The following is a 230686-nucleotide window of genomic DNA, read 5'->3' on the forward strand; positions in this document are numbered from 1 at the left end:
GTTACTTTTGTTGAGGCCAAAGCAAGGAGGCTGGGGTGCAGAGCAGGTTATTGATCAAGGAGCTGGAAGAGGCGGGCTGGACGCTGGATCGGGTCACTGGCAGTCATCACATTTTCACTCACCGCTACAACCCATACACGATTCCCGTCCCTCATCCGAAAAAGGATTTACCTATCGGGACGATCAAAAGCATCAGGAGGCGCGCCGGGCTGATCTGCCCGCGAGCCGGTTGCACAGGAGATCCATAATGCAATATCCAATCTGTATCGAGTGGGGCGACGAGAACACCGCCATCGGTATTCAGATCCCCGATATTCCAGGCGCGGTAACCGCCGGGGATACGTTTGAAGATGCCTACAACGCTGCAATCGAAATAGCCCACATCATGCTGCAGGAAATAGCGGCCGACGGGGAATCGATTCCCATGCCGAGTTCGGCGGCTGCGCATCGCAACAATCCCGAATTTGTCGACATGGGCTGGGGCATGCTGGAGCTGGACATCGCGCCGTATATGGGCAGGACCGAGAAAGTCAATGTGACGTTGCCTGGCTATGTGATCCAGCGTATTGACCGCTATGTGCGCGAGCACAATGTCAAAAGCCGCTCCTCCTTCCTGGCGGATGCGGCGATGGAGAAGCTGGTTCGGCATTGAGTGGTGTCAGTCATGTCGCCATCGTCGGGTCGCCGCCCGGCTTGCTCAAAGCGGCGATCCGACGATGCTTTTTTACCTTTACGCGGTAGCGAGCGAGCGCTTCTCTGAAACGCTCAAAAACCGCAACAACGCCAGCAACGGGAACGCACTGCCGACGATCACGATCCACAACCAGCCGCCATGCTCATACACCGCACTGGCCACCGACGAACCAAACGCGCCGCCGATGAAGATGCTGGTCATGTACAACGCATTCAACCGGCTGCGGCTTTTGGCGTCGAGGGCGTAGACCGCGCGTTGGCCGAGGACCATGTTCATCTGCACACAGAAGTCGAGCACCACACCGGTGACCGCCAGGCCGATGACGCTGTAGACCGGATGGATGAAGGCCGGCAGGAAGCTCAGGCTGGCGAACAGCAGCGCCAGGAGTGACGCCATGCGGGTGTGGCCGGCATCGGCCAAGCGACCGGCGATGGGCGCGGCTATGGCGCCAATGGCTCCAACCAGGGCAAAAACGGCGATCTGGGTTTGCGACAAGCCATGATTGCGCGCCAGTTCAAGCGGCACGGCAGTCCAGAACAGGCTGAAGGTCGCGAACATGCAGCCTTGGTAAAACGCGCGTTGACGCAGTACCGGTTCTTTACGCAACAGTGTCCAGAGCGAACCCAACAACTGGCCATAAGTCGCGCTGTGATCAGGCTGGCGCTTTGGAATGGTCACGGCCAACACGACGCTGATTGCCGCCATCAGTGCCGCTGCAATCACAAACATCGCCCGCCAGCCGAAATGGTCAGCCACTATGCTGGACACTGGTCGCGCCAATAGAATCCCCAGCAGCAAGCCGCCCATGATCCCGCCGACCACACGACCGCGAGACTCTTCCGGTGCCAGGTGCGCAGCCAGGGGAATCAGGATCTGCACCGACACTGAACTGAAACCCACCAGCAGCGAAATCAGCAAGAACACGTTCGGCTGATCGGTGAGCGCCGCGCCCAGCAGACTGGCAATTGCCACCACACTGGTGATGATCATCAGCCGGCGGTTCTCGAGCAGATCACCCAGCGGCACCAGGAATAACATGCCCAACGCGTAACCGATCTGGGTCAGCGAAACGATGAAACTGGCCATGGAGTTGGTCAAACCGACATCCGGAGCGATCAGGTCGATGATCGGCTGGGCGTAATAGAGGTTGGCCACAATGGCGCCGCAGCAGAAGGCGAATAGCAGCACCATCCCTCTGGTCATTGTCACGGTGCTGTGGGACACCTGGGTTGCACGGCTCATAACGGGTCTCGCTGAACTGAAGTGAAGGCACGCAGGCTAAGCGGCGGGCCAAAGCGGCGGAAGAGGGATTGGCGTGATAGTCATTATTCCTGTGCGAAATGAATGCCCGGTCGAGTGGTGGCCGAAGTGCCGCTCCTACAAAAAAGGCGGCCTGCAGAGGTTAATGCCAATCAGTTAAGCGAATGCGGTTCACACTGTGGGAGCGAGCTTGCTCGCGATGGACTCGAGAGCGCTGCGTTTAACCAGCAAACACGCGTCATCGTTAACGACCATCGCGAGCAAGCTCGCTACCACAGTGTGAAGCACATTCGCTTAACTGATCGGCATTAACCTGTGAAGGCCGCCTTTTCGTTGGTCTCAGGGATTACTGACCGCTGTAGATCTGATCAAAAATCCCGCCATCATTGAAGTGGGTCTTCTGTACGGTACGCCAGTCACCAAAGGTCTTTTCGACCGAGAGGAAGTCCACTTTCGGGAAGCGGTCGGTGTACTTCGCCAACACCGCCGGATCGCGCGGACGCAAGTAGTTCGCCGCGGCAATCTCCTGACCTTCCGGCGACCACAGGTACTTCAGGTATTCCTCGGCGGCGGCGCGGGTGCCTTTCTTCTCGACCACTTTGTCGACCACGGAGACCGGCGGCTCGGCTTCGGCGGAGACGCTTGGGTAGATGACTTCGAACTGATCGCGGCCAAACTCGCGGGCGATCATTTCCGCTTCGTTTTCAAAGGTCACCAGCACGTCGCCAAGCTGGTTGGTCATGAAGGTGGTGGTGGCTGCACGGCCACCGGTGTCCAGCACCGGCGCTTGTTTGAACAGCTTGCCGACGAAATCCTTGGCCTTGGTTTCGTCACCGCCGTTTTTCAGCACATAACCCCAGGCCGACAGATAGGTATAGCGGCCGTTACCCGAGGTTTTCGGGTTCGGCACAATCACTTGCACGCCATCCTTGAGCAGGTCCGGCCAGTCTTTCAGGGCTTTCGGGTTGCCTTTGCGCACGATGAACACGGTGGCCGAGGTGAAGGGCGCACTGTTGTTCGGCAAGCGAGTGACCCAGTTGTCCGGGATCAGTTTGCCGTTGTCCGCCAGCGCATTGATGTCAGTGGCCATGTTCATGGTGATGACGTCGGCTGGCAGGCCGTCGATCACGGAGCGCGCCTGTTTGCTGGAGCCACCGAAGGACATCTGCAGGGTGATGTTTTCGTTGTGCTCGGCTTTCCAGTGTTTCTGGAAGGCCGTGTTGTAGTCCTTGTAGAAATCGCGCATCACGTCGTAGGAAACGTTCAGCAGGGTGGGTGCGGCCTGAGCCACGCTGGTCAGGGCCAGGCCTGCGGCCAGAAGTGAGGCGCCAAAGAGTTTTTTCACTGCGCATTCCTTGTTTTTTTGTAGGAGCCGGCTTGTCGAATCGTCGCACCGCAGCGAAGGTCTTTAACGATAACGCTGTTTGCCTGACGGAACGCGGCGCTCTTGAGACCTTCGCTGCGGTGCGACGATTCGACAAGCCAGCTCCTACAGGGGTTGTTTTTCAGTCATTAAAAAGAGGTGTTGCCACCGTTTTGCCAGCGACTATAGCCGGATGCCCATAGTCCTTTAAAGATTAAAAAGAGCTTTGCTTATTCCAGCTTCTTAAACAATGCGTTGCCACAGCGGGAGCAGAATGCCGCACCCTGTTCGTGGCTGTTTTTCTTGCACACCGGACAATCGGTCTGCTGCTGTTCACCGCGCATCGCGTTTGCCAGCTCGGCAGTGAAAATCCCGGTGGGCACGGCGATGATCGAGTAACCGGTAATCATCACCAAAGACGAAATTACCTGACCTAACGGTGTCTTGGGCACGATGTCGCCGAAACCTACAGTAGTCAGCGTCACAATAGCCCAATAGATGCCTTTGGGAATGCTGGTGAAGCCGTGTTCCGGTCCTTCGATTACATACATCAACGTGCCGAACACCGTGACCAGCGTGCAGACGCTGACCAGAAACACCACGATCTTCTGCTTGCTGCCGCGCAACGCCGACATCAGGTAGTTGGCTTGCTTCAGATACGGGCTGAGCTTGAGCACGCGGAAAATTCGCAGCATCCGGATGATCCGGATAATCAGCAAGTACTGCGCATCGCTGTAGTACAGCGCCAGGATCCCGGGCACGATCGCCAGCAAATCCACCAGCCCGTAGAAGCTGAACGCATAGCGCAAAGGCTTGGGCGAGCAATACAGGCGAAGGCCATATTCGATGGCGAAGATGAGGGTGAAGCCCCATTCGATATAGGCCAGTACGTCGGCGTAGTTCTGATGGATCGTGTCGATGCTGTCGAGCATCACGATCACCAGGCTGGCGAGGATGATCAACAACAGAATGCCGTCGAAGCGCCGCCCAGCCTTGGTGTCGCTCTGGAAAACCATGACGTAAAGCTCTTCACGCCAGTTTTTATTGCTGTCCATGGGGGAACGCCTGAACCGGGATTCAGCGAAGCCTAGGGTGATTCCCGGTGGTTGCGCAAGGCGCAGTGTCCTCGGCAGCCTGGCGCAGCACACGCATGCCCGCCCGGACCAGCCAGCAGGCAAGGATGAAAGGCGCGGTCAAGGTGACCAGGCCGAGTGCGGCGAAGCCTGGGGTGAGCAGTATTGCCAGGACAATCCCCAGCAAGGGCAGCCAGGGCTGGCGGCGAACATGGCTGAAGGCGAGGGCGGCGAGCACTGCGTTGTAACCGCCCAAACCCAGCAGCGCGCTTGAAGTGTCGTGATGCACAAGGGCGAAGCCAGCGCCGGCGACAGAACCCGATACCGCCCAAAGAAAGGCGCGACGATCAGCGATCAGCAAACCCGCGGCAATCAGCGCACCGGCCAGCGGATGACCCAGAAACATCACCTGACCGAGCCCTTTCAATGGCGCGGCGATCAGGTTGAGTGCGTTCATTTCAATCAGCGGCGCAGGTGGGGCCGGGGCGGCGAAGGTGAGTAGCAGCCAACTGATTCCGACAAAGGGCGCCGTGTAGGCGGGCAGGCAATGGTGATCGCGGGCGAGCTTGAGCCATTGTTGGGTGAGCATCGCACTCAGGCCGCCGGCAGCGATGATCAGTGGTGGCAGCATTGCTGACCAGGGGAAGTAAAGGCTCAGCAGCAAGCCGAGCAAAACACCGTTGTAACAGAACAGCCCGGCCTGGCGATCGGCCTTGGCGTAGCTGCGACGTTGGGCGGTGAGCAATCCGGCGACGCCGCCCAGCAGTGCACCGCCGAGCAGGGAGGGCGCGGTGAAAAGAATCGCCAACAGGCACAGCAGGCCGCACAGCGGGTGACGCTGGAGGAAGATCTGGCTGAAGCCGTTGAGCAGGGCAGTGGCCCAGTCGGGGCAGTGGGTGTTGAAGTGGTGGGCAGGCATGGCAAATCTGAAAGTCAGTGGGAACGCGTTGCCTGCTTCGCGAGCAGGCTCGCTCCCACACTGAATTTCTGTTCAGTCATGAATCTGTGGTGAACACAAATCCAGTGTGGGAGCGAGCCTGCTCGCGAAGAGGCCGGTACAGGCGCTAAATCAACGTCTCGATACGCAACGAATTAGTCGACCCCGGCTGCCCAAACGGCACACCCGCAGTGATCAATAACGTATCCCCGCGCTGAGCCATCCCCTGTGCCTGCGCAATCTCCAGCGCCGTCGAGCACACTTCGTCCACTTGCCGCAGCCGATCATTGACCACCGAGTGCACGCCCCATGCCACCGTCAACCGGCGCGCGGTCTGCCGGTTCGGCGTCAGGTTAAGGATCGGCACCGTCGGCCGTTCCCGCGCCGCACGCAGGCTCGAAGTCCCCGACTCGCTGTAATTGACCAGCACCGCCACCGGCAGCACGTTGCTGATGCGGCGGATTGCACAGCTGATGGCGTCGGATACCGTGGCCTCCGCCTTCGGTCGGCTGACGTCGAGTTGCGTCTGATAATCCGGGCCGTTTTCCACCTGGCGGATGATCTTGCTCATCATCTGCACCGCTTCGAGCGGGTACTCGCCGGACGCGGTTTCCGCCGACAGCATCACCGCGTCCGCGCCCTCGGCTACTGCGTTGGCAACGTCGGTCACCTCGGCACGGGTTGGTGCAGGGGAGAAGCGCATCGACTCCAGCATCTGCGTCGCCACCACCACCGGTTTGCCGAGCTGGCGGCAGATGCCGATGATGTTTTTCTGAATCTGCGGCACGCTTTCGGCCGGCACTTCCACCCCCAGGTCACCGCGGGCGACCATGATCGCGTCACTCAACTCGGCGATTTCCCGCAGCTGAGTCACCGCCGACGGCTTCTCGATCTTGGCCATCAAAAACGCTTTGTCGCCGATCAGTTCGCGAGCCTCGCGAATATCTTCCGGACGCTGTACGAACGACAGCGCCACCCAATCCACACCCAGTTCCAGGCCGAAGCTCAGGTCGCGGCGATCCTTGGTGGTCAGCGGGCTCAGCTCGAGCACCGCTTGCGGTACATTCACCCCTTTGCGGTCCGACAACTCGCCGCCATTGAGCACGGTGGTGTCGATGGCGTCGGCATATTTTGTGACCACGCGCAGCCGCAGTTTGCCGTCATCGAGCAACAGGTCCATGCCCGGTTCCAGCGCGGCGATGATTTCCGGGTGCGGCAGGTTGACCCGGCGCTGATCCCCCGGCGTCGGGTCCAGGTCCAGACGCAACGCCTGGCCGCGATGCAGTTGCACCTTGCCCTCGGCGAACTTGCCGACCCGCAGTTTCGGACCTTGCAGGTCCATCAGAATGCCCAGCGGATAATTCAGCTGGCGCTCGACTTCACGAATCCACTGGTAGCGCTGAGCGTGGTCGGCGTGATCGCCGTGGCTGAAGTTCAGGCGAAAGATGTTGACCCCGGCCTGTACCAACTCACGGATGTCGTCGATCCCGTCAGTGGCAGGGCCGAGGGTGGCGAGGATTTTGACCTTCTTGTCAGGCGTCATTTTCAGGGCTCTCGAGAATCAGGATGGCACGGAAGTCGTTGACGTTGGTGCGGGTCGGTTCAGTGACGATCAGCGCGTCCAGCGCCTCGAAATAGCCGTAGCCATTGTTGTTGTCCAACTCGTCGCTGGCGCTCAGGCCGAGGGCGGCGGCGCGGGCGTAGCTGTCCGGGGTCATGATCGCGCCGGCGTTGTCTTCGGAGCCATCGATGCCATCGGTGTCGCCGGCCAAGGCGTAGACGCCGGGCAGGCCTTTGAGGCTGTCGGTCAGGCTCAGCAGGAATTCGGCGTTGCGTCCGCCACGGCCATTGCCGCGTACGGTAACCGTGGTTTCACCGCCCGAGAGGATTACGCAGGGCGCCGCCAATGGTTGACCGTGCAGCACGACTTGACGGGCGATACCGGCGTGGACCTTGGCCACTTCGCGGGATTCGCCTTCCAGGTCGCCAAGGATCAGCGGGCTGAAGCCGGCTTGGCGCGCTTTCACCGCAGCGGCTTCAAGCGACTGTTGTGGACGAGCGATCAGCTGGAAGTGACTGCGCGCAAGGCTCGGGTCGCCGGGTTTGACCGTCTCCGATTCCGGGCTCTGCAACCAGTTGCGCACTGAGGCCGGGACTTCAATGGCGTAACGCTTGAGGATCGCCAGGGCTTCGGCGCAGGTGCTCGGGTCGGCCACGGTGGGGCCGGAGGCGATGACCGTGGCGAGGTCGCCCGGTACGTCGGAAATCGCATAGGTATAAACAGTGGCGGGCCAGCAGGCTTTGCCGAGGCGGCCGCCCTTGATTGCCGAAAGATGTTTGCGTACGCAGTTCATCTCGCCAATGGTTGCGCCGGATTTGAGCAGGGCCTTGTTGATCGATTGCTTGTCCGCCAGGGTAATACCGGCTGCGGGCAGGGCCAGCAATGCGGAGCCGCCGCCGGAGAGCAGGAAGATCACCCGGTCGTCTTCGGTCAAGTTGCTGACCAGTTCCAGCACGCGTTTGGCGACTGCCAGGCCGGCCGCATCAGGCACCGGATGCGCGGCTTCGACCACTTCGATTTTTTCGCACGGGGCGCCGTGACCGTAACGGGTCACAACCAGGCCGCTCACTTCACCCTGCCAGCAACGCTCGACCACCCGGGCCATGGCCGCCGCAGCTTTGCCGGCGCCGATGACGATCACCCGACCGCTGCGGTCAGTGGGCAAATGGGCTTCGAGGACTTGCTGTGGATGGGCGGCGTCGATGGCTGTGGCAAACAGCTCGCGCAGCAATTGTTGCGGATCGACCGACATGGCGGGCTCCCGGAATTCTTGTTATTGGAGAACGACTCGGTTCCCTGTAGGAGCCGGCTTGCTGCGGGCGGCGTTCCGACAATCCAGGCGACGCGGTCTGCCATGCACACCGAGTTGATGCCATCGCCAGCAAGCCGGCTCCTACAAAGGTATGACGTTACTTATCGCGAATAGAGAAATTCGCCATGTGTTCCAGGCCCTTGATCAGCGCCGAGTGGTCCCAGTTGCTGCCACCGATGGCCGCGCAGGTGCTGAACACTTGCTGGGTATTGGCGGTGTTCGGCAAATTGATCCCCAATTCGCGCGCACCGGCCAGGGCCAGGTTCAGGTCCTTCTGGTGCAGGCTGATGCGGAAGCCCGGGTCGAAGGTGCCTTTGATCATGCGCTCGCCGTGGACTTCGAGGATCTTCGACGACGCGAAGCCGCCCATCAGCGCTTCACGGACCTTGGCTGGATCGGCACCGTTCTTGGAGGCGAACAGCAGGGCTTCGGCCACGGCCTGGATGTTCAACGCGACGATGATCTGGTTCGCCACTTTCGCGGTCTGACCGTCGCCGTTGCCACCGACCAGGGTGATGTTCTTGCCCATGGCCTGGAACAGCGGCAAGACGCGTTCGAACGCATCGGCATCGCCGCCGACCATGATGCTCAGGGTCGCGGCTTTGGCGCCGACTTCACCGCCGGACACTGGTGCGTCGAGGTACTGCGCGCCTTTTTCGTTGATTTTCGCCGCGAAAGCCTTGGTGGCGGTCGGTGAGATCGAGCTCATGTCGATCACGACCTTGCCTTTGCCGACACCGGCTGCAACGCCGTCGGCGCGGAACAGCACATCGTCGACCTGCGGGGTATCCGGCACCATGATGATGATGAATTCGGCTTCCTGGGCAACTTCTTTCGGGTTGGCCAGGGCGACGGCGCCAGCGGCGATCAGGTCGGCCGGGGCAGCGTCGTGGTGCGCCGACAGGAACAGGCTGTGACCGGCTTTCTGCAGGTTCAACGCCATTGGGTGGCCCATGATGCCGGTGCCGATAAATCCGATTTTAGCCATGAGAAAATCCTCTTGTTTTGTGCTTTCTGTAGGAGCGAGCTTGCTCGCGAAAAACCTCAACGAAAACGCGTGCTGCCTGAGTAAACGCGGCGCCTGATCGTTCTTCGCGAGCAAGCTCGCTCCTACAGGTAATGGGTCAGATTGCGTTATGGGTTTTCAGCCAGCCCAGGCCGGCTTCGGTGGTGGTCAGCGGCTTGTATTCACAGCCAACCCAGCCCTGGTAACCAATACGGTCCAGGTGTTGGAACAGGAAGCGGTAGTTGATTTCACCGGAGCCCGGTTCGTTGCGCCCAGGGTTGTCGGCCAACTGGATGTGGTTGATTTCGCCCAGGTGCGCGGCCATGGTGCGGGCCAGGTCGCCCTCCATGATTTGCATGTGGTAGATGTCGTATTGCAGGAACAGGTTGGCGCTGCCGACCTGCTCGCGAATCGACAGGGCTTGCGCGGTGTTGTTCAGGTAGAACCCGGGGATGTCGCGGGTGTTGATCGCTTCCATCACCAGTTTGATGCCCGCCGCTTGCAGCTTGTCGGCCGCGTACTTGAGGTTGGCGACGAAGGTCTTTTCCACAGTGACATCGTCGACGCCCTGTGGACGGATACCCGCCAGGCAGTTGACCTGGGTATTGCCCAGCACTGTGGCATAGGCGATCGCCAGGTCGACACCGGCGCGAAACTCTTCGACCCGGTCCGGCAGGCACGCGATACCGCGCTCGCCCTTGGCCCAGTCACCGGCCGGCAGGTTGAACAGCACCTGGGTCAGGCCGTTGGCGTCGAGCCTGGCCTTGATCTCGGCGGAGCTGAAGTCATAAGGAAACAGGTATTCGACGCCACTGAAGCCGGCCTTGGCGGCCGCGTCGAAACGGGCAAGAAAATCCTGTTCGGTAAACAGCATGGACAGGTTGGCTGCGAAACGCGGCATGGTGGTCTCCCTTGAATTTGTGAGGTCCCCCCTGTAGGAGCCGGCTTGCTGGCGAAAGCGGTGTATCAATCGATGTGTCTGACACACCGCTTTCGCCAGCAAGCCGGCTCCTGCAGGGGAGCGTTCAGCTGTTAATCAAGCAACGAAATCGCCGTTGGTGCGTCGTTGCCGACCAGCGCCAGGTCTTCGAATTCGTTGACGGCGTTGATCTCGGTGCCCATGGAAATGTTGGTCACGCGCTCCAGGATAATCTCGACGATCACCGGTACCTTGAACTCTTCGATCAGTTCCTGGGCCCTGCGCAGGGCAGGCTGGATCTGAGCCGGTTCGAACACACGCAGCGCCTTGCAGCCGAGGCCTTCGGCCACCGCGACGTGATCGACCCCGTAACCGTTGAGTTCCGGAGCGTTCAGGTTATCGAAGGACAGCTGCACGCAGTAGTCCATGTCGAAACCGCGCTGGGCCTGACGGATCAGTCCCAGGTACGAATTGTTGACCACGACGTGGATGTACGGCAGCTTGAACTGTGCGCCCACCGCCAGTTCTTCGATCATGAACTGGAAATCATAGTCGCCCGACAGGGCCACGACCTTGCGGGTCGGGTCGGCCTTGACCACGCCCAGCGCCGCCGGAATGGTCCAGCCCAGAGGGCCTGCCTGACCGCAGTTGATCCAGTGACGCGGCTTGTAGACGTGCAGGAACTGCGCGCCTGCAATCTGCGACAGACCGATGGTGCTGACATAGCAGGTGTCTTTGCCGAACACCTGGTTCATTTCTTCATAAACACGCTGTGGCTTGACCGGCACGTTGTCGAAGTGAGTCTTGCGCTGCAGGCTGGCCTTGCGCTGCTGGCAATCCTGCAGCCAGGCGCTGCGGTTCTTCAGCTTGCCGGCGGCTTGCCATTCGCGAGCGACTTCGATGAACACGGTCAACGCGGCAGCGGCGTCGGACACAATGCCCAGGTCCGGGTTGAACACGCGGCCGATTTGCGTCGGCTCGATGTCGACGTGGATGAACTTGCGGCCTTCGGTGTAGACGTCGATCGAACCGGTGTGACGGTTGGCCCAACGGTTGCCGACGCCCAGCACCACATCCGACTTCAGCAGCGTGGCGTTGCCGTAGCGGTGTGAAGTCTGCAGGCCGACCATGCCGACCATCAGCGGGTGATCGTCCGGGATGGTGCCCCAGCCCATCAGGGTCGGAATGACGGGAATCCCGGTCAGCTCGGCGAACTCCACCAGCAACTCGCTGGCATCGGCATTGATGATGCCGCCACCGGCGACCAACAGTGGGCGCTCAGCCTGATCGAGCATGGCCAGGGCCTTCTCGATCTGCACGCGGTTGGCGGTGGGCTTGGCCAGCGGCAGCGGCTCGTAGGCATCGATGTCGAATTCGATTTCGGCCATCTGCACGTCGAACGGCAAATCGATCAACACCGGGCCTGGACGACCGGAGCGCATTTCGTAGAAGGCTTTCTGGAACGCGTACGGTACCTGGCCCGGCTCCATGACGGTGGTCGCCCACTTGGTCACTGGCTTGACGATGGCGGTGATGTCGACCGCCTGGAAGTCTTCCTTGTGCATACGGGCGCGGGGTGCTTGCCCGGTGATGCACAGGATCGGGATCGAGTCGGCCGAGGCGCTGTAGAGCCCGGTGACCATGTCGGTCCCGGCAGGACCGGAAGTGCCGATGCACACGCCGATGTTGCCGGCCTTGGTCCGGGTGTAGCCCTCGGCCATGTGCGAGGCGCCTTCAACGTGGCGAGCGAGGACGTGATCGATGCCACCGACCTTCTGCAAGGCGGAGTACAGCGGGTTGATCGCGGCGCCGGGGATGCCAAAAGCGGTATCAACCCCTTCACGGCGCATCACCAGAACGGCGGCTTCGATTGCTCTCATTTTGCTCATGGTTTTGTGCCTCTTACGTTTTGTAATTGTATACAAGTGGCTTTGCGCAGAGTGTATTCACGGCGGACGGCGCAGGTCAATCCATTTTCTCAAGCATCCGTTTCATTCGTCGGAAGGCCTATCTGCTGTGGCTTTTCGTCGCATGTGGCGCTTTACGATAATTATTGTATACAAAAAAATAGTGCTTTGTGTTCTATTTGTTGCATCGGACTACGAAACGAAAACCAGTCCAACGGCTTTCCCTATAACAAAATGAGGACAGCACCATGAGCGCTTTAACCTTGAAAGTCGCAGTCAACCTGACCACTCAGGCCATCGCCGCCGGGCGTGCAATCGCCGCGGCCCCATTGACCATCGCCGTACTGGATGCCGGCGGGCACCTGGTCTCCCTGCAACGCGAAGACGGCGCCAGCCTGCTGCGCCCGCAGATCGCCATCGGCAAAGCCTGGGGCGCCATCGCGCTGGGCAAGGGCTCACGCCTGCTGGCGCTGGACGCCCAACAGCGCCCGGCGTTTATCGCGGCCTTGAACAGCCTGGGGCAGGGCAGTGTCGTGCCGGCGCCGGGTGGGGTGTTGATTCGCGATCAGGACGGGAATGTGCTGGGGGCGGTGGGGATCAGCGGGGATTTGTCGGATGTGGATGAACAGTGTGCGATCAGTGCGATCGAGGCGCTGGGGTTGCGGGCGGATGCGGGGGTGACGGCTTGATCTTGTAGCGCCTGAACCGCCGCCATCGCGAGCAAGCTCGCTCCCACAGTGGATTTGGGAAGAACACAAAAATTGTGAGCACCCGAAACCCCTGTGGGAGCGAGCTTGCTCGCGATGGCGTTCTGCCGGACACATCCAGCTAAAAATCTGCCTCGCTTCCATGCATACACAGTTCTAGCCTTCCTCATGACTCAATGAGAGAGGCAAAGGAATGCCAGATCTTCCAGCTTCACATCGTCTGCGCCTTGGGCGCTTTGCTGAATCAAACCGCATCTATCTATTGACCACCAATACACTTGGTCGAGCGCCTGTCTTCAAAGATTTCTCTCTGGGTCGGCTGATTGTGAGTCAGTTTCGTCATGCCCAAAATCAGGGTTGGGCGATTTCATTGGCTTGGGTCGTGATGCCTGATCATTTTCACTGGTTGATCGAGCTGCAGCAGGGATCATTGAGTGAACTGATGCAAAAGACCAAATCATTGAGTACTCGATCGGTAAATATGGCCACCGGTCGAAAGGGCAGTCTTTGGCAGCAGGGCTATCATGATCGAGCGCTGCGTCGTGAAGAAGACTTGGTGAAGCAGGCTCGGTATGTTGTGGCGAACCCATTGCGGGCGGGACTGGTGGAGAAGCTTGGCGACTATCCGTTGTGGGATGCAATTTGGCTTTGATCAGATACCGAGTTGCCCCTATCGCGAGCAAGCCCGCTCCCACAAGGATTGTTGGCGTTCACATATTTTGTGTTCAACCCAAATCTACTGTGGGAGCGGGCTTGCTCGCGAATGGAGCACTGCGGTCTAACGATCCGGCTCACACCCCTTCAACACCAACCGGATAATCGTCTGCGCCGCCGCTTCATAGTCTTCTTCATCGAGCTTGGCTTTGCCGGTGATGGCAGTGATCTGCCAGTCGAAGTCGGCATAGGTCTGGGTCGCGGCCCAGATGCTGAACATCAGGTGGTTGGGGTCGATGGGGGCGATCTGGCCGCGGTCGATCCAGGTCTGGATGCAGTCGATGTTGTGCTTGGCCTGGCCGTTGAGCTGTTCGACCAGGTCGGGACTCAGGTGCGGGGCGCCGTGCATGATTTCGCTGGCAAATACCTTGGAGGCGAAAGGCAGGTCGCGGGAGATGCGGATTTTCGAGCGGATGTAGCCGCTCAGCACTTCACTGGGTACGCCGTCGGCATTGAATGGCGTCGAAGCCTGCAGGATCGGTTCGATGATACTTTCCAGGACCTCGCGGTAGAGGTTTTCCTTGGATTTGAAGTAGTAGTAGACGTTGGGCTTGGGCAATCCCGCCTTGGCTGCGATGTCACTGGTTTTGGTCGCAGCGAAGCCCTTGTCGGCAAATTCTTCACTGGCGGCACGCAGGATCAATTCTTTGTTGCGCTCGCGGATAGTGCTCATAAACCAGGTGGTTCCTTGCCTGTACTGGCGGTTGCGCATGGTAGCACCGGCCTCGCGCGACGCTCAAGAATGCCCCGCAGCCGGTTGAGCCGCGCTATGCTGCGCAGCATTCATTCGAGAAGGAAACCTGATTCATGGCAGGAAGCAGTTTGCTGTTGCTGATCGACGACATTGCCGCGGTACTGGACGATGTGGCGTTGATGACCAAAATGGCAGCGAAGAAGACTGCCGGCGTACTCGGTGACGATCTGGCGCTCAACGCCCAGCAGGTCAGCGGCGTACGCGCCGAGCGGGAAATCCCGGTGGTATGGGCGGTGGCCAAGGGCTCGTTCATCAACAAGCTGATCCTGGTGCCGTCCGCCCTGGCGATCAGTGCGTTCATTCCGTGGCTGGTCACGCCGTTGTTGATGGTCGGCGGCGCCTACCTGTGTTTCGAAGGGTTCGAGAAACTCGCCCACAAGTTCCTGCACAGCAAGGCCGAGGATCAGGCCGAGCATGCGGAGCTGGTCGAAGCGGTCGCCGATCCGGCAATCGATCTGGTGGCGTTCGAGAAAGACAAGATCAAGGGCGCGATTCGCACCGACTTCATCCTTTCAGCGGAAATCATCGCCATCACCCTGGGCACCGTGGCGGACGCCTCGCTGACCCAGCAGGTCATCGTGCTGTCGGGTATTGCCATCGTCATGACCATCGGCGTCTACGGCTTGGTGGCCGGTATCGTCAAGCTCGACGACCTGGGTTTGTGGCTGACCCGGAAACCCGGGCAGATGGCCAAAAGCATCGGCGGCGGGATTTTGCGCGCGGCACCGTACATGATGAAAAGCCTGTCGGTGATCGGCACGGCGGCTATGTTCCTGGTGGGCGGCGGGATCCTGACCCATGGCGTGCCGGTGGTTCATCACTGGATTGAAAGCGTCAGCGCGGGGGCGGGCGGTGCCGGGTTTATCGTGCCGACGTTGTTGAATGCGGTGGCGGGGATTGTGGCAGGTGCGGTGGTGTTGGCCGGGGTGATGGTTGTCAGCAAAATCTGGAAAACAGTGAAAGGCTGAAGCCTGACACTGTTCAACTGTGGGAGCGAGCTTGCTCGCGATAGCGGTGGGTCAGTCACATATATGGCGACTGACACTGCCCTATCGCGAGCAAGCTCGCTCCCACAGGGGATTGGTGGTGTTTGAAGTTGCGCGCATGAAAAAGGCCATTCGATCCGCATCGAATGGCCTTTTTTTGTGGCCGATGGCGTTACTCGGCGATCTGCAGCTTGCGCGATTCGGTGTACACGTAACGCACCTTCTCGTACTCGAACGGCGTATTCAGCTGGCCGTAGCGAAAGCCGGTCTGATAACGCTTGTCGACGCTGCGCAGGAGCCAGACCTCGGGATGGTTGGAGCTGACTTCGGCGACGTTCAGGAAGTTGATCGCGTTCTCGGCGGTGAAGTCCACGGCCAGGCCGCCGGTGTCGCGGATGTTCGAAGGGCCGAGGATCGGCAGCACGAAGTAGGCGCCACCCGGTACCCCATAGAAGCCCAGGGTCTGACCGAAGTCTTCGTTCTGGCGCGGCAAGCCCATGGCCGTGGCCGGGTCCCACAGGCCGGCGATGCCGACGGTGGTGTTGAGCAGCAGGCGCGCGGTGGTTTCCATCGAGCGCTTGCCCTTGAACTGCAGCAGGCTGTTCATCAGGTTCGGCACATCACCGAGGTTGTTGAAGAAATTGCTGACGCCGGTGCGCAGGAAACTCGGGGTGATGTAGCGATAACCGTCCACCACGGGCAGGAACACCCATTGGTCGAAGCGGTAGTTGAAGTGGTAGACGCGGCGGTTCCACTCCTCCAGCGGGTCGTAGACGTTCAGCGCGTTGAGCGTCGAGCGCTCGAACTCGCGCTGATCCAGCCCCGGGTTGAATTTGAGTTTGCTCAGCGGTTCCTTGAAGCCGTCACTGTCGATCACGACCGGAGCATTGGCTTTGCTGTTGTCGGCACTGGCGACGCCTGCACAGAGTAACGCTGCGATAAGCAGGAGATATTTAGCCACGGAAGAACTCCAGCATGGCGTCGCTGTTGACGCGGTAATTAAGGTTGCCGCAGTGGCCGCCCAGTGGATAAACAGTCAAGCGATCGCCGAAGGTCTTGCGCAGGAAACCAAGGTCGCCAGGGCCGAGGATTACGTCGTCGGCGTTGTGCATGACCGCGATTTTCGGGCTGTCGCGCAGGTAGTCCTTCAGCGCGTACAAACTGACCTGGTCGATCAGTTGCAGCAGGCTGCCGCCATCGGTGCGGGCGCGCCACATCGGGATGACCTGCTCGGTGATGTAGCAGTCGAAGTCGCATTGCAGCGCGCGCTTGAGGAACGGCGTGAGGGTGGTGCCTTCAGTGATCGGGTATTTCGGCGGCGTGATCAGGCCGCGGCGGTTGATGAGGTCCGAGGTAAAGGCGATATCGGCCGCCGAGAAGCGGAACGAGGTGCCGATCAGCATGGCCATCTGTTCGTTGCTCAGGTGTTGCTTGGACTGCTGGAAGTCGTAGAGCAGGGCATCGTTGAGGTCGATGTAGCCCTTTTGCTGGAAGTAGCGGGTGAGCTTGTCCAGCACCAATTCATAAAAGGTGGTGGAGTTGTTGATGCCCTTGACCTCGGTCTGGACCAGCTTGTCCAGATTGGTGATCGAGGTATAGAGGTTGACCGGCGGGTTGAGCAGCAGGACTTTCTTGAAGTTGAAGCTGCGACGGGTTTCGTCGAGGTGAGCGACGAATGCTGCGTCCAGTGCGCCCAGGCTGTAGCCGGTCAGGTAGTAGTCGGTGACGGCGACGTTGGGGTTTTGCGCCCGCACGGCCTGCATCACCCGGTACATGTCTTCGGCGTCTTCCTTGGTGATGCCGGGCGTGGCAAAGCGCGAGGCAGCACTCATGAAGTCGAAGCTGGTGGGCGACGACAATTGCACCACGTGGTAGCCGGCCTTGTAGTAAAGCTTCTTCAGGTATTCGTTGAGGGTACTGTCATAGCGCGCGCCGGTACCGGCGATCAGAAAGATCAGCGGCGCGGCTTTATCCTGGGTGGCAATGCGGTAAGTCAGCTTCTTCACCGGCCAGAAGTTGTCCGGCAGCTGGAACTCACGTTCCGGGCGCAACGTGACGCTGCGGGTTGCCTGATCGATGTCATCGTCAAGCGGCAACTCCGGGCGCAGGTCCGGCGGCGTCGTGGCGATAGTCGCCTCGAACGGGTTGGTCAAGGGATAGCCATAACTGGCGGCGTCAATATCGACCGCCAGTGCGGACGCACTCAAAATAACGCCGCCAAACAGGGCGGCGAAGCGCAAGGAACGGAGCATGACTGGATCCCTTAGAGGAAGGTGCCGAATGAAGTTCGCAGGCTATGACCACGGGTTTTGGGTCAAAGTGCCATGGAGCGGCACCAATCAGGCCTGATTCGGAGCAATGGTAGCTGGACGATACACTTTGCAGCCGTTCCATGACCAGTTATCTGTGTCACGCGCTTGCTAACTGCTGCGGGGAGATTAAGCTGGCCGCCGTTTTCGCTTATTGGAGTGCTTCATGTCCCGCCGCCTGCCCGTGATTCTACTGCTTGTTTTGCTGCCATTATGGCTAGCCGCCAGTTATGGCGCGCGTTATGGCTTCATGGAAGATGCGCAGTGGGTCGGCATCTGTGTGGACGAAGCGAACCGCTGGGAATGCCAGGTCCGTTCAAACCTGGGGCTGATGATTCATTTCCGGATGTTGGGCTGGACTGCGTTGGCGGCGGCGATGATCGGTTTTGTACTGCCGGGGCGGGCGGGGTGGTGGTTGGCCGTGTTGGCGTTGGTGTTCGGCTTGCCGGCGCTGGCGTTGTACAACACTACGTTGGCGGTTTTTGCGGTGGTGATTGCTGCACTGCGTCTGGTCCGGGCTTCCTCTAGCGTTTGATAGTCAGTCTTCGTCGGATCGCCGCCCGGAGCAAGCCCGCTCCCACAGTTGATCTGCGTCGCACACGGAATGTGTGTTCACTGAAGACTCAGTGTGGGAGCGGGCTTGCTCGCGAAGAGGCCAGTTGCCGCGCTGAAGACTACTACTTGCGAACCCGCAAACTGCGCCACAACGCTGCAACCATCAAAACACTCACCAGCGCCCAACCCAGGGCCTGCTGGTTCTGCAAACCTTCCTGATACAACTGCGGCGCAATCCCCGCACCGATGATGAAGGTCAGCAAGGCTATCTCCCGGCGCGGCACGCTCACCGGACGGCACAGGTACACCAGCGCCGGCAGGACGAACGCAACACTCGGGAAGCTGCGATATCGCGGATCGAACACCAGTTCCAGCATCGTCACCGCCGCGGCGAACCCTGCTGCTGTCAGCCACCAGCCAGCCCGACGTTCCAGGAAGTTGAATGCCCGTTCACGCCAGCCGGTACGGGCGCTCAACGTCAGTGCCGCATGAGCCAGCACCAGCAGGTTCAACGCCGTTAGCAAAGCGACCCACAGCCACTCACTGGCGAAACGGGTGGTGACACGGGCCAGGTCGCCCCAGGCGCCGATAGAGCAGGCGGCCAGCGCACCGAGCAGTGGCAGCACCAGGGCCGCGCGCGTGCTGCGTACACGACCGCCGAGTATCAGCGTGCCGAGGAAGATCAAGCCACCAACCGCCAGCCACTGCGACCAGTACGGTACGTTCGACACCGGACCGGCCAGCACGCCCTTGTCCTGGCGATCGGCATCGAACAGCCCCCAGTATCCGCCGACCGCACCTTCGCTCGCGCGTTTCCACGGTTGGTCGAATGCTTCGATCAGGTTGTAGTGCCAGCCTTGCTGTTCGGCCATGATCACAAAATTACGAATGAACCTGGCTTCGTTGACCCGGCTTGGCAGGGCTGTTTCACGTTGACGGCCTTCGCTCGGCCAGCCGGTTTCACCAATCATCACGTCTTTGGGCGCGAACCTGTTGCCAAACACCTGACGCACTTCGGCCACATGTTGCAGCGCGGCGTCGATGTTCGAGGGATCATCTTCCCAGTACGGCAGCAAATGGATGGTCAGAAAGTCAACCGCCGGGGCCACTTCCGGGTGCTTGAGCCAGAATTCCCAGACGTCGGCATAAGTGACAGGTTGTTTGACCTGGCTTTTTACCTTGTTGATCAGCTTGGCCAGCTGCGCCCCCGTGATTTCCTTGCGCAACAGGGTCTCGTTGCCAACGATGACCGAGGTCACCACGTCCGCGTTGGCATTGGCCGAGGCGATCAGCAGGTCGACTTCTTTCGCGGTGTCCACCGGGTTGCTGTTGACCCAGGCACCGATCATCAACTTCAGACCGTGCTTGCGCGCCAGATCGGGCACCGCCTCGAGGCCGGTCATGGAATAGGTACGAATGCATTGGAAACTTTTGGCCAGCAACGCGAGGTCGGCGTCCATGCGTTCGGGGCGCAGGTTGAACGGCACGTCGAATGGCGACTGGTCCTTGTCGAACGGGGTGTAGGAGGCACATTGCAGCTTGTGCGTCGCGCTGGCGACGTCCGGCAGAATCACGGGCTTGCCGAGGCCGTACCAGAAACCACTCAAGGCAAATAGCCCCAGCAGGCAGGCAAATAGATAAGCAAAAAAAGGAAAACGCGATGTCGCGGGCATGGTCAGGACGTCTGGGAGCAAAGCCGCGCATGTTACCTGTATTTGCAGCGCGTCAGGTGCCCTGCATGATTTTGACATGCAAAGTTCGGGCGGATTGGCCGAGGGGCTTTCAGTGGTCTAGATTAATGGCGTTCTGATGTCGTTTCTCGATGCCTTGAGGTCGCTGGCAGAGCAGGTCGCAGTTGTCGTCAGGTTGATTATCGAGGCGTCAGCGCTCTCATGGCAAATCGCGCTGAAGTTGAACGAGTTTGCGGTGCGGCGTGATGGGGCGCCGCGCACTATAACAATACATTGACGCGACTCGGCATCCGTCGAGCGCAGCACTTTCGGGGAAGTAACGATGAAGATGCGACGACTTTTAGGCGTGAGTGCCGCTCTGGTGCTTGCGATTGGCTCCACCCAGGCGATGGCCGCGAAGGGAGCCGTAACCATCGGTTACGTCGACGGCTGGTCCGACAGCGTTGCGACCACCCATGTGGCCGCCGAAGTGATCAAGCAGAAACTCGATTACGACGTGAAGCTGCAAGCGGTCGCCACCGGGATCATGTGGCAGGGTGTGGCCACTGGCAAACTCGACGCCATGCTCTCGGCCTGGCTGCCGGTCACTCACGGCGATTACTGGACCAAGAACAAGGACCAGGTGGTCGACTACGGCCCGAACTTCAAGGACGCCAGGATCGGTTTGATCGTGCCGGAGTACGTCAAGGCCAAGTCGCTTGAAGATCTGAAAACCGACGACACCTTCAAGAAACGCATTGTTGGCATCGACGCCGGTTCGGGCGTGATGCTCAAGACCGAGCAGGCGATCAAGGACTACGATCTGACCGGCTATCAACTCAAGGCCAGTTCCGGCGCCGGCATGATTGCCGAGCTGACCCGTGCCGAGAAGAAACAGGAATCCATTGCCGTCACGGGTTGGGTGCCGCACTGGATGTTCGCCAAGTGGAAACTGCGCTTCCTGGACGACCCTAAAGGCGTTTATGGCGCGGCCGAGACCGTAAACAGCATTGGTAGCAAAGGCCTGGAAGCCAAGGCGCCGGAAGTGGTCAAGTTCCTGAAAAACTTCCAGTGGGCGTCGAAAGACGAAATCGGCGAAGTGATGCTGGCGATTCAGGAAGGCGCCAAGCCTGAAGCGGCGGCGAAGGACTGGGTGGCCAAACACCCGGAACGCGTTGCAGACTGGACCAAATGATTTGAGTTGACGCTTCTGGTCAGCACCTCTCAAGGCCGCTTGGCATTACGCCAAGCGGCCTTTGCTTTTCTGTAGGAGCAAGCTCGCTCCTACAGTTTGGCGATTCTGTCATGTCGTTCTAATACTAAGGTCGTCTGGAACCTGCCCCGCAGCCGCATAGAGTGGATGACGTTACAACTTCATCTGTGCTGCGAGGATAAAAACAATGAACGACAGCATTTACCTCTCGATTCAAAACAGCCCGCGCTTCAAGGAGCTGGTTAGTAAGCGAGAAAGGTTCGCCTGGATTCTTTCGGCGATCATGCTTGGGCTTTACTCCGGATTCATCCTGTTGATTGCTTACGGGCCGCATCTCCTGGGCGCGAAAATCAGTCCTGAATCATCGATTACCTGGGGCATACCCATTGGTGTCGGGCTGATTCTCTCGGCCTTTATCCTGACGGCAATCTACGTACGACGCGCCAATGGCGAATTCGACGACCTGAACAATGCGATTCTCAAGGAGGCTCAGCAATGATCCGGCGTCTAATGGCTCTATTGAGCATCGCAGCCTTTGCACCTGGCGCCTGGGCCGCTGAAGCCCTGACTGGCGAAGTGCACAAGCAACCGCTCAACGTATCCGCAATCCTGATGTTCGTGGCGTTCGTCGGCTTGACCCTGTGCATCACTTACTGGGCTTCCAAGCGCAACAATTCGGCAGCCGACTACTATGCGGCAGGTGGCAAGATCACCGGCTTCCAGAACGGTCTGGCGATTGCCGGTGACTATATGTCCGCGGCATCCTTCCTGGGTATTTCCGCCCTGGTGTTCACCTCCGGCTACGACGGCCTGATCTACTCGATCGGCTTCCTGGTGGGCTGGCCGATCATTCTGTTCCTGATCGCCGAGCGCCTGCGTAACCTGGGTAAATACACCTTTGCCGACGTGGCGTCCTACCGCCTGGGGCAAACCCAGATCCGCACGCTGTCCGCTTGCGGCTCGCTGGTGGTGGTAGCGTTCTACCTGATCGCGCAAATGGTCGGTGCCGGCAAGCTGATCCAGCTGCTGTTCGGTCTCGACTACTACGTTGCCGTGATCCTGGTCGGTATCCTGATGTGCATGTACGTGCTGTTCGGCGGCATGCTGGCGACGACTTGGGTGCAGATCATCAAGGCCGTGTTGCTGCTGTCCGGTGCCTCGTTCATGGCGCTGATGGTCATGAAGCACGTCAACTTCGACTTCAGCGCGCTGTTCTCCGAGGCGATCAAGGTTCACCCTAAAGGTGAGGCGATCATGAGCCCGGGCGGCCTGGTAAAAGATCCGGTCTCCGCGTTTTCCCTTGGCCTGGCCCTGATGTTCGGTACCGCTGGCCTGCCGCATATCCTGATGCGCTTCTTCACCGTGAGTGACGCGAAAGAAGCTCGCAAGAGCGTGCTGTACGCAACCGGCTTCATCGGCTACTTCTACATCCTGACCTTCATTATCGGCTTCGGCGCGATCCTGCTGGTCAGCACCAACCCTGCCTTCAAAGATGCGGCTGGCGCGCTGTTGGGCGGCAACAACATGGCGGCGGTGCACCTGGCCAATGCGGTGGGTGGCAGTATTTTCCTGGGCTTCATCTCGGCGGTAGCGTTCGCGACCATTCTGGCAGTGGTTGCCGGTCTGACGCTGGCCGGTGCCACGGCGGTGTCCCACGATCTTTACGCCAGTGTGATCAAGAAGGGCAAGGCCAACGACAAGGATGAGATCCGCGTCTCGAAAATCACCACCGTCTGCCTGGGTGTGCTGGCGATCGGTCTGGGTATCCTGTTCGAAAGCCAGAACATCGCGTTCATGGTAGGTCTGGCATTCTCGATCGCGGCGAGCTGTAACTTCCCGGTGCTGTTGCTTTCCATGTACTGGAAGAAGCTGACCACCCGTGGGGCGATGATCGGTGGCTGGTTAGGTCTGATCAGTGCCGTTGGCTTGATGGTGCTTGGGCCGACCATCTGGGTGCAGATTCTGCATCACGAGAAGGCTATCTTCCCGTATGAGTACCCGGCGCTGTTCTCCATGGCCATTGCGTTCATCGGCATCTGGTTCTTCTCGATCACCGACAAGTCGAAAGCGGCTGACAATGAGCGGGCGCTGTTCTTCCCGCAGTTCGTTCGTTCGCAGACCGGGTTGGGGGCGAGTGGGGCGGTTGCTCACTAAGGCTTCGGGTTTGTATATATAAGCTGAGCTGGATGAAATGCCCCGGTCGAGAGATCGGGGCATTTTTTTGTGGGCGGTTATCGCGCGCTACTTTGGTTGCGATCATTATTGGATCTGGCTTGGTGGATCGCCGTACTGCAGCGAAGGGCTCGGCCTGATGAGTTGTGAAGAGCGCGGGTGTACGCCGATCCATTGTAGGAGCGAGCCTGCTCGCGATGGTCGTTAACGATTACGCGTGTTTACTGGTAAAACGCGGCGCTCTTGAGTCCATCGCGAGCAAGCTCGCTCCTACAGGGGACACGTACGCTCGAGGGATAGGCCGGCCGGTAGGCCGCCTCGCTTTGGCTTTTGCGGTGTACGCCCCCTCGAGGGCATGCCGAGCACTAGCGAGGCACCGAACGACAGGGGCAAGAGCGCTTGGTTACTTGGCGCTTCTCCAAGTGACCCGCCGTAAGGGCGGAACCCTAAGTCGCCGTGACCAAAAAAACGGATATGTACACAGCCAGACAGCCCGGTCGGCCCAAAGGCCGCCGCGCATCCCAAAAGGCGCACAAACAAAAACGGCCCCTATAAACAGAGGCCGTTCCCGGTACAGCTCAAGACATCATCGCAAGACAGGTCTTATTTGCGGTCTTCCAGATCTGGAATGTCACGCGACTCGTAGCCGGTGTACAACTGCCGCGGACGGCCGATCTTGTACGGGCTGGAGAGCATTTCTTTCCAGTGGGAGATCCAGCCGACGGTCCGCGCCAAGGCGAAGATCACGGTGAACATGCTGGTTGGAATGCCGATCGCCTTGAGGATGATCCCCGAGTAGAAGTCGACGTTCGGGTACAGCGAGCGCTCGATGAAGTACGGGTCGGTCAGGGCGATCTCTTCCAGGCGCATGGCCAGTTCGAGTTGCGGATCGTTGGTAATGCCCAACTCTTTCAGCACTTCGTCGCAGGTCTGCTTCATCACGGTGGCGCGTGGGTCGCGGTTTTTGTAGACCCGGTGACCGAAGCCCATTAGTTTGAACGGATCGTCCTTGTCCTTGGCCTTGGCGATGTACTGGTCGATGTTCGAGACATCGCCAATTTCGTCAAGCATGGACAGGACGGCTTCGTTCGCGCCGCCGTGGGCAGGGCCCCACAGTGCAGCGATACCGGCGGCGATACAGGCGAACGGGTTGGCACCCGACGAACCGGCCAGGCGCACGGTGGAGGTCGATGCGTTCTGCTCGTGGTCGGCATGGAGGATGAAGATCTTGTCCATGGCCTTGGCGAGTACCGGGCTGATCGGTTTGATCTCGCACGGGGTGTTGAACATCATGTGCAGGAAGTTTTCCGCGTACGTCAGATCGTTGCGCGGGTACATCATGGGTTGACCCATGGAGTACTTGTAAACCATCGCTGCCAGGGTCGGCATCTTGGCCACCAGGCGGACCGCGGAGATTTCGCGATGCTGGGGGTTCTTGATGTCCAGGGAGTCGTGGTAGAAGGCCGAGAGGGCGCCGACTACACCGCACATGACGGCCATCGGGTGGGCGTCGCGACGGAAGCCGTTGAAGAAGGTCTTCAACTGCTCGTGAACCATGGTGTGGTTCTTCACGGTGCTGACGAAGTGGGCCTTCTGTTCTGCGGTCGGCAACTCGCCGTTGAGCAGCAGATAGCAGGTTTCCAGGTAGTCCGACTTTTCAGCCAACTGTTCGATCGGGTAGCCGCGGTGCAGCAGGATGCCGTTATCGCCGTCGATATAGGTGATCTTCGACTCGCAGGAAGCGGTCGACATGAAGCCAGGGTCAAAGGTGAAACGGCCCGTGGCCGTCAGGCCCCGAACATCGATAACATCGGGACCAACGGTGCCGGTTAAAATGGGCAGCTCGACGGGGGCAGCGCCCTCGATGATCAACTGCGCTTTTTTGTCAGCCATGTGGCCTCCTATTTATGCTTGAAATCATCAGACAGACCCCCCACGCAGGGCCCGCACCACTATAGTGAGATAAATTCGAATGTCAATTTGACTAAACTCTTGCTCCAGAAGGCTTTAACCCGACTTTTTCCTCGAAATTGACTGCCATTTACGCCTTTTATCCAACTTGTGCAATGCGCTATTAGGGGAAGGTGAACGCGTTGTCATTAGTGACCTAACTGTCTATACTCGGCCACCGACCGCCAGGGGCTTTTGGGCCTGCTTTATTGGGGGTCGCATCCCTGGGTGGTGGTTACCTGACCAGTGCACTCCCCAACAACTTTGCCCTGATTGTTAGGGGCTCTTCAGTGTGAAAAAAAAGCCGTGAAAAGCCAACGACCTGTAAACCTAGACCTAAGGACCATCAAACTCCCCATCACCGGCGTTACGTCGTTTCTTCACCGTGTTTCCGGCATCATCCTCTTCCTGGGCCTTGGCTTCATGCTTTATGCATTGGGCAAATCCCTGGGTTCCGAGGAAGGTTTTGCCGACGTGAAGGCAACCTTGACCAGCCCGCTGGCCAAGTTCGTAGCATGGGGCCTCCTGTCCGCTCTTCTGTATCACCTGGTAGCCGGTGTGCGCCACTTGATCATGGACATGGGCATCGGTGAGACGCTGGAAGGCGGCACACTGGGCTCGAAAATTATCATCGCCGTTTCCGTGGTGTTGATCGTTCTGGCAGGAGTTTGGATATGGTAACCAGCGTTACGAACCTTTCGCGTTCCGGTCTTTATGACTGGATGGCGCAACGTGTGTCTGCGGTCGTTCTCGCGGCTTATTTCATTTTCCTAATCGGATACCTCGTTGCGAACCCGGGCATTGGCTACGACCAATGGCATGGCCTGTTCGCCCACAACGGGATGCGTATCTTCAGTCTGCTGGCCCTTGTGGCCCTGGGCGCTCACGCCTGGGTCGGCATGTGGACCATCGCGACCGACTACCTGACGCCCATGGCGCTGGGCAAGTCCGCGACTGCAGTACGTTTCCTTTTCCAGGCAGTATGCGGCGTTGCGATGTTCGCTTACTTCGTCTGGGGTGTGCAGATTCTCTGGGGTATCTGATTCATGGCTAACATTCCAACGATTTCTTTCGACGCCATCATTATCGGTGGTGGCGGTGCCGGCATGCGCGCGGCGCTGCAACTGGCGCAAGGCGGTCACAAGACTGCCGTGATCACCAAGGTTTTCCCGACCCGTTCGCACACTGTTTCCGCTCAGGGTGGCATTACCTGCGCCATCGCTTCGGCTGATCCGAACGATGACTGGCGCTGGCACATGTACGATACCGTCAAGGGTTCCGACTACATCGGTGACCAGGACGCTATCGAATACATGTGTCAGGAAGGCCCGGCTGCGGTATTTGAACTGGACCACATGGGTCTGCCGTTCTCCCGTACCGAACAAGGTCGTATCTACCAGCGTCCATTCGGCGGTCAGTCGAAGGATTACGGTAAAGGTGGCCAGGCTGCCCGCACCTGCGCCGCGTCCGACCGTACCGGTCACGCGCTGCTGCACACGCTTTATCAGGGCAACCTGAAAGCCGGCACCACGTTCCTGAACGAGTACTACGCTGTTGACCTGGTGAAGAACTCGCAAGGCGAGTTCGTTGGCGTTATCGCCATCTGCATCGAAACCGGTGAAACCAGCTACATCCGCGCCAAGGCCACCGTGCTGGCCACAGGCGGTGCCGGTCGTATCTACTCGTCCACCACCAACGCCCTGATCAACACCGGTGACGGCGTCGGCATGGCCCTGCGTGCGGGCGTGCCGGTGCAAGACATCGAAATGTGGCAGTTCCACCCGACCGGCATCGCCGGCGCCGGTGTACTGGTTACTGAAGGTTGCCGTGGTGAAGGTGGTTACCTCATCAACAAGCACGGTGAGCGTTTCATGGAGCGTTACGCTCCGAACGCCAAGGACCTTGCCGGTCGTGACGTTGTTGCCCGTTCGATGGTTAAAGAGATCATCGCCGGCAACGGTTGCGGTCCGAATGGCGACCACGTCTTGCTCAAGCTCGATCACCTGGGCGAAGAAGTACTGCACAGCCGTCTGCCAGGCATCTGCGAACTGTCCAAGACATTTGCTCACGTTGACCCGGTGGTTGCTCCGGTTCCGGTCGTTCCAACTTGCCACTATATGATGGGCGGTGTTCCGACCAACATTCATGGCCAGGCGATCACCCAGGATGCCGAAGGCGTCGACACCATCATCCCTGGCCTGTTTGCAGTGGGTGAAGTGGCTTGCGTATCGGTTCACGGTGCCAACCGTCTAGGCGGCAACTCGTTGCTCGATCTGGTTGTGTTCGGTCGTGCGGCGGGTCTGCACCTGGAAAAAGCGCTGACCGACGGTATCGAGTACGACGACGCCACCGACGCCAACATTGAAACGGCCCTGGCCCGTCTGTCCGCTCTGAACGAGCGTACCGATGGCGAAGACGTGGCAACCCTGCGACGCGAGCTGCAAAGCTGCATGCAGAACTACTTCGGTGTATTCCGTACCGGCGAATACATGCAGAAGGGTATTGCCCAGCTGGCTGATCTGCGCGTGCGTATCGCCAACGTCAAGATCAACGATAAGTCGCAGGCGTTCAACACTGCACGTATCGAAGCGCTGGAACTGCAGAACCTGCTGGAAGTGGCCGAAGCCACCGCCATCGCTGCAGAGATCCGCAAAGAGTCCCGCGGCGCTCACGCCCGTGAAGACTTCGAAGATCGCGACGACGAAAACTGGCTGTGCCACACCCTGTACTTCCCGGGTGACAAGCGCGTGACCAAGCGTGCTGTGAACTTCTCGCCGAAGACTGTTCCGACTTTTGAACCCAAGATTCGGACTTATTAAGGGTGGCCGCCATGTTGAAAGTCAGTGTTTATCGCTACAACCCTGATCAGGACGCTGCGCCGTTCATGCAGGAATTTACGGTCGATACCGGTGGTAAAGACCTGATGGTGCTGGACGTGCTGGCCCTGATCAAAGAGCAGGACGAAGGTTTCTCCTATCGTCGCTCTTGCCGTGAAGGTGTTTGCGGTTCCGACGGCATGAACATCAACGGCAAAAACGGCCTGGCGTGCGTCACGCCGCTGTCTGCCGTTGTAAAAGGTAACAAGCTGATCGTTCGTCCGCTGCCAGGTTTGCCGGTTATCCGTGACCTGGTCGTCGATATGAGCATCTTCTACAAGCAATACGAAAAAGTTCAGCCTTACCTGCAGAACGACACGCCGGCTCCGGCCATCGAACGTCTGCAGACCCCGGAAGAGCGTGAAAAGCTCGACGGTCTGTACGAGTGCATTCTGTGCGCTTGCTGCTCGACCTCCTGCCCGTCCTTCTGGTGGAACCCGGACAAGTTCCTGGGCCCGGCTGCCCTGCTGCAAGCGTACCGCTTCCTGGCAGACAGCCGCGACACCAAGACTGCCGAGCGTCTGGCTGCGCTGGATGACCCGTTCAGCGTTTTCCGCTGCCGGAGCATCATGAACTGCGTCAACGTCTGTCCGAAAGGCCTGAACCCGACCAGGGCCATCGGTCACATTCGTAACATGCTTCTGCAAAGCGGCGTGTGATTCAGCTGTAGTACCCGCAAGACCGCTGTACCCGTAGATGCTACGGCGCAGGCTTCAACCGGCGCCGTAGTTTTAACCTGAGCAGCAGCTACAAAGGCTGCGGCTCTTATTTTGAAGAAATGAGACAAGCAGGGGCATCCGGGCTGGTACCCGGACTATCAGCGTGATCCTAGGTGGCTTGTTTTGGTCGCTGCATTTGGACTTCTGCAAGTTTGCTCGGTGTCGACGCCGGTGGTGTTCCCCTAACCGAGGGTGACCAAGCATGCAAGAAAGCGTGATGCAGCGCATGTGGAACAGCGCCTACCTATCCGGTAGTAACGCTGCCTATGTGGAAGAGCTCTATGAGCTCTACCTGCACGACCCTAACGCTGTGCCAGAAGAGTGGCGCACCTACTTTCAGAAGTTGCCTGCCGACGGCAACACTGCCACCGATGTTTCGCACTCCACGATTCGCGATCATTTCGTCTTGCTGGCAAAGAACCAGCGCCGCGCCCAACCGGTTTCCGCCGGCAGCGTGAGCAGTGAGCACGAGAAGAAGCAAGTTGAAGTGCTGCGATTGATCCAGGCCTACCGTATGCGTGGCCACCAGGCAGCCCAGCTTGACCCGCTGGGGCTGTGGCAGCGTCCTGCACCTGCAGACCTGTCGATCAATCATTACGGCTTGACCAATGCCGATCTTGATACGACCTTCCGTGCCGGCGACCTGTTCATCGGCAAAGAGGAGGCGAGCCTACGCGAAATTCACGAAGCGTTGCAGCAGACATATTGCCGCACCATCGGCGCTGAATTTACGCACATCACCGATTCCGAGCAGCGCCAGTGGTTCCAGCAGCGTCTGGAAAGCGTGCGTGGGCGTCCGACGTACTCCGCCGACATCAAGAGCCACTTGCTTGAGCGCGTGACTGCCGGCGAAGGCCTGGAAAAATACCTGGGCACCAAATACCCGGGCACCAAGCGTTTCGGTCTGGAAGGCGGCGAGAGCCTGATTCCGATGCTCGACGAGTTGATCCAGCGTTCCGGTTCCTACGGCACCAAGGAAATCGTCATTGGCATGGCCCACCGCGGCCGTCTGAACGTGCTGGTCAACACCTTCGGCAAGAACCCGCGCGAGCTGTTCGACGAGTTCGAAGGCAAGAAGAAGGTCGAGCTGGGTTCCGGTGACGTTAAATATCACCAGGGCTTCTCGTCCAACGTCATGACCACCGGCGGCGAAGTCCACCTGGCGATGGCGTTCAACCCGTCCCACCTGGAAATCGTTTCTCCAGTGGTCGAAGGTTCGGTTCGCGCCCGTCAGGATCGTCGCAACGACCCTACCGGCGAGAAGGTTCTGCCGATCTCCATCCACGGCGACGCGGCATTCGCCGGTCAGGGCGTGGTGATGGAAACCTTCCAGATGTCGCAGACCCGCGGTTTCAAGACCGGCGGCACCGTGCACATCGTGATCAACAACCAGGTCGGTTTCACCATCAGCAACCCGCTGGACTCGCGTTCCACCGAGTACGCCACCGACGTTGCGAAAATGATCCAGGCGCCGATCCTCCATGTAAATGGCGATGATCCGGAAGCCGTGTTGTTCGTGACCCAGCTGGCCATCGACTACCGCATGCAATACAAGCGCGACGTGGTGATCGACCTGGTCTGCTACCGTCGTCGCGGCCACAACGAGGCCGACGAGCCGAGCGGTACCCAGCCTCTGATGTATCAGCAGATCGCCAAGCAGCGCACCACCCGTGAACTGTATGCCGATCGTCTGACCCAGGCCGGTGTGCTCGACGCCGAGCGTGTTCAGGCGAAAATCGATGAATACCGCAACGCGCTGGACAATGGCCTGCATGTTGTAAAAAGCCTGGTCAAGGAGCCGAACAAAGAGTTGTTCGTGGACTGGCGTCCGTATCTGGGCCACGCCTGGACCGCGCGTCACGATACCCGCTTCGATCTGAAAACCTTGCAGGAACTGTCCGCCAAGCTGCTGGAGATTCCGGAAGGCTTCGTGGTTCAGCGCCAGGTCTCGAAAATCTACGAAGACCGTCAGAAGATGCAAGCCGGCGGCCTGCCGATCAACTGGGGTTACGCCGAAACCATGGCGTACGCGACCCTTGCGTTCGAAGGTCACCCGATTCGCATGACAGGTCAGGACATCGGTCGCGGTACGTTCTCGCACCGTCACGCCGTCCTGCACAACCAGAAAGACACCGGCAGCTACATTCCGCTGCAGAATCTGTACAAGGGTCAGCCACGCTTCGACCTGTACGATTCGTTCCTGTCCGAGGAAGCGGTCCTGGCGTTCGAATACGGTTATTCGACCACCACGCCTGAGGCGCTGGTTATCTGGGAAGCCCAGTTCGGCGACTTCGCCAACGGTGCCCAGGTGGTTATCGACCAGTTCATCACCAGTGGCGAGCACAAGTGGGGCCGTCTCTGCGGTCTGACCATGCTGCTGCCGCACGGTTATGAAGGCCAGGGGCCGGAGCACTCGTCGGCTCGTCTGGAGCGTTACCTGCAGCTGTGCGCCGAGCACAACATTCAGGTAGCCGTACCGACTACACCGGCTCAGATCTACCACTTGCTGCGTCGTCAGGTGATTCGCCCGCTGCGCAAGCCATTGATCGTGCTGACGCCGAAGTCGTTGCTGCGCCACAAGCTCGCCGTGTCTACCCTGGAAGATCTGGCCGAAGGTTCGTTCCAGACCGTTATCCCGGAAATCGATGCACTGGATCCGAAAAAGGTCAAGCGCGTTGTTCTGTGCAGCGGCAAGGTCTACTACGACTTGCTGGAAAAACGCCGTGCCGAAGGTCGTGAAGACATCGCTATCGTGCGTCTCGAGCAGCTGTACCCGTTCCCTGAGGACGACCTGATGGAGACGCTCGCCCCTTACACCAACCTCGAACACGTGGTCTGGTGCCAGGAAGAGCCGATGAACCAGGGCGCCTGGTACAGCAGCCAGCATCACATGCGTCGCAGTCTGAACAACCACAAGAAAGGCCTGGTCCTGGAATACGCGGGTCGTGAGGCGTCCGCCGCACCGGCTTGTGGTTACGCATCGATGCACGCTGAGCAGCAGGAACAACTGCTGCAAGACGCCTTTACTGTTTAACGCCTTCGCGCACCTGAAACCGAATTTAAGGACCCACAGATAATGGCTATCGAAATCAAAGCCCCCACTTTCCCGGAATCGGTTGCCGATGGCACCGTTGCCACCTGGCACAAGCAGCCGGGCGACGCCGTCAAGCGTGATGACCTGATCGTCGACATCGAAACCGACAAAGTCGTACTGGAAGTGTTGGCTACCGCTGATGGCGTACTGGGCGCTATCGTCAAGAACGAAGGCGACACGGTTCTGTCCGACGAAGTCCTGGGCTCCATCGAAGCGGGCGGCGCTGCTGCCGCTCCAGCCGCTGCCGCTGCTCCGGCCGCTGCACAGGCTGCCGCGCCAGCTGCCGAAGGCGAAGAAGATCCTGTCGCTGCACCGGCTGCTCGCAAGCTGGCTGAAGAAAACGGCATCAACATCGCTTCCGTTGCCGGTACCGGCAAAGGCGGTCGTGTCACCAAGGAAGACGTGGTAGCTGCCGTTGCCGCAAAGAAATCCGCTCCGGCTGCCGCGCCTGCCAAGGCTGCTGCTCCTGCCGCCGCTGCTCCAGTGTTCGCCGCCGGTGACCGCGTTGAAAAGCGCGTTCCAATGACTCGCCTGCGTGCCAAGGTTGCCGAGCGTCTGGTTGAAGCCCAGTCGAACATGGCGATGCTGACCACGTTCAACGAAGTCGACATGACCGAAGTCATGGCACTGCGCTCCAAGTACAAGGACCTGTTCGAGAAGTCCCACAACGGCGTGCGCCTGGGCTTCATGTCGTTCTTCGTGAAAGCGGCCACCGAAGCGCTGAAACGCTTCCCGGCTGTCAACGCCTCGATCGACGGCGCCGATATCGTTTATCACGGCTACGCCGACGTCGGCGTGGCGGTTTCCAGCGACCGCGGTCTGGTGGTACCGGTTCTGCGTAACGCCGAACTGATGAGCCTGGCTGAAATCGAAGGTGGCATCGCCACTTTCGGCAAGAAAGCCCGTGACGGCAAACTGTCGATGGACGAGATGACCGGTGGTACGTTCACCATCACCAACGGTGGTACCTTCGGTTCGATGATGTCGACGCCGATCGTCAACCCGCCGCAAGCGGCCATCCTGGGCATGCACAACATTCTACAGCGTCCTATGGCGATCAACGGTCAGGTGGTTATCCGTCCGATGATGTACCTGGCGCTGTCCTACGATCACCGTCTGATCGATGGCAAAGAAGCTGTGACCTTCCTGGTTACCATCAAGAACCTGCTGGAAGACCCGGCTCGTTTGCTGCTGGATATCTGATAAAAGCAGCCGCGAGCTGCAAGATTCAAGCTGCAAGTAAAGGCAGTTTGGCTTGTCGCTCGCGGCCTGGAGCTTTTCGCTAAAGAGGATTTTTTGAATGTCGCAGAAATTTGACGTAGTAGTGATCGGCGCGGGCCCTGGCGGCTACGTGGCTGCCATCAAGGCCGCGCAGCTGGGTCTTTCGACGGCCTGCATCGAGAAGTACACCGACAAGGAAGACAAGCTGGCTCTGGGCGGTACCTGCCTGAACGTCGGTTGCATTCCTTCCAAGGCCCTGCTGGACAGCTCCTGGAAATACAAGGAAGCCAAAGAAGGCTTCGCGATCCACGGCATCAACCACGCCGGCGTGACCATGGACGTGCCAGCGATGGTTGGCCGCAAGGCCAACATCGTCAAAGGCCTGACCTCCGGTGTCGCCACCCTGTTCAAAGCCAACGGTGTGACCTCCATCCAGGGTCACGGCAAGCTGCTGGCCGGCAAGAAAGTTGAAGTCACCAAGCCTGACGGTTCGGTAGAAATCATCGAAGCCGAAAACGTGATCCTGGCGCCAGGCTCCCGTCCGATCGACATTCCACCGGCTCCGGTCGACCAGAATGTGATCGTCGATTCGACCGGCGCGCTGGAATTCCAATCCGTACCAAAACGTCTGGGCGTGATCGGCGCTGGCGTGATCGGTCTGGAGCTGGGTTCGGTCTGGTCCCGCCTGGGCGCCGAAGTCACCGTTCTCGAAGCGCTGGACACCTTCCTGATGGCCGCTGACGCTGCCGTTTCCAAGGAAGCGTTGAAAACCCTGACCAAACAGGGTCTGGACATCAAGCTGGGCGCTCGCGTCACCGGTTCCAAGGTGAACGGCGACGAAGTCGTGGTCAACTACACCGACGCCAAGGGTGAACAGACCATCACGTTCGACAAGCTGATCGTAGCCGTCGGTCGCCGTCCGGTGACCACTGATCTGTTGTCCGCCGATTGCGGCGTGACCCTGGACGAGCGCGGTTTCGTGCACGTTGACGATCACTGCGCCACCACCGTACCGGGCGTTTACGCGATCGGCGACGTGGTTCGCGGCATGATGCTGGCTCACAAGGCCTCGGAAGAAGGCATCATGGTTGTCGAACGCATCAAGGGCCACAAGGCCCAGATGAACTATGATTTGATCCCTTCGGTTATTTATACTCACCCGGAAATCGCGTGGGTCGGCAAAACCGAGCAGACCTTGAAGGCAGAAGGCGTTGAAGTTAACGTTGGCACCTTCCCGTTCGCAGCCAGTGGCCGTGCCATGGCAGCCAACGACACCGGCGGTTTCGTGAAAGTCATCGCCGATGCCAAGACCGACCGCGTATTGGGCGTCCACGTGATTGGCCCGAGCGCTGCAGAACTGGTTCAGCAGGGCGCGATCGGTATGGAATTCGGCACCAGCGCGGAAGACCTGGGCATGATGGTTTTCTCCCATCCGACCCTGTCCGAAGCCTTGCACGAAGCCGCTCTGGCAGTGAATGGCGGCGCCATTCACATCGCCAACAAGAAGAAGCGTTAAGACAATAAGAAACCACGGCGGCTTGGCCCGTCGTGAGCCTTGCATGCAAGACTCACCGCGGAATATCCGCTGGACGCAGTCTTGCGTAGCCCAGCTACGCAAGCAGCAGTCACAGGTGGTGCGGCACTTGAACGAGTGCAGCACCGAATGCGCAGTACCTAACGAAGACGGTAATAAGCATGAATCTTCACGAGTATCAGGGTAAGCAGCTGTTCGCTGAATACGGCCTGCCAGTATCCCAGGGTTTCGCCGTAGACACCCCGGAAGCAGCAGCAGAAGCATGCGACAAGATCGGCGGGACCGAATGGGTTGTCAAAGCCCAGGTTCACGCGGGTGGTCGCGGTAAAGCGGGCGGCGTAAAGCTGGTTCGTAGCAAAGAAGACGCCAAAGCATTCGCTCAGCAGTGGTTGGGCAAGCGTCTGGTGACTTACCAGACTGATGCCAATGGTCAGCCAGTCACCAAGATCCTGGTTGAATCGTGCACTGATATCGCTAAAGAGCTGTACCTGGGCGCTGTCGTTGACCGTTCGAGCCGTCGCATCGTGTTCATGGCGTCCACCGAAGGTGGCGTGGACATCGAGAAAATCGCTCACGACACCCCTGAGAAAATCCTCAAGGCCACTATCGATCCACTGGTTGGCGCTCAGCCGTTCCAGGGGCGCGAGCTGGCATTCCAGCTGGGCCTGGAAGGTAAGCAAGTTGCTCAGTTCGCCAAGATCTTCGTAGGTCTGGCCAAGCTGTTCAAGGATCACGACCTGGCTCTGCTGGAAGTGAACCCGCTGGTGATCAAGGCTGACGGCGATCTGCATTGCCTCGACGCCAAGATCAACATCGACGCCAACGCCATGTACCGTCAGCCTAAACTGAAGACTTTCCACGATCCGTCGCAAGACGATCCGCGCGAAGCGCACGCTGCCAAGTTCGAACTGAACTACGTAGCCCTGGAAGGCAACATCGGTTGCATGGTCAACGGTGCTGGCCTGGCCATGGGTACCATGGACATCGTCAACCTGCATGGCGGCAAACCAGCCAACTTCCTCGACGTGGGCGGCGGTGCTACCAAAGAACGCGTTACCGAAGCGTTCAAGATCATCCTGTCCGACACTAACGTCGCTGCAGTACTGGTCAACATCTTCGGCGGCATCGTTCGTTGCGACATGATTGCCGAAGGCATCATCGGCGCAGTGAAAGAAGTCGGCGTGAAAATCCCGGTTGTTGTTCGCCTTGAAGGCAACAACGCTGAACTGGGCGCTAAAGTACTGGCAGAAAGCGGTTTGAACATCATCGCTGCTACCAGCCTGACCGACGCTGCTCAACAAGTCGTTAAAGCTGCGGAGGGCAAATAATGAGCGTCCTGATCAATAAAGACACCAAGGTTATCTGCCAGGGTATTACCGGTTCGCAAGGTAGTTTCCACACCCAGCAAGCCATCGAATACGGCACCAAGATGGTCGGTGGCGTAACTCCGGGCAAAGGCGGCACCGAGCACCTGGGTCTGCCAGTGTTCAACACCGTGAAAGATGCTGTAGCGGCCACTGGCGCCACCGCCAGCGTGATCTACGTTCCAGCTCCTTTCTGCAAGGACTCCATCCTGGAAGCAGCCTTCGGCGGCATCAAGCTGATCGTTTGCATCACTGAAGGCATTCCTACCCTGGACATGCTGGATGCCAAGGTCAAGTGTGACGAGCTGGGCGTAGTCCTGATCGGTCCTAACTGCCCAGGCGTGATCACTCCAGGCGAATGCAAGATCGGCATCATGCCAGGTCACATTCACTTGCCAGGCAAGGTCGGTATCGTTTCCCGTTCCGGCACCCTGACCTACGAAGCTGTGAAGCAGACCACTGACGCCGGTTTCGGTCAGTCGACTTGCGTCGGCATCGGCGGTGACCCGATCCCGGGTTCGAACTTCATCGACATCCTGAAGCTGTTCCAGGAAGACCCGAAGACCGAAGCGATCGTGATGATCGGCGAGATCGGCGGTTCGGCTGAAGAAGAAGCGGCGGCCTACATCAAGGCTAACGTGACCAAGCCGGTTGTTTCCTACATTGCTGGTGTGACTGCCCCTGCGGGCAAGCGCATGGGCCATGCTGGCGCAATCATCTCTGGCGGCAAGGGCACTGCAGACGAGAAGTTTGCTGCCCTGGAAGACGCAGGCGTGAAAACCGTGCGTTCGCTGGCAGACATCGGCAAGGCTCTGTCCGAGCTGACCGGTTGGGCGATCAAGTAAGCCTCGCGCTTTACTTGTAGCTCTGCTGACAAAGGCCACCTTCGGGTGGCCTTTGTCGTTTCTGGAGTTATGTGTCGTTAGTGAAGGCCCCATCGCGAGCAAGCTCGCTCCCACAGTTGATCTGCGGCGGGCACACAAATCGTGTGCCTATTGGAGATTCCCTGTGGGAGCGAGCTTGCTCGCGATGGCTGACTTACAGGCGCAGACCATTTAAATGCAAAAACGCGACATGGAAATGTCGTGTATCGGATAGTTCGCACCCTAACAGTGCGCTTGGCGGCCAAATTCGTTAGGCTAGCCGCCATTTTGCGGATGCAGCCCACAAGGCCGCTTCGCGCTAAACGGGTCAGTCCCATACGGACCGACAGCATTTCCCTCACCCATAGGGAAATCCCTCTCTAAATTCCGATTCAGTAGTGTGGTATTTCCTTAATGAAAGTGTTGAAAGGCCAGGACATCCTGGCACTTGGATTCATGACCTTTGCCCTGTTTGTCGGGGCTGGCAACATAATCTTCCCGCCTATCGTCGGCTTGCAGGCCGGACCTCATGTCTGGCTGGCGGCGCTGGGCTTTCTGATCACCGCGGTGGGTCTGCCGGTGATCACCGTGGTAGCGCTGGCGAAAGTCGGCGGCGCCATGGATGCCTTGAGCAGCCCGATAGGTAAAGTCGCCGGGGGCTTGCTGGCCGCTGCGTGCTACCTGGCCGTCGGCCCGCTGTTCGCGACGCCGCGCACCGCAACCGTGTCCTTCGAAGTCGGCCTCGCGCCGCTGACCGGCGAAAGCCCGCTGGCACTGTTCCTCTATAGCTCGGTGTACTTCCTGCTGGTGTTCTTCATCTCGCTGTACCCGGGCCGTTTGCTGGATACCGTGGGACGTTTCCTCGCCCCATTGAAGATCATCGCCCTGGCTGTACTCGGCATCGCCGCGTTTGCATTGCCCGCCGGCGACATCGGCGTGGGCACCCCCGAGTACGTGGCGGCACCGTTCTCTCAAGGCTTCATCAATGGTTACCTGACCATGGATACACTGGGGGCGCTGGTCTTTGGCATTGTCATCGTCAATGCCATCCGCTCCCGGGGCGTCGAGTCGCCGGCGCTGATCACCCGTTACGCGATCATTGCCGGGCTGATTGCCGGCGTGGGTCTGGCCCTGGTGTATGTCAGCCTGTTCCGTCTCGGTTCGGGCAGCCATGAAGTGGCCGCCGGCGCGACCAATGGCGCGGCGGTATTGCACGCTTACGTGCAGCACACGTTCGGCTCCCTGGGCAGCGGTTTCCTGGCGGTGTTGATCTCCCTGGCCTGCCTGGTCACGGCGGTCGGCCTGACCTGTGCCTGCGCCGAGTATTTCAGCCGTGTGCTGCCGCTGTCCTACAAGACACTGGTGATCATCCTCGCCGCGTTCTCCCTGCTGGTGTCCAACCTGGGCCTCACCAATCTGATCGCGTTCTCGATCCCGGTGCTGACGGCGATCTACCCGCCGTGCATCGCCCTGGTGGCCCTGAGCTTCTGCAAGGACTTCTGGCATGAGCAGGGCCGTATCGTCGGCCCGGTGATGCTGGTGTCCTTCATCTTCGGCCTGATCGATGCACTCAAGGGCGCCGGTCTGGCGGACTGGTTGCCGACGCAGCTGGCTCACCTGCCGCTGAGCGAGCAAGGTCTGGCGTGGCTGGTGCCGTCGGTGATGACGTTGGTGGGTGCCGTGCTGTGTGATCGTTTGCTGGGCAAGCGCGAAGAAGCGCTGGCGTAAGCCGTTGCAAAGGCCGCCACAAGCGGACGTTTGACTGCAGAAACAGAAATGCCCCGTATCAATCGATCCGGGGCATTTTTTTATGGGTGATGCGGTGTCTTTTCTTCTGCGCTAACGTCGAAAGACTGCAAACCCCCCTTGTAGGAGCGAGCTTGCTCGCGAAGAACCTGAGAGCGACACGTTTATCCAGGTAACACGCGCCACCATTCGCGACCTTCGCGACCTTCGCGACCTTCGCGAGCAAGCTCGCTCCTACAGGGGTACGGTGTTCCACCACTCGATCACAAGGACCTGCATGTCGTTCATCCTCGCCAACCTGATCCACATTCTCGCCGCCGCCTGGTTTGTCATCTGCTGGGGCGGCTATACCCGCTATGCCACGTGGAAAGCCCGCGACACCGCGTGCCTGGCCAGCGTGCTGCACCTGTACCGCGAAGACTGGATGCGCCGGATGCTGTTGCGCGACAATCGTATCGCCGACGCCAGTGTGATCGGCAACCTGGAGCGCAACGCCTCGTTCTTCGCTTCCAGCACCCTGATTATCCTGGCCGGCATTCTCACAGTGCTGGGGGCCTCCGAAAGAGCGGTGTCATTGCTGGCGGATATCCCGATGGTGCAGCAAGCGTCCCAGGGCATGTCGGAAATCAAGTTGCTGTGCCTGGCGCTGGTATTTGTCTATGCGTTCTTTACCTTCAGCTGGTGTATGCGGCAGTACAACTTTGCGGCAATCCTGGTGGGTTCGGCACCGATGGTCGGGGAACGGCATGTTTCCGAACTGGAGCGTAAAGCCTTTGCCGCCCGTGCGGCGCGAGTGATTTCCATGGCCGCCAACCAGTTCAACTTTGGCTTGCGCTCTTATTACTTCGGCATGACCATGCTGGCCTGGTTCGTCAGTCCCTGGTTGTTCATGTTGATGAGTACCGGCGTGGTCCTGGTGCTCTATCGCCGGGAATTTCACTCCGACGTACTTGATGTGATGGTCTATACCCCTACAGAGGCACCCTTGCCCGAGGCGAACAAAGAGGTCGCTTGATGAGTATTCCGTTCTGGTGTGTGTTTATCAGTGCCTTGATGATTTATGTAGCCCGTATCCCGGTGGCCAAGGCCATGAAAGAGCAGGGCGGTTACGATAACCACCTGCCACGCCAACAGCAGGCGCAACTCACCGGCTTCGGTGCCCGGGCGCTGGCCGCACATCAGAACTGTATAGAGGCATTCATTCTGTTTGCGGTGGGGGTGTTGATGGCGCACACCACGCAGACGGCGGGGTGGCTTATAGATTCGCTGGCCATCGTGTTCGTGATGACACGAGTAATTTATCTGTTGTGTTACTGGGTGGATTTAGCCTGGCAGCGCAGTCTGGTGTGGTTCGTCGGGTTAGTGTGTTCGTTATTACTGATGATTAGTCCGACTTTTAGAAGCATTTTGCTCTAGCGCCGGATTGCAGGCAAAAGAAAACCCGCACTTGGCGGGTTTTCTTTTGCCTGCATCAAAAAGCGATTTATTGCTTCTTGGCAGCTTCTTCTTGTGCAGCTTCGTTCGATTCAGCCTGAGCTTTGGCGGCTTCGGCGTTTTCTTTTGCCGCGTCGTTCACTTTATCCTGAGCTTTGTTCATGTCTTGCTGGGCTTGCTCAGCATGTTGGTTAGCATCTTGAGCTTTGTCCTCGGATTTTTTATCGCAAGCAGCGAGACCGAGGGAAGCGGTCAACATCAAGGCAATAGCTAAAGTCTTACGCATGGGGTGTTTCTCCTTATGGAAAATATCTACTGGCCTTTCGAGCACGGTTCTCAGCGTTAAGTTCCTCAATTCATACAGATATATAAGATTATTCCGACGGGAACTTTTACCCACTGGCGCCTATGCGACCACACGACACTCATAAAGGTTTTTATCAATATGGCCGAAAATCCCGTTTTTGAGCGTGCGACACGGTTTCTGTCGGCGCTGCGACATTGTCAGGTGCTCGGCCTGCAGGTTCACAGCGCGAGCAGTGAAGGGCTCACCGTGATGTTGCCGTACAGCAGGCAAATCGTCGGCAATCCGTACACCGGTGTGATCCATGGCGGGGCACTGACGTCGCTGATGGACACCGCTTGTGGCATGTCCACTCTCTGCGTGTTGCCCGAGTTCGAGGTCTGTCCGACCCTGGACCTGCGCATCGACTACATGCACGCCGCCGAACCGTACAAAGATGTCTATGGGTTCGCTCAGTGCTACCGGGTGACCACCGATGTGATCTTTGCCCGCGGCTTCGCCTATCAGGACGACCCCGAACACCCCATTGCCCATGTCGTCGGCACCTTCATGCGCATGGGTAAAGCCATCAAGGGCGCCCAAGGTTTTGGTGGCGCCATCGCCGCAGGTGCGAAATGACTGACAACTTCAAAGAACAATTACAGCAGGCCCATGAATTGGGGGACTACGCCTCGCTGCTGCATGTGATCCCCTATGCCAAACTGATCGGTGTCGAGTGTTCTCGCGTGGGGGATGAAGTGCTGTTTCGCTTGCCGGCCAACAAGGACAACATCGGCAACCCTTTGCTGCCAGCTATTCATGGCGGGGTGATTGCCGGGTTCATGGAATTGTCCGCGGCGTTGCACCTGCTGATTTTCACCGGATCGCCCGGCGTGCCGAAGATCATCGACTTCTCCCTGGACTACCTGCGTGCAGGGCAATTTCGCGACACCTGGGCCAGGTGCCTGGTGTGTCGCCAGGGGCGGCGCGTCGCCAACGTGGCAATTACCGCCTGGCAAAGTAGCGAATCCGAGCCGATTGCCACGGCCCGGGCCCATTTCAAAATCGAAGAGCCCTTGAAATCCTGATCTGAGCCCCCAACTTTGATGACAACCCGCCGCCGACCTCAAGGTCGCGGCTTATGCCATCTGATTGGAGTTTGATGACCATGAGTGTGGAAACTCAAAAGGAAACCCTGGGCTTCCAGACCGAGGTGAAGCAACTGCTGCACCTCATGATCCATTCGCTGTATTCCAACAAGGAAATTTTCCTTCGCGAATTGATCTCGAACGCCTCTGACGCTGTAGATAAATTACGCTTTGAAGCCTTGGCCAAGCCTGACCTGCTGGAAGGTGGCGCCGAGCTGAAGATCCGTGTGAGCTTCGACAAGGACGCTAAAACCGTCACTCTCGAAGACAACGGCATCGGCATGAGCCGCGAAGACGCGGTGACCCACTTGGGCACCATCGCCAAATCCGGTACCGCCGACTTCATGAAACATCTGTCCGGCGATCAGAAGAAAGATTCGCACCTGATCGGTCAGTTCGGTGTGGGCTTCTACTCCGCGTTCATCGTCGCTGATAAGGTCGACGTGTACAGCCGCCGAGCCGGCCTCGCTGCCAGCGAAGGCGTGCACTGGTCGTCCAAGGGCGAAGGCGAATTCGAAATCGCCACCGTCGAGAAAGCCGAACGCGGTACCCGCATCGTCCTGCACCTGAAGTCCGCTGAAGACGAATTCGCCGATGGCTGGCGTCTGCGCAACATCATCAAAAAGTACTCCGATCACATCGCTTTGCCGATCGAGTTGCCAAAAGAAGTGGCCGCTGTTGAAGGCGAAGAGAAACCGGCCGTTGAGTGGGAAACCGTCAACCGCGCCAGCGCCCTGTGGACCCGTCCGCGTACCGAGATCAAGGACGAGGAATACCAGGAGTTCTACAAACACGTCGCCCACGATTTCGAGAACCCGCTGAGCTGGAGCCACAACAAGGTCGAAGGCAAGCTGGAATACAGCTCGCTGCTCTACGTGCCGGCCCGTGCTCCGTTCGACCTGTACCAGCGTGAAGCCCCTAAAGGCCTGAAGCTGTACGTGCAGCGCGTGTTCGTCATGGATCAGGCGGAGTCGTTCCTGCCGCTGTACCTGCGCTTCATCAAAGGCGTGGTCGATTCCAACGACCTGTCGCTGAACGTGTCGCGGGAAATCCTGCAGAAAGACCCGATCATCGACTCCATGAAGTCGGCGCTGACCAAGCGTGTGCTCGACATGCTGGAAAAACTGGCGAAGAACGACCCTGACCAATACAAGAGCTTCTGGAAAAACTTCGGCCAGGTCATGAAAGAAGGCCCGGCAGAAGACTTCGCCAACAAAGAGAAAATCGCCGGCCTGCTGCGTTTCGCCTCCACTCAGGGCGAAGAAGGCGAGCAAGTGGTGTCCCTGGCCGAATACCTGGCGCGCGCCAAGGAAGGTCAGGACAAGATCTATTACCTGACCGGCGAGACCTATGCGCAGGTCAAAAACAGCCCGCACCTGGAAGTCTTCCGCAAGAAAGGCATTGAAGTGCTGTTGCTGACCGACCGCATCGACGAGTGGTTGATGAGCTACCTCAGCGACTTCGACGGCAAGAACTTCGTCGACGTGGCGCGTGGAGACCTGGACCTGGGCAACCTGGACTCGGAAGAGGACAAGAAAGCCGCGGAAGAAGTCGCCAAGTCCAAAGAAGGCCTGGTTGAGCGTCTGAAGACGGCACTGGGCGATTCCGTGGCTGAAGTGCGGGTGTCCCACCGTCTGACCGATTCCCCGGCGATCCTGGCCATCGGCGAGCAGGACCTGGGCATGCAGATGCGTCAAATCCTCGAAGCGAGCGGTCAGAAGGTTCCGGAGTCGAAGCCGATTTTCGAATTCAACCCGGCTCACCCGCTGATCGAGAAACTCGATAACGAGCAGAGCGACGAGCGTTTCGGCGACCTGTCGCACATTCTCTTCGATCAGGCAGCCCTGGCGGCCGGCGACAGCTTGAAGGACCCGGCCGCGTATGTGCGCCGCCTCAACAAGCTGCTGGTTGAACTGTCGGTTTAACGGCGTTGCGTTGTAAAAAAACCCGCTTCGGCGGGTTTTTTTCTGGGGTTTTGTAGTCCTGGGAGGAGGGTGTCAGTGCCGGCCCATTCGCGAGCAAGCCCGCTCCCACATTGGATCGGCGTCGACCGTAAAATTTGCGTACGACTCGATCCAATGTGGGAGCGGGCTTGCTCGCGAAGGCAATCTAATAGGCGGCTCAGGACCTAAGGCAGTTCAATCCGCTCGCTTTCCCCTGGCACCGTCGGCCAATCCCCGGCCGCCCAGCGTCGCCGCGCTTCATCGATTGCCGCCGGATCACTCGCCACAAAATTCCAGTTGATCCGCCGCGGCCCATCCAGCGGTGCGCCGCCGAACAGCACGGCGTGACAGTCGCTCTCGGCGCACAGCGTCATCTCTTCCCCGGCAGGCAATATTGCCAGCGTATGAGGTTCCAACAGCTCGCCATTCAACTGCGCCTGGCCACTCAACACATACAGCGCCCGCTCTTCATGCTCGGTAGGTATGAGCAGAGTGGTCGCCGTTTGCAGCTTCAATTCGGCATACAGCGTAGGAGAAAGCACTGGCACCGGCGATTCCAGGCAAAAGCCGGACCCAGCAATCATCCGGATCTTCACCCCGAGGTTGTCGCTGACCGGCAGCGTGGCCGCCGGATGGTGGCTGTAGTGCCCCGGGCCTTGTTCATGCTCCTTGGGCGATGCCAGCCAGATCTGCAGCCCGTGCATGCTGAACCCGCTGTCCTTCAACGCCTGGGGTGTGCGCTCGACATGGGCGATCGCGCTGCCGGCCGTCATCCAGCTGACATCCCCGGCCTCGACCACCTGGTCGGAGCCGAGGCTGTCCTTGTGCTGGATTTGCCCTTCGAACAAGTAGGTGAGGGTGGACAGGCCGATATGCGGATGCTGCCTGATGTTCATGCCTGTGCCTGCCGGGTAGCGGGTTTGCAGCATGTGGTCGAAAAACACGAAGGGCCCGACGCTGCGGCATTTGGCTGATGGCAAAGGGCGAAGAATCGGTTGGCCTTCGACATCTTCGGCGCGGGGGCGGATTACGAGCGGAGAATTCATGGTGCATTCCAGGCTGAGCGGGTGACGCACGGAGCATAACCCGCTTGCGCAGCCCTTGCCGCTATTGGCTGAACGCACCTTCGGACAGATGGGTTTCGATGCTGACCTCGGTGCTGGTCATCAGCTTGTGTACCGGGCAGCGGTCGGCCACGCGGTGCAGTTCGTCGCGCTGGGCATCGGTGAGTACGCCCTTGAGGGTCAGTTTGACGTGCAGGGCATATTTGCCTTTCTGCTCTTCGCTGTTATCGCGTTTGACCTCGACCGTGACACCGGTCAGCGGGATGTCTTTCTTTTTGGCGTACATCTTCAGGGTCACGGCCTTGCAGGCGCCAAGGGCGGCGTCGAAGTAGTCATGGGGCTCTGGCGCCGTGCCTTCGCCGCCGATATCTTTGGGTACATCGGCAAACATCTCGTGCTCGTCGATCTGGATGCTGTGACGAAAACCTTCGGCGGAAACGGTATTGACGGTAACAGTCATGGGAAACCTCGCAGGCAGAAAAATTGGTCGGTCAAAAAAGACCTTGAAGTTATAGAGCATTCCTGCAAGTTAGCGTTCCACTTTCTTGTCTTGATGAACCCTCTCCCTTGCCGGGGGGTCTACGCTGTTCCTACATTCCGGAGATCGCCCGTGCCTCTGTTCCGCTCCAGCGTTGCCTGCCTGTTGGTCTTTGCCTGCCACGTTGCCAGCGCCCGGGAATATGCCTACAGCGATGCGCACCTGCATTACGTGGACTTTTTTCAGGAAACGGCCGGCATGCCCGAATTGCTCAAGGCCATGGCCGACAATCGCATCGAGCATGTGATGATTTCCGGCATTCCGGTGGCCAAGAAATGGCACGAGGACGAACCCAGGCGCCCACGTTATTACGCCGGCGACGACGCCGATGCCTACTGGTACAGCGCTACCGACGTCATAGTCGCCGCCGCTGTGAACAGCCTGCCCCCCGAGAGACGTCAGTACTTTCACCCGTTCCTGTCAGGCTTCAACCCTAACGACAAGAACTCCGTGGCGCATATCCAGCGCATGCTCGATCTCAATCCCGGTCTGTGGCAAGGCATAGGCGAAGTCTTTACCCGCCATGACGACCTGACCGCGCTGACGTCCGGCGATACGCCACGGGCCAACAACGAAGCCATGACGCGCATCTATCATTTGGCGGCCGAAAACGACTTGCCGGTCATGCTGCATTCCAACATCACCTCCAAGCGTGAGAAAAATCCACTGTACCTGGCGGAAGTCGAAGAGCCGCTGCGCAATCATCCGCACACCCGGTTCATCTGGGCTCACGCCGGTACCAGCGCCGAGATTCATCGCCACCAGCCCCGGCTGGACTTTCTGCTGCCGACCTTGACCCGCATGCTTGAGGCGTATCCCAACCTGTTCGTGGACCTGTCCTGGAGCATGCTCACGCCTTATCTGCTGGATGAGCAGGGCAAGCCTCGGGGCGAGTGGTTGAAGCTGGTGGAGCGCTTCCCGGAGCGCTTCATGCTCGGCTCCGATGTCGTGGGACGTTTCAACAAGCTTGGTCAGGAAATGCGCAGCTTCGATCCTTTTCTCGATGCGTTGCCGGAAGACGTCGCCAGAAAAGTCGCGCGGGATAACTTTCTCTCGATCCTGCCCCGCCCCCTGTAGGAGCGAGCTTGCTCGCGAAAATCGCATAGACGACGCGGGCAACCTGGCAGCGCTGCGTTATCGTTGACGTTTTTCGCGAGCAAGCTCGCTCCTACAGTAGCCACATGGCCATGGGATATCCCGGACGAAAAAAAGCCCCGCATCTGCGAGGCTCTTTCGTATCGATCCGGATCAGCTGCCTTTGACAGCCTTGCCGTTGACCGTACCGTCCAGGAGCATGATGTTGTACTCCTTGCCGTCAGTCTCGACCTGTTGCAGGCGGACCAGCAGGTAATCCCAATCCTTGGCGAACCACAGCACGGTAATGCGTTTGCTCTGGGTCGGATCGCGAACGCGCTCGACCTTGATCGCCTCGATCTGGCCGGCCTTGGTGTCGACTTTTTCCGAGCCCAGCACGCGGAAGTCATAGGTGTCGACTTCGCCATCGTCGACGACCTGATAGCTCATGCTTTTCTTGCCGGCGGCCACGTCATGCTGCAGGGCCAGCTGATAAGTGGATTTGTCGACCATGCCGCGGTTGAGCGGGAGTTTGACCGGGTCGCCGCGATCGGTGCCGGTGACCATTTTGTTGGTCCAGTCGAAGTCCAGGTCAGCCTTCTTGGCTTTGCCCAGGCCACCCCGTTCGAAATGGTAGGACTGCGGCAGCAGCGTGTCCTTGTCCAGGGTCAGGGTGCTTTCTTCTGTCAGGCTCGCGATCATCATCGATGCCTTGAAGCTGAGCTTCCAGGCGCCGTTGGCTTGCTTGGTCAGGCTGCGCTCGGCGGTGCCGCTCATGGGCAACTGCTTCCAGTCGGCGGTGTAGCTGGCGGAGAAAGGTTGAAGTTCTGCAGCCTGCGCAAATGGCAGGACGAGCAGAGCGCAAGCGAAGAGCAGGGCGCGACGCATAAAATCTCCTAGGTTCGAATCAAGTGGCCGCTGGCGGCGAGTAGCTTCCCATCCAGTAAAGCACCTTGCTCGCCGAGTGATAAACGACCTTCGGCAAACCAGCGTACAGCCATTGGGTAGATCAGGTGTTCCTGGCGATGGACCCGCTGCGCCAGACTCTGCGGCGAATCCTGCAACTCTACCGGTATTACTGCCTGTACGACCAGTGGTCCGCCATCGAGTTCCTCGGTGACGAAGTGCACGGAGCAGCCATGCTCTGTATCTCCGGCCTCCAGCGCGCGCTGGTGAGTGTGTAACCCTTTGTATTTGGGCAGCAGCGAGGGGTGGATGTTGAGCAGGCGACCCTGGTAGTGACGCACGAAGCCGGCGCTGAGAATGCGCATGAAGCCGGCCAGTACCACGAGTTTGGGATTGAAGGCGTCGATCAGTTCGATCAGTGCGGCATCGAAGGCCTCGCGGCCCTCGAAAGCCTTGTGATCCAGGCAGCGGGTGTCGATACCCGCGTCCCTGGCGCGTTGCAGGCCGTAGGCGTCGGCACGGTTGGAGATCACCGCAGCGATGCGGGCCGGGCTGTCGCCGGTCCGCGTGCTGTCGATCAAGGCCTGCAAGTTACTGCCGGTGCCGGACAACAGCACCACCACATCACAGGTGACAGACATTAATGAGCCTTAAGGTTCTTCAGTTCAACCTGAGCCGCGCCTTCGGCTGCGGTGGAGATCTGGCCGATGACCCAAGGCTGCTCGCCGGCTTCACGCAGCACATTCAGCGCGGTTTCGACGTGCTCTTGAGCGACGCAGATCACCATGCCCACGCCGCAGTTGAGCACGCGGTGCATCTCGTTTTCGTCAACGTTGCCTTGCTTTTGCAGCCAGTCGAACACGGCAGGGCGAGTCCAGCTTGCAACGTCGACCACCGCTTGGGCGCCTTTTGGCAGCACGCGCGGGATGTTGTCGAGCAAGCCACCACCGGTGATGTGGGCCATGGCCTTGACGGCGCCGGTGTCCTTGATCAGCTTGAGCAGCGGCTTCACGTAGATGCGGGTCGGCGCCATCAGCAGGTCGGTCAGCGGCTTGCCGTCGAGCTGGATGTTTTCGATGTCGGCACCGGACACTTCGATGATCTTGCGGATCAGCGAGTAGCCGTTGGAGTGCGGGCCGGAAGACGGCAGGGCGAGCAGGGCATCGCCGGCAGCGACTTTCGAGCCGTCGATGATTTCGGATTTTTCCACGACGCCGACGCAGAAACCGGCCAGATCGTAGTCTTCGCCTTCGTACATGCCAGGCATTTCAGCGGTTTCGCCGCCGACGAGGGAGCAGCCGGACAGTTCGCAGCCGGCGCCGATGCCGGTCACGACCTGGGTCGCGGTTTCGACGTTGAGCTTGCCGGTGGCATAGTAGTCGAGGAAGAACAGCGGCTCTGCACCACAGACCACCAGATCGTTGACGCACATGGCCACCAGGTCGATGCCGATGCTGTCGTGCTTGTTCAGGTTCAGTGCCAGGCGCAGCTTGGTACCGACGCCGTCGGTACCGGAAACCAGCACAGGCTGCTTGTAGCCGGCCGGGATTTCGCAGAGGGCGCCAAAACCGCCCAGGCCGCCCATGACTTCCGGGCGCGCAGTGCGCTTGGCGACGCTCTTGATGCGTTCGACCAATGCTTCACCGGCGTCGATGTCTACACCGGCGTCCTTGTAGCTCAGGGAGGGTTGCTTGCTCATGATCCAGGCCTTTAGGGGGGATTCAGGGGTAACGACCGGGTCCAGGGGACCACTTGTACAGGCGAGGGCGGTTGCCGAGCGCAAATTCAAGGGCCCGGCTGTTGCCGGTCTGCGAAGGCGCGCGATTTTATCAGGCTTGAGGGGCAGCGGCCATCCTCAGGCCGACAGCAGGGGGCATATCGATTGAAAAAAACTGTAATTGCCGGGGTTGGTGCAATCGCGCCCGGCTGTATAAGGTAGCGCTAGTAACCGTCTATCGTTATGGCAGTGCGAAAAACTTACCCGGGTCGTGTGAATGTTTTGCGTCGGACGAGGGTCACAACCTTGCTCGTATGTCTTCATGCGGTCTGTTCCAGCCGCTCTCGTTGTCAGGAATCTTCCATGCGTTTTCTCAAATTGCTGTTTATGGGCGGCTTATCCTTGGTCAGCCTTGCCAGTCACGCCGAAACCGTCAAAGGCCTTTACCAGGTGCGCGAGCCTGTCAGCAGTCAGGCGCCCGAGGAGCGCGATCAAGCCACCCAGCGAGCGCTGGATACCCTGGTGTTGCGCCTGACCGGTGATCCCAAGGCGGCGCAAAGCCCGGGGTTGGCGGCGCTGCGCAAGGATCCGCAGCAGATCATCAGTCAATATGGCTTTGATGCCGGCCCGCCGGAGGTGCTGAAGGTCGATTTCGACCCGGCCACCACCGAGCAGGCGTTGCGCCGTGCCGGATTGTCGCTCTGGGGCGCGAACCGACCGTCGATCCTGGGCTGGTGGTTGAACGATGCCACCGAGGGTTCGAGCCTGGTGGGTGATGGTCAGGCCAGCGCGGCGCCATTGCGCCGCGCGGCACAACACCGTGGTTTACCATTGCGCCTGCCGCTGGCGGACCTGAATGAGCAGATCGTGGCCACCGCGCCGAATCTGGAAAGCGCGGACCCGGCGCCGTTGCGCGGCGCTTCGGGCCGTTACAACGCCGATGCCTTGCTCGCCGTGCATGCCCGTGAAGAAGGGGGGCAGTGGCAAGCCAAGTGGCGCTTGTGGCTGGGCGATCAAAAAGAGGCCGGCAGTGTGCAAGGCGCGGATCAGGCCGCCGTGGCCGATGCGGTCATGCTGGCGGTCAATCAGCGTCTGGCACCACGGTTCGTGGTCAAGCCGGGTGCTTCGAGTGAGCAATTGCTGGAAGTGCAGGGCATGAACCTGGAGCGTTACGCGGCCCTTGGGCGTTTGCTCGAACCTTTTGGTGCGCGCCTGCAAAGCGTCGACGGCGACCGGATCCTGTATCGGGTCAATGGCAGCGCCGAACAGTTGAAGGCGCAGTTGTCCCTGGCCAGGTTGCAGGAAGTGCCGGCCGGTGAAGCGCCGGCCCCCGCGACCCCGGCCCAGCCCGCGGTGGATGGCTCGGTACCTGCCGTGGCGCCGCCGCCGAAACCGACGCCGCAGCTGCGATTCCGTTGGTAAGTCGTTCTTTCCTTATATAGAAGCTGGAGTGGTTCATGGCCGATACGCGGCGTTGGTACTGGTTGGGTGGGGTGATCCTGCTCTGCGCGTTTTTCTGGCTGTTGCATCCGATCCTGACGCCGTTTCTGGTGGCGCTGCTGTTGGCCTATCTGTTTGACCCGCTGGTGGATCGGCTGGAGAACGCCGGTCTTTCCAGGACCTGGGGCGTCATCGCGGTATTTACGCTGTTCACCCTGATCTTCACCACCTTGCTATTGGTGCTGGTGCCGATGCTCGCCAAGCAATTGTTTCGCTTGTACGAGCTGACGCCGCAGATGCTCGACTGGTTGCAGCACAGCGCATTGCCTTGGGCGCAATCGAAATTTGGCCTGTCGGACGGTTTCTGGAAATTCGACCGACTCAAGGCCGCCATCAGCGAACACATGGGCCAGACCACCGACATTGTCGGCGTAGTGTTGAGTCAGGCGACGGCTTCCGGGCTGGCATTGATCGCTTTGTTGGCCAATCTGGTGCTGATCCCGGTGGTAATGTTCTATCTGTTACGGGACTGGGACCTGATGATGGCCAAGATCCGCAGTCTGCTGCCCAGGGATCGAGAAGCCCGTGTGATGACGCTGGCCGGTGAATGCCATGAAGTGCTGGGTGCCTTCGTGCGCGGGCAGTTGCTGGTGATGGTGGCGCTGGGCGTGATCTACGCGGCGGGCCTGATGCTGATAGGGCTGGAGTTGGGGCTGTTGATCGGTCTGATCGCCGGTTTGGCCGCGATCGTGCCGTACATGGGTTTTGTCATCGGGATAGGTGCGGCGTTGGTTGCCGGTCTGTTCCAGTTCGGTGGCGACCTGTACCCCATGGTCGGCATCGTCGCGGTGTTCATGGTCGGTCAGGCCCTGGAAGGCATGGTGCTCACGCCGTTGCTGGTAGGGGACCGGATTGGGCTTCATCCGGTCGCTGTGATCTTCGCGATTCTGGCGGGGGGCGAGTTGTTCGGCTTTACCGGTGTGCTCCTGGCGTTGCCGGTGGCGGCGGTGATCATGGTGCTGGTGCGTCATGTGCATGATTTGTACAAGGATTCAGATATGTACAGTGGCGTCGACGAGCCTGAGCTCTGAGGCGGGGTGAGCGTTGCTCGCGGGCGGCCTGGTTCATTGCCGGGTTGGCCCGCTTCCTTTGCATGGCTGTCGCCCAAAGCGCCAAAGAAACTGTCATAAAACCAGTGTGTTAACGCAAACCGTTGATTTTGCTTGTGGTCTGTCGCATTGTGCGGTCAGCTTCACGGGTATAAACTTCGCAAACTTTACACAGAGGCCACTAACGGTTCCCCTGGAACTGTTCAGTCAGCATGAAACCGATTCAGCTGCCCCTAGGTGTGCGTCTGCGTGATGACGCTACCTTTATCAATTACTACCCAGGCGCCAATGCCGCTGCACTCGGCTATGTCGAGCGGCTCTGCGAAGCCGACGCCGGCTGGACCGAAAGCCTGATTTATCTCTGGGGCAAGGACGGGGTAGGGCGTACGCATCTGTTGCAGGCAGCCTGCCTGCGGTTCGAGCAGCTGGGGGAGCCGGCGGTGTATCTGCCGTTGGCCGAACTGCTGGATCGTGGCATCGAAATCCTCGACAACCTCGAACAATACGAACTGGTCTGCCTCGATGACCTGCAGGCAGTCGCCGGGCGTGCGGATTGGGAGGAGGCGCTGTTCCATCTGTTCAACCGTCTGCGTGACAGTGGCCGGCGCCTGTTGATCGCCGCTTCGACCTCGCCGCGTGAACTGCCGGTCAAGCTGGCGGATCTGAAGTCCCGCCTGACCCTGGCCCTGATCTTCCAGATGCGTCCGCTCTCCGACGAAGACAAATTGCGCGCCTTGCAACTGCGCGCTTCTCGTCGCGGCTTGCACCTGACCGACGAAGTCGGGCATTTCATCCTGACTCGCGGCACGCGCAGCATGAGTGCGCTGTTCGAGTTGCTTGAGCGCCTCGACCAGGCGTCGCTCCAAGCTCAGCGCAAGTTGACGATTCCGTTTCTCAAAGAAACCCTGGGCTGGTGAACCCCGGTCCGACGCAGGTTTCGGCGGTTTCCAGACGCCAAAAAATCCGCTTGCCTACGGGGCCACAGACTGCGCGACGACTAAAAGGGGCTTGAGCGCTTAGATGTAATCGAGAAACCGGGAAGTCACATAAAGTTCGATTGAATTTGCAAACGAGCATGATTGCGGGCATAGTCGCGGCTTCTCTTATAACTTTCAGCCACGGTCGTGCCCATGCTAAAGCGCTTCGCACCCCTCGTGCCCCTCGCACTCGTCACCCTGCTGTTCGGTTGCGCTGCTCATTCTCCAGCGCCCCAGCAAGAGCAAAATCAGCAGGTCATCAATTCAGTTACCGCACAATCGACTTCCGTTCTTCTGCAGGAAGCGATTGAGCAAGACGCCGCCACTGATAAAGAACTGGCCAGCTTCGCCAATGGCAAGTCCTACCAGCTTCCGGTTCTGGCCGACAGCATTCTCGAACGCGGCATGTCCCTGATCGGTACCCGTTACCGTTTCGGCGGCACCTCCGAAGCCGGCTTCGATTGCAGCGGTTTCATCGGTTATCTGTTTCGCGAAGAGGCTGGCATGAACCTGCCGCGCTCGACTCGCGAAATGATCAACGTGGACGCCCCACTGGTGACCCGCAGCGATCTGAAGCCCGGTGATTTGTTGTTCTTCGCCACCAATGGTCGTCGTGGGCGCGTCAGTCACGCCGGGATCTACCTGGGCGACAACCAGTTCATCCATTCCAGCAGCCGCCGTAGCGGTGGGGTCCGGATCGACAATCTGGGCGACAGTTACTGGAGCAAGACCTTCATTGAAGCCAAGCGCGCACTCGCCATGGCGCCGGATTCAGTTCCGGCCATCGTCACGGCGCGCAAGTAAGCGGACTTTTTGTAAGGTGAACTTAAAGTCTTACTTGAAGTTTGCCGTGTAGCAGCTAGAATCCTGTTCTAATATTGATGGCAAACCGCCTGCGTTCTGCGCAGGCGGTTTTCTTTTCTGCCCTGTTGGTGGAAAAAGCCGCGCAGCGAGATCAGGATGTTTTGCCCATGACGATGTCGGCCCGCCTCGCAATCATGTTCTTCGCAGCGCTGCTCAGCGCCTGCGCCAGCCGCACATCGCCGCCAGCACCGGCACCGGTGATTCGCGCGCCGCTGGTTTTCGGTCCTTCCCAAGCCTTTTCTCCCGCCGCCGAAGACGTGCTGTTTCGCGCGCTCGGCCTCGTCGGCACGCCCTATCGGTGGGGCGGCAACACTCCGGATTCGGGCTTTGATTGCAGCGGGCTGATTGGCTACGTCTACCGCGATGTGGCCGGTATTGCCCTGCCGCGCACGACTCGCGAGATGATCGGCATGCAAGCGGCCAGTGTCGGCAAAGAAGGCCTGCAAACCGGCGACCTGCTGTTCTTCGCCACCAATGGCGGCTCCCAGGTCAGCCACGCCGGGATCTATGTCGGCGAAGGGCGCTTCGTCCATGCGCCGGCCACGGGTGGTACGGTCAAGCTCGACAGCTTGTCCAAGACTTATTGGCAGAAAGCCTACCTGAGCGCCAAGCGTGTGTTACAACCAGAGCATCTGGCACATAACCCATAGATCGCAGAGTCTGGCCATGACCGCTCGCACGCTCAATCTCGATGATTCCCTGTATCAGTACCTGCTCGACGTCTCCCTGAGGGAGACGCCGCTGCTCAAGCGCTTGCGCGACGAAACCCAGGCGCTGCCCATGGCGCGTTGGCAGGTGGCGCCGGAGCAGGGGCAGTTCCTCGCGTTGCTGGTGAAGCTCACCGGCGCCAGGCGTGTGCTGGAAGTGGGCACGTTCACCGGTTACAGCGCCTTGTGCATGGCGGCGGCGTTGCCGGATGACGGATCGCTGATCTGTTGCGATATGCCCGGCGACTACAACGCGACCGCGCGTCGGTACTGGCAGGAAGCGGGTCTTGCGCAGCGGATCGATCTGCGGTTGGCGCCGGCGCTGGAAACCCTGGCCGGGCTGGATCAGGCAGGGCAGTTCGACCTGATATTCATCGATGCCGACAAGGCCAATTACCCGAGTTATCTGGAGCATGCGTTGCGCTTGCTGCGGGTCGGTGGGCTGGCGGTGTTCGATAACACCCTGTGGAGTGGGCGGGTGCTTGAGAGCAATCCCGACAGCGCAGACACCCGGGCCATCCAGGCGCTCAATCTGGCCTTGAAGGATGACGTGCGGGTGGATCTGTCGTTGTTGCCGTTGGGGGATGGGTTAACCTTGTGCCGCAAGCGCTAGGCAGGTGATTTTTGGGTGGCGGTGATGGCCTCTTCGCGAGCAAGCCCTCTCCCACATGGATCTCTGTTGACCACAGAAATTGTGAGCGCCCGAGATCCCTGTGGGAGCGAGCCTGCTCGCGAAGGGGCCGGCACATTCAACATCGTTGTTGCCGGATCGACCGCTTTCGCGAGCAGGCTCGCTCCCACAGGTGATGCCGGGTTGCAGTTATTTAGTCGCCGACACCCGCCACACCTTGTTCCCCACATCATCCGCCACCAGCAAACCGCCCTGTCGATCGATCACCACTCCCACCGGACGGCCCATGGCTTTTTCGTCGTCGCTGAGGAATCCGGTGAGCACATCGACCGGTTGCCCGACCGGTTTGCCCGCACTGAATGGCACGAAAATCACTTTGTAGCCACTGTGCGGATCGCGGTTCCACGAGCCGTGCTGGCCGATGAAGGCGCCTTCCTTGAATTGCGTCGGCAGGGTGTTGCCTTCTGCAAAGGTCAGGCCCAGCGAGGCCGTGTGCGGGCCGACTGCGTAGTCCGGCACGATGGCCTTGGCCACCAGGTCGGGATTCTGCGGGGTTACGCGCGCATCGACATGTTGCCCGTAATAGCTGTAAGGCCAGCCATAGAACCCGCCGTCCTTCACCGAAGTGATGTAGTCCGGTACCAGATCGCTGCCGATTTCGTCACGCTCATTGACCGCTGTCCACAGCGCTCCACTCCGTGGCTCCCAAGCCAGGCCGTTGGGATTGCGAATGCCCGAAGCGAAGATCCGGTGGTTGCCGGTGGCGCGGTCCACTTCCCAGATCGCCGCGCGACCTTCTTCCTGGTCCATGCCGTTTTCGGCGACATTGCTGTTGGAGCCCACCGTTACGTACAGCTTGCTCCCGTCCTTGCTGGCGATGACGTTTTTGGTCCAATGATGGTTGAGCGTGCCCCCCGGCAGATCGACCACTTTGATCGGTGGCGACTTGATCGCCGTCTCGCCATCTTCGTAGTGGAAACGCAGCAAGCGGTCCGTATCGGCCACGTACAGGTCAGTGCCGACCAGGGTCATGCCGAACGGCGAATTGAGGTTTTCCAGAAACACCGTACGGGTTTCGGCGATACCGTCGTGGTCCTTGTCTCGCAGCAGCGTGATGCGATTCGGGCTCGGTACGCCGGCACCGGCACGGCCCATGACTTTCTTCATGACCCAGCCTTTGACGCCTTTGCCATCATCGGGTTTGGGTGGCGCGTTGGTTTCGGCGACCAGCACATCGCCGTTGGGCAACACATAAAGCCAGCGCGGGTGATCGAGGTCTTCGGCAAAGGCAGCAACCTGGGTTCCCGCCGCGGCGACAGGTTTTGCACCGTCGGGCCAGCCTATCGCCGGGGCGATGTTCACCGTCGGGATCAGGGTCTTGTTCGGTTCCGGCAGCTTGGGCGACGGTCCGGTGCCGTCCATGACTTGCAGGCTGGAGGTTTCGCCACAGGCGGCGAGCCCTCCGGTGAGCGCGATGACGAGAACGAGCTGGGGCTTGCGCATGCTGATCTTCCCTATGGACGCATTGATACAATCATAGAGAAGCCTGGAGGCGCGATGGTTCAACCGGTCAGCCCTGGGGCGCTTTCTCAATTGACGCTCCACCCCCAACCCTCTAACCTTCGCGGCTTGTTTCAGGTGCTCTGTGGCGATGGCCGACAGAGTGAAACAGGGAAGTCGGTGAATGACAGTCTTCGAAGGATGAAGCGTCATGATCCCGACGCTGCCCCCGCAACGGTAAATGAGTGAAGACTGCGCCTTGAGCCACTGTGTCGACAGCCGACATGGGAAGGCGCGCAGTCAGGCCAGCGCCGCTCATGAGCCCGGAGACCGGCCTGATCCATCCAGCGGCATCACGGTGGGCGATGCCAGGCTTTTTGCCGTCTATTCTTGTGCCTGCCCGCCGTTATCCAGCCCCAACGGAGAGCTCCCCCATGACTGATACCCCCGATCGTGATGAACGTCACCTGGCGCGCATGCTGCGCAAAAAAGCCGTGATCGATGAACGCATCGCCAATTCCCCGAACGAGTGCGGCCTGCTGCTGGTGCTGACCGGCAACGGCAAAGGCAAGAGCAGTTCGGCCTTTGGCATGCTCGCCCGATCCCTTGGCCATGGCATGCAGTGTGGCGTGGTGCAGTTCATCAAGGGCCGCAACAGCACCGGCGAAGAACTGTTTTTCCGCCGTTTTCCGGAGCAGGTGCGGTTTCATGTGATGGGCGAGGGCTTCACCTGGGAAACCCAGGACCGTCAGCGTGATATCGCGGCCGCCGAAGCCGCCTGGGCCGTGTCCCGGGAACTGCTGAGCGATCCGTCCATCGGCCTGGTGGTGCTCGATGAGTTGAACATCGCCCTCAAGCACGGTTATCTCGACCTCGATCAGGTGCTCAGCGACTTGCAGGCGCGTCCGCCAATGCAGCATGTGGTGGTCACCGGTCGCGGTGCCAAACCGGAAATGATCGAGCTGGCCGATACCGTGACCGAAATGGGTGTGATCAAGCACGCGTTCCAGGCCGGGATCAAGGCGCAAAAAGGCGTCGAATTGTGAGTCAGCCACGTCATTGCCCGGCGGTCTTGATTGCCGCGCCGGCCTCCGGTCAGGGCAAGACCACCGTCACCGCCGCACTGGCCCGGTTGCACCGCAATCAGGGGCGCAAGGTGCGGGTCTTCAAATGCGGTCCGGACTTCCTCGACCCGATGATTCTCGAGCGCGCCAGCGGTGCGCCGGTGTATCAGCTGGACATGTGGATGGTCGGCGAGCAGGAAAGTCGTCGACTGTTGTGGGAAGCCGCCGCCGAGGCCGACCTGATCCTGATCGAAGGGGTCATGGGGCTGTTCGACGGTACGCCGTCCAGCGCCGACCTGGCGCGGCACTTCGGGGTGCCGGTGCTGGGAGTGATCGACGGCACCGCCATGGCCCAGACCTTTGGCGCGCTGGCCCTGGGTCTGGCGCGCTATCAGCCGGACTTGCCGTTTGCCGGGGTGTTGGCCAACCGCGTGGGCACGCTGCGCCATGCGCAATTGCTCGAAGGCAGCCTGACTGAAGGCTTGCGCTGGTATGGCGCCTTGTCCCGGGAGACCGGGATCGAACTGCCCAGCCGTCACCTGGGGCTGGTGCAGGCCAGCGAGTTGAACGATCTAGATCTGCGCCTCGACGCCGCGGCCGATGCCCTGGCCAGCAGTTGCGAGGTGGCGTTGCCCCCGGCTGTGGAATTCGCCGCCCCCGATGTGATCGCTGTCGAGCCATTGCTGGCCGGCGTGCGGATCGCGGTGGCCCGTGACGAAGCCTTTGCCTTCACCTACGGCGCGAGCCTGGATCTGCTACGCGCCATGGGCGCCGAATTGCTGTTTTTCTCGCCGATCCGTGATGCCCGATTACCGGAGGCGGACAGTCTCTACCTGCCGGGCGGTTATCCGGAGTTGCACCATGTGGCGCTGTCGCGGAACACATCGATGCTCGACGCGATTCGCGCGCACCATGGGGCGGGCAAACCGTTGCTGGCCGAGTGTGGTGGCATGTTGTATCTGCTTGATTCGTTGACCGATGTCGACGGCACTCGTGCCGGGTTGGTCGGTTTGCTGACCGGGGATGCGGTGATGCAGAAGCGTCTGGCTGCGTTGGCCTTGCAGGCGGTTGAGCTGCCGGAAGGGTTACTGCGTGGGCATACCTATCATCATTCGCTGACCAGCACCGGGCTTGAGCCGATTGCCCGTGGGCTGAGCCCGAATGGCGGCCGCGGGGCGGAGGCGGTTTATCGTCAGGGGCGGATGACGGCCTCTTATGTGCATTTTTATTTTCCGTCCAATCCCACTGCCATAGCCGCACTGTTCGCGCCTGGCCTTGAGGGCGCCTTCGCGAGCAGGCTCGCTCCCACAGTTGACCGCGTTTCGTCAGGCAACACACTTGCAAATGTGGGAGCGAGCCTGCTCGCGAAGAGGCCATGACAGACAACGCCTTCTCCGAAGCCGAACGCGCTGCCGTCTACCGTGCAATCGCCGAACGCCGCGACATGCGCCACTTCACCGGTGGCACCGTCGCGCCCGATCTACTGCGACGCCTGCTCGAATCCGCCCACCAGGCCCCGAGCGTGGGCCTGATGCAGCCCTGGCGCTTCATCCGCATCAGCGACCGTGCCCTGCGCGGCAAAATCCAACAGCTGGTGGAAGAAGAACGCATCCGCACCGCCGAAGCCCTCGGCGAGCGCAGCGACGAATTCATGAAGCTCAAGGTCGAAGGCATCAACGACTGCGCCGAAGTGCTGGTCGCCGCGCTGATGGACGAGCGCGACCGGCATATCTTCGGCCGCCGCACCTTGCCGGAAATGGACATGGCCTCGTTGTCCTGCGCAATCCAGAACCTGTGGCTGGTATCCCGTGCCGAAGGGCTGGGCATGGGCTGGGTCTCTTTGTTCGAGCCGCAAGCCCTGGCCGACTTGCTGGAAATGCCCACCGGCGCCAAGCCGTTGGCCGTGCTGTGCCTGGGGCCGGTGAAGGAATTCTACCCGGCACCGATGCTGGCACTCGAAGGCTGGGCCCAGCCGCGTCAGCTTGGCGAATTGCTGTACGAAAATTATTGGGGAGTGAGTCAATGAGTGTGGCGTTATTGAGTGTTGCCGCGGTGGCGCTGGATGCGCTGCTGGGTGAGCCCAAACGCTGGCATCCGCTGGTTGCGTTCGGCCGTTTTGCCGACCGCATCGAGCAACGTTTCAACAGCGAAGGTCGCGGCTGGCGCAGTCACGGTGTCAGCGCGTGGTTGATCGCGGTCGTGCCGCTGACCTTGCTGGCCACGGCTTTATCCTGGGCGCCTTATGTCGGCTGGATCGTCGACATCCTCGCGCTCTATTGCGCCCTCGGCATGCGCAGCCTCGGCGAACACGTCGAGCCAGTGGCCAAGGCCCTGCGCAGCGATGATATTGACGAAGCACGCAAGCGCGTGGGTTATCTGGTCAGCCGCCAGACCAGCGAACTGGATAAGACCGAAGTCGCCCGCGCCGCCACCGAATCGGTGCTGGAGAACGGCAGCGACGCGGTCTTTGCCGCGCTGTTCTGGTTCGCCGTGGCGGGAGTGCCCGGCGTGGTGCTGTATCGACTGAGCAACACCCTCGATGCGATGTGGGGTTACCGCAACGAGCGTTTCGAACGATTCGGCTGGGCCGCGGCCAGGATCGACGATGTGCTCAATTACATTCCCGCACGCCTGGTGGCGTTGACCTACGCGCTGCTGGGCAAGACCCGCCTGGCGTTGAGATGCTGGCGCATTCAGGGGCCGACCTGGGACAGCCCGAATGCCGGGCCGGTAATGGCCGCCGGTGCCGGCGCCCTCGGCGTCGAGTTGGGCGGGGCGGCGATCTATCACGGTGACCTGCATCATCGCCCGCAGCTGGGTGAAGGCTTGCCGGCGGATGCCGACTCCATCGACCGTGGCTGGCAATTGGTCAAGCGCGGGGTATGGTTGTGGTTGCTGATCCTTTGCGTGGGGGCTGAATTTTATGCTTGAGCACGGAGGTCGATTACGCAAGGCGGCGCTCGAATACGGCATTGCCGAAGCCGACTGGCTGGACCTGTCCAGCGGCCTCGCACCCTGGCCGTTCGCGGTCCCGGATATCCCGTTGCACGCCTGGGCACGCTTGCCGGAAACCGACGACGGTCTGGAGCAGGCCGCCTGCGACTACTACGGCGCCGCACACGTGCTGCCGGTGGCCGGTTCGCAAATGGCGATCCAGCTGTTGCCGCGTTTGCGTCGCGTCGGCAAGGTCGGCGTGCTCTCGCCCTGTTACGCCGAGCACGCCGAAGCGTGGCGCCGCAGCGGCTATATCGTGCGTGAAGTGCTGGAGCAGGAAGTCGACTTCTTTCTCGACAGCCTGGACGTGCTGGTGGTGGTCAATCCGAACAATCCCACCGGCCTGAGCCTGACCCCGGATCGTCTGCTGGACTGGCATGCGAAACTGGCCCAGCGCGGTGGCTGGCTGGTAGTGGACGAGGCGTTCATGGACAACACGCCGCACCTGAGCCTGGCGCCTGTTGCCCATCAGGTCGGATTGATCGTGCTGCGCTCCTTCGGCAAGTTTTTCGGTCTGGCCGGTGTGCGCCTGGGGTTTGTGCTGGCCGAGCGCAGGCTGCTCAAGTTGCTGGCCGAGCAGGTAGGGCCGTGGGCGGTCAGCGGGCCGACCCGGATCGTGGGGCAGGCCTGCCTGCTGGACACCGAAGGCCACGCCCGCCAACGGCAGCGCACCGAAGTGGCCAGCGAGCGTCTGGCGCGGTTGCTGGCACAATACGGTCTCGCTCCCCAGGGCGGTTGCGCGCTGTTTCAATGGCTGATCAACGAGCGCGCCGAAGCCCTGCATGAATTCATGGCCCGGCGCGGCATTCTGCTGCGGTTATTCACCCACAACAGCAGCCTGCGATTCGGCTTGCCCGCCGATGAAGCCGACTGGACACGTCTCGCGCAAGCGTTCGAAGCCTACATCAGGGAAGCCCAATGACTACGTTGATGGTGCAGGGCACCACGTCGGACGCCGGCAAGAGCACGCTGGTGACGGCACTCTGTCGCTGGGTCACCCGCCAGGGCATCAGCGTCGTGCCGTTCAAGCCACAGAACATGGCCCTCAACAGTGCCGTGACCGCCGATGGCGGCGAGATCGGTCGCGCGCAAGCGGTGCAGGCCCAGGCGGCCAACCTTGAACCGCATACCGACATGAATCCGGTGCTGCTCAAGCCCAACAGCGATACCGGCGCCCAGGTGATCATCCATGGCCGCGCCGTCACGACCATGAATGCGGTGGCCTACCACGACTACAAAGCCATCGCCATGCAAGCGGTGCTGGCTTCCCATGAACGGCTGAGCGGGGCTTATCCGGTGGTCATGGTCGAAGGCGCAGGCTCGCCGGCGGAGATCAATCTGCGTGCCGGCGACATCGCCAACATGGGCTTCGCCGAGGCGGTGGACTGCCCGGTGGTGTTGATTGCCGACATCAATCGCGGCGGAGTATTCGCGCATCTGGTGGGCACACTGGAATTGCTGTCGCCGAGTGAACAGGCACGGGTCAAAGGTTTCATCATCAACCGTTTTCGCGGCGACATTGCGTTACTGCAGCCGGGGCTGGATTGGCTGGAGGCGCGCACTGGCAAACCGGTGATCGGCGTGTTGCCCTATGTGATGGACCTGCACCTGGAAGCCGAGGACGGTATCGATCAGCGTCAGACCGACAAGGCGGACCAGGTGCTCAAAGTGCTGGTGCCCGTGCTGCCGCGAATCAGCAACCACACCGATTTCGATCCGCTGCGTCTGCACCCGCAAGTGGACCTGCAATTCATCGGCCCCGGGCAGGCGATCCCGCCCGCCGACTTGATCATTCTTCCGGGTTCAAAAAGCGTGCGCAGCGACCTCGCGTATCTGCGGGCCAATGGCTGGGACACCGCTATCAGTCGTCATCTGCGCTATGGCGGCAAAGTGCTGGGTATCTGTGGCGGTCTGCAAATGCTCGGTGAGCAGGTGCATGACCCGCTGGGCCTCGAAGGGGCGCCCGGGTCGAGCGCCGGTTTGGGTTGGCTGGCCTTCGAGACGCAGCTTGAACAAGAGAAGCAATTGCGCAATGTGCGCGGGCGTCTGGCGCTGGAAGATGCGCCGGTCACGGGTTATGAAATCCATGCCGGCGTGACCACCGGGCCGGCGCTGGAGAGCGCGGCCGTGCAGCTGGACGATGGTCGCTGCGATGGCGCGCAAAGTCTCGACGGGCAGATCTTTGGCACCTATCTGCATGGGCTGTTCGAATCGCCGGCGGCGTGCAGTGCGTTGTTGCGTTGGGCGGGGTTGCAGGAGGTGCAGGAAGTGGATTACCACGGGTTGCGCGAGCGCGATATCGAGCGGTTGGCGGATCTGGTGGAGAAGCATCTGGATACCCGGCTGTTGCGTGAGCTCTGCGGGTTTTGAGGTGCTTGTGCCGGCCTCATCGCGGGCAAGCCCGCTCCCACAGGGATTTTCGTCATATACAAAACCTGCTCCCGACGCGAAACCCTGTGGGAGCGGGCTTGCCCGCGATGAGGCCAGACGCCTCACCGAAGATTTTAAGGAATGAACCATGCTGCAACTGATCCTCGGCGGCGCCCGCTCCGGCAAAAGTCGCCTGGCTGAAAAGCTGGCAACCGACACCGGCCTCCAGGTGACCTACATCGCCACCAGCCAACCCCTGGACGGCGAAATGAACGACCGGGTCGCCCATCACCGCGCCCGTCGTCCGGCCGAATGGGCATTGATCGAAGAGCCCATTGAACTGGCCCGCGTGCTGCGCGATACCGCCAGCGCCGATCATTGCCTGCTGGTGGACTGCCTGACCCTGTGGCTGACCAACCTGCTGATGCTTGACGACGCCGAGCGTTTGACCGCCGAACGCGAAGCCATGCTCGACTGCCTGGCATCGCTGCCGGGCGAGATCATTTTTGTCAGCAACGAAACCGGAATGGGTGTCGTGCCACTGGGCGAATTGACTCGCCGCTATGTCGATGAAGCCGGCTGGCTGCATCAAGCCTTGGCCGAACGTTGTCAGCGCGTCGTCCTGACCGTCGCCGGCCTGCCCCTGACTTTGAAAGGAACTGCGTCATGACTCAAGCCTGGTGGCTGAACCCGTGCAAGCCGATCGACGCCCAAGTCGTCGAACAGGCTGAGGCACGTCAGCAGCAACTGACCAAACCTGCCGGCTCCCTCGGCCGTCTCGAATCGGTGGCGGTGCAATTGGCCGGGCTGCAGGGACGGGTAAAGCCGAGCCTGGATCAGCTGTGGATCGCGATATTCGCCGGTGACCATGGCGTGGTCGCCGAAGGGGTGTCGGCGTTCCCCCAGGCAGTCACCGGGCAGATGCTGCTCAACTTCGTCAACGGCGGTGCGGCGATCAGCGTGTTGGCACGGCAACTGGGGGCCTCCCTTGAAGTGGTCGATCTGGGCACCGTGACGCCGTCATTGAATCTCCCGGGGGTACGTCACCTCAGCCTCGGTCCGGGCACCGCCAATTTCGTGGACGGTCCGGCCATGACCCGGGCCCAAGGCGAACTCGCCTTGCAGGCCGGTCGCGACAGCGTGCGGCGCGCCCTCGCGGCGGGCGCGCAGTTGTTCATCGGCGGGGAAATGGGCATCGGCAACACCACGGCGGCCAGCGCCCTGGCCTGCGCCTTGCTCGATTGCCCGGTGCCGCATCTGGCCGGGCCCGGCACCGGACTCGATGCGGCGGGCGTCAGCCACAAGGCACAGGTCATCGAGCGCGCGTTGGCGTTGCACGACGCCCGGCGTGGCGGCGCGCTGCAAACCCTGTTCAACCTCGGCGGGTTTGAAATCGCGGCACTGGTCGGTGCGTATCTGGCGTGTGCCCAGGAAGGTGTCGCGGCGCTGGTGGACGGGTTCATTTGCAGCGTTGCCGCGTTGGTCGCGGTACGCCTGAACCCGCAGTGCCGCGAATGGCTGTTGTTTGGCCATCGCGGCGCCGAGCCGGGTCATCGCCATGTGTTGCAAGCCCTGACCGCCGAACCCCTGCTGGACCTGGGGTTGCGTCTGGGCGAGGGCAGTGGCGCCGCATTGGCGGTACCGTTGCTGCGTCTGGCCTGCGATCTTCACGGGCAGATGGCGACCTTCGCCGAAGCCGCGGTAGCGGATCGTCCGGCATGACCTTGCACCTTGATCTCTTGCGCCACGGCGAAACCGAACTCGGCGGTGGCCTGCGCGGCAGCCTCGACGATGCGCTGACCGAAAAAGGCTGGGCGCAGATGCGTGCGGCGGTGCTCAAGCGCGGGCCGTGGGATCGGTTGGTCAGTTCGCCATTGCAGCGTTGTTCACGGTTCGCCGAGGAGCTCGGCACGCAACTGGGTTTACCCGTGCACCTGGATAAAGATCTTCAGGAATTGCATTTCGGGACCTGGGAAGGGCAGAGCGCAGCAGCGTTGATGGAGACCGACGCCCAAGCGTTGGGACTGTTCTGGGCCGATCCCTATTCATTTACGCCGCCTGAAGGTGAGCGGGTCGAGGATTTTTCGACACGGGTGTTGGCAGCGCTCGGGCGTTTACATGCGAGCTGCGCGGGGCAGCGGATATTGCTGATCAGCCATGGCGGTGTGATGCGTTTGTTGCTGGCCCAGGCGCGGGGATTGCCCCGTGAACAGTTGCTCAACGTCGAGGTCGGCCATGGCGCCTTGTTTTCGCTGGCCGTCGGGTCCTGCGGCTTGTTAACGGAAGCGAGCTGAACATGTTGCCGTTCTGGATCGCCCTGCAATTCTTGAGCAGCCTGCCGATACGTCTGCCGGGCATGCCTACGCCACAGGAAATGGGCCGCTCCTTGCTGTTTTATCCACTGGTCGGGTTGCTGTTCGGCGTGCTGCTGTGGGCGCTGAACTGGCTCCTGCTGGGCACGCCGTTGATGCTGCACGCAGCGTTGTTGCTGACAGCGTGGGTGTTGCTCAGTGGCGGGTTGCATTTCGATGGCCTGGCCGATAGCGCCGACGCCTGGCTCGGCGGGTTTGGTGATCGCGAGCGCACGCTGACGATCATGAAAGACCCTCGTAGCGGGCCGATCGCAGTGGTGACGCTGGTGCTGGTGCTGCTGCTCAAATTTACCGCATTGCTGGCGTTGATCGAGCAGCAGCACAGCGTTGCCTTGATCATCGTTCCATTGATTGGCCGTGGCGCGATGTTGGGGTTGTTCCTGACCACGCCGTATGTGCGTCCCGGCGGTCTGGGGCAGGCGCTGGCCGATCATCTGCCGCGTCGGGCGGGGAACCAGGCATTGGCGGCCAGCGCGGTGGCCTGTGTGCTGGTTGCGGGGCTGAGCGGTGTGTGGGCGGTTGTGCTGGCAACGTTGCTGTTTGTCTGGTTGCGGCAGGTGATGCTGCGACGGCTGGGCGGGACGACGGGTGATACGGCGGGGGCGTTGCTGGAATTGCTGGAGGTTGTGGTGCTGACCGGACTGGCGTTGGTCAGATAAGGTTGTGGTGGATGTCCCGGCCTCTTCGCGAGCAAGCTCGCTCCCACAGTCGACCGGGTTGTTTGAATGAAATGCGATCCCCTGTGGGAGCGGGCTTGCTCGCGAAAGCGCTCTGCCAGACACCCAAAATTTCAGAGTGAACTTCATCTCCAACTTGATTTAATCCAACCGCGGGTATATACACGCACCATGCTCGACTCCCAATGTTTATGCATCAACCTGCGTCGCGCCGCCCGTGGCGTCAGCAGGCACTACGACGGCGCTCTCGATGGCTTCGGGATCAACGTTGCCCAGTATTCTTTGCTGTGCAATCTGCAGCGCCTGGATCAACCGAGTATTTCCACCCTGGCCGAGGCCATGGGGCTGGATCGCAGTACCTTGGGGCGCAATCTGCGGGTGCTGGAGGGCGACGGGCTGGTGATGCTGGTCGAGGGCGAGGACCTGCGCAATCGCATCGTCAAGCTCACCGAGGCCGGCGCCGAACGCCTGAAAGCGGCGTTGCCGGCCTGGGAAGCAGCGCAACAGCGCCTGGTGGATCGACTGGGCGCCGAAAAGCGCGAAACCTTGCTGAAGTTGTTGGACGAACTGGCGTGAAGCCGGTTTTTCCGCTTATAAGCGGGTATATGCCCGCAACTGGAGAACAAAAATGACATCGATGTGGCGTACGTGCGGATGGGTACTGTTGGGGAGTGCTCTGATTCTTGCGTTGTCCCTGGGGGTGCGCCATGGCTTCGGGCTGTTCCTGGCGCCGATGAGTGCCGAGTTTGGCTGGGGGCGTGAGACCTTTGCCTTCGCCATCGCCTTGCAGAACCTGATCTGGGGGCTGGCCCAGCCTTTTACCGGCGCGCTGGCCGACCGCTTCGGCGCGGCGAAAGTGGTGGCGATCGGGGGTGTCCTGTACGCCTTGGGCCTGGCGTTCATGGGCCTGTCCGACTCGGCCGCGACGTTGTCGCTCAGCGCCGGGCTGTTGATCGGTATCGGTCTGTCGGGCACCTCGTTTTCGGTAATCCTCGGCGTGGTGGGCCGGGCGGTGCCGCCGGAGAAACGCAGCATGGGCATGGGCATCGCCAGTGCCGCCGGTTCCTTCGGCCAGTTCGCCATGTTGCCCGGCACGCTGGGATTGATCGGCTGGCTGGGCTGGTCCGCGGCATTGCTGGTGCTGGGCCTGCTGGTGGCGCTGATCGTGCCGCTGGTGACGATGCTCAAGGACAAACCGCTGCCGGTCCTCGGGCATGAGCAAACCCTGTCCGAAGCGCTGCGCGAAGCCTGTGCCCATTCGGGCTTCTGGCTGCTGGCGTTCGGTTTTTTTGTCTGCGGCTTCCAGGTGGTGTTCATCGGCGTGCACTTGCCGGCCTATCTGGTGGACCAGCATCTTCCAGCCACCGTCGGCACCACGGTGCTGGCGCTGATCGGGCTGTTTAATATCTTTGGCACCTACACGGCGGGCTGGCTCGGCGGGCGGATGTCCAAGCCGCGCTTGCTCACCGGTCTGTACCTGCTAAGGGCGGTGGTGATCGGGTTGTTCCTGTGGGCGCCGGTGACCACGACCAGCGCCTATCTGTTTGGCATGGCGATGGGCTTCCTGTGGCTGTCGACCGTGCCCTTGACCAACGGCACGGTGGCGACCTTGTTCGGCGTACGAAATCTGTCCATGCTGGGCGGGATCGTGTTCCTGTTCCACCAGCTCGGATCGTTTCTCGGCGGCTGGTTGGGCGGGGTGGTGTATGACCGAACCGGGAGCTATGACTTGATCTGGCAGGTAGCGATTCTCTTGAGCCTGTTGGCCGCCGCCCTGAACTGGCCGGTGCGTGAGCGGCCCGTGGCGCGCCTGCAAACCCGGATGAGTGCGGTATGAACAGTCTCTGGCCACGGATTGCGCTGACGGCTGTCTGCACATTGCTGTTGGCCCTGGCGTGGTGGGGCTGGCATCAGGGCGGGTTGGCATTGATGCAGTTGGGCATGGGTGCTTGCTAGCAGGCCGTGAGGACGAGTAACGTCGTGACTGACGACTTCTCAAGGATGCACCGACATGCTGATGCGCTGGTTTGCAGTTCCCGCGTTAGTGGTAGCGTTTACCGGATTGGCTCAAGCGGCAGAGTGCCCCGATCTGTTGCAGGGTTCGTTACCCAAATTGCGCGCCAAGGAATCCATCGACCTGTGCCAGCGCTTCGCCGGCAAACCGCTGGTGGTGGTCAACACGGCGAGCTTCTGTGGCTTCGCCCCGCAGTTCAAAAGCCTTGAAGCGCTGAATCAGCGTTACAAGGCTCAAGGGCTGGAGGTGATTGGCGTTCCGTCCAACGACTTCAAGCAGGAGTCCAGGGATGGCGAAGAAACCGCAAAGGTCTGCTACGTGAACTATGGCGTAACCTTCACCATGACCGAGCCGCAGAAAGTCCGCGGTGACGATGCGACTCACCTGTTCAAGGTCTTGGCGAAACAGAGCAGCGCGCCGAAGTGGAATTTCTACAAGTACGTGGTCGATCGAAAGGGCAAGGTGATCGCCGATTTCTCCAGCCTGACCAAGCCCGACGATCCCGAATTCCTCGAAGCGGTGGAGAAAGCCCTGGCATCGCAACCCTGATCCCCCCTGTAGGAGCGAGCTTGCTCGCGAAAAACGTCAGGGCGCCGCGTTTATCCAGGCTGCCCTCGTCATCGTTAACGTCCATCGCGAGCAAGCTCGCTCCTACAGGGGGGGGGCGATCATCGTCCAATAAAAAGCCCCGCCTCTGTGCAAGAGCGCGGGGCTTTTTCAATTCAGGCGGCGAGGCGATCAGGTTCGCCGTGAATCATCAGAAGCGGTAGGTCGCACCGACACCAAAGCCGTTTGCCGAGTTTTCATACTTGGCGTCGTAAGCCTGGCGGCCGTTGTTGTCGTTGACCTTGACCGACTCTTCATGCAAGTACGAATACGCCACGTCGATGGTCAGGTCGTCCGTCGGGCTCCAGCCAGCACCGAGGCTGAAGATTGTGCGATCGCCAGTCGGGATGCGTGGGGAGCGGTTTTCGTTGTTGGTCGGCGCCTGGTCAACGGACAGACCGGTACGCAGTACCCATTGCTTGTTCAACTGGTAGGAGGCGCCAATAGCGTGAGCCCAGGTGTCGTGCCAGTTCTGTTCTTCGGTGATGGTCCCGAAACTGCCGTTCAGCGCAGCAGGAACGCCGCTGTTCTCGACGCTGATTTCTTTCAGGCGACTCCAGCGCGTCCAGGTGCTGCCAGCGTAGAGGGTCCACTGGTCGTCCAGCTTGTGGGTAACCGAGAAGTCGACAGATTCAGGCGTAGTGATGTCCAGCGAAGCGTCGAACTTCTGGTTCGGGTTCTGACCCAGGGCGCCGAGCAGGCCGTAGTTGACCTTGGTATCCCCCTCAATCTTGTACTTCACTTTCGAGTGGTAAGTCAGGCCGACGCTGGTGCTGTCGGTGGCTTGAACCAGGATGCCGACGTTGTAGCCCAGCGCGGTATCGTCACCCTTGATCTTGACTTCGCCGTCCGGTGCGAGCGGGTTCAGCGAGAGGTTCGACTCGAGTTTACCGTCAATGCGGTTGATGGTCGGACCGAAACCGATCGACACCTTGTCGTTGAAGGCATAGCTGACGGTTGGCTGCAGGGTCACGATCTTGACTTCGCTCTTGCTGCCGAAGTAACGGCCGGCGAAGCCGTTCTCGTAGTCGGTCACCAGGCCGAATGGAGCGTAGACGCCGAAACCGACAGCCCATCGGTCATCGATTGGCTTGACGTAATAGCCCATCGGCACGCCCATGAAAGGGACCATGTCACCTTTGTTGGTGCCGCCGTTCGGGCGGGAGCTGGCATCACTGATGTCAGTGTGCGCGTCGATGAACGCAACGCCACCGGTCACTTGTTCGCGCTTGAGGCGAGACATGCCGGCAGGGTTGCCAAAAACGGTGGATGCGTCGTCGGCAGAAGAAGATCGCCCGGCAAAACCTGTGCCCATGCCACTGATGCTTTGTTCGTTGAGGGCGAAGCCACTTGCGAAGATCTGGGTGGATGCCAAGGCAACGGCGAGGCTAAGGGTGGTTTTGAGCATTACTTTTTTCATTATTAGAACTCCTGGTGATCACCGGGGCGAAAATTACCAAGAATTTCGTTCGGGCGCTATAGGCTGTATCGCTTGATTTAGAGCGGTTTTGTAGGACAATCCGACCAGATTCGCGGCATGTTGCACGATCTTTCGAAAATGAGGGTCAGCAGGCAACCTGATTCAGCGGTGAAACACAGGTTTGCCAGGCGAAGGTAAAGTCACGCAGGCGTCCTTGGGGGTGAAAGGTCTGGCGCCAGATGCGCGCCATACCCATCAAGTCATCGGCGGCTTCGGGGAGGGGGGTATTCTGTTCTTCCACCAGTAGCCAGGCGATGGCAGTGGCGTAACGCAGGTTGACGGTCAATTCCAGGTGCGGACTACTGAGAAATGCATGCTGGCTGGCCAGTCCGCGAACCAGGCTGGCGCGTTCCGGGTCAAGTGCCAGGTAATGGTCCCAGAGAGCCCGGTGGCGAGGTTCGGCGATTCGATACAGGCCGTGTCCACGGCGGTCATGCAGGGCGGAACCCAGGGAGGACTGGCTGGCGGCAATACCCAGCAGCAGGGATTCGGCAGTTGCGCTATGGCGCCCGAGGTAGATCAATGTCGGACGGATCACATAACGGCACAGTTCGCTGGCAGCGATACCCATAACACCCTCGAAACGTGAAGTAGTCGGCGAGTCCTGAAAGGGGGCCTTGGCAGCAGTGGATCGACTCAGGCTCGCCGGAAGCGGAACAAGCCGCTTGAGTTGAAGTGTAGTGTCATATTCGCGCCGTAAAGGCCTGTTTTTAAAATATTTCTGGCTGCGAGTTATAACCCTTATATCCGTTGGTGCTTAGGCCGCAGCGGCGAATTGGGAAATATCGGGCAATAAAAAGCCCCGCTTTTTGAGCGAGGCTTTTGAGGTTTTCAGTCTTGCTGGCGTATCAGGCAACCAGTGCCTGACGGGTACGCTCGATCACGGCCTGCAGCGGTTCGGCGCTGGAGTATTGATCGGGGTACAAGCGTTCGCTGTGACGGGCGATGCCGTGTTCATTAACCAGGGTGAAGCTGAAACAGCCTTTGCGAGCAGCCATGATCAGGCAGTTCATTGGGGCAAAAGCGTTGGTCAAGGTGCGGATAGCATCCTGGGTGTGGATTTGAGTGGACATGGTCATTGGGTGTTCCTACAAGCGACACGGATAAGAGCCGTGCAAAATTAAAACGTTCCAGTGACGACGACCACCGTTGGTCGAACGAAGAACCCGACTGGAACAAAGCAGCCAGTTTGAAGCGCTGATAATTGGCGCGCTTGGGCTGGCAGGTAGGTACTTAGGAGGGCAGGCAACACATCAAGGGCAAAGGTTCTGGGCCCGGGGTGAAGATCCTGATCAATTTGCAGGTTGGTTCGGTCAGAGTAAGTGGCTTCGCAACACCCTTTGCTTTCGATTCAAAGGCTGTGTTGACGCAAGGTTTACCTGGAAACCATCGAGGTGGTCGATCCCGTTTATTCGGTAGAGGCTTCCTTTGGGAAGGCAAACCGGGGGGAGTTGTTCGACCAGAATTGACTTTCAGCTTGGTACTAACGCCGCGGATAGTATCGGATTGGTTTGGCAAAGGGAAGTGTCTTGGCAAAAAAGATGCCCGCCATTGGTTTTTTGCCTTGCGGCCCGGGCGTCATGGGACGCTCAAGACCGGCGACTTCCCGATGTAGTAGCACAGGTTCCGACAGTCGGTTGGGTACGCTCGTCGATTTCACACTGGTGTGGAGCATAGGTTTGCCACGCTTTATCCCCAAGGCAGACAAGAAAAAACTCCGAAAAAACCAACCGATATAACTGCCTGAAAGGTACTTGTGCACATGGGTTCCGCGGGTTGTCACCGCGCTGTCATCTCGCCTCCAGCCTTGGTGGCTGCCTGTAACTAAAATTTAAGTCAATGAAAAACATCGCTTTTTTTTACTGGTGAAAAAATCGTCAGTTTGACTGCGAGCCCCATTCCATAGGGCTTTGCGAGAGTTCAAGGGCGGTTGTCCACTGAGTTATCCACAGCTTCTGTGGATTGTCCCGAGCGCTTGCTCTAGGACGGGCGTGCCGGGTTTTTTTAAGCTTTACCTGTAAGAAAAAAAGAGTAGAGTGGCGCGCCTTCCGATCTGTCCCACAGTGCTTTATGAAGTTTCGCTCAGTATCAATCTCAGTACCTTCCACGCCCCCAAGTGTTACCCCGCCCAAGCGTTTTTCGATGCGAGTGGCCGAATGGTTGCTGGACAGCCCGCGTCTGGGTGAAAGCACCAACGTCAAACACTTCGCCGGACGCTTGCTCAAGCAACCGGCCCGTGAAGGTGTCGTCGCCGCGCAAAGTCGTCTTGGCCAACTGATGTGCCGCGAGTGCGGCAATGCCCGGGATCGTCGAATCGGTCAGGACCTGCTGCGCCAGGCTGCACGGGCAGGGGATCGACGCGCCCTGCAGGAACTGGGTCTGATCGAAGACTGAGCTGTCCAAGACCCGACGCCTTGGTTAACCTTCAAGTTTTATCAAATGGGCAGGAGTGGCTATGGCTATGGACGTGACCAGCGCATTGCTCGGTCTGGCGGGTGCTGCGTTGCCGTTGCTGGTACTGGCCTGGCAGCTTCAGCGCCGGGCGGGCGCGATGCAGTCAGAGGTGGCGCTGCTGGAAGAGCGTCTGACCACGGCACACCTGGCCCAGGATGGATTGAACGCCCAGCTCGAAGCCTGTCGCGATGAAATCGCCGATCTGAGTCAGGCCAACACCGCCCGGCAAGCAGACCTGGCCGCCGTGCGCCGTGAGGTCGAACTGCTGCAGATCGAGCGTGACGATGCGCGTGATGCCGCCCATGCCTGGACCCTTGAGCGCGCCGGTAAAGAAGCCGAATTGCGTCGTCTGGACGCCCAGACCGCTTCGCTCAACGCCGAGCTGCGTGAGCAGCAGGAGAGCCATCAGCAGCGTCTCAGTGACCTGCAAGGTTCTCGAGATGAGCTGCGCGCACAGTTTGCGGAACTGGCCGGCAAAATCTTCGACGAGCGCGAGCAGCGTTTTGCCGAAACCAGCCAGCAGCGTCTGGGGCAGTTGCTGGATCCTTTGAAGGAACGCATCCAGTCCTTCGAAAAACGCGTCGAGGAAAGTTATCAGGCCGAAGCCCGCGAGCGTTTCTCCCTGGCCAAGGAGCTGGAGCGGCTGCAACAACTGAACCTGCGCCTGAGTGACGAAGCCACCAACCTGACCCGGGCTCTGAAAGGGCAGAAGACCCAGGGCAACTGGGGCGAATTGATTCTTGAGCGGGTGCTGGAACATGCCGGCCTGGAGAAAGGGCGCGAATACCAGACCCAAGTCACTCTCAAGGGGCCGGACGGTGAGCGATTCCAGCCGGACGTGATCATTTATCTGCCCGGCGACAAGCAGGTGGTGGTCGACTCCAAAGTCAGTCTCACGGCCTATCAGCAATACGTGGCGGCCGAAGACGATGCCATCGGCCAGATCGCCATCAAGCAACACGTGCTGTCGCTGCGCAATCACGTCAAAGGCCTGTCCGGCAAGGACTACAAGCGGCTCGACGGTTTGCACAGCCTGGATTTCGTCTTGCTCTTCGTCCCGATCGAAGCGGCGTTTTCCGCCGCGTTGCAGGCTGAGCCGACGCTGTTCCAGGAGGCTTTCGACCGCAATATCGTGATCGTCAGCCCGACGACGCTGCTGGCGACGCTGCGGGTCATCGACAGCCTGTGGAAACAAGAGCGCCAGAGCCAGAACGCCAGGGAAATTGCCGAGCGAGCAGGGTGGCTGTACGACAAGTTCGTGTTGTTCATTCAGGATCTGGATGAAGTCGGCAATCGCTTGCAGCAACTGGACAAGGCCTATAGCTCCGCGCGCAACAAGCTGACCGAAGGGCGCGGCAACCTGGTCAGTCGCAGCGAGCAGCTCAAATTGCTGGGGGCGCGGGCGAGCAAGAGCCTGCCGGCAGATTTGCTGGAGCGGGCGATGACGGATGTGGATGGCTTGGCCGAGTTGCCGGAATAAAGATCGTCCGAACGCGGCCCAAGCCTGCGGCAGCACGCGATTGTAGGAGCCGGCTTGCTGGCGAAGGCGGAGTGTCAGACGACATTAATGCTAAATGTTATGGCCTCTTCGCTGGCAAGCCGGCTCCTACAGGGATGTGTCGACTGCATGATTGCCGGAGCGGCAGCCTCACTGCTTCCGACTATTGCACTACAACGGCAAATGCCGACTCAGCAACGCCCGCAACGCTGCTGGTTTCACCGGCTTGGCCAGGTAATCCAGCCCGGCCGCATGCACCTGCGCCACCATCTCGGGTCGCCCGTCGGCACTGATCACCACGCCCGGCACCGGTTCACCCAATCGGGTGCGCAACCAGGCCATCAGCTCGGTCCCGGTCTCGCCATGGTCCAGGTGGTAATCCACCAGCGCCAGTTGCGGACGCATTCCATCACTGAGCAGCGCCGCGCATTCATCGCGGTTGCGTGCGGTCCAGACCTGGCAACCCCAGCGTGTCAGCAAGCTGTTCATGCCGATCAGGATGCTGTCTTCGTTATCGATACACAGCACCTGCACGCCGTTCAGCGGTTTACCGTTGAGTTCGACGACCTTGGCTGGCATTGCGGTTTGCGCCCGGGCCAGCGGCACGCTGACGCTGAACACGCTGCCGCGGCCTGGCCAGGAGCGCACCTGCAAGGTGTGCCCCAACACGCGACACAAGCCGTCAGCAATCGCCAGGCCCAGCCCCAGGCCTTTCTCGGCGCGGGTCTGGTGGCTGTCGAGACGTTTGAATTCCTCGAAGATCACCTGCCGCTTATCTTCCGGAATGCCGGGCCCACGGTCCCAGACCTCCAGGCATAATTCGCCCTTGCGACGTCGAACCCCCAACAGCACCGGCCCTTTACCGTAGCGGAAAGCATTGGTGAGGAAATTCTGCAAGATCCGCCTCAACAGTTTACTGTCGCTGTCGACCCGCAACTTGCTGCCCCTGACCCGGAATTTCAGCCCCTGGTCTTGGGCCAGTGCCTGGAATTCGGCACTGAGGACATCGAACAGCTCATTGAGCACGAACGGCTTGGGATCCGAGTTGATCTTGCCGTTTTCCAGGCGGGATATGTCCAGCAAGTCGCTGATCAGGTCCTCGGCCGAGCGCAGCGAGGTGTCCAGGTGATGCACCAGTTTTTGCGCCTCGCTGGACAAACCGTCGTCCTGGTGAGTAAGGGCGGCGGAGAACAGCCGCGCCGCGTTCAGCGGTTGCATCAAGTCATGGCTGACCGCCGCCAGGAACCTGGTTTTCGATTGGTTGGCCGACTCGGCGGTGCCCTTGGCTTCGGTCAGGGCCACGTTGAGCTGCGACAATTCATGGGTGCGCTCGGTGACCCGTCGCTCCAGGCCTTCGTTGGCCTCGGTCAGCGCCTGTTCGGCCTCGCGGAACGCGGTGATGTCGGTGAAACTCATGACGAAACCGCCGCCGGGCATCGGGTTGCCGATCAACTCGATCACCCGGCCGTTGGGGAACAATCGTTCCGACGTATGGGCGCGGCCCTGGCGCATCCAGTGCAGGCGGCGGGCGACGTGCACTTCCGCTTCGCCTGGGCCGCACAGGCCGCGTTCGGCGTTGTAGCGAATGATGTCGGCAATCGGTCGCCCGACGCTGATCAGGCCATCCGGATAATTGAACAACTCCAGGTAGCGCCGGTTCCACGCCACCAGCCGGAGTGACTGGTCGACCACGCTGATGCCTTGGGTGATGTTCTCGATTGCACCTTGCAGCAGGGCGCGGTTGAATTGCAGCACCTCCGAGGCTTCGTCGGCGATCCGCACGACATCCTCGAGTTGCATTTCCCGACCTTCGATGGCCGCCTTCACCACTGCGCGAGTCGAGGAAGCGCCGAGCACACCGGCCAGCAGGCGCTCGGTGTGGGCGATCCATTCACCGTCGGCGTTCTGGTTCGGGTTGAAGCCTTTGCCCTGGCGGTAGGCAAAACGGATGAAACTCTGACGGGCGCGTTCTTCACCGACGAAGCGAGCCGCCAATTGCAGCAAATCGTTGATCTGTACCGCCAGCATGGAACGGGAACCGGGGCGGGCGCTGATTTCCTGGCCGATGAAGCGCCCGGCCTGCCAGTGTTCAGAAACCCGGGTGCGCGACAGCACTGACACCCAGGCAAACAGGGTGAAATTGCCCGCCAGGGACAGCACCACGCCTTGGGTCAGCGGGGTGATCGGCAGGTGCAGCGGGTTGCTGTGCAGCCAGGTCAGGCCCGGGAAACTGCTCAAGGACAACCCCAGGCTGTGGGCGGCAATCGGCAGGACCAGGGTGTAGAACCAGAGGAACGTACCGGTGGCTAGACCGGCGAATACGCCCCGACGGTTGGCCTGTTTCCAGTACAGCGCGCCGAGCATGGCCGGGGCCAGTTGGGTGACGGCGGCGAAGGCAATCTGGCCGATGGTTGCCAGGCTTGCGGTCGAGCCCAGCAGGCGATAGCTGACGTAGGCCAGCAGCAGAATCACCACGATAGTGACCCGGCGCACCGAAAGCATCCACTGGCGAAACACTTCGAACGGCCGCTCGGCGTTGTTGCGTCGCAGCAACCATGGCAGCAGCATGTCGTTGGAGACCATGGTCGACAACGCCACGCTGGCGACGATCACCATGCCGGTCGCCGCCGAGGCGCCGCCGATAAACGCCAGCAATGCCAGGGCCGGGTGAGACTGCGCCAGGGGCAGGCTGATGACGAAAGAATCCGGCAACACCGAGCTGGGCAGCAGCATCTGGCCGGCGAGAGCGATCGGGACGACAAACAACGCCGCCAGCGCCAGATAAGCCGGGAATACCCATTTGGCCACGCGTAGATCCTGGGGATCGATGTTTTCTACCACGGTTACATGGAACTGGCGGGGCAGGCAGATGATCGCCATCATCGCCACACCGGTCTGGACCACCATCGAGGGCCAATTGACGGTTTCCTTCCAGTATTCCTCCAGGCGTGGGGCGAGCATGGCTTGATCGAACAGGTCCTCGGGACCGTCGTAGAGACCGTAGGTCACGAAGGCGCCGACCGCGAGAAACGCGAAGAGCTTGACCAGGGATTCGAACGCGATCGCCAGTACCATGCCGCGGTGGTGTTCCGTGGCGTCGAGGTTGCGGGTACCGAAGACGATGGTAAACAGCGCCAGCACCAGCGACACCACCAGCGCCGTATCCTGGGCGCGAGTGCCCGTGGCGTCCGCCCCCGCGCCGATCAGCAGGTTCACCCCGAGCACGATGCCCTTGAGCTGCAACGCGATATAGGGCAGTACACCGACCAGGCAGATCAGCGCCACCACCACGGCCAGTGCCTGGGACTTGCCATAACGCGCGGCGATGAAGTCGGCAATCGAGGTGATGTTCTCCTGCTTGCTGATCATCACCATTTTCTGCAGGACCCACGGCGCGCAGACCAGCAGCAGGATCGGTCCGAGGTAGATCGGCAGGAATGACCAGAGTTGTTCGGCAGCCTGGCCCACGGCGCCGAAGAAGGTCCAGCTGGTGCAATAGACCGCCAGTGACAGGCTGTACACCCAGGCACGCACGCGCGGCGGCAATGGCGCACTGCGCCGGTCACCGTAGAAGGCGATGGCGAACAGGATGGCCATATAGGCCAGGGCGACGGTGGCGATCAGCCCGCTGGACAGCGACATGGTAACTCCGGAAAAGACACCCGGGACTCCCGCCCGGTGAGACAGTCTCGCACGAGCGCCAGCGTTAGTCAGTGTCGACCAAGGTCGTGGCGTGGTGGGGTGTCGCGGGGGTGGGAGTCAGTCAGCTTTTCAGTTGTCTGTGCGGGCCTCTTCGCGGCGGTGCGGCGATCCGACAAGCCCGCGATAGCGGCCTCACTGACTCAACGCAATCTCGATCAACCGATGCAACTCCCCAACCTCCAGCGGCGCCTCTGAAAACAGGATACGAAACACCGTAGGCGCCGCTACCAGGTTGATCAATCGATCGACGCTCGGCTTCGGCTGATCGGGGTACCGATCCAGAATCGCCTGCAACTGCCCGCCAATGATGGTTGCGCAATAAATCGGCAGCGTGCTGCTTTGCACGTCGCGCAGCATGTGACGACCGGGTTGCGAACTCATCTCGTCCAGATACTGTTCTGCCCAGGCCAACACGTCGCCGTGCAGACTACCGGTGTTGGCCGGCTCGTTATCCGGACGCATGCGGGCGAGGGCGACATCCGCCAGCAATGTCGGCAAGTCGCCCCAGCGCCGGTAAATGGTCGACGGTGTGACCCCCGCGCGAGCGGCGATTTGTGGGACGGTCACGGTAGAGCGCTCCTGCTCCTGGAGCAGGTCACGGACGGCCGAATGAATCGACTCCTGCACCCTGGCGCTACGGCCGCCGGGGCGTAAACCTTCTTTAATAGCCATGCATCGGACCTTAACACAAAGAATTTGCTTTAAGCGTTCGCCAGTAGCACACTCCGCAAAAGCAAAAAATTAGCTTTTGTGGAGTGTGCAATGCGCGATTCAATATCAAACAGTCCTGCTTCCAACCGTGCAAGCCTGTGGTTCCTGGCCATCACCTTACTCAGTTTTCTCGCCGCTTCCACTGCCCCGACACCCTTGTATCACTTGTACCAGGAGCTCCTGCAGTTCTCGGCAGCGACCCTGACCGTTATTTTCGGGGTCTACGCCATCAGTTTACTTGTGGCGCTGCTGACGGTTGGTTCGCTCTCGGATTACCTGGGCCGCAAGCCGGTCATTTTTACCGCCGTATTACTGAACATCCTGGCGATGTTGCTATTTATCAATGCCGACAGCGTGGCGTGGTTGATTGGTGCGCGGGTGCTTCAGGGATTTGCGACGGGGATGGCCACCGCCGTACTGAGCGCCGCATTGCTGGACACCGATCGTCACCAGGGAACGCTGGTCAACAGTGTCGCGCCATTGCTGGGCATGGCGGTCGGAGCCATGGGCTGTGGGTTGCTGGCCGAGTTTGCACCACTGCCGTTGCAATTGACCTACTGGGTGTTGCTGGCGCTGTTTGTGAGCCAAGGCGTGTACGTCTGGCACCTGCCTGAAACGGTCAGTCCACAAGCGGGTGCCTGGGGGGCGCTGCGTCCGACCCTGCATGTACCGATCCAGGTACGTTCCACCTTGTGGCGAGTGTTGCCGCTGAATATCGCGACCTGGGCGCTCGGCGGTTTTTATGCATCGCTGGCTCCTTCGTTGGTGCGCACGGCCACGGGCTCGGATTCGAACCTGATTGGCGGAGCGACGGTGGCGGTATTGACCCTGACCGGCGCGTTGATGATCTTTGTTCTGCGCAATCGGCCCGCCTCCAAGGCGTTGCTGTTGGGTGGCACGTTGTTGCCAGCAGGAGTCGCAATGGTTTTACTGGGTGTGCACGGTGCCAGCCTGTCCCTGTTTTTCCTCGGCACCCTGGTGGCCGGTTGCGGATTCGGCGCCGGGTTCCTGGGGGCCGTGCGCAGTCTGGTGCCGCTGGCGCTGCCCCATGAGCGGGCCGGTTTGATGTCGGCGTTTTATGTGCTGAGTTATCTGGCGTTCTGTTTGCCATCGATATTGGCGGGGAACCTGACGCGGACATTTGGCCTGGTGGCGACGGCTGATGGCTATGGCGCGATGTTGATTATGCTGTCTCTGGGGGCGTTAGTGGGCTTGATGCGTCAGCGCTCTGCCAGCGTCTGTAGCGTCAACGTCGAATGAATGTTTAATTTTTTTTTCTCGCCTTGTCCCACAGGATTAAGAAACAAGCGTCCAGGATTAGGTAATGTGTGGCCTGGATCGACGTTCGGCATTCCAATCAACGTATCCATGCCACTCTTTACCAAAATCAGGGACACGGAAGATGAGTCATCCCTCACAGTTCACCTTGCTGCGCACCCGGCGCTTCCTGCCGTTTTTCATCACACAGTCGCTGGGTGCTTTCAACGACAACATCTTCAAACAGTCGTTGATCCTCGCCATTCTGTACAAGCTGACGATCGAGGGTGACCGCTCGATCTGGGTCAACCTGTGTGCGCTGCTGTTCATCCTGCCGTTCTTTCTGTTCTCGGCGCTGGCCGGGCAGTTCGGCGAAAAATTCGCCAAGGATGCGCTGATCCGCCTGATCAAACTCGGGGAAATCGCCATCATGGCGGTCGGGGCGGTCGGTTTCATGTTCGATCACCTGTCGCTGATGCTGGTGGCGCTGTTTGCCATGGGCACCCACTCGGCGCTGTTCGGCCCGGTGAAATACTCGATCCTGCCCCAGGCCTTGCACGAAGAAGAGCTGGTGGGCGGTAACGGCCTGGTGGAGATGGGTACCTTCCTGGCGATCCTCGCCGGAACCATCGGCGCCGGGATCATGATGTCGTCCAGCCAATACGCGCCTATCGTCTCCACGGCGATCATTGGCATTGCGGTCATTGGTTACCTGGCCAGCCGCAGTATCCCGCGTGCCGCGGCCGCTTCGCCGCAGATGCGCCTGAACTGGAACATTTTCAGTCAATCCTGGGCAACCCTGAAGCTGGGCCTGGGCCAGACCCCGGCAGTGTCGCGATCGATAGTCGGCAACTCCTGGTTCTGGTTTGTCGGGGCGATTTATCTGACACAGATCCCGGCTTACGCCAAGGAGTGGATGCACGGCGATGAAACCGTGGTGACGCTGATTCTCACGGTGTTCTCGGTCGGGATCGCGCTGGGCTCGATGCTCTGCGAGAAATTGTCCGGGCGCAAAGTCGAAATCGGCCTGGTGCCGTTCGGCTCGTTCGGCCTGACGGTGTTCGGGTTACTGCTGTGGTGGCATTCCGGTGGAATTCCGGGCAGCGTCGACGGTCACGGCTGGGTCGAGATCCTTGGCTTTGGTCATGCCTGGCTGGTGTTGATGGACATTCTCGGCCTGGGAATCTTTGGCGGCTTCTATATTGTGCCGCTGTATGCGCTGATCCAGTCGCGCACCCCCGAGAACGAGCGGGCGCGGGTGATTGCAGCCAACAACATTCTCAACGCACTGTTCATGGTGATCTCGGCGATTGTCTCGATCGTGTTGCTGAGCTTGGCCAATCTGTCGATCCCGCAGCTGTTCCTGGTGGTGTCGCTGTTGAACATCGGGGTCAACGCCTACATCTTCAAGATTGTCCCCGAGTTCAGCATGCGCTTCATGATCTGGCTGCTCAGCCATTCCATGTATCGCGTGGAGCATCGCAATCTGCAACTGATTCCTGATGAAGGCGCGGCGTTGCTGGTCTGCAATCATGTGTCCTTCGTCGATGCGTTGCTGATCGGTGGTGCGGTGCGTCGGCCGATTCGCTTTGTGATGTATTACAAGATCTACAACCTGCCGGTGCTGAATTTCATCTTTCGCACGGCCGGGACCATTCCCATCGCGGGGCGTCAGGAAGACATCCAGATTTACGAAAAAGCCTTCACGCGCATTGCCCGGTATCTGAAGGACGGTGAGCTGGTGTGCATCTTCCCTGAAGGCAAACTGACCGCCGATGGCGAGATCAATGAATTCAAGGGCGGCCTGACGCGGATTCTCGAAGAGACGCCGGTGCCGGTGATTCCGTTGGCACTGCAGGGATTGTGGGGCAGTTTTTTCAGTCGCGATCCGGACAAAGGGGTGTTTCGTCGGTTGTGGTCGCGAGTAACCCTGGTTGCAGGCCCCGCGGTGACAGTAGAGGCGGCCGAACCGGCCAGGCTGCAAGGGCTGGTAGGCGAGTTGCGCGGCACTGTCCGTTAGCGCTATTGAGTGCGGGCCGCCTGGCGGCCTTCACCCCGCCATCGCCAATCGGTTGCGACCTGCGCGCTTGGCCACATACAGGGCGCTATCGGCCCGTCGCAGCAGGCTATCGGCGGACTCGCCGGGCAACAGGGTTGAACAGCCGAGGCTGACCGTCAGCTCGATCGATTTGCCATCCGCGGCATAATTCTGCTCCTGCGCCGCAAATCGCAACCGCTCGCCGATCATGGCGGCCGCCTCCCGGCCGGTGTTGGAAAGCAGAATCAGGAACTCTTCGCCACCAAAGCGGAACACCATGTCCACGTTGCGCAGCTGGTGCTTGATCGAGCTGGCAACCGCCTTCAGCACCGCATCGCCAGCGCTGTGCCCGTGAATGTCATTGACGTGTTTGAAGTGATCGATGTCCAGCATCAACAGCGACAAAGGTTGCAGGTGCTGGCGCGACATCTCGATCTCCCGCTGCAGGGTCTGATCCATGGCGGTGCGGTTGCCGGTGTCCGTGAGCGGATCACGCAAGGCGCTTTGGGTCGCGGCACGGTAGAGCAGGGTATTGCGCATCGGATACAACAAGGCGGACAGTATCGACTCGAGGTTGCCTTGTTCCTGGTCGCTGAATGCCTGCTTGCGGCGAAATACCAGGTGCCCAAGGTGCTCGCCCTCATGGTTGAGGCTGTAGCCGATCGAATGAGGGGCGCGTTCGCCGAACTCCAGGCGCAAGTCGCTGGCCTTGTGTTCGTAACTCAAGGCGTCCAGTGGGACCAGGCGCTGGATCTCGCGAAAAAACAGCCCGAGGATGCGTTGCGGCTCGAGGCTGGTTTGCAGCAGTTGGTTCAGTTGCTGGCGCATTTGCGCACAGCTGACCGACCTCTCTGGACGGGAGGGCCGCTGACCAAAGCCCAGGCGTTGCAATTTGGCGCGATCGAAGTCAATTGCGTTGGTCTGGGAAGGTGGTTTCATATGGCGTACGCCCCTGGGCAGTAAGACAGTCTTACAGGCTGGGTGAGAGCGGCTTAGGGCTGCGCGTCATACTGGTCCATCAGTCCCGTAGGACATCTCCTACGAGTCTAATCCGCTTTCCTGAAGATAAAGTAACTATCGACGTCCCGTCTGCTTTCACACCGCGTGTCTGAGCAGGTTTAGAGCGAAAGCCATGCCAGAATGTTCCACTGAATTATAACGTTATAATTCAGTGGCTTGAGAGGTGTGCGGGGAGGGAGTGGCGAGCAATGCCGGTTGTTTGACTTGCAAAACGGTGCAGTGGAAGGGTATTTCAGGCGCCGCGACAAGATGCTGTCGCGGGACAAAAGCGACGCACGGCGTTATTGAGCGTTGAAAGCCTGGCCGTTGATGCCGGTGCTGTCCGGCCCCATCAGATACAGATAGACCGGCATGATCTCCTCCGGCGTCGGATTGTTCAGCGGGTTTTCCCCGGGATAGGCCTGGGCGCGCATGCTGGTGCGGGTGGCGCCGGGGTTGATGCTGTTGGCGCGCACCGGTGCCACGGTATCGACTTCATCGGCCAGGGTTTGCATCAAGCCTTCGGTGGCAAATTTCGAGACCCCGTACGCTCCCCAATACGCACGCCCCTTGCGGCCGACGCTGCTGGAAGTGAACACCACCGAGGCGTCCTGAGACAGTTTGAGCAGCGGCAGCAGTGTACTGGTCAGCATGAACATCGCGTTGACGTTGACGTGCATGACGCGCATGAAGTTTTCACCCGACAGCTGCTCGATCGGCGTACGCGGACCGATGATCGACGCGTTGTGCAACAGGCCGTCGAGGTGGCCGAATTCGGTTTCGATCATCGCCGCCAGCTCATCGTATTGATGGGGCAGGGCGGTTTCCAGGTTGAACGGGATCACCACCGGCTGTGGGTGACCGGCGGCTTCAATGTCATCATAGACCTGAGTCAGGTTGGCCTCGGTCTTGCCCAGCAGCAGCACGGTAGCGCCGTGGGCGGCGTAGGTTTTCGCGGCGGCAGCGCCGATGCCACGACCGGCACCGGTGACCAGGATGACCCGGTCCTTGAGCAGTTCGGGGCGGGCGGAATAATCAAACATAAAAAACCTCAACATAAATTCTTTAGGTGAAGCGCTAACCTGTGGGAGCGAGCCTGCTCGCGATGGTCGTGAACGATAACGCGACAAAACTGATACCCCGTGGCGTTCTCAGGTTTTTCGCGAGCAGGCTCGCTCCTACAAAAAAGCGGGCTGGTTCAGCAGCCGCAAAGCGCGCTATCAAGCACCTTGCGCAACTCCAGCGGATGATCGACCACCACATCCGCCCCCCAGTGCCGCGGGTTATCGTCCGGATGGATGTAGCCAAAGGTCACCGCAGCGGTTCGGGTGCCAGCGTCGCGACCGGATTCGATATCGCGCAGGTCATCCCCCACGAACAATACGCTTGCCGGGTCCAGGTCGAGCATCTTGCAGGCGAGAATCAGCGGTTCCGGGTCTGGTTTGCTGTTCTTCACATGGTCCGGACAAATCAGCAGCGCCGAGCGCTCGGCCAGCCCCAGCCGCCGCATGATCGGCTCGGCGAACCGCAGCGGCTTGTTGGTGACCACGCCCCAGACCAACCTGGCTTTCTCGATATCGGCCAGCAATTCGCCCATGCCGTCGAACAATTTGCTGTGAACGGCGCAACCCACTAGATAACGCTCGAGGAACTCCAGGCGCAGCTCCTCAAATCCCGGCGATTCCGGGTCCATGGAAAAGGTCACGGCGACCATCGCCTTGGCGCCGCCGGAGATTTCGTCGCGAATGTGTTTGTCGTTGATCGGCGGCAAGCCGCGGTCGGAGCGCATCGCCTGACAGATGGCAATGAAGTCCGGCGCGGTGTCGAGCAGGGTGCCGTCCATGTCGAAAAGAACTGCTCTGATACGCATCGGCTTACTCCTCGCGCAGGGTCTGGATCATGTAGTTGACGTCCACGTCGGACGCGAGCTTGTAGTGTTTGGTCAGCGGGTTGTAGGTCAGGCCGATGATGTCCTTGACGGTCAGCCCGGCCATGCGGCTCCAGGCACCCAGCTCGGAAGGGCGGATGAATTTCTTGAAGTCGTGGGTGCCGCGCGGCAGCAGCTTCATGATGTATTCGGCGCCGACGATGGCGAACAGGTACGCCTTCGGGTTGCGGTTGATGGTGGAGAAAAACACCTGGCCACCGGGCTTGACCATGCGGAAGCAGGCGCGGATCACCGAGGAAGGGTCCGGCACGTGCTCGAGCATTTCCAGGCAGGTGACCACATCGAACTGCTCGGGCATCTCTTCGGCCAGGGCTTCGGCGGTGATCTGCCGGTACTCGACACTCACGCCCGACTCCAGCTGATGCAATTGCGCGACCGCCAGTGGCGCTTCGCCCATGTCGATACCCGTCACGGTCGCGCCGCGCTGGGCCATGGCTTCGCTGAGAATGCCGCCGCCGCAACCGACGTCGAGGACTTTCTTGCCAGCCAGGTGAACCCGTTCGTCAATCCAGTTGACCCGCAGCGGGTTGATATCGTGCAGCGGTTTGAACTCGCTTTCGCGATCCCACCAGCGATGGGCCAGGGCTTCGAATTTGGCGATTTCGGCGTAGTCGACGTTGCTCATGCTTAAGTCCTCTGAAACTTGAAAAATCCTGTTGCCCCGACCGGGGGCTTACGATTCGGTACGGCCGCTGATGCGCTGGCCCCAGGCCTTGGCCGTGGCGCAGAGCCGGTCTTCATCCAGGCGGGTCAGGCGGCGGTCGTCGAGCAATTGCTTGCCGGCGACCCAAAGGTGTTTCACGCAGTCCCGGCCAGTGGCGTATATAAGCTGCGAAACCGGGTCGTAGACCGGTTGCTGTGCCAGGCCCGAGAGATCGAATGCCACCATGTCCGCGGCTTTGCCGACTTCCAGCGAGCCGACCTCGGCTTCGATCCCCAGCGCGCGGGCGCCGTTGAGGGTGGCCATGCGTAGCGCGCGATGGGCGTCCAGGGCGGTGGCGGAGCCGGCAACGGCCTTGGCCAGCAATGCCGCGGTGCGGGTTTCGCCGAGCAGGTCCAGGTCATTATTGCTCGCCGCGCCATCGGTGCCGATGGCGACATTGACGCCGGCCTGCCACAAACGCTCCACCGGGCAGAAGCCGCTGGCCAGCTTCAGGTTCGATTCCGGGCAATGGATCACGCTGGTATTGCTTTCTACCAGCAACACCAGGTCTTCATCGCTGATTTGCGTCATGTGAACCGCCTGGAAGCGTGGCCCCAGAAGGCCCAGGCGGCCAAGGCGGGCCAATGGGCGTTCGCCGCACTGCTCGACCGATTGCTGCACTTCGAAGGCGGTTTCGTGGACATGCATGTGAATCGAGGCGTCCAGTTCTTCGGCGATCACCCGGATTTTCTCCAGGTTTTCGTCGCCCACGGTGTAGGGTGCATGGGGGCCAAAGGTGATTTTGATACGCTCGTGGTGCTTGAGATCGTTGAACAGTTCGACGCCCTGACGAATGGCATCGTCCGCCGTGCTGGCGCCCGGGATCGGAAAGTCGAGGATCGGTATGGCGATTTGCCCGCGAATGCCGCTGTCATGGATGCATTCGCTGGCAACCTTGGGGAAGAAATACATGTCGGAGAAGCACGTGATGCCGCCTTTGATCTGCTCGGCGATCGCCAGGTCTGTGCCGTCGCGAACAAAGGTTTCGTCTACCCATTTGGCTTCGGCCGGCCAAATGTGGTTTTCCAGCCAGGCCATCAGCGGCAGGTCGTCCGCCAGGCCGCGGAACAGTGTCATCGCGGCATGCCCGTGAGCGTTGATCAGGCCAGGGCAGAGCAGCATGTCCGGCAGTTCGCGGATTTCTCTGGCATCAAGCTTCAGTGCCGCGGCACGCGGGCTGATAAAGACGATGCGTCCGTCGCGGATGCCGAGAGCGTGCTCCTTGAGGACAACGCCAGCAGGTTCGACGGGTACCAGCCAGGTGGGCAGTAATAGCAGGTCGAGCGCAACGGCAGTGTTCGGCATCGAGGATGGGTTCCAGTGCTTTTATAAAGGATGGCGAAGTATACCCGAGCGTGTTCGCGGGGGGATCGCTATAATCGGCGGCTTTTGTTTCTGAGTGCGGGGTGGGGAATGCGCGATCGACTGTTGGCTGCGGAGAAGGTGAAGGCCATCGATTGGCGTGATGGCGCCCTGTATCTGCTGGATCAACGTATTTTGCCATTCGAGGAAACGTGGATCGGCTATACCAGCGCTGCGGGAGTGGCCGAGGCCATTCGCTCGATGGTCGTGCGTGGCGCGCCGGCCATCGGCATCAGTGCCGCTTATGGTGTGGTGCTGGCGGCGCGTGCCCGGTTTGCCGAAGGCGGCGACTGGAGGACGGCGCTGGAAGAGGATTTCGCAGTGCTCGCCGATGCACGTCCGACCGCGGTCAATCTGTTCTGGGCCCTGGGCCGCATGCGCGAACGGCTTGGTCGTCTCAAGCATCACGCCGATCCGCTGGCGGTCCTGGAAGCCGAGGCCCTTGCCATTCATGAAAGCGATCGCGAAGCCAACCTGACCATGGCTCAACTGGGGGTGGACCTGATTCGCAAGCACCAGGGCAATGCCCAGGCGTTCCTGACCCATTGCAACACCGGCGCGCTGGCGACCGGCGGCTTCGGCACCGCGCTGGGGGTGATTCGCGGGGCGTTCCTTGAAGGCATGGTCGAGCGGGTGTACGCCGACGAAACCCGGCCCTGGCTGCAAGGTTCGCGCCTGACCGCGTGGGAACTGGCCAACGAGGGGATTCCGGTCACGCTCAATGCCGACTCGGCCGCGGCCCATATCATGAAGACCAAGGGCATCACCTGGGTGATCGTCGGGGCCGACCGTATCAGCGCCAATGGTGACGTGGCGAATAAAATCGGCACCTACCAATTGGCGGTGAATGCCATGCACCATGGCGTGCGCTTCATGGTCGTGGCGCCGAGCTCGACCATCGACATGAACCTGGCCAGCGGCGACGATATTCCGATCGAAGAGCGCGACGGTCGCGAGTTGCTGGAAGTCGGCGGTATGCGGCTCGGCGCCGATGTCGCCGCGTTCAACCCGGTGTTCGACGTGACCCCGGCCGACCTGATCGATGTGATCGTCACGGAAAAGGGCATTGTCGAGCGGCCGGATACGGCGAAAATGACGCAGTTGATGTGTCGCAAGCGGTTGCATTAAAGGTATTTGGCGCCTGTCAAATCGCCTTCGCGAGCAGGCTCGCTCCCACACTGGATCGCTGTTGTGCCGGCTATTGTGCAAGCACCCCGTTCAACTGTGGGAGCGAGCCTGCTCGCGAAGAGGCCCTGAAAGTCAACAAACAAGCCTCATTCAAGCCTGAAATCTGCAATCGACAACCCTCTAAGCCTCTCTCGTCCCCTTCAAGCCTGTCATCGGTCAACTAACTATGCTCCATGCGCATCAGGGGGATAGGTGCGTGGCGGCTCTTGTGATAACATCCGGCGTTTTCCGAGGCAGTCCCACGGGGTTGTCTTCACTGCGCAGATCCATGGCATAACTCGTTGATTTGTCGTAAGTCGGTGCACGGCACTCAGCCTGCAGCGGCGAGCTTCGTTCGTCCCATATGGATGTGACGAAGTTTCACCAGAAAAAGGAATCAGGCTTCTCATGGGCGAACTGGCCAAAGAAATCCTCCCGGTCAATATCGAAGACGAGCTGAAGCAGTCCTACCTCGACTACGCGATGAGCGTAATTGTCGGGCGGGCACTGCCGGATGCGCGCGATGGCTTGAAGCCCGTGCACCGGCGCGTGCTGTTCGCGATGAGCGAGCTGGGCAACGACTTCAACAAGCCGTACAAGAAATCTGCCCGTGTTGTCGGTGACGTGATCGGTAAGTATCACCCGCACGGTGATACCGCGGTGTACGACACCATCGTTCGGATGGCGCAGCCATTCTCCCTGCGCTACCTGCTGGTAGACGGCCAGGGCAACTTCGGTTCGGTGGACGGCGACAACGCCGCGGCCATGCGATACACCGAAGTGCGCATGACCAAGCTGGCGCACGAGCTGCTGGCCGACCTGCATAAAGAAACCGTGGACTGGGTGCCGAACTACGACGGCACCGAAATGATCCCGGCGGTCATGCCGACCCGTATTCCCAACCTGCTGGTCAACGGCTCCAGCGGTATCGCCGTTGGCATGGCGACCAACATCCCGCCGCACAACCTCGGTGAAGTCATCGACGGTTGCCTGGCACTCATCGACAACCCTGAGTTGACCATCGATGAGCTGATGCAATACATCCCGGGTCCAGACTTCCCGACCGCCGCGATCATCAACGGTCGCGCCGGCATCATCGAAGCCTACCGCACCGGTCGCGGGCGCATTTACATGCGCGCCCGCTCGATGATCGAAGACATCGACAAGGTCGGTGGTCGCCAGCAGATCGTCATCACCGAACTGCCTTACCAGCTGAACAAGGCCCGTCTGATCGAGAAGATCGCCGAGCTGGTCAAAGAGAAGAAGCTCGAAGGCATCACCGAACTGCGCGACGAGTCCGACAAGGACGGCATGCGCGTCGTGATCGAACTGCGTCGCGGCGAAGTGCCTGAGGTGATCCTCAACAACCTCTACGCCCAGACCCAGCTGCAAGCGGTGTTCGGTATCAACATCGTCGCGCTGATCGACGGTCGTCCGCGGATCCTGAACCTCAAGGACCTGCTGGAAGCCTTCGTACGTCACCGTCGCGAAGTCGTTACCCGCCGTACCGTGTTCGAGCTGCGTAAAGCCCGCGAACGGGGCCACATCCTGGAAGGCCAGGCGGTTGCCCTGTCGAACATCGACCCGGTCATCGCCCTGATCAAGGCCTCGCCGACGCCGTCGGAAGCCAAGGAAGCGCTGATCAAGACCGCGTGGGAATCGTCCGCCGTGGTCGCGATGGTCGAGCGCGCCGGTGCCGATTCCTGCCGTCCAGAGACCCTGGACCCGCAATACGGCCTGCGCGAAGGCAAGTACTTCCTGTCGCCGGAACAGGCGCAAGCCATTCTGGAACTGCGTCTGCACCGCCTGACCGGCCTGGAACACGAGAAGCTGCTGGCCGAGTATCAAGAGATCCTCAACCAGATCGGCGAACTGATCCGCATCCTCAGCAGCGCCACTCGCCTGATGGAAGTGATCCGCGAAGAACTGGAAGTGATCCGCGCCGAATACGGCGATGTGCGTCGCACCGAGATTCTCGATGCCCGTCTCGACCTGACCCTGGGTGACATGATCCCGGAAGAAGAGCGCGTCGTGACCATTTCCCACAGTGGCTATGCCAAGACCCAGCCGTTGGCTGCGTACCAGGCCCAGCGTCGTGGCGGTAAAGGAAAATCGGCCACCGGCGTCAAGGATGAGGACTACATCGCCCACCTGCTGGTCGCCAACAGCCACACCACGCTGCTGCTGTTCTCCAGCAAAGGCAAGGTGTACTGGCTCAAGACCTACGAGATTCCGGAAGCGTCCCGCGCGGCCCGCGGTCGTCCACTGGTCAACCTCTTGCCATTGAGCGAGGGTGAATACATCACCACCATGCTGCCGGTCGATCTGGAAGCTATGAAGAGGCAGGCTGACGAAGAAGAAGCCGAAGGCGCCGAGGCTGATGTAGAAGAAATCGAAAACAGCAACGAAACCGACGAAGAGCGTCGTGCTCGTATCAAGGCTGCTGACCGCAAGAAGGCGCCGTTCATCTTCATGTCGACCGCTAACGGTACGGTCAAGAAGACGCCGCTGGTGGCCTTCAGTCGTCAGCGTAGCGTCGGTCTGATCGCGCTGGAGCTGGACGAGGGCGACATTCTGATTTCCGCAGCCGTGACTGACGGCGAGCAGGAAATCATGCTGTTCTCCGACGGCGGCAAAGTGACTCGCTTCAAGGAATCCGAAGTTCGCGCCATGGGCCGTACCGCCCGCGGTGTGCGTGGTATGCGTCTGCCGGAAGGGCAGAAGCTGATCTCCATGCTGATTCCGGAAGAAGGCAGCGAGATCCTCACGGCTTCGGCCCGTGGTTTCGGCAAGCGCACGGCGATCAGCGAGTTCCCTGAATACAAACGTGGCGGTCAGGGCGTTATCGCCATGGTCAGCAACGAGCGTAACGGCCGTCTGGTCGGCGCGGTGCAGGTGCAGGACGGTGAAGAGATCATGCTGATCTCCGACCAGGGCACCCTGGTTCGTACCCGTGTCGACGAAGTCTCCAGCCTGGGTCGTAACACCCAGGGCGTGACTCTGATCAAGCTGGCCAGCGATGAAACGCTGGTAGGCCTGGAACGGGTTCAGGAGCCGTCGGAAGTCGAAGGCGAAGAGCTGGAAGGCGAAGAGGGCGAAGAAGGTGCAGTGTTCGACGGTGAGGTCGTGATCGACGACGTTGCCGACGACCAGCAACTCGACGCCGCCGCTGACGAAGAACCGCAAGAGTAAGCGGGCACACAGGGGACGGATGAAAATTCGCCCCCTTGTTGTTTGTCCCTTTGGAAATGACACCCTGTAGGAGCGAGCTTGCTCGCGATGGACGTCAACGATAACGCGGGTCTTCTGATTAAACGCGGCGTCTTCAAGTCCATCGCGAGCAAGCTCGCTCCTACAGTTGATCGTTCCTGCCATCCGCGGGACGATCTCACCGTAATATTGCGTGTTACCACCAAATCAGAGCGAGATTGGATGTGAGCAAGAGAGCCTATAACTTCTGCGCCGGTCCTGCGGCGCTTCCCGAAGCTGTCCTGCAGCGCGCCCAGGGTGAACTCCTTGATTGGCACGGCAAGGGCCTGTCGGTCATGGAAATGAGCCATCGCAGTGATGAGTTCGTGTCCATCGCCACCAAGGCCGAGCAGGATCTGCGTGATCTGCTGAATATCCCCTCGAACTATAAAGTGCTGTTCCTGCAGGGCGGCGCCAGTCAGCAATTCGCGCAGATCCCTCTGAACCTGTTGCCGGAAAGCGGCACCGCCGACTATATCGACACCGGTATCTGGTCGCAGAAAGCCATCGAAGAAGCTTCGCGCTACGGTCACGTCAACGTTGCGGCCACCGCCAAGCCTTACGACTATTTCGCCATCCCCGGGCAGAACGAGTGGAACCTGTCCAAAGACGCGGCCTACGTTCACTACGCGCCGAACGAAACCATCGGCGGCCTGGAATTCCAGTGGATCCCGCAAACCGGTGACGTTCCGCTGGTGGCCGACATGTCTTCGGACATCCTCTCGCGTCCGATGGATATTTCGCGCTTCGGCATGATCTACGCCGGAGCCCAGAAGAACATCGGCCCGAGCGGCCTGGTCGTCACCATCATTCGCGAAGACCTGCTGGGTCGCGCCCGTTCGCTGTGCCCGACCATGCTCAACTACAAGGTCGCGGCCGATAACGGTTCGATGTACAACACGCCGCCAACCCTGGCCTGGTACCTGTCGGGCCTGGTATTCGAATGGCTGAAGGAGCAGGGTGGCGTTGAAGCCATCGGCAAGCTCAACGACGTGAAACAGCGCACGCTGTACGATTTCATCGACGCCAGCGGCCTGTACAGCAACCCGATCAACAAATCGGACCGCTCGTGGATGAACGTGCCGTTCCGCCTGGCGGACGACCGTCTGGACAAGCCATTCCTGGCCGGTGCCGACGAGCGTGGCCTGTTGAACCTCAAGGGTCACCGATCCGTGGGCGGCATGCGTGCCTCCATCTATAACGCCGTCGATATCGTTGCGGTCAACGCACTGGTTTCGTACATGGCAGAGTTCGAGAAGGAACACGGTTAATGTCTGAGCAAGAACTCAAGGCACTGCGCCTGCGCATCGATGCCCTGGACGAAAAAGTCCTGGAGCTGATCAGTGAGCGCGCACGCTGCGCCCAGGAAGTTGCGCGAGTAAAGATGGCCTCGCTGGCCGAAGGCGAAGTGCCAGTGTTCTATCGTCCCGAGCGTGAAGCTCAGGTGCTCAAGCGCGTGATGGAGCGTAACCAGGGGCCGCTGGGCAACGAAGAGATGGCGCGGCTGTTCCGCGAAATCATGTCCTCGTGCCTGGCCTTGGAGCAGCCGCTTAAAGTGGCTTACCTCGGCCCTGAGGGCACCTTCACCCAGGCGGCGGCCATGAAACACTTCGGCCATGCGGTGATCAGCAAGCCAATGGCAGCCATCGACGAAGTGTTCCGCGAAGTGGCGGCCGGCGCGGTGAACTTTGGCGTGGTTCCGGTGGAAAACTCCACCGAGGGCGCGGTCAACCACACCCTCGACAGCTTCCTCGAGCACGACATGGTGATCTGTGGCGAAGTCGAGTTGCGCATTCACCACCATCTGTTGGTCGGTGAAAACACCAAGACCGACAGCATCAGCCGCATCTATTCCCACGCCCAGTCCCTGGCCCAGTGCCGCAAGTGGCTGGACGCCCATTACCCGAATGTCGAGCGCGTGGCGGTGTCCAGCAATGCCGAAGCGGCCAAGCGGGTCAAGGGCGAGTGGAATTCGGCGGCGATTGCCGGCGACATGGCCGCAGGCTTGTACGGGCTGACCCGTCTGGCAGAGAAAATCGAGGATCGCCCAGACAACTCCACGCGATTCCTGATGATTGGCAGCCAGGAAGTGCCGCCAACCGGCGACGACAAGACCTCGATCATCGTGTCCATGAGCAACAAGCCTGGCGCACTGCACGAGTTGCTGGTGCCGTTCCACGACAACGGCATCGACCTGACGCGAATCGAGACGCGTCCGTCGCGCAGCGGTAAATGGACCTACGTGTTCTTCATCGATTTCGTCGGCCACCACCGCGATCCGCTGGTAAAAGGTGTGCTGGAAAAGATCAGTCAGGAAGCAGTGGCACTCAAAGTGCTGGGTTCCTACCCGAAAGCCGTTCTCTAAGGGGTAGCAAATGAGTGGCGACTTCCTCGCTCTGGCACAGCCGGGCGTGCAACAACTTTCGCCTTACGTTCCGGGCAAGCCTGTGGACGAACTGGCGCGCGAGCTGGACATCGATCCGGCCAGCATCGTCAAACTGGCGAGCAACGAAAATCCGTTGGGCGCAAGTCCCAAGGCTCTGGCAGCGATTCGCGAAGAGCTGGCCGAGCTGACCCGCTATCCGGACGGCAACGGTTTTGCGCTCAAGACCCTGCTGGCCGAGCAGTGCCGCGTCGAGCTGAACCAGGTGACCCTGGGCAACGGTTCCAACGACATCCTCGAGCTGGTCGCGCGTGCCTATCTTGCACCGGGCCTGAATGCGGTGTTCAGCGAGCACGCGTTTGCGGTCTACCCGATCGTGACCCAGGCCGTTGGTGCCCAGGCAAAAGTGATCCCGGCCAAGGACTGGGGGCATGACCTGTCGGCCATGCTGGCCGCGATCGACGCCGATACCCGCGTGGTGTTCATCGCCAATCCGAACAACCCTACCGGGACCTGGTTCGGTGCCGAAGCACTGGATGAGTTCCTGCAGGATGTGCCGGAACACGTGCTGGTTGTGCTGGACGAGGCCTACATCGAATACGCCGAAGGCAGCGATCTGCCGGATGGTCTCGACTATCTCGCGGCGTACCCGAACCTGCTTGTTTCCCGTACCTTCTCCAAGGCCTATGGCCTGGCGGCGTTGCGGGTGGGTTACGGCTTGTCCACCGCCGTGGTCGCCGATGTGCTGAATCGCGTGCGTCAGCCGTTCAACGTCAACAGCCTGGCCTTGGCCGCTGCTTGCGCTGCACTGCAAGACGCCGAATACCTGGCTGAAAGCCGTCGCCTGAACGAATCCGGCATGCAGCAGCTGGAAGCGGGTTTCCGCGAGCTGGGGCTGAGCTGGATTCCATCCAAGGGCAACTTCATTTGCGTCGACGTCGGTCGTGTTGCCATGCCCGTATTCCAGGGTTTGCTGCGCGAAGGTGTGATCGTGCGCCCGGTAGCCAACTACGGCCTGCCGAACCACCTGCGCATCACCATCGGCCTGCCGGCGGAAAACAGCCGCTTCCTCGAGGCGCTGACCAAGGTCCTGGCCCGTGGTTGATGTTACTGCGCTGCAATCCGCTGCACCTGTAATCGGGCGCCTGGTGGTGGTCGGCCTGGGTTTGATCGGCGGTTCGTTCGCCAAGGGCTTGCGTGCCAGCGGCCTGTGTCGCGAAGTGGTCGGGGTCGATCTCGATCCGCAGTCGCGCAAGCTGGCGGTCGAGCTGGGTGTGGTGGACCGCTGCGAAGAAGACCTGGCCGCTGCTTGCCAAGGCGCCGACGTGATTCAACTGGCCGTGCCAATCCTCGCCATGGAAAAAATGCTCGGCCGCCTGGCCGGCATGAACCTGGGGCAAGCGATTCTGACCGACGTCGGCAGCGCCAAGGGCAACGTGGTGCGTGCGGCAACAGCAGCGTTCGGCGGCATGCCGGCGCGTTTCGTGCCGGGGCACCCGATTGCCGGTTCCGAGCAGAGCGGGGTGGAAGCCTCCAACGCCGACCTGTTCCGCCGCCATAAAGTGATACTGACACCGCTGGATCAAACCGATCCGGCGGCCTTGGCCGTGGTCGACCGCCTGTGGCGCGAACTGGGCGCCGATGTCGAGCACATGCAGGTCGAGCGTCACGACGAAGTGTTGGCGGCGACCAGCCATTTGCCGCACTTGTTGGCGTTCGGCCTGGTCGATTCATTGGCCAAGCGCAATGAAAACCTTGAGATCTTCCGTTACGCTGCCGGCGGTTTCCGCGATTTCACAAGAATCGCGGGGAGCGACCCGGTCATGTGGCACGACATCTTCCTCGCCAACCGCGAAGCTGTCCTGCGCACACTCGATACATTTCGCAGCGACCTCGACGCCTTGCGCGACGCGGTCGATGCAGGGGATGGGCACCAACTGTTGGGCGTGTTCACGCGCGCCCGGGTTGCCCGCGAACATTTCAGTAAAATCCTGGCCCGCCGGGCTTATGTGGACGCTATGAACTCCAACGACCTGATTTTCCTGGCACAACCTGGTGGCCGCCTGACTGGGCGGATTCGTGTACCGGGCGATAAATCGATTTCCCACCGTTCGATCATGCTCGGCTCCCTGGCCGAAGGCGTCACCGAAGTCGAAGGCTTCCTCGAGGGCGAAGACGCCCTGGCGACCTTGCAAGCCTTCCGCGACATGGGCGTGGTGATCGAAGGTCCGCACCACGGTCGCGTGACCATTCACGGCGTCGGTCTGCATGGCCTGAAGCCTGCACCGGGCCCGATCTACCTGGGCAACTCCGGCACCTCGATGCGCCTGCTGTCCGGCTTGTTGGCTGCACAGGACTTCGACAGCACCCTGACCGGTGACGCCTCGCTGTCCAAGCGCCCGATGAATCGCGTGGCCAATCCGCTGCGTGAAATGGGCGCCGTGATCGAAACCGCCGCCGAAGGGCGTCCGCCGATGATCATTCGCGGCGGCAACGCGCTCAAGGGCCTGACCTACACCATGCCGATGGCCAGCGCCCAGGTGAAATCCTGCCTGCTGCTGGCCGGCCTGTACGCCGAAGGCAAGACCACCGTCACCGAGCCTGCACCGACCCGAGACCACACCGAGCGTATGCTGCGTGGCTTCGGCTACCCGGTCAGCGTCAACGGTGCCACCGCGTCGGTCGAGTCTGGCCACAAGCTGACCGCCACCCACATTGAAGTCCCGGGCGATATCTCCTCGTCCGCGTTTTTCCTGGTGGCGGCTTCGATCGCCGAAGGTTCGGAGCTGGTGCTCGAGCACGTCGGCATCAACCCGACCCGAACCGGCGTGATCGACATCCTGCGCTTGATGGGCGCTGACATCACCCTGGAAAACCAGCGTGAAGTCGGCGGCGAGCCGGTAGCGGACCTGCGCGTACGTGCAGCTAAACTCAAGGGTATCGAGATTCCCGAAGCGCTGGTTCCACTGGCCATCGACGAATTCCCGGTACTGTTCGTGGCCGCGGCCTGTGCCGAAGGGCGCACCGTCCTGCGTGGTGCCGAAGAGCTGCGAGTCAAGGAGTCGGACCGGATCCAGGTCATGGCCGATGGCCTGCTGGCGCTGGGCGTCAAGTGCGAACCGACCCCGGACGGCATTATCATCGACGGCGGCCAGATCGGCGGCGGCGAAGTGCACGGTCACGGCGATCACCGCATCGCCATGGCCTTCAGCGTGGCCTCGCTGCGCGCCACTGCGCCGATCCGCATCCATGACTGTGCCAACGTCGCGACGTCGTTCCCGAACTTCCTTGCGTTGTGCGCGCAGGTTGGTATCCGTGTAGCACAAGAGGCTCAGTCGTGAAAATCATCGCACCGGTCATCACCATTGATGGGCCAAGCGGCTCCGGCAAAGGCACGGTCGCCGGGATCCTGGCCAAGCGTCTGGGCTGGAACCTGCTGGACTCCGGTGCACTGTATCGATTGCTCGCGTTCGCGGCGTATAACCACGGCGTCGATTTGACCAATGAAGAGCTGCTGAAAAAACTCGCCGCTCATCTGGATGTGCAGTTCATCGCTGCGACCCACGGTCAACTGCAACGCATCATCCTGGAAGGCGACGAAGTCAGCGATGTCATCCGCACCGAAAGTATCGGTTCGGGTGCTTCCCAGGTCGCGGCGCTGCCCGCCGTGCGTGAGGCGCTGTTGCAGCGCCAGCGCGCATTCCAGGAGGCTCCGGGCCTGGTGGCCGACGGCCGCGACATGGGCACGGTGGTGTTTCCCGATGCGCCGTTGAAGATATTCCTCACTGCCAGTGCCGAGGAGCGTGCGCGCCGTCGATACTTGCAGTTGAAGGACAAAGTCGATGGTGTTAGTCTGTCGAGTCTGCTAGATGAGATCCGTGCACGCGATGAGCGTGACACCCAGCGCGCAGTGGCCCCGCTCAAGCCGGCGGCTGACGCGATACAGCTGGATTCCACGGAGTTGTCCATCGAACAGGTGCTTGAACGCATCATGAGCGAGATCGCACTCCGCGATATTGCCGGGTGACCAAGAAACGACCCAGGGGACCAGTCATAGTCCTGTGTCGTTTCTTTAAATGAACGTAACCCACGTCGTCTGGGATGTGGAGCTGGGCGTATCCTTCGCCCTTATTCAACAGGAATTAAAATGAGCGAAAGCTTTGCGGAACTCTTTGAAGAAAGCCTAAAAACCCTGAACCTTCAGGCAGGCTCCATCATCACCGGTGTTATCGTTGATATCGATTACCAGGCTCGCTGGGTAACCGTTCACGCTGGCCTGAAGTCTGAAGCACTCATCCCGCTTGAGCAGTTCTACAACGATGCTGGCGAACTGACTATCAACGTCGGTGACGAAGTTCACGTTGCGCTGGACTCGGTTGAAGACGGCTTTGGTGAAACCAAGCTGTCCCGTGAAAAAGCCAAGCGCGCTGAATGCTGGATTGTTCTGGAAGCAGCCTTCGCAGCCGAAGAAGTGGTCAAGGGCGTTATCAACGGTAAGGTTAAAGGCGGCTTCACAGTCGACGTTAACGGCATCCGTGCGTTCCTGCCAGGTTCTCTGGTTGACGTCCGTCCTGTGCGCGACACCACGCACCTGGAAGGCAAAGAGCTGGAATTCAAGGTCATCAAGCTGGACCAGAAGCGCAACAACGTTGTCGTTTCCCGTCGTAGCGTCCTGGAAGCCGAGAACTCCGCCGAGCGCGAAGCTCTGCTGGAATCCTTGCAGGAAGGCCAACAAGTCAAAGGTATCGTCAAGAACCTCACCGATTACGGCGCATTCGTCGATCTGGGTGGCGTCGATGGCCTGCTGCACATTACCGACATGGCTTGGAAGCGTATCAAGCATCCTTCCGAAATCGTCAACGTTGGCGACGAGATCGATGTCAAGGTTCTGAAGTACGATCGCGAACGCAATCGTGTTTCCCTGGGCCTCAAGCAACTGGGCGAAGATCCATGGGTTGCTATCAAAGCCCGTTACCCGGAAAGCACTCGCGTTACCGCTCGTGTAACCAACCTGACCGACTACGGCTGCTTCGCTGAGCTGGAAGAAGGCGTTGAAGGCCTGGTACACGTTTCCGAAATGGACTGGACCAACAAGAACATCCACCCTTCGAAAGTCGTACAAGTCGGCGACGAAGTGGAAGTCATGGTTCTGGACATCGACGAAGAGCGTCGTCGTATCTCCCTCGGCATCAAGCAGTGCAAGTCCAACCCATGGGAAGACTTCTCTGGCCAGTTCAACAAGGGCGATAAAATCTCCGGCACCATCAAGTCGATCACCGATTTCGGTATCTTCATTGGTCTGGACGGCGGCATCGACGGTCTGGTTCACCTGTCCGACATCTCCTGGAACGAAGTGGGCGAAGAAGCCGTTCGCCGCTTCAAGAAGGGCGACGAGCTGGACACCGTTATCCTGTCGGTTGACCCAGAGCGCGAGCGCATCTCCCTGGGTATCAAGCAACTGGAAAGCGATCCGTTCTCCGAGTACGTTCAAGAGAACGACAAAGGCGCCATCGTTAAAGGCATCGTGAAAGAAGTTGACGCCAAAGGCGCCATCATCACTCTGGCCGACGATATCGAAGCAACTCTGAAAGCCTCCGAAATCAGCCGTGACCGCGTTGAAGACGCGCGCAACGTTCTGAAAGAAGGCGAAGAAGTAGAAGCCAAGATCATCAGCGTTGACCGCAAGAGCCGTGTAATCCAGCTCTCCATCAAGTCGAAAGACGTTGAAGAAGAGAAAGAAGCCATCCAGAGCCTGCGCGACAAGCCAGCTTCGGATACCGCTGCTCCTGGTCCTACCACTCTGGGCGACCTGTTGCGTGCACAAATGGAAAAACAGAACTAAGTTCTGTCAGACCATAGAAAAAGGGCGACTTCGGTCGCCCTTTTTTGTACCTGCGATTTGGCGGGATGCCGCTCACGGGATCGGTCACGCCGAGCACTATATGCGTTGCCGCACAGGGTGATTTTTTGATCTTTTGTTGCTGCCTTGTTTCAGGTGATGAACCGCAGACCCCTCAAGCTGTCTATTTCTTTAACAGGATCAATCGTTTAATTGCAGCTAGTCTATAGCCTGAAGCAAACGACAGTCGGGCAGAACGTCCGGCATAAGGAAATGAATGAACAAGCTCATTGTCGCAGTGGCAGTACTGGCATTGGCAGGTTGTACCACTAACGCCAAGACTCACGCTAAGCGCGGGGTCAGTGGCATCGAGGTCGATTGCTCCGGGCTGGGCTCAGGCTGGGAAAAGTGCCGCAAACGAGCGGACAAGGAGTGCAAGGGCGCTGGCTACAAGGTCGTGACGAGGTCCGATGATGCCAAGGAAGAGGATGAATATCCTTTTGGCTTCAATCCAGCCGGTTACCTGACCCGCACCATGCTGGTGATCTGCAGATGAGCGAATAAGAGGCGATCAACGTCCGCTGGCTCCGCAACAGGGTAGCTCACAGCTGGTAAAGATATGTGAAAACTCGGGCTGTTCAAATCCATCCGGGCGTGCTAAAACCTTTGAAGCGCTGATCTAGCTGCTTGAAAAAGAAGGGAAAAATATGACGAAGTCGGAGTTGATCGAACGAATTGTCACCCATCAAGGGCTGCTCTCATCCAAGGATGTGGAGCTGGCCATCAAGACCATGCTCGAGCAAATGTCCCAATGCCTGGCCACCGGTGATCGTATCGAGATCCGTGGATTTGGCAGCTTCTCATTGCATTACCGCGCGCCCCGGGTAGGGCGTAATCCGAAGACCGGGCAGTCGGTCAGTCTCGACGGCAAATTCGTTCCACACTTCAAGCCAGGCAAAGAGCTGCGCGATCGTGTGAACGAGGAAGAGGAAGAGGGGCTTTGATGGTCACCACAATTCAAGGGTCCGCTAATGCGTAATTTCAAGCGCGTATTGCTCGCTGTAGTCGCCTTGGTGCTGGTTCTGGCGATCCTGGCGTTCGTTCTGGAAAACCAGCAATCGGTTTCGCTGGTGTTTGTAGGCTGGTCTACTCCGCAATGGGCCGTTTCGGTTTACATTTTGGGGGCCTTGTTGCTGGGGTTGGCCGTTGGACCTCTGCTGGGGTTGGTCATGTCTCGACGTAATAAGCACCGGCTTGGAAGGCGTACCTCTTCTCTCGGATGAGAGCAAGGCTGTATCGCATGGAACGCCCGGCGCAGTGTGTTGACAGCGCGCCGGACCGGGTCAGCCAATTAGCCGCGTAACTCCATGGCTTCAATCATGGCGGCGTTTACGCGGTGTACGTCATACTTCTGTTCAGCCAGTTCGCGACTTGTGCGGCCCATTTGCTCCCGTAGCTCGCTTGATCCCGCCAGGCGTGTCATTGCCGTTGCCAGGTCGGCCGAGTCACGCGGCCTGACCAGCAAGCCGTTGACCCCGTCCTGGACCGTCTCACGACAACCGGGGGCGTCGGTGGTAATAATGGCTCGCCCACAGGACATGGCTTCGAGTACCGAGCGCGGTGTCCCCTCACGGTATGACGGCAGCACGAATACGCTGCAGGCTGCGAGGTGTGGTTTCACATCGCTGACAGCTCCGTGATACTGGACGACGCCTTCTTTTACCCACCCTGAAACGATATCGGCATTGATACCCGAAGGGTTGGAGTCCAGAGGCCCGACCAAGTGGAAAGCCGCTTGCGGGAAGGTGGATTTCAGCGCGCGAGCGGCCTCTACATACTCAATGACCCCCTTGTCCCGCAGTACTCTGCCCACAAACAAAAAGCTGGGGTGGGACGGCAGGGGGGCGACCGGGAAGCTTTCGGTGTCGACCCCGGAACCATTGACGATCCAGCTCGGGAGGTTCGCGTTGAAAAGTCCCTGGTCCTTGAAGAGTTGTCGGTCGTCCGGGTTCTGGAAGAACAAACCATTGGCGAAGCGTAATCCAAACCGGTACAAGCCCGATGCAACACGATTTACCAGGCTGCGGCTGAAGCTTTTTTCAGCGTCGGTAAAGGCATACCCAAGCCCGGTAATCAGCGCATAACGCCGCCGGACACCCGCCAGGCGCGCAGCAGGCAATCCATAGACCACCGGTTTAATCGTATACGCAAGTACCACGTCGGGCTTTATGCTGCGCAGGCACCGGCTAAGTTGCAGCAGGTAGCGCAAGTCGGCGAATGGATTCAACCCGGCGCGTGACATTGGCACGACATGGTAATCGATACCTTTCGCGGCGAGTCGTTGACGAACGGAGTCATCATCTTCGGGTGCAATGGCGGCGACTTCGTGGCCATTCGCTCGCATTGCATCCAGAAGATCCCCGCGAAACCGAATCAAGGATTCGGCGAGCCCGGCAATGACGACAATCTTAGACATGCTTGCCTACATGGGTTGTGTAATAGGCCGCAGAATCCTGCAGTCCGGCTGCAATGCGATGTGTCGGAGCATAGCCGAGCAATGATTGCGCCTTGCTGATGTCCGCTTGGGAGTGGCGCACATCGGCGGCTCTGAAGTCGCGGTACACCGGGTTCACATCCTTGAGTTCCGGCTGGCTGGCAGAGGCGAGATCGCGGATATGAGAGAACAGTTCGTTCAAGGTAGTACGGTCACCCACCGCCACGTTGTATACCTGATTCACCGCCTCGGCTTCTTGGGTCGTTGCCGCCAGCAGATTGGCCTGGACAGCATTGGCAACGAAGCAAAAGTCTCGACTGGTTTCGCCGTCGCCGTTGATGTGAATGGCTTCGTCGCGGAGCAGGGCGCCAAACCACTTTGGAATGACGGCCGCGTACGCGCCATCAGGATCCTGCCTTGGGCCGAATACGTTGAAGTACCGCAGACCGATTGTTTGTAGACCATAGCAACGTGCAAACACATCCGCGTACAACTCGTTGACGTATTTAGTCACGGCATAGGGCGAAAGCGGCCGACCGATGCGATCCTCTACCTTGGGCAGGTCAGGATGGTCGCCATACGTGGAGCTCGAAGCGGCATAGACGAAGCGCTTGACGCCGGCATCGCGGCTGGCGACAAGCATGTTCAGGAAGCCATCGATATTGGTGCTGTTGGTACGGATCGGATCTTCCAGCGAGCGGGGGACGCTGCCCAGTGCCGCCTGGTGAAGAACGTAGTCGACGCCTTCTGCGAGGGCACGCTGGCAATCTTCCAGCTTGCGAATATCGCCTTGCACGAACTTGAACTGTGCCCAAGCGGTGCCTGGTACAGCCTGTTGCACCAAATCAAGGTTGCTTTGGTGACCGGTTTCAAAGTTATCCAGGCCGATGACGCGCTGATTCAGCTGCAGCAGTGTCTCGAGCAGGTTCGAGCCGATGAAGCCAGCCACGCCAGTGACAAGCCAGGTGCGCGGCGCAGCCGCCAGGTCTTTACGCAGTGTTTCGTAGGTGTTCATGCCATTCTCCATTAAAGGCGCCAGAAACGTGCTCCAGCACTTTCCAGGGCCGGGCCGTCGCAGACACCTTTGACATCGATGACGACGGGGCCGTTGTGCATAAGCTTGAGGTATTCGTCGTGTGTCCAGCGTGCATAAGTGTCATGGGCAACTGCAACCACGACTGCGGCAGCAGGCTGCAGTTCGTCAAGCTTGAGCAGCGAGACGCCATATTCGTGCAGGGCTTCTGCCGGCTCGGCCTCTGGGTCGAATACTTGTACCTTGACCCCGAAATCCTCGAGTTCACGAATGATATCGATGACGCGGGAGTTGCGCAGGTCGGGGCAATTCTCTTTGAAGGTCAGGCCGAGCACTGTGACGACGGCGCCAGCAATCGGGTGACCGGCATGGATCATCTGTTTGATCGTCTGCTGGGCAATAAAAGCACCCATGCTGTCGTTGATGCGACGACCGGCCAGGATGACCTGCGGGATGTAACCGAGCTTCTCGGCCTTGTGCGTCAGATAGTACGGGTCAACGCCGATGCAGTGACCGCCTACCAGGCCGGGCTTGAATTTCAGGAAGTTCCACTTGGTCCCTGCCGCCTCCAGAACGTCGAGCGTGTCGATGCCCATCCGGTCAAAGATCAGTGCCAGTTCATTCATCAGTGCGATGTTCAGGTCGCGCTGTGTGTTTTCGATCACCTTGGCGGCTTCGGCCACTTTGATGGATGCAGCTTTGTAGACACCCGCCGTGACCACGGAGGCGTACACGTCGGCGACAATTTCAAGTGTGGCGGCGTCTTGTCCGGACACTACCTTTTTGATTTTGGTGAACGTGTGCTCCTTGTCGCCCGGGTTGATGCGCTCCGGGCTGTAGCCCACGGTAAAGTCTGTGCCGCATTTCAAGCCTGAGATGCGTTCGAGGATCGGAACGCAGATGTCTTCAGTGACGCCGGGATAAACCGTCGACTCATAGACGACGATATCGCCTTTTTTGAGGGCTTTGCCCACGGTTTCGGAGGCCTTTACGACCGGTGTCAGGTCCGGCTGGTGGGCGTCGTCGATGGGCGTAGGGACCGCGACGATATGAAAATCGGCCTGAGCAAGGACATCTGTCTTGCTGGTGAATTCGATTTGCGTCTGTGCCAGCTCATCACCGGTGACTTCGTTTGTACGGTCTTGTCCCGCGCGAAGTTCCTGCAAGCGGCTTTCGTTGATGTCGAAGCCGATGACCGGCCCGTGCTTGCCGAACGCTACAGCCACGGGCAAGCCAACATAACCCAGCCCGACCACTGATATCTTTCTCAGATACATGGATTTTCCTCTAGTAATGGAAGCTTTTATTCAGATGGCTCGTTTTCGATCGAGCCATGCCTGGAACATCAGCACAGGCCAAAGCTGCTGCTGGTAGTTTCCCTGCCCTCGAAGGTGTCTTTCCCAAACGGCGCGGATAGGGCCGGGGGCGAAATAACCTTCGCTCGCCAATCGTTGTGGGTCCAGCAGGGATTCGGCCCAGGCGCGCAATGGGCCGCGAAGCCAATCGTGTAGCGGGATGCCGAAGCCCATTTTCGGGCGCTCGATCAGTTCGCGTGGAACATAGCGATAGAGTAGCTGGCGCAGTATCCACTTGGTGCTGCCATTGCGGATTTTCAGCGACATCGGCAACGTCGAGGCGAACTCGACGATTCGGTGGTCCAGGAATGGCACACGGGTTTCCAGGCTGACCGCCATGGCTGCGCGATCGACTTTGGCCAATATGTCGTCCGGCAAATAGGTCAGCGTGTCCTGGCGCATCATCCAGCTGGCGAAATCACCGCTTCCGACGGATGCCAGGCCAGGCAAGTTTGCCCCAATGACGACGTCGGACGCATTTTGCCACTGGGATACCACGTGGTCGTACATCTGGCTGGCAGAGTCGTGTCGCATGACGCCAGCCAGCTTATGCAGCTTTTCGCCAGGCAGGCGCACGCGCAGGCGCGCCGGAGTGACCGGGTTCAATCCGTTGGCGATGGAATCCCAGCGATTCGGCGAGGCGGACTCGATCATCCGGGCTGCCAGCTTGCGCGCAGGCCCGGGAACGCGGCTCAACTTGCTCCATACGTTGGGCAGGAACTGATAGCGGTTGTATCCACCAAACAGTTCATCACCGGCGTCTCCAGACAGACTCACTGTGACGTGGTTGCGTGCCATTTGAGAAACGAGATAGGTGGGTATCTGCGACGAGTCGGCAAAGGGCTCGCCGTAGATGTCAGGCAGTTTCGGTACGACGTTCAAGGCGTCCGTGCCGGACACATAGAGCTCGGTATGTTCGGTGCCCAGATGCAGGGCCACGGCTTTTGCGTGCTCCGCCTCGTTGTACCCGGGGTTGTCGAAACCGATGGTAAAAGTCTTGACCTTTTGCGCTGACAGCGACTGCATCAAGCTCACGATCAGCGTCGAATCGATGCCCCCGGACAGGAAGGCGCCGAGGGGCACATCAGCGACCATTTGATCGCGTATGGTCGTGCGCATCAGCTCGTGCAGCTGATCGATTGCTTCGGCGTCGGACAGCGACGCATTGCTTTCGGGCTGCGAAGTGGGCAGCTCCCAATAAGCCTGGGGCGCCCCCATCGTTCCGCTGTCCAGTGCGGCGCGGTCGAGTTCGATCCACGTGCCGGGTGGTAATTTGTGGATGCCTTCATAAATGGAGTGTGGCGATGGCACATACGCGTACTTCAGGAGTAACGCCAGGCTGTTGCGTGAAATCTCTGCGTCAAAACCCGGATGCACCTCGAGTGCCTGCAATTCCGAGGCGAAGAGCAGCGTGCCTTTCTTCAGGCCGTAGTAAAGCGGTTTTTCACCGATCCGGTCCCGGGCAAGTGTCAGGGTTTCTCGTGTGCGATCCCATACCGCCAGCGCAAACATGCCGACCAGTCTGCGCAAGGTCTCTTGAATGCCCCAGTGTTCGAATGCCGCCAGCATGACCTCGGTATCCGAGTGGCCACGCCAGGGCAATGGGCTCTGTTGTGCCGCATCGAGCGTCTGGCGCAGCGCCTGGAAGTTATAGATTTCACCATTGAAGACGATGACGTATCGGCCTGTTGGCGATGCCATGGGCTGATGACCGGCTGAACTCAGGTCGACGATCGCAAGTCGTCGGTGACCCAGAAACAGTCCGGCGCCATTATCCCAGGCGCCAGCGTCATCGGGACCACGGTGGACAATGGCGTCGGTCATGCGGGTGAGGGCTGTTGGCCCGTCATACTTGCCTTGGCTGTTAGGGTGCCAGAACCCTGCAATACCGCACATGGAACAATCTCATTGTAATCAGATGGATTGAGGCTTCTCGCGCAACGCGGTGAAGCTGCCATTTTTGACCGCTAGCGCGCAGATGATCATATAAAGACTGAACACTGGCTGCCGAAGCATGAAATGAGCTCCGGAGAAAAGCATCAGCACGATCAGTACGGCCAGCGAATACGGATCTCGGGCCTGATACGCCTTGAAGAGAAGCCACAGGTACAAAGCGGCAAACAGTAGCACGCCTGCGATTCCGACTTGAGTCAGCATGTCGAAGCCGAGGTTATGGGCCTCTTCCTTCTTGGCTGGATCTTCCAGGTAGGAGAACGCGCCCGGCCCATGTCCGATAATGGGCGATTGCAGCCAAGCGTCATAGGCATGGATCCACAGGGTCTTGCGCACACCGCCCTTGTTCTCGTCGAAGCCGACACCGATGATGGAGTCCGACTTGCCAGGCGCAAACGCTTTTTTCGGTTGTTCAGGAGCGGCTTCGCCAAACATCGAGGAAACGGTGCTGACGATAGCTGTTTCGATCTTGAGGAGCTGTTCCCGACCCGGCCCATCGATCATGACTTTGAATGTGCTGAATGCAAGGACGAATGCAACCAGCATTGTTGCGAACATTTTCCAGTTGATCCGTTTCACCCAGAGAGACGCCACGATCGTCAGCAGTGGCAATCCGATGCACCAGGCGAGCAGCAGTGCATCGCTGCGGACGCAGATGCCAAGGAAGAAAAACGCCCACAGAAGCAGGAAGTTGCGTAGCCAGCGGGCGCCTTGCCAGTTCGATTCCCGGTAAACCGCCATCAGCCAAATAGGTATCGGCAGCAGCAGCAGCGCAAGCTGGTTGGGGTTGGTGGACCAGGCCGACAGCCGCGAAGGGTAATCCGTATTGATTCTGAACAATTGCGCCAGCTCGTTGGAGTCCGTCAGGAAACAGAGGAACGGGATGGCCAGCAATACGACCGGGATCACGCCCAGAGCCTTGATGAAACTGGAGAATTCCTGCTTTGACGTCTGCTCGATGCAGGCCAGCGCCATGAGTGAGAAACACCCCGTATATATATAGGCTGCAGCCGTGTGAGTCGCGCTGGCTCCTTCGACGGGGCTGAGCAGTGCCGCTACTGCCGCGATCGCAATGAAGCCTATCCAGAAGAGCATGATGGGGTGGGTCAGGTAGCGCAGGGCGCCTCTGTAACGCAAGGCCCAGAGGAATAGCAGCATCACGGCAAGTTCGCCGATGCCGATTGGCAGATTGCCGAACCGCAGCACTGTTGCCACGGACGCAAAAACGATCAGCGCGGCACCGATCGATAAAAAGTTTACCTTGCCCATTTGTTTTGCCTTAGGTCTCGCAGGCGCTTCGCCAGAAAAGCGATGCCACTCATGAAAACGGCAAGCAGGAGCAGTGAAACAACTGCACCCTGGATGCCGTGGATTGACGTTGTCGTGAATACCCCGATACCCACTCCGAGCCAGGGCATTAGCCCCATTGCTGATTTATGAAGTGGGGAGGACAAGAGTATACCGTTACGGATGTCGACAATTACGACGGCCAGCAATTGAGAAGTGAACCAGGCCCAGCCGATTTCCCTGGTTTCATGGGCATGGAAGGCGAACAGTGTGGCGGCACCGGCTCCCAGTGAGAACAGGTTGATCAACAGTGCCGCGCCTGCATCTTTCTGTGCCTGCAGAAACTCATACCCGAGGCGGACATGTCCGGACATACAGATTCCGGCCAGCAATCCCGCAGCGAACGGAGCCGCCTCTTGTAGCGGTGGGAACCATTGAGCCAGAAAAGGGTAGAGGGCCAGACCCGTGAGCGTGAGTGCACCGTAAATCAAGGCGCTTCCCAGGTTCAGGTAGGACAGCATGTCCTTGAGCCACGCTTTTTTATGAGAATCGGCGAGCCACTGGCAAATCTTTGGATAGACCAGGACCGGATAGAGGGTCGCAACGAACCAGATCTTGTTCAATACGTCATAGACGGATCTGTACTTACCCAGTGTTTCGGCGCCATAGGCATGGCTGACATAGATGGATATGAATTCGGTCGCGAGCACCTGCAGGAGAGCGACGCCGATAATCGGCGCCGCCTGTCGATAGAGGGCTGTTACCAAGGACCAGGCGACCGGGTTGCGGGATTCGGCTGCCTGCTTGCGCCAGAAGAGCCACAGAATCAGATAGTCAGGGATCTTTCTGAGAACAATGGCGGCCAGCACCCACTCGATCTGCTGCGTAGCAGCGGCGACTATCGCCACTGAAAGGAACCGGCTCAGCTGGATGCACAGTTGATACTGGGCGTAGGCAAAGTGTCGACCCCGCAGCACATTGAGCATCTGGAAATACTGGCCAGGCAAAGCCAGCACGTACTCGACCACCGCCGCGGCACCGATCCAGTAGGCCAGGTCCAGTTGATCGGTACGTAGCGGGAACAGGGCCGAGACGCCCTTGGCAACCATCGGGGTGGCCAGCAGCAGCAGCACACCTGCAATGATGTAAGCCGCTCGAGTGGAGCTGACGAGCTGGGCGCGTTGCGCTTCCTTCACTGAGTAAATGTTGCTGACTGCCGACTTGGATAAAGCCGAATCGAGGAACAGCAGTGTGCTCGAGAGAATGATATAGACCGAATAGAAGCCGTAGCCCTGAAAGCCGATGTAGTAAACAAGGATCGGAATAATCAGGATGTTCAGCAGGAAATTCAGACCGTTGGCCGAATACAGCGCAAGGGATTTCTTCAGCCAGCTATTCAATTCCATCTCCCTATGCCGAATACGTGATGTTCTCGACGTTCCGGTTACCATCCGGGAATGGTCTGGATCGCAAAGTCTGTTGGGGTTTATGGGGCATCGGAAGCATTTTCCTGGCAGGCCCTCCATCCATGTACGTGCTGGCTAAACGCTTCGCAGGACTCGATTGCATCGAGAGATGCAAGCGCGATTGCGAGCAGTAAGGCGCCATGGAATGGGAGGTGGGGAATGATACTGGATAGAGCGGCTCTGGCAAGTGGCACGCGCTGATGACGCGCTTGCAGGCCGCGTGCGCTGTGTGCGCCCGGGTTTGGAATAGGCTGATACGTATCGCCGTATGCGACCATTCATCGTCTGGCGATCTGCGTCAAAGTCAGAGGCAGGGCGCCAGACATTCGCGCGCCCGGGGCGGGTTGGCTCTGCTCCTGTAGGTTGGGCAAAGGCGATGCTTTACTTTCTGGAACAATATGAATAACGGCAGCGTTATTCATTGCTTGACGAGCGAAGTCATGGTCGTCAAAATTTTTCGTTTTTGGTGCCTGTATTTCCGATCATCCGTCTTGAGCGATGGTGCAGGGGCCGGGTTGCAAAACCAGCAATTGGTTTGAGTCGCTTCCTGCCGGCTGTGCTCAGGTTGAGCGTTATCGGATCGTTTTTTAGTGCACGCATCCAATCAAACGTCGGGTCAACTAATGTTCAAACGCTTTATCGATATCAGCGCTTCATTGTGCGCCCTTGTACTCCTCGCTCCCGTGATGGCCATTGTCGCCTGGAATATCCGCAAAAAACTCGGTTCACCGGTGCTCTTCCGGCAGGTGCGTCCCGGACGTGACGGCAAACCCTTCGAGATGATCAAGTTTCGTACAATGCGTGATGCCGTCGACAGCGATGGCCATCCGCTTGCGGATGCCGAACGCATGACACCTTTCGGCGGCTTCCTGCGTTCCAGTAGCCTGGATGAATTGCCTGAGCTGTGGAATGTTCTCAAAGGTGACATGAGCCTGGTCGGACCACGGCCGCTGCTGATGGAATACCTGCCGCTTTACAGTCAGGAGCAGAACCGGCGCCATGAGGTCCGTCCAGGTGTGACCGGATGGGCACAGGTCAACGGTCGCAATGCGTTGAGCTGGGACGAAAAATTCAAGCTGGATGTCTGGTATGTGGATAACCGGACCTTCCTCCTCGACCTTAAGATCCTGTTCATGACGGTAAAGAAGGTGGTTGTCAAAGAAGGGATCAGTGCGGACGACAACGTCACCATGTCCAAATTTACCGGTAACAAGCGATGAAAAGGCTGGCAGTGCTGGGTGCCAGCGGGCATGGCAAGGTCGTGGCGGATACCGCGCAATGCTGCGGTTGGGACCAGGTGGACTTTTACGATGATGCATGGCCCGGCCTCACGGGTAATGGCAGTTGGCCTGTGGTGGGTGATTCGGCGGCAATGTACACCCGTCTCCAGGACTATCAGGGGGTAACCGTTGCGATTGGCAATAACGAAGTACGACATGCGAAGCTGACGTCCCTGATTGCCGCGGCGGCGCCTGTCGTGTCATTGATTCATCCAATGACATTCGTCAGCCAATACGCATCCATAGGCCCCGGCTCCGTCGTTTTTGCCGGAGCGGTAGTCAATGCCGACGCAAAAATCGGTTTCGGCGCGATCCTCAATACCGGTTGCAGCGTCGACCATGATTGTGTGTTGGCGGATGCTGTCCACATAAGTCCTGGTGCCAGGCTGGCTGGCGCTGTCAGCGTAGGTGAGCGGAGCTGGATCGGGATAGGTGCCAGTGTCAGGCAATCGATCAGGATCGGGAGCGACGTTGTTGCGGGTGCCGGCGCGTCAGTGGTCAGTGATGTGTCGGATGGCTCAGTGGTGGTCGGTGTGCCTGCCAAAGTCATTGCAACGACTTGAGCCGAGATCGACTATGCTGCAAGGCATGGCTTGAATTGGTTGTAAACGAGTGATTTTTCTGAATTTTCATCTTGCAATTAATGGGTATGGACTGTGCTGAACTCTCCTTTTTCTCCCTGGCCTTCTTTTTCTGAAGAAGAAGCCAACGCAGTACGTGACGTCATTCTTTCCAACAAAGTCAATTACTGGACCGGGCAGGAATGCCGTGAGTTCGAGAAAGAGTTCGCCGCCTGGAGCGGCACTCAATACGCCGTTGCGCTGACCAACGGGACTGTCGCCCTGGATCTCGCGTTCAAGGCCTTGGGAATTGGCCCAGGGGACGAGGTTGTCGTCACTTCCCGAACGTTTCTTGCGTCGGTATCCAGCATCGTAAACGCCGGTGCCACGCCCGTTTTTGCCGATGTGGATGCTGATTCGCAGAACATCACCGCTCAGTCCATCGCTTCCGTACTGACTTCGTGCACCCGGGCAATTGTCTGTGTCCATCTGGCAGGATGGCCTTGCGACATGGACCCGATCATGGCCTTGGCCGAGAAGCACGGTCTCAAGGTCGTCGAAGACTGTGCCCAGGCCCATGGCGCCAAGTACAAAGGGCGTCCGGTGGGTTCTATCGGTCATGTCGGTGCCTGGTCGTTTTGCCAGGACAAGATCATGACGACCGGCGGTGAAGGCGGGATGGTCACCACCAATGATCACGACTTGTGGTCGGACATGTGGTCCTACAAGGATCATGGCAAGAGCTGGGAAGCCGTATACGAACGACAGCACGCCCCCGGTTTTCGCTGGGTGCACGAAAGTTTCGGTACCAATTGGCGCATGCTGGAAGCGCAAGGCGTGCTGGGCCGTATTCAACTGCGACGTATGGATCAATGGCAACAGGCGCGTCTGGCCAACGCTCGTAAAATCTGGGCTGCCGCCGAACAATTGCCCGGTCTGCGGGTGCCTGCCATCCCGGAAGACTGCTTGCATGCGGCTTACAAGTGCTACGTGTTCGTCGAGCCTGCGGCATTGAAAGCCGATTGGACCCGTGACCGGATACTCAATGAGATTGCGGCGCGCGGCGTGCCTTGCTTTTCAGGTTCGTGCTCTGAAGTTTATCTGGAGAAGGCATTCGACGATACGCCATGGCGTCCGAAGGAGCGCTTGCCAGTTGCCCTGCAATTGGGCGAAACAAGCCTGATGTTCATGGTGCATCCAACTCTGACTGCTGCGGAAATCGACAAGACCTGTCAGGTTTTGCGCGACGTCATGCAAGAAGCGCAAGGCGTTTGAACTTTTAATCACGCGATCGGTTCTACCGGGTTCGTCAGGCGTTGCAGGCATTGATAGAACATCAGCGTGTAAAGAGCAGAGTCGTCTTGGATGGGGCTGACGGCAGACGTCATTTAAATAGAGGCCGGACCCTGTGGTGTGCCCTTTGACTTTTGGATCAACGATTGTCAGGCCGCCATACGGTTTTAGAACGGTCCAGGTTTTACGAGGGATTTATGGATAAGGCACGAGCATTCTTGCTAGGGCTATCGCGTAGGAAAAAGCGGCTGATTCAGGTCATCTGCGACGTTCTGCTGGTCTGGCTGGCATTATGGATGGCATTTGTCGTGCGCCTTGGCATCGATGAGCTGATCAACCCTCTGGAAGGGCATCGCTGGCTTTTCATCAGTGCTCCGATTGTGGCAATCCCCCTGTTTATCCGTTTTGGATTGTATCGGGCCGTCATGCGCTATTTCGGCAACGATGCACTGATCGCCATCATCAAGGCTGTCAGTCTTTCTGCCCTGTTGCTCGCGGTCATCGTCTATGGGTACAGCAACCATCAGCCGGTGGTCCCTCGGTCGATCATTTTCAACTATTGGTGGCTGAGCCTGGTCATGATCGGTGGCCTGCGTCTGGCGATGCGCCAGTACTTTCTGGGCGACTGGTTTGCCGCTACTCAGCATGTACCCTTCACCAGTCGCGACGACGGCTTGCCCAAAGTGGCCATCTACGGGGCGGGGTCTGCCGGCAACCAGCTAGTGGTGGCATTGCGGATGGGGCGGCTGATGCGCCCGGTGGCGTTCATCGATGACGATCGCAGCCTCGCCGGCAGGGTTATCGCCGGACTGCAGGTCTACACGCCAAAACATATCCAGCAGTTGATTGATTCGACGGGGGCGCAGGAAATCCTGCTGGCAGTTCCTTCGGCAACCCGGGCCCGACGTAGAGAAATACTTAACTTTCTCGAAGTTTTTCCGCTGCACGTGCGCACCGTTCCCGGTTTCATGGACCTGGCCAGTGGACGGGTCAAGGTCGACGATATTCAGGAAGTGGATATTGCCGACTTGCTGGGCCGCGATACGGTACCGGCGCAAGAAGACCTGTTTTCCCGCTGCATCGAAGGGCAAAGTGTTCTGGTGACGGGGGCGGGTGGTTCCATCGGATCAGAGCTTTGTCGCCAGATTTTGGGGGCACATCCGAAAACCTTGCTGCTATTCGAGCACAGTGAGTTCAATCTCTACAGCATCCTGTCCGAACTGGAACAGCGCATCAACCGCGAATCGCTGTCGGTCAAGCTGCTGCCGATATTGGGATCGGTACGCCATGAGGCGAAGCTGCTGGACATCATGAAAACCTGGCATGTCGATACGGTCTACCATGCTGCGGCCTATAAGCATGTCCCAATGGTCGAGCACAACATCGCCGAAGGCGTTCTCAACAACGTCATCGGCACACTCAACACCGCACAGGCGGCGTTGCAGGCCGGGGTCTCCAATTTTGTGCTGATTTCCACCGACAAGGCCGTTCGCCCGACCAATGTCATGGGCAGTACCAAGCGCCTGGCCGAGATGACATTGCAAGCGCTCAGTCGCGAAGCCGCGCCGGTTCTTTTTGGTGATGTCAGCAATGTGTCCCAGGTCAACAAGACTCGCTTTACCATGGTGCGATTCGGCAATGTATTGGGTTCGTCAGGCTCGGTCATTCCACTGTTTCATAAACAGATCAAGTCCGGCGGGCCGCTGACGGTCACTCATCCGAAGATCACCCGATACTTCATGACCATTCCCGAAGCCGCGCAGCTGGTCATCCAGGCAGGCTCGATGGGGCAGGGCGGAGACGTTTTCGTGCTGGATATGGGTGAGCCGGTGAAAATAGTCGAGCTGGCTGAGAAAATGATTCACCTTTCCGGCTTGAGCATTCGTTCTGAGCGCAATCCAAACGGCGATATCGCCATCGAGTTCAGTGGTTTGCGGCCGGGTGAGAAATTGTACGAAGAGTTGCTGATCGGCGATGGCGTCGTGGCGACGTCTCATCCAATGATCATGAGCGCCAATGAGGACCATCTGCCGTGGGATGTGCTTAAAGCCAGGTTGAACGAACTCTTGTCTGCTGTCGAACAGGACGACTACGCGCGCGTGCGTCAGCTGTTGCGAGACTCCGTCAGCGGCTATGCGCCCGACGGTGAAATCGTCGACTGGATCTATCAGCAACGCCGCCTCGAACCCTGATTGTTTCACATGCTGTAACGGACCGGTTTTTGACAGGCCTCAGACATCACCTAAGTTTAGAGAGCAGCTTCGGGAAAGCTGCTTTCTTAAATTGATGTCATGGAGCGTCATATATGCGTACTGGCTATTTCTACTCTCTGGTTTTTGCCCTTCTGAGCAGCTTCTCTATGGGAGTTACTGCGGCCCCGGCGGGCAAGACCGAAGCTGTCAATACACCGGTGGTAACGGAGACTGCCCCCAAGACTCAGGCCGGCAAGGTCGATCTCAATAAAGCCGATGCGCTGACATTACAGCAGGAGTTAATAGGTGTGGGCGAGGCCAAGGCTCAGGCGATTGTTGCATATCGTGATAGTAATGGGCCTTTTTCTTCTGCGGACGAACTGCTGGAGGTAAAAGGTATCGGTAAGGCTATTCTCGATAAGAACCGTGACAGGCTCGAGGTGAATTAAGCCGTTGCATTAATGCCAGAGGCCGGTCATTGACCGGCCTTTTGCATTGGCCGACGAGGCGCCGCGCACGCTTGCTCGTGAAATGAGTTTCCACATCTGAGCTTATGGCATACTCCCTGCCGATGTTGCTGGTGCCTTCAGTTTCACCTGGTCACCAGCCTTGGTCGTTGATCAGAGAGTGTTGTACGCCAATGCATAAGAATAGTGTTGTTCCTGTAATAGCGGCGTTGGTCGCCTTCCTGTCGGTTTCGACCATGCTGCGGTTTCCGGGTATACCTGTGGGTGTGGGGGAAATCATCGTTTTCCTGGCAGCGTTTGTGTTTATGCGTCGAAGTAATTTCCTGCAGAATCTGAAACATCCATTGATGTTGTTCTGGATCGCGTTCATCGCCACCGCCATCGTTGGATATTTCGCGGGGTCCGTGCAGGGCGAGGGCACGATACATACCGCAATTGCCTATCTATATGCTGCCGGTTTCACTCTGATCGTTTTGACTTATGTCGGTGATTTAACCAAGGCCGAGTTTCAGCGGTTCATTAGAGCCATGGGCACTATCCCGGTCTTGCTGCTCGCCATTCCGTTATTTATTTTTTTGATCGGCAGTGTCTGGCTCTCGGATTTGCTGGAGATCAATACTACGTTCTACCCGTCACGTGTGGCGGCCTGGTCAACCAACCCTAACCAGCTCGCGTTATTTTTGTTGCCGGTGCCGATCTGGCTGGCAGCGGTATCACAAAACAGCCGTTGGCAAGGGTGGCGGTTCGTCAAAAAGTTCTTTTTTCTCTGGTTCTTTTTCTTTTTAGGATTCTGCGTAAGAAGCGATGCGCTGCTATTGGCATGGTGCATCGGGCTTCCGTTAATGACTGTAATAGCCTGGCGATGGCTGGGGAATATGAACTGGAGGTTTTTTGCGACAATGATCGTCGCCTTTGTGCTCGCATTTGCCTCATTTAAATTCTTCTTTGACGGCGCTGGCCAGCAAGCCTTTGAAAGTGTCCGGGCAGAAATTTCGGAAAAAATGTCGTCGGCCGGGCTGTCCGCACGAGCTGACAAGGATGAACCGTCAGGGGCAGGGCACACTTCAAAATCCTCAAGCTTCCTAACTTCCTTGGGTTTGGCTCCAGCCTTCAATCGGGACCTGTCGAAGGGGCAAGGTGCTGGTAACAAAACGGCTACAGCCCCTCTCGCCTTTGGAAAATCCGATTCAGCACTGGGGATAGGGATGGACCCTAACAAGGCTGGTGTGCGTAAGACCTTGTGGATCCACGCTTTTGAAGTCTGGAAACTGTCCCCGATAGTCGGCCATGGACCCGGCGCATTTTCCTATCTGGATTCGCCTGAAGATAGACAGGAAGCCCATAACCTTCTGTTGGACATGCTTACGCAAGTAGGCGTCGTAGGCGTTATCCTCTTTGCCGCATTGTACCTGTGGCTGATGGTCGGAGCATTCAAGGCGCGCGACCCCTATTCGATAACACTGCTGGTGATATTGATGGTCTTTTCTGGCGCGCACTTCATGCTTCGCCAGCCAATGTTCACCTTGTATATGGTGATTTGTGCCGTCGTCATAAAAAACAGGCTTTTTGGGCAAGTGGCGGGCGATAAGGGTGATAAGGGTGATACCCAGGCGATCCCACCGCCATCTCGGTAGCCAGGGGTGACAGCGGATACCAGACGGCTTCAGGTAAATGCATGGAAGGGCGCCAAGGCCGGGCGCCGTTCCCCCAGTCTTACTTCATCGATACTTCCAGTTTTCGTCCCATGAGGCGGCTGCCGACGCAACAGGCACCCAGTATGGCCGCGTACGCGATGAGGAAGGGAACGACGCTGTAAAGCCCTGTTCGTGGAAGCAACATGATTTTCACGAAGATCATCACATGTGCCCCAAAAACGAGTGGGTTGGTAGAGCTTGCAAGCCTGGCCAACACTGCACCGAAACCGGCTGCAGCAATCAGATACATCCCCGGAATCCATAAGGTGTACGCGTAGAAATCCGAAAACAGCGACCATCCCATGCCGAACCCTTGCCCATAGGCATCACCTGAAAGCACTGTCTTGGAAAGGAATTGCCCGAAGTACAGTTGATCCAGCGGAATGCTGATACCCAGGAACTTGGCAATAATCGGTGTTGCGGGGAAGACACTGTGCAGATAAGCGAGTGAGGGGTAGGTATCAATCTGCATGGATGAATGGATATAAAGAGCCGTCAATCCTTGATTATCGATGAACCAAGGCAGAAAGACCGCGGTGTTTTCTCCGAAGTGAGCCGCGCGAGGACCTATCGCCGCCAGTATTATCAAACCGACGAGAAGAATAGGCAGTCCCACTAATGCAATACGATCAATGGGTCTTATTTGAGTGTGAAACAACCACACGCAGAGTAACGCGAATCCCATGATACCGCCGCGAACTCCCAGTTGCAGATTGGCAGTGTAGTAGATTGCCAACAAACCCAATATGCACCATCCCAGCCATTTGCTACGGGAAGCGAATGCCAGGCCGAGCGCCAGCAAGAGTCCATATTGCGCGGCAGTGCTGCCGCGCGTGGTGAAATCAGACGAGGCGGCTTTGTAGAGTGATATGTAACCTTCGTTGTGAACGCTTCTATAAACCTCGGGGAAACTGATCATGAAAGCCAATGTTGAAACAGCGGCAAGAATGATGGCGGGGATTCGCAGGGTTTTTGTCCACTCCAGATCCATCGATGGCGCGACGGTTTTCGGTGTTTTCCAAAACGAAAACATGTATCCAGCGTGCATCGCATGCAGGCAGGTCACTATGTAGAGCGCCAAGCTAATGCCTTCATTCGCATTCAGGTCGATGGTGACGAAGTCGGGGCGGTGAACGGAGAAGAAGTTGTTTTCCATGCCCAGGATCGAGAGGTCGAACCCAATTGCATGGGCGATGAAGCGCCCCCCGATAAATAATGATATGCAAGCAATGAAAAGCACGTACGTATGTACGATAGTTCGATGAACAAGCGCGCTGGACAGGATCAAGTAGACGAGTGAACCGACCACACTGAGTGTGGACCAGGATTGCGCCTCTTGCATCGTCGGATTGACGGGAGAAATGAACCAGAGCAAGAAGAACACAGGGACCAACACCAGGGAGGTCAAGGCGATATTCCGCGGATTGGATAATCTGTCGAATATGATGCGATTCATGCTCATGCTGTTTTCTTCGCACTCTGAAGGTAGCGGTAGGGTGCCCCGGATATGCGGACTTGAATGCAGGGGGGCGCCGACGCGGCTGGCGATCTCCTGCGGCTGGTCCGCTGCGACTCGCTCGCCGGAAACCGGCGGCATTGTCCCGGACTTGACCTTGTGGTGGATTGCGCAGGACTGCAATCATGGACAACGACATACAGATACGGTTCGATTCGGGCCCGTCGCGATGCGCCATTTCTGTCGGCAGCCTAAAAAATTACGACTATCATATTAGCATCGAATTATGCCTATAATAATTTCGCCGAGGCTTTTTAGCCTCATGCGCTAGCCTTCCTCTCAAGCATCCCCAAGGAGCACGCTCATGAACTCACCCCAGAACCATGGTACTGCCCTCGTTACCGGTGCCTCCTCCGGCATCGGTGCGATCTACGCCGAACGCCTGGCGGCGCGTGGTTTCGATTTGTTGCTGGTCGCCCGGGATCAGGAGCGGCTGGAAGTGGCGGCGAGCATGTTGCGTGACAAGCACGGTGTTCAGGTTGAGGTGCTCAGGGCTGATCTGACGCAAAAGGATGATGTGCTCAAGCTTGAGCAGCGCCTGCGTAGCGATTCCAGTATCAGCCTGCTGCTGAACAACGCGGGTGTCGCAGCCGATGGTTTGCTGGCGAATGCCGACATGGATCAGCTGGAGCGTTTGATCCAGCTGAACGTGACGGCGGTGACGCGACTGGCCTCGGCGGCTGCGGCTGGTTTTGCCAAGGCGGGCCGGGGGACGATCATCAATATTGCGTCGGTGGTGGCTTTGTTTCCCGAGCGCTTCAATGCAACTTACAGCGCCAGCAAGGCTTATGTGTTAAGTCTGACCCAGTCGTTGAACGCCGAGCTGGATGGCACCGGGGTCAAGGTTCAAGCGGTGTTGCCTGGTGTTACGCGCACCGAGATATGGGAGCGCTCCGGTATCGATGCTACCCAGATCCCCGAGGATATGGTGATGGAAGCGGGGGAGATGGTGGACGCGGCGTTGTCGGGGCTGGATCAGGGTGAGTTGGTCACCATCCCTTCGTTACCGGATGCCGCCGACTGGGATGCGTTTGTTGCAGCGCGTCACGTGATGGCGCCGAATCTTTCCAAAAGCAAGGCCGCCTCGCGTTACAAGTGAGGCGCCATCCATTGGCTTGAGGTAATAGCGGTATGAATGAACGTCGAGTGGTTGTGACAGGCATGGGCCTGGTGTCGCCGTTGGGCAGTGGTGTCGAGGCCGTCTGGCAGCGTTTGTTGGCGGGGCGTTCCGGGGTGCGAAATTTGCCCGACGAGGTGGTTGCCGATCTGGCGACCAGGGTCGGTGGTGCGGTGCCGACCCTGGCTGAGGATGCGGAGGCGGGGTTTGACCCGGACCGGGCCACGTCGCCCAAAGAGCAGAAGAAAATGGACCGCTTCATTCTGTTCGCCATGGAGGCGGCTCGTCAGGCGATCGAGCAAGCGGGTTGGCAGGCGCTGGATGCCAATGCCCAGGAACGTACGGCGACCATTATCGGTTCCGGCGTGGGCGGTTTCGGCGCGATTGCCGATGCGGTGCGCACCACTGATAGCCGTGGTCCGCGGCGATTGTCGCCGTTCACCATTCCGTCGTTTCTGGTTAACCTCGCGGCCGGTCATGTGTCGATTCAGCACGGTTTCAAGGGGCCGTTGGGTGCTCCGGTGACGGCATGCGCGGCCGGCGTCCAGGCGATTGGCGATGCGGCGCGGCTGATTCGTTGCGGTGAGGCGGACATTGCTGTGTGTGGCGGTGCGGAAGCGGCGATCGATCGCGTCAGTCTGGCCGGATTTGCCGCGGCTCGTGCCTTGTCCAGTGCTTACAACGACACTCCGGAGCGTGCTTCGCGGCCGTTCGACAGCGGTCGCGATGGCTTTGTCATGGGCGAGGGCTCCGGTCTTCTGGTGATCGAATCCCTGGAGCATGCCCTTGCTCGCGGCGCACAACCGTTGGCCGAGTTGGTCGGTTATGGCACCAGCGCCGACGCCTATCACCTGACCGCGGGCCCCGAGGATGGCAGCGGTGCACAGCGAGCCATGTCGCTGGCGTTGGCTCAAGCGGGTATTTCACCTGCGCAGGTACAGCATCTCAACGCCCACGCCACCTCGACGCCGATTGGCGACCTCGGCGAACTGGCCGCCATCAAGGCCGTGTTCGGCACGGATAACAGCATTGCGGTGACTTCGACCAAATCTGCCACCGGGCATTTGCTCGGTGCTGCGGGCGGAATCGAGGCGATCTTCACGTTGTTGGCGATTCGCGGTCAGGTCGTGCCGGCGACCCTCAATTTCGATAATCCGGACCCTGCCAGCCAGGGCGTGGACATCGTCCATGGTCAGGCACGGCCGATGGCTATCGAATACGCGTTGTCCAATGGTTTCGGTTTTGGCGGGGTCAATGCCAGCGTGCTGTTCAAGCGCTGGCAGGATTAATCCCGGGTTCGTTTGAGATAGGCACGGGTGATGTCGAGTATCCGCTGGGCGAATTGCGGATTTTCGACACTGCGCGACAGCAGCAGCGCCCCGACCAGGGTCGACATGATGACGATGGCCCGGTCGGCGGCGTCCTCGCTTTCGAGGACGGCTTGCACCTGGTCGAGCCGTGCATTGAGCACCGCGTCAGAGGTCGGGCTTGGCTGCCCGCGCAGACCGAGTTCCGACGACATGGTCGGCAGCGGACAACCTTTATCCGGTGAAGTCTGGTGCCACTCGGACAAATAGGTATCAATGAACGTTTCCAGCGGTTGATCCTGGGCAAACAGTTCGGCGTAGATAACGTCTACCTGATGACCTGCCGCTTGCAGCGCTTTTTCTACCAGTTCGTCCTTGGACTTGAAATGCGAGTAGAAGCCGCCGTGAGTCAGCCCCAACGCTTTCATCAACGGCTGCAGGCCGGTCGCGCCGATGCCATCGCGACGAAACCGCGCGGATGCTTCCTTGATGATACGTTGGTGGGTCTGAGCTTTATGGTCCTGCGAATAACGCATTTCGAATCTCCGCAACAATGTCCCCATCTTAACCAATGAAAATTGGATGGTGACTGTACTTTTATTGCTAAAAAGCATGCAGATGCGTCCAACTTGGTCTTTGCTGTATCGATTTAGCTGGCACGAAAATTGACTATTCGTTTACCTGCGATTGGATTTCCGACGCCCCTGGCGGGTGCGAGATCGACAGATACATGAATGCTGGTCGAGTGCGACAAATGGCGGCTGAGTACGCCGCGAGGCCCAAATCGATCTGCGATGTGCGTTGTCGATCTGCGGCGATCTTTCGCTGGCCATGTGGGGACCGGATGCGCAGGATCCGCCAAGCGTCTGTCGCCGCTTGGGGTGGAGATTTATCAGTTGCAGGATTCATTGCTTGCGGGCTGGAGTCAGCACGGAGCGTGCAGCGAATAAAGAGCTGCATGGCTTGCCCATTGCCAGGCGGATCGGGAGAAATAAAAGCGAAAAGATCGCAGGCTGCGGCAGTTCCTATGGAACCCCCGGCAGGAGCTGCCGAAGGCTGCGATCTTTTGATTTAGCGGTCCTGCGCATCCTTGGCATCCGCTTGCGCATTGCGTTCCGCGACGCGTTTACGTTGCTCTTCGGTCAATTCGACCTTGTTGGCGGTGTCGCGCAGCATCATCAAGCCGCCAACGATCGAGCCGATTGCAACGATCAGAATCAACCAGGCATACCAGGGCATAGGGCTCTCCTTGAGGGCAGGCCGATTGGCGGGTTTCGCCAATCGATCGTGCATACCACTTTGAGCGATTTATTTTCGCAGTGGTTCCATTCTATGCCTGATCTGCAGTGTACGCCGAATATCCTGGCAGGAGCCGGCTTGCTGGCGATGCATACGCCACGGTGTTTCAGAAGTACCGTGGTGATGCATTCGCCAGCAAGCCGGCTCCTACATGGGAGTTGTGCAGGGCTCGTTAGCAGCGTATCCGCCCAAGCATCGGCATCATTGTGTTCACCCCTTGGCAAGACATTCGCGCAACGCCGTTTGCCAGTCCGGTTGCCTGACGCCCCAATCGAGTTGCAGCCGGCTGCAATCCAGGCATGAGTTGAGCGGCCGGGTCGCCGACGTCGGATAATCACTGGAAAGAATGGGCAACAGCTTGGCACAGGGCTTCCCTTGTTGCCGTAGTGCTTCGCCGATTGCCTGGGCAAAGCCAAACCACGAGGTTTGACCCCTGGCAGTCAGATGATAGGTACCCCAGGCAGCAACGTCACCCGCCTGCCAGCGTTCGATCAGGGAAAGGGTGCTGTTGGCAATTGTGCCTGCCCAGGTAGGCGCTCCGATCTGATCGGCGACAACGCGTACCTCCGGTTTTTCTTGCAGCAGGCGCTGCATCGTCAGCAGAAAATTGCGGCCATGGATCGAATAGACCCAGCTGGTGCGCAGGATGAGATGTTGGCCTTGTACATCGATGATCGCCCGTTCGCCCGCCAGCTTGCTCTGGCCGTAAATTCCGAGCGGATTCGGCGTGTCGCTTTCGTGGTAAGCGCCGGTCTTCATGCCATCGAATACATAATCAGTCGAGTAGTGAATCAACGGGATGCCGAGGATCAGCGCTTGCTCGGCAAAAATGCCGGGAGCCACCGCGTTAACGGCGAAGGCTGTCTGCGGCTCGCTTTCGGCCAGGTCGACCGAAGTATAGGCCGCGGCGTTGATGATCAGATCGGGACGTACCTGCTGCACCTGCTGGCGAATCTGATCGGGCAGCGCCAGATCGAGCCGATCGCGCCCCGGCACAATCAATTCGGCGATTCCCCTCAGTCGACGCTGCAGTTCGCGTGAGACCTGGCCATGCTGGCCGCTGATGAGAATTCTCATGGAAGCGGATCAACCCCCAGCAAGCGTTTACCTGCGCCGCGCTGATCGGTTCCAAACCTATTCATGGTGTCTCACCGGCCAGCTTGGCCAGATACTGGCCATATCCGGTCTTGCCGAAATAGCGCGCACGTTCCAGTAGCTGAGCGCGGTTGATCCAGCCATTTTCATACGCGATCTCTTCGAGGCAGGCGACCTTCAGGCCTTGACGGTGTTCGATGGTCTGCACGTATTGAGACGCTTCAAGCAAGCTGTCGTGGGTGCCTGTGTCCAACCAGGCGAAACCGCGGCCGAATCGCTCGACGTGCAGATCGCCGCGGTTGAGATACGCATTGTTGACGTCGGTGATTTCCAGTTCGCCACGAGCCGAAGGCTTTATCGACTTGGCGATCTGCACGACATCGTTGTCGTAGAAATACAGGCCGGTGACGGCATAGCTGGATTTCGGTGTTTGCGGCTTTTCTTCGATCGACAACGCACGGCCCTGGCTGTCGAAATCAATCACCCCGAAGCGTTCCGGGTCTTTGACCCAGTAGCCGAATATGGTGGCGCCCGAACAGCGTGTTGTCGCGTTGTGCAACTGCTCGCTGAAGTGCTGGCCATGGAAAATGTTGTCGCCCAGGATCAGGCACACCGAATCGTCGCCGATAAAGGCTTCGCCAATCAGTAACGCCTGGGCCAGTCCATCCGGAGACGGTTGCTCGGCATAGCTTAAACTCACTCCGAACTGACTGCCATCACCCAGCAGATTGCGGTACTGAGGCAGATCCTGTGGAGTGGAGATCACTAAAATGTCTTTGATCCCGGCCAGCATCAGGACTGAAATCGGGTAGTAGATCATCGGTTTATCGTAGACCGGCAACAGCTGTTTGGACACTCCGAGCGTGATGGGATGAAGGCGTGTGCCCGAGCCGCCTGCCAATACGATACCTTTGATCATGCGAGCAACTCCCGGGAGTCGATGGCGCCAAGGCGTTCACCCTGGTAGCTGCCATCCTGAACCCGATGACACCAGTCCAGGTTGTCCAGGTACCACCGGACCGTCTTGCGCAAGCCGGTTTCGAATGTCTCCCGGGGCACCCAGCCCAGTTCGCGCTCGATCTTGCCGGCATCGATGGCGTAGCGCAGGTCATGGCCAGGACGATCCTGGACGAACGTGATCAGATCGGCGTAGTGCTCGACACCCTCAGGCTTGTGCGGTGCCAGTTCTTCGAGCAGGGCGCAGAGACTTCGCACCACCTCGATATTTTTTTGTTCGTTGTGCCCACCGATGTTGTAAGTCTCGCCAACAATGCCCGTGGTCAGCACCTTGAGCAGCGCCCGGGCGTGATCTTCGACGAACAGCCAGTCGCGGATCTGCTGGCCATCGCCGTACACCGGCAGCGGCTTGCCGGCCAAGGCATTGAGAATGACCAACGGAATGAGTTTTTCAGGGAAGTGAAACGGTCCGTAATTATTTGAGCAGTGAGTCAACAGCACCGGCAGGCCATAGGTGCGGTGCCAGGCGCGAACCAGGTGGTCGGATGCCGCTTTGCTGGCGGAGTAGGGCGAACTCGGGGCGTAGGGCGTGGTTTCCGTAAACAGATCATCGCTGCCGTTCAGGTCGCCGTAGACCTCGTCAGTGGAAATGTGATGAAAGCGAAAGGCGCTTTTTTCCGGCGCGGCCAGGGTGTGCCAATAGGCACGTGTGGCTTCCAGCAGGGTGTAGGTGCCGACGATGTTTGTCTGGATGAAATCCGAAGGTCCGTCGATGGAGCGGTCGACGTGGGACTCCGCTGCCAGGTGCATGATCGCGTGCGGTTGGAAACGTGCCAGTACCGCGCTGACGGTCACCTGATCAACGATGTCGGCTTGAACGAACTCATAGCGAGTGTCGTTGGCAATGCTGGTCAGCGATTCAAGATTGCCGGCGTAGGTCAGCTTGTCCAGATTGAGCACTTCATGCTCGGTGTGCCGAATCAGCTCGCGAATCACGGCAGAGCCAATGAAGCCGGCACCGCCGGTAATGAGGATACGCATGTTGGCCAGCCTTTTTCAGTAAGTCGATAATGCCAATGGTCGTAGCTTGTGGGCAGGGACGAGGTGATGCAACTGATGATCGCTCAAGGTCAGCAGAAGACGTCAGCGTCCTTGAGCAACTTCGCAGCCTGATCCTTGGCGGACAGTTGCGGTGCTTCGTCCAGTTGCCAGTCAATGGCCAGGTCCGGATCGTCCCACCGGATGCTGCGCTCGGCAGAGGGCGTGTAGTAACAGGTGGTTTTGTAGAGGGACTCGGCGACATCACTCAATACTGCAAAACCATGGGCGAAACCCTCCGGGACCCAGAGCTGGCGATGGTTTTCGGCGGACAGGCGCACAGCGACCCATTTGCCGAAATGGGGGGAGCTGCGGCGGATATCCACGGCGACATCGAGTACTTCACCAACCGTCACGCGAACCAGTTTGCCTTGGGTGTTTTCCAGTTGGTAATGCAACCCGCGCAATACGCCTTTTTGCGAGCGCGAGTGATTGTCCTGGACAAATTGAGTGTCCAGGCCAGTGGCGTCCGCAAAAGCCCTGGCGTTGAAGCTCTCGTAAAAGAAACCTCGCTCATCAGCGAAGACTTTCGGTTCGATGATCAGAACGCCGGGCAAATCGGTGTTGATTACATTCATGGGTAACGCTCCGGCAATAGTCATCAATGGCCGACATTCTTGCTTGAAGCGCGCACTGATGCGAGTAGCAGGTGTCCCTTTGGCTCAATCCACCACGCCTCGCGGGATGATCCCGTAGAGCTGCGCCCGAATACGCCTGTGACCCATTCTTTACGCTTTCTTTATACCTTGCCACCCCCCTCGATCTCGCTCCTTTACAGCCTCCCTGCGGACAATGACTGCACGCGGCAATACGCCGTCACACGGAGAATTTCCATGAGCGTTCTGGACGGGGTGTCACTGCTGCTGGCAGTGGGGCTGTTCATTTATCTGTTGGTTGCGCTGTTGCGCGCGGACCGGACATAGGAGCGGCCATGTACAGTTATGACTATTGGCTGATCCTCGCCTTCCTGGCCGTGGTGCTGATCCCGGCGCCGTTTCTCGGGCGGTTCTTTTACAAGGTCATGGAGGGGCAACGCACCTGGCTGACCCCGATCCTCGGGCCGGTCGAGCGCGGGTGTTACACAGTGGCCGGCGTTGATCCGCAGGCCGAACAGAGCTGGCAGCGATACACCCTGGCCTTGCTCGCTTTCAACTTTGCGGGCTTTGTACTGTTGTTCATGATCCTGTTGTTCCAGGGCCATTTGCCGCTCAATCCGCAGCACTTGCCGGGTCAGGAATGGACCCTGGCGTTCAATACCGCCATCAGTTTCATGACCAACACCAACTGGCAGGCCTACAGCGGTGAAGCGTCCCTCAGTTACCTGAGCCAGATGGCCGGCCTAACCGTGCAGAACTTTGTCAGCGCCGCAACCGGGTTGGCGGTATTGGTGGCGCTGTGTCGCGGTATCGGTCGCAAGTCGACCGCAACCCTGGGCAACTTCTGGGTCGACATGACCCGCGCCACCCTCTATGGCCTCCTGCCGCTGTGCCTGCTACTGGCGCTGTTTCTGGTGTGGCAGGGCGTGCCGCAAACCTTCGCGCATTACGTGAATGCCGTGACTATGCAGGGCGTCGAGCAGGTGATCCCGCTCGGCCCGGCTGCCAGTCAGATTGCGATCAAGCAACTGGGGACCAACGGTGGTGGCTTCTTCGGCGTCAACTCGGCGCATCCGTTCGAAAACCCGACGGCCTGGAGCAACCTGTTCGAGATGGCCTCGATCATCCTGATTCCGGTGGCGCTGGTGTTCACCTTCGGCCACTACGTCAAGGATCTGCGCCAGAGCCGCGCGATCATCGCCTGCATGTTGGCGCTGTTCCTGATCGGCGGCGCAACTTCGCTGTGGGCCGAGTACCAGCCGAACCCGACCCTGGACCACGTCGCCGTGGAACAGACCGCGCCGCTGGAGGGCAAGGAAGTGCGGTTCGGCACCACCGCCACGGTGTTGTGGTCGGTGACCACCACCGCGGCGTCCAACGGTTCGGTCAACGGCATGCACGACAGCCTCAACCCGCTGAGCGGCATGGTGGCGCTGCTCAACATGATGGTCGGAGAGGTGATTTTCGGCGGCGTCGGCGCCGGGCTGTACGGCATGTTGCTCAACGTGCTGATCGCGGTGTTCCTCGCCGGGCTGATGATTGGTCGCACGCCGGAATATCTCGGCAAGAAACTGCAGGCCAGGGAGGTGCAGCTGCTGGTGGTGACCTTGCTGGTGATGCCGGTCGGCGTGCTGGTGCTCGGCGCCATTGCGGCCAGTCTGCCCGGCCCTGTCGCGGCGGTGAGCAATCCCGGTGCCCATGGTTTCAGTCAGTTGCTGTACGCCTACACCTCGGCCAGTGCCAACAATGGTTCGGCGTTCGGCGGCTTCGGTGCCAACAGCGCCTTTCACAATCTGATGCTGGGCCTGGGCATGTTGATCGGTCGTTTCGGTTACATCCTGCCGGTACTGGCTTTGGCCGGCAGCATGGCGATGAAGAAGACCGCGCCGATCGGCCAGAACAGCTTCCCGACCCATGGCCCGCTGTTTGTGACGCTGTTGACCGTGACCATCTTGCTGGTGGGTGGTTTGACCTTCCTGCCGACCCTGGCGTTGGGCCCGATTGCCGAACACCTGAGCATGGGCTTCTGAGCCTCTTTATTTTAGGAGCAGGATATGAATATGCCCGTAATTGAAACCGCTACCGTCAAGGCCCAGGGGCAACCGAAAACCGCGATCTCGGCGCTGTGGCGCCCGGCGCTGGTGCAAGCCTTCGTCAAGCTCGACCCACGACAATTGCAGCGGGCACCGGTGATGCTGGTGGTGGAGCTGGCCGCCATCCTGACCACCGTGCTGTGCTTCATTACCGACAGCGCCGTGCCGACCTTCGTCGCCGCGCAAATCGCGCTGTGGCTCTGGTTCACCGTGCTCTTCGCCAATTTCGCCGAAGCCCTGGCCGAAGGTCGCGGCAAGGCGCGCGCCGATAGCTTGAAGGCTGGTAGCGAAGGTTTGAGCGCCCGACGCCAAACCACCAGTGGCGCCTTCGAGGTCGTGCCCGCTGCCAGCTTGCGCAAGGGCGATGTCGTACGCGTTGAAGCCGGAGAAATGATCCCCGGTGACGGCGAGGTGATCGAAGGCATCGCGGCAGTCAACGAAGCGGCGATTACCGGTGAATCCGCGCCGGTGATCCGTGAGTCCGGCGGCGACCGTTCGGCGGTCACCGGCAACACCCGGCTGGTCTCCGACTGGCTGTTGGTGCGCATCACCGCCAACCCTGGTGAGTCGACCCTGGATCGCATGATCGCCCTGGTCGAAGGCGCCAAACGCCAGAAGACCCCGAACGAAGTGGCGCTCGACATCCTGCTGATCGGTCTGACGCTGATCTTCCTGCTGGTGGTCGTCACCCTGCAACCCTTCGCCCACTTTGCCAATGGCAGCTTGCCGCTGGTATTCCTGGTGGCGTTATTGGTCACGCTGATTCCAACCACCATCGGCGGGTTGTTGTCCGCCATCGGGATTGCCGGGATGGATCGCCTGGTGCGGCTGAACGTGATTGCCAAATCCGGTCGCGCGGTGGAAGCGGCGGGGGACGTGCATGTCCTGCTGTTGGACAAGACCGGCACCATCACCTTCGGTAATCGGCGTTGCACCGCGGTGCATGCCGCGCCGGGTGTCAGCGCCAGGGAGCTGGCCGAAGGCGCGCTGTTCGCTTCGCTGGCCGATGACACGGCGGAAGGCAAATCCATTGTCGAGTACCTGCGCGGGACTCATCCACAGCCCGAGCCAGCCCTCGAAGTGCTGACGGCATTGCCGTTCAGTGCCGAGACTCGCCTGTCCGGTGTCGACTACCAGGGTCGTGTCTATCGCAAGGGCGCGGTGGATTCGCTGCTGGCCTTCGTCGGCCTGAAACGTGCCGATCTGGCGCCGGCCCTGTCCCGGGAAATCGACAAGATCGCCCAGAGCGGGGGTACACCGTTACTGGTCTGCGTCGACGGCAAACTGCTTGGCGCGATTCACCTCAAGGACGTGGTCAAGCCGGGCATCCGCGAACGTTTCGCCGAGCTGCGCAAACTGGGAATCCGCACCGTCATGGTGACCGGCGACAACCCGCTGACGGCGGCAGCGATTGCGGCCGAGGCCGGCGTGGATGACGTGTTGGCCGAAGCCACGCCGGAGAAGAAACTGGCGCGCATTCGCCATGAACAGAACGACGGTCGCCTGGTCGCCATGTGCGGTGACGGCGCCAACGATGCCCCGGCCCTGGCCCAGGCGGATGTCGGCATGGCGATGAACGACGGCACGCAAGCGGCGCGCGAGGCGGCCAACATGGTCGACCTCGACAGCGATCCGACCAAGCTGCTGGACGTGGTGCAGATCGGCAAGGAGTTGCTGGTGACCCGCGGCGCCTTGACGACCTTCTCCATCGCCAACGACGTGGCCAAATATTTCGCGATCCTTCCGGCATTGTTCGCCTCGATCTACCCGCCACTCGGCGTGCTCAACGTCATGCACCTGAGCAGTCCGCAGAGCGCGATCCTCTCGGCGATCGTGTTCAACGCCTTGATCATCGTGGTGCTGATTCCATTGGCCTTGCGCGGTGTGCGGGTGCAGGCGGCGAGTGCGGCGGCGTTGCTGCGGCGCAATCTGCTGATCTACGGGCTGGGCGGGATTGTGGTGCCGTTCGTGGGGATCAAGGCGATCGATATGTTGTTGACGGGGTTGCATCTGGTTTGACCGAACACCCCCTGTAGGAGCAGCCGGTCGACGCTCGATTGCTCGCGATGGGCGTTAACGATAACGCGTACTGTCTGGATGAACGCGGCACCCTCTCGCGAAGAAGACGACACGGTCCAACTGATTGAACGCTGTATTTGTTACCGAATTCGAGGAATTTGAAATGTCCACTCTGATACGTCCGGCCTTGAGTCTGTTGCTCCTGATGACGCTGATCACCGGCGTCGCCTACCCCTTGGTGGTCACCGGTATCGCCCAGGTCGCGTTTCCGGATCAGGCTAATGGCAGCCTGGTGCGAGACACCGATGGCAAGGTCCGTGGTTCGGCGTTGATCGCCCAGGATTTCGCCGGTGACGCCTGGTTCCATCCTCGGCCATCGGCCGGTGCATTTGCCACCGTGTCGAGCAGCGCCAGCAATCTCTCGCCGAGCAACCCGGCGCTGGCCGCGAGGGTGATCGACGAGGCAAATAAACTGCTCGTGCCCGGCCAGGGGGCGGTGCCGTTGGCGCTGCTGACCACCTCGGGCAGCGGCCTTGATCCGCACTTGCCTCCGGCCGCGATTGCCTATCAACTGGCGCGAGTGGCGGCGGCGCGGAATCTGCCGGTGTCGACGCTTGAGCAGCTGCTGCAAGCGCACATCGAGTTACCGTTGGTAGGGCCGCCGGTGGTGAATGTGTTGGCGCTGAATATGGCGCTGGAGAAATTGTAGATTTGAGGTGGCGCCAATCGCGGGCAAGCCCGCTCCCACAAGGATCTATGGTGGCCACACATTGTTTATCCATCATCCTACTGTGGGAGCGGGCTTGCCCGCGATGGCGATAAGACAATCACCACAACAACATCTGAAAATAGAGAGCTTCAAGCATGAGCAATTCCGGCCGCGCCGACGCGCTGTTAGCAGACCTGCCCCGGGACGGCCGTGGCCGGCTCAAGGTTTTCCTCGGCGCCGCGCCCGGTGTCGGCAAGACCTACGCCATGCTGCAAGCGGCCCACAGCCAACTGCGACAGGGCGTCAAAGTCATCGCCGGAGTGGTCGAAACCCATGGCCGCACCGAAACCGAGGCACTGCTCGGCAGCTTGCCGCAGCAGCCGCTGGTGCGTTCGGAATACCGTGGGGTGATGCTCGAAGAAATGGACCTCGACGGCTTGCTCGCGGCCCGGCCGACACTGGTGCTGGTGGACGAGTTGGCCCACAGCAACGCCCCCGGCAGTCGCCACGCCAAGCGCTGGCAAGACATCCAGGAGCTGCTCGCCGCCGGTATTGACGTGTTCACCACGGTCAACGTTCAGCACCTGGAAAGTCTCAATGACAAGGTGCGCGGCATCACTGGCGTGCAGGTCCGCGAGACCCTGCCGGACTGGGTGTTGCAAGAGGCCTACGAATTGCTGCTGGTCGATCTGCCCCCGCGCGAACTGCTTGAGCGCTTGCGCGAGGGCAAGGTCTACGTGCCGGAGCAGGCGCGGGCGGCCATCGACGCGTTCTTCACCCAGACCAACCTCACCGCCCTGCGCGAACTGGCGATGCAGACCGCCGCCGCCCAGGTCGATAATGATCTGGCCCAGGGCTATCGCCAGCTCGGCCAGGCAGCACCGGCGGTGCGCGGTCGCCTGCTGGTCGGCGTCGATGGCGATGCCCAGGCCGAACGCCTGGTGCGTCATGCCAGTCGCGTCGCCCAGCGTCGGCATCTGCCGTGGAGCCTGGTGCATGTGGACAACGGCAGCGTGCGCGACGAGCAATCGCGCCTGCGCCTGCAAAGCGCCCAGCAACTGGCCGAGCGCCTCGGTGGTGAAGTGGTGCTGTTGCGTGCCGGCGAGGTGGCGAAAACCCTGATCCAGCACGCCGCCGAACGTCGTGCCAGCCTGGTGCTGGTGGGCCAGTCCCGGCCGCGTTGGCGTCGGCGCCTGTTCGGCGGCGGTCTGGCGTCACGCTTGCTGCGCGATGCCCGCGGCCTGGAAATCAACGTCCTCGACAGCGATCACCAGCGGCATCAACCGCGCCAGCGTTCGGCGCAGTCGCTGGTCTGGTTCGACTATGCCCTGGCGGTCGTGGCGACCGTATTGGCCAGTGCGCTGGCCTGGGCCGTGGCCAGTGTTCTGCCGCTGCCGAATATCTCGTTGGTGTTCCTCGCCGCGGTCTTGCTGGTGGCGGTGCGCAGCAGCCTCGGGCCGGCGCTGACCTGTGCGGCGCTGTCGTTTCTGACCTATGACTTTCTGTTCATTCCGCCGAATTTCTCCCTCAGCATCCAGCGTGAAGAAGACGTCCTGACCTTGCTGTTCTTCCTGCTGATGGCGGCGCTCACCGGCAATCTCGCGGCCCGGCAGCGTCGGCAATTGCAGGCGTTGCGCGACACCCAGGAAGAGACCACCGAATTGCTCGACCTGTCGCGCAAACTGACTGCCGCCACCGATCGCCAGGCCGTGGTCAGCGCGGCGGCCCAGCATCTCAACGGCTGGACCGATCTGAAGGTGTGCCTGCTCGATCGCGACGGGGCCAGTGGCTGGAAAGTCGAAACCGGCGGGCCGCTGGAGTTTTCCGAAGCCGAACGCGCCGCTGCCGATTGGGCCTGGCAACACGATCAGCCAGCGGGCGCCGGCACCGGCACCTTACCGTTCGGCCGTTGGTGGTGGTGGCCGCTGTCGGTGGAGGACGGACCGCTGGCGCTGCTCGGGGTAAGCGCCAAGGAAGGTCAGGCGTTGAGCGGCCAGCGTCGGCGTTTGTTGACCGCGTTGAGCCAGCCGTTGGCCCAGGCGCTGGCCCGCGCGCAATTGGCCGAGGACCTGGAAGCGGCGCGGCTGCACGGCGAAACCGAACAACTGCGCAGTGCCTTGCTGGCGTCGGTGTCCCATGATTTGCGCACGCCGCTGACCTCCATGCGCGGCAGCATCGATAGCCTGTTGGCCCTCGGCGAAGCCATCCCGCTGGAGGATCGCCGGGAGCTGCTCGAAGGCACGCGTGATGAGGCCGAGCGTCTCGATCGCTACATCCAGAATCTGCTGGACATGACCCGTCTCGGGCACGGCGCCCTGAAGCTGGCGCGGGACTGGGTATCGCCGGCCGACATCGTCGGCAGTGCGCTCAATCGCCTGCGCGCGGTGCTGGCACCCTTGCAGGTCAGCACCGAAGTGCCGGCACAGCTGCCGCTGCTGTTCGTCCACGCCGCGCTGATCGAACAGGCACTGGTCAACGTGCTGGAAAACGCTGCACGCTTTTCACCGGTTCACGGGCGCCTGCAATTGCGCGTCGACGCCGACGACAGCGAGCTGTGTTTTGCGGTGAGCGATGAAGGACCGGGAATTCCGGAAGAGGAGCGGGCGAAAATTTTCGACATGTTCTACACCGCAGCGCGGGGCGATCGGGGCGGACAGGGCACAGGGCTGGGGCTGGCCATCTGTCAGGGCATGGTCGGTGCCCATGGCGGGCGGATCAGTGTCGCCGACGGCATCGAAGGCCGCGGCACCTGTATCACTCTTCACTTGCCGGTGCAGGAACAACCAGGCTTTGAAAGTGAAGCCTGATACCCTTTGCCTCTCACTTTGCCGCGATCGGAAACCATGAGCCAGACCGCGACCATTTTGGTCATCGACGACGAACCGCAGATCCGCAAGTTCCTGCGCATCAGCCTCGCTTCCCAGGGCTACAAAGTGCTGGAAGCCGGCACCGGCACCGAAGGCCTGGCTCAGGCTGCGTTGAACAAACCGGACCTGCTGGTGCTCGACCTCGGTTTGCCGGACATGGACGGTCAGGACGTGCTGCGCGAGTTTCGTGAATGGTCGACGGTGCCGGTGCTGGTGCTGTCGGTGCGTGCCGGCGAAGGGCAGAAAGTCGAAGCCCTCGATGGCGGTGCCAACGACTATGTGACCAAGCCGTTCGGTATCCAGGAATTCCTGGCGCGGATACGCGCCTTGTTGCGACAGGCCCCGGCCGGAGAAGCCCAACAGGCGGCACTGACGTTCGGCCCGCTGACCGTGGACCTGGCGTATCGCCGGGTGCTGCTCGATGGTGTCGAAGTGGCTTTGACCCGCAAGGAGTACGCGGTGCTGGCGCAATTGGCCAGGTATCCGGGGCGGGTCATCACCCAACAGCAGTTGCTCAAGGATATCTGGGGGCCGACCCATGCCGAGGACAGTCACTATTTGCGGATTGTGGTGGGGCATCTGCGGCAGAAACTGGCCGATGATCCGACCCGGCCGCGGTTTATCGTAACCGAGGCGGGGGTGGGGTATCGGCTGTTGAGTGATGACAGCCTTTAGTTCTCTTTTGAATGATAGGGCCTCTTCGACTTGCTCGCGAAAGGGCCCTGACAGTCAACCGAGAGCTTCAGGAATCCCGCTTCTGCTCATTCTCATACCGATCCAGCGTATCCCGCGCAATCTCCCGCCCCAGCGCGATCAGCTCCGGCGCCTTGTAGAACTCGAAAAACCGGCACACCCGCTTCGGTACGTTGATCAGGATATCCGGCGGATAACCGGCAATCTTGTACTGCGCCAACGAGGTCTGCATCACCTCGAAACTCTGGTTGATCAAGTCCAGCAACGAGGCCGGGCCCACGTTGTCGATGATGAACGAACCGGTGGCGGACTTCGGCGCGCCATCGCGTTCAGGCGCGGCGGCCGGTTGCTGGGCTTCGGGTTCGGCGGATTCGATCCAGGGGTTGATATCAGCCCCTTCGGCCAGTAACGCTTCCTTTTCCAGCAACAGCAATTGCTCGGCCTGTTTGCGGCGAAAGGGCAGTTTCGATCCAAGCGAGTTGATCAGGCTGTCGAAACGGGTCTTGAACGCGGCCGGGCGCTGGATCACCGGCAGTTGATAATGGCGCTGGTTGGTGGAGTTGAGGTTGACCGCAATGATCAGGTCGCAATGACTCGACACCACCGGCACGATCGGCAAAGGGTTGAGGATGCCGCCGTCCACCAGCATGCGATTGCCTTGCATCACCGGGGTGAACAGGCTGGGGATTGCCGCCGAGGCGCGCATGGCCTGGTGCAGGCAACCTTCCTGAAACCAGATTTCCTGCTGGTTGGTCAGGTCGGTGGCCACTGCGGTGTAGGGAATGCGCAAGTCTTCGATATTGATCTCGCCGACGATCTTGCGGATTTGCCCGAAGACCTTCTCCCCGCGTATCGCGCCCAGACGAAAACTGACGTCGACCAGGCGCAACACATCCAGGTAATCGAGGCTCTCGATCCAGTTGCGATAATCGTCGAGTTTGCCGGCGGCGTAGATCCCGCCGACCACTGCACCCATCGAGCAACCGGCGATACAGGCGATGTCGTAGCCACGTCGCTCGATCTCTTCAATGACCCCGATATGGGCATAGCCCCGGGCTCCTCCCGAGCCCAGCACCAGTGCGACGCGCTTTTTCATGAACCGTCCTCGTCTGACAAGGTTCAACAATGCACCTATCGAGGGCCGCGCTTCAATCGCCAGGGTCGCCCGGTGGGGCATTCGCGTCGTTTTTTCGACACTCCATGGCGGCAGATGGGTATTCTTCCCGACCGCCAGAGTTTGCGCGGTGGGGCGAAGGCACTTTTCCAGCGCCTGACCGTCTTAAAAGCACGACTGTTTACCTATCGTTGAGGTGTGAGTGATGAAAGCCTGGATCTGTGTGCCCATGATTGCATTGGCACTCGCCGGATGCGCCGGCAAAACCGCCTATCGCGACAGTTGCGCCAGCGGGATCGATGCCGCGTGGCGCGAACTGGACCTGGCCAAGGCTGAAGGGTTTGCCGGGAACGTCAGTTATTCCAAGGCGCTGTCGCTGTTGACCGGCGCCAAGACCCAGCAGCAGTTCGAAGCGTTCGAAGGCTGTACCAAGAAAGCCGAGAAGGCGCGTTTCTATATTCGTGAATCTCGCGCCGGGCGTTGAGGCATGATGAATCACTGGTGAAATTCGATTCAGGGAGCTAAATGATGTCTGCCTTGGTTGATCGGTTGGTGGCTCGGGTCCTGGGCCTGGAAGTTCGTTTGCTGGCCTGCCAGGCGCGCCTGAGTGCCCGCACCGACCCTGAAGCGCTGCATGACCTGCGCACCACGGTTCGCCGTTTGCGCAGTTTGCTGCGGCCATTGCGCGGCTTGCCGGGCGTCGAACAGCTGGAAACGGCTGCGTCCGCGGTCGGTGATCTGTCCACGCCATTGCGCGATCGCGAAGTATTGGCGGCGTATTTGCTCGAGCACGATCAACCCGAGGCAGCGCACCGGCGCATGGCACAAATGGCCGAGGTTTATCCAGTGGTGGCAGCCGGCCCTACGCTTGCGCAATTGCTGATGATCCTTGACGCGTTTCCGCGGTTTTTGCGCGCTTCCCAACGACAAGGCCTGCTCAAGGGGCTGCGTAAGCACATTGAAAAGCGCCTGGCCAAACAATGGAAGAAACTGGATGAGGCGCTGCATGACCCGGCCCATGATCGCCATCGTCTGCGCCTGCTGATCAAGCGCGTGCGCTATGGCATCGAAGCGTATCCCGAGCTGGACCGTTTACCTAAGGCGGCCATGCCCAGGTTGAAGGCCGCCCAGGGCGCCTTGGGCGATTGGCACGATTGCTGGCAATGGCTGGCCAGGGCCGAAGAAGAAGCGGATTTGCAGCCTTGTGTGGCCGGTTGGAAAACCGATCTGGCCAAGGCCGAAAAACGCGCCGATCGTGTCCTCGACAAACTCAGCGCCGCCTGCTTCAAATCCTGAAAACCCGAAAATCCCGGGGCGAACCACCACAAATGGGCATACATAAACTCCTGTAGGAGTTGGCTTGCCAGCGAAGAGGCCGTCAAATTCAACATTATTGTTGCCTGTGACACCGCTTTCGCTGGCAAGCCAGCTCCTACATTTGGTTTTGTGTTGGGCATGGAATCGGTGTTCAAACCGAACGCGGCTTATCTGTCCGTCAATTTGGCCAGAATAAGCCCTGTGCCATCCTCGCCGGCTGGTTAAGATCCCTGCATTCTTTTCCCGTCTTTGAGGTTTCCATGCGCTTCTCCGATCTGCTCGACACCGTCCGCAGCCAGCCGCGCGAGCTGTCTATCCCGGCCGAATGGGCCCAAGGCCGGGCCAGTTTTGGTGGCCTGGTGGCCGCTCTGCAATACGAAGCCATGCGCGCAAAGGTACCGGCGGATCGTCCGGTGCGTTCGCTGGCGATCACCTTTGTCGGGCCGGTCGAGCCCGAAGTGCCGGTCAGTTTTGAAGTCGAAGTATTGCGTGAAGGCAAGGCGGTCAGCCAGGTGCTGGGCCGGGCGATGCAGAAGGGCCAGGTGGTGACCTTGATCCAGGGCAGTTTCGGCGCGTCGCGTCCATCCGAAGTGGCTGTGATCGCTGACCCTGCACCGCAGATGAAACACTGGGACGATTGCCAGGAATTGCCCTATATCAAAGGCGTGACCCCGGAGTTCATGCGTCATCTGGCGATGCGCTGGAGTGTCGGCGGGCTGCCGTTCACTGGTAACAAATCCCGCGAGATGGGCGGCTGGGTGCGTTTGCGTGGGGACGTGAAGGAAGAGGCGGTCCGTGAGTCGCATATTCTTGCGCTGGTCGACGCCTGGCCGCCGGCGTTGCTACCGCACCTGAACAAACCGGCGATGGGCAGTACCCTGACCTGGACTATCGAATTCGTTCAGCCATTGCTTGAACTGGGCACGCTGGACTGGTGCAAATACCTGGTTGAAATCGAACACGCCGCCGACGGCTACGGTCATGCCGCCGCGAAGCTGTGGAATGCAGACGGGCAGTTGATCGCCATGAGCCGACAGACCGTGACGATTTTTGCCTGAATCAGTGACGACGGTGGCGCTCGCGCCAGGCGCGCCACCAGCCGCCGCTCAGGAAAAACCGGGGGAAAGTCAGGAACTGCTCGACCAGCAAGCGCGATACCGCATCCTTGCGATCACTGAACGGCTCGGAGGCTTGAGCCTCCAGACTGTGACCATGGCGTTGCAGACCCAGGGCAGCCAACAGGCCGATTACGCCGATGGCGAAATTGCCCAGGTTCAGGCTGAACACCCCGCAAATCATCAGCAGCACACCCACAATGAACAACGGCACGGCTATCAGGTGCAGTACGAGATTGGTCGGGTGCTGATGATTGTTCGGGTACGCTCGCCATTGCCAGGCGGGAAGGTTGGGGTGACGTTTGCCCATGATGCCGATCCTCGATCCGTGTTCAACGCATGATTGAAGAATAGGCCTGGCGCCTGCGGGGAGCGAATCAAAGGTGGCTATCGAAGTGATAGGGATCATGGTCAATATTGATGTTGGCCGGTCTGACGCCATCGTCGGATCGCCGCCTGGGGCAAGCCAGCTCCCACAGGTCTGTGTCTAGCCCACATTTTTAGCCACTGAAGATCACGGGACTGGCGGCGTGCCTGGATCCTGCGATCGGCACGGCCGCCTGTGGGAGCGGGCTTGCTCCGGGCGGCGTTCCGACGAAGGGGTCGTTACAGCTTGAGCTGCCCTATAGCCTTGTTCAATTCCCCCGCCAACGCCGCCAGCTCATTGCTGGTAGTCGCCGAACCCACCGTCTGCTGCACCGTGTTCTCGGTCACATCCCGAATGCTCACCACCGCCCGATTCATTTCCTCCGCCACCTGACTCTGCTGCTCGGCCGCCACCGCGATCTGCGTGTTGCTTTCGCGCATCCGGGCCACCGCGCCGGTGATGTCGGCCAAGGCTGCGCCGGCCTCTTGCGCCTGGCGCACGCAATCATCGGCCTTGAACGAGCTTTCCTGCATGAAATCCACCGCGTCCCGCGTCCCGGCCTGCAACGCGGTCACCATGAGCGTGATCTCGTCGGTGGAGGTCTGCACGCGCTTGGCCAGGTTGCGCACTTCATCGGCGACCACCGCAAAGCCGCGCCCCATTTCACCGGCCCGGGCCGCTTCGATCGCGGCGTTGAGCGCCAACAGGTTGGTCTGCTCGGCGATGCTGTGGATCACCCCGACCACGCTGTTGATCTTCTGACTGTCCTCGGCCAGGCGCTGAATCATCTCGGCCGTCTGCTGCACCCCGGTGGACAACCCGCTGATCGATTGTTGCACCCGGCTGACCACTGCCTGGCCGCTGCCGGCCAGGGTATCGGCGGTTTGCGAAAGATCGCGGGTCGCGCCGGCGTGCTGGGCGATGTGATAGACGGTAGCGGTCATTTCATTGATCGCGGTGGCGGCCTGATCGGTCTCGCTTTGCTGGCCAAGCATGCCCAGGCGCACTTCGTTCATGCTCGACGCCAGGCGCGCCGCGCCGACATCCAGTTGTTGGGCGGTACTGGCCACGGTGCCGACCACCCGCTGGTAACCCGCCTGCATCGCGTTGAACGCGCTGGCCATTTGCCCGACTTCGTCGTTGCAGGCCAGCGGGACACGCGCTGACAGATCGCCGGTTTTCTCCACGTGGAGCATCACGTCTTTCAAGGTGTTGAGCTGACTGAGCAGGAAGCGGATCAACAATTGCGACGCCCCGAGCATTGCCAGCATCAGGATGAACACCGCCACCGCATAGTGGGCGAAACGTTCGCCGAACACCTGGGTCAGGCTCGGCCCATAGGCAATGGCCGCAACCCGCTGACCGTCGGCACGGCTGAATACCTCGGCACCGAGCAACGGGTTATCGCCCAACAGAGGCATGGAATTGATTTCGACCCAGCCGTTGCCATCGGTCAGTTCCAGAAGCGATTGGCCATTGAGCAACGGCGCCTGCCCGGGATTGAAGGTCAGCAGGTTGTCGGCCTGTGGTAACGGTTGCCCGACAGGCCAGGCTGCAAGCAGTCGTGCCTGAGCCTGGGCCGACGCCCGGGCATCATGGCTGCGCGACTGTTGTTCAAGCTGCACGGCGTACACCACCAACAACAGGGTCGTGACGAAAGCGACGGCATTGACCGCCCAGAATTTGTACTTCAACGAGATATTGCTAAGCCAGGCACCCATGGAGGTCTTCTCTGATAGCGGAAACAGTTTCGGCAAGGTGCCAGCATTGTGCCGCTACCCGGTCTGACGGGCCTTGATGTGGGTCAACATTCCCGGCAATGCTCCCGTGCAGCCACGGTGGGGCGGAATGCGCTATCCTTCGCGCCTTCAAAATTCCCTCGCTACAGGATTCCGCCCCCATGAAAGCCGCACTCGTCGAACTCATCAGCAAAATCAGCTCCGGGTGCATGAGCGATGACGAAATCCTTAAAATCGCAGACGAGGCGGCCCAGGCCTACGCCGATCCCGAGGCATTCCTGACGGCCAATCCAGACATCAACTACGACGACAGTTTCCCGATTCCCCTGGGCGAGTGGGTGGTCGTTGGCAGCCTGCCGGAAACCGTGCTGTTCCAGGCAGACACCTATATGGATCTGTTCGCCCAAATCGTTGCTTCGTTCGGCCCTGGCGTCGATTTCAATATCAAACCCAAGCAACTGGCCAAGACCGAAGCCCTGACCGCACTCAATCGCATTCAGGTGCAGATGAGCAGCATGAACAAGGAAAACGGCGGCTATGTGCTGATGAATTTCAGCCAGTTGCTCGATGACGAGTTGCAAGTGGTACTGGTCTATGGCAATGACGTGCCGCGGGTACTCGAGTTGTGTGCTGAAGTCGGCATCGCTGCCGCGCCTTCGCTGGAAGCCCTGAAAGTGGCAATTCACGTCTGACGCCACCCTGGGCCGAATAAAACGGAACCCTCGCGCGGGCGAGCTATCCTAAGAGTGCACACCACTCTTCGGGAGCGACACCATGGGTTCCACGTTCAATGGTCTGGTTGGCCTGATCATCCTTGTCCTGGACATCTGGGCAATCATCAACGTGCTGAAAAGTGGCACCGACACCGGGATGAAAATCGTCTGGGTGCTGTTGATCCTGCTGCTGCCGGTCCTGGGCCTGATCATCTGGGCCATCGCCGGGCCTCGGGGCAATGTGCGGGTCTGACCGGTCTTCACAGACAACACCGACCCCCTGTAGGAGCGAGCCTGCTTGCGATGAACTTGAAGGCGGCGCTTGTTTCCAGACAGCACGCGTCATCGTTCACGTCCATCGCGAGCAGGCTCGCTCCTACAGGGTAATTTGTCAGCATCACACTGACACGCTGTAATCCGTTTTGAACGATCAGTCTGGGCAAAAGTCCAGATACATGTAAGCCCATTTGCGGGTTTGTTCGAGGAGGCACTGATGCAAAAGTGGAAAATCACTTTCGTGGATGATCACGGTGAAACAGTCGACGAAGTCTTCGAGTGCGACGAATGCCCGGACAACGAGCAGGCCGCCAAACTGATCAAGGCCCGTCTCCTTCCTGTCGCTGCCGAACTGGATCTGAATGATCTGGAAGGGCGAACCGCTGATGCGAGCGTCAAAAGTCTCAAGTCCCAGAACAGCATACAAATCCTCGGCATTACTCCCGTCTGAAACACCTCCTGGCACATTCGTGAAACAACCAGGCCTTGGCAGCGCCTCTCTCTTGGGGCTACTCTGCAAGCGAGATCAGCGAACGGATCGCTAAGGTCTGGTCTTGTCAGCTACATGCTTGCTTCCCACCGGCAACATCTTGTCGCATCACTCGCACCAATCGGTTGCGTGTGCCGGGAATACGGAAAGTCTATCCATCAAGTTGAGGGGGACGTTTCATGAGCACAGCCTATCAAGAAGACATCAGCAGCAGCGTGCTGCGCCGCATGAAAGAAGGCGGTTTCGACTTTTCACGATTCCATCCCATCGAGTTCTACGCCATTTTCCCCGACGAGGAGCGGGCACGCAGGGCGGCAGGGCATTATTGTGGTGAATCCCTGAATGCCCAGATCAGCGTGCGCGATGACGGCGCGTGGTATCTGGAACTGAGTAAAGTGATGTACGCCACCTACGACGGTATCGGCGACTTCGAGCAGGACTTCGAGGCCGTGGTAGAGCCTCTGGGCGGGATCATCGAAGGCTGGGGCGTCAAGCAGGAGGTACGAGGGCGACTCGCATAACACTATGAACAGCGACAACATCCACTAACGGCTGACCTTCGGGTTGGCCGTTTTCGTTGTGCCCATCTTGAAACCGCTCACGGACCGGTAGGAGCTGGCTTGTCGGATCGCCGCACCGCAGCGAAGGCGATCTCAAGATCATTGCAACATCCAGCGGCCCCTTCGCCGGCAAGCCGGCTCTTACGGCGAAGGCGTTCCTGAGAGCAACGCATGACCTAGTGACCCCTTCGCCGGCAAGCCGGCTCCTACGGCGAAAGCGTTCCTGATAGCAACGCATGACCTAATGACCCCTTCGCCGGCAAGCCGGCTTCTACAGACTATGCTGCTGATAGGCGAACATATTGCTTCGCAATGAAGCGGGGGCGATCAGCTTGGGGCGTTTACCGCACAGGATTGGTGCGGTAGTTCTGGCGTCATTATCCAACTGATTGATATCTAAGCGTTTATGCCGATGGCACGGGCCTTGCGAAGGCCTGTAAGTCCGGGTGACAAGGAGTACGGCATGATCCGCACCTATTTTGATGAAATGTACGATGCCGGCGGCCAGGTTCGCCCGCATTACCGGGAGTTTGCCCGTTGGCTGGCCGAAACGCCTGATGAGCTCTTGGCCCAACGGCGACGCGAGGCCGATCTGCTGTTTCATCGCGCCGGGATTACCTTCACGCTCTACGGTGACGAGCAAGGGACAGAGCGCCTGATTCCCTTCGACACCATTCCGCGCAGCATTCCCGCCAGTGAATGGCGGGTCGTCGAACGCGGCTGTATCCAGCGGGTCAAGGCGTTGAACATGTTCCTCGCCGACCTCTATCACGAACAGCGCATCATCAAGGCCGGCATCATCCCGGCCGAGCAAGTGCTGGCCAACGAGCAATACCAGCTGGCGATGCAAGGGCTGGATCTGCACCGGGACATCTATTCGCACATATCCGGTGTCGACCTGGTGCGCGATGGCGACGGCACGTACTACGTGCTCGAAGACAATCTTCGTACACCAAGCGGCGTGAGCTACATGCTCGAAGACCGCAAGATGATGATGCGCCTGTTCCCGGAATTGTTCGCGGCGCAACGCATTGCACCGATAGATCACTATCCGAACCTGTTGCTCGATACTCTGAAAAGCTCAAGCCCGATCGATAACCCCAGCGTGGTGGTGCTGACGCCGGGGCGCTTCAACAGCGCGTTTTTCGAGCATGCGTTTCTGGCCCGGGAAATGGGCGTTGAACTGGTAGAGGGCGCGGACCTGTTCGTGCGTGACGACAAGGTGTTCATGCGCACCACGGACGGGCCCAAAGCCGTCGACGTGATCTACCGGCGCCTTGACGATGCCTTCCTCGACCCGCTGGCGTTCAATCCGGACTCGATGCTCGGCGTCCCGGGGTTATTGTCTTCCTACCGATCCGGCAATGTGGTGCTGGCGAATGCCATCGGCACCGGGGTCGCGGACGACAAGTCGGTGTACCCCTTCGTCACCGATATGATCCGTTTCTATCTGGATGAAGAACCGATCCTGAAGAATGTGCCGACGTGGCAGTGTCGTAATCCCTCTGAGCTGTCCCACGTCCTGGCCAATCTTCCAGAGTTGGTGGTCAAGGAAACCCAGGGTTCAGGCGGCTACGGGATGCTGGTGGGGCCGGCGGCGACGGCGGTGGAAATCGACGCCTTCCGCGCGCGGATCAAGGCCAAGCCCCACGCGTACATCGCGCAACCGACCTTGTCTTTATCAACCTGTCCGACTTTTGTCGAAAACGGCATCGCTCCACGCCATATCGACCTGCGTCCGTTTGTATTGTCTGGCCGCGAAACCCGGGTCGTGCCCGGCGGTTTGACCCGTGTCGCCCTGCGTGAAGGCTCCCTGGTGGTGAACTCCTCCCAGGGCGGCGGCACCAAGGACACCTGGGTGGTCGAGGATTGAAGGAAGCCTGCCATGTTAAGTAGAACTGCCTCGGATTTGTATTGGATGTCGCGTTACCTGGAGCGGGCGGAAAACCTCGCCCGGATGCTCGACATCAGTTATTCGCTGTCGCTGATGCCGCAGGATGGTCGCGGTGACGGTTTGCACGAACTCGCCATGCCGTTGCTGATTACCGGCACCCTGGACGATTACCTGGAGCGCCATGGCGATTTGCATGCCGAGCGGCTGCTGCATTTCTTCGCCCTGGACGCAGCCAACCCGGCGAGCATCTACAGTTGCCTCGGTGCCGCGCGGGCCAGCGCCCATGCGGTGCGTGGGCGGATCACCGCCGACATGTGGGAAAACATCAATGCCACCTGGCTGGAAATTCGCGGGATCGCCGACCAGGGCTTGAGCCGCTACGGCATGAGCCGTTTCTGCGAGTGGATCAAGGAGCGATCCCACCTGTTCCGCGGCGCATCCTACGGCACCATCATGCGTAACGACGCGTTCCGCTTCATTCGTCTGGGTACCTTTATCGAAAGGGCAGACAACACCTTGCGCCTGCTCGATGCCCGCTACGAAATGGCCGGCGACCAGGCCGAAGCGGTCAGCGACGGCACGGCCCACGCCTATTACCAATGGAGTGCGCTGTTGAGGGCCTTGTCCTCGTTCGAGGCCTATACCGAGATCTACCGCGACGCACCCGGTGCCCGGCATGTCGCCGAGCTGTTGCTACTGCGTGCCGACGTCCCGCGTTCGCTGCGGGCCTGTACCGAAGAGATTGACCAGATACTCGCCCAGCTACCGGGGGCCAACGGCCGGCCGGCGCAACGCCTGGCGGCGGAAATAGACGCGCGCCTGCGTTACACCGGTATCAGCGAAATTCTCGACGAAGGCCTGCACACCTGGTTGACCGAGTTCATCCCGCTGGTGCGCCAGTTGGGCAACGCCATTCACAGTTCCTACCTGGAGGCTGCATGAGACTTTCCATTAGCCACGAGACCACCTATCACTACGAAGATCAGGTGCGGGCGAGCATCCAGTATTTGCGACTGACCCCCCACGACAGCGAACGCCAGCACGTGCTCAGCTGGCAACTCGACCTGCCGCGCCCGGTGCGCGCGCAACTCGACCCGTTCGGTAACATCCTGCATGTATTGACCATGGATGAGCCACACGAGGCCATCATCATCGGTGCCCGTGGCCAGGTGGACATCGATGAGTTGCGCGAAGCCGAGCACGAGAGCCAGTCGTCGCTACCGTTCCTGCGTTTCACCCGGCTGACCGAAGCCGACGAAGCCCTGCGCGCATTTGCACAGAAGCAATGCAAGCAGCGTCGGGATCGCACCGCGCTGATCGACTTGATGCATGGCCTGAACCAGCACATGACCTACACCCCGGGCTCCACCGCAGTGGACACCAGCGCCGCCCAGGCCTTCGCCGGGCGTTCGGGGGTGTGCCAGGACCACACCCATGCATTCCTCGCCTGCGCCCGCAGCCTGGGGATTGCATCGCGATATGTGTCGGGCTATCTGTACAGCGAGGACTGCGAACACCTGGCCAGTCATGCCTGGGCTGAAGCCTGGCTCGATGACGCCTGGTACAGCTTCGATGTGACCAATGAACTGGCGCGGCCCGAGCGGCACTTGAAACTGGCGGTAGGCCTGGATTACCTGGATGCCTGCCCGGTACGCGGCATGCGCCGGGGCGGTGGCAGTGAGCAGATGCATGCGAAGGTGTTCGTTTCGCCGACGCCAATGCCGCTGCTGGCGCCTGTGATTTCGGTGCAACAGCAATAACCAGGATCACCACATACCCCCTGTAGGAGCTGGCTTGCCAGCGAAGGCGGCCCACAGTCAACATCGATGTTGAAGTCAGTCCACATCGATATTGACTGTCAGGGCCTCATCGCGAGCAAGCTTGCTCCTACAGGACAGGCGGGGACAATATCAGGGCTTAACCTTGCGCCCCGCCATATGCTTCAAATACCCGACCAACATCTCCAGATCCCCATCCGGCAACACCGCCGCCGTAAACCCGGGCATCTTCGCCTGCGGCCACTGCCGCAAACTCTGCGGGTCACGAATGTAGCGCGTGAGGAACTGCTCCCCGAAGTATTCGGTCGGGTTGAATGGAATATTCAGATCCGGTCCGAACTGCGCATCCCCGGCACCATTGAGCCGATGACAGGCCAGACAGTTCTTCTGAAACAGCGCAAAGCCCTTGTTCACCGGATCATCCGCCGCCAGCGCAGGGTCTGGCAGCAGGGCAGGGAAGCGCTGGGCCACCGGCGCCATGCGCTTGATGCTCGCCACTTCGAACGGCCATTGCTCGGGACTGATATTGCCCGCCTGCGGATCGGTCCAGACCAGATAGAACGGCCCGGCACTGTGCTTGCCTTCGGACAATGCCGGCCAGGGGCTGGCCGGGTCTTCAATCGCCAGCCAGGCCCGCGCACCCTTGGCATTGAGCAGCGGTGCCGCCGACAACTCTGCCGCAAATCCGTCCAGCGCCACGGCTTGAAGGTGATCTGCAGGCTTGATACCTGTTAACAATGCCGCCACGGGAACAGCGCGATAGCTCATGTCCCGCTTGTAGGAAACGTCGTTGGTGATGGTAATGGTCTGCACCTGGGGATGCTTGAGCAATTCCTCGGTCTGCCAGGTGCGACTGTTCGCGCCCAGCTCCAGGTTCAGCTGTGCGGCAAAGACGGGCGTGCTCAGGAGCAGAGCCCCGAATAGAGTAAGCGTTTTCAAGTGATCGCCTTCCATGTCGTGAAGTGCCGTAAAGGTTGGCACACCCACGCTGGCCCGGGTAGCGAGCCAGTCACATTTTTAATGAGGCGATATAAATAACCTGACGCCGTATTTAATAAAGGCCGACTAACCGATCACCTTGGTCAGGTTCGGCAAAATCAACAACAGCGTAGTGGCGAATAGAATGAGCCCGGCTTGACGAACTTTCGATTGTTTGAACATGGCTGACCGCCTTTTTTTTGTTATTTGCTGATGCCTGCCTGCATAGCTCCATGACGGCAAGGCGTTGCACTTCCTGTAGAACGAGCGCCTCGGCAAAACCCGACGACAACTTCGTACAACTTCACATTAGAGCCCGTGTCACCGTTGCTTTAGATCCATTTCGTATGGGGTTGAGTTGAATTCTTCTTAAAAGGATATGAGGCCTATTGCCAGCTTCTTGGGCGGCCTTTTGCTAGACACCTTCGTGTCCTGAATCGGTTAATCCCATAGGTAACTACCGTTCGTCTGAGCGTGAGCGTCAACGCGGCTGAGCGTTGCGGTCATTGAATCCATGACGGCTCGACTTAAGGTGAGAGATCAAATGTCAAAAGATCAATCTTAAGTTCCTACTCACCATCAGGTTCGAGAACGTCATGACCCAAGCTTTGATTTTCGACGCGTTACGCACGCCCCGGGGCAAGGGCAAGCCCAATGGCGCCTTGTACAGCGTCAAACCGGTGAACCTGGTGGCGGGGCTGCTCACGGCGTTGCAACAGCGAACCTCCCTCGACACCCGCCAGGTCGATGACGTGGTGCTCGGTTGCGTAACGCCAGTCGGCGATCAAGGCGCCGACATCGCCAAAACCGCAACCCTAGTGGCCGATTGGGATGTCAGCGTGGCAGGCGTGCAGATTAACCGTTTCTGCGCCTCAGGGCTGGAAGCGGTGAACCTCGGTGCGATGAAAGTCCGTTCCGGCTTCGAGGACCTGGTCGTGGTCGGCGGCGTCGAATCGATGTCGCGCGTACCGATGGGTAGCGACGGCGGAGCCTGGGCGTTGGACCCGGAAACCAATTTGCGTAGTCATTTCACTCCTCAAGGCGTGGGCGCCGACTTGATCGCCACCCTTGAAGGTTTCAGTCGGGACGACGTCGATGCCTACGCACTGCACTCCCAGCAGAAGGCCGCACGGGCGCGCGCGGACGGTTCGTTCAATAAGTCACTGGTGCCGGTGCAGGATCAGAACGGCATCATCCTGCTCGATCACGATGAGTTCATCCGCGCCGAGTCGACCCTGGAAGGCTTGGGCAAGCTCAAGCCGAGCTTCGAGATGATCGGGCAAATGGGCTTCGACGTCACCGCGCTGCGGGTCTACAGCCATGTGGAACGAATCAACCACGTGCACACCCCGGGCAACAGTTCCGGGATCGTCGATGGCGCGGCCTTGATGCTGATCGGTTCCGAAGCCAAGGGCCGGGCATTGGGCCTGCAACCACGGGCACGGATAGTCGCCGCGGCAGTCACCAGCACCGATCCGACCATCATGCTCACCGGCCCCGCGCCGGCGACGCGCAAGGCGCTGGCCAAGGCCGGGTTGCGGGTCCAGGACATCGACCTGTTCGAAGTCAACGAAGCTTTCGCTTCCGTGGTGCTGAAATTCATCAAGGATATGGCCATCGACCCGGACAAGGTCAACGTCAATGGCGGCTCCATCGCCATGGGCCACCCGCTCGGCGCCACCGGGTGCGCGATCCTCGGCACGCTGCTCGATGAACTCGAAACCCGGCGCCTGCGTTTCGGCCTCGCGACCCTGTGCGTCGGCGGCGGCATGGGCATTGCCACCATCATCGAACGCCTCTGAGCCCCGACTTCAAGGAAATTGCGTATGAGCGAAGCCATTCGTTACGAAAAGGGTCTGGATCGGATCGTCGTCCTGACCATCGACATGCCGGGCCAGAGCGCCAATACCATGAACGCGATCTACCGCGAAGCCATGGCCGCTTGCGTCGCACGACTGATTGCCGAAAAGGATGCCATCGTCGGCGTCATCATCACCTCGGCCAGGAAAACCTTCTTCGCCGGCGGCGATCTCAATGAACTGATCAAGGTAGGCAAGCCCGACGCCAAGGCTTTTTACACCATGGTGCTGGACCTCAAGGGGCAGTTGCGCACCCTGGAAACCCTCGGCAAACCGGTGGTTGCCGCGATCAATGGATCCGCGTTGGGCGGTGGCTGGGAAATCTGCCTGAGCTGCCATCATCGCGTGGCGCTGGACGATCCATCCGTGCAACTCGGCCTGCCCGAAGTGACCCTGGGGTTGCTGCCGGGCGGCGGTGGAGTGGTGCGCATGGTGCGCATGCTGGGCATCGAGCAAGCGCTGCCGTATCTGCTGGAAGGCAAGAAATTTCAGCCGCAACAGGCCTTGCGGGCGGGCTTGATCGATGAATTGGCAAAAGATCGCGACGGGTTGATGAGCAAGGCGCGCGCCTGGATTCTGGCGAACCCGACGGCGGTCCAGCGCTGGGACGTGAAGGGTTATCAGATCCCCGGCGGCACACCTTCGAACCCGAAAGTCGCGCAAATGCTTGCCATCGCGCCGTCGATCCTGCGTAGCAAGACCCAGGGCTGCATGCCCGCGCCGGAGAAAATCCTCTGCGCCGCAGTTGAGGGCGCCCAGGTGGATTTCGACACCGCGCACCTGATCGAAACCCGATACTTCACCGAACTGACCACCGGCCAGGTTGCGAAGAATCTGATCGGCACCTTCTGGTTCCAACTCAACGAAATCAATGCCGGCGGTTCGCGGCCCCAGGGTTTTGCGCCCTATGCGACGCGGAAAGTCGGGGTGCTCGGCGCCGGCATGATGGGCGCTGGCATCGCTTTCGTCAGCGCAATGGCCGGTATTGACGTGGTGCTCAAGGACATCAACCTCGCGGCGGCAGAGAAGGGCAAGGCCCATTCGGAGATGCTGCTGGACCAGAAAGTCGCTCGCGGCCAACTCAGCCAGGAGCAGCGTGAAGCGATTCTGGCGCGAATCCACACCACCGAAAGCGATACCGATCTGGCCGGCTGCGACCTGATCATCGAGGCGGTATTCGAAGACCGGGAGTTGAAAGCCAAGGTCTCCTCGGCCGCACAAGAAGTTGTCGGGCCGAAGGCAGTGATCGCCTCCAATACCTCGACCTTGCCCATCAGCGGCCTCGCCACTGCAGTGCCGGACCCGACGAAGTTCATCGGCCTGCATTTTTTCAGCCCCGTAGAGAAAATGCCCCTGGTGGAAATCATCAGAGGCGCCCATACCAGTGACGAAACCCTGGCCCGTGGTTTTGATTACGTCCTGCAAATCAGGAAAACCCCGATTGTGGTCAACGACAGTCGCGGTTTTTTCACTTCGCGGGTGTTTGGCACCTTTACCAACGAAGGCATCGCCATGCTCGGCGAAGGCGTGAGCGCGCCGATGATCGAGACCGAAGCGCGCAAGGCCGGCATGCCCGTCGGGCCTCTGGCAATCTCCGACGAAGTTTCCCTCAGCCTCATGAGTCATATCCGCCAGCAAACGGCCAAAGACCTGCAAGCGGAAGGGAAACCGCTGACTGAACATCCGGCGTTTGCCGTGATTGACTTGCTGCTCAACGAATACAAACGTCCGGGGAAGGCCGCTGGTGGCGGTTTCTATGAGTATCCGGACGGTGGCCAGAAACATTTGTGGTCAGGGCTGAAAAACCGATTCGAGAAAGCCGACGGGCAAATTGCGCCGAGGGACGTGCGAGACCGGCTGTTGTTTGTGCAAGCCATCGAAACCGTGCGCTGCCTGGAAGAGGGCGTGCTGACCTCGACAGCGGATGCCAACGTCGGCTCGATTTTAGGTATCGGCTTCGCGGCCTGGACCGGGGGCGCACTGCAGTTCATCAACCAGTACGGCGTGAAGGATTTCGTCGCGCGTGCCCGGTACCTGGCCGGGCAATATGGCGAGCGATTCGCGCCACCCGCACTTTTGCTGGAGAAAGCCGCCAACGGGCAGGTGTTCTAAGGGACCGATGACGCATTCCGGACTTGCCTCGCCACCCTGTTTCGAGGCACGCTCTGGGTGTGCATTATTCCCATCAAGTGTCAGGTATTTTTTATGTCGTTACGCATCTGCATTCTGGAAACCGACATCCTGCGTCCAGAACTGGTCGATCAGTATCAGGGTTACGGGCAGATGTTCCAGCGTCTGTTTTCGCAACAACCCATCGAGGCCGAGTTCACCGTCTACAACGTGATGCAAGGCGAATATCCCGGCGATGAGCTGACCTTTGACGCTTATCTGGTCACCGGCAGCAAGGCCGACTCCTTCGGTACCGACCCATGGATCGAGACCCTCAGGGCTTATCTGCTCAAGCGCTACGAGCGCGGCGACAAACTGCTGGGCGTTTGTTTCGGCCATCAATTGCTGGCGTTGCTGCTGGGCGGCAAGAGCGAGCGCGCGACCCAGGGTTGGGGCGTCGGCACGCATAGCTACAAGCTCGCTGCCAAGGCGCCGTGGTTGAACCCGGTGCGGGAGGAACTGACGTTGTTGATCAGTCACCAGGACCAGGTGACGTCGCTGCCGGAAAACGCGACGGTCATTGCCTCCAGCGATTTCTGCCCGTTCGCCGCATACCACATCAACGACCAGGTGCTGTGCTTCCAGGGGCATCCGGAGTTCATCCACGATTACTCCCGGGCGTTGCTGGATATTCGGCAGGAGGCGCTGGGCGAGCAGGTGTACAGCAAAGGCATGGCGAGCCTGGAGCATGAGCACCATGGCGCTACGGTGGCGGAGTGGATGATGCGGTTTGTGGCGCATAAGCCAGAAGCTGATGCGGCTAAAAGCTAAAAGCTAAAAGCTAAAAGCTAAAAGCTTCGCTGGCAAGCCAGCTCCTGCAGGGGATCGGTGATCAACGCCAAACCTCTGTAGGCGCTGGCTTGTCGGATCGCCGCACCGCAGCGAATGTCACAGACGCCTCGGTCTCGGCTATAACCACCCGGACCGCTTGAAACTCGCCCACAACCCCACACATCCCACCGCAATAAACCCCAGCACCGCGAAATACCCGTAGTGCCAGGTCAACTCCGGCATGTTCTGGAAGTTCATCCCGTAGATGCCGGCCACCGCCGTCGGGAACGCCAGGATCGCTGCCCATGCGGCAAACTTGCGCTGCACCACACTCTGGCGTGAAGCCTCCAGCAACACCCCGACCTCGATCGTCTGACTGGCAATGTCCGCCAGGGTCGTCAGGTCTTCCATCTGCCGTGTCACGTGGATCTGCACATCGCGAAAATACGGGCGCATGTTCTTGTCGATGAACGGGAAGCTCAGTTTCTGCAGCTCCTCGCCGATTTCCACCATCGGCGCCGCGTAACGGCGCAGGCGCAGGACGTCACGGCGCAGACTGTGGAGTTTTTGAATGTCGCGCTCATTCAGGGAACCGCACATGACGTTGCGTTCCAGCTCGTCGATCTCGGCATGGATCGCTTCGCCCATGGGCTGATAGTTTTCGATCACGAAGTCGAGGATCGCATAGAGCACGAAGTCCTCGCCGTGCTCCAGCAACAGCGGACGCGCCTCGCAGCGCTGGCGGACATAGGCGTAGGAGGCGGAGTGGCCATTGCGTGCGGTTATGATGTAGCCGTTGCCGGCAAAGATGTGAGTCTCGATGAACTCCAGTTTGCCTTCATGGCGGATCGGCGAATAGGTAACGATGAACAGGGCGTCGCCGAAGGTTTCGAGTTTCGGTCGGCTGTGTTTTTCCAACGCGTCTTCGATGGCCAGTTCATGCAGGTTGAACTGGCGCTGCAGATTGAACAGCTCCTGGGCGTTCGGCTCTTCAAGGCCGATCCAGACGAAGTGGCCCGGCTTTGCCGCCCAGGCCGCGCCTTCGTCGAGGGTGATATTGGTGACTTTCTTACCAGCGCTGTAAACCGCAGCAGCAACAACTCTACCCATGATTCAGGTTCACTTCTTGTTCGCAGATGGCAGTGGCAGGCAGTGTTCAGCTTAGCCTTGTCTGCTGCTTGAGAGTCAGCAAAGTGTGCAGAGTTCGCAGGCAAAAGCTCGCGGGCAAAAGAAAACCCGCACCAGGCGGGTTTCTTTCAAGCGGCTTGCAGCTGCCGGTCCATCGAGGCGATGCACTCGCGCATCTGCTCGCGGCACTGCTCGATCAGCAGCGGCATGTCCTCCAGGCTCAATCCCGCCGTAGGAATCGCCGGCAGCGAGCGGATCAGGATTTTCCCACTGCGCCAGCGGTTCAAGCGCATGTGTTTGACGTAAGTGCTGACACACACCGGCACGATCGGCACGCCCGCGGCAATCGCCATCTGGAATGCGCCTTTCTTGAACGGCAGCAACTCTTCACCGAAATTACGCGTGCCTTCCGGGAACACCCAGATCGAAGTCTCTTCATTTTGCAGGGTACGGGTGGTGGTCAGCATCGACTGCCGCGCCTTCTGCGCATTGCCGCGATCAATCAACACATTGCCCGCCAGCCAGAACAACTGGCCGAACAGCGGCACCCACTTCAGGCTTTTTTTGCCGATGCACACGGTACGGCGCGGCACTACATTGCCGAACACGAACAGGTCGTAGTTGGACTGGTGGTTGGCGATGATCACGCAGCTGTCGGGTTTATCCATCAGCGGCCCGACCTCGGCCTTCACCCGCCAGCGTAAAATGCACATTGCCGGCCACGCATACAGGCGCGCGCACAAGCGGCTGTTATCCGGGTTGAACGGGCGGCACAGTCCCAGCAGTACACCAAGCACACCGGTCAGAATAAAATGCAGGCCCATCAAGAACATACGAAACACAAACAGCATTTGGAGGCCCCACCGGGACAAAAGGTGGCGCAGTGTACGGATGTGCACTGTTTTCGGCAATTGCCGCTATAGAGGCAGGAGATGGCCGATGTTTGAGCGCATGTTTCCGATTTGTCCGTCAGACGCGGTTTATGGCTGCTACGGGCTTTTCAACAGGCACGAGATGATCGCTGTGGATTGTGTGTATATCCGTTTCTGCGGTAACGGCCGCTTAGGGTTCCGCCCTTACGGCGGGTCACTTGGAAAAGCGCCAAGTAACCAAGCGCTTTTGCCACTTTCGTTCGGTGCCTCGCCTAGGCTCGGCATGCCCTCGCTCCGGTCCTGCTCCGTGGGCCCGCCGCGATCGGCCATCCATGGCCGTGCGCGGCTAACCCGGCATCCATGCCGGGTTGCCCACTACGCAGAACCTCCACTCGGCCTCTCGAGGCGGCGGTGCATCAAGATCAAAAGCTGCAGGCGAGCTAACGCTCGGCCTGATGAGTGGTGAAGAGCGAAAGCCGTACGCCAATCCTTTATAGGAGCCGGCTTGCCGGCGAAGGCGTCCGTTCAGTCAAAAAATTTTCCAGCTGACCCACCGCTTTCGCTGCGGTACGGCGGATCCGACAAGCCAGCTCCTACAGTTGAACTGTGTGATGCCCAACACCAGGTTCGCTGAAGTTGCTGTTGCTGTTGCTGTTGCTGTTGCTGTTGCTGTTGCTGTTGTTGTTGTTGTTGTTGTTGTTGTTGTTGTTGTTGTTGTTGTTGTTGTTGTTGTTGTTGTTGTTGTTGTTGTTGTTGTTGTTGTTGTTGCTGCTGTTGCTGTTGCCGTTGCCGTTGCCGTTGCCGTTGCCGTTGCTTTGGCTTGGCTTCAGATCTGCCGCCCCTTTCCCAGAGGCCGAACGCAGGCGTTGCGCAGGGGGCACCGCGGCAGGGATGCCGCGGTAGCCGCCCCCGGCCATGGATGGCCGATGGCGGCGGGCCTCCGGAGCAATGCCGGAGTGAGGGCATGCCGAGCCTAGGCGAGGCACCGAATGGCGGGGCAAAAGCCCTTGGTTACTTGGGGCTTTTCCAAGTGACTCGCTGTAAGAGCGAAACCGTCAGCGGCCGTTACCGCAGAAACGGATATGTACCCCAACCCACCCAACCCCCAAAAATCGCCATCACCATAAACAACATCACACCACGATGGTCAGACCATCCAACAGTGCAGCATTAGGCTCAACCCAAATGCTCCTGATCCAGGATGATCGCGTTATCCAGCGTCTCCAACAACGCCTTGCGCACTTTGAGCTTGGTGTTCTTGTGCGCCGTCATATTGATCTTCTTCAACTGACGCGCCGCTGCCAGCGCCGCACCCTGCAACTCTTCAGCCGACACCACCAGGTCAAGGAAACCGGCATCCACCGCGCCCTGGGGATTGAACATCTCGCCATTGATCACTGAACGGTGAAACGCCGATTTGCGCAGGCGATCACGGGCAATCTCGATGCCGGCGTGGTGCATGGTCATGCCGATCTGCACCTCGTTCAGACCAATGCTGAACGGGCCGTCGACACCAATGCGATAGTCCGCCGACAACAGCAGGAACGCCCCCTTGGCCACTGCATGCCCCGGGCACGCCACGATCACCGGGAACGGGTGCGACAACAGACGACGGGCCAGGGTCGAACCGGCCGTCACCAACGCCACGGCTTGTGCAGGGCCGGACGTCATCACCTTCAAGTCGTAACCGCCGGACAGAATCCCCGGCGTACCGGTAATGATCACCACCGCGCGATCAGTCACCGCCTGATCCAGCGCAGCATTAAATGCAGCAATCACGTCTGGCGAGATCGCATTCACCTTGCCATTGCTCAAGGTCAGGGTCGCGATACCGTCTTCGAGATGGTAGGAAATCAACTCACTCATGACGCTATTCCTTTCGATAAAGTTGGGCAGACGTTACCCACCGCCATGGGCCAGGTAAAGCGCTATGACTGACCCGCCAGTCACCCTTTCCCCGCCAGACGCGCGTAGCCCGCGATGCTGGCAGGGTACTGCCCTCTATAAGGAGAGGGACGGCAAGCCGGAGATTGGCAGGTTTGCCATGGCCAGAAACCCGTCGCCACGACTAAATCGCTAACCGCATGAAAATTCTGCAAAAAAAGTTTGCCATCGGAAAAGCTTTCGACTACATTAGCGCGCCTCGACAGACAGAACTTGTTTGACGAGATACGGTGAAGTGTCCGAGTGGCTTAAGGAGCACGCCTGGAAAGTGTGTATACAAGAAATTGTATCGAGAGTTCGAATCTCTCCTTCACCGCCACATTCTAAAAGCCCCCGCAAATCAATGGTTTGCGGGGGTTTTTCTTTTTCAATTGTACTACTCAATTGTACTACTCATCCCTAGAGTCCCTGGATCATCCGATCCAGGCTGAGCACTCGTCGCGATCCCCTCGCTGCACACTCGATCCAAACCCAATCCCCCGAGACACCTACCGCTAGTCGAATAGTGTCAATCAGCTCATAGGCAACCCTTTGCATGTAATCAGACGAGCGGTGATAGGTGCTAAATGCCCTGTAGCCATTGGTTATACTGGACTGTAGGCGATAGGCGATTAAGTAATCCATTCTTATAGCGAAAAAAGAGTTGCGCTTTGGTGAGATATATGTTGACAAATTGTCATGTGTGCTTTATAATATAGCTATGGAAGGGAGGGAATCTTCTCTGTCCCGTTCGATGCTGATCCTTCCAAGTCAGGTCGAGCAGCCGCCCTGAGAAGGGTTCCTGACGTTCCATCGGGTAGCGTGGCTACATACTTGATAGACAGTCTGATTAACTGTCGCCGTTACCGCCGTAGACGATAGGGTTAGCTTTGCCCAACGGCCACAAATTCGGCTACACCACATCAGATACCCCTAGAAGGCCAGACCCTGAACTCTGGCCTTTTCGCTATCTGGATGTCCTTAACGTAAACATCACATCCCACTTCACACACTTCCAGCCAAGGAGAACTTATGGCCGTAGAACGCCTTTGCCCGCAATGTGGCAAGACACACCGAGTAAGACGTATTACCAAGATTTACTGCTCGACCTTGTGTCGGGTTAACGCAGCCAATGCAAGGGCACGTGAACTAGTGCAGTTACCAGAACAAACGAGTCCAGGGCAATCATTAGGAGGACACCCGCATGAAGGAAGACCAGAAGCGCCAGAATACCGCTGAGTATTTGAGGGCATACATCGCCCGTCACATGCACCACATGACACCCGAGCAGATAAGTGAAGAGCTTCAGGTGCCACTGTTTGCCGTTAAGCTACATTGGCCTAATCCCGCCAGGTAGTCTACTTCGCAACACCAACAACCAATCGTAACGACTGATCAGATCGATCAGCGGACAACTATCGCCCGCAATCGGGCAACCCTACATCTAAGAGGAAACAAACAATGACAAGTACAGTGCTAGCCACAGTGACAAAACAAATGATCGCTGAATGCAAAGCCGAGGCCGAGCGTGCCTACCTTAACCGAGTTGGCGGATACGCTGAAGACGTTCAATCTGAACCGGATCGACACGGGAACTATCCACGCCGTATGTTCCGTGGTGCTCAGGAAGAGTTCACAGCCCAGGGTATCAACGCACTCCTTGACCTTGTGTTCGAGAAAATCTCCCAGGGTTATAAGCGATGCGATACAGAAGCCTCAAGCTATGGAATCAATCACATCGTGTACCTGACTAAGCCCGACAGCCAGATTCAGGTTGAATTGCCTGATGTGTTGAAAGAGGCTGAAGCTGAGTTGCGTGCACGAGTTGAGAAGGCCAATGAGGCAATCATTGCCAACACTGTAGCCCAGCGTAAGGCCCAAGTATTGAAAGAACGTGAAGAGGCTGCCAGGGCCGCTGATGCCGCACTTGAAGCTGAGCTAGAGGCCGAAGTGCGTGCTGCATTGAAAGGAGCTAAATGATGTTGGAGTCGACTACCAGAATCCTAACGGAAAGATACGATCCAACTAATCCGCTGCTGCAATGGGTAATTCATCCAGGGGAAGTAGAGCCCGATCCAGTGGAAGTGCAGAAGGCAGCAATCACCCTGGAACAGTTGATTATCAAAGTCAGACACGAGCTATTGACATCCTGGGGGTTGGACGCATCAGGTCGCCATGAATTCGCTGACGATATTGTCGCACTCACTGCTATTCAACAGCTTTCGGGATACAACGTAACTGATCTACCACCAGCGTATAAGGAGAAGGCATGAGATACACCCTACAACAGCATCTGAGCCGCCTGGATGCAGACACCCACAGGAGTGCATACTTCCTGGCAACTACGGACAACTTCGACTCTCGCAGGCTCAGTAAGGCTCTCAGAGAGCGTATGCGGGCAATGCTGGATGTGTCGAAGTACACAGCAGTGTGGGCTAAAGTTGACGGCGGAATCCTGTTCACTGTCAGCGGGCCACTTGTAGTGGCAGAGATTGTGTCTAACTTCTTGTCGGCATACCGTGAGACAGGTGGTTATACAGAGTCCCTGTTGTACCGTGGGCCAGCTCGTAGACGGTTCCATGATGTAGTGCAGGCACAGCTAGAGGGATATGTGCAGTCTGCTAGAAGTTACGGTGCAAGCCGATGAGCGCCGAAGTTATTGCAAGGCTCACAGGCTTACTCAACTTTCAAGTAGACCTATCCGGGTTGACCCGTTTCAATGCCAGCCTTAACCAAGTTGAACAACGCATGAAAGCGATGTCCAGGCAAGCCGATCAACTCGCCGCTAAGCTGGGGATGTCGCCGAAGGCCAGGGCACAGAGACAGGATGCATCACTACGTCACGGTTTGAATCGGGAGCTACAGTTAGAAACTGCTGTCGCCAAGGCCAAGCGATACACGATGACTGCTGAGTTGGCACAACAGAAGCTACAGTTTGCCGGAGCCAAGCAAAGTGCATTCTTTGCAACCCAGGCCATCAAGGACAAGCAACATGCTGCTGTAGCTGAAGCCAAGGCTCATAGGGCACAAGTTGAAAGATTGAAGGCCCAGGGCCAGGAGATCAAGAACACCGCCTCCCTGGCAGCCGCCAAGGCCCGTCAGATGGTGTTAGAAGAACGATTAGCCCAACAGCAAGTTAAGACTGCAACGCTCCAGCAGAAGCACGTACAGAGCCTCACAGTAACTCAGCGGGTTGAGCTGGCACTAGAGCAGGCCCGTGAACGTAGTATGCGTGCTGCACAGAAGTTCCAAGCCGCCCAACAGCAAGCCAAGTTACGTGACCAACGCCAGACAGAGGCACACCAACAACGGACCGAACGATTTAACTGGGCAGCCTCACGTCAGACGCACTGGGAAGCTAACCGCAACAATCCGGCCAAGGGTGCTGACTTCGGCCTTGGTAACTTCTCCATCGCTCTTGGGGCGGCTGGTGCAGCGTTATACGCCATGACCAGTGCTGTTGCCTATGCCAATGAGCGAATCAAGCAACGCCAGACAGATGCTAGTGCAGCAGAGTCGCTAGATACAGCCCTAGAGACTGCTGGCGGTAAGAACCCACTTAATCAGAAGAGGGCTCGTGAGTCGTTTATCGAAGTGTCCAACAAGTATGGGCAAGAGATTAGCGTTGAGAGCGCCAAGGTTTTTGCCAACTTCGTACAGACACAGATTGCGATAGGCAAGACGCTGGATCAGGCATTGAAGGTTTACGAAGATCAATCTGCTGTTTTCCGTGCCGCTGATTTGGACAAGGAACAACAGAAGAGGGCGGCGTACCAGTTAGGACAGATCAGGGCCAAAGGCAAGCCAGAGGGGGGTGATGTAAACGACTTGTTCGATGCTGTCGGTGGTCCTGTAGCAAGTTCCATTCGACAGGCAGCGGCAACACGATTGAAGTTCAAGGGGAAGACTGAGGAACAGGCAGGCTGGTTCAAGAAGGCTGTAACTGACGGGAAGATTTTGGCGAAAGACTTCGATCAGGGCATGACCAACTACCTGGGGGCAAACCAAGACGTTCTTGCCAAGCAGATGAAGAGTATTGCCGCTGACCAGCAGCGTGCTGACAACATCAAGTACATGAACGCCAACGAGATCAACAGCAGCGAAGAGTTGAAGGGTGTTATCCATGAACGTATCCAGGCAGAACGAGAACTTGCGGAGGCAATGAAGCCGGTCAACGCTCTTTTCCTTGACCTCGATATTGGTCTGACCAAGTTGAAGACGGCAATCGTTCGCTTCATGACCGGCCAGGATGCTGACGGTAACGCCACCACACCTGAACAGAAGTCCGCTGCATTGGCTACAGCAGGTGGTGCCGATGGGATCATCACATTACCCAATCAGAACACTAAGCCTCAGACAGAGCAACAGCGCCTGGATGCCAACGCTGCTGACCCTGTTAGCAATGTGTGGAACTGGATGTTTGGTGGCAAAGACCCCAAGGGAATCGCTGAAGAGAATCGGACTCGCTGGGGAGATGTGAAAGTTTCAGAGCCGAATCTATTCGGTTTGAACCAACTGTCACTCAAGGTGGACAACTTGCTGAAGACAATCGGAGCGGATGAGTTCGAGGTGTTTGATGCAAGTTCAGCTATGAAGCGTGCCGCTTCACAGTCGCAAGTGAAGTTTCCAGGATCGCAGCAGGATTCAACTGCCACTCCAGGGCCAGTTACCACCAATCACATCACAGCCCCTGTCAATATCACGATCAACCCCAAGTCTGAGGCGTCTGCTGAAGATATCGGGAAGGTTTCCAGAGAAGCGGTGCGTGATGAGATGGGCAAGATCGTGGGTCGTATCAACATCGACAACTCAGAGTCCCAATAACAGCAGCCCGTGCAATGCGGGCTGTTCCAATAACACACAACAAGGAATTTACATGAACACCACCATTCAAGCGTTGGTTGTGGCGACGATGATTCAAGTTATCGCCATGTTCACCATGAACGCATACCTCTTAGATCGGACCACTGACCATGCAAGTCGGTTAGTGCAGCAACACCGGACTGAAGTACAACAGCAGTTTTCGGATGAGCGTCAACAGATGAAGTCGTTCGTTATATCGACTGTTGAACGTGAAGTCAGCAAAGCTGTGCACAACCAAACCAAATAACCCACACACCACATACATACAAGGAATTACACATGACATTCGAATCAGTAACAGACGTTAGCATTGACGACCTCTATCGTGCACTTTCTAGGTTCGGAGTGCTTCAAACAGCCGAGCTAGGATATTTCCATGCGATTAAACATGGCGACAGCCTGCCGATCCTCTTCAAACTGAGTATTCCAGTTGTAGGCGATCTTGAAAATTCCTATGGACCGAACTGGGCAACTGGCACCATCGACTACAGCGACAAGGGATTAACAACTCCGCCGAAGCTCCTAGGATTTCTAGAAGGCATCTCTGCTGATCATGCAGGAAGTTTTGACCTGATCAACATTACGGCTACCAGTGTTGATTATGTAGTTCGTCAAAATGGATTTGGGTCTGGTGTGGAAGCGCTACCGCTAGATGCAACATTCACGATCATCGCCCTGGGTTAACCGGGGCTACACCACCACAAGGAGATTCAAATGAACACGTTATTTGAGACAGCAAGTGAGGCGATGAGTGCCGCATATGAGTTAGCCAAGACCACAGGGAAGCGTGTATGGCGTCACGCAGTTGAAAGTAAGTATGGAGTCACCCGCTACATCATCTCATTCAATAAAGACCCTCAGAACGCACTGGGGAGCCTCGCGGCATGAAGACTTGTACATGTCGGAACTGTAACCACGTATTTGCCGCAGTCAAAGTAGAAGTATTCTGCTCTGGTCGCTGCCGACACACATACACACTAACCAATCCTAAAACCCCTGCTAACCGCGATGGAGCAAATCATGACAACAGCAACAATAAAGAAACCTGTTAAGACACAACGCCGCCCAACATGCGGATACTGTAAAGAACGCTTTAGAACCACCAGTGCAACAAAATCGTTCTGCACTCCCGAATGTCAAAAAGCCGCTAAGGCAGCTAAGCGTAAATCCAAGAACATCAATGATGCAAGTCACTCTGCATTCTTCTATCATCTCGTCAGTGAGGTGAGGCGTGCAGGGAATATGGTTGTTCTTCACGGGCATACACCTGAGTCACTAGCTGAACTTCATGCGGTGTACAAGCAAGCATTCCGTGCAAATCAGTATGGTGATGTTAAACACTTCCATATGTCGCACATTGCCTCAGTGAAAGGAAATAACACACTTGGCCTGCTACACGCTCATAATCTTGTCATCAGTCCAGCAGCATTGAACAGGGCTCACGGAGTGAAGCATTACGGAGCTGGGAAGTACATCAGTCGAACAAGCATTGATCCCCGCCATTCTGTCGCTAAGGATGAGCGAGAGGGTGCAGTGCTTGTTCGATTGATTGCTTACCTGGGAGAAGATGTTGTTGCTGCTGCTGTCAAGTTGGCGAACATCAAGCCAACAGATGGTCACAAACACCTTGCATGGCTACGTGATAACTTGGACCCTACTAATCCTGAGCATGCGGTACATCTTGATTCAATCGAGAAAATGAAAGGTAAGCAGTTAAAAGACCTACGTGCTGAAATCGAAGGCAAGGAAGTGCAGGAATATGCGTTCAAGCGTACTGTGCACAGTGATTTCGCTGTTCTCAGTGTTGAACTGAATCGCCATGCAGTGTTTCGCCCTGAGTTACAAGAGTTCGCTGAACGTCTACAGCAAGTTTCAATGGCGAAACGTAATCCATGGGTGGTGAATGAAGAAGACATTCAGGCTCTATTCGACATCCTGCACGGTAGAGATGTTGAGGAGGTGCAAGACGTGTTAGATGAACTCCTTGTCCGCAACTCCGTAGGTGTCGCTCTGAAGGTCGAGCCAGAGGCTGAAGTTATCGAATACGCAGAGGGCGTGATTGAGCGCATCTTCGATTACATGCCGCTTACTATTCCACTGTGCAGATTCCAAACTGAAACAGGTTGGTACTACGGCAACGCCACACCATTCTAAATGAGAGGCCCCGCCAGCAATGGTGGGGCTTTCTCGTGCCTGGATTAAGGAACTAAGCTTCCAGGTAAGATACGGTTGTTCTAACCGTTATTGCCGCAGCCCTTGTATTACGTGGCTTGTAGCCATTTTTAGTGGACATACAAGGGCGAGGGAACGGAGTTCCAGGGGCGATTAATCCGTCCACCCTAGCTATGCTTGAACACTTCCCGCTCACTTGTTGGCGGTGTCTCTTCGTCTGGCTCATACCACTTGGTCACACCATAGACCATCAACAGCCAGATGATGGCAATCATGATCAGCAGCGTAATGAATTTGGGGAGGTTCATGGGCATGTTCCTTGTGATATTCAATGACTTCTCGATTCTTCGCTAACGGTTGGAAGTGAGAGAGAAGGCTTTGACGTGGCTACCACTATTACGCCCGATACAAAGGCAAACCAAGCAACACACACTATTAGGAGGAGGATGACGATCTGGTAAGGTTTCATGTCAATACTCAGCTCCTCACGTAGTGATCTAAGACAAGCAAGGCTTTGAAGACTAGACCATTGACGTGGCATTGATAGGGCAGTTGGTCGAATTAAACCTCAATTAACCCCCAGTTATTCCCCATATACGTCCGGTTTTGTTACAACTGTTTCATCCATGTAATTTGTTCGTTGCTCTAGGGGCTGCATTCCGTAAGGGCTGGCGCCTGTTGTGGCTAAGCTTTCTCCCTGGGGTGCACTCAAGTTGAGTTTTTTGCACCAATTTGCAATATGACGCCCGCAATCCTCAAAAAATGCGTGACGGCAGCCACGGAAGGTGCTAGGCGTCTCTGTGATATGATATGTCAAGCGAATTCGGAATTATCGGATGTCCGGTAGTCCAATCCCTCGCTGGATGCTGCCAATGACCATGCTCACCGCCTCACAACGCCAAATCCTTGAAGACATTGCCAGCGACAAGACGAAGGGGTGGCAGGAAGCCCCGGACGTCTTCGGTGATCACCAGATGTTGTATGAGGCTGGTTTAATTGCTGGGGTTAACGCCTCTGCTGACGATGGGTTTGGCCTGCTTGATATGCGGTTGACCATGGCAGGGCAACAAGCCATTGCTGTTCCCACGGTTCGAGCCGGAGTGGTTCGGGAAGAGTTGAAGGTGGATGTGCCGGTGGTTCGCCCACTCTGGAAGCGTTGGGGGTTTTGGAAAGCAATCATTGCGGGTGTCGGTAGTGTTGTCGCCTTCGTTATTCTCGTATGGTCGTTCTATATAGAAGTTTGGTTGAAGTGAAAAAGTGACTATTACAAACCTAGAACGACCGATCTAGAAGTGGTATATTGGTCCCCAGGCGAACATTCAGAGGGCTGAGACATGACCACCACCCAGGCTAAGACGATCGATGTAGTGATGTACTGCCGTGTTTCCAGCCAAGGGCAGGGTGAGTCGGGTTTGGGTCTTGAAGCTCAGCGTGAGTACATCGACCGTGCAGCCAAACAGAATGGCTGGAACATCGTCGGTGAGTTCGTGGATGTCGTGTCGGGCAAACTGGCAATTGAGGATCGCCCGGAAGGGAAGAGGGCATTAGCAGCGTGCAAGGAACTGGGTGCACAGTTGGTTGTTGCCAAGCTCGACAGGCTATCTCGTTCGGTCCACCACATTGCCCGCCTGATGGAACAGATAGAATTCAAAGTGGCAACCATGCCTCATGCCAAGACCTTCGAACTTCACCTGTTTGCAGCACTGGCCCAACAGGAACGGGAGTTCATCGCTAACCGTACGAAGGAGGCTCTGGCAGCACTACAGGCCCGTGCCGATGAAGGTGATGTGGAGTCGGTAGAGAAAATCGCCCGTCGTACCGAGGCATTGAAGCTAGGTCGTTCGGATGAAAATCGGGCTAAGGGCACTCAGGCTATTCAAGAGCGTGCAAAACTTTGGCTGAAGTCGGTACGTCCACACATCACCGAATGCCTGCACGACAACGGTGACACTCTGCAACAGGTAGCCGACTGCTTGAATGTGAAGGGAGTTACCACAAGCCGTGGCGGTAAGTGGTCAGCGATCCAGGTGAGTCGAGTGATGAAGAGTCTTGAGCTTCAGTTCCCTTCGAAGATAGGTGTTCTCTGACGTCTTCCAGGCCCGCTGTAGCGGTGTTCATCCTACATTCCGGCCAAGGGTAAGCACTGTTGCAGACAGCCTGGAGTGGTGTTGTAGAGCCTCTGAGACTGATCGAGAAGGGCGCCAAAGGTTATTTTGACGAATCAGACGTTTCCATTCACCACGTCTGCACGCCGCTTGATGGTCCAGGTAGAACCGAGTGATCCCAGGGAAAAAACACCCCCCACCCCCCGTACCCCTTCTATATATAGAGGTCCAAAAAAAAATACGGGCGCCATGGATTCTGTGGAAAGTCGCTTTCACTGCTTCGGAGTATCCCCAGGCGGAACACCCGGCTGAAGTGTATTCGCCACCGCCATCACCAAACCCTCAAGCGTCCATGGCTTCGCAAGGAAGTTGGTAGTGGGAGGCAGCCCGATGAAGGTGTCAGACCAGCCGCTGGTGATGATTGCCGGTATCTCAGGCCATCTGCTATGGGCAAGCGCCGCCAGTTCAGCGCCTTGAATCTGTCCCGGCAATCCATGGTCAGCGATGATGAGTGCACATCTGGTGTGCGACGTGAGCATGTGGATCAGTGCATCATCGGCATTGCCGAACGCCACACAGTGAGCGCCAACTTCCATCAGGATTTCTAGCACCAGGCTACGTAGGAGTGCGTCATCCTCCACCACCACGATTTCACCGTCGATGGGAGGAAGTCGATAATTCACATCCATGCTGTGGGGTCCAAAGTCAGCTCTAGGTCTTCCAGTCTTTCACCTTCGACGTGTTGGGTCCATTGCGTCGCACATTCGCCCTGGCGGGCGAGAAAAGATTCTGTGGAAGCGGCTTGGCGAAACTCGGGCACCAGCGCTGCTGTACAATCCCGCCGTGTTCGCCTGCATTCGGTTTACAGGGTACAGTCCTGGGTGCAGGCGGGCCACTGCATCACTTTCACGATCAGTGGAGAACTCTATCCCGCGTGGCAAAGTCTAGAAGCGCTTCCATTGCGTCAGGGTCAGCAAGCGCTCTACGGATTATTATCTTGGTGAGTTCAAGTCTGGCTTCATAGCTGTCGCCCTGATCATCGTGGTGTTCCTGTGTGACTTCTTCGTTCTTTTCGTCGCCTTCCATCTTCTGTTTCTCCCTTCGGCTGATTGTGCGTGCTAAAGGATGGTACTTCGGGCTGTCCCGAGGTCTCAACCGTACATACCGACTTTCGCTGAGGTTCCTGGATCAACAGGGCATGCATCATCACCCTGGAGATGCACCCAGCCAGGGAATCTAGTGGATATCCTGTCTACATGGTAAATAAAACGTGCGCCAGGGGTGGGTGATACACCCAATGAATACGGCATGTAGCGTGCACATCTTGCGCCGAATTAACGTCGCAATATATATACCTATGGGGGGATCGCTCGCAGAGTGATGCACGAACAGCGGAGCTGTAGGCGGTATGCACGGTTAGCGTGAGCTAACGACAGGGTTCCCCCGGTGAACGGAGTTCAGACAGTAGTCCACCTGAAGAGAAGGAGATAATCCTCCATAAATCATGACCAAAATCCCAAGGGTGTACAGTCTTGAGCTTCGCTCACGGGTGTCCTGTGGAATGCTCCGCATTCGGTTGTGCACTCCAGACAACAGCAAGGGCAGAAGCGAAGCGGGATTGTGGGATATTGGTAATGGATTCTCGTCTGATCGAAGATCGATGGTGTTACGTCCTACCCAGGGTGTTCCTGTACAGCTTCGCTGTGGGTGTACTGTCCTGGAGAGGGATTCTCTATATATATTGCTGCGGTATTGTTGCGCAGACATGCACCGTCATTCACCCGTAATTATTGGGGTTCGTCTGGTGTGCTGGCGCGGGGTTTTGCACGAGATGGGCGCCCCTACGCCAAATCTGAGGGACCGAGCTGGCGTATGGGGCACACTTTTCACACAGAGCCTGCCGTTATGGGTGCTGGTATCACCGCCAGGAGCCCCGTTCCCCGCACTGACTGCTAACTGGTTAAGCGGGCAGTGCGGGGAGTTTGGAAATCGCCGCCAGCTTCTGAGCGGTGCTCGCACCCTTCGAATACACGTCATGCGTCACAGTGCCTTCTCTGTGCCCAACCAACTCTTTCGCCAAGGGGTCTGGAACCTCCGCCCGTACAAGCCCAGTGATTACGGTGTTTCGGAAGCTGTGGAAGACGTGGAGCCTACTGAATCCTGCTGCTGTACGTAATCTGCCGAACGCCTTTGATATCGCGTGCGAGCGTTTGCCGTAGTGGTCGTGCGAGCTGGTGGGGATCAGGAAGGTATCTGTGGTGTCTTCAAGGAGGCGATCAATAGCGGGTAGTAGGCTAGGGTGGATCGGCAGTACACGCTTGCTCGACGGGTTTTTACTCTTCGGGAAGCTGAAGCACCTGATGCCATCGACAGTGATCACGCTTTCTTTGTTGAGCCGACATAGCTCTTCGATCCTGGCCCCGGTGTACCAGCCCAATGTGATGAGGTCGGCAAGCGGTTTATCCTCGTTATCCAGTGCGGCTTGACGTAGCTTCAGGGTGTCGTCTCGTGTGTACATCTCCCGGCTTTGTCCCGCTAATTCAGAACCGCCGCCCTGTGGCAGCTCATGCCCTACGAACGGATTTACCTTGTCTTTGTACTCTTCGCGCAATGCGGCATCGTACTTGGTTGCCCACTTCCAGAACGCAGTGCCAGCCATGAGGTATTGGCCTAGCGTCGCTGGTGCACGATCCAACGACTTCAGCCACGCATCTACCGTGTCGAAGTTGAGGGGCAGTGACTCTTTCTTCAGGAACTCTGACAACCGTTCCATCTTGCCCACTTGCTGATCGACGTGTTTCGGGGCGCCGCCACGACTCTCCCTGAATTCTCGGTAGGTCTTCAGTCGGGCTGTGGTGATTGGTGATGAGGACTTATGGGATTTTGGTGCTGCGACGATCTCTCCCATCGTTTCGACTTCGCCCGGTGCAAGGTCGTACTTGTCGGTGTGAACCTTCGATAGGTCTTCGAAAAATGTCCGCTGCTGGAAGGCGTGCCATGCCATCTTTGTTGCATGATCGTCTTGGGGCAATCCCTTCAGTCGCTCTAACTCGATTTGGCGTTCTGGTCCAATGTGGTTGTAAAATCCCTGACGCCATGAGTTGGCAAACTCCGGGTTGTTTATCAGTTCGGTGAGGATGCCGTAGCCTGCTGGATTGGGATCATCCACAGCAACATCCCGCTTCAGTTCACGAAACTGGCCCGTGTACTGTTCGATCCGTGTCGCGACTTCGCCTTTCCACTCGTCTCCACGGTTGGCCCGCTTGTCTCTCACGGTTTGGATAAGTGCCTTCCATTCAGCGAGGACTGGCAGACGGCGAACCATGGCTTCTTTACGTAGCCCAGTTTTCAGCGACTGGATCAACACCTTGGCACCCAGTTTGTGCTGAACATCAGCCGGGACCGCCAGCCGGACATACCATGTGGATTCGCCTTTCTTCTGGATCAGATTGTCTGCCATGTGAGCACCGGGGAGAGGGGAGTGGTACAGCGAATTGTACTACTCAATTGTACTACTATGCACGCTGAGAGCCCCGTAATATGGCGGTTGTTGGTCGCAAAGGTGGTTTAATTCGAATCTCTCCTTCACCGCCAAATTCGATGTAACCAGAACCCCTGATTTCGAGAGAAGTCAGGGGTTTTGTGGTTTCTGACGTCTAAAAAAATGTTAGTTGTGCTAGAGAAAAAATTTCCCTAGCATTGACGTATGGCTACCCTTCATAGCGAACGAAACTGGAAAATAAAAATCTATCCGGGCGACCATTCGCCGCCGCACTTTTACGTGCAGACGCCTGATGGGGAGTCGTTGGTGCAGATCGAAGGGCTCGTCGTTTTGGGCAAAGGCGCTGAGAACAAAGCCTTGAAAGCAGCCCTGCTGTGGGCAAGAACACATATCGCCGAACTCTGGCAGGTATGGAACGAGCAAAACCGGAGGAACTGACTAATGACCAGCAAGCTTCGCATTTCTGCTGTGCAACCAGTTGCCGGCAAGCATGCCCTTGACATCGAGTGGAACAACGGCAAACGGCATACCGTTGATGTCACCGAACATATCAAGACCTTTCCCGTACTCAAGCCGCTGCAAGACCTGAAGCTGTTCGGCAAGGTTGCGGTGGGCGAGTGGGGATTCGATGTGACATGGGGAAATGATCTCGAGCTCGCAGCTACGACCCTGCATCGTCTGGCCTTGGAGCAATCCGGAGAGGTCATGCCTACCAGCGATTTCAAACGATGGATGTTGACCAACAATCTATCGCTTTCAGCCGCCGCTGTTGAGTTGGGTTTTACTCGCCGAACCATTACCGCTTACAGCAGTGGTAAGGCATTGATACCCAAACACGTCGGGTTAGCGTGCAAGGGGTGGGAGTACGAGCACAAAGGACACGGTGAGAATTGCATTTAGATTCTTCCTGGTTGATTAAAGTGTTTCTGCTCCAGCTGCAGCGGTTCCTGGGCTAAGTGATGCTCCGAATAAGAAAGGAATTCCATGATCACCACCACAACCCACTCCATCGAGGGCCGGCAAATCATCACCTACCTGGACATCGTCAGCGCCGAGTCGGTGCAGGGCGTCAATGTCGTCCGTGACCTGTTCGCCGGGATGCGGGATTTTTTCGGCGGACGCTCGCAGACATTGGAGCGAGCCTTGAAGGAAGCGCGGATCCAGGCAACCGACGAACTCAAGGAGCGGGCGCGGGCGCTGCAGGCGGATGCGGTGGTGGGACTGGATTACGAGATCAGCATGCCGGCGGGGAAGGGCGGGATGGTGGTGGTGTTTGTGACCGGGACGGCGGTCAAGCTGAGGTAAGTTCGCTGGGGCCATTCGTCGGTACGGGATGATCTGGACGACAAGTCCTGTAGTGACCGGCTAGTCTAAAACGCCTTGGCGATCGATATTTTCCAGGCAAAGGGCTTGCCGGTGTCGATCCCGCTTTTTGAGAGGGGCGTAGCTATGGCTGATCCGTATATCGAAGACGACGGGGCAGAGTTTCCGATCAACAACTGCGTGCAATGTGGCCAGACCGATTATGTGGCGGGCTTCGGTGAAGACCAGACCCGGAACGACAAGATGAAATCCATGGCGCGCCCGGGACCGAAGGCGAAATTTTTGCCCAAGGTATCGGCACCGTCCAGGAAGTAACGTACCAGCCGACCCCGTCCTCGCACGGGGTTTTTCAGGCGTCGAATAAATAGGTTCAGGAAAGTGTTTCCCACGAAATCTTTCACAAAGTTTTCACACCCATCGACGTAGTCTCAGCTCATCCGTTAGAAAGCAATACTCCAGCCCGTCTCCCCAGCGGGCTTTTTTTTGCCTGTCATAAAACCTTTGCCGAAAACGCTGTCAAACCGTCGCCAACTGTGTGGTTGCGGCGACTTGTCCGTGGTCGTTGTTTGAAAAGAACATTTAATTATTCTCCTTTCGGTTTTCCTTTTTTTGAGGTTTCTCGTCATGCGTTTGACTCTGCCCGCTCTGGTTCTGGGACTTTTGGTTGCTCAAGGTGCAATGGCTGCCGGCGATGGTACTGCCGCGGTGGGTGGCGGCCTGGGTGGTGCGCTGGGTAATGTGGTCGGTCATAACATGGGCGGCAGTACCGGTGCAGCGATTGGTGCCGGTGTGGCCGGGGCAGCGGGCAGCGCGGTTGCTGCGCGCAAAGGCAGCCGTACCAAGGCCGCCATCGGTGGCGGTGTCGGCGCGGCGGGCGGTTCGTTGATCGGCAACAGCCTGGGCGGCAAGACCGGTTCGACCATCGGCGCGGGCCTGGGTGGTGCATTGGGCGGCGGCGTGGGCAGCAACTTGTCCAAGGGTCACAAGCGTCACTGACCCTGAGCGACCGCGTCTGAAGCCCGGCTTGATGCCGGGCTTTTAGTATCTGGATGTTTCTCCCGTCTCACTCTTTCAATCGACCGCGGTCCAAACTTCAACGCTGGCCGGATTCAGCGGGCGCAGATGCTAGACTCCTGCCCATCCGCAGCATGTTCACTTCCCCCGATGCGGAATTAGAGGTTCATATCATGCGTTTGACATTGTCCACAGTGGTTCTGGGACTTTTGGTCGCTCAAGGTGCAATGGCTGCCGGTGACGGCACTGCTGCCGTTGGCGGTGGTATTGGCGGTGCGCTGGGTAACGTGGTCGGCCAGCAAATGGGCGGCAGCACGGGGGCAGCGATTGGTGCCGGTGTCGGCGGCGCGGCAGGCAGTGCGGTGGGTGCCCGCAAAGGCAGTCGAACCGAAGCTGCCATTGGCGGTGGCTTGGGCTCGGCTGGCGGCTCGGTGATTGGTAACAGTCTCGGTGGCTCGACCGGCTCTACCATCGGCGCAGGCCTGGGTGGTGCGGCGGGTGGTGCGGTCGGTAATAACTTGGGTACCGACAGCGGCAGTTCCCATTCCGGCAACGGCCACAAGCACAAGCACAAAAACAAGCACAAAAACAAGAATCACTGATTCGACCCTCGAATAACGCGCAAACCCGGCCTGGTGCCGGGTTTGTCGTTTCTGTGGTCCCGGTGCGGAACGATTGACGGGCGGACGCCTCGAACTTCATACACTCCCTGATTGTTGCGAGGACTGCCATGACACCTGAAACCGAAGGCAAGGAGGAAAAAGGCCCGAGCGGGCTCCCATTCATCAACGATCCCGGCAATGAAGACCCGGGCTCCCTGATGGATGACGCGACGGTGCCGCTCAACGATTCCGACGACGCCGGCGACGTTGGCAATACTGAATATGAAGATGAGTATGAAGACGATCAATGATCGGGCTTCGGGACCAGGCTGACCGATCGTCCGCCTGATCGAACCGTGGTCATCGTGCTGTCATCGAAATGTCAGGACCTGTATCCAGGCCCCCTGAGAGGTGTTTTATGAACGCTGATCCAAAAGATTCCGATATCGACGACACCCCTGAATACCCACTGCCTTCTCCCACCGACCCGCTTCCACGCGACCAGCGCCCGCCGGATGATGACGCGGGAGTGGAGCAAGTGCCGAACGATGATGTGCGGCGCACTGACACCGATGTTGAAGTTACGCCTGACGATCCGGACATTGCTGGCAACGATGGTTCCAACGAGCCGAGCTGACACAGCTCCACGGCTTCCTCGCCGCTGGTCGATCGAGCGGCACCTTTAAAAAGCGGAGCCTGCCAGAAATCAGGTAAGCAACTTTTGAAGGAGAAACACCATGATCAGGTCAAAATTGACAGCGATTACGGTGGCCGGCATGTTGTCGGTCGGCTCGATGGCGGTGTTCGCTCAATCCGATGCACCTGTCGATAAAGGCGGCATGCCTCCCTCCACGGAAATGAATGCGGGTTCCACCGACGGCAATGCCCTGCCACCGGGTTCCATCAAGGGCGGTAATGGCGACGATGCCAGCGGGAGCAGCACCCGCCCGGGGACGGGAAGCGGGTCGATGAGTGGTGGCAGTTCGATGGGGAGTGGTTCTGGAAGTGGGTCTGGAGAATCCGGTAGTTCGGGCATGAGTGGCAGCGGCAGCGGTGGCGGTTCCGGCAGTGCCGGTGGGGGTACGGGTACTGCAGGCGGTGGTTCAGGAGGCTCGGGAGGCGAGTGAATCGCTGAATCGCGGAAATCCTCCGGTACAGGTTTTTGCATTCGTCGGGCGCGTTGTCGTTGCTCTATGGCGGCCGCGCTCGTTATGCTGCTGAATCCTTTAATCAATCGCGGATCCGGCCTGGGCCGAGTTCGGGGTGTCTTTAAAAACGGATCAGAAGCGATGAATGCTGCGCTGAATGAATTCGGCCCGATAAAGGCCGTGATTTTCGATATGGACGGCTTGCTGCTGGATACCGAAGGTATCTACACCGAAGTCACCTCCATCATCGCCGGGCGTTATGGGCGGACCTTCGACTGGAGCGTCAAACAGAATATCATCGGCCGCGGCGCAGGTGATCTGGCGCGGTATGTGGTCGAGGCGCTGGACCTGCCGATTACTGCCGAAGAGTTCCTGCAGATCCGTGAACCACTGATGCGCGAGCGTTTTCCAGCGGCGTTGGCGATGCCGGGCGCCCAGGAACTGGTTCGGCACTTGAAGGCGAACAACATTCCGATTGCGGTGGGCACCAGTTCCTCGCGTCACTCGTTTGGACAGAAAACCACCTTGCACCGCGACTGGTTTGCACTGTTCGACTTCATCGTCACCGCTGACGATCCGGAAGTCGGCGCGGCCAAACCGGCACCGGATATTTTCCTCACCGCTGCACGACGCCTGGGGGTATTACCCGAGGATTGTCTGGTGTTCGAAGATTCGCCGTTCGGGGTCACGGCGGCGAAAGCGGCGGGGATGACGGCGATTGCTATTCCGGATGCAGCGATGGCCGACGAAAAGTACGCACACGCCGATGGTATTCTTCGTACGCTGAAGGCTTTCAATCCGGGTGCCTGTGGGTTGCCGCATCTCGACTGGGCTTGATGGAGGAAATGTAGGAGCGAGACCGGCTTGCTGGCGGAGTCGGAGTGTCAGTCAACATTGATGTCGACTGACAGATTGCCTTCGCCGGCAAGCCGGTCTCCTACAAAGGGCTGCGGTTGACAGACCTGTATCAGGCGCCGAAACCACCGTCGATGGTCAGGCTGGCACCGGTGATGTAACCGGCTTCGGGGCCCACCAGATACGCGACGAAACTGGCGATTTCTTCCACTTGGCCGTAACGGCCCACTGCCATCAACGGGATCAGGCTGTCGGCGAAGTCGCCGCTGGCCGGGTTCATGTCGGTGTCGACCGGACCGGGTTGCACGTTGTTGATGGTGATACCCCGTGGGCCGAGGTCGCGAGACAGGCCTTTGGTCAGGCCCACCAGCGCCGATTTGCTCATGGCGTATGGTCCGCCGCCGGCGAAGGGCATGCGCTCGGCGTTGGTGCTGCCGATGTTGATGATGCGGCCGCCTTCGGTCATGTGCCTGGCCGCGGCCTGGGTGGCGATGAATACGCTGCGCACGTTTATTGCCAGGGTCTGGTCGAAATCTTCGAGTGTGAAATCTTCAAGCGGAGCGACGGCCAATACACCCGCGTTGTTGACCAGGATGTCCAGGCGACCGAAGGCTTCGACTGTGGTGGTGACGGCGCTGCGAATGGCCTCGGCGTCGGCACTGTCAGCCTGGATGGCCAAGGCCTTGCCACCATTGGTGGTGATGCTGTTCTGCAATTCTTCGGCCTTGGCCGTGGAGCTGACGTAGGTGAAGGCAACTGTCGCGCCTTCAGCGGCCAGGCGTTTGACGATGGCTGCGCCGATACCGCGGGAACCGCCTTGAATCAACGCCACTTTGCCGCTGAGGTTGTGAGTAGTCATATCGATCTCCAAGTCCCGAGGCGAGGTGTCTCGGTTGATGGAGCCTAGTATCGATTCAGGATTACAGGCTGTGTAGACGGTAATTGCGATAGTCTGTGTAAACCAGAAGTTTATAGTGACGCTTATGGAAACCTTCAGCAGTATCGAATGCTTCGTGCGCAGCGCCGAAGTTGGCAGCTTTGCCGAAGCCGCGCGGCGCCTGAGCCTGACCCCGGCGGCGGTGGGCAAGAGCGTCGCCAAGCTTGAGACCCGATTGGGTGTGCGTCTGTTCCAGCGCAGCACCCGCAGCCTGACATTGACCGAAGCCGGCCAGCTGTTTCTCGGAGAGGTCAGCGCCAGCCTGCTCGCGATCCAGAACGCCGTGGCCAATCTGGCCAGCGCCGAAGGACGACCGGCCGGCACATTGAAGGTCAGCATGGGCACCGTGTTCGGACGCTTGTACATCGTGCCCTTGCTCGGAGAGTTCCTGCGTCGGTTTCCAGCTATCAACCCGGACTGGCATTTCGATAACCGGCAAGTCGACCTGATCGCCCAAGGCTTCGATGCGGCCATTGGCGGAGGCTTCGAACTGCCCCAGGGGGTGGTGGCGCGCAAGCTGACGCCGGCGCATCGGGTATTGGTGGCGTCAGTCGATTATCTGGCGGAGCGTGGGGCCATCGTCGAGCCCGATGATCTGAAACATCATGACGGGATTCTGATTCGGTCGCCGCAAACCGGTCGAGTGCGCTCCTGGCAATTGACCAGCCGCACCCAACAACACAGTCCGTTGACGCTCAAGGCACGGATGACGATGAGCGATTCCGAGGCGGCCTGCGCCACGGCAGCGCAGGGCTTGGGCATCGCGCTGGTGAGCATGCCGTTCGCCGTGGGTTATCTGGAGGCCGGGACATTGCAGCGGGTATTGCCGGAGTGGTACGTCGATGATGGCAATATTTCCATCTATTACGCCGAGCACAAATTGCTGCCGGGCAAGACCCGGGCGTTTGTCGATTTCATTATCGAGCAGTTTGCGGAGCGGGGGTTGGGGCAGCGGTTCAGTGCGGTTTGAGGCAGATCCCAAAACCGAGTCGCAACCTTCGCGAGCAAGCCCGCTCCCACACTTGATCTGTGTCGAACACAAATCCGTGCCTGCTGAAGATCTAATGTGGGAGCGGGCTTGCTCGCGAAAGCGTTGTGCCAGTCAATATCAATGCCTACTGATACACCGCTTTCGCGAGCAAGTCCGCTGCCACAATTTGGGTGTCACAAGGCTGGAGCTTATGCCTTGGACTTGCTGATGATATTCCCCGCATGCAACCCGCATTCTTTCTGCGTCGCTTCTTCCCACCACCAGCGACCTTCGCGCTCGTGCTGGTTCGGCAGCACCGGGCGGGTGCAGGGCTCGCAGCCAATGCTGATGAAGCCGCGTTCATGCAGGCTGTTGTATGGCAGCTCGAGCATGCGGATGTAACCCCAGATCTCTTCACTGGTCATCTGTGCCAGCGGGTTGAACTTGTACAGGGTGCGTTCCGGCGTCGAAAACGCGGTGTCGATTTCCATCACCGCGACGGCGCTGCGGGTGCCCGGGCTCTGGTCCCGACGCTGGCCGGTGGCCCAGGCTTTCACGCTCGAGAGCTTGCGGCGCAGCGGCTCGATCTTGCGGATACCGCAGCATTCGCCATGGCCATCCTTGTAGAAACTGAACAGGCCTTTTTCTTTCACGAAGGGTTCGAGTTTCGTGTAGTCCGGCGACACCAGCTCAATGTCGATCTTGTAGTGCTCGCGCACCTGATCGATGAAACGGTAGGTCTCGGGGTGCAGGCGACCGGTGTCGAGGCTGAACACCTTGACGTTTTTGTTCAGCTTCCAGGCCATGTCTACCAGCACCACGTCTTCGGCACCGCTGAAAGATATCCACAGGTCGTCCCCGAACTCGGCAAACGCGAGCTTCAGGATGTCCTGGGCGGATTTGTTGGCATAGGTCGTGGCGAGTTCCACGACATCGAACGATGGGCTCATCAGGGCGGCTTCCTACAGGTCTGTGGCGCTGGGCGCTCTATATGGGGCTGATGGTAACAAAATCCTGCAGTCGCTGGCGCGCCCTGTGCGTTGCGCAGGCCAGCCCGAGTCGCTAGAGTTCGGCAGTCCTTTTGCTCGCTCGACTCGATAATCAATACAAATGGGAGTGTCTTGTGGAAATTGCCTGTCTGGATCTTGAAGGTGTGCTGGTCCCGGAAATCTGGATCGCCTTCGCCGAAAAAACCGGGATCGACTCCCTAAGGGCCACCACCCGGGACATTCCCGACTACGACGTGTTGATGAAGCAGCGCCTGCGGATCCTCGACGAGCACGGCCTGAAGCTGTCCGACATCCAGGAAGTGATCGCCACCCTCAAGCCGCTGGACGGTGCCATCGAGTTCGTCGACTGGCTGCGTGAGCGGTTTCAGGTGGTGATTCTGTCGGATACCTTCTACGAATTCTCCCAGCCGCTGATGCGTCAACTGGGCTTCCCGACCTTGCTTTGCCACCGCCTGATCACAGATGACTCCGGCCGGGTGACGAGCTATCAGTTGCGTCAGAGAGATCCCAAGCGCCAGTCGGTATTGGCGTTCAAGAGCCTTTATTATCGGGTGATTGCGGCAGGGGATTCCTACAACGACACCACGATGCTGGGCGAGGCGGATGCGGGGATTCTGTTCCATGCGCCGGACAATGTGATTCGCGAGTTTCCGCAGTTCCCGGCGGTGCACAGCTTCGAGGAGCTGAAGCAGGAGTTCATCAAGGCGTCGAATCGGGCGTTGAGTGTGTAGTCGTTCTTGAGGGCGCCTTCGCCGGCAAGCCGGCTCCTACACGGTTTGTGTCGAACCACAATGATGCGGTCAACACATCCCCTGTAGGAGCCGGCTTGCCGGCGAAGCTCTTAAAGGTTCTGCAAGGTATCGAGCAACACCTTCACCTTGGTAATCGATTCCTGATACTCGGCCTGCCACTCGGAATCGGCGACGATCCCGCCACCGCCCCAGCAACACACTTGCCCATCCTTCACCAGCAAACTGCGAATGGCGATGGAGCTGTCCATCTCGCCGCGCACGTCCAGGTACAGCAACGAACCGCAATACAACCCGCGTCGGGTCGGCTCCAGCTCGTCGATGATCTGCATCGCCCGAATCTTCGGCGCGCCGGTAATCGATCCACCAGGGAAGCTGCCGGCGATCAGGTCCAGGGCGTCGCGGTCATCCGCCAGTTCACCGGTGACGCTGCTCACCAGATGATGCACGTTCGGGTAGCTTTCGAGGCTGAATAACTCCGGAACCCGCACCGAACCGATGCGGCAAGTGCGACCGAGGTCATTGCGCAGCAAATCGACGATCATCAGGTTTTCCGCGCGGTCCTTGGGGCTGGCCAGCAGTTCGGCGGCGTTGGCTGCATCTTCGGCAACGTTCTGGCCGCGAGGGCGAGTGCCCTTGATCGGGCGGGTTTCCACGTGGCGCTCGCTGACTTTGACGAAGCGCTCCGGCGACAGGCTCAGCACCGCGCCGCCATCGGGCAGGCTCTGGAAGCCGGAAAACGGCGTCGGGCACGCTGCCCGCAGGGCGCAGTACGCGGCCCACGGGTCGCCGGCGCACTCAGCGCGGAAACGCTGGGCGAAGTTGACCTGGTAACAATCGCCGGCCTGGATATAGTCCTGAATGCGCTCCAGGGCGTGGCGATACTCGTCAGCGCTCAGGTCGGCGCTCATCGGCGCTTTCAGTTTGAAAGGCTCGTTGGTTTCAACCGCAGGCTGGCTGAACAATGCGATCAGCCGCTGCCGCTCGCTGTCGATCAGCGTCGGGTGAAACACCAGCTGACTGGTTTTCAACTGATGATCGTTGATCAGCGCCCAGTCATAGAGCCCGAAACGTGCATCCGGCAATTGCAGGTCGTCCTGCGCCAGGCTTGGCAGATGCTCCAGGTGACGGCCGAAATCATAGCTCAGGTAGCCAATCAGGCCGCCGGCGAAAGGCAAGTCAAGCGGCAGCGCGGCTTCACCCAGCCGTGTCAGGTTATCGCGCAGGCGCTGCAGGAAATCGCCACCACTTTCGTCAGGCAATACGGCCAGTTGTTCCAGCGGCCAGGCGCTGAGCAGGTCATAGCGACCGCGATCGGCCGTGGGCCGGCCACTGTCGAGCAGTACGGCACCGGGGGCATGACGAATCGCCGCGAAATAGTCGGCGGGATTGGCGTGATAGGGGAGCGGGTGTACGGAACAAGTCAACATGGGCGGGGCGGATCAGCCATCGAGGCGGGGTGGCGATTGTAGTCTGCTCCGGGAATTGCTCCTAGAGGGGATGTCGGGGATTGGCAGATTGGCGGCAGGGTTAGGAGGTGTGGTGACTGTCAGGGCGTCTTCGCTGCGGTGCGGCGATCCGACAAGCCAGCTCCTACAAGGTTCAGCGCCATCCCTGTAGGAGCTGGCTTGCCAGCGAAGGGTGCGACTCGGTCTTGGATCAGCCCTCGACCCCGGGAATATGCCCGAACATCTCCTGGACAAACTCCACCCGCTCCTCAACCGTCTCGCTGATCCCGCGAGCCTTCAATGCTTCAAGGCGTGCTTCAACGGCATGGGTGCGCAACGTCAGGCCGCAATCGTTGGCAATCTGAATGTTCAACCCGGGGCGGGCGTTGAGCTCAAGGATCAACGGGCCTTTTTCCTGGTCCAGCACCATGTCGACACCGATGTAACCCAGCCCGCACAGCTCATAGCAGCCGGCGGCGAGCTTCATGAAGCCGTCCCAGTAGGGCAGTTGCACGCCGTCCACTGCGTTGGTGGTGTCCGGGTGCTTGGTGATGATGTTGTTCAGCCAGGTGCCGCGCAGGGTCAGGCCGGTGGCGAGGTCGACACCGACGCCGATGGCGCCCTGGTGCAGGTTGGCCTTGCCGCCGGACTGACGGGTCGGCAAGCGCAGCATGGCCATGACCGGGTAGCCCATCAGCACGATGATGCGGATGTCCGGCACGCCTTCGTAGCTGATGCTCTTGAAGATCTGGTCCGGGGTCACGCGGTATTCGATCAGCGCCCGGTCACGATGACCGCCCAGCGAATAGAGGCCGGTCAGGATGCTGGAAATCTGGTGCTCGATTTCCTCGTGGCTGATGATCTTGCCGGACACCGTGCGGTAGCGCCCCTCGAAGCGGTCGGCGATCACCAGGATGCCGTCACCGCCGGCGCCCTGGGCCGGTTTCACCACGAAGTCGTTGCGCCCGCCGATGATCTCGTCGAGGTTGTCGATTTCCTTCTCGGTGGAGATCACGCCATACAGTTCCGGCACATGAATGCCGGCGGCGATGGCGCGCTCCTTGGTGATGATCTTGTCATCGACGATCGGGTACAGGCTGCGCTTGTTGTACTTGAGCACGTAGTCGGCGTTGCGCCGATTGATCCCCATGATGCCCCGGGCTTCCAGGGCTTTCCAGGTCTTCCAGAGGCCGAACATCAGGCGTCAGCCTTCTTCAGGAAGGCCTTGAAGCGCACCAGTTCGGTCAGGCGGTAGCCGCGATAACGACCCATGGCCAGCATGAAGCCCACCAGGATCAACAGGATCGCCGGGAAGGTGAACACGAAGTACACCAGCTCCGGCACGCTCATGATCAGGTGTGCCAGGGCCGCGGCGAACAGCGTACCGATCGCCACCTTCATGGCATGGCCGCCGCCGCGTTCCTCCCAGGTGATCGACAAGCGTTCGATGGTCATGGTCAGAATCACCATCGGGAACAGCGCGACCGACAACCCGCGTTCGAGGCCGAGTTTATGGCTGAGCAGGCTGATCGTCGCGATCAGCACCACCACGAAGGTCAGCACCACCGACAGCCTCGGCAGCATTTGCAGCTTCAGGTGTTCAAGATAGGAACGCAGCGACAGGCCCAGGGCCGTGATGATGGTAAACAGCACGATGCCGAAGCCCAGCTGGGTTTCGCGGAACGCCAGGGCGATCAGCACCGGGGTGAAGGTGCCCAGGGTCTGGATGCCGATCAGGTTGCGCAGGATCAGGATCACCAGGACGCCGATCGGGATCATCACCATGATCATGAAGGTCTGCTGGGTTTGCAGCGGCAGACCGTACAAAGAGTATTCGAGGAAGTTGGCGTCGGTGTTTTCGTCAGTCAGCTTGGCCAGGCGAATGGCGTTCATTTCGCTGTTGTTCATGCTGAAGGTCACTGTGGCCTTCTTGCCGCCATCGACGGTGATCAGGTTTTCGTCACCGGTCCACCACAGCAGGCGGTCGGTCGGCAGGCCCTGTTCACCGGTTTCCGGATTGAAGTACAGCCAGTCGGTGCCGTTGAAGCTGCGCAGCCAGAGTTCCGGGGTTTGCGGCTGGTCGGCCACCAGGCGGATGGTGTGGACCTTTTCCACCGGCACGTGGGCGATGGACAGCAGCAGTTCGACGATTTTAGCCTTGTGCCCGACGGTCGGATCGCCGCCCAGCAGCAGCTTCACATTGTCATCGTTGACATTATTGACGCGCTTGATGGCTTCGCCGATGAAGGTCTCGACGTCGGCCGAGTGCTGGCGGATCGGTGCGAGCAGGGCTTCGGCGGCGACTTTTTCCGGGCCTTCCACGACAATGCTGTCGCGGAACGTCGGACCCTTGATCTTCAGTTTTTCGCCGCTGTAACGCTTGGTCAGCACCAGGCGGTAATAGAGGGTCTGGTTGCCCTTGGCCCTGCGCGCCGACCACGTGACCTTGCGGTTACCGTCAACCCGGTTCACCGCCACGCCGTAATTATTGGAGATAAAGCTCTCGTTGAGGCTGACGTAGTCGCGGCTCAGCGGTGGCACGAACATCTGGATCTTGACCGGGTCCTTGGTGCTGGCGACGAACTCGACCTTGGCGTCGATGTTCCACAAGTCGTCGGTGGCGTCTTCGGTCACGGGAATGCCGAGCACGAAGATCTGATAGGCCGTAACTGAAATGCCCAGCACCACCAGGATGGCGATCAGGAATTTCAGGTGGAGGGTAAGAGAGCGCATTGGAATTACTCTGCGGTATGTGCGTCGGTGGCGCAGGCGGGTTTGCCAGCAGCGTATTTAAGGCTGGGGTCGACCAGTGCATCGAAGCGTTTCAGGGCTTCGGAGCCGATCAAGAGCGGGTATTGGAAGGCGCTACGGTCGGTCAAGTTCACTTCGATGCTGCGTAAAGCCGAACCCATGCAGATATCGAGCTCGATCACCGGACGGGCGGTGTACTTCTTGCCGGCTTCCGGATCGTAGTCACCGGCCCTGCGCTTGATCTTGCTGACCCGGGCCAGCGGCCGTTCGATCGGGTGCGAATGGGCGGCGTCGATGGCCAGGTAGAAGCGTACCCAGGACTCGCCATTGCGTTTGAAGCGTTTGATGTCGCGGGCACTCAAGGAGGCGGTTTTCGCTCCGGTGTCGAGTTTGGCGGCGACTTCCAGGTTGATGCCATTCAGCGAGGCGTACTCGTTGAGGCCGTACACGGTTTTTTCCCCCGCCGCGGCATAACCGGGCAGGCAGAGCATAAAAAGGAATGCGGGGAAGGGCTTGAGTCTCATAAATCCTGGTGCGCGGCGGTCCATACTTCAGTTCAAGGCCCTGGCATTGCTGCGCAAGCTCCCTCGTATGCCTATCAATGATGACAAGCCGTGCAGATGTCACAAACAAATGCGGCCGGCATTCTAGCACGGTGGTTTTATGGCGCCAGCGTCGACGGCTGGCGATAAGCCGAGGTACTGCGATGATGGAATGCAGTCGGTTATTAGACGATTGTCGACAATACCTAATTATCCTTTGACTATGCGGCCTGTATTCGTTAGTTTTTGCGTCATTGGTTATCAAGGTGTCGACAATATGCTGGATCAACCCGATCCGCCGGTCATTGCGCAAGACGATTCGGAAACACTTTCCGAGAATGTCTTCCGACGCATTCAGGCGGCCATCGTCAAAGGCGAAATCGCCCCGGGCAGCAAGATTTCCGAGCCGGAGCTGGCGCGCACCTACGGCATCAGTCGCGGTCCGTTGCGTGAGGCGATCCACCGCCTGGAAGGCCAGCGCCTGTTGGTGCGCATACCGCACGTCGGCGCGCGGGTGGTGTCGCTCAACCACGCCGAGCTGGTGGAACTCTACGAAATCCGCGAGTCCCTCGAAGGCATGGCCTGCCGTCTGGCGGCCGAACGCATGACCCTTGAAGAAATCGACGAACTGCGCCGCGTCCTCGAAACCCACGAGCGCGATGCGGCGTTTCAGGCGGGTGTCGGTTACTACCAGCAGGAAGGCGATTTCGACTTTCATTACCGAATCATCCAGGGCAGCGGTAACCGCACCCTGACCCAGATGCTCTGCGGCGAGCTTTATCAACTGGTGCGCATGTACCGCATCCAGTTTTCCACCACGCCCAATCGGCCGCACCAGGCCTTCGCCGAGCACCACCGTATTCTCGACGCCATCGCCGACCGTGACGGTGAGCTGGCCGAGTTGTTGATGCGCCGCCACATCGGCGCGTCCAAACGCAATATCGCCCGTCACTACCAGGACGGCGTTAACCCGACAGCCACTGAACGAGGTGAGTCATGAGTTCCAACAAGAGCACTCCAGGCCAGCGTTTTCGCGATGCGGTCGCCAGCGAACATCCGCTGCAAGTGGTCGGCGCGATCAACGCCAATCACGCGCTGCTGGCCAAGCGCGCCGGTTTCAAGGCTATTTACCTGTCCGGTGGCGGGGTGGCTGCCGGTTCCCTCGGCGTACCGGACCTGGGCATTACCGGTCTGGACGACGTGCTGACCGACGTGCGTCGCATCACCGACGTCTGCGACCTGCCGCTGCTGGTGGACGTGGACACCGGTTTCGGTTCCTCGGCATTCAACGTCGCCCGTACCGTCAAGTCGATGATCAAGTTCGGCGCGGCGGCGATTCACATCGAAGACCAGGTCGGTGCCAAGCGCTGCGGCCACCGTCCTAATAAAGAGATCGTGTCCCTGCAGGAAATGGTCGATCGCATCAAGGCCGCGGTCGATGCCCGCACCGATGACAGCTTCGTGATCATGGCCCGCACCGACGCCCTGGCGGTGGAAGGACTGGAATCGGCCCTGGAGCGCGCTGAAGCGTGCATCGAGGCGGGCGCCGACATGATCTTCCCGGAAGCCATCACTGAACTGGAGATGTACAAGCTGTTCGCCAGCCGCGTGAAAGCGCCGATCCTGGCCAACATCACCGAGTTCGGCGCGACGCCGCTGTACACCACCGAGCAGCTGGCTGGCGCCGATGTGTCACTGGTGCTGTACCCGCTGTCGGCCTTCCGTGCGATGAACAAGGCCGCGGAAAACGTCTACACCGCGATCCGCCGCGACGGTACGCAACAGAACGTCATCGATACCATGCAGACGCGCATGGAGCTTTACGATCGCATTGACTACCACACCTTCGAGCAGAAGCTCGATGCGTTGTTTGCTGCTAAAAAATAATGAAACCCCTTGTGGGAGCGAGCTTGCTCCGGGCGGCGTTCCGACGATGGACGTGAACGATAACGGGTACTGCCTGATACAACGTGGTGTTCCGTCCACCATCGCGAGCAAGCTCGCTCCTACAGGGCCGGAGTCAATCCCGACCCGTGTATTTGCCGATTCCCTAACAAATTCAAGAAAACTGGAGACAGCAATGGCCGAAGCAAAAGTACTCAGTGGCGCCGGGCTCCGTGGCCAGGTTGCCGGACAAACCGCACTGTCCACCGTGGGCCAGTCGGGCGCAGGCCTGACTTATCGCGGCTACGACGTTCGCGAACTGGCGGCTGACGCCCAATTCGAAGAAGTGGCCTACCTGCTGCTGTACGGCGAGCTGCCGACCCAGGTGCAACTCGATGCCTATCTCGACAAGCTGGGCAAGCTGCGCGAGCTGCCGCAAGCCTTGAAAGAAGTGCTGGAACGCATCCCCGCCGACGCCCACCCGATGGACGTGATGCGCACCGGTTGCTCGTTCCTGGGCAACATCGAACCGGAGAACGACTTCTCCGAGCAGCACGACAAGACCGACCGCCTGCTGGCCGCGTTCCCGGCGATCATGTGCTACTGGTATCGCTTCAGCCACGACGGCAAGCGCATCGACTGCGTGAGCGACGAGCGGACCATCGGCGGTCATTTCCTGCACCTGCTGCACGACAAGAAGCCGAGCGAGTTGCACGTCAAGGTGATGAACGTTTCGCTGATCCTCTATGCGGAGCACGAATTCAACGCCTCGACCTTCGCCGCGCGGGTTTGCGCCTCGACGTTGTCGGATCTGTTTTCCTGCGTCACGGCGGCCATCGGCACCTTGCGCGGTCCGTTGCACGGTGGCGCCAACGAAGCGGCGATGGAAATGATCGCGCGCTTCAGCTCACCGGAGGAGGCGATCAAGGGCACCCTCGGCATGCTCGAACGCAAGGACAAGATCATGGGTTTCGGCCACGCGATCTATAAGGACAACGATCCGCGCAACGAGGTGATCAAGGCCTGGTCGAAAAAACTCGCTGACGAAGTGGGCGACACCGTGCTGTTCCCGGTTTCCGAAGCCATCGACAAGACCATGTGGGAGCAGAAGAAACTGTTCCCGAACGCCGACTTCTACCATGCGTCGACGTATCACTTCATGGGCATTCCGACCAAGTTGTTCACCCCGATTTTCGTCTGCTCGCGCCTGACCGGCTGGGCGGCGCATGTGTTCGAGCAGCGTGCCAACAACCGCATCATCCGCCCGAGCGCCGAATACACCGGCGTCGAACAGCGCAAGTTCGTGCCAATCGAACAACGCTGACCGGTGGGCACCGGCGCTGGTTGCTGAATGAACCGGGAACCCCTGTAGGAGCTGGCTTGCCAGCGAAGAGGCCATCACATCCGACATTAATGTCGCCTGACGCGCCGCATTCGCTGGCAAGCCAGCTCCTACAAGGGATCGGTTTCAATTCAAATCCGGTGCCAGGCCCCACCCTTTGTAATCACCGTGACCGAGTCCCTGACGATGAACACTGAATTCCGCAAACCGCTGCCCGGCAGCCATCTGGATTACTTTGACGTCCGTGCGGCGGTCGAGGCCATCCAGCCCGGCGCCTACGACACTCTGCCGTACACCTCCCGCGTGCTGGCGGAAAACCTGGTGCGCCGCTGTGACCCGGCCACGCTCACCGAATCCCTGAAGCAATTCATCGAGCGCAAGCGCGACCTCGATTTCCCCTGGTTCCCGGCCCGCGTGGTGTGCCACGACATTCTCGGCCAGACCGCCCTGGTGGACCTCGCCGGCCTGCGTGACGCCATCGCCCTGCAAGGCGGCGACCCGGCCCAAGTGAACCCGGTGGTGCCGACGCAATTGATCGTCGACCACTCCCTGGCCGTGGAACGTGGAGGCTTCGATCCCGAAGCGTTCGAAAAGAACCGCGCCATCGAAGATCGTCGCAACGAAGACCGTTTCCACTTCATCAACTGGACGAAAAAAGCGTTCAAGAACGTCGATGTGATCCCGCCGGGCAACGGCATCATGCACCAGATCAACCTGGAGAAGATGTCTCCGGTGATCCAGGTGCGTGACGGCGTCGCCTTCCCTGATACCTGCGTCGGCACCGACAGCCACACCCCGCACGTCGATGCCCTGGGCGTGATCGCCATCGGCGTCGGTGGCCTGGAAGCGGAAAGCGTGATGCTCGGCCGCGCATCGTGGATGCGTCTGCCGGAAAGCGTCGGCGTCGAACTCACCGGCAAGCTACAACCGGGCATCACCGCCACCGACATGGTGCTGGCGTTGACCGAGTTCCTGCGCCAGCAAAAAGTTGTCGGCGCCTGGCTGGAGTTCTTCGGCGAAGGCGCTTCTGCGCTGACCCTCGGCGACCGCGCGACCATTTCCAACATGGCCCCGGAATACGGTGCTACCGCGGCGATGTTCTACATCGACCAGCAGACTATCGACTACCTCAAGCTCACCGGCCGCGAAGACGAGCAGGTACAACTGGTCGAGAACTACGCCAAGCAGACCGGCCTCTGGGCTGACAGTTTGAAGAATGCACAATACGAGCGAGGTTTGACCTTCAACCTGTCCTCGGTGGTGCGCAACATGGCCGGCCCGAGCAACCCGCACGCTCGCGTTGCCACCTCGGACCTCGCCGCCCAAGGCATCTCCGGCCAATGGACCGAAGTGCCTGGCCAGATGCCGGACGGTGCGGTGATCATCGCCGCCATCACCAGTTGCACCAACACCAGCAACCCGCGCAACGTGATTGCCGCCGGCCTGCTGGCGCGCAATGCCAACAAGCTCGGGCTCACCCGCAAGCCGTGGGTCAAATCGTCCCTGGCGCCGGGTTCGAAAACCGTCGCGCTGTACCTCGACGAGGCCGGCCTGACCAGCGAGCTGGAGCAACTCGGTTTCGGCATCGTCGCCTTCGCCTGCACCACGTGCAACGGCATGTCCGGCGCGCTGGATCCGGTGATCCAGCAAGAGATCATCGACCGCGACCTGTACGCCACGGCGGTGTTGTCCGGTAACCGCAACTTCGACGGGCGGATTCACCCGTACGCCAAGAACGCATTCCTCGCATCGCCGCCGTTGGTGGTCGCTTACGCCATCGCCGGGACCATCCGTTTCGACATCGAAAAAGATGTGCTGGGCGTGGTGGATGGCAAGGAAATCCGCCTGAAAGACATCTGGCCGAGCGACGAGGAAATCGACGCGGTGGTCAAGGCCTCGGTCAAGCCGGAGCAGTTCCGTCAGGTCTACATCCCGATGTTCGCCATCCACGAAGACACCGGCCCGAAAGTGACCCCGCTGTACGACTGGCGCGAAATGAGCACCTACATCCGCCGTCCGCCGTACTGGGAAGGCGCTCTGGCCGGCGCGCGTCCGCTCAAGGGCATGCGCCCATTGGCCGTGCTGCCGGACAACATCACCACCGATCACCTGTCGCCTTCCAACGCGATCATGCTCGACAGCGCCGCCGGCGAATACCTGGCGAAAATGGGCCTGCCAGAAGAAGACTTCAACTCGTACGCGACCCACCGCGGCGACCACCTGACCGCCCAGCGCGCCACGTTCGCCAACCCGAAACTGTTCAACGAAATGGTCCGGGAAAACGGCAAGGTCAAGCAGGGGTCGCTGGCCCGCGTCGAGCCGGAAGGCAAAGTGATGCGCATGTGGGAAGCCATCGAAACCTACATGGAACGCAAGCAGCCGCTGATCATCATCGCCGGCGCCGACTATGGCCAGGGTTCGTCCCGGGACTGGGCGGCCAAGGGCGTGCGCCTGGCCGGTGTGGAAGCGATTGCCGCCGAAGGTTTCGAGCGCATCCACCGCACCAACCTGGTGGGCATGGGCGTGTTGCCGCTGGAGTTCAAACCGGGTACCGACCGTCACACCCTGAACATTGATGGCAGCGAAACCTATGACGTGATCGGCGAACGCACGCCACGTGCCGAGCTGACGCTGGTGATCAACCGCAAGAACGGCGAACGCGTCGAAGTGCCGGTGACTTGCCGTCTCGACACCGCCGAAGAAGTGTCGATCTACGAGGCCGGCGGCGTGCTGCAACGCTTCGCCCAGGACTTCCTCGAAGAATCGGCGGTTGCCGTCTAACACGCGCCAAGCGGGCACGGGATTACAGGTCCCGTGTCTGCTTTCAGATCAGGAGTAAGCAGCACCATGGCTCACGCAGCTACTTTTCCAAAGCAAATAAGGATACCCGCCACCTACATGCGTGGCGGCACCAGCAAAGGCGTGTTCTTCAGCCTCAAGGACCTGCCCGAAGCGGCACAGATTCCCGGCCCGGCGCGCGATGCGCTGTTGTTGCGCGTGATCGGCAGCCCCGATCCCTACGACAAGCAAATCGACGGCATGGGCGGCGCAACGTCCAGCACCAGCAAAACCGTGATCCTGTCGAAAAGCATCAAGGCCGATCACGACGTCGATTACCTGTTCGGCCAGGTTTCCATCGACAAGCCATTCGTCGACTGGAGTGGCAACTGCGGCAACCTGTCGGCGGCGGTCGGTTCGTTTGCCATCAGCAACGGTCTGGTGGACCCCGACCGCATTCCGCACAACGGCGTGGCCGTGGTTCGGGTGTGGCAGGCCAACATCGGCAAGACCATCATCGCCCATGTGCCGATCACCAACGGTGAGGTGCAGGAAACCGGCGACTTCGAACTCGACGGCGTGACGTTCCCGGCCGCCGAAGTGCAGGTCGAATTCATGGACCCGGCAGCCGAAGAAGAGGGCGGCGGTGGTTCGATGTTCCCCACCGGCAACCTGGTGGATGACCTGGAAGTGCCCGGGGTCGGGACCTTCAGGGCGACCATGATCAACGCCGGCATTCCGACCATCTTCGTCAATGCCGAAGACATCGGTTATACCGGCACCGAGTTGCAGGGCGCGATCAACGGCGATCCGAAAGCGCTGCTGATGTTCGAAACCATTCGGGCCTACGGCGCGTTGCGAATGGGCTTGATCAAGGATCTGGACGAAGCGGCCAAGCGGCAACACACGCCCAAGGTGGCGTTCGTGGCCAAACCGGCGGACTACGTGGCATCCAGCGGCAAGGCGATTGCGGCCGGTGATGTCGACCTGCTGGTGCGCGCGCTGTCCATGGGCAAGCTGCACCACGCGATGATGGGCACGGCGGCCGTGGCGATCGGTACGGCCGCAGCGATCTCCGGCACCCTGGTGAACCTTGCCGCGGGTGGCGTCGAACGCAATGCCGTACGCTTCGGCCATCCGTCCGGCACCTTGCGCGTGGGCGCCGAGGCCAGCCTGGTGAACGGTGAATGGACCGTGAACAAGGCCATCATGAGCCGCAGTGCGCGGGTGTTGATGGAAGGCTACGTCCGCGTGCCGGGCGATTCCTTCTAACCCACACAAGACCCCTGTAGGAGCTGGCTTGCCAGCGAAGAGGCCGGCACATCCAACATCATTGTTGCCTGCACGCCCCCCTGTAGGAGCTGGCTTGCCAGCGAAGGTCGTTAACGAAAACGCGTGTTTCCTGGTAAAACGCGGCGCATTCGAATTCTTCGCTGGCAAGCCAGCTCCTACAGGGGATTGCATTTCTCAATGAGAAAGTAGCGACCGACCGAGATTTAACCTGAACCGAGGTCCCATCAACGAAGCACTAACCGAGTGAATCGAACATGAGCGCCAACGTCGACCTGAACAACCGCCCCGACTACGACAGGGTCCTGCAGGACATCGCTGACTATGTCCTGACCTTCACCATCGACTCCCAAGAAGCCCTGGATACCGCCCGCAACTGCCTGATGGACACCCTCGGCTGCGGCCTGCTGGCGCTGCGCTTCCCCGAATGCACCAAACACCTGGGCCCCCTCGTCGAAGGTACGGTCGTGCCTTTCGGTGCGCGAGTGCCGGGCACCAGCTACCGCCTCGATCCGGTCAAGGCCGCTTGGGACATCGGTTGCATCGTCCGTTGGCTGGACTACAACGACACCTGGCTCGCCGCCGAATGGGGTCATCCGTCCGATAACCTGGGCGGTATTCTCGCGGTGGCCGACCACCTGTCGCAAAAGCGCGTGGCCAATGGCGAGGCACCGCTGACCGTGCGGGCGGTGCTTGACGCCATGATCATGGCCCATGAGATCCAGGGCGTCACTGCGCTGGAAAACGCCTTCAACCGCGTAGGCCTGGACCACGTCATCCTGGTGAAAGTCGCCTCGACGGCTGTCACCGCCAAACTGATGGGGGCCAATCGCGAGCAGTTGTTGTCTGCCTTATCCCACGCCTTCGCCGATGGGCAGGCGCTGCGCACCTACCGTCACGCGCCGAATGCCGGGTCGCGAAAATCCTGGGCGGCCGGCGACGCGTCCAGCCGTGGCGTGCGCCTGGCGGACATCGCGATGCGCGGTGAAATGGGCATCCCCGGTGTGCTGAGCGCCAGACAGTGGGGCTTCTACGACGTATTGTTCAGCCACACCAACAACGATCTGGCGCTCAAGCCTGAGGACAAGCGTGCCTTCAGTTTCTCCCGGTCGTTCGGCAGCTACGTGATGGAAAACATTTTGTTCAAAATCAGCTTTCCCGCCGAATTCCATGCGCAAACGGCCTGCGAAGCGGCGGTGACCCTGCATCCGCAAGTCAGCAATCGCCTGCATGAAATAGACAGGATCGTCATCACCACCCACGAATCGGCGATTCGTATCATCTCCAAAGTGGGGCCGCTGGCCAACGCTGCCGACCGTGATCACTGCATCCAGTACATGACAGCCGTGCCGCTGGCCTTCGGCAACCTGGTGGCCGAGCACTACGAAGACGACTTCCACGCCGCCCATCCGATCATCGATGTGCTGCGCGAGAAAATGGTCGTCGTCGAAGAGCCGCGCTACACCCGCGAATACCTGGAGGCCGACAAGCGCTCCATCGCCAACGCGGTGCAGGTGTTTTTCAAGGACGGCTCGAGCACCGAAAACGTGGCGGTCGAGTACCCGATCGGCCATCGTCGGCGCCGTGGCGACGGCATTGCGCTGCTCGAGGACAAGTTCAAGGCGAACCTGGCGACACGGTTTACGGCGCAGCGCAGCGCCGAGATTTTTCAGTTATGCAAAGACCAGGCGAGGCTTGAGGCCACACCGGTGAACAGGTTTGTGGATTTATTCGTGATCTGACGCCATCTCCGTAGGAGCCAGGCTTGCCGGCGAAGGCGTCCTCGAGTGCGCCATCGCCGGCAAGCCTGGCTCCTACGGAAATCTATGTTTGGATGCAAAATCTGCAAACGATGAAGAACCCTGTGGGAGCGGGCTTGCCCGCGATGGTGGCCGGGCAGGCGCTAAAGAATTACTTGAACCGCCGCTCAACCCCTTTCTCCACCAGGATCTTCGCCGAAATTTCTTCAACGGAAAAATGCGTGGAGTTGATATGCGGGATGTTCTCGCGACGAAACAGGTTCTCCACCTCGCGCACTTCGAATTCGCACTGAGCGTAGCTCGAGTAGCGGCTGTTGGGTTTGCGCTCGTGGCGGATTGCGGTGAGGCGGTCCGGGTCGATGGTCAGGCCGAACAGCTTGTGCTGGTGGGTGCGCAGGGCTGTTGGCAGTTGCAGGCGCTCCATGTCGTCTTCGGTCAGCGGATAATTGGCCGCGCGGATGCCAAATTGCATGGCCATGTACAGACACGTCGGCGTCTTACCACAACGCGACACACCCACTAGGATCAGGTCCGCCTTGTCGTAATAATGCGTGCGCGCGCCGTCGTCGTTGTCGAGGGCGAAGTTGACCGCCTCGATGCGTTCCATGTAATTGGAATTGCTGCCAATCGAGTGGGACTTGCCGACGGTGTACGAAGAATGCTCGGTCAATTCCTGTTCAAGTGGCGCCAGGAAGGTCGAGAAAATGTCGATCATGAAACCATTGGACGTTGCGAGGATCTCACGGATGTCCTGATTGACGATGGTGTCGAAGATGATCGGCCGGAAGCCGTCGTTTTCGGCGGCTTTGTTGATTTGTTGTACCATGGCCCGCGCTTTATCCGCGTTGTCGATGTACGGTCGCGTGAATTTGCTGAAGGTAATGTTTTCGAACTGCGCCAGCAGGCTTTGGCCAAGAGTTTCGGCTGTGATGCCGGTACCGTCGGAAATAAAGAAGGCAGATCGTTTCATTTGCACCCTTAAGCTAGTAACGAATCTTGGATATGATAGGCGCGATTTGCCGGCCGCCAGTGGCCCGCATTCTCACTTATTTTCCAGGTCCAGGCCATACAGCTGGCAAATGCTCCCTGGAGCAGCCGGCTTCTGAGCTTATCCAACACAGTTAGTGGAGAGATCACCTTGGTAGAGTACGTAGTTTCCCTCGATAAGCTCGGCGTCCATGATGTGGAGCACGTAGGGGGCAAGAACGCATCCCTGGGCGAGATGATCAGTAACCTGGCCGGTGCCGGTGTATCGGTGCCCGGTGGCTTCGCCACGACAGCTCAGGCTTATCGTGATTTTCTGGAGCTGAGCGGCCTGAACGATCAGATCCATGCCGCGCTCGACGCGCTGGACGTCGACGATGTGAACGCCCTGGCCAAGACCGGTGCGCAGATCCGCCAATGGATCATGGAAGCCGAATTCCCGGAGAAGCTCAACGCCGAAATCCGCACCGCGTTCGCCACGCTGTCGGCCGGCAACCCCGACATGGCCGTGGCCGTGCGCTCTTCGGCTACCGCTGAAGACTTGCCGGACGCTTCCTTCGCCGGTCAGCAGGAAACCTTCCTGAACATCCGTGGCGTCGAAAACGTCATTCGCGCTGCGAAAGAAGTGTTCGCCTCCCTGTTCAACGACCGCGCCATTTCCTACCGCGTTCACCAAGGCTTCGACCACAAGCTGGTGGCCCTGTCGGCCGGCGTGCAGCGCATGGTCCGCTCCGAAACCGGTACGGCCGGCGTGATGTTCACCCTCGATACCGAATCGGGCTTCCGTGACGTGGTGTTCATCACCGGCGCCTACGGCCTGGGTGAAACCGTCGTGCAAGGCGCGGTGAACCCGGATGAGTTCTATGTCCACAAAGGCACGCTGGAAGCCGGTCGTCCGGCCATCCTGCGTCGCAACCTGGGCAGCAAAGCCATCAAGATGATCTACGGCGAAGTCGCCACGGCAGGTAAATCGGTCAAGACCATCGACGTCGACAAGGCCGATCGCGCCCGTTTCTGCCTGAGCGACGCTGAAGTCAGCGAACTGGCCAAGCAAGCGATGATCATCGAAAAGCACTACAAGTGCCCGATGGACATCGAATGGGCCAAAGACGGCGACGACGGCAAGCTCTACATCGTTCAGGCCCGTCCTGAAACCGTGAAGAGCCGTACGTCGGCGAACGTCATGGAACGCTACCTGTTGAAAGAAACCGGCACCGTGCTGGTTGAAGGTCGCGCCATCGGCCAGCGCATCGGCGCCGGCAAGGTCCGCATCATCAAGGACGTGTCCGAGATGGACAAGGTCCAGCCAGGTGACGTACTGGTCTCCGACATGACCGACCCGGACTGGGAACCGGTCATGAAGCGCGCCAGCGCCATCGTCACCAACCGTGGCGGCCGTACCTGCCACGCGGCGATCATCGCGCGCGAGCTGGGGATCCCGGCCGTGGTCGGTTGCGGCAACGCCACCCAGCTGTTGCAAGACGGCCAGGGCGTGACCGTTTCCTGCGCCGAAGGCGACACCGGTTACATCTTCGAAGGCGAGCTGGGCTTCGACATAAAGAAAAACTCCGTTGATGCCATGCCTGACCTGCCGTTCAAGATCATGATGAACGTCGGCAACCCGGATCGCGCCTTCGACTTCGCGCAATTGCCGAACGCCGGTGTGGGCCTGGCCCGCCTGGAGTTCATCATCAACCGCATGATCGGTGTCCACCCCAAAGCGCTGTTGAACTACGACGGCCTGCCGCAGGACATCAAGGACAGCGTCGACAAGCGCATCGCCGGTTACGACGACCCGGTCGGCTTCTACGTAGAGAAACTGGTCGAAGGCATCAGCACCCTGGCTGCAGCGTTCTATCCGAAAAAGGTCATCGTGCGCCTGTCGGACTTCAAGTCCAACGAATACGCGAACCTGATCGGCGGCAAACTCTACGAGCCGGAAGAAGAAAACCCGATGCTGGGCTTCCGCGGTGCGTCGCGTTACATCAGCGAAGCCTTCCGTGACTGCTTCGAACTCGAGTGCCGTGCCCTCAAGCGCGTGCGCAACGAGATGGGCCTGACCAATGTTGAAATCATGGTGCCGTTCGTCCGCACCCTGGGCGAAGCGAGCCAGGTCGTCGACCTGCTGGCCGAAAACGGCCTGGCCCGTGGCGACAACGGCCTGCGCGTGATCATGATGTGCGAACTGCCGTCCAACGCGATCCTGGCTGAAGAATTCCTCGAATTCTTCGACGGTTTCTCCATCGGTTCCAACGACCTGACCCAGCTGACCCTGGGCCTGGACCGTGACTCCGGGATCATCGCGCACCTGTTCGACGAGCGTAATCCGGCGGTCAAGAAGTTGTTGGCCAACGCGATTCAGGCCTGCAACAAGGCCGGCAAATACATCGGCATCTGCGGTCAGGGCCCTTCGGACCACCCGGATCTGGCCAAGTGGCTGATGGAGCAGGGCATTGAAAGCGTTTCGTTGAACCCCGATTCCGTGCTGGAAACCTGGTTCTTCCTGGCTGAAGGTCAAGCTCAGGCTTGATAGAGGCGTGAAAGGGCTCGCTCCCTGTGGGAGCGAGCCTGCTCGCGATGGTCGTAAACGATAACGCGTCATGGCTGGATAAACGCGTTGACTTGGCGTCCTTCGCGAGCAGGCTCGCTCCCACAATGGCGAGCCTTTTCAGAGATTCAAGCAGGGCGGGCTCCTCTGGAAGCCGCCTTTTTTTGTGCAAGAGCATTATGCAAAGCAGCAGCAACCTATTTCCTGTCGCCCTGATCAGCGCCGAACGACGCGGTGATCTGAGCGAAGACGTCTATCGTTTGAAACCCGGCAACAGCCCCGACGGCACCGTTGAGCTGGCTGTGACACGTCTCGGCATGGCGGACGAACCTGCCGTGCGTGGCGTGCCGGTGATCCTGTTGCACGGCAGCTTCTCCAATCGACGGTTCTGGTTTTCCCCCAAGGGCCTGGGGCTGGGCGCGTATCTGGCGCGCCTGGGCTTCGATGTGTGGATTGCGGAAATGCGCGGCCATGGCTTGTCCCAGCGCAACCAGAACTATCGCAATAACCGCGTTGCCGACTACGCCCGATACGATCTGCCGGCCATTGGCGCCTTCGTGCGCGAGCAAAGTGACCAGGTCCCGCACTGGATCGGTCACTCCCTGGGCGGCATTACACTGGCCGCGGCATTGGGCGGCGACTACATCGGCGAACCGCTCGTGGCGTCTGCGGCCTTTTTCGGCACACAGGTCAGCCGAACCTACTGGCCATTGAAATTTCCGCCGGTGGAGTGGAGCGGGCGCTTTATTCTCAAGCGTTTTGCCCAGCTCTCGGGGGCACGGCTCAAGCGCGGCCCGGAGGACGAGCCCATTGGCCTGGCCCTGGAAAGCATGCGCTGGTATGGCCTGTTCGGGCGATTTGGCGATGCCGACAAGGATTGGTGGGCCGGGCTGGCCGAGGTCAAGGTGCCCGTGCTGGCCGTGAGTGCCACAGGGGACCATCAGGATCCGGCCTGGGCTTGTCGAAAATTATTCGATCAGGTGGGTTCCGAGCACAAACAATTCATTGTCCTGGGTCGCGAACAGGGCTTTGGCGATAATTTCGGTCACGTGGAAATGCTCGTCAGCAAAGCGGCCCAGACCGAAGTCTGGCCAATGGTAGCGCGCTGGCTGGCGGATCAATACACACCGTTGCTCGGCGAAAAAGCGGATTTGGTCTCGGCGATCCGAGCCTGATGCTCTAACAAGGGCATTTCGCTCTCATCGGCTTGCGGCTAAGATATGACGCGTTGAGCTTTTCTGGTCATTTCGATGGCTGGGCCCTCAGTGATGTTCGTGCTTGCCTTCCTCTCTACAGGAGTTTCTCGATGAAACATTACCTCACGCCTGATCTGTGCGACGCCTATCCGGAGCTGGTGCAGGTGCTGGAACCGATGTTCAGCAATTTCGGCGGCCATGATTCCTTCGGCGGCGAGATCGTGACCATCAAGTGCTTCGAAGACAACTCGCTGGTCAAGGAGCAGGTCGAGCTCAAGGGTGAAGGCAAGGTATTGGTAGTCGACGGCGGCGGTTCCCTGCGCCGGGCACTGCTGGGCGACATGCTGGCCGAGAAAGCCGCGAAAAACGGCTGGGAAGGGCTGGTCATCTATGGTTGCATCCGCGACGTCGATGTCATCGCGCAAACCGAGCTGGGGGTTCAAGCCCTGGCCAGTCACCCGATGAAGACCGACAAGCGCGGTATCGGCGACCTTAACGTGCCCGTGACCTTTGCCGGCGTGACGTTCCATCCTGGCCATTACATTTATGCGGACAATAACGGCGTGATCATTTCGCCAAGCCCGCTTGAAATGCCTGAATAAAGCGTCGCTGGCTTTTTGTTTCAACGATAGGGGTGAGGATGTTCGAGGAAGAAAACGCGCAGTGGGGGCTGGTCCATGCCCTAGTACTGGACGGTAAAGGCGGTGCGCGTTCGATAGCCCGGACTGAACTCGATGACTTGCAGCTGCAGGCACATGAAAGCCTGTGGCTGCACTGGGATCGCAGTCATCCGCAAACCCAGACCTGGCTGCGTAAATCCAGTGGCCTGAGCGAATTCAGCTGTGACCTGCTGCTGGAAGAGAACACCCGTCCGCGTCTTTTACAGCTTCCTGACAGCGAACTGCTGCTATTTTTGCGTGGCGTCAATCTCAATCCGGGTGCGGAGCCCGAAGACATGGTGTCGGTGCGGATCTTCGCCTCGGCCCAGCGGGTGATTTCCCTGCGATTGCGTCCTTTGCGTGCCACCGACGAGCTGCTGGTGCAGCTGGAGGCAGGCAAGGGGCCGAAAACCGCCTCCGAACTCATCCTTTATATGGCTCAGTACCTCACCAACAAGGTGCAGGATCTGGTCACCTGCCTCTCGGAAGTGGTCGATGAGGAAGAAGAAAAGCTGGATACCGACGAACGGTACACCCCCGAGCATGGAGCCGTTTTGCAGATCCGTCGCAGGGCGGCTGCGCTGAAACGTTTTCTCGCTCCGCAACGGGATATCTTCGGTCAACTGACACGGATAAAACTGCCCTGGTTCGTCGAGGACGATGGCGATTACTGGAACGAATTGAACAACAGCCTGACCCGTTATCTCGAGGAGCTGGAATTGACCCGCGAGCGGGTGGGGCTGGTCCTCGAGGCTGAAGATAGACGTTTGAGCGTGCGCATGAACCGCACGATGTACCGCTTCGGGATCATCACCGGGATCTTTTTGCCGATGAGTTTTCTGACCGGTCTTCTGGGGATCAACGTCGGCGGAATCCCGTTCTCCGAAAGCCCTTATGGCTTCCTTGTCGCCTGCCTGTTGATGCTCTCGGTGGCACTGGGACAGTGGTGGTTATTCCGACGTTTGCGCTGGGTCTGACGGTTTGCCATGTGACCCGGGCAAATTTGATCGCGTCTTTTCACAGACATCACGAGAGGTGCGTATGCACGATCCGTTCGAACAGTCTTTGCGTGACATGCTCAAGGCCTCACCGTCCACCCGGGACGACGATGCGTGCCTTGGCCGTGTACTGAAAACCGCCAATCGCCAGGTCGGCGCCGGCGATCTGTTCAGCCTGCTGGGCCGCTGGCTGCCCGCGCTGATGATTGCCCTGAATAACGGATCGGCCCATGTCTCGCCGGTCTCCCGTCACCGTAAACCTACCGCTCGCACTGCAGATAAGGCTGATTGAATATGGAACTTGATCTCTGGACCCAGAGCCTCGTCACTGCAATGACTGCGTTATGGACCAAGGTTGCAAATTTCATCCCGAACCTGTTCGGTGCACTGGTTGTTTTGCTATTGGGTTTCGTCGTTGCGAAACTTTTGGATACTTTGTTGTCCAAGTTGCTCGCCAAGCTGGGACTCGATCGTCTGATGGGCGGCACCGGCCTGACCAAATTGCTGTCCCGGGCCGGTCTGCAAGTGCCGATCTCGACGCTGATCGGGAAGATCGTCTACTGGTTCGTCCTGCTGATTTTTCTGGTTTCGGCCGCGGAATCCCTTGGACTTGAGCGAGTTTCAGCTACGCTGGATATGCTTGCGCTGTATTTGCCGAAGGTATTTGGCGCCGCGCTGGTGTTGCTGGTGGGTGTGTTGCTGGCGCAATTGGCCAATGGACTGGTGCGTGGAGCGGCAGAGGGTGTAGGGCTTGATTACGCTGCCGGCCTGGGGCGAATTGCCCAGGGCCTGGTGATTATCATCAGTATTTCGGTCGCGATCAGCCAGTTGGAGGTCAAGACTGACCTGCTCAACCATGTGATTGTGATCGTTTTGATTACCGTTGGTCTGGCGGTTGCGCTGGCCATGGGATTGGGAAGCCGGGAAATTGCCGGTCAGATTCTTGCGGGAATCTATGTGCGTGAGTTGTATCAGGTTGGGCAACAAGTGAGTGTTGGCGAGGTCGAAGGCCAGATCGAAGAGATCGGCACGGTTAAAACCACATTGCTGACCGATGAGGGTGAGCTAGTCTCTCTCTCCAATCGGATCCTCCTGGAGCAGCATGTGAGTAGCCGCTAACCCGGCAAACCCTGCTAATGTATGCCGCCGCTGAAAGCCCGCAAGGGCCGCGGCGGACATTGACCTGACTGTCGGCCCGACTTGTTTTGAATAAAGCTCAATCGCTCTCCACGCGCTACGACCCCCGCGAGCTCTCTGATGAGGAGTTGGTCGCGCGCTCGCACACCGAGCTGTTTCACGTAACGCGCGCCTATGAAGAACTGATGCGGCGTTACCAGAGAACATTATTTAACGTCTGTGCACGGTATCTCGGGAACGATCGAGACGCAGACGATGTCTGTCAGGAAGTGATGTTGAAGGTGTTGTATGGCTTGAAGAACTTCGAGGGGAAATCGAAGTTCAAGACGTGGCTATATAGCATCACGTACAACGAATGCATCACGCAGTATCGGAAAGAACGGCGAAAGCGTCGCTTGATGGACGCTTTGAGTCTGGACCCCCTCGAGGAAGCGTCTGAAGAAAAGGCGCCGAAACCCGAGGAAAAGGGTGGACTTGATCGCTGGTTAGTGTATGTGAACCCGATTGACAGAGAAATCCTGGTGCTACGATTTGTCGCAGAGCTGGAGTTTCAGGAGATCGCAGACATCATGCACATGGGTTTGAGTGCGACAAAAATGCGTTACAAACGTGCTCTAGACAAATTGCGTGAGAAATTTGCAGGCGTCGCTGAAACTTAGTTCAGCGCAAATATCTCTTACGTGTAGGCAAGTTCTGATAGACTTGCCGCCGAGTTGTCCCCCGGTTTGCGGGACTGCTTCACAATCACCAGATGGGGATTTAACGGATGAAACTGAAAAACACCTTGGGCTTGGCCATTGGTTCTCTTATTGCTGCCACTTCGTTCGGCGCTCTGGCACAAGGCCAAGGCGCAGTTGAAATCGAAGGCTTCGCCAAGAAAGAACAATTCGACAGCGCTCGTAACTTCAAGAACAACGGCAACCTGTTCGGCGGTTCCGTAGGTTACTTCCTGACCGACGACGTTGAACTGCGTCTGGCCTACGACGAAGTGCACAACGTTCGTTCTGACTCCGGCCAGAACATCAAGGGCGCCAACACCGCTCTGGACGCTCTGTACCACTTCAACAACCCAGGCGACATGGTCCGTCCTTACGTCTCGGCTGGCTTCTCCGATCAGAGCATTGATCAGAACGGCTCGAACGGTCGTAACCGTTCCACCTTCGCCAACGTTGGCGGCGGTGCCAAGCTGTACTTCACCGAGAACTTCTACGCCCGTGCTGGCGTTGAAGCTCAATACAACATCGACCAGGGCGACACCGAGTGGGCTCCAAGCGTCGGTATCGGTGTGAACTTCGGTGGCGGCTCCAAGCCTGCCGCTGCTCCAGTTCCAGCACCAGCTGAAGTTTGCTCCGACAGCGACAACGATGGCGTGTGCGACAACGTCGACAAGTGCCCGGACACCCCAGCCAACGTAACTGTTGACGCTGACGGCTGCCCTGCAGTTGCTGAAGTTGTTCGTGTTGAGCTGGACGTGAAGTTCGACTTCGACAAGTCGGTAGTCAAGCCTAACAGCTACGGCGACATCAAGAACCTCGCTGACTTCATGAAGCAGTACCCATCCACCAGCACCACTGTTGAAGGTCACACTGACTCCGTCGGTCCTGACGCTTACAACCAGAAACTGTCCGAGCGTCGTGCAAACGCCGTTAAGCAAGTTCTGACCAACCAGTACGGTGTTGAATCGTCCCGCGTTCAGTCTGTTGGCTACGGCGAATCCCGCCCAGTTGCCGACAACGCTACTGACGCTGGCCGTGCTGTAAACCGTCGCGTAGAAGCGCAGGTTGAAGCTCAAGCTAAGTAATTAGCTCGCAGCTCTGAAAAGCCCGGCTTCGGCCGGGCTTTTCTTTGTCTGCGATTTGGGTTCTGGCGTTACTTGAAGGACCGGGCTTGCTCGCGATGGTCGTCAACGATAACGCTGCCAGCTTGGTACTCCGCGGCGTTCTCAGGTTCATCGCGAGCAAGCTCGCTCCTACAATGATGAGAGCCTGCTGCCACAGCGCCAATCACCAGGATCGCCGGGCTCTTCAACTCAAAGGCGCAGGCATCTTCTTCCATGGCCGTCAGGTCACTGCGACATTCGCGCTGATGCGGCAGGGAAGCGTTTTCAATCATCGCCACCGGCATGTCCGCCGCCATCCCACCAGCCAGCAATTGCTCACGGATCTCGCTCAGCTTCGCCACCCCCATGTAGATCACCAGTGTCGTGCCGCCCTGGGCCAGGGCTTGCCAGTTCAGGCTGCTGCCATCCTGGGTGTGGGCAGTCACCAGCGTCACGCCACGCGCAACGCCGCGCAGGGTCAACGGAATATCGCACTGTGTCGCACCGGCAAGCCCGGCAGTGATGCCATTGACCAGCTCCACCTCGACGCTACGTTCGCGCAACCACTGTGCTTCTTCACCGCCCCGGCCGAAAATGCACGGATCGCCACCCTTGAGCCGCACCACGCATTTACCCTGGCGGGCATAACGCAGCATCAGGCGATGGATGAACGCCTGGGGTGTAGAGCGGCAGCCACCGCGTTTGCCCACGGCAATGATCCGCGCCTGGGGGCAATGCTCCAGTACCGCGATGTTGACCAGATCGTCGATCAGCACCACATCGGCTTCGCGCAGTGCCCGTACCGCTTTCAGAGTCAGCAATTCCGGGTCGCCAGGACCCGCACCCACCAGCCAGACTTTTGCGCTCATAGTGTTTTTCCTCACGAGACAACGGCAACCGGCTGCGCGGTGGCGGCCAGCAAACGCTTGATTTCCGGAACACAGGAGCCGCATTGCGTGCCGCAGCCCAATTCTTGTTTCAAACCCTGCAAGTCCAGGCCTCGACCGATGCCGGCACAGACCGCGCCTTGGCTGACGTTCATGCAGTTACACAGGGTTTTGCTGCCCGCGGCCGATGCATTGGCCTGGCCTGGTGGTGCGCTCAGCGGGGCGAGCAACCAGCGCCGCAGTTGTTCATCGGCGCGACCTTCCAGCCACAGGTTTTGCAGCCAGTGCTGGGCCAGGGTTTCGCCTGCCAGCCGAATCGCAGTGATCCGGCCGTTCTCGATCCGCACCCGTTTGCCTATGGAGCGCCGAGGATCGTCGTAGGCCAATACCGGGCCGTCGTTGAGCTCCAGGCAGCGATCGATCTCGCGCAACAGTTGCGGGTCCGGCGCAACGGCGCTGGCAGCGCGTATGAGCAACGCTGGGCGTTCCCGGCCGGCGACGCTAAGGCTCACGTAGGAAAATGCCTCGCAGAGCGGTCGTAGCGTCTCAAAGTGCTGTTGAACATTGCCCTCGATGAGGGCGAACAGCTGCCACGGCAGGTGCACAGGTTCAAGGCGCACGCCGCTGTGCTTGAGTTCCGGTTGTTTCGACAGGGGATCGAACGCCGGTTGGGTCAGCGTATTCACGCCGCCCTTGAGGAAACGGTCGCCCCAATGCATCGGCAGGAACGCCTGGCCGGGCCGCACGCTGTCATCGCTGTCGACGGGCACGATCACCGCGCCCCGGCGACTTTTCAGGCTGATCAGGTCTCCCGGTTGCAGGCGATGGCGGCGCAACTCGTCCGGGTGCAGGCTCAACACGGCTTCGCTGACGTGCCCGAACAGCTGGGCGGCGGTCCCGGTGCGGCTCATGCCGTGCCATTGGTCGCGAAGACGGCCAGTGATCAGGGTCAGGGGGAAGCGCGCATCCCGTTGTTCCTTGGCGGCGCGATACGGGTCGGCGACAAACTGCGCCCGTCCGCTGGCAGTCGGGAAAGTGCCGTCCAGGTACAGCCGCGCCGTGCCTTCGGTGGCTCCGGCAGGGAAGGGCCATTGCTGTGGGCCCAGACGGTCGATCAGCGCATGGCTGAGGCCGGACAGGTCCAGATCCCGGCCGCGAGTCAGTTGCTTGTACTCATCGAAAATCTGTGACGGGGTGTCGAATGCGAACAGACTGTCTTGCCCTGGACGCAGATGTTTTTCCAGGCGCTGTGCGAAATCCACGGTGATCGCCCAGTCGGAACGGGTCTCGCCGGGTGCGACGATTGCCTGCCGCACGTGGGAAATGCGGCGTTCGGAGTTGGTCACCGTGCCCTCTTTTTCACCCCAGCTGGCGGCCGGCAGCAGCAGATCGGCGAACGCGGCGGTCTCGGTGGTGCGGAAGGCTTCCTGCAAGACCACGAATGGACAGGCTTGCAGGGCCGCGCGCACGGCGCTCTGGTCCGGCATCGATTGCGCGGGGTTGGTGCAGGCGATCCACAGCGCCTTGATCTTGCCGCCGCGAACCTGTTCGAACAACTCGATGGCGGTCAGGCCGGTGGTATGTGGAAGCTGCTCGACACCCCAGTAAGACGCCACTTGCGCTCGGTGCTCGGCGTTGTCGGCTTCGCGATGACCTGGCAACAGGTTCGACAAGCTGCCGGTTTCGCGGCCGCCCATGGCGTTTGGCTGGCCGGTCAGCGAGAAAGGGCCGGCACCGGGGCGACCGATTTGCCCGGTGGCCAGGTGCAGGTTGATCAGTGCGCTGTTCTTCGCGCTGCCGGCGGTGGACTGGTTCAGCCCCATGCACCACAACGACAGGAAGCTCGGCGAAGTGCCGACCCATTCGGCACATTGGTGCAGTTGCTCGACGCTGATCCCGCACAGTTGCGAGACCATTTGCGGCGTGTAGTCGCGCACCAGGCTCTTCAGCTCGGGCAGGCCCTGGGTGTGCGCCTTGATGAAATCGCGGTCGATCCAGTCTTCCCACAGCAGCAAGTGCAAAATCCCATGGAACAACGCGACATCGGTCCCCGGCAGAATCGCCAGGTGCAGGTCAGCCAGATCGCAGGTGTCGGTGCGACGCGGGTCGATGACGATGACCTTCATCTGTGGCCGACGGGATTTGGCTTCTTCCAGGCGACGAAACAGGATCGGATGCGCGTAGGCCATGTTGCTGCCGACGATCATCACGCAGTCGCTCAACTCCAGGTCTTCGTAGTTGCAAGGGGGCGCGTCGGCGCCGAGGCTGCGCTTGTAGCCGACCACTGCCGAAGACATGCACAACCGTGAATTGCTATCGATGTTGTTGGTGCCCACCAGCGCGCGCGCCAGCTTGTTGAAACTGTAGTAATCCTCGGTCAGCAATTGCCCGGAGATGTAGAACGCCACGCTGTCAGGGCCGTGTTCGGCAATGGTCCCGGCGAACACGCTGGCGGCGTGATCGAGGGCGGTGTCCCAGTCGGTGCGACTGCGGGCAAGGCCTTTACCGAGGCGCAGTTCGGGGTACAACGCCCGGGCCGCCGGGTCGCCGGTCAGGTGCAGGGTCGAGCCCTTGCTGCACAGTTTGCCGAAGTTGGCCGGGTGCGCCGGATCGCCGCTGACGCCGAAGATGTGCTCGCCGTCATGCTCGATCAGCACACCGCAGCCGACCCCGCAGTAACAGCAAGTGGAGGCGGTGATCTGACGGTTCATTAGCTTGCTTCCCGCAGGGACAGCAGCACCCGGCCATTTTCGACCCGTGCCGCATGGTGGTGAGCGCAACCGATGTCCGGTGCCTGGGCTTCGCCGGTTTCCAGGTCGATCTGCCAGTTGTGCAGCGGACAGGCGACGCGTTTGCCATAGATCAAGCCTTGGGACAACGGACCGCCCTTGTGCGGGCAGCGGTCGTCGAGGGCGAACACTTCATCGTCGCTGGTACGAAAAATCGCAATGTCGCCTTTCGGGCCGGCGATGATCCGCGAGCCCAGGGCATTGATCTCTTCCAGTGCGCAGATATCCAGCCAGGTCATGCCAGCACCTCCAGGTTCTTCACGGGGATGACCTCGAACTCTTTTTTCAGCAGCGGCTGTTCCAGGCGTTCCTTCCACGGATCCTGTTCGAACGACAGGGAGAATTGCAGGCGCGCATTGAGGGCCTTGCGCCGCTCCGGGTCTTCCAGCACGGCTTTCTTGATGTGTTCCATGCCGACCCGCTGCAGGTAATGCACGGTGCGCTCGAGGTAGAAGGCTTCTTCGCGGTAGAGCTGCAGGAAGGCGCCGTTGTATTCACGCACTTCTTCGGCGGTCTTGAGCTTGACGAAAAACTCGGCAACTTCGGTCTTGATCCCGCCGTTGCCGCCGATATACATCTCCCAGCCGGAATCCACGCCGATAATTCCCACGTCCTTGATGCCGGCTTCCGAGCAATTGCGTGGGCAACCGGAGACGGCCAGCTTCACCTTGTGCGGCGACCACATGTTGAACAGGTCATGCTCCAGCTCGATCCCCAGTTGTGTGGAGTTCTGGGTGCCGAAGCGGCAGAACTCGCTGCCGACGCAGGTCTTCACGGTGCGGATGGATTTGCCGTAGGCATGGCCGGACGGCATGTCGAGGTCCTTCCAGACCCCCGGCAGGTCCTGCTTCTTGATCCCCAGCAAGTCGATGCGCTGGCCGCCGGTGACCTTGACCATTGGCACGTTGTACTTGTCGGCCACGTCGGCGATGCGCCGCAGTTCCGAAGGGTTGGTCACACCACCCCACATCCGCGGGACAACCGAGTAAGTGCCGTCTTTCTGAATGTTGGCGTGAGCGCGTTCGTTGACCAGGCGCGACTGCGGATCGTCCTTGGCTTCGCCCGGCCAGGTGGAAATCAGGTAGTAGTTGAGCGCCGGGCGGCAGGTGGCGCAGCCGTTCGGGGTGCGCCAGTTCAGGTAGCTCAGGGTGCCGGCGATGGTCAGCAGATGCTGTTCGCGGATGGCCTGGCGGATTTGCCCGTGGTTGAGGTCGCTGCAGCCGCAGATGGCTTTTTCGCTCTTGGGCTTGACGTCGGCGGCGCCGCCCACGGTGTTGATCAGGATCTGTTCCACCAGGCCGGCGCAGGAACCGCAGGAGCTGGCGGCCTTGGTGTGCTTTTTGACGTCGTCGACGCTGAACAGGCCGTGTTCCTGGATGGCCTTGACGATGGTGCCTTTGCACACGCCGTTGCAACCGCAGACTTCGGCGGTGTCGGCCATGCTCATGGCTTTGTCCTGGCCCTGGTGTCCTACATCGCCCAGCGCGTTTTCTCCAAACATCAAGTGATCGCGGATCTCGCCGATGCCGTGGTTCTCACGAATCTGCCGGAAATACCAGCCGCCGTCGGCCGTGTCGCCGTACAGGCAGGCACCGACCAGCACGTCATCCTTGATCACCAGTTTTTTGTAGACGCCGCCGATCGGGTCGGAGAGGGTGATGGTCTCGGTGCCTTCGCCGCCCATGAAGTCGCCGGCGGAAAACAGGTCGATGCCGGTGACTTTCAATTTGGTCGAGGTCACCGAGCCCTTGTAAGTGGCGAAACCCAGTTGGGCCAAGTGGTTGGCGCAGACCTTGGCTTGTTCGAACAGCGGCGCCACCAGGCCGTAGGCGGTGCCGCGATGGCTGGCGCATTCGCCGATGGCGTAGACCCGAGGGTCGTAGGTTTGCATGGTGTCGTTGACCAGAATCCCGCGGTTACAGGGGATGCCGGCTTTTTCCGCCAGTTCGGTGCTGGGGCGGATACCGGCGGCCATCACCACCAGGTCGGCGGGGATGATGTCGCCGTTCTTGAACTCCACCGAACCGACCCGGCCATTGCCGGCGTCGTGCAGGGCCTGGGTCTGTTCGCGCAGGCGAAAGTGCAGGCCACGGCCTTCAAGCGCGGTTTGCAGCAGTTCGCCGCTGGTCTTGTCCAGTTGCCGCTCCAGCAGCCATTCGCCGATGTGCACCACGGTGACGTGCATGCCACGCAGCATCAGGCCGTTAGCGGCTTCCAGGCCGAGCAGGCCACCGCCGATGACCACGGCGTGCTTGTGGGTCTTGGCGGTGTCGATCATCACCTGGGTGTCGGCAATGTCGCGGTAGCCGATCACGCCCTGCAGGGTGTTGCCCGGGATCGGCAGGATGAATGGGGTCGAACCGGTGGCGATCAGCAGGCGATCGTATTCGGCTTCGCTGCCGTCTTCGGCAATGACCCGGCGTTTGACCCGGTCGATCTGCACCACTTTGCGGTTGAGCAGCAGCTTGATGTTGTTTTCCAGGTACCAGTCCAGGTCGTTGAGCACGATCTCTTCGAACGTCTGTTCGCCGGCCAGGACCGGCGACAGCAGGATGCGGTTGTAGTTGGTATGGGGTTCGGCGCCGAAGACCGTGATGTCGTACAGCTCGTTGCTCAGCTTAAGCAGTTCTTCCAGGGTACGAACCCCGGCCATGCCGTTGCCGATCATCACCAGTTTTAGTTTTTTCATCAGGTTCTCCGGGGAGCTCAGACCCGCCTCATCAGGGCTTTGTGGTCTTGCTCGACAAATTTTGCGCAAACAAAAAAAGGCATCCCGCCAGTTGCCTGGCGAGGACGCCTTTGTCCTTGTCCCGTTCTCTCGGGTAGCGCAGCCTTCGTCGTTGAAGGTTGGGCTTTATGTCAGTTGAGAGAGGTAATGCAGTGGTTGTGCCAAGTGGCGAAAAGCAGCGGTTTCAGGGGTTTTGCACTTATTCAGCGATAGGTTGATGCACCGATTTAAGGCGAGACGCCCGGTTTTAAGGCAGAAGTGCAAGAGATCGCAGCCTCGTTCCCCTGTAGGAGCGAGCTCGCTCGCGAAGGTCGTGAACGATAACGCGTGAAACCAGATGCCCTGCGGCGCCTTCGGGTTTTTCGCGAGCAGGCTCGCTCCTACAGGGAAACCAGGTTGCGATCTTCTACCCACGAAACACCAATACCAGCAGCACCAGATTCACCACCAGCGACACCAGCGCCAATGTCCGCCAGACCTTCAACGGCTCTCGCTCCAGCAGAGGTCTGGGCCGCACGCTCAAGCTGCGCCGCTCACCCTGCTCCAGCAGCAGCAACCATTCTTCCGCCGTTTCAAAGCGCTGGTCCGGATCCGCCGCAACGGCGCGCTCCAGGCTTTGTGCGATCCATTCCGGCAGGTCGGGCCGGTAGCGGCTGGCACTGACCGGCACGCCAAATCGCGGACGCTGGAACGCTTCGATTTCGCCGTAGGGATAGTGGCCGGTGAGCAGGAAATACAAGGTCACGCCGACTGCATACAAGTCCTGTTGCGGCGTCGGTGTGCCTGCGCCAAAAGCTTCCGGCGCGATGTAGCTGGGCGTTCCGGGCAGGGTCGAGGGCTGATCTTCGGACAGGCCGGGGCAGTAGGCGAGGCCGAAGTCCAGCAGCCGCAACTCACCGTCGTCCCCCAGCAGCAGGTTCTCCGGCTTGATATCGCGATGGAGAATCTGCCGTCGGTGCAGCATCCCCACCGCCCGCAGCAGGCGTTCGGCCAGATCCAGCCATTGGGCCAAGGGCAGGGGGCCGACTTTTTCCTGCAGCTGCGCCAGGGTCGACCCCGAGTATTCACGCATCACGTAGTACAAGTGCTGACGCTGGCTGGCGGCGTGGACTTCAGGGAAGTGCCGGCCGGCGACACGTTTGAGAAACCATTCCTCCGACAGCAACGCTTGCCCGGCCAGGTGGTCGTCGCGCAACGCACCGGGCAAGGTTTTCAATAGCCAGGGCTGTTGTTGCCCGTCGCGAACCCGATAGAGCAGCGATTGCTGGCTCTGCCCGAGTATCCCTTCGACCTCCCAGCCCTCGAAGGCCTGGCCTGGTTTCAGCGCGGGCGGCAGCGGCCATTGCTGCAAATGAATCAATGCATCGCCGATACTGGTTTCACCCAAGGCATCGACCCGCACCAGCAAGGCGCTGGCGTTGTCCTGGCTGCCGGCCAGGTGCGCGGCGCTGACCAGGGTTTGCGCGGCGCTCTGCAGGTCGGGCTGGTCGCGCAGGATCGCCGCAATCGCGGTATCGCCCAGCACCGCCCAGACACCATCGCTGAGCAGCACGAAACTCTCGTTGACGCGCAATTCGCCATCGAGAAAATCCAGCACCAGGTGCTGGTCCAGCCCCAGCGCCCGTTTGAGCACATGCTGCATGCCCGGCTGATCCCAGACATGATCCTCGCTCACCCGTTGTAACGTGTCGGCGTGCCAGCGATAGACCCGGCAATCGCCGACATGGGCGAGGGTGAAGCGCCTGCCACGCATGACCAGGGCGCTGACCGTGGTGAGCAAGGGTTGCCCTCCGCCGTTGGCCTGCAACCAGCGATTTTGTGCCAGTAGCAGGCGATCCAGCGCCTGGGCGACTCCCCAGGTTTCCGGGGTGGCGTAGTAGTCCAGCGCCAGTGCCTGCAAGGTCGAGCGGGCGGCGAGGCCGCCATCGGCGCACTGGCTGACGCCGTCGGCGATGGCGAACAGATAACCCTTGCTCGCCGCCAGCGCCGGCGTTGGAGTGACCAGGCGCAGGGCGTCCTGGTTCTCGTCGCGAGGGCCGACGGCGCTCGCTTCGGCGAAACTCAATTGCAGGCTCATTCAGCCCTCATACCCGTGCAGCGGTGACGGCAGCCGAACCCCAGGTGGTTCTCCAGCGACGTTTCACCCCGTGCAGGCCAAACCAGGCAAGGACACCGAGGCTGGCGAACAACCACAGCGCCATCTGATAACTGCCGGTGCTTTGCTTGATCGCGCCCATGCCGGCCGCCAGCGCGAAACCACCGATACCACCGGCCATGCCGATCAAACCGGTCATTACGCCGATCTCCCGACGGAAGCGCTGTGGAACCAACTGGAATACTGCGCCATTACCCGCACCCAGACCGAGCATCGTGCACACGAACAGTGCCAAGGCGGCGTAGGAGCTCGGCAGATTGAAACCCACCGCCGCAATGCAGGTCGCGGCCACGGTGTACATCACCAGCAGTGTGCGAATCCCGCCGAAACGGTCGGCCAGGGCACCGCCCAACGGACGCATCAGGCTGCCACCGAACACGCAGGCCGCGGTGTAATAACCGGCGGTCACCGGGCTCAGGCCGTATTGATCGTTAAAATAGCCGGGCAGGGCGCTGGCCAGGCCGATGAAGCCGCCGAAGGTGACGCTGTAGAAGAACATGAACCACCAGCTGTCGCGGTCGCCCAAGGCCTTGAAGTAGTCGGAAACGGATTTGGCTTTCGGCCGTTCAGGGGCGTTCTTGGCCAGCCAGGCAAAGGTGATGATAGTCAGGATCAACGGAATCAGGGCGAAGCCGAACACGTTGCTCCAGCCAAACGAAGCGGCCAGGACCGGGGCGATCAGGGCTGCGAGCACAGTACCGGAGTTGCCAGCGCCGGCGATGCCCATGGCTTTGCCCTGGTGCTGCGGCGGGTACCACTGCGAGGCCAGCGGCAGCGCAACGGCGAAGGACGCGCCGGCCATGCCGAGGAACAGGCCCAGCAGCAACGCTTGTTCATAACTGTGGATCCCGTGTTTCCAGGCGACGAACAGGGCGCAGATGACGATCACCTGGCCGATCAGTCCGGCGGTCTTGGGCGACAGGCGGTCAGCCAGCAGGCCCATCACGAAGCGCAGCAGGGCCCCGGCCAGGATAGGCGTGGCGACGACCAGTCCGCGTTGCTGGGTGGTCAGTTGCAGGTCGGTGGCAATCTGCACGGCGAGCGGGCCGAGCAGGTACCAGACCATGAAGCTCAGGTCGAAATAGAGGAAGGCCGCGAACAGTGTCGGGGTATGGCCGGATTTCCAGAAGCTTGAATTCATCGCGCACCTCAGCTGTTAGTCGTCTCGAGAAGGAGTCATGAGCTTGCAAGTGGGGCGCCGCATCGGCCGCTCCACCGGCCCCGGGCTGTGGGGCCAAAACAAAAAAACGCCGCCACCCGACTCGCCAGGGGCGAATGGGGTGAGCGACGTCTTTGTCGTAGGTGGGGCAACCGCCGTTGGTTACCTGTGGTGATTACCTAGCGAGATCTGTGCCAACAAGTAACACCGAGTCGCGGCCATCGCGGGCAAGCCCAATTGTAGGAGCGAGCTTGCTCGCGAAGGTCGTTAACGATAACGCGTGTTTGCTGGTTAAATGCGGCGCTCTTTAGTCCATCGCGAGCAAGCTCGCTCCTACAGTTAAGGCGCCCTGACAGGCGCCATAAGGCTTCAGCCCAGCAACTCACTCATGGCAATGATCTGCTCCGCCACCTGAATCAGCTTCTGCTGACGGCTCATGGCCTGGCGGCGCATCAGGGTGTAGGCCTGTTCCTCGTTGCAATCCTTCATCTTCATCAGCAGACCCTTGGCCAGCTCGATGCGCTTGCGCTCGGCCAGTTGCTGGTCCCGGGCGTGCAGTTGCGCACGCAGGGCCTGGTCACTTTCGAAGCGTGCCATGGCCACGTCGAGAATCGGCTGCAGGCGTTGTGCGTGAATGCCTTCGACGATGTAGGCACTGACCCCGGACTTGATCGCCTGGCGCATCACGTCCGGGTCATGCTCGTCGGTAAACATCACGATCGGCCGCGGTTGATCGCGACTTACCAGTACTACTTGCTCCATGACATCCCGACTGGGTGACTCGGTATCGATCAGGATTACGTCCGGTCGCACCGTTTCGACGCGCGCGGGCAGGTCGATGGTCAGGCCGGATTCGTCTATGACCTCGAAGCCGGCTTCGGTCAGGGCCGCTTTCAGGCGACCGACTTTCTTCGCGGTGTCGTTGATCAGCAGGATTCGCAACATAGATGCAGTCTCCTGTCAGCGGCTGGCGGAAAGCGGTGAGCTGTCGCTCATGGCATGCAGCTTGAAACTGCGGGCATAGCCGGCAGGGTCCGAGCCGTCCCAGACCTTGCCGTCGATGAGCTGGTTGCTGCGCATCGGCGGACTCCCGGCGGCGACACCGACTGCGATGGCGGCCTCTCGATACAAGTCTAGTTGCTGCACCTGGCGGGCCACTGCGAGGTAGTCCGGATCGTCGCGCAACAAACCCCAGCGGCGGAATTGGGTCATGAACCACATGCCATCGGACAAGTACGGCAAGTTGACCTCGCCAGCGCCGTGAAAGCGCAGTGCATGGGGGTCTTGCCAGCGATTGCCGAGGCCATCGGCGTAGTCGCCCAGCAAGCGTGGTTCGATGCAATCGAGTGGCGCATCCAGGTACTGCGTTGCGCTGAGCAATTGGGCGGTGCTGCGCCGATTCTCGGTGCTGGCCTCGATGAAGCGGCTGGCCTCCAGGATCGCCATCACCAGCGCCCGCGCGGTGTTGGGGTATTGCTCGACGAAGGAGCGGGTGCAGCCGAGGACTTTTTCCGGGTGATCGGGCCAGATGGTCTGGGTCGTCGCCAGGGTAAAACCGAGATCCTGCTTCACCGCACTGGCGGACCACGGTTCGCCGACGCAAAAACCGTCGATACGGCCCGCTTGCAGGTGCGCGACCATTTGCGGCGGCGGCACCACGACGCTGTTGACGTCGTGCAACGGATGGATGCCTTGGCTGGCCAGCCAGTAATAGAGCCACATGGCGTGGGTGCCGGTCGGGAATGTCTGGGCGAAGGTAAGTTTTGGGCGACTTTGGTGCACATGCCGGTCCAGTGCTTCAGGACTGGTCACGCCCAGGGCCTGCAAGCCATGGGACAGGTTGATGCTCTGGCCGTTCTGGTTCAGGCCCATCAATACCGCCATGTCGGTGGCAGCCACGCCACCTATTCCCAGGTGAACCGCGTAAACCAAGCCGTACAAACTGTGAGCGGCGTCGAGTTCACCACTGACCAGTTTGTCCCGCAGGTTGGCCCACGACGACTGGCGCTTGAGGTTCAGCGTCAGGCCATAAGGCTGGGCGAAACCCTGGGTGGCTGCGACCACCAGCGAAGCGCAGTCGCTCAGGGCCATGAAGCCGAGGTTGATTTCGGTCTTTTCCGGGGCATCGCTGCCGTGGACCCAGGCCAGTGGGGAGGCTGGAGTTTCAATCATGGGTAAACACCTTCATAAAAAAGCGCCGTACCGACTTTGCCCAAGCAAGGCCAGGTGACGACGCCTTTGTCTTTCGACCCATTCCGCCGTTGGCATGGGTACTGATGCCAGTGGCGGTGCAAGGCATATGCCATCGCCGGCTGTTTTTGCCTTGTGCCTCGCCTGGACCCTCGATGCCCGGCTATAATCGCCGCCTCATTTCGCCGCCAATCGAGTCAAAGCCGCCCATGTACAACCTGGCCCGTCAGCTGTTGTTCCAACTTTCCCCGGAAACCTCCCACGATCTGTCCCTGGACCTGATCGGCGCGGGCGGGCGTTTGGGTCTCAACGGCTTGCTGTGCAAGGCCCCGGCGAAAATGCCGGTGACCGTCATGGGCCTGGACTTCCCCAACCCTGTTGGTCTGGCAGCCGGACTGGACAAGAATGGCGCGGCCATCGACGGATTTGCCCAACTGGGTTTCGGCTTTGTCGAAATCGGCACCATCACCCCGCGTTCGCAACCGGGCAATCCGAAGCCACGGATTTTCCGCCTGCCGGAAGCCGAAGCGATCATCAACCGCATGGGGTTCAACAACCTCGGCGTCGATCACCTGTTGGCTCGCGTGGCTGCGGCCAAGTACAAGGGCGTGCTGGGCATCAATATCGGTAAGAACTTCGATACGCCGGTCGAGCGTGCGGTCGACGACTACCTGATCTGCCTGGAGAAAGTCTACGCCCACGCCAGCTACGTGACAGTCAACGTCAGCTCGCCGAACACCCCGGGCTTGCGCAGCCTGCAGTTCGGCGACTCGCTCAAGCAGTTGCTGGCCGACCTGGCCACGCGTCGGGCGGAATTGGCCTTGCGTCACGGCAAGCACGTGCCGTTGGCGATCAAGATCGCGCCGGACATGACCGATGAAGAAACCGTCCAGGTCGCCCAAGCATTGATCGAAACGGGGATGGATGCAGTCATCGCCACCAACACCACCCTGAGCCGTGTCGGCGTCGAAGGCATGGAGTACGGTGACGAGGCGGGTGGCCTGTCCGGCGCCCCGGTTCGCGAGAAGAGCACCCACACGGTGAAAGTGCTGGCGTCGGAGCTGGGCGGTCGTTTGCCGATCATTGCCGTGGGCGGCATCACCGAAGGCAAACACGCGGCAGAGAAAATCGCGGCGGGGGCGAGCCTGGTGCAGCTGTATTCCGGCTTCATCTATAAGGGGCCGGCGTTGATTCGCGAGGCTGTCGACGCGATCGCAGCCCAGCGCTGATCCCTTGTAGGAGCCGGCTTGCCGGCGAAGGTGTGTCAGCCGATATTTGTGTATCTGACACTCCATCGCATGTAGGAGCGAGCTCGCTCGCGAAAAACTCAAGGACAACGCGTGCATCCTGAAAGAGCGCGTTATCGTTGAAGTCCATCGCCAGCAAGCTGGCTCCTGCAGGGAAGGTGTATGACAGGAGACGGCATAAAAAAGGGCTCCTCGAGGGAGCCCTTGGGCCGGAGCCCGCCGCCCGGATGGGGCGTGCGTGGTAAGGGGTTACGTAATCAGATTGTCGTGTCGGAGTGTTGTGCCCTGTGTCAGCCGACGGCGTGAAGTTCGTTGAGTCTGTGGATTCCCGCAGTGCCGGTCATACCGTCCCAGTTGTCGCCGCGTCCTTCTCGCCAGCCGTTAATCCAGGCTTGGCGTACCGACGGTAGAGTAAATGGGCAAAGCTCACGGGATTTGCCACCAACGCCATATTGATATCCGCGCAAAAATGCTCTTTCCAACGGATCACGCTTAAGTCTTCTCATAGGGTGTTGCCCTCACTTGTTGACTGTATGTATCGCGTCGACCTCAATCGAGGTCTGGCAGGAAATTCCTGCCGTTGGGGCTCGCTGCCGGCGTCGCGAGCCAAGGTGTTGACGCCGTTGCGACGTCAACCTGTGTTGAGTTCTAACCAATGCGTCACATCGAGGGAATGATCGTTTTGTCATAAGGACGTAACGATAAAGATGGTAAGGCGATAAGTAACACGATGTTTGTCCGCCGTTAATTGGCCAAACCCCGGTATGATCGGCCTTGCGCTAGATGATGGGGTTAATCCTTTGCTGAGAATCGCTCGCGTTACGCGGGGCATTATTCGACGAAGGGTCGCTTTATGACATTTTGTTGCTTCAACTTTTTTATCTATCTGTGCATCTAAGCTCTTTTGACCGGAGCAGCACGGGTGGAACGGCACACCTTCGTGCCACGCGGGCGCTCTTTTAGAAAAGCGCCTGATTGAAAACCGGGCCGGCAATGCGTTGTCGGTCCACTCAGCTAAAGGTTCTGGAATTCCCATGTCCGATCGTTTCGAACTCTTCCTCACTTGCCCCAAAGGCCTTGAAGGCCTGCTTATCGAGGAAGCCGTCGGGCTTGGCCTTGAAGAAGCGCGCGAGCACACCTCTGCCGTGCGCGGCATGGCCACCATGGAAACCGCCTATCGCCTGTGCCTGTGGTCGCGTCTGGCGAACCGGGTCCTGCTGGTGCTCAAGCGTTTCCCGATGAAGGATGCCGAAGACCTCTACCACGGTGTGCTCGATATCGAGTGGCAAGACCACATGCTCAACGACGGCACCCTGGCCGTCGAGTTCAGCGGTCACGGCTCGGGCATCGACAACACCCACTTCGGCGCGCTGAAGGTCAAGGATGCCATCGTCGACAAACTGCGGACCCCGCAGGGTGACCGTCCCTCCATCGACAAGCTCAATCCGGACCTGCGCATTCACCTGCGCCTGGATCGCGGCGAAGCGATTCTCTCCCTCGACCTCTCCGGCCACAGCCTGCACCAGCGCGGCTATCGCTTGCAGCAGGGGGCGGCGCCGTTGAAGGAAAACCTCGCGGCGGCGATCCTGATCCGTTCCGGCTGGCCACGGATCGCTGCCGAAGGCGGCGCCCTGGCTGACCCGATGTGCGGCGTCGGCACCTTCCTGGTCGAAGCCGCAATGATCGCCGCCGATATGGCGCCGAACTTGCGCCGTGAGCAGTGGGGCTTCACCGCATGGCTCGGTCACGTACCCGCGCTGTGGAAAAAACTTCACGAAGAAGCCACTGAGCGTTGCGCGGCCGGCCTGGCCAAGCCACCTCTGTGGATTCGCGGCTACGAAGCCGATCCGCGCCTGATTCAACCGGGCCGCAACAACGTCGAGCGTGCCGGCCTGAGCGAGTGGATCAAGATCTACCAAGGCGAAGTCGGCACCTTCGAGCCGCGTCCGGACCAGAACCAGAAAGGCCTGGTGATCTGCAACCCGCCGTACGGTGAACGTCTGGGAGACGAGGCGAGTTTGCTCTATCTGTACCAGAACCTCGGCGAACGTCTGCGTCAGGCTTGCCTGAACTGGGAAGCCGCGGTCTTCACCGGCGCCCCGGAGCTGGGCAAGCGCATGGGCATCCGCAGTCACAAACAATATTCGTTCTGGAACGGCGCCTTGCCGTGCAAATTGTTGCTGATCAAGGTCACCCCGGACCAGTTCGTCACCGGCGAGCGTCGCACCCCGGAACAGCGTCAGGTCGAGCGCGAGCAGGCGCAAGTAGAGGTCGCCGCCGACGATGTGGCGCCGGGCAAGTACGAGAAGTACAACAAGAACGGCAACCCGATCAAACCGGCACCGGTGGTGGTCGAGCAACCGCGCTTGAGCGAAGGCGGGCAGATGTTCGCCAACCGCCTGCAAAAAAACCTCAAGGCCCTGGGCAAATGGGTCAAGCGTGAAGGCATCGACTGCTACCGCGTCTATGACGCCGACATGCCGGAATACTCCATGGCCATCGACTTGTATCAGGATTGGGTCCACGTCCAGGAATACGCCGCGCCCAAATCCATCGATCCGGAAAAAGCCTCGGCGCGCATGTTCGATGCACTCGCGGCCATCCCCCAGGCGTTGAACATCGACAAGAGCCGCGTGGTGGTCAAGCGTCGCGAGCGTCAGAGCGGCACCAAGCAGTACGAGCGGCAAGCGGCCCAGGGCAAGTTCGTCGAGGTCAACGAGGGTGGCGTGAAGCTGCTGGTCAACCTCACCGACTACCTCGACACCGGGCTGTTCCTCGACCACCGGCCGATGCGCATGCGCATTCAGAAAGAGGCGGCCGGCAAGCGCTTCCTCAACCTGTATTGCTACACCGCGACCGCCAGTGTCCATGCGGCCAAGGGCGGTGCGCGCAGCACCACCAGCGTCGATTTGTCGAAAACCTACCTGGACTGGGCGCGGCGCAACCTGTCGCTCAATGGCTTCTCCGACAAGAACCGGCTGGAGCAGGGCGACGTGATGGCCTGGCTCGACGCCTGCCGTGACGAGTACGACCTGATCTTCATCGATCCGCCGACCTTTTCCAACTCCAAGCGCATGGAAGGCATCTTCGATGTGCAGCGGGACCAGGTGCAACTGATCGATCTGGCCATGGCGCGGCTGGCACCGGGCGGGGTGTTGTACTTCTCCAATAACTTCCGCAAGTTCAGCCTGGAAGAGAACCTTACCGAGCGTTACGCGGTCGAGGAAATCACCGCCCAGACCATTGATCCGGATTTCGCCCGTAATGGCAAGATCCACCGCGCCTGGAAAATAACGGCTCGTTGACGCTTTAAATAATTGGATCCACAGAGCCTTGATTTTTAAAGGCTCTTGGATTCCTGCAATACTGGTGAAATTAGTGGCTAATAGCTATAACTCAAGATAGCCAATGGGCTTTCCCGCACCTGGCGTTTTGAGTTGCGTCTATGTCGTTGAACGCCGTGCGCCCGAAGATCCTCGGGTTTATCAGTGAAGACGTCTCGGCCTGGATGGTCGCGCTACTGGTGTTGCTGGCCGGCGGTATTCTCACGAGTTTACTTGCCTGGTCGACGCTCAATCTGTTTCACCAACAATTGCGGCAACGTTTCCAACTGCTGGCCAGCGAACGTTACAGCCGTATCGAAGAACGTTTCGAAGATCAGGAGCAGCGCCTCGATGGCGTGCGCCGGTTCTTTGCCAATTCCATCTCGGTATCCCGGCAGGAATTCGACGGCTACACCCAACCGTTGCTGCATCGAACCCAGGCGTACTCGTTCGCTCGGCGGGTGAGCCATGCCGAGCGGCCGGAATTCGAACGTCAGATGCGCGAAGAAGGGCTGGCAGATTTCACCATCCGTGAACTGATGCCCAACGGACAGCTGCAATTGGCGGCTGAACGGGATGAGTACGTACCGGTCCTCTTCAGTCAGACCCACAGTACCTTCGGCTCGCCATTGGGCTATGACTTGCTGGCCCAACCGTTGCGCCGCTCCGCGCTTGAGCGAGCGGACGCGTCGGGTGGCATGGCAGTGTCGCAGCCGCTGCATCTGATCGATACCGCACCGTCAGATGCCCGTGGTGTGCTGTTGGTGGCGCCGGTCATGTCGCGCAACGGTCCGGGCGCGGCTGCGGCAAAACCCTATGGCTATGTGATGGCGGTCATCAGCATGCGCCAATTGCTGGCGGACGGGTTGCCTGAGGCAGACCGTGATTATCTTTCGGTGCGTATCCTCGACTTATCCACTGGCGATCAGCACGAAGTGCTGTTCGAATCTCTCAATACGCCTGCTACCAGCGAATTATCGGCGTCCCGGTTGCTGCGAATGGCCGACCGCGACTATCAAGTCGACATACTGCCCAGCGAGGCGTTTCTAAACGCCAACCATTCCTCGGTGACCAGTCTGGTGGTGCTGGGGGGGCTGCTCAGTGTGTTGCTCAGTGCCTTGCTTTACGTGCTGGTCAGTCAGCGTCAGCGGGCGTTGAAAATGGTCCAACAGCGCACGCATGAATTGCACGCCCGTGAACAGGAACTGCGCGGTACCCATGGCCAGTTGCGCAGTGTGCTGGACGCCGCGACCCAGGTGGCGATCATCGCCACCGACTTGCGGGGCGTCATCAGCACGTTCAATGCCGGAGCACAGCAAATGCTCGGCTACACCAGTGCGCAAGCGGTCGGCCATATGACCCTGGAAAACCTGCACCTGCCCCGCGAACTCATCGCGCGCTCGGCGGAGTTGAGCGCGCGTTATGGCAAGCCGATCCCGACCTGCCACGCGATGCTGGTCGCGGGCGGTGAAGAGGGCGGTCACGAGGCGCGGGAATGGACGCTGCTGCGCAGCGACGGCAGCCATCTGACGGTGAACATGCTGGCCACTCCGGTGCTCGATGAGCAAGGCTTGTGGGTCGGCCACCTGGCAATCTGTATCGACATCACCGAGCGCAAACGGGTGCACGAGGCCCTGGCGGCCCGGGATCTGTTGCTGAAGAAACTCAGCGCCCATGTGCCCGGCGGCATCTATCAGATCAAGATGGAGTTCGATGGGCGCTTCAGTGTGATCTATGCCAGCGACGGTATCCGTGAGATCTATGAGCTGGAACCCGAGGTGTTGCTGTTCAATGCCGAAGCGATGTTCACCCGGATTCATCCCCAGGACACGACCCGGGTCCGCGCCTCGATCCGGGCGTCGGCAGACAACCTCAGCCCGTGGCGCGAAGAGTACCGCGTGCAACTGCCCCAGCGTGGCCTGCGCTGGGTGCGTGGCGAGGCGACCCCGGAGGAATTGCCCGGCGGCGGTGTGCTCTGGCATGGCTACATCTCGGACATTACCGACCTGAAACGGGTCGAGGAAGAGCTGCGGGCGCTGTCGGTCACGGACTCCCTGACCGGGATCCACAATCGCCGCTATTTCCAGGAGCGCCTGACCACCGAAATGGCCCGGGTCGAGCGCGGTGGCGGTGAACTGTCGGTGATCATGCTCGATATCGACCATTTCAAGCGGATTAATGACCAGTATGGTCACGCGGTGGGCGATCGGGTGTTGCAGGCAGTCTGCGAACGCATCGGCCATCGGCTGCGTCGCTCTGATGTGTTCTGCCGCCTGGGAGGCGAGGAGTTCATGGTGCTTTGCCCCGGTATCGACGGCAAACAGGCCCATGTATTGGCGGTGGAGTTGTGGCAAGGGTTGCGCAACTCACCGATCGACGACGTCGGAATCGTCACCGCGAGTTTTGGCATCGCCAGTTGGCGGGTCGGGGAGGGTGCGGACGAGATGCTGCTGCGGGCGGATTCCGGTGTGTATGCGGCGAAGCAGGCGGGTAGGGATCGGGTTGAGAGCGAGATGGACTAAAGCGATACGCAATACCCCTTGTAGGAGCGAGCTTGCTCGCGAAGGACGTCAACGATAACGCGTGCTGTCTGAATGAGCGCGTTGTCTGGACGTTTTTCGCGAGCAAGCTCGCTCCTACAGGGGATCTGTGGCGTTTGTTACAACACCGAAGCCGTTTCCGGCAATTTCGGCTGGCGATACAGGTCCAGAAGCACCTGGTCCAGCACCGAGGAAGCACCAAACGGTGCCTTGTCATTGAGGATCGCCACCACCGCCCAGGTATTGCCGTTGATGTCGCGGCTGTAGCCGGAGATCGCCCGTACCGTGTTCAGTGTGCCGGTCTTGACGTGGGCCTCACCGCGCATCGCGGTGGTTTTCAGGCGCTTGCGCATCGTACCGTCGGTGCCGGCAATCGGCATCGAGCTGATGAACTCGGCGGAATACGGGCTGCGCCATGCGGCTTGCAACATTGCCGCCATCTCCCGCGCGCTCACACGTTCTGCACGGGACAGGCCGGAACCGTTCTCCATCACCAGGTGCGGCGCGGTGATGCCTTTCCTGGCCAGCCACTGACGCACGACACGTTGGGCCGCCTTGGCGTCGTCTCCATCGGCGTCAGTGCGGAATTTCTGGCCCAGGCTCAGGAACAGCTGCTGGGCCATGGTGTTGTTACTGTATTTGTTGATGTCGCGGATGATTTCCGCCAGGTCCGGCGAGAAGGCGCGGGCCAGGACCTTGGCGTTTTTCGGCGTTGCCGCCAGCACATCCTTGCCCTGGATGCTGCCACCCAACTCCTTCCAGATCGCCCGCACTGCACCGGCGGTGTAGGTTGCGTGGTCGAGCAGCGACAGGTAAGTCTGGGAGCTGCAGCCTTCGCCCAGCTGGCCGCCGACGGTCACGGTCACACTGCCGTCGGCCTGGGTGACCGGGTTGTACCGTACGCCCCCGGTGCATTGCTTGGAATTGATCGCCTTGACCTGGTTTTCGATGCGAATGCTGGCGATCGGCGGCTCCACCGACACCAGTACCCGGCCATTGTCGTTGCGCGCGACAAAACGCAGGGCCTTGAGGTTGACCAGCAGCGAGTCGGGCTTGACCAGGAACGGCTTGTTGTCGTCATTGCCGTCGTCGTTGAACTCGGGCAGTTGCGGCTGCATGAAGAAGTTGCGGTCCAGCACCAGGTCGCCGGTGACTTGCGTCACGCCATTGGCGCGCAGGTCGCGCATCAGCAACCAGAGTTTTTCCATGTTCAGCTTGGGATCGCCGCCACCCTTGAGGTAGAGGTTGCCGTTGAGAATGCCACCGCTGAGGGTGCCGTCGGTATAGAACTCGGTTTTCCACTGATGGTTCGGGCCGAGCATTTCCAGGGCCGCGTAAGTGGTGACCAGCTTCATGGTCGAGGCCGGATTGACCGAGACGTCAGCATTGTAAATGGTCGGGGTGCCGGGGCCGTTGAGCGGGATCATCACCAGCGACAGGGCGCTGTTGGGCATCTTGCTGGCCTTGATGGCCTTTTCGACGTTGGGTGACAGGCCGGTGTTGATCGGCGCGGCGGAGACGGAGAAGGCCAGGGGAATCAGTAAACCGGCCAGCAACAATGGGCGCAAAGACTTGATCATGTGCAATAAAACCCTACAGCCGAGGGGAAAAAGACGAGGGCATGAAAATGAATTCCCTCAGTGGTCATAAAAGTGTCGGCATTATGCCCCAAGGTGTAGCGGCTTGTGCCGTGCCCTGTCTTGCAAATCCGCTTTTTTTACCGACGGTAGGCGTGGCGCCGCGGAGAGACGGGCAATCGGCGGCTTAAACTGCTAAAGTGCCGCCCGTTATTACTTATGAGGATTGTTCCAATGGCGACTAACCGTTCCCAGCGTCTGCGCAAAAAACTGTGCGTCGATGAATTTCAAGAGCTGGGTTTCGAGCTGAACCTGGATTTCAAAGAAGATTTGGCTGATGAAGCCATTGATGCTTTCCTCGATGCGTTCCTCAAAGAAGCCATGGAGGCCAACGGCCTGGGCTACGTGGGCGGCGACGACTTCGGTCTGGTTTGCCTGCAGAAGCGTGGTTCGGTGTCCGAAGAGCAGCGTGCCGCTGTCGAAGCCTGGCTCAAGGGCCGCAGCGAACTGACGGAAGCGACCGTCAGCCCGCTGATCGACGTCTGGTACCCGGAAAAGCCGATCAATCCGGTAGCTTGATGTCATGGCTTGATGTCATAAAAGAAGCGGCGACCCTCGGGTCGCCGTTTTTTTATGCCTGCTTTTTTTGTAGGAGCGAGGCTTGCCCGCGAAGAACGATAATGCGGTTCAACTGATAAACCGCACCGTCTGCTTCGCGGGCAAGCCTCGCTCCTACAAGTATCAGGCTTTACGCCAGTTCAGAATCACCAGCGTCAACACCCCCGCCACAATCCCCCAGAATGCCGAGCCGATGGAAAACAGCGTCAGTCCCGACGCCGTGACCATGAAGGTGATCAGCGCCGCTTCACGCTCCTTCACTTCGTTCATGGCAATGCTCAGGCCATTGATGATCGAGCCGAACAGCGCCAGCGCGGCAATCGACAGCACCAGCTCTTTAGGCAGCGCGGCAAACAGCGCCGCCAACGTCGCGCCGAACACCCCGGCGATCCCGTAGAAAATCCCGCACCAGACCGCGGCCGTGTAGCGTTTGTTGCGATCCTCATGGGCATGGGGCCCGGTGCAGATCGCCGCGCTGATGGCCGCCAGGTTGATTCCGTGGGAGCCAAAAGGTGCCAGCAGCAACGAGGCAATGCCGGTGGTGGTGATCAGTGGCGAGGCCGGCACCGTGTAACCGTCTGCGCGCAACACGGCGATGCCCGGCATGTTCTGCGACGTCATCGCCACCACGAACAGCGGGATGCCGATGCTGATGGTCGCGGCCAGGGAGAAGTGCGGGGTGGTCCAGACCGGCGTCGCCAGTTCCAGATGGAAGCCGCTGAAATCCAGCAACCCCATCAAGCCCGACAGCGCCGTGCCGATCAGCAATGCCGCCAGCACCGCATAACGCGGGGACAGGCGCTTGACCAGCAGATAAGTGAAGAACATTCCCAGCACCAGGGCGGTGCGATGTTGCGCGGCGACAAAGATTTCGCTGCCGATCTTGAACAGGATCCCGGCCAGCAAGGCTGCGGCTAATGAGGCCGGGATCTTTTTCACCAGGCGCTCGAAGCTGCCGGTCAAGCCACAAGCCGTCACCAGCACCGCGCAGGTGATGTAGGCGCCGATGGCTTCGCCGTAGCTCACGCCGCCCAGGCTGGTGATCAGCAAGGCCGCGCCGGGGGTCGACCAGGCGATGGTGATGGGCGTGCGATAACGCAGCGACAGGCCGATCGAGCACACCGCCATGCCAATCGAGATCGCCCAGATCCACGATGAAATCTGCCCGCTGCTCAGGCCCGCCGCCTGCCCGGCCTGGAACATCAGCACCAGGGAGCTGGTGTAGCCGGTCATCATCGCGATGAAGCCAGCGACGATGGCCGAGGGAGAGGTGTCGGCCAGGGGGCGGAGCTGCGTGTGCGTGGCGTCGGTCATGACAGCGGTGTTCCTTATACGTACGAAAATATCCGCAACACCGCAATCCCCTGTAGGAGCGAGCTTGCTCGCGATGGACGTTAACGATAACGCGTGTTTACCGGTTAAACGCGGCGCTCTTTCGTCCATCGCGAGCAAGCTCGCTCCTACAGGGGATCGTGTAAACCACGGATTCTGCGATCAAGCCTAAACTCAAACGTATTGGACCGTTGCAATACAGCAAAGGCGACAAACAGCCGTACAGTCGTGTTGCCACTGGCCATTGTGTACAATTACAGTGTTTTTTACGCGATACTTGCCATTGATCCACTGTGCCGTATTACAGTCACGGTCAATTCGCCGCCGTTCTACCGACTCGAGTGCCCATGAACGAACAGTTGCAGCCCCTAAAGAAACAACCGCGCGCAGGCAAAGCCGGGCGCAGCGGTACCCAGGACGATATTGTCTACGCGCATATCTTCGAGGCCATCCTCGAACAGCGTCTGGCGCCCGGCACCAAGTTGAGCGAAGAAGCGCTGGGGGAAATTTTCGGGGTCAGTCGCACCATCATCCGCCGTGCGCTGTCGCGCCTGGCCCATGAAGGTGTCGTGCTGCTGCGTCCGAACCGCGGCGCAGTCGTTGCCAGCCCGAGTGTGGAAGAAGCCCGCCAGGTGTTCCTGGCCCGGCGCCTGGTGGAGCGCGCGATCACTGAACTGGCCGTGCAGCACGCCACGGCCGAAGAGATCGCCGAATTGCGCCAGATGGTGGACGACGAGCGCGACAGCTTCTCCCGTGGCGATCGGGGTGCCGGTATCCGTCTGTCGGGCGAGTTTCATCTGAAGTTGGCCGAAGCGGCGAAGAATGCCCCCTTGATCAGCTTCCAGCGCAGTCTGGTGTCGCAGACTTCGCTGATCATTGCCCAGTACGAAAGCGGCAACCGTTCCCACTGCTCCTACGACGAACACACCCAGCTGATCAATGCCATCGAAGCACGCAACGCCGAGCTGGCGGTGGACTTGATGATGCATCACATGAATCACATCGACAGCAAGCTCAACCTTGACGAGGAAAGTGCGTCGGATGACCTGCATGCGGTGTTCTCGCATTTGTTGCAGACCAAGAAGCCGGGGCGGCCTGTGGCCAAACTGTAGGAGCGAGCTTGCTCGCGATGGGCTTGAGGACGCCACGGGGTGTCAGGCTTCACGCGTAATCGTTAACGACCATCGCGAGCAAGCTTGCTCCTACAGCACAAAAAAATCCCCCGCAACCAACGATTGCGGGGGATTTTTTATGCCCGAAGATCCTTAACGCTGATGCACCTGATTCCCCGCCGCATAAGTCTGCAGAACCGTCCGGTCATCCCCCAGCGTCATCAACACAAACAGGGTCTCGGCAATATTGGTGGCCTGCTTCAGGCGATAGCTCAGCAACGGCGTGGCGTTGTAGTCCAGCACCAGGAAGTCTGCATCGGTACCTGGCAGCAACGTGCCGATCTTGTCTTCCAGACGCAGCGCACGGGCCCCGCCGAGGGTGGCCAGGTAGAGCGATTTGAACGGGCTCAAACGCGCCCCTTGCAACTGCATGACCTTGTACGCTTCGTTCAACGTCTGCAGCAGAGAGAAACTGGTACCGCCGCCGACGTCCGTACCCAGGCCGACATTGAGCTTGTGCTTCTCGGCCATCGGCAGGTTGAACAGGCCACTGCCGAGGAAGAAGTTCGAAGTGGGGCAGAAGGCGATGGCCGAGCCGGTTTCCGCCAGGCGGGCGCACTCGTCATCGCACAGGTGCACACCGTGGGCGAACACCGAGCGCTCGCCCAGCAGCTGGTAGTGATCGTACACGTCCAGGTAGCCCTTGCGCTCGGGGAACAGTTCCTTGACCCACTCCACTTCCTTGAGGTTTTCGCTGATGTGGGTCTGCATGTACAAATCGGGATATTCACCCAGCAACTGGCCGGCCAGGGTCAGTTGCTCCGGGGTGCTGGTCGGGGCGAAGCGCGGGGTGACCGCATAGTGCAGGCGACCCTTGCCGTGCCAGCGCTCGATCAGCGCCTTGCTTTCCAAATAGCTGGATTCGGCGGTGTCGGTCAGGTAGTCCGGCGCGTTGCGATCCATCATCACCTTGCCGGCGATCATCCGCAGGTCCAGCTGTTCGGCGGCCTCGAAGAAGGAGTTCACCGATTGCGGGTGCACGCTGCCAAACACCAGCGCGGTGGTGGTGCCGTTGCGTAGCAGTTCCTTGATGAAAATGTCCGCGACTTCATCGGCGTGGGCCTTGTCGGCGAACTGGCTTTCGCAGGGGAAGGTGTAGGTGTTGAGCCAGTCCAGCAGTTGCTCGCCGTAGGCGCCGACCATGCCGGTTTGCGGCAGGTGGATGTGAGTGTCGATGAAACCGGGGGTGATCAGCGCATCCTGGTAATGGATGATCTCGATGTCGGCCGGCAGCGTCGACAGCAGTTCGCTGGCGTGACCCAGGGCGCTGATCTTGCCGTTATCGATCACCAGCAGACCGTCTTCGAAATACTCAAAGGAGCCTTCGATCCCCACTTCGGCGGGATCGGCGATGCTGTGCAGAATGGCGGCGCGGTAGGCTTTGCGAGTCAGAGGCATGGTCATTCTCTATGTATGAGGCTTATCAATTTGATGCTTTCAGGTTCGTGGCCTGGCTGCGGCGTGAAGCAGGCAGCAGCTTGGCAATCGAGGATCCGGCGCCGGCGGTGTGCTGGCCGAAATCGGCGTTATAGGTGGCGATGATCTCGCCGGCGATGGAGACGGCGATTTCCACGGGCAACTTGCCTTTGACTTCGCCGATACCCATGGGGCAGCGCATGCGTTGCAACACGGCGTTGTCGAAGCCCCGTTCACGCAGGCGATGTTCGAACTTCACCCGTTTGGTCTTCGAGCCGATCAGGCCGAAGTAGGCGAAGTCGTTGCGCTTGAGGATCGCGGCGGTGAGTTCGAGGTCGAGCTGGTGGTTGTGGGTCATGACGATGCAGTAACTGCCGGCGGGCAGGTCGTCGATCTCGTCCACCGGTTCTTCGCTGACGATCTTGCGCACGCCATGGGGGATCTGTTCCGGAAATTCCGCTTCCCGCGAGTCGATCCAGCGCACCCGGCAGGGCAGGCTGGCGAGCAGCGGTACCAAGGCGCGACCGACATGGCCGGCGCCGAACACGGCGATCTGCGCCTGCACCTGGCCCATCGGCTCGAACAGCAATACGGTCACACCGCCGCAGCACTGGCCGAGGCTGGCGCCGAGGCTGAAGCGTTCCAGGTGGGTGTCCTGCTTGCCGCTGGCCAGCATCTCGCGGCCGATCTGCATGGCTTTATATTCCAGATGCCCGCCACCGATGGTGTCGAACGCCCGGGTGGCGCTGATGACCATCTTCGAGCCGGCATTGCGCGGCGTCGAGCCGAGCTCTTCGATGATGGTCACCAGCACGCAGGGTTCACCCTTTGATTGCAGGTCGGCGAGGGCGTCGATCCAGTTGTACATGTTTCACCTCGACATCTGTGTTGTCTGTTCGGGCCTCTTCGCTGGCAAGCCAGCTCCTACAGGGTTCGCGTCGTTCACATGACTGCGATTCACCTCCGATCTGTAGGAGCCGGCTTGCTGGCGATCCAGGCGCCTCGGTCTAGAGCGAAGCCAACTCCGGCTCAACTTCGGCAGCCTTCGCCACCTTCAACTGCCGCATCTGCTCACACCCCCACAACACCCTTTCCGGGGTCGCCGGTGCATCGATCTTCGGTTGATGCTTGTAGTCGCCCAAACTCGCCACGGCATCCTTGATCGCACACCACGACGCAATGCCCAGCATGAACGGCGGTTCACCCACGGCCTTGGAATGAAACACCGTGTCTTCCGGGTTCTTGCGGTTTTCCACCAGCTTCACCCGCAAATCCAGCGGCATGTCCGCCACCGCCGGGATCTTGTAGCTCGCCGGGCCGTTGGTCATCAGCTTGCCCTTGTTGTTCCACACCAGCTCTTCCATCGTCAGCCAGCCCATGCCCTGGATGAAACCGCCCTCGACCTGGCCGATGTCGATGGCCGGGTTCAGCGAGTCGCCGACGTCGTGGAGGATGTCAGTACGCAGCATCTTGTACTCGCCGGTCAGGGTGTCGACGATCACCTCGCAGCAGGCAGCGCCGAAGGCGTAGTAGTAGAACGGGCGGCCACGGGCCTGGCTGCGGTCGTAGTAGATTTTCGGGGTCTTGTAGAACCCGGTGCTCGACAGTGACACCTGGGCGAAATACGCCTGCTGGATCAGCGATTCGAAGGTCAGGATGTGATCGCGAACCCGCACGTGGCCGTTGTGGAACTCCACGTCTTCTTCGCTGACCTTGTACTGCCGCGCGGCGAATTCCACCAGGCGCTTCTTGATGATTTCAGCGGCGTTCTGCGCGGCTTTACCGTTGAGGTCGGCGCCGCTGGACGCGGCGGTCGGCGAGGTGTTCGGCACCTTGTCGGTGTTGGTCGCGGTGATCTGCACGCGGTCCATTTCCACCTGGAACACTTCGGCCACCACCTGCGCCACCTTGGTGTTCAAACCCTGGCCCATTTCCGTGCCGCCATGGTTCAGATGAATGCTGCCGTCGGTGTAGATATGGATCAGCGCACCGGCCTGGTTGAGGAAGCTGGCGGTGAAGGAAATCCCGAACTTCACCGGCGTCAGCGCCAGGCCTTTTTTCAGGATCGGGCTGTTGGCGTTGTAGCGACGGATCGCTTCGCGGCGCTCGGCGTACTGGCTGCTTTCTTCCAGTTCGGCGGTCATTTCCTCGAGCATATTGTGCTCGACGGTCTGGTAGTAGTGGGTGACGTTACGCTCGGTCTTGCCATAGTAGTTGGCCTTGCGCACCGCCAGCGGATCCAGGGCCAGATGGCGGGCGATCGCGTCCATCACTTCCTCGATGGCGACCATCCCTTGCGGACCGCCGAAGCCACGGTAAGCGGTGTTCGAGGCGGTGTTGGTCTTGCAGCGGTGGCCGTTGATGGTGGCATCGCCCAGGTAATACGAGTTGTCGGCGTGGAACATCGCACGGTCGACGATCGACGCGGACAAATCCGGCGAGCAACCGCAGTTGCCGGCCAGTTCCAGGGCGATGCCGTGCAGCCGGCCGGTGCCGTCGAAGCCAACGTCATACTCGACGTAGAACGGGTGACGCTTGCCGGTCATCAGCATGTCTTCGACCCGTGGCAGGCGCATCTTGGTCGGCTGCCCGGTAAGGTGCGCAATCACCGCGCACAGGCACGCCGGGCTCGCGGCTTGAGTTTCCTTGCCGCCAAACCCGCCACCCATTCGGCGCATGTCGACGACGATCTTGTTCATCGATACGTCCAGCACCTCGGCCACCAGTTTCTGCACTTCGGTGGGGTTCTGGGTCGAGCAATAGACGATCATCCCGCCGTCTTCGGTCGGCATCACCGAAGAAATCTGGGTTTCGAGGTAGAAGTGTTCCTGGCCGCCGATGTGCAGCGTGCCTTGAATCCGATGTTCAGCCGTCGCCAGGGCATTGGCTGAATCGCCCCGCTGATGGGTGTGGCTGTCGAGCACGAAATGGCGTTTGCGCAGGGCTTCGACCACGTCCAGTACCGGCTCGAGATCTTCGTATTCGATGATGGCGGCCATCGCGGCCTTGCGCGCGGTTTCCAGATCTTTCGCCGCGACGGCGAGCACCGGTTGGCCGACGAACTGCACGTCATCGATGGCCAGCAGCGGATCGCCCGGCAGCAAGGGGCCAATGTCTTTCAGGCCCGGCACGTCTTCGTGGGTGATGGCGATGCGCACACCTTCGAAGGCGTAGCACGGCGTGGTGTCGATGCTGATGATTTTCGCGTGGGCGCGGTCTGACAGCCGTGCGTAAACATGCAGTTGATTGGGGAATTCCAGCCGATCGTCGATGTACTGCGCTTCACCGGACACATGCTTGGCGGCGCTGTCGTGCTTGACGCTGCGGCCGACACCGGTGGTCAGGTCCTTGGCGAACAGTTCAGCCAGTTCGGCCTGGGTCTTCTCTACGGCGTGATGGTTAGACATAAGCGGTCACCCGGGTCTCGATGTGCGGTGTTTGCAGTTCGATAAAGTATTTGCGCAGCAGGTTCTGCGCGCTGAGCAGACGGTATTCCTTGCTGGCGCGGAAGTCCGAGAGCGGCGTGAAGTCTTCGGCCAGTGCGACGCAGGCGCGTTCGACGGTGGCGTTGTTGAACGGCGAGCCGAGCAACACGGCTTCGCAGTGGCTGGCGCGTTTCGGGATGGCCGCCATGCCGCCGAAGGCAACGCGTGCGTCGACAATCACGCCGGTGTCGATGCGCAGATTGAACGCAGCGCAAACGGCGGAAATATCATCGTCCAGACGCTTGGACACTTTATAAGCGCGGAACAGCTGTTCGACGCTGGCACGGGGCACGATGATCTTCTCGATGAACTCGCTTTCCTGACGTGCCGTCACGCGGTAATCGATGAAGTAATCTTCCAGCGCCAGGGTGCGGCGGGTGTCGCCCTTGCACAATACGATCTGCGCGCCCAAGGCGATCAGCAGCGGTGGCGAGTCACCAATGGGCGAGGCATTGCCGATGTTGCCGCCCAGGGTGCCCTGGTTGCGGATCTGCAACGAGGCGAAACGCTGCAACAGTTCGCCGAAGTCCGGGTACTCGGCCTTCAAGGCGTCGTAGCAATCGGAGAGGGCGGTGGCGGCGCCGATTTCCAGGCGATCGTCGAACACTTCGATGCGCTTCATCTCGGCGACATTGCCGACGTAGATCATCACCGGGAGGGTGCGGTGGAACTGGGTGACTTCCAATGCCAGGTCCGTACCGCCGGCCAGCAGGCGCGCTTGTGGATAAGCGTCATAGAGGTCGGCCAGGTCAGCCACGGTCAGCGGCACCAGGCAGCGCTTGTCGCCACTGTTGAGTTCGCCGATGTCGGTGGGCGCGATGGCTTTCAGGCGCGCGATGGTCTGGGCTTCACGGGCATCGAACTGGTCCGTTTGCCGGCCGCAGCAGGACTGTTCGGCGGCTTGCAGGATCGGCCGGTAACCGGTGCAGCGGCACAGGTTGCCCGCCAGGGCTTCGTGGGCCTTGTGAACGTCGGGCGCGTCGCTGTTCTTTTGCAGGGCGAACAGCGACATGACGAAGCCCGGGGTGCAGAAACCGCACTGCGAGCCGTGACACTCGACCATGGCTTTCTGCACGCTGTGCAGTTCGCCCTGGTGCTTGAGGTCTTCAACGCTGATCAGTTGCTTGCCATGCAGCGACGACACAAAGGTCAGGCATGAATTGAGGCTGCGATAGCGAATGTGCTCGCGGCCGTCGTCGTCGGTCTGGAGTTCGCCGACCACCACCGTGCATGCGCCGCAGTCACCGCTGGCGCAGCCTTCTTTGGTGCCGGGTTTGCCCACATGGTCGCGCAGATAATTGAGCACGGTCAGGTTCGGGTCCAGGGCGTGCTCGCTACGGAGTTCCTGGTTAAGTAAAAACTGGATCACGGAAGGCCTCGCAGACTCATTATTGTTGTTAACCGACATGAACCGAATTTAGCAGGTCTGACTTTTCGGTCAATGATTTTCTGACCTAAAGGTCAGGAAATTATCAAATGTCGATCAACGACTGGTTTTTCTTCAGTATTGACCCTGGTTCGCCAGCCTGCTTTTTGCTTGAATCGTGCCAAAACCACCGGGCGGGCACTCCGCCCTGACGTATCAATTGCGCTACACTGCGCCGCTTGTGCAAATCGAAGAGTTTGAAGGACAACCATGACGTTCAAGGCGCCGGACAGCCTCGCCGAGCAAATCGCTCACCACCTCGCCGAACGCATCATTCGTGGCGAAATGAAGCCCGGAGAGCGCATCCAGGAACAGAAGGTCACGCTGGCCCTCAATGTCAGCCGCGGTTCGGTTCGCGAAGCCTTGCTGATCCTCGAGCGGCGCCACCTGATCGCGATCCTGCCGCGCCGGGGCGCCCACGTCACCGAACTCACCGTCCACAAGGTGCAGAGCCTGTGCGCGCTGATGAGCGAGTTGTACATCCTGCTCGGCAACGCCGTGGCCAGCGGCTGGCAAGTCCAGGCCGACATGGCGCCGTTCGTGCAGATCCAGCAGCGCCTGACCGCCAGCTACGAGCGCCAGGACATCCGCACCTTCGTCGATGACAGCTTCAACGTGATGCGCGCCGCGTACCCGTTTGCCAATAACCCGTACTTGCAGGAAACCGTCGAGAATCTGCAGCCGGCCATGAGCCGTGCGTATTTCCTCGCCCTGGACCAGCGCAAGGCGTCGATGAGCGAGTTCCTCGAACTGTTCGAACGTCTGCTCGCCGCCGTGCTGGCCCGTGACTTTCCGCAGATCCGCGAGGTGCTGACGGCCTATGCCCAGCGCAGCTGCGATCTGGTGGTTTCCGCCCTGACGGACGCCTGAGCGTGCGGCTCAAGTGCATCAAGCTGGCGGGGTTCAAATCCTTCGTCGACCCGACCACGGTGAACTTCCCCAGTAATATGGCGGCGGTGGTCGGGCCCAACGGGTGTGGCAAGTCGAACATCATCGACGCCGTCCGTTGGGTGATGGGCGAGAGCTCGGCCAAGAACTTGCGCGGCGAGTCGATGACCGATGTCATCTTCAACGGCTCCACCAGCCGCAAACCGGTGAGCCAGGCAAGCATCGAACTGGTGTTCGATAACTCCGATGGCACCTTGATCGGCGAATACGCGGCCTACGCCGAAATTTCGATCCGGCGCAAAGTCACCCGCGACAGCCAGAACAGCTATTTTCTCAACGGCAGCAAATGCCGTCGTCGTGACATCACCGACATCTTTCTCGGCACCGGTCTCGGCCCGCGCAGCTACTCGATCATCGAGCAGGGGATGATCTCCAAGCTGATCGAAGCCAAGCCGGAAGACCTGCGCAACTTCATCGAGGAAGCGGCCGGCATCTCCAAGTACAAGGAGCGCCGGCGCGAGACCGAAAACCGCATCCGCCGCACCCACGAAAACCTCGCCCGCCTGACCGACCTGCGCGAAGAGCTCGAACGTCAGCTCGAACGCTTGCACCGCCAGGCCGAGGCGGCGAAGAAGTATCAGGAATTCAAAGGCGAGGAGCGTCAACTCAAGGCGCAACTCTCGGCCCTGCGCTGGCAGGCGTTGAACGAACAGGTCGGCCAGCGCGAAGCGATCATCGGCACCCAGGAAGTCACCTTCGAAGCCTTGGTGGCCGAGCAGCGCAATGCCGACGCGGCGATCGAACGCCTGCGCGACGGGCACCACGACCTGTCCGAACGCTTCAATCTGGTGCAGGGGCGCTTCTATTCGGTGGGCGGCGACATCGCCCGGGTCGAGCAGAGCATCCAGCACGGACAGCAACGCTTGCGGCAATTGCAGGATGATTTGAAGGAAGCCGAGCGCGCGCGCCTGGAAACCGAATCTCATCTGGAGCACGACCGCACGTTGTTGCTGACCTTGGGCGAAGAGCTGGACATGCTCACCCCGGAGCAGGAAGTCACCAGCGCCGCCGCCGAAGAAGCGGCCGCCGCGCTGGAAGAATCCGAAACCACCATGCACGGCTGGCAGGAGCAGTGGGACACCTTCAACCTCACGGCGGCCGAGC

207 protein-coding genes, 1 tRNA gene, 2 pseudogenes and 1 riboswitch (1 of these 211 only partly in view) are annotated in these 230686 nt (G+C 59.5%); of the genes and pseudogenes, 132 read left to right on the forward strand and 78 right to left on the reverse strand.

The window, feature by feature from the left end; all coding sequences use genetic code 11:
• The first annotated feature begins 35 nt into the window (after nt 1–35).
• Nucleotides 36–248: a type II toxin-antitoxin system HicA family toxin gene (locus J2W17_RS01685; protein ID WP_307328205.1), complete on the forward strand. Its 213-nt coding sequence runs from the start codon at nt 36–38 to the stop codon at nt 246–248.
• Nucleotides 248–652 carry a type II toxin-antitoxin system HicB family antitoxin gene (locus tag J2W17_RS01690; protein ID WP_307328208.1) on the forward strand — a complete coding sequence of 135 codons (405 nt, stop codon included), beginning with the start codon at nt 248–250 and terminating at the stop codon, nt 650–652. Before J2W17_RS01685 ends, J2W17_RS01690 begins: the two co-directional genes overlap by 1 nt.
• A 78-nt stretch (nt 653–730) precedes the next feature.
• On the opposite strand, the gene J2W17_RS01695 is transcribed toward J2W17_RS01690, so the two are convergent.
• The 9 genes from J2W17_RS01695 to gcl form a co-directional block, all read right to left on the reverse strand.
• On the reverse strand, nt 731–1936 hold the full coding sequence (locus J2W17_RS01695; protein ID WP_307328211.1) for an MFS transporter: 1206 nt from the start codon (nt 1934–1936) through the stop codon (nt 731–733).
• Between the two features lie 364 nt (nt 1937–2300).
• Complete coding sequence (locus J2W17_RS01700) at nt 2301–3299, reverse strand: sulfate ABC transporter substrate-binding protein (RefSeq protein WP_307328213.1); 999 nt, start codon at nt 3297–3299, stop codon at nt 2301–2303.
• A 248-nt stretch (nt 3300–3547) separates the two neighbouring features.
• Nucleotides 3548–4372 (reverse strand): ion transporter, encoded by an 825-nt coding sequence (locus tag J2W17_RS01705; protein WP_307328216.1) that lies wholly within the window; start codon nt 4370–4372, stop codon nt 3548–3550.
• A 22-nt stretch (nt 4373–4394) separates the two neighbouring features.
• A complete protein-coding gene (locus tag J2W17_RS01710) occupies nt 4395–5309 on the reverse strand; it encodes an urea transporter (protein ID WP_307328219.1) in 915 nt (304 codons plus the stop codon).
• Between the two features lie 145 nt (nt 5310–5454).
• A complete protein-coding gene (gene pyk, locus J2W17_RS01715; RefSeq protein ID WP_307328224.1) occupies nt 5455–6870 on the reverse strand; it encodes a pyruvate kinase in 1416 nt (471 codons plus the stop codon).
• Nucleotides 6860–8140: a glycerate kinase type-2 family protein gene (locus tag J2W17_RS01720; protein WP_307328227.1), complete on the reverse strand. Its 1281-nt coding sequence runs from the start codon at nt 8138–8140 to the stop codon at nt 6860–6862. The genes pyk and J2W17_RS01720 overlap by 11 nt, the downstream gene beginning before the upstream one ends.
• Nucleotides 8141–8297: 157 nt before the next feature.
• A complete protein-coding gene (locus tag J2W17_RS01725) occupies nt 8298–9188 on the reverse strand; it encodes a 2-hydroxy-3-oxopropionate reductase (protein ID WP_307328230.1) in 891 nt (296 codons plus the stop codon).
• 136 nt (nt 9189–9324) lie between these two features.
• Nucleotides 9325–10107 (reverse strand): hydroxypyruvate isomerase, encoded by a 783-nt coding sequence (gene hyi / locus J2W17_RS01730; RefSeq protein WP_307328233.1) that lies wholly within the window; start codon nt 10105–10107, stop codon nt 9325–9327.
• 131 nt (nt 10108–10238) lie between these two features.
• Nucleotides 10239–12014 (reverse strand): glyoxylate carboligase, encoded by a 1776-nt coding sequence (gene gcl / locus J2W17_RS01735; protein ID WP_064679049.1) that lies wholly within the window; start codon nt 12012–12014, stop codon nt 10239–10241.
• Nucleotides 12015–12280: 266 nt separating this feature from the next.
• Between gcl and J2W17_RS01740 the strand changes: the two genes are divergently transcribed.
• Both J2W17_RS01740 and J2W17_RS01745 read left to right on the forward strand, forming a co-directional pair.
• Nucleotides 12281–12721 carry a GlcG/HbpS family heme-binding protein gene (locus tag J2W17_RS01740; protein ID WP_307328237.1) on the forward strand — a complete coding sequence of 147 codons (441 nt, stop codon included), beginning with the start codon at nt 12281–12283 and terminating at the stop codon, nt 12719–12721.
• Nucleotides 12722–12932: 211 nt separating this feature from the next.
• Nucleotides 12933–13391, forward strand: coding sequence for an REP-associated tyrosine transposase (locus J2W17_RS01745; RefSeq protein ID WP_307328239.1), 459 nt, complete (start codon nt 12933–12935; stop codon nt 13389–13391).
• A gap of 126 nt (nt 13392–13517) precedes the next feature.
• Here the strand turns inward: J2W17_RS01745 and J2W17_RS01750 are convergent, their stop codons facing one another.
• Nucleotides 13518–14126, reverse strand: coding sequence for a TetR/AcrR family transcriptional regulator (locus tag J2W17_RS01750; protein ID WP_307328242.1), 609 nt, complete (start codon nt 14124–14126; stop codon nt 13518–13520).
• 134 nt (nt 14127–14260) lie between these two features.
• Here J2W17_RS01750 and J2W17_RS01755 point away from each other — a divergent pair, with 134 nt between their 5' ends.
• Nucleotides 14261–15175: a DUF808 domain-containing protein gene (locus J2W17_RS01755; protein WP_307328247.1), complete on the forward strand. Its 915-nt coding sequence runs from the start codon at nt 14261–14263 to the stop codon at nt 15173–15175.
• Nucleotides 15176–15365: 190 nt separating this feature from the next.
• Here J2W17_RS01755 and J2W17_RS01760 read toward each other — a convergent pair whose 3' ends face one another.
• Both J2W17_RS01760 and J2W17_RS01765 read right to left on the reverse strand, forming a co-directional pair.
• Nucleotides 15366–16154, reverse strand: coding sequence for an MlaA family lipoprotein (locus J2W17_RS01760; protein ID WP_307328250.1), 789 nt, complete (start codon nt 16152–16154; stop codon nt 15366–15368).
• A complete protein-coding gene (locus J2W17_RS01765; protein WP_307328254.1) occupies nt 16147–17445 on the reverse strand; it encodes a serine/threonine protein kinase in 1299 nt (432 codons plus the stop codon). The genes J2W17_RS01760 and J2W17_RS01765 overlap by 8 nt, the downstream gene beginning before the upstream one ends.
• Nucleotides 17446–17668: 223 nt before the next feature.
• Here J2W17_RS01765 and J2W17_RS01770 point away from each other — a divergent pair, with 223 nt between their 5' ends.
• Nucleotides 17669–18037, forward strand: coding sequence for a hypothetical protein (locus J2W17_RS01770; protein WP_307328257.1), 369 nt, complete (start codon nt 17669–17671; stop codon nt 18035–18037).
• Nucleotides 18038–18179: 142 nt separating this feature from the next.
• On the opposite strand, the gene J2W17_RS01775 is transcribed toward J2W17_RS01770, so the two are convergent.
• A complete protein-coding gene (locus J2W17_RS01775) occupies nt 18180–19772 on the reverse strand; it encodes a glycoside hydrolase family 17 protein (protein ID WP_307329447.1) in 1593 nt (530 codons plus the stop codon).
• 298 nt (nt 19773–20070) lie between these two features.
• On the opposite strand from J2W17_RS01775, the gene J2W17_RS01780 reads away from it, so the two are divergent.
• The 3 genes from J2W17_RS01780 to J2W17_RS01790 all read left to right on the forward strand — a co-directional run bounded on the left by J2W17_RS01780 (nt 20071) and on the right by J2W17_RS01790 (nt 23094).
• Nucleotides 20071–20922 (forward strand): glycine betaine ABC transporter substrate-binding protein, encoded by an 852-nt coding sequence (locus J2W17_RS01780; RefSeq protein ID WP_307328260.1) that lies wholly within the window; start codon nt 20071–20073, stop codon nt 20920–20922.
• A gap of 205 nt (nt 20923–21127) precedes the next feature.
• Nucleotides 21128–21439, forward strand: a complete 312-nt coding sequence (locus J2W17_RS01785; protein WP_307328263.1) for a DUF485 domain-containing protein — start codon at nt 21128–21130, stop codon at nt 21437–21439.
• Nucleotides 21436–23094, forward strand: coding sequence for a cation acetate symporter (locus tag J2W17_RS01790; protein WP_307328266.1), 1659 nt, complete (start codon nt 21436–21438; stop codon nt 23092–23094). Before J2W17_RS01785 ends, J2W17_RS01790 begins: the two co-directional genes overlap by 4 nt.
• A gap of 621 nt (nt 23095–23715) precedes the next feature.
• On the opposite strand, the gene gltA is transcribed toward J2W17_RS01790, so the two are convergent.
• The gene (gene gltA / locus J2W17_RS01795; protein ID WP_307328269.1) at nt 23716–25005 is read right to left on the reverse strand and encodes a citrate synthase; all 1290 of its coding nucleotides are present in this window, start codon (nt 25003–25005) and stop codon (nt 23716–23718) included.
• 363 nt (nt 25006–25368) lie between these two features.
• Here gltA and sdhC point away from each other — a divergent pair, with 363 nt between their 5' ends.
• From sdhC to J2W17_RS01855, 12 genes are all read left to right on the forward strand, one after another.
• Complete coding sequence (gene sdhC, locus J2W17_RS01800) at nt 25369–25743, forward strand: succinate dehydrogenase, cytochrome b556 subunit (protein WP_307328271.1); 375 nt, start codon at nt 25369–25371, stop codon at nt 25741–25743.
• Nucleotides 25737–26105, forward strand: a complete 369-nt coding sequence (sdhD, locus tag J2W17_RS01805) for a succinate dehydrogenase, hydrophobic membrane anchor protein (RefSeq protein ID WP_007959040.1) — start codon at nt 25737–25739, stop codon at nt 26103–26105. Before sdhC ends, sdhD begins: the two co-directional genes overlap by 7 nt.
• A 3-nt stretch (nt 26106–26108) precedes the next feature.
• Nucleotides 26109–27881 (forward strand): succinate dehydrogenase flavoprotein subunit, encoded by a 1773-nt coding sequence (sdhA, locus tag J2W17_RS01810; RefSeq protein ID WP_307328276.1) that lies wholly within the window; start codon nt 26109–26111, stop codon nt 27879–27881.
• A gap of 11 nt (nt 27882–27892) precedes the next feature.
• Entirely contained in the window at nt 27893–28597 is a 705-nt protein-coding gene (locus J2W17_RS01815) for a succinate dehydrogenase iron-sulfur subunit (RefSeq protein WP_307328278.1), read from the forward strand.
• A 262-nt stretch (nt 28598–28859) separates the two neighbouring features.
• Complete coding sequence (locus J2W17_RS01820; RefSeq protein WP_307328280.1) at nt 28860–31691, forward strand: 2-oxoglutarate dehydrogenase E1 component; 2832 nt, start codon at nt 28860–28862, stop codon at nt 31689–31691.
• A 42-nt stretch (nt 31692–31733) separates the two neighbouring features.
• Nucleotides 31734–32954 carry a 2-oxoglutarate dehydrogenase complex dihydrolipoyllysine-residue succinyltransferase gene (gene odhB, locus J2W17_RS01825; RefSeq protein WP_307328283.1) on the forward strand — a complete coding sequence of 407 codons (1221 nt, stop codon included), beginning with the start codon at nt 31734–31736 and terminating at the stop codon, nt 32952–32954.
• A gap of 97 nt (nt 32955–33051) precedes the next feature.
• Nucleotides 33052–34488, forward strand: coding sequence for a dihydrolipoyl dehydrogenase (gene lpdA / locus J2W17_RS01830; protein WP_307328285.1), 1437 nt, complete (start codon nt 33052–33054; stop codon nt 34486–34488).
• A gap of 179 nt (nt 34489–34667) precedes the next feature.
• Nucleotides 34668–35834, forward strand: coding sequence for an ADP-forming succinate--CoA ligase subunit beta (gene sucC / locus J2W17_RS01835; protein WP_008148602.1), 1167 nt, complete (start codon nt 34668–34670; stop codon nt 35832–35834).
• Nucleotides 35834–36715, forward strand: a complete 882-nt coding sequence (gene sucD / locus J2W17_RS01840) for a succinate--CoA ligase subunit alpha (protein ID WP_007898976.1) — start codon at nt 35834–35836, stop codon at nt 36713–36715. The genes sucC and sucD overlap by 1 nt, the downstream gene beginning before the upstream one ends.
• A 432-nt stretch (nt 36716–37147) precedes the next feature.
• The gene (gene brnQ / locus J2W17_RS01845) at nt 37148–38461 is read left to right on the forward strand and encodes a branched-chain amino acid transport system II carrier protein (protein ID WP_307328289.1); all 1314 of its coding nucleotides are present in this window, start codon (nt 37148–37150) and stop codon (nt 38459–38461) included.
• 295 nt (nt 38462–38756) lie between these two features.
• Nucleotides 38757–39494 (forward strand): DUF599 domain-containing protein, encoded by a 738-nt coding sequence (locus J2W17_RS01850; protein ID WP_154851243.1) that lies wholly within the window; start codon nt 38757–38759, stop codon nt 39492–39494.
• Nucleotides 39494–39895, forward strand: coding sequence for an MAPEG family protein (locus tag J2W17_RS01855; protein ID WP_307328293.1), 402 nt, complete (start codon nt 39494–39496; stop codon nt 39893–39895). Before J2W17_RS01850 ends, J2W17_RS01855 begins: the two co-directional genes overlap by 1 nt.
• Before the next feature lie 67 nt (nt 39896–39962).
• Here J2W17_RS01855 and J2W17_RS01860 read toward each other — a convergent pair whose 3' ends face one another.
• Entirely contained in the window at nt 39963–40199 is a 237-nt protein-coding gene (locus J2W17_RS01860) for a hypothetical protein (protein ID WP_154993002.1), read from the reverse strand.
• Between the two features lie 159 nt (nt 40200–40358).
• Between J2W17_RS01860 and J2W17_RS01865 the strand changes: the two genes are divergently transcribed.
• From J2W17_RS01865 to htpG, 3 genes are all read left to right on the forward strand, one after another.
• On the forward strand, nt 40359–40835 hold the full coding sequence (locus tag J2W17_RS01865; protein ID WP_307328301.1) for a PaaI family thioesterase: 477 nt from the start codon (nt 40359–40361) through the stop codon (nt 40833–40835).
• Nucleotides 40832–41284: a PaaI family thioesterase gene (locus tag J2W17_RS01870; protein ID WP_307328303.1), complete on the forward strand. Its 453-nt coding sequence runs from the start codon at nt 40832–40834 to the stop codon at nt 41282–41284. The genes J2W17_RS01865 and J2W17_RS01870 overlap by 4 nt, the downstream gene beginning before the upstream one ends.
• A gap of 80 nt (nt 41285–41364) precedes the next feature.
• Entirely contained in the window at nt 41365–43269 is a 1905-nt protein-coding gene (htpG, locus tag J2W17_RS01875) for a molecular chaperone HtpG (RefSeq protein WP_307328307.1), read from the forward strand.
• 203 nt (nt 43270–43472) lie between these two features.
• Here the strand turns inward: htpG and J2W17_RS01880 are convergent, their stop codons facing one another.
• Nucleotides 43473–44333 (reverse strand): pirin family protein, encoded by an 861-nt coding sequence (locus J2W17_RS01880; protein WP_307328313.1) that lies wholly within the window; start codon nt 44331–44333, stop codon nt 43473–43475.
• A 61-nt stretch (nt 44334–44394) separates the two neighbouring features.
• Nucleotides 44395–44811, reverse strand: a complete 417-nt coding sequence (locus tag J2W17_RS01885) for an OsmC family protein (RefSeq protein ID WP_307328317.1) — start codon at nt 44809–44811, stop codon at nt 44395–44397.
• A 150-nt stretch (nt 44812–44961) separates the two neighbouring features.
• On the opposite strand from J2W17_RS01885, the gene J2W17_RS01890 reads away from it, so the two are divergent.
• Nucleotides 44962–45966, forward strand: a complete 1005-nt coding sequence (locus tag J2W17_RS01890) for an amidohydrolase family protein (RefSeq protein WP_307328320.1) — start codon at nt 44962–44964, stop codon at nt 45964–45966.
• Between the two features lie 171 nt (nt 45967–46137).
• Here the strand turns inward: J2W17_RS01890 and J2W17_RS01895 are convergent, their stop codons facing one another.
• The 3 genes from J2W17_RS01895 to purM are packed head-to-tail and all read right to left on the reverse strand — an operon-like array spanning nt 46138 to nt 48568.
• Entirely contained in the window at nt 46138–46851 is a 714-nt protein-coding gene (locus J2W17_RS01895; protein ID WP_307328324.1) for a DUF3108 domain-containing protein, read from the reverse strand.
• An 8-nt stretch (nt 46852–46859) separates the two neighbouring features.
• The gene (gene purN, locus J2W17_RS01900; protein WP_307328328.1) at nt 46860–47510 is read right to left on the reverse strand and encodes a phosphoribosylglycinamide formyltransferase; all 651 of its coding nucleotides are present in this window, start codon (nt 47508–47510) and stop codon (nt 46860–46862) included.
• Entirely contained in the window at nt 47510–48568 is a 1059-nt protein-coding gene (gene purM / locus J2W17_RS01905; RefSeq protein ID WP_307328330.1) for a phosphoribosylformylglycinamidine cyclo-ligase, read from the reverse strand. The genes purN and purM overlap by 1 nt, the downstream gene beginning before the upstream one ends.
• A 381-nt stretch (nt 48569–48949) precedes the next feature.
• Here purM and J2W17_RS01910 point away from each other — a divergent pair, with 381 nt between their 5' ends.
• The 6 genes from J2W17_RS01910 to J2W17_RS01935 all read left to right on the forward strand — a co-directional run bounded on the left by J2W17_RS01910 (nt 48950) and on the right by J2W17_RS01935 (nt 54296).
• The gene (locus J2W17_RS01910) at nt 48950–50008 is read left to right on the forward strand and encodes a DUF2066 domain-containing protein (RefSeq protein ID WP_307328332.1); all 1059 of its coding nucleotides are present in this window, start codon (nt 48950–48952) and stop codon (nt 50006–50008) included.
• A gap of 35 nt (nt 50009–50043) precedes the next feature.
• Entirely contained in the window at nt 50044–51117 is a 1074-nt protein-coding gene (locus tag J2W17_RS01915; protein WP_307328334.1) for an AI-2E family transporter, read from the forward strand.
• Nucleotides 51118–51347: 230 nt separating this feature from the next.
• Nucleotides 51348–52052: a DnaA regulatory inactivator Hda gene (hda, locus tag J2W17_RS01920; RefSeq protein ID WP_008033543.1), complete on the forward strand. Its 705-nt coding sequence runs from the start codon at nt 51348–51350 to the stop codon at nt 52050–52052.
• Between the two features lie 213 nt (nt 52053–52265).
• Complete coding sequence (locus J2W17_RS01925) at nt 52266–52916, forward strand: C40 family peptidase (protein WP_307328337.1); 651 nt, start codon at nt 52266–52268, stop codon at nt 52914–52916.
• 167 nt (nt 52917–53083) lie between these two features.
• Nucleotides 53084–53626, forward strand: a complete 543-nt coding sequence (locus J2W17_RS01930; protein ID WP_307328340.1) for a C40 family peptidase — start codon at nt 53084–53086, stop codon at nt 53624–53626.
• A gap of 16 nt (nt 53627–53642) precedes the next feature.
• A complete protein-coding gene (locus J2W17_RS01935) occupies nt 53643–54296 on the forward strand; it encodes an O-methyltransferase (protein ID WP_307328343.1) in 654 nt (217 codons plus the stop codon).
• Nucleotides 54297–54503: 207 nt separating this feature from the next.
• On the opposite strand, the gene J2W17_RS01940 is transcribed toward J2W17_RS01935, so the two are convergent.
• Nucleotides 54504–55817, reverse strand: coding sequence for a PQQ-dependent sugar dehydrogenase (locus J2W17_RS01940; protein ID WP_307328348.1), 1314 nt, complete (start codon nt 55815–55817; stop codon nt 54504–54506).
• 116 nt (nt 55818–55933) lie between these two features.
• A riboswitch (cobalamin riboswitch) is annotated at nt 55934–56167 on the forward strand.
• 81 nt (nt 56168–56248) lie between these two features.
• Here J2W17_RS01940 and cobO point away from each other — a divergent pair.
• From cobO to J2W17_RS02010, 14 genes are all read left to right on the forward strand, one after another.
• Nucleotides 56249–56860 (forward strand): cob(I)yrinic acid a,c-diamide adenosyltransferase, encoded by a 612-nt coding sequence (gene cobO / locus J2W17_RS01945; RefSeq protein ID WP_064679011.1) that lies wholly within the window; start codon nt 56249–56251, stop codon nt 56858–56860.
• Entirely contained in the window at nt 56857–58257 is a 1401-nt protein-coding gene (locus tag J2W17_RS01950; protein ID WP_307328354.1) for a cobyrinate a,c-diamide synthase, read from the forward strand. The genes cobO and J2W17_RS01950 overlap by 4 nt, the downstream gene beginning before the upstream one ends.
• Nucleotides 58254–58904 carry a 5,6-dimethylbenzimidazole synthase gene (gene bluB / locus J2W17_RS01955; RefSeq protein ID WP_307328357.1) on the forward strand — a complete coding sequence of 217 codons (651 nt, stop codon included), beginning with the start codon at nt 58254–58256 and terminating at the stop codon, nt 58902–58904. Before J2W17_RS01950 ends, bluB begins: the two co-directional genes overlap by 4 nt.
• Entirely contained in the window at nt 58901–59809 is a 909-nt protein-coding gene (cbiB, locus tag J2W17_RS01960; RefSeq protein ID WP_307328360.1) for an adenosylcobinamide-phosphate synthase CbiB, read from the forward strand. Before bluB ends, cbiB begins: the two co-directional genes overlap by 4 nt.
• A complete protein-coding gene (gene cobD, locus J2W17_RS01965) occupies nt 59802–60794 on the forward strand; it encodes a threonine-phosphate decarboxylase CobD (RefSeq protein WP_307328363.1) in 993 nt (330 codons plus the stop codon). The genes cbiB and cobD overlap by 8 nt, the downstream gene beginning before the upstream one ends.
• On the forward strand, nt 60791–62242 hold the full coding sequence (locus J2W17_RS01970) for a cobyric acid synthase (protein WP_307328366.1): 1452 nt from the start codon (nt 60791–60793) through the stop codon (nt 62240–62242). Before cobD ends, J2W17_RS01970 begins: the two co-directional genes overlap by 4 nt.
• Nucleotides 62243–62390: 148 nt before the next feature.
• Entirely contained in the window at nt 62391–62912 is a 522-nt protein-coding gene (gene cobU, locus J2W17_RS01975; RefSeq protein WP_307328369.1) for a bifunctional adenosylcobinamide kinase/adenosylcobinamide-phosphate guanylyltransferase, read from the forward strand.
• Complete coding sequence (gene cobT, locus J2W17_RS01980; RefSeq protein WP_307328372.1) at nt 62909–63964, forward strand: nicotinate-nucleotide--dimethylbenzimidazole phosphoribosyltransferase; 1056 nt, start codon at nt 62909–62911, stop codon at nt 63962–63964. Before cobU ends, cobT begins: the two co-directional genes overlap by 4 nt.
• Nucleotides 63961–64536 (forward strand): alpha-ribazole phosphatase family protein, encoded by a 576-nt coding sequence (gene cobC / locus J2W17_RS01985; RefSeq protein ID WP_307328375.1) that lies wholly within the window; start codon nt 63961–63963, stop codon nt 64534–64536. The genes cobT and cobC overlap by 4 nt, the downstream gene beginning before the upstream one ends.
• Before the next feature lie 2 nt (nt 64537–64538).
• On the forward strand, nt 64539–65273 hold the full coding sequence (locus J2W17_RS01990) for an adenosylcobinamide-GDP ribazoletransferase (RefSeq protein WP_307328377.1): 735 nt from the start codon (nt 64539–64541) through the stop codon (nt 65271–65273).
• Nucleotides 65274–65462: 189 nt separating this feature from the next.
• The gene (locus tag J2W17_RS01995; protein WP_307328380.1) at nt 65463–65867 is read left to right on the forward strand and encodes a MarR family winged helix-turn-helix transcriptional regulator; all 405 of its coding nucleotides are present in this window, start codon (nt 65463–65465) and stop codon (nt 65865–65867) included.
• A gap of 52 nt (nt 65868–65919) precedes the next feature.
• Nucleotides 65920–67128, forward strand: coding sequence for an MFS transporter (locus J2W17_RS02000; protein ID WP_307328383.1), 1209 nt, complete (start codon nt 65920–65922; stop codon nt 67126–67128).
• A complete protein-coding gene (locus J2W17_RS02005) occupies nt 67125–67247 on the forward strand; it encodes a hypothetical protein (RefSeq protein WP_307328387.1) in 123 nt (40 codons plus the stop codon). The genes J2W17_RS02000 and J2W17_RS02005 overlap by 4 nt, the downstream gene beginning before the upstream one ends.
• Nucleotides 67248–67302: 55 nt before the next feature.
• Nucleotides 67303–67854 (forward strand): glutathione peroxidase, encoded by a 552-nt coding sequence (locus J2W17_RS02010; RefSeq protein ID WP_307328389.1) that lies wholly within the window; start codon nt 67303–67305, stop codon nt 67852–67854.
• Nucleotides 67855–68062: 208 nt separating this feature from the next.
• Here J2W17_RS02010 and J2W17_RS02015 read toward each other — a convergent pair whose 3' ends face one another.
• The 3 genes from J2W17_RS02015 to J2W17_RS02025 all read right to left on the reverse strand — a co-directional run bounded on the left by J2W17_RS02015 (nt 68063) and on the right by J2W17_RS02025 (nt 70464).
• Entirely contained in the window at nt 68063–69331 is a 1269-nt protein-coding gene (locus tag J2W17_RS02015) for an OmpP1/FadL family transporter (RefSeq protein WP_307328392.1), read from the reverse strand.
• A gap of 145 nt (nt 69332–69476) precedes the next feature.
• Nucleotides 69477–69962 (reverse strand): hypothetical protein, encoded by a 486-nt coding sequence (locus J2W17_RS02020; protein WP_307328395.1) that lies wholly within the window; start codon nt 69960–69962, stop codon nt 69477–69479.
• A gap of 277 nt (nt 69963–70239) precedes the next feature.
• A complete protein-coding gene (locus J2W17_RS02025) occupies nt 70240–70464 on the reverse strand; it encodes a hypothetical protein (protein ID WP_007898912.1) in 225 nt (74 codons plus the stop codon).
• Between the two features lie 997 nt (nt 70465–71461).
• On the opposite strand from J2W17_RS02025, the gene J2W17_RS02030 reads away from it, so the two are divergent.
• Together J2W17_RS02030 and rmuC are read left to right on the forward strand one after the other, a co-directional pair.
• Nucleotides 71462–71785 carry a sel1 repeat family protein gene (locus tag J2W17_RS02030; RefSeq protein ID WP_307328398.1) on the forward strand — a complete coding sequence of 108 codons (324 nt, stop codon included), beginning with the start codon at nt 71462–71464 and terminating at the stop codon, nt 71783–71785.
• 175 nt (nt 71786–71960) lie between these two features.
• Nucleotides 71961–73325, forward strand: coding sequence for a DNA recombination protein RmuC (gene rmuC, locus J2W17_RS02035; RefSeq protein ID WP_307329451.1), 1365 nt, complete (start codon nt 71961–71963; stop codon nt 73323–73325).
• A 189-nt stretch (nt 73326–73514) separates the two neighbouring features.
• Here the strand turns inward: rmuC and J2W17_RS02040 are convergent, their stop codons facing one another.
• Both J2W17_RS02040 and J2W17_RS02045 read right to left on the reverse strand, forming a co-directional pair.
• Nucleotides 73515–76985 (reverse strand): hybrid sensor histidine kinase/response regulator, encoded by a 3471-nt coding sequence (locus tag J2W17_RS02040; RefSeq protein ID WP_307328401.1) that lies wholly within the window; start codon nt 76983–76985, stop codon nt 73515–73517.
• A gap of 192 nt (nt 76986–77177) precedes the next feature.
• Nucleotides 77178–77717 carry a TetR/AcrR family transcriptional regulator gene (locus tag J2W17_RS02045; protein WP_307328404.1) on the reverse strand — a complete coding sequence of 180 codons (540 nt, stop codon included), beginning with the start codon at nt 77715–77717 and terminating at the stop codon, nt 77178–77180.
• A gap of 90 nt (nt 77718–77807) precedes the next feature.
• Here J2W17_RS02045 and J2W17_RS02050 point away from each other — a divergent pair, with 90 nt between their 5' ends.
• Both J2W17_RS02050 and J2W17_RS02055 read left to right on the forward strand, forming a co-directional pair.
• Entirely contained in the window at nt 77808–79016 is a 1209-nt protein-coding gene (locus J2W17_RS02050; protein ID WP_307328408.1) for an MFS transporter, read from the forward strand.
• 142 nt (nt 79017–79158) lie between these two features.
• The gene (locus J2W17_RS02055; protein WP_307328411.1) at nt 79159–81033 is read left to right on the forward strand and encodes an MFS transporter; all 1875 of its coding nucleotides are present in this window, start codon (nt 79159–79161) and stop codon (nt 81031–81033) included.
• A gap of 30 nt (nt 81034–81063) precedes the next feature.
• Here the strand turns inward: J2W17_RS02055 and J2W17_RS02060 are convergent, their stop codons facing one another.
• From J2W17_RS02060 to J2W17_RS02080, 5 genes are all read right to left on the reverse strand, one after another.
• The gene (locus tag J2W17_RS02060; RefSeq protein WP_307328415.1) at nt 81064–81990 is read right to left on the reverse strand and encodes a GGDEF domain-containing protein; all 927 of its coding nucleotides are present in this window, start codon (nt 81988–81990) and stop codon (nt 81064–81066) included.
• 362 nt (nt 81991–82352) lie between these two features.
• Complete coding sequence (locus J2W17_RS02065; RefSeq protein ID WP_154851280.1) at nt 82353–83093, reverse strand: YciK family oxidoreductase; 741 nt, start codon at nt 83091–83093, stop codon at nt 82353–82355.
• Nucleotides 83094–83248: 155 nt separating this feature from the next.
• Nucleotides 83249–83920 (reverse strand): N-acetylmuramic acid 6-phosphate phosphatase MupP, encoded by a 672-nt coding sequence (gene mupP / locus J2W17_RS02070; protein WP_307328423.1) that lies wholly within the window; start codon nt 83918–83920, stop codon nt 83249–83251.
• Between the two features lie 4 nt (nt 83921–83924).
• Nucleotides 83925–84623, reverse strand: a complete 699-nt coding sequence (gene ubiG, locus J2W17_RS02075; RefSeq protein WP_307328426.1) for a bifunctional 2-polyprenyl-6-hydroxyphenol methylase/3-demethylubiquinol 3-O-methyltransferase UbiG — start codon at nt 84621–84623, stop codon at nt 83925–83927.
• A 48-nt stretch (nt 84624–84671) separates the two neighbouring features.
• A complete protein-coding gene (locus tag J2W17_RS02080; RefSeq protein ID WP_307328429.1) occupies nt 84672–86006 on the reverse strand; it encodes a TRZ/ATZ family hydrolase in 1335 nt (444 codons plus the stop codon).
• 108 nt (nt 86007–86114) lie between these two features.
• Here J2W17_RS02080 and mtnA point away from each other — a divergent pair, with 108 nt between their 5' ends.
• The 11 genes from mtnA to J2W17_RS02135 all read left to right on the forward strand — a co-directional run bounded on the left by mtnA (nt 86115) and on the right by J2W17_RS02135 (nt 99984).
• A complete protein-coding gene (gene mtnA / locus J2W17_RS02085; protein ID WP_307328432.1) occupies nt 86115–87191 on the forward strand; it encodes an S-methyl-5-thioribose-1-phosphate isomerase in 1077 nt (358 codons plus the stop codon).
• 447 nt (nt 87192–87638) lie between these two features.
• Complete coding sequence (gene gyrA / locus J2W17_RS02090; protein ID WP_307328434.1) at nt 87639–90422, forward strand: DNA gyrase subunit A; 2784 nt, start codon at nt 87639–87641, stop codon at nt 90420–90422.
• A gap of 242 nt (nt 90423–90664) precedes the next feature.
• Nucleotides 90665–91750 (forward strand): 3-phosphoserine/phosphohydroxythreonine transaminase, encoded by a 1086-nt coding sequence (gene serC, locus J2W17_RS02095; protein ID WP_064678981.1) that lies wholly within the window; start codon nt 90665–90667, stop codon nt 91748–91750.
• Nucleotides 91750–92844 (forward strand): prephenate dehydratase, encoded by a 1095-nt coding sequence (gene pheA / locus J2W17_RS02100; RefSeq protein WP_007899727.1) that lies wholly within the window; start codon nt 91750–91752, stop codon nt 92842–92844. Before serC ends, pheA begins: the two co-directional genes overlap by 1 nt.
• A 10-nt stretch (nt 92845–92854) precedes the next feature.
• Nucleotides 92855–93967, forward strand: coding sequence for a histidinol-phosphate transaminase (gene hisC / locus J2W17_RS02105; protein ID WP_307328440.1), 1113 nt, complete (start codon nt 92855–92857; stop codon nt 93965–93967).
• Nucleotides 93960–96203: a bifunctional prephenate dehydrogenase/3-phosphoshikimate 1-carboxyvinyltransferase gene (locus J2W17_RS02110; RefSeq protein WP_307328443.1), complete on the forward strand. Its 2244-nt coding sequence runs from the start codon at nt 93960–93962 to the stop codon at nt 96201–96203. Before hisC ends, J2W17_RS02110 begins: the two co-directional genes overlap by 8 nt.
• Nucleotides 96200–96889, forward strand: coding sequence for a (d)CMP kinase (gene cmk, locus J2W17_RS02115; protein ID WP_307328446.1), 690 nt, complete (start codon nt 96200–96202; stop codon nt 96887–96889). Before J2W17_RS02110 ends, cmk begins: the two co-directional genes overlap by 4 nt.
• Nucleotides 96890–97009: 120 nt before the next feature.
• Nucleotides 97010–98704, forward strand: coding sequence for a 30S ribosomal protein S1 (gene rpsA, locus J2W17_RS02120; RefSeq protein WP_140681797.1), 1695 nt, complete (start codon nt 97010–97012; stop codon nt 98702–98704).
• A 274-nt stretch (nt 98705–98978) separates the two neighbouring features.
• Nucleotides 98979–99257, forward strand: a complete 279-nt coding sequence (locus J2W17_RS02125; protein WP_064678977.1) for a hypothetical protein — start codon at nt 98979–98981, stop codon at nt 99255–99257.
• Nucleotides 99258–99408: 151 nt separating this feature from the next.
• Nucleotides 99409–99705 carry an integration host factor subunit beta gene (gene ihfB, locus J2W17_RS02130; protein WP_007899751.1) on the forward strand — a complete coding sequence of 99 codons (297 nt, stop codon included), beginning with the start codon at nt 99409–99411 and terminating at the stop codon, nt 99703–99705.
• Nucleotides 99706–99732: 27 nt separating this feature from the next.
• On the forward strand, nt 99733–99984 hold the full coding sequence (locus J2W17_RS02135; protein ID WP_307328462.1) for a lipopolysaccharide assembly protein LapA domain-containing protein: 252 nt from the start codon (nt 99733–99735) through the stop codon (nt 99982–99984).
• Between the two features lie 68 nt (nt 99985–100052).
• Here J2W17_RS02135 and J2W17_RS02140 read toward each other — a convergent pair whose 3' ends face one another.
• The 6 genes from J2W17_RS02140 to J2W17_RS02165 are packed head-to-tail and all read right to left on the reverse strand — an operon-like array spanning nt 100053 to nt 108223.
• Entirely contained in the window at nt 100053–101177 is a 1125-nt protein-coding gene (locus tag J2W17_RS02140; RefSeq protein ID WP_307328465.1) for a glycosyltransferase family 4 protein, read from the reverse strand.
• Nucleotides 101170–102210, reverse strand: coding sequence for an NAD-dependent epimerase/dehydratase family protein (locus J2W17_RS02145; protein WP_307328468.1), 1041 nt, complete (start codon nt 102208–102210; stop codon nt 101170–101172). Before J2W17_RS02145 ends, J2W17_RS02140 begins: the two co-directional genes overlap by 8 nt.
• Nucleotides 102211–102221: 11 nt before the next feature.
• The gene (locus J2W17_RS02150) at nt 102222–103499 is read right to left on the reverse strand and encodes a nucleotide sugar dehydrogenase (protein WP_305881752.1); all 1278 of its coding nucleotides are present in this window, start codon (nt 103497–103499) and stop codon (nt 102222–102224) included.
• Between the two features lie 36 nt (nt 103500–103535).
• Nucleotides 103536–105479, reverse strand: coding sequence for an asparagine synthase (glutamine-hydrolyzing) (asnB, locus tag J2W17_RS02155; protein WP_307328471.1), 1944 nt, complete (start codon nt 105477–105479; stop codon nt 103536–103538).
• Between the two features lie 18 nt (nt 105480–105497).
• A complete protein-coding gene (locus J2W17_RS02160) occupies nt 105498–106805 on the reverse strand; it encodes an O-antigen ligase family protein (protein ID WP_307328475.1) in 1308 nt (435 codons plus the stop codon).
• On the reverse strand, nt 106793–108223 hold the full coding sequence (locus J2W17_RS02165) for a lipopolysaccharide biosynthesis protein (protein WP_307328478.1): 1431 nt from the start codon (nt 108221–108223) through the stop codon (nt 106793–106795). Before J2W17_RS02165 ends, J2W17_RS02160 begins: the two co-directional genes overlap by 13 nt.
• A gap of 689 nt (nt 108224–108912) precedes the next feature.
• On the opposite strand from J2W17_RS02165, the gene J2W17_RS02170 reads away from it, so the two are divergent.
• The 6 genes from J2W17_RS02170 to J2W17_RS02195 all read left to right on the forward strand — a co-directional run bounded on the left by J2W17_RS02170 (nt 108913) and on the right by J2W17_RS02195 (nt 115715).
• Nucleotides 108913–109509, forward strand: coding sequence for a sugar transferase (locus J2W17_RS02170; RefSeq protein ID WP_307328481.1), 597 nt, complete (start codon nt 108913–108915; stop codon nt 109507–109509).
• Entirely contained in the window at nt 109506–110132 is a 627-nt protein-coding gene (locus J2W17_RS02175; protein ID WP_307328484.1) for an acetyltransferase, read from the forward strand. The genes J2W17_RS02170 and J2W17_RS02175 overlap by 4 nt, the downstream gene beginning before the upstream one ends.
• Nucleotides 110133–110225: 93 nt before the next feature.
• Nucleotides 110226–111404 (forward strand): DegT/DnrJ/EryC1/StrS family aminotransferase, encoded by a 1179-nt coding sequence (locus J2W17_RS02180; RefSeq protein WP_307328487.1) that lies wholly within the window; start codon nt 110226–110228, stop codon nt 111402–111404.
• A 215-nt stretch (nt 111405–111619) separates the two neighbouring features.
• Nucleotides 111620–113614 carry a polysaccharide biosynthesis protein gene (locus J2W17_RS02185; protein ID WP_307328489.1) on the forward strand — a complete coding sequence of 665 codons (1995 nt, stop codon included), beginning with the start codon at nt 111620–111622 and terminating at the stop codon, nt 113612–113614.
• A 113-nt stretch (nt 113615–113727) separates the two neighbouring features.
• Nucleotides 113728–114063, forward strand: a complete 336-nt coding sequence (locus J2W17_RS02190; RefSeq protein ID WP_307328492.1) for a ComEA family DNA-binding protein — start codon at nt 113728–113730, stop codon at nt 114061–114063.
• 191 nt (nt 114064–114254) lie between these two features.
• Nucleotides 114255–115715, forward strand: a complete 1461-nt coding sequence (locus J2W17_RS02195) for an O-antigen ligase family protein (protein WP_307328494.1) — start codon at nt 114255–114257, stop codon at nt 115713–115715.
• Nucleotides 115716–115794: 79 nt separating this feature from the next.
• Here J2W17_RS02195 and wzy read toward each other — a convergent pair whose 3' ends face one another.
• On the reverse strand, nt 115795–117237 hold the full coding sequence (gene wzy / locus J2W17_RS02200; RefSeq protein WP_307328497.1) for an O-antigen polysaccharide polymerase Wzy: 1443 nt from the start codon (nt 117235–117237) through the stop codon (nt 115795–115797).
• Nucleotides 117238–117595: 358 nt separating this feature from the next.
• Here wzy and J2W17_RS02205 point away from each other — a divergent pair, with 358 nt between their 5' ends.
• Both J2W17_RS02205 and fabF read left to right on the forward strand, forming a co-directional pair.
• A complete protein-coding gene (locus J2W17_RS02205; protein ID WP_307328499.1) occupies nt 117596–118390 on the forward strand; it encodes an SDR family NAD(P)-dependent oxidoreductase in 795 nt (264 codons plus the stop codon).
• Between the two features lie 32 nt (nt 118391–118422).
• Nucleotides 118423–119697, forward strand: a complete 1275-nt coding sequence (fabF, locus tag J2W17_RS02210; protein WP_307328502.1) for a beta-ketoacyl-ACP synthase II — start codon at nt 118423–118425, stop codon at nt 119695–119697.
• Here fabF and J2W17_RS02215 read toward each other — a convergent pair.
• Entirely contained in the window at nt 119694–120251 is a 558-nt protein-coding gene (locus tag J2W17_RS02215) for a TetR/AcrR family transcriptional regulator (RefSeq protein ID WP_307328505.1), read from the reverse strand. The two genes, fabF and J2W17_RS02215, sit on opposite strands and share 4 nt — an antisense overlap.
• A gap of 241 nt (nt 120252–120492) precedes the next feature.
• On the opposite strand from J2W17_RS02215, the pseudogene J2W17_RS02220 reads away from it, so the two are divergent.
• Nucleotides 120493–120693: pseudogene (locus J2W17_RS02220) on the forward strand (hypothetical protein); the annotation flags it as partial.
• Nucleotides 120694–120786: 93 nt separating this feature from the next.
• On the opposite strand, the gene J2W17_RS02225 reads toward J2W17_RS02220, so the two are convergent.
• The 5 genes from J2W17_RS02225 to rfbC form a co-directional block, all read right to left on the reverse strand.
• Nucleotides 120787–120954 (reverse strand): DUF2897 family protein, encoded by a 168-nt coding sequence (locus tag J2W17_RS02225; protein ID WP_111450692.1) that lies wholly within the window; start codon nt 120952–120954, stop codon nt 120787–120789.
• A gap of 270 nt (nt 120955–121224) precedes the next feature.
• Entirely contained in the window at nt 121225–122091 is an 867-nt protein-coding gene (rfbD, locus tag J2W17_RS02230; protein ID WP_307328511.1) for a dTDP-4-dehydrorhamnose reductase, read from the reverse strand.
• Nucleotides 122092–122152: 61 nt separating this feature from the next.
• On the reverse strand, nt 122153–123028 hold the full coding sequence (gene rfbA / locus J2W17_RS02235; RefSeq protein ID WP_307328515.1) for a glucose-1-phosphate thymidylyltransferase RfbA: 876 nt from the start codon (nt 123026–123028) through the stop codon (nt 122153–122155).
• Nucleotides 123025–124107, reverse strand: a complete 1083-nt coding sequence (gene rfbB, locus J2W17_RS02240; RefSeq protein ID WP_307328518.1) for a dTDP-glucose 4,6-dehydratase — start codon at nt 124105–124107, stop codon at nt 123025–123027. The genes rfbA and rfbB overlap by 4 nt, the downstream gene beginning before the upstream one ends.
• A gap of 89 nt (nt 124108–124196) precedes the next feature.
• Complete coding sequence (gene rfbC / locus J2W17_RS02245; protein ID WP_307328521.1) at nt 124197–124742, reverse strand: dTDP-4-dehydrorhamnose 3,5-epimerase; 546 nt, start codon at nt 124740–124742, stop codon at nt 124197–124199.
• Nucleotides 124743–124997: 255 nt separating this feature from the next.
• On the opposite strand from rfbC, the gene kdpF reads away from it, so the two are divergent.
• The 6 genes from kdpF to J2W17_RS02275 all read left to right on the forward strand — a co-directional run bounded on the left by kdpF (nt 124998) and on the right by J2W17_RS02275 (nt 133123).
• A complete protein-coding gene (gene kdpF, locus J2W17_RS02250; RefSeq protein ID WP_007950940.1) occupies nt 124998–125087 on the forward strand; it encodes a K(+)-transporting ATPase subunit F in 90 nt (29 codons plus the stop codon).
• Between the two features lie 8 nt (nt 125088–125095).
• Entirely contained in the window at nt 125096–126790 is a 1695-nt protein-coding gene (kdpA, locus tag J2W17_RS02255; RefSeq protein ID WP_307328527.1) for a potassium-transporting ATPase subunit KdpA, read from the forward strand.
• A 24-nt stretch (nt 126791–126814) separates the two neighbouring features.
• Complete coding sequence (gene kdpB / locus J2W17_RS02260; protein ID WP_307328530.1) at nt 126815–128872, forward strand: potassium-transporting ATPase subunit KdpB; 2058 nt, start codon at nt 126815–126817, stop codon at nt 128870–128872.
• Between the two features lie 163 nt (nt 128873–129035).
• Complete coding sequence (kdpC, locus tag J2W17_RS02265) at nt 129036–129581, forward strand: potassium-transporting ATPase subunit KdpC (protein ID WP_307328533.1); 546 nt, start codon at nt 129036–129038, stop codon at nt 129579–129581.
• Between the two features lie 155 nt (nt 129582–129736).
• Nucleotides 129737–132388: a sensor histidine kinase gene (locus J2W17_RS02270; protein WP_307328536.1), complete on the forward strand. Its 2652-nt coding sequence runs from the start codon at nt 129737–129739 to the stop codon at nt 132386–132388.
• A gap of 36 nt (nt 132389–132424) precedes the next feature.
• On the forward strand, nt 132425–133123 hold the full coding sequence (locus tag J2W17_RS02275) for a response regulator (RefSeq protein ID WP_307328539.1): 699 nt from the start codon (nt 132425–132427) through the stop codon (nt 133121–133123).
• Between the two features lie 67 nt (nt 133124–133190).
• Here the strand turns inward: J2W17_RS02275 and J2W17_RS02280 are convergent, their stop codons facing one another.
• Nucleotides 133191–134237, reverse strand: coding sequence for a patatin-like phospholipase family protein (locus J2W17_RS02280; protein WP_307328542.1), 1047 nt, complete (start codon nt 134235–134237; stop codon nt 133191–133193).
• A gap of 223 nt (nt 134238–134460) precedes the next feature.
• Here J2W17_RS02280 and J2W17_RS02285 point away from each other — a divergent pair, with 223 nt between their 5' ends.
• The 3 genes from J2W17_RS02285 (at nt 134461) to J2W17_RS02295 (ending at nt 136630) form a co-directional block, all read left to right on the forward strand.
• A complete protein-coding gene (locus tag J2W17_RS02285; RefSeq protein WP_307328545.1) occupies nt 134461–134739 on the forward strand; it encodes a hypothetical protein in 279 nt (92 codons plus the stop codon).
• A gap of 44 nt (nt 134740–134783) precedes the next feature.
• Nucleotides 134784–135551, forward strand: coding sequence for a CHAD domain-containing protein (locus J2W17_RS02290; RefSeq protein WP_307328548.1), 768 nt, complete (start codon nt 134784–134786; stop codon nt 135549–135551).
• Nucleotides 135552–135832: 281 nt separating this feature from the next.
• Complete coding sequence (locus tag J2W17_RS02295) at nt 135833–136630, forward strand: acyl-CoA thioesterase (RefSeq protein ID WP_307328552.1); 798 nt, start codon at nt 135833–135835, stop codon at nt 136628–136630.
• A 1-nt stretch (nt 136631) separates the two neighbouring features.
• Here the strand turns inward: J2W17_RS02295 and J2W17_RS02300 are convergent, their stop codons facing one another.
• From J2W17_RS02300 to J2W17_RS31025, 3 genes and pseudogenes are all read right to left on the reverse strand, one after another.
• Nucleotides 136632–136997 (reverse strand): Mpo1-like protein, encoded by a 366-nt coding sequence (locus J2W17_RS02300; protein ID WP_307328554.1) that lies wholly within the window; start codon nt 136995–136997, stop codon nt 136632–136634.
• A 296-nt stretch (nt 136998–137293) separates the two neighbouring features.
• On the reverse strand, nt 137294–138178 hold the full coding sequence (locus J2W17_RS31020; protein ID WP_373459950.1) for a methyl-accepting chemotaxis protein: 885 nt from the start codon (nt 138176–138178) through the stop codon (nt 137294–137296).
• 33 nt (nt 138179–138211) lie between these two features.
• Nucleotides 138212–138775: pseudogene (locus tag J2W17_RS31025) on the reverse strand (methyl-accepting chemotaxis protein); the annotation flags it as partial.
• A 179-nt stretch (nt 138776–138954) separates the two neighbouring features.
• On the opposite strand from J2W17_RS31025, the gene J2W17_RS02310 reads away from it, so the two are divergent.
• From J2W17_RS02310 to J2W17_RS02340, 7 genes are all read left to right on the forward strand, one after another.
• Nucleotides 138955–139485 carry a hypothetical protein gene (locus J2W17_RS02310; protein ID WP_307328560.1) on the forward strand — a complete coding sequence of 177 codons (531 nt, stop codon included), beginning with the start codon at nt 138955–138957 and terminating at the stop codon, nt 139483–139485.
• A gap of 82 nt (nt 139486–139567) precedes the next feature.
• A complete protein-coding gene (locus J2W17_RS02315; protein WP_307328563.1) occupies nt 139568–139759 on the forward strand; it encodes a PLDc N-terminal domain-containing protein in 192 nt (63 codons plus the stop codon).
• Between the two features lie 240 nt (nt 139760–139999).
• Nucleotides 140000–140233, forward strand: coding sequence for a hypothetical protein (locus J2W17_RS02320; protein WP_307328566.1), 234 nt, complete (start codon nt 140000–140002; stop codon nt 140231–140233).
• A gap of 218 nt (nt 140234–140451) precedes the next feature.
• Nucleotides 140452–140793, forward strand: coding sequence for a ribonuclease E inhibitor RraB (locus J2W17_RS02325; RefSeq protein ID WP_064678940.1), 342 nt, complete (start codon nt 140452–140454; stop codon nt 140791–140793).
• Nucleotides 140794–141295: 502 nt separating this feature from the next.
• A complete protein-coding gene (locus tag J2W17_RS02330) occupies nt 141296–142705 on the forward strand; it encodes a circularly permuted type 2 ATP-grasp protein (RefSeq protein ID WP_307328569.1) in 1410 nt (469 codons plus the stop codon).
• Nucleotides 142706–142717: 12 nt separating this feature from the next.
• Nucleotides 142718–143668 carry an alpha-E domain-containing protein gene (locus J2W17_RS02335; protein ID WP_307328572.1) on the forward strand — a complete coding sequence of 317 codons (951 nt, stop codon included), beginning with the start codon at nt 142718–142720 and terminating at the stop codon, nt 143666–143668.
• Nucleotides 143665–144486, forward strand: coding sequence for a transglutaminase family protein (locus J2W17_RS02340; RefSeq protein WP_307328575.1), 822 nt, complete (start codon nt 143665–143667; stop codon nt 144484–144486). The genes J2W17_RS02335 and J2W17_RS02340 overlap by 4 nt, the downstream gene beginning before the upstream one ends.
• A gap of 150 nt (nt 144487–144636) precedes the next feature.
• On the opposite strand, the gene J2W17_RS02345 is transcribed toward J2W17_RS02340, so the two are convergent.
• Nucleotides 144637–145458: a c-type cytochrome gene (locus J2W17_RS02345; RefSeq protein WP_307328578.1), complete on the reverse strand. Its 822-nt coding sequence runs from the start codon at nt 145456–145458 to the stop codon at nt 144637–144639.
• Between the two features lie 620 nt (nt 145459–146078).
• Here J2W17_RS02345 and J2W17_RS02350 point away from each other — a divergent pair.
• From J2W17_RS02350 to J2W17_RS02360, 3 genes are all read left to right on the forward strand, one after another.
• Nucleotides 146079–147284 carry an acetyl-CoA C-acetyltransferase gene (locus J2W17_RS02350; protein WP_307328580.1) on the forward strand — a complete coding sequence of 402 codons (1206 nt, stop codon included), beginning with the start codon at nt 146079–146081 and terminating at the stop codon, nt 147282–147284.
• Between the two features lie 24 nt (nt 147285–147308).
• Complete coding sequence (locus J2W17_RS02355; RefSeq protein ID WP_307328583.1) at nt 147309–149453, forward strand: 3-hydroxyacyl-CoA dehydrogenase NAD-binding domain-containing protein; 2145 nt, start codon at nt 147309–147311, stop codon at nt 149451–149453.
• 93 nt (nt 149454–149546) lie between these two features.
• A complete protein-coding gene (locus J2W17_RS02360; protein WP_307328587.1) occupies nt 149547–150281 on the forward strand; it encodes an amidotransferase in 735 nt (244 codons plus the stop codon).
• A 138-nt stretch (nt 150282–150419) separates the two neighbouring features.
• Here the strand turns inward: J2W17_RS02360 and J2W17_RS02365 are convergent, their stop codons facing one another.
• Complete coding sequence (locus tag J2W17_RS02365) at nt 150420–151391, reverse strand: magnesium and cobalt transport protein CorA (RefSeq protein WP_307328589.1); 972 nt, start codon at nt 151389–151391, stop codon at nt 150420–150422.
• Nucleotides 151392–151537: 146 nt separating this feature from the next.
• The gene (locus J2W17_RS02370) at nt 151538–152260 is read right to left on the reverse strand and encodes a lysophospholipid acyltransferase family protein (RefSeq protein WP_307328593.1); all 723 of its coding nucleotides are present in this window, start codon (nt 152258–152260) and stop codon (nt 151538–151540) included.
• 657 nt (nt 152261–152917) lie between these two features.
• Here J2W17_RS02370 and J2W17_RS02375 point away from each other — a divergent pair.
• Entirely contained in the window at nt 152918–153184 is a 267-nt protein-coding gene (locus tag J2W17_RS02375; RefSeq protein ID WP_307328596.1) for a hypothetical protein, read from the forward strand.
• Between the two features lie 273 nt (nt 153185–153457).
• Here the strand turns inward: J2W17_RS02375 and J2W17_RS02380 are convergent, their stop codons facing one another.
• Nucleotides 153458–154147 carry a crotonase/enoyl-CoA hydratase family protein gene (locus J2W17_RS02380; protein WP_307328599.1) on the reverse strand — a complete coding sequence of 230 codons (690 nt, stop codon included), beginning with the start codon at nt 154145–154147 and terminating at the stop codon, nt 153458–153460.
• 307 nt (nt 154148–154454) lie between these two features.
• Between J2W17_RS02380 and J2W17_RS02385 the strand changes: the two genes are divergently transcribed.
• From J2W17_RS02385 to J2W17_RS02420, 8 genes are all read left to right on the forward strand, one after another.
• Nucleotides 154455–154544 (forward strand) — tRNA-Ser (locus J2W17_RS02385).
• 1121 nt (nt 154545–155665) lie between these two features.
• Nucleotides 155666–156184: a hypothetical protein gene (locus J2W17_RS02390; RefSeq protein ID WP_307328603.1), complete on the forward strand. Its 519-nt coding sequence runs from the start codon at nt 155666–155668 to the stop codon at nt 156182–156184.
• Nucleotides 156184–156477, forward strand: a complete 294-nt coding sequence (locus tag J2W17_RS02395; RefSeq protein WP_307328606.1) for a hypothetical protein — start codon at nt 156184–156186, stop codon at nt 156475–156477. Before J2W17_RS02390 ends, J2W17_RS02395 begins: the two co-directional genes overlap by 1 nt.
• Before the next feature lie 370 nt (nt 156478–156847).
• Nucleotides 156848–159028 (forward strand): hypothetical protein, encoded by a 2181-nt coding sequence (locus J2W17_RS02400; RefSeq protein ID WP_307328609.1) that lies wholly within the window; start codon nt 156848–156850, stop codon nt 159026–159028.
• Between the two features lie 52 nt (nt 159029–159080).
• Nucleotides 159081–159314: a hypothetical protein gene (locus tag J2W17_RS02405; RefSeq protein ID WP_307328612.1), complete on the forward strand. Its 234-nt coding sequence runs from the start codon at nt 159081–159083 to the stop codon at nt 159312–159314.
• A 32-nt stretch (nt 159315–159346) separates the two neighbouring features.
• Entirely contained in the window at nt 159347–159751 is a 405-nt protein-coding gene (locus tag J2W17_RS02410) for a hypothetical protein (RefSeq protein WP_307328616.1), read from the forward strand.
• Nucleotides 159752–159781: 30 nt separating this feature from the next.
• Nucleotides 159782–159955, forward strand: a complete 174-nt coding sequence (locus tag J2W17_RS02415; RefSeq protein WP_307328619.1) for a hypothetical protein — start codon at nt 159782–159784, stop codon at nt 159953–159955.
• 132 nt (nt 159956–160087) lie between these two features.
• On the forward strand, nt 160088–161221 hold the full coding sequence (locus J2W17_RS02420) for a hypothetical protein (RefSeq protein WP_307328622.1): 1134 nt from the start codon (nt 160088–160090) through the stop codon (nt 161219–161221).
• A 185-nt stretch (nt 161222–161406) separates the two neighbouring features.
• Here the strand turns inward: J2W17_RS02420 and J2W17_RS02425 are convergent, their stop codons facing one another.
• The gene (locus J2W17_RS02425; protein WP_307328625.1) at nt 161407–161547 is read right to left on the reverse strand and encodes a hypothetical protein; all 141 of its coding nucleotides are present in this window, start codon (nt 161545–161547) and stop codon (nt 161407–161409) included.
• Nucleotides 161548–162111: 564 nt separating this feature from the next.
• Here J2W17_RS02425 and J2W17_RS02430 point away from each other — a divergent pair.
• Both J2W17_RS02430 and J2W17_RS02435 read left to right on the forward strand, forming a co-directional pair.
• A complete protein-coding gene (locus tag J2W17_RS02430; RefSeq protein WP_307328628.1) occupies nt 162112–162492 on the forward strand; it encodes a hypothetical protein in 381 nt (126 codons plus the stop codon).
• A gap of 81 nt (nt 162493–162573) precedes the next feature.
• Nucleotides 162574–163326 (forward strand): recombinase family protein, encoded by a 753-nt coding sequence (locus J2W17_RS02435; protein ID WP_307328630.1) that lies wholly within the window; start codon nt 162574–162576, stop codon nt 163324–163326.
• 290 nt (nt 163327–163616) lie between these two features.
• Here J2W17_RS02435 and J2W17_RS02440 read toward each other — a convergent pair whose 3' ends face one another.
• The 3 genes from J2W17_RS02440 to J2W17_RS02450 form a co-directional block, all read right to left on the reverse strand.
• Nucleotides 163617–164033 (reverse strand): response regulator, encoded by a 417-nt coding sequence (locus tag J2W17_RS02440; protein WP_307328633.1) that lies wholly within the window; start codon nt 164031–164033, stop codon nt 163617–163619.
• A gap of 223 nt (nt 164034–164256) precedes the next feature.
• Nucleotides 164257–164430, reverse strand: coding sequence for a hypothetical protein (locus J2W17_RS02445; protein ID WP_307328635.1), 174 nt, complete (start codon nt 164428–164430; stop codon nt 164257–164259).
• Between the two features lie 874 nt (nt 164431–165304).
• Nucleotides 165305–166804, reverse strand: a complete 1500-nt coding sequence (locus J2W17_RS02450; RefSeq protein ID WP_307328637.1) for a tyrosine-type recombinase/integrase — start codon at nt 166802–166804, stop codon at nt 165305–165307.
• 246 nt (nt 166805–167050) lie between these two features.
• Between J2W17_RS02450 and J2W17_RS02455 the strand changes: the two genes are divergently transcribed.
• The 10 genes from J2W17_RS02455 to J2W17_RS02500 all read left to right on the forward strand — a co-directional run bounded on the left by J2W17_RS02455 (nt 167051) and on the right by J2W17_RS02500 (nt 171770).
• Nucleotides 167051–167284, forward strand: coding sequence for a DUF4160 domain-containing protein (locus tag J2W17_RS02455; RefSeq protein ID WP_307328639.1), 234 nt, complete (start codon nt 167051–167053; stop codon nt 167282–167284).
• A 3-nt stretch (nt 167285–167287) separates the two neighbouring features.
• Nucleotides 167288–167746: a DUF2442 domain-containing protein gene (locus J2W17_RS02460; RefSeq protein ID WP_150747027.1), complete on the forward strand. Its 459-nt coding sequence runs from the start codon at nt 167288–167290 to the stop codon at nt 167744–167746.
• Nucleotides 167747–167830: 84 nt separating this feature from the next.
• On the forward strand, nt 167831–168151 hold the full coding sequence (locus J2W17_RS02465; protein WP_307328644.1) for a YbjQ family protein: 321 nt from the start codon (nt 167831–167833) through the stop codon (nt 168149–168151).
• A gap of 144 nt (nt 168152–168295) precedes the next feature.
• Complete coding sequence (locus tag J2W17_RS02470; RefSeq protein WP_307328648.1) at nt 168296–168484, forward strand: hypothetical protein; 189 nt, start codon at nt 168296–168298, stop codon at nt 168482–168484.
• A gap of 309 nt (nt 168485–168793) precedes the next feature.
• The gene (locus tag J2W17_RS02475) at nt 168794–169165 is read left to right on the forward strand and encodes a bacteriocin (protein ID WP_307328651.1); all 372 of its coding nucleotides are present in this window, start codon (nt 168794–168796) and stop codon (nt 169163–169165) included.
• 191 nt (nt 169166–169356) lie between these two features.
• Complete coding sequence (locus J2W17_RS02480; RefSeq protein ID WP_307328653.1) at nt 169357–169785, forward strand: glycine zipper domain-containing protein; 429 nt, start codon at nt 169357–169359, stop codon at nt 169783–169785.
• Nucleotides 169786–169913: 128 nt separating this feature from the next.
• The gene (locus J2W17_RS02485; protein ID WP_307328657.1) at nt 169914–170096 is read left to right on the forward strand and encodes a hypothetical protein; all 183 of its coding nucleotides are present in this window, start codon (nt 169914–169916) and stop codon (nt 170094–170096) included.
• A gap of 107 nt (nt 170097–170203) precedes the next feature.
• A complete protein-coding gene (locus J2W17_RS02490) occupies nt 170204–170422 on the forward strand; it encodes a hypothetical protein (RefSeq protein WP_307328660.1) in 219 nt (72 codons plus the stop codon).
• Between the two features lie 100 nt (nt 170423–170522).
• On the forward strand, nt 170523–170912 hold the full coding sequence (locus tag J2W17_RS02495) for a hypothetical protein (RefSeq protein WP_307328664.1): 390 nt from the start codon (nt 170523–170525) through the stop codon (nt 170910–170912).
• Between the two features lie 162 nt (nt 170913–171074).
• Complete coding sequence (locus J2W17_RS02500) at nt 171075–171770, forward strand: HAD-IA family hydrolase (RefSeq protein ID WP_307328666.1); 696 nt, start codon at nt 171075–171077, stop codon at nt 171768–171770.
• 130 nt (nt 171771–171900) lie between these two features.
• Here J2W17_RS02500 and J2W17_RS02505 read toward each other — a convergent pair whose 3' ends face one another.
• Entirely contained in the window at nt 171901–172647 is a 747-nt protein-coding gene (locus J2W17_RS02505) for a 3-oxoacyl-ACP reductase family protein (RefSeq protein WP_307328670.1), read from the reverse strand.
• 124 nt (nt 172648–172771) lie between these two features.
• Here J2W17_RS02505 and J2W17_RS02510 point away from each other — a divergent pair, with 124 nt between their 5' ends.
• Nucleotides 172772–173695: a LysR family transcriptional regulator gene (locus J2W17_RS02510; protein ID WP_307328675.1), complete on the forward strand. Its 924-nt coding sequence runs from the start codon at nt 172772–172774 to the stop codon at nt 173693–173695.
• 209 nt (nt 173696–173904) lie between these two features.
• On the opposite strand, the gene J2W17_RS02515 is transcribed toward J2W17_RS02510, so the two are convergent.
• Entirely contained in the window at nt 173905–174645 is a 741-nt protein-coding gene (locus J2W17_RS02515; RefSeq protein WP_307328678.1) for a phosphoadenylyl-sulfate reductase, read from the reverse strand.
• A 173-nt stretch (nt 174646–174818) separates the two neighbouring features.
• Here J2W17_RS02515 and thrH point away from each other — a divergent pair, with 173 nt between their 5' ends.
• A complete protein-coding gene (thrH, locus tag J2W17_RS02520; protein ID WP_307328682.1) occupies nt 174819–175436 on the forward strand; it encodes a bifunctional phosphoserine phosphatase/homoserine phosphotransferase ThrH in 618 nt (205 codons plus the stop codon).
• Nucleotides 175437–175546: 110 nt separating this feature from the next.
• Here thrH and pabB read toward each other — a convergent pair whose 3' ends face one another.
• The 4 genes from pabB to rloA all read right to left on the reverse strand — a co-directional run bounded on the left by pabB (nt 175547) and on the right by rloA (nt 180177).
• The gene (pabB, locus tag J2W17_RS02525; RefSeq protein ID WP_307328686.1) at nt 175547–176884 is read right to left on the reverse strand and encodes an aminodeoxychorismate synthase component I; all 1338 of its coding nucleotides are present in this window, start codon (nt 176882–176884) and stop codon (nt 175547–175549) included.
• A gap of 229 nt (nt 176885–177113) precedes the next feature.
• A complete protein-coding gene (locus J2W17_RS02530) occupies nt 177114–178100 on the reverse strand; it encodes an alpha-L-glutamate ligase-like protein (RefSeq protein ID WP_150800678.1) in 987 nt (328 codons plus the stop codon).
• Entirely contained in the window at nt 178100–179635 is a 1536-nt protein-coding gene (rloB, locus tag J2W17_RS02535; protein ID WP_307328695.1) for an osmotic stress tolerance membrane protein RloB, read from the reverse strand. The genes J2W17_RS02530 and rloB overlap by 1 nt, the downstream gene beginning before the upstream one ends.
• Before the next feature lie 5 nt (nt 179636–179640).
• On the reverse strand, nt 179641–180177 hold the full coding sequence (rloA, locus tag J2W17_RS02540) for a retropepsin-like aspartic peptidase RloA (RefSeq protein ID WP_064678898.1): 537 nt from the start codon (nt 180175–180177) through the stop codon (nt 179641–179643).
• Between the two features lie 295 nt (nt 180178–180472).
• On the opposite strand from rloA, the gene J2W17_RS02545 reads away from it, so the two are divergent.
• From J2W17_RS02545 to prpD, 6 genes are all read left to right on the forward strand, one after another.
• Complete coding sequence (locus tag J2W17_RS02545; protein WP_307328700.1) at nt 180473–181195, forward strand: GntR family transcriptional regulator; 723 nt, start codon at nt 180473–180475, stop codon at nt 181193–181195.
• Entirely contained in the window at nt 181192–182082 is an 891-nt protein-coding gene (gene prpB, locus J2W17_RS02550; protein WP_064678896.1) for a methylisocitrate lyase, read from the forward strand. The genes J2W17_RS02545 and prpB overlap by 4 nt, the downstream gene beginning before the upstream one ends.
• A gap of 193 nt (nt 182083–182275) precedes the next feature.
• Nucleotides 182276–183403 carry a bifunctional 2-methylcitrate synthase/citrate synthase gene (prpC, locus tag J2W17_RS02555; protein ID WP_307328706.1) on the forward strand — a complete coding sequence of 376 codons (1128 nt, stop codon included), beginning with the start codon at nt 182276–182278 and terminating at the stop codon, nt 183401–183403.
• A gap of 204 nt (nt 183404–183607) precedes the next feature.
• Nucleotides 183608–186202 (forward strand): Fe/S-dependent 2-methylisocitrate dehydratase AcnD, encoded by a 2595-nt coding sequence (gene acnD, locus J2W17_RS02560; protein WP_307328709.1) that lies wholly within the window; start codon nt 183608–183610, stop codon nt 186200–186202.
• 66 nt (nt 186203–186268) lie between these two features.
• Complete coding sequence (prpF, locus tag J2W17_RS02565; protein WP_307328711.1) at nt 186269–187471, forward strand: 2-methylaconitate cis-trans isomerase PrpF; 1203 nt, start codon at nt 186269–186271, stop codon at nt 187469–187471.
• Between the two features lie 275 nt (nt 187472–187746).
• The gene (prpD, locus tag J2W17_RS02570) at nt 187747–189231 is read left to right on the forward strand and encodes a 2-methylcitrate dehydratase (RefSeq protein WP_307328714.1); all 1485 of its coding nucleotides are present in this window, start codon (nt 187747–187749) and stop codon (nt 189229–189231) included.
• A 169-nt stretch (nt 189232–189400) separates the two neighbouring features.
• On the opposite strand, the gene ppsR is transcribed toward prpD, so the two are convergent.
• Nucleotides 189401–190219, reverse strand: a complete 819-nt coding sequence (gene ppsR / locus J2W17_RS02575; RefSeq protein ID WP_064678891.1) for a posphoenolpyruvate synthetase regulatory kinase/phosphorylase PpsR — start codon at nt 190217–190219, stop codon at nt 189401–189403.
• Nucleotides 190220–190387: 168 nt separating this feature from the next.
• Here ppsR and ppsA point away from each other — a divergent pair, with 168 nt between their 5' ends.
• From ppsA to J2W17_RS02615, 8 genes are all read left to right on the forward strand, one after another.
• A complete protein-coding gene (gene ppsA, locus J2W17_RS02580; RefSeq protein WP_307328720.1) occupies nt 190388–192763 on the forward strand; it encodes a phosphoenolpyruvate synthase in 2376 nt (791 codons plus the stop codon).
• A 197-nt stretch (nt 192764–192960) separates the two neighbouring features.
• Entirely contained in the window at nt 192961–193956 is a 996-nt protein-coding gene (locus J2W17_RS02585; protein WP_307328723.1) for an alpha/beta fold hydrolase, read from the forward strand.
• Nucleotides 193957–194087: 131 nt separating this feature from the next.
• Nucleotides 194088–194579, forward strand: a complete 492-nt coding sequence (gene rraA, locus J2W17_RS02590; protein WP_307328726.1) for a ribonuclease E activity regulator RraA — start codon at nt 194088–194090, stop codon at nt 194577–194579.
• Between the two features lie 38 nt (nt 194580–194617).
• The gene (locus J2W17_RS02595; RefSeq protein ID WP_307328729.1) at nt 194618–195613 is read left to right on the forward strand and encodes a zinc transporter ZntB; all 996 of its coding nucleotides are present in this window, start codon (nt 194618–194620) and stop codon (nt 195611–195613) included.
• 64 nt (nt 195614–195677) lie between these two features.
• A complete protein-coding gene (locus J2W17_RS02600; protein WP_064678886.1) occupies nt 195678–195926 on the forward strand; it encodes a hypothetical protein in 249 nt (82 codons plus the stop codon).
• A gap of 2 nt (nt 195927–195928) precedes the next feature.
• Nucleotides 195929–196753: a mechanosensitive ion channel family protein gene (locus J2W17_RS02605; protein WP_064678885.1), complete on the forward strand. Its 825-nt coding sequence runs from the start codon at nt 195929–195931 to the stop codon at nt 196751–196753.
• Nucleotides 196754–196839: 86 nt separating this feature from the next.
• On the forward strand, nt 196840–197430 hold the full coding sequence (gene sigX / locus J2W17_RS02610; protein ID WP_064678884.1) for an RNA polymerase sigma factor SigX: 591 nt from the start codon (nt 196840–196842) through the stop codon (nt 197428–197430).
• A 107-nt stretch (nt 197431–197537) separates the two neighbouring features.
• Nucleotides 197538–198572, forward strand: a complete 1035-nt coding sequence (locus tag J2W17_RS02615; protein ID WP_150800688.1) for an OmpA family protein — start codon at nt 197538–197540, stop codon at nt 198570–198572.
• Nucleotides 198573–198640: 68 nt separating this feature from the next.
• Here the strand turns inward: J2W17_RS02615 and cobA are convergent, their stop codons facing one another.
• From cobA to J2W17_RS02655, 8 genes are all read right to left on the reverse strand, one after another.
• Nucleotides 198641–199459, reverse strand: a complete 819-nt coding sequence (cobA, locus tag J2W17_RS02620) for a uroporphyrinogen-III C-methyltransferase (RefSeq protein WP_307328738.1) — start codon at nt 199457–199459, stop codon at nt 198641–198643.
• Between the two features lie 11 nt (nt 199460–199470).
• Nucleotides 199471–202188 carry a nitrate reductase gene (locus tag J2W17_RS02625; protein WP_307328741.1) on the reverse strand — a complete coding sequence of 906 codons (2718 nt, stop codon included), beginning with the start codon at nt 202186–202188 and terminating at the stop codon, nt 199471–199473.
• Nucleotides 202188–202505: a nitrite reductase small subunit NirD gene (gene nirD, locus J2W17_RS02630; protein ID WP_064678880.1), complete on the reverse strand. Its 318-nt coding sequence runs from the start codon at nt 202503–202505 to the stop codon at nt 202188–202190. Before nirD ends, J2W17_RS02625 begins: the two co-directional genes overlap by 1 nt.
• A complete protein-coding gene (gene nirB / locus J2W17_RS02635) occupies nt 202502–204955 on the reverse strand; it encodes a nitrite reductase large subunit NirB (RefSeq protein ID WP_307328745.1) in 2454 nt (817 codons plus the stop codon). The genes nirD and nirB overlap by 4 nt, the downstream gene beginning before the upstream one ends.
• 445 nt (nt 204956–205400) lie before the next feature.
• Nucleotides 205401–207071 (reverse strand): bifunctional protein-serine/threonine kinase/phosphatase, encoded by a 1671-nt coding sequence (locus J2W17_RS02640; RefSeq protein ID WP_307328748.1) that lies wholly within the window; start codon nt 207069–207071, stop codon nt 205401–205403.
• Between the two features lie 7 nt (nt 207072–207078).
• Entirely contained in the window at nt 207079–208290 is a 1212-nt protein-coding gene (locus tag J2W17_RS02645; RefSeq protein WP_307328751.1) for a nitrate/nitrite transporter, read from the reverse strand.
• A gap of 387 nt (nt 208291–208677) precedes the next feature.
• The gene (locus tag J2W17_RS02650) at nt 208678–209253 is read right to left on the reverse strand and encodes an ANTAR domain-containing response regulator (protein ID WP_128870630.1); all 576 of its coding nucleotides are present in this window, start codon (nt 209251–209253) and stop codon (nt 208678–208680) included.
• Nucleotides 209254–209268: 15 nt separating this feature from the next.
• Nucleotides 209269–210480 carry a CmpA/NrtA family ABC transporter substrate-binding protein gene (locus tag J2W17_RS02655; RefSeq protein ID WP_307328757.1) on the reverse strand — a complete coding sequence of 404 codons (1212 nt, stop codon included), beginning with the start codon at nt 210478–210480 and terminating at the stop codon, nt 209269–209271.
• A gap of 227 nt (nt 210481–210707) precedes the next feature.
• Here J2W17_RS02655 and J2W17_RS02660 point away from each other — a divergent pair, with 227 nt between their 5' ends.
• Complete coding sequence (locus J2W17_RS02660; protein WP_307328760.1) at nt 210708–211727, forward strand: quinone-dependent dihydroorotate dehydrogenase; 1020 nt, start codon at nt 210708–210710, stop codon at nt 211725–211727.
• Nucleotides 211728–212035: 308 nt separating this feature from the next.
• Here J2W17_RS02660 and rmf read toward each other — a convergent pair whose 3' ends face one another.
• Complete coding sequence (rmf, locus tag J2W17_RS02665; protein WP_003223300.1) at nt 212036–212251, reverse strand: ribosome modulation factor; 216 nt, start codon at nt 212249–212251, stop codon at nt 212036–212038.
• A 528-nt stretch (nt 212252–212779) separates the two neighbouring features.
• On the opposite strand from rmf, the gene rlmKL reads away from it, so the two are divergent.
• Nucleotides 212780–215050, forward strand: coding sequence for a bifunctional 23S rRNA (guanine(2069)-N(7))-methyltransferase RlmK/23S rRNA (guanine(2445)-N(2))-methyltransferase RlmL (gene rlmKL / locus J2W17_RS02670; protein ID WP_307328762.1), 2271 nt, complete (start codon nt 212780–212782; stop codon nt 215048–215050).
• Between the two features lie 140 nt (nt 215051–215190).
• Nucleotides 215191–217590, forward strand: coding sequence for a sensor domain-containing diguanylate cyclase (locus J2W17_RS02675; RefSeq protein ID WP_307328765.1), 2400 nt, complete (start codon nt 215191–215193; stop codon nt 217588–217590).
• A 137-nt stretch (nt 217591–217727) separates the two neighbouring features.
• On the opposite strand, the gene dacB is transcribed toward J2W17_RS02675, so the two are convergent.
• Nucleotides 217728–219188 carry a D-alanyl-D-alanine carboxypeptidase/D-alanyl-D-alanine endopeptidase gene (gene dacB / locus J2W17_RS02680; protein ID WP_307328769.1) on the reverse strand — a complete coding sequence of 487 codons (1461 nt, stop codon included), beginning with the start codon at nt 219186–219188 and terminating at the stop codon, nt 217728–217730.
• Nucleotides 219189–219419: 231 nt separating this feature from the next.
• On the opposite strand from dacB, the gene J2W17_RS02685 reads away from it, so the two are divergent.
• Entirely contained in the window at nt 219420–219764 is a 345-nt protein-coding gene (locus J2W17_RS02685) for a YggL family protein (RefSeq protein ID WP_007896965.1), read from the forward strand.
• Nucleotides 219765–219926: 162 nt separating this feature from the next.
• Here the strand turns inward: J2W17_RS02685 and J2W17_RS02690 are convergent, their stop codons facing one another.
• On the reverse strand, nt 219927–221117 hold the full coding sequence (locus J2W17_RS02690) for a benzoate/H(+) symporter BenE family transporter (protein WP_307328772.1): 1191 nt from the start codon (nt 221115–221117) through the stop codon (nt 219927–219929).
• 365 nt (nt 221118–221482) lie between these two features.
• Between J2W17_RS02690 and J2W17_RS02695 the strand changes: the two genes are divergently transcribed.
• A complete protein-coding gene (locus J2W17_RS02695; RefSeq protein ID WP_138968350.1) occupies nt 221483–222247 on the forward strand; it encodes a GntR family transcriptional regulator in 765 nt (254 codons plus the stop codon).
• 153 nt (nt 222248–222400) lie between these two features.
• Here the strand turns inward: J2W17_RS02695 and guaD are convergent, their stop codons facing one another.
• The 4 genes from guaD to xdhA form a co-directional block, all read right to left on the reverse strand.
• A complete protein-coding gene (gene guaD, locus J2W17_RS02700) occupies nt 222401–223705 on the reverse strand; it encodes a guanine deaminase (protein ID WP_307328778.1) in 1305 nt (434 codons plus the stop codon).
• 25 nt (nt 223706–223730) lie between these two features.
• Nucleotides 223731–224591, reverse strand: coding sequence for a xanthine dehydrogenase accessory protein XdhC (gene xdhC / locus J2W17_RS02705; protein ID WP_307328781.1), 861 nt, complete (start codon nt 224589–224591; stop codon nt 223731–223733).
• Between the two features lie 139 nt (nt 224592–224730).
• The gene (gene xdhB / locus J2W17_RS02710) at nt 224731–227130 is read right to left on the reverse strand and encodes a xanthine dehydrogenase molybdopterin binding subunit (protein WP_307328785.1); all 2400 of its coding nucleotides are present in this window, start codon (nt 227128–227130) and stop codon (nt 224731–224733) included.
• Nucleotides 227123–228577 (reverse strand): xanthine dehydrogenase small subunit, encoded by a 1455-nt coding sequence (xdhA, locus tag J2W17_RS02715; protein ID WP_307328787.1) that lies wholly within the window; start codon nt 228575–228577, stop codon nt 227123–227125. The genes xdhB and xdhA overlap by 8 nt, the downstream gene beginning before the upstream one ends.
• Nucleotides 228578–228844: 267 nt before the next feature.
• Here xdhA and J2W17_RS02720 point away from each other — a divergent pair, with 267 nt between their 5' ends.
• Together J2W17_RS02720 and smc are read left to right on the forward strand one after the other, a co-directional pair.
• A complete protein-coding gene (locus tag J2W17_RS02720) occupies nt 228845–229504 on the forward strand; it encodes a GntR family transcriptional regulator (protein ID WP_064678864.1) in 660 nt (219 codons plus the stop codon).
• A gap of 2 nt (nt 229505–229506) precedes the next feature.
• Nucleotides 229507–230686 carry the 5' portion of a chromosome segregation protein SMC gene (smc, locus tag J2W17_RS02725; protein ID WP_307328790.1) on the forward strand. 2309 nt of this gene lie beyond the right edge of the window, so only the first 1180 of its 3489 coding nucleotides appear in the window; its start codon is at nt 229507–229509; its stop codon lies off the right edge, out of view.

The sequence above is a fragment of the Pseudomonas lini genome (genome assembly GCF_030812475.1).
Lineage (GTDB): Bacteria > Pseudomonadota > Gammaproteobacteria > Pseudomonadales > Pseudomonadaceae > Aquipseudomonas > Aquipseudomonas lini_A.

Bases quoted from the DNA above. Each gene is read 5' to 3' on its own strand.
- fabF (WP_307328502.1), top strand. From the start codon at position 118,423: ATGAATGAACGTCGAGTGGTTGTGACAGGCATGGGCCTGGTGTCGCCG.
- J2W17_RS02655 (WP_307328757.1), bottom strand. From the start codon at position 210,480: ATGATTGAAACTCCAGCCTCCCCACTGGCCTGGGTCCACGGCAGCGAT.
- J2W17_RS01895 (WP_307328324.1), bottom strand. From the start codon at position 46,851: ATGCGTCGCGCCCTGCTCTTCGCTTGCGCTCTGCTCGTCCTGCCATTT.
- J2W17_RS02485 (WP_307328657.1), top strand. From the start codon at position 169,914: ATGACACCTGAAACCGAAGGCAAGGAGGAAAAAGGCCCGAGCGGGCTC.
- J2W17_RS02425 (WP_307328625.1), bottom strand. From the start codon at position 161,547: ATGAACCTCCCCAAATTCATTACGCTGCTGATCATGATTGCCATCATC.
- prpB (WP_064678896.1), top strand. From the start codon at position 181,192: ATGAGTTCCAACAAGAGCACTCCAGGCCAGCGTTTTCGCGATGCGGTC.
- J2W17_RS02380 (WP_307328599.1), bottom strand. From the start codon at position 154,147: ATGAGTGAGTTGATTTCCTACCATCTCGAAGACGGTATCGCGACCCTG.
- J2W17_RS02280 (WP_307328542.1), bottom strand. From the start codon at position 134,237: ATGAAAAAGCGCGTCGCACTGGTGCTGGGCTCGGGAGGAGCCCGGGGC.
- J2W17_RS02450 (WP_307328637.1), bottom strand. From the start codon at position 166,804: ATGGCAGACAATCTGATCCAGAAGAAAGGCGAATCCACATGGTATGTC.
- J2W17_RS01785 (WP_307328263.1), top strand. From the start codon at position 21,128: ATGAACGACAGCATTTACCTCTCGATTCAAAACAGCCCGCGCTTCAAG.
- purM (WP_307328330.1), bottom strand. From the start codon at position 48,568: ATGAGCAAGCAACCCTCCCTGAGCTACAAGGACGCCGGTGTAGACATC.
- sdhD (WP_007959040.1), top strand. From the start codon at position 25,737: ATGGTAACCAGCGTTACGAACCTTTCGCGTTCCGGTCTTTATGACTGG.
- prpD (WP_307328714.1), top strand. From the start codon at position 187,747: ATGAGCGCCAACGTCGACCTGAACAACCGCCCCGACTACGACAGGGTC.
- J2W17_RS02370 (WP_307328593.1), bottom strand. From the start codon at position 152,260: ATGCTGTTTGTGTTTCGTATGTTCTTGATGGGCCTGCATTTTATTCTG.
- cobD (WP_307328363.1), top strand. From the start codon at position 59,802: ATGCTTGAGCACGGAGGTCGATTACGCAAGGCGGCGCTCGAATACGGC.
- kdpB (WP_307328530.1), top strand. From the start codon at position 126,815: ATGAATATGCCCGTAATTGAAACCGCTACCGTCAAGGCCCAGGGGCAA.
- J2W17_RS02495 (WP_307328664.1), top strand. From the start codon at position 170,523: ATGATCAGGTCAAAATTGACAGCGATTACGGTGGCCGGCATGTTGTCG.
- J2W17_RS02320 (WP_307328566.1), top strand. From the start codon at position 140,000: ATGCAAAAGTGGAAAATCACTTTCGTGGATGATCACGGTGAAACAGTC.
- J2W17_RS01940 (WP_307328348.1), bottom strand. From the start codon at position 55,817: ATGCGCAAGCCCCAGCTCGTTCTCGTCATCGCGCTCACCGGAGGGCTC.
- J2W17_RS02365 (WP_307328589.1), bottom strand. From the start codon at position 151,391: ATGGGTAGAGTTGTTGCTGCTGCGGTTTACAGCGCTGGTAAGAAAGTC.
- J2W17_RS02530 (WP_150800678.1), bottom strand. From the start codon at position 178,100: ATGTTCGGCCTCTGGAAGACCTGGAAAGCCCTGGAAGCCCGGGGCATC.
- J2W17_RS02010 (WP_307328389.1), top strand. From the start codon at position 67,303: ATGCTGATGCGCTGGTTTGCAGTTCCCGCGTTAGTGGTAGCGTTTACC.
- J2W17_RS02290 (WP_307328548.1), top strand. From the start codon at position 134,784: ATGTCTGCCTTGGTTGATCGGTTGGTGGCTCGGGTCCTGGGCCTGGAA.
- pheA (WP_007899727.1), top strand. From the start codon at position 91,750: ATGTCTGAGCAAGAACTCAAGGCACTGCGCCTGCGCATCGATGCCCTG.
- J2W17_RS02420 (WP_307328622.1), top strand. From the start codon at position 160,088: ATGACAACAGCAACAATAAAGAAACCTGTTAAGACACAACGCCGCCCA.
- J2W17_RS02190 (WP_307328492.1), top strand. From the start codon at position 113,728: ATGCGTACTGGCTATTTCTACTCTCTGGTTTTTGCCCTTCTGAGCAGC.
- asnB (WP_307328471.1), bottom strand. From the start codon at position 105,479: ATGTGCGGTATTGCAGGGTTCTGGCACCCTAACAGCCAAGGCAAGTAT.
- kdpC (WP_307328533.1), top strand. From the start codon at position 129,036: ATGTCCACTCTGATACGTCCGGCCTTGAGTCTGTTGCTCCTGATGACG.
- guaD (WP_307328778.1), bottom strand. From the start codon at position 223,705: ATGCCTCTGACTCGCAAAGCCTACCGCGCCGCCATTCTGCACAGCATC.
- J2W17_RS02295 (WP_307328552.1), top strand. From the start codon at position 135,833: ATGCGCTTCTCCGATCTGCTCGACACCGTCCGCAGCCAGCCGCGCGAG.
- J2W17_RS02065 (WP_154851280.1), bottom strand. From the start codon at position 83,093: ATGTTTGATTATTCCGCCCGCCCCGAACTGCTCAAGGACCGGGTCATC.
- gltA (WP_307328269.1), bottom strand. From the start codon at position 25,005: ATGGCTGACAAAAAAGCGCAGTTGATCATCGAGGGCGCTGCCCCCGTC.
- J2W17_RS02650 (WP_128870630.1), bottom strand. From the start codon at position 209,253: ATGTTGCGAATCCTGCTGATCAACGACACCGCGAAGAAAGTCGGTCGC.
- J2W17_RS01815 (WP_307328278.1), top strand. From the start codon at position 27,893: ATGTTGAAAGTCAGTGTTTATCGCTACAACCCTGATCAGGACGCTGCG.
- J2W17_RS01970 (WP_307328366.1), top strand. From the start codon at position 60,791: ATGACTACGTTGATGGTGCAGGGCACCACGTCGGACGCCGGCAAGAGC.
- J2W17_RS02615 (WP_150800688.1), top strand. From the start codon at position 197,538: ATGAAACTGAAAAACACCTTGGGCTTGGCCATTGGTTCTCTTATTGCT.
- rlmKL (WP_307328762.1), top strand. From the start codon at position 212,780: ATGTCCGATCGTTTCGAACTCTTCCTCACTTGCCCCAAAGGCCTTGAA.
- J2W17_RS01755 (WP_307328247.1), top strand. From the start codon at position 14,261: ATGGCAGGAAGCAGTTTGCTGTTGCTGATCGACGACATTGCCGCGGTA.
- rmf (WP_003223300.1), bottom strand. From the start codon at position 212,251: ATGAGAAGACTTAAGCGTGATCCGTTGGAAAGAGCATTTTTGCGCGGA.
- J2W17_RS01690 (WP_307328208.1), top strand. From the start codon at position 248: ATGCAATATCCAATCTGTATCGAGTGGGGCGACGAGAACACCGCCATC.
- rfbD (WP_307328511.1), bottom strand. From the start codon at position 122,091: ATGAGAATTCTCATCAGCGGCCAGCATGGCCAGGTCTCACGCGAACTG.
- cobA (WP_307328738.1), bottom strand. From the start codon at position 199,459: ATGAGCGCAAAAGTCTGGCTGGTGGGTGCGGGTCCTGGCGACCCGGAA.
- J2W17_RS02410 (WP_307328616.1), top strand. From the start codon at position 159,347: ATGACATTCGAATCAGTAACAGACGTTAGCATTGACGACCTCTATCGT.
- J2W17_RS01865 (WP_307328301.1), top strand. From the start codon at position 40,359: ATGGCCGAAAATCCCGTTTTTGAGCGTGCGACACGGTTTCTGTCGGCG.
- rloA (WP_064678898.1), bottom strand. From the start codon at position 180,177: ATGAGACTCAAGCCCTTCCCCGCATTCCTTTTTATGCTCTGCCTGCCC.
- J2W17_RS02145 (WP_307328468.1), bottom strand. From the start codon at position 102,210: ATGAACACCTACGAAACACTGCGTAAAGACCTGGCGGCTGCGCCGCGC.
- cobT (WP_307328372.1), top strand. From the start codon at position 62,909: ATGACTCAAGCCTGGTGGCTGAACCCGTGCAAGCCGATCGACGCCCAA.
- J2W17_RS02170 (WP_307328481.1), top strand. From the start codon at position 108,913: ATGTTCAAACGCTTTATCGATATCAGCGCTTCATTGTGCGCCCTTGTA.
- J2W17_RS01935 (WP_307328343.1), top strand. From the start codon at position 53,643: ATGACCGCTCGCACGCTCAATCTCGATGATTCCCTGTATCAGTACCTG.
- xdhB (WP_307328785.1), bottom strand. From the start codon at position 227,130: ATGTCTAACCATCACGCCGTAGAGAAGACCCAGGCCGAACTGGCTGAA.
- prpC (WP_307328706.1), top strand. From the start codon at position 182,276: ATGGCCGAAGCAAAAGTACTCAGTGGCGCCGGGCTCCGTGGCCAGGTT.
- rloB (WP_307328695.1), bottom strand. From the start codon at position 179,635: ATGCGCTCTCTTACCCTCCACCTGAAATTCCTGATCGCCATCCTGGTG.
- J2W17_RS02640 (WP_307328748.1), bottom strand. From the start codon at position 207,071: ATGAGCCTGCAATTGAGTTTCGCCGAAGCGAGCGCCGTCGGCCCTCGC.
- lpdA (WP_307328285.1), top strand. From the start codon at position 33,052: ATGTCGCAGAAATTTGACGTAGTAGTGATCGGCGCGGGCCCTGGCGGC.
- bluB (WP_307328357.1), top strand. From the start codon at position 58,254: ATGACAGACAACGCCTTCTCCGAAGCCGAACGCGCTGCCGTCTACCGT.
- J2W17_RS01860 (WP_154993002.1), bottom strand. From the start codon at position 40,199: ATGCGTAAGACTTTAGCTATTGCCTTGATGTTGACCGCTTCCCTCGGT.
- J2W17_RS02480 (WP_307328653.1), top strand. From the start codon at position 169,357: ATGCGTTTGACATTGTCCACAGTGGTTCTGGGACTTTTGGTCGCTCAA.
- J2W17_RS02445 (WP_307328635.1), bottom strand. From the start codon at position 164,430: ATGGAAGGCGACGAAAAGAACGAAGAAGTCACACAGGAACACCACGAT.
- sucC (WP_008148602.1), top strand. From the start codon at position 34,668: ATGAATCTTCACGAGTATCAGGGTAAGCAGCTGTTCGCTGAATACGGC.
- J2W17_RS02015 (WP_307328392.1), bottom strand. From the start codon at position 69,331: ATGAAAAAAGTAATGCTCAAAACCACCCTTAGCCTCGCCGTTGCCTTG.
- J2W17_RS01745 (WP_307328239.1), top strand. From the start codon at position 12,933: ATGCCAGATCTTCCAGCTTCACATCGTCTGCGCCTTGGGCGCTTTGCT.
- J2W17_RS02125 (WP_064678977.1), top strand. From the start codon at position 98,979: ATGAACAAGCTCATTGTCGCAGTGGCAGTACTGGCATTGGCAGGTTGT.
- J2W17_RS02605 (WP_064678885.1), top strand. From the start codon at position 195,929: ATGGAACTTGATCTCTGGACCCAGAGCCTCGTCACTGCAATGACTGCG.
- J2W17_RS02695 (WP_138968350.1), top strand. From the start codon at position 221,483: ATGAACGAACAGTTGCAGCCCCTAAAGAAACAACCGCGCGCAGGCAAA.
- J2W17_RS02050 (WP_307328408.1), top strand. From the start codon at position 77,808: ATGCGCGATTCAATATCAAACAGTCCTGCTTCCAACCGTGCAAGCCTG.
- J2W17_RS02345 (WP_307328578.1), bottom strand. From the start codon at position 145,458: ATGGAAGGCGATCACTTGAAAACGCTTACTCTATTCGGGGCTCTGCTC.
- gyrA (WP_307328434.1), top strand. From the start codon at position 87,639: ATGGGCGAACTGGCCAAAGAAATCCTCCCGGTCAATATCGAAGACGAG.
- J2W17_RS02510 (WP_307328675.1), top strand. From the start codon at position 172,772: ATGGAAACCTTCAGCAGTATCGAATGCTTCGTGCGCAGCGCCGAAGTT.
- J2W17_RS02475 (WP_307328651.1), top strand. From the start codon at position 168,794: ATGCGTTTGACTCTGCCCGCTCTGGTTCTGGGACTTTTGGTTGCTCAA.
- sucD (WP_007898976.1), top strand. From the start codon at position 35,834: ATGAGCGTCCTGATCAATAAAGACACCAAGGTTATCTGCCAGGGTATT.
- J2W17_RS01710 (WP_307328219.1), bottom strand. From the start codon at position 5,309: ATGCCTGCCCACCACTTCAACACCCACTGCCCCGACTGGGCCACTGCC.
- ubiG (WP_307328426.1), bottom strand. From the start codon at position 84,623: ATGAGCAACGTCGACTACGCCGAAATCGCCAAATTCGAAGCCCTGGCC.
- odhB (WP_307328283.1), top strand. From the start codon at position 31,734: ATGGCTATCGAAATCAAAGCCCCCACTTTCCCGGAATCGGTTGCCGAT.
- J2W17_RS02675 (WP_307328765.1), top strand. From the start codon at position 215,191: ATGTCGTTGAACGCCGTGCGCCCGAAGATCCTCGGGTTTATCAGTGAA.
- J2W17_RS02415 (WP_307328619.1), top strand. From the start codon at position 159,782: ATGAACACGTTATTTGAGACAGCAAGTGAGGCGATGAGTGCCGCATAT.
- wzy (WP_307328497.1), bottom strand. From the start codon at position 117,237: ATGAGCATGAATCGCATCATATTCGACAGATTATCCAATCCGCGGAAT.
- nirD (WP_064678880.1), bottom strand. From the start codon at position 202,505: ATGACCTGGCTGGATATCTGCGCACTGGAAGAGATCAATGCCCTGGGC.
- rpsA (WP_140681797.1), top strand. From the start codon at position 97,010: ATGAGCGAAAGCTTTGCGGAACTCTTTGAAGAAAGCCTAAAAACCCTG.
- brnQ (WP_307328289.1), top strand. From the start codon at position 37,148: ATGAAAGTGTTGAAAGGCCAGGACATCCTGGCACTTGGATTCATGACC.
- J2W17_RS01820 (WP_307328280.1), top strand. From the start codon at position 28,860: ATGCAAGAAAGCGTGATGCAGCGCATGTGGAACAGCGCCTACCTATCC.
- J2W17_RS02045 (WP_307328404.1), bottom strand. From the start codon at position 77,717: ATGGCTATTAAAGAAGGTTTACGCCCCGGCGGCCGTAGCGCCAGGGTG.
- J2W17_RS02005 (WP_307328387.1), top strand. From the start codon at position 67,125: ATGAACAGTCTCTGGCCACGGATTGCGCTGACGGCTGTCTGCACATTG.
- J2W17_RS01790 (WP_307328266.1), top strand. From the start codon at position 21,436: ATGATCCGGCGTCTAATGGCTCTATTGAGCATCGCAGCCTTTGCACCT.
- J2W17_RS02390 (WP_307328603.1), top strand. From the start codon at position 155,666: ATGACAAGTACAGTGCTAGCCACAGTGACAAAACAAATGATCGCTGAA.
- J2W17_RS02335 (WP_307328572.1), top strand. From the start codon at position 142,718: ATGTTAAGTAGAACTGCCTCGGATTTGTATTGGATGTCGCGTTACCTG.
- J2W17_RS02325 (WP_064678940.1), top strand. From the start codon at position 140,452: ATGAGCACAGCCTATCAAGAAGACATCAGCAGCAGCGTGCTGCGCCGC.
- cobC (WP_307328375.1), top strand. From the start codon at position 63,961: ATGACCTTGCACCTTGATCTCTTGCGCCACGGCGAAACCGAACTCGGC.
- acnD (WP_307328709.1), top strand. From the start codon at position 183,608: ATGAACACTGAATTCCGCAAACCGCTGCCCGGCAGCCATCTGGATTAC.
- rraA (WP_307328726.1), top strand. From the start codon at position 194,088: ATGAAACATTACCTCACGCCTGATCTGTGCGACGCCTATCCGGAGCTG.
- J2W17_RS01995 (WP_307328380.1), top strand. From the start codon at position 65,463: ATGCTCGACTCCCAATGTTTATGCATCAACCTGCGTCGCGCCGCCCGT.
- J2W17_RS02395 (WP_307328606.1), top strand. From the start codon at position 156,184: ATGTTGGAGTCGACTACCAGAATCCTAACGGAAAGATACGATCCAACT.
- dacB (WP_307328769.1), bottom strand. From the start codon at position 219,188: ATGATCAAGTCTTTGCGCCCATTGTTGCTGGCCGGTTTACTGATTCCC.
- ppsR (WP_064678891.1), bottom strand. From the start codon at position 190,219: ATGAAACGATCTGCCTTCTTTATTTCCGACGGTACCGGCATCACAGCC.
- J2W17_RS02040 (WP_307328401.1), bottom strand. From the start codon at position 76,985: ATGTCGCTGTCCAGCGGGCTGATCGCCACCGTCGCCCTGGCCTATATG.
- J2W17_RS02270 (WP_307328536.1), top strand. From the start codon at position 129,737: ATGAGCAATTCCGGCCGCGCCGACGCGCTGTTAGCAGACCTGCCCCGG.
- gcl (WP_064679049.1), bottom strand. From the start codon at position 12,014: ATGAGCAAAATGAGAGCAATCGAAGCCGCCGTTCTGGTGATGCGCCGT.
- J2W17_RS02285 (WP_307328545.1), top strand. From the start codon at position 134,461: ATGAAAGCCTGGATCTGTGTGCCCATGATTGCATTGGCACTCGCCGGA.
- J2W17_RS02205 (WP_307328499.1), top strand. From the start codon at position 117,596: ATGAACTCACCCCAGAACCATGGTACTGCCCTCGTTACCGGTGCCTCC.
- ihfB (WP_007899751.1), top strand. From the start codon at position 99,409: ATGACGAAGTCGGAGTTGATCGAACGAATTGTCACCCATCAAGGGCTG.
- J2W17_RS02490 (WP_307328660.1), top strand. From the start codon at position 170,204: ATGAACGCTGATCCAAAAGATTCCGATATCGACGACACCCCTGAATAC.
- cbiB (WP_307328360.1), top strand. From the start codon at position 58,901: ATGAGTGTGGCGTTATTGAGTGTTGCCGCGGTGGCGCTGGATGCGCTG.
- J2W17_RS02585 (WP_307328723.1), top strand. From the start codon at position 192,961: ATGCAAAGCAGCAGCAACCTATTTCCTGTCGCCCTGATCAGCGCCGAA.
- hyi (WP_307328233.1), bottom strand. From the start codon at position 10,107: ATGCCGCGTTTCGCAGCCAACCTGTCCATGCTGTTTACCGAACAGGAT.
- J2W17_RS01850 (WP_154851243.1), top strand. From the start codon at position 38,757: ATGTCGTTCATCCTCGCCAACCTGATCCACATTCTCGCCGCCGCCTGG.
- J2W17_RS02545 (WP_307328700.1), top strand. From the start codon at position 180,473: ATGCTGGATCAACCCGATCCGCCGGTCATTGCGCAAGACGATTCGGAA.
- kdpF (WP_007950940.1), top strand. From the start codon at position 124,998: ATGAGCGTTCTGGACGGGGTGTCACTGCTGCTGGCAGTGGGGCTGTTC.
- J2W17_RS02505 (WP_307328670.1), bottom strand. From the start codon at position 172,647: ATGACTACTCACAACCTCAGCGGCAAAGTGGCGTTGATTCAAGGCGGT.
- J2W17_RS02430 (WP_307328628.1), top strand. From the start codon at position 162,112: ATGACCATGCTCACCGCCTCACAACGCCAAATCCTTGAAGACATTGCC.
- J2W17_RS02405 (WP_307328612.1), top strand. From the start codon at position 159,081: ATGAACACCACCATTCAAGCGTTGGTTGTGGCGACGATGATTCAAGTT.
- J2W17_RS02175 (WP_307328484.1), top strand. From the start codon at position 109,506: ATGAAAAGGCTGGCAGTGCTGGGTGCCAGCGGGCATGGCAAGGTCGTG.
- J2W17_RS02460 (WP_150747027.1), top strand. From the start codon at position 167,288: ATGACCAGCAAGCTTCGCATTTCTGCTGTGCAACCAGTTGCCGGCAAG.
- J2W17_RS02225 (WP_111450692.1), bottom strand. From the start codon at position 120,954: ATGCCCTGGTATGCCTGGTTGATTCTGATCGTTGCAATCGGCTCGATC.
- J2W17_RS01990 (WP_307328377.1), top strand. From the start codon at position 64,539: ATGTTGCCGTTCTGGATCGCCCTGCAATTCTTGAGCAGCCTGCCGATA.
- J2W17_RS01870 (WP_307328303.1), top strand. From the start codon at position 40,832: ATGACTGACAACTTCAAAGAACAATTACAGCAGGCCCATGAATTGGGG.
- J2W17_RS02685 (WP_007896965.1), top strand. From the start codon at position 219,420: ATGGCGACTAACCGTTCCCAGCGTCTGCGCAAAAAACTGTGCGTCGAT.
- rfbB (WP_307328518.1), bottom strand. From the start codon at position 124,107: ATGCGTATCCTCATTACCGGCGGTGCCGGCTTCATTGGCTCTGCCGTG.
- kdpA (WP_307328527.1), top strand. From the start codon at position 125,096: ATGTACAGTTATGACTATTGGCTGATCCTCGCCTTCCTGGCCGTGGTG.
- J2W17_RS02455 (WP_307328639.1), top strand. From the start codon at position 167,051: ATGGCTACCCTTCATAGCGAACGAAACTGGAAAATAAAAATCTATCCG.
- mtnA (WP_307328432.1), top strand. From the start codon at position 86,115: ATGCGCGATCGACTGTTGGCTGCGGAGAAGGTGAAGGCCATCGATTGG.
- cobU (WP_307328369.1), top strand. From the start codon at position 62,391: ATGCTGCAACTGATCCTCGGCGGCGCCCGCTCCGGCAAAAGTCGCCTG.
- J2W17_RS02515 (WP_307328678.1), bottom strand. From the start codon at position 174,645: ATGAGCCCATCGTTCGATGTCGTGGAACTCGCCACGACCTATGCCAAC.
- pyk (WP_307328224.1), bottom strand. From the start codon at position 6,870: ATGACGCCTGACAAGAAGGTCAAAATCCTCGCCACCCTCGGCCCTGCC.
- purN (WP_307328328.1), bottom strand. From the start codon at position 47,510: ATGTCTGTCACCTGTGATGTGGTGGTGCTGTTGTCCGGCACCGGCAGT.
- J2W17_RS01765 (WP_307328254.1), bottom strand. From the start codon at position 17,445: ATGCTCCGTTCCTTGCGCTTCGCCGCCCTGTTTGGCGGCGTTATTTTG.
- J2W17_RS01915 (WP_307328334.1), top strand. From the start codon at position 50,044: ATGGCCGATACGCGGCGTTGGTACTGGTTGGGTGGGGTGATCCTGCTC.
- J2W17_RS02060 (WP_307328415.1), bottom strand. From the start codon at position 81,990: ATGAAACCACCTTCCCAGACCAACGCAATTGACTTCGATCGCGCCAAA.
- J2W17_RS02340 (WP_307328575.1), top strand. From the start codon at position 143,665: ATGAGACTTTCCATTAGCCACGAGACCACCTATCACTACGAAGATCAG.
- J2W17_RS02660 (WP_307328760.1), top strand. From the start codon at position 210,708: ATGTACAACCTGGCCCGTCAGCTGTTGTTCCAACTTTCCCCGGAAACC.
- htpG (WP_307328307.1), top strand. From the start codon at position 41,365: ATGAGTGTGGAAACTCAAAAGGAAACCCTGGGCTTCCAGACCGAGGTG.
- mupP (WP_307328423.1), bottom strand. From the start codon at position 83,920: ATGCGTATCAGAGCAGTTCTTTTCGACATGGACGGCACCCTGCTCGAC.
- J2W17_RS02000 (WP_307328383.1), top strand. From the start codon at position 65,920: ATGACATCGATGTGGCGTACGTGCGGATGGGTACTGTTGGGGAGTGCT.
- J2W17_RS01750 (WP_307328242.1), bottom strand. From the start codon at position 14,126: ATGAGCACTATCCGCGAGCGCAACAAAGAATTGATCCTGCGTGCCGCC.
- J2W17_RS02055 (WP_307328411.1), top strand. From the start codon at position 79,159: ATGAGTCATCCCTCACAGTTCACCTTGCTGCGCACCCGGCGCTTCCTG.
- J2W17_RS02645 (WP_307328751.1), bottom strand. From the start codon at position 208,290: ATGAATTCAAGCTTCTGGAAATCCGGCCATACCCCGACACTGTTCGCG.
- J2W17_RS01855 (WP_307328293.1), top strand. From the start codon at position 39,494: ATGAGTATTCCGTTCTGGTGTGTGTTTATCAGTGCCTTGATGATTTAT.
- J2W17_RS02275 (WP_307328539.1), top strand. From the start codon at position 132,425: ATGAGCCAGACCGCGACCATTTTGGTCATCGACGACGAACCGCAGATC.
- J2W17_RS01780 (WP_307328260.1), top strand. From the start codon at position 20,071: ATGAAGATGCGACGACTTTTAGGCGTGAGTGCCGCTCTGGTGCTTGCG.
- J2W17_RS02215 (WP_307328505.1), bottom strand. From the start codon at position 120,251: ATGCGTTATTCGCAGGACCATAAAGCTCAGACCCACCAACGTATCATC.
- J2W17_RS02185 (WP_307328489.1), top strand. From the start codon at position 111,620: ATGGATAAGGCACGAGCATTCTTGCTAGGGCTATCGCGTAGGAAAAAG.
- rfbC (WP_307328521.1), bottom strand. From the start codon at position 124,742: ATGAATGTAATCAACACCGATTTGCCCGGCGTTCTGATCATCGAACCG.
- J2W17_RS31020 (WP_373459950.1), bottom strand. From the start codon at position 138,178: ATGGCCAGCGCGTTCAACGCGATGCAGGCGGGTTACCAGCGGGTGGTC.
- J2W17_RS02350 (WP_307328580.1), top strand. From the start codon at position 146,079: ATGACCCAAGCTTTGATTTTCGACGCGTTACGCACGCCCCGGGGCAAG.
- J2W17_RS02140 (WP_307328465.1), bottom strand. From the start codon at position 101,177: ATGTCTAAGATTGTCGTCATTGCCGGGCTCGCCGAATCCTTGATTCGG.
- J2W17_RS01930 (WP_307328340.1), top strand. From the start codon at position 53,084: ATGACGATGTCGGCCCGCCTCGCAATCATGTTCTTCGCAGCGCTGCTC.
- J2W17_RS02080 (WP_307328429.1), bottom strand. From the start codon at position 86,006: ATGCCGAACACTGCCGTTGCGCTCGACCTGCTATTACTGCCCACCTGG.
- J2W17_RS02030 (WP_307328398.1), top strand. From the start codon at position 71,462: ATGAAGTTTCGCTCAGTATCAATCTCAGTACCTTCCACGCCCCCAAGT.
- J2W17_RS02500 (WP_307328666.1), top strand. From the start codon at position 171,075: ATGAATGCTGCGCTGAATGAATTCGGCCCGATAAAGGCCGTGATTTTC.
- J2W17_RS01885 (WP_307328317.1), bottom strand. From the start codon at position 44,811: ATGACTGTTACCGTCAATACCGTTTCCGCCGAAGGTTTTCGTCACAGC.
- J2W17_RS01720 (WP_307328227.1), bottom strand. From the start codon at position 8,140: ATGTCGGTCGATCCGCAACAATTGCTGCGCGAGCTGTTTGCCACAGCC.
- xdhC (WP_307328781.1), bottom strand. From the start codon at position 224,591: ATGTACAACTGGATCGACGCCCTCGCCGACCTGCAATCAAAGGGTGAA.
- J2W17_RS02355 (WP_307328583.1), top strand. From the start codon at position 147,309: ATGAGCGAAGCCATTCGTTACGAAAAGGGTCTGGATCGGATCGTCGTC.
- J2W17_RS02600 (WP_064678886.1), top strand. From the start codon at position 195,678: ATGCACGATCCGTTCGAACAGTCTTTGCGTGACATGCTCAAGGCCTCA.
- J2W17_RS02315 (WP_307328563.1), top strand. From the start codon at position 139,568: ATGGGTTCCACGTTCAATGGTCTGGTTGGCCTGATCATCCTTGTCCTG.
- J2W17_RS01880 (WP_307328313.1), bottom strand. From the start codon at position 44,333: ATGAATTCTCCGCTCGTAATCCGCCCCCGCGCCGAAGATGTCGAAGGC.
- J2W17_RS02435 (WP_307328630.1), top strand. From the start codon at position 162,574: ATGACCACCACCCAGGCTAAGACGATCGATGTAGTGATGTACTGCCGT.
- J2W17_RS01910 (WP_307328332.1), top strand. From the start codon at position 48,950: ATGCGTTTTCTCAAATTGCTGTTTATGGGCGGCTTATCCTTGGTCAGC.
- J2W17_RS02625 (WP_307328741.1), bottom strand. From the start codon at position 202,188: ATGAACCGTCAGATCACCGCCTCCACTTGCTGTTACTGCGGGGTCGGC.
- J2W17_RS02195 (WP_307328494.1), top strand. From the start codon at position 114,255: ATGCATAAGAATAGTGTTGTTCCTGTAATAGCGGCGTTGGTCGCCTTC.
- pabB (WP_307328686.1), bottom strand. From the start codon at position 176,884: ATGTTGACTTGTTCCGTACACCCGCTCCCCTATCACGCCAATCCCGCC.
- J2W17_RS02360 (WP_307328587.1), top strand. From the start codon at position 149,547: ATGTCGTTACGCATCTGCATTCTGGAAACCGACATCCTGCGTCCAGAA.
- cobO (WP_064679011.1), top strand. From the start codon at position 56,249: ATGACTGATACCCCCGATCGTGATGAACGTCACCTGGCGCGCATGCTG.
- J2W17_RS02440 (WP_307328633.1), bottom strand. From the start codon at position 164,033: ATGGATGTGAATTATCGACTTCCTCCCATCGACGGTGAAATCGTGGTG.
- J2W17_RS02310 (WP_307328560.1), top strand. From the start codon at position 138,955: ATGAAAGCCGCACTCGTCGAACTCATCAGCAAAATCAGCTCCGGGTGC.
- J2W17_RS01725 (WP_307328230.1), bottom strand. From the start codon at position 9,188: ATGGCTAAAATCGGATTTATCGGCACCGGCATCATGGGCCACCCAATG.
- prpF (WP_307328711.1), top strand. From the start codon at position 186,269: ATGGCTCACGCAGCTACTTTTCCAAAGCAAATAAGGATACCCGCCACC.
- J2W17_RS02470 (WP_307328648.1), top strand. From the start codon at position 168,296: ATGGCTGATCCGTATATCGAAGACGACGGGGCAGAGTTTCCGATCAAC.
- hisC (WP_307328440.1), top strand. From the start codon at position 92,855: ATGAGTGGCGACTTCCTCGCTCTGGCACAGCCGGGCGTGCAACAACTT.
- J2W17_RS02465 (WP_307328644.1), top strand. From the start codon at position 167,831: ATGATCACCACCACAACCCACTCCATCGAGGGCCGGCAAATCATCACC.
- J2W17_RS01925 (WP_307328337.1), top strand. From the start codon at position 52,266: ATGCTAAAGCGCTTCGCACCCCTCGTGCCCCTCGCACTCGTCACCCTG.
- J2W17_RS01770 (WP_307328257.1), top strand. From the start codon at position 17,669: ATGTCCCGCCGCCTGCCCGTGATTCTACTGCTTGTTTTGCTGCCATTA.
- J2W17_RS02160 (WP_307328475.1), bottom strand. From the start codon at position 106,805: ATGGGCAAGGTAAACTTTTTATCGATCGGTGCCGCGCTGATCGTTTTT.
- J2W17_RS02400 (WP_307328609.1), top strand. From the start codon at position 156,848: ATGAGCGCCGAAGTTATTGCAAGGCTCACAGGCTTACTCAACTTTCAA.
- sdhA (WP_307328276.1), top strand. From the start codon at position 26,109: ATGGCTAACATTCCAACGATTTCTTTCGACGCCATCATTATCGGTGGT.
- rfbA (WP_307328515.1), bottom strand. From the start codon at position 123,028: ATGATCAAAGGTATCGTATTGGCAGGCGGCTCGGGCACACGCCTTCAT.
- J2W17_RS02330 (WP_307328569.1), top strand. From the start codon at position 141,296: ATGATCCGCACCTATTTTGATGAAATGTACGATGCCGGCGGCCAGGTT.
- J2W17_RS02595 (WP_307328729.1), top strand. From the start codon at position 194,618: ATGTTCGAGGAAGAAAACGCGCAGTGGGGGCTGGTCCATGCCCTAGTA.
- hda (WP_008033543.1), top strand. From the start codon at position 51,348: ATGAAACCGATTCAGCTGCCCCTAGGTGTGCGTCTGCGTGATGACGCT.
- J2W17_RS01695 (WP_307328211.1), bottom strand. From the start codon at position 1,936: ATGAGCCGTGCAACCCAGGTGTCCCACAGCACCGTGACAATGACCAGA.
- J2W17_RS01705 (WP_307328216.1), bottom strand. From the start codon at position 4,372: ATGGACAGCAATAAAAACTGGCGTGAAGAGCTTTACGTCATGGTTTTC.
- J2W17_RS01740 (WP_307328237.1), top strand. From the start codon at position 12,281: ATGAGCGCTTTAACCTTGAAAGTCGCAGTCAACCTGACCACTCAGGCC.
- J2W17_RS02300 (WP_307328554.1), bottom strand. From the start codon at position 136,997: ATGGGCAAACGTCACCCCAACCTTCCCGCCTGGCAATGGCGAGCGTAC.
- J2W17_RS02720 (WP_064678864.1), top strand. From the start codon at position 228,845: ATGACGTTCAAGGCGCCGGACAGCCTCGCCGAGCAAATCGCTCACCAC.
- J2W17_RS02025 (WP_007898912.1), bottom strand. From the start codon at position 70,464: ATGTCCACTCAAATCCACACCCAGGATGCTATCCGCACCTTGACCAAC.
- J2W17_RS02020 (WP_307328395.1), bottom strand. From the start codon at position 69,962: ATGGGTATCGCTGCCAGCGAACTGTGCCGTTATGTGATCCGTCCGACA.
- nirB (WP_307328745.1), bottom strand. From the start codon at position 204,955: ATGAAAAAACTAAAACTGGTGATGATCGGCAACGGCATGGCCGGGGTT.
- J2W17_RS02135 (WP_307328462.1), top strand. From the start codon at position 99,733: ATGCGTAATTTCAAGCGCGTATTGCTCGCTGTAGTCGCCTTGGTGCTG.
- J2W17_RS02690 (WP_307328772.1), bottom strand. From the start codon at position 221,117: ATGACCGACGCCACGCACACGCAGCTCCGCCCCCTGGCCGACACCTCT.